Consider the following 229,429-nt stretch of genomic DNA (forward strand, 5'->3'; position numbering starts at 1 on the left):
GCGCGGGTGCGATGGGCGCCGACCACCCGTTCGCCTGGTGCCAGGACTACGACGGCGGCCGGGCCTGGTACACGGCGGGTGGGCACACCCAGCAGTCGTACGCCGAGCCGGAGTTCCTGGCCCACCTCCTCGGTGGCATCCAGACCGCGGCCGGTGCCGTGGAGGCCGACTGCTCCGCCTCGCTGACCAGCAGCTTCGAGAAGATCAGCCTGGACAGCAACACCAACAACCCGATGGAGCTGGACGTCGCGCCGGACGGGCGGGTCTTCTACATCGAGCGGGACGGCCGGGTCCAGATCATCAAGCCGGACACCGGCACCACGGTCACCGCCGCCGACCTCGACGTCTTCACCGGCAACGAGGACGGGCTGATCGGCATCCGGCTGGACCCCGGCTTCGCCACCAACAACTGGGTGTACCTCTACTACGCCCCGAACGGCGGCGGGCCGCGCAACCACCTGTCCCGGTTCACCGTCACCGGTGACACCGTCGACCTGGCCAGCGAGAAGGTGGTGCTCCAGGTCGACACCCAGCGCAACACCTGCTGCCACGCGGGCGGCAGCATGGCGTTCGACGGCGAGGGCAACCTCTACCTGGCCACCGGCGACAACACCAACCCGTTCGAGTCGAACTCGTTCGCCCCGATCGACGAGCGGCCGGGCCGGCAGGACTTCGACGCCCAGCGCAGCTCCGGCAACACCAACGACCTGCGCGGCAAGGTGATCCGGATCCATCCCGAGGTGGACGGTTCCTACACGGTTCCGGCGGGCAACCTCTTCGCACCGGGGACCGAGAAGACCCGGCCGGAGATCTACGCGATGGGCTTCCGGAACCCGTTCCGGATCGGTGTCGACCCGCAGTCGGACACCCTCTACGTCGCCGACTACGGCCCGGACGCCGGAGCGGCGAACCCGGACCGTGGCCCGGAGGGCACCGTCGAGTGGAACATCGTCGGACAGCCCGGCAACTACGGCTGGCCGTACTGCCACGGGGCGAACTACGCGTACAACGACTACCAGTTCCCGTCCGGGCCGAGCGGGGCGAAGTTCGACTGCGCCGCCCCGGTGAACAACTCGCCGAACAACACCGGCCTGACCAACCTGCCGCCGGCGATCCCGGCGACCGTCGACTACGACTACAGCGGCAACCCGCTGTTCCCGGAGATCGGCGGCGGCGGTGCCCCGATGGGCGGGCCGGTCTACCGGTACGACCCGGCGAACACCTCCGAGCGCAAGTGGCCGGCGTACTACGACGGCAAGGCGATGTTCGGCGAGTGGAACCAGAACAAGATGTACGCCTTCCAGGTCACCGACGACGGCAAGTCCCTGGTGGACATCAACCAGCTCTTCGCCGGGATGACCTTCATCCGGCCGATGGACTTCGAGTTCGGGCCGGACGGCGCGCTGTACCTGATCGAGTGGGGCAGCGGCTTCGGCGGCAACAACGACAACTCCGGGATCTACCGGATCGAGTACATCGCCGGTGACCGGGCTCCGATCGCCGTCGCCACCGCCGACCCGACCTCCGGCCCGTCCCCGCTGACCGTGGCGTTCTCCAGCGAGGGCTCCCGGGATCCGGACGGCGGACCGATCACGTACGCCTGGACGTTCGGCGACGGCGGCACCTCCACCGACGCGAACCCGACCCACACCTACAGCGGGCCGGGCAACTACACCGCCCAGCTCACCGTCACCAACGACACCGGCCGGACCGCGGTCGCGAACGTACCGGTGACGGTCGGCAACACCGCGCCGACGGTCTCCATCGAGTTCCCGCCGGAGGGCGGCTTCTTCGACTGGGGCGACCAGGTCAAGTACACGGTCAAGGTGACCGACCCGGAGGACGGCACGATCGACTGCGACCGGGTGAAGTTGCAGTACTTCCTCGGCCACGACGAGCACGCGCATCCGATGGGTGAGCAGGTCGGCTGCGAGGGCGTGGTGCAGACCTCGCTGGCGGCCAGCCACGGCGCCGACGCCAACGTGTTCGCGGTCCTCGAGGCCACCTACACCGACGGCGGTGGAGCCGGCGGGTCCGCCGCGCTGACCGGCCGGGCCATCGAGCAGTTGCAGCCGAAGCGGAAGCAGGCGGAGTACTTCGCCGCCACCGGCCGGGCGCCGGACGCCGTCGGCACCGGCGACCCGGGCGTACAGACCCAGGCCACCACCGACGTCGAGGGCGGCTTCGAGAACATCGCCTGGATCGAGGACGGCGACTACTGGACCTTCGACCCGACCAACCTGACCGGGATCACCGGGTTCCGGTTCCGGGCCTCCTCGGCCGGCGGCGGCGCCCGGATCGAGGTACGGGCCGGTGCGGTCGACGGCCCGGTACTGGCCACCGCCACCGTGCCGGACACCGGCGGCTGGCAGACCTTCACCAACGCCTCGACCGAACTGGCCGCCCCGAGCACGGCGAGCGGACCGCTGTTCTTCGTGGCCCGCAACCCGGTCGGAGCCAGCGGCACCGGCGCGATCCTCAACGTCAACTGGGTCGACTTCCTCGGCCGGGGCGTCACCGAGAACGCCCCGCCGACGGTGGCGGTCAGCGCCACCCCGACCACCGGCACCGCGCCGGTCGCGGTGAGCTTCGACGGCACCGCCACGGACGCCGAGGGCGACAACCCGCTGACGTACGCCTGGGACTTCGGTGACGGCGGTACGTCGAGCAGCCCCGACGCCAACCACACGTACACCGCCCCGGGGAACTTCACCGCGACCCTGACCGTGACCGACGCACGTGGCGCCCAGTCGTCGGCGTACGTGACGGTGAAGGTGGAGGCGCCGAACACCTCGTGCTTCGGGGCCCGCTCGGACGAGTTCACCGGTACCGCGCTGGAGAAGGCGCGGTGGTCGACGGTGGTCCGGGAGAACCAGCTGTACGCGGTCCGGGACGGCGCCCTGGTGCTGCCGACCTCGGTCGGCGACCTGTACGGCACCCGCAACGACGCCACCAACCTCGTGCTGCAACCCGCCCCGAGCGGAAGCTGGCAGGCCACCACGAAGCTGAACCTGGCGGCGGCGGCGGACTACCAGCAGGCCGGTCTGATCGTCTACGGCGACGACGACAACTACGCCAAGCTGGACCTGCTCTACGGGGGCAGCAGCCGGGTCGAGTTCATCCGGGAAACCGCCGGTACGCCGCGCAACGATGCGGCCGACTCGGTGGCGGCACCGGCCGGCGGCACGATCCACCTGCGGCTGACCAGCGACGGGACGAACCTGACGGCGGCCTACTCGGCCGACGGGCAGACCTTCACCCCGATCGGGCGGCCGGCGGCACTGGCCGGCATCGAGGCACCGAAGGTGGGGCTGTTCGCGCTGAACGGCGGCACCGTCGCCCCGGTGATCGACGCCAGCTTCGACTGGTTCCAGATCACCCCCGACGAGCCCGCCGGACCGGTGACCCCGTCCGACGAGTTCACCGGGACCGCGCTGGACAAGTGCCGGTGGGACGGAATCGTCCGGGAGGACCCGGCGGCGTACCGGGTCGCCGACGGTGCGCTCCGGATCGACGTGCCGAACGGTGACATCTACACCGGCAACAACACCGGGCCGACGAACTTCATCCTCCAGTCCGCGCCCGAGGGCGACTGGACGATCCAGACGAGGGTCGACGGCAGCCTGCTGGACGAGCAGTACCAGCAGGGCGGGCTGATCGTGTACGGCGACGACGACAACTACCTGAAGTTCGACTTCATCGCCGACAACACGGTGGGCCAGCCGGTCAACCGGCGGATCGAGTTCCGTAGCGAGATCGCGGCGGTGGTGCAGGAGCCGCAGCCCCAGGCGACGAACCTCACCACGGCGGTGTGGCACCTGCGGCTGGCCAAGGTGGGCGACACCTACACGGCGGCGTACTCGGCCGACGGGACGACCTGGACTGAGCTGGCGCCGCTGACCAACGCCGCTCTGGGTGCCGACCCCCGGGTCGGTCTGTTCAGCCTCGGCGCCGCGCAGACCGCCTCGAAGACCGTCGCGTTCGACTACTTCCGGCTCAGTACGGAGACGGTCGACGAGGCGGCCCCGGTGACCACCGCCACCGTCTCCGGTACGCCGGTCGAGGGCTGGCACACCGGACCGGTGACGGTGACCCTCGCCGCCACCGACAACGCCGGGGGCAGCGGGGTGGCCCGGACCGAGTACCAGCTCGACGGTGCCACCACCTGGACCGCGTACGCCGAACCGGTGCAGGTCACCGGGGACGGGCCGCACACGCTGCGGTTCCGGTCGGCGGACGGTGCCGGCAACGTCGAGGAGACGAGGTCGGTCGAGGTGAAGATCGACGCCACCGCCCCGGTCAGCAGCGCGGCGTTCGCGCCGCCGACCGACGACGGCTGGCACAGCGGCACCATCCCGGTGACGTTGACCTCGACCGACACCGGATCGGGCGTCGCCACGCTGGAGTGGTCGCTCGACGGCGGCGCCTGGACGCCGTACACCGAGCCGGTGAACGTGACCGGGGACGGGCAGCACGAGCTGCTCTACCGGGCCACCGACACCGCCGGCAACGCCGAGACGCTCAAGTCGGCGATCGTGAAGATCGACGGCGTGAAGCCGACCGTGCTGGTCTCCGGCCTGGCCGACGGCCAGCTCTACGGTGACAGCCAGGACGTCCGGGTGAACTGGTCCGCCGTCGACCCCACCTCGGGGATCAAGGCGACGGTGGGCACGCTGGACGGCCGCCCGTACCAGCCGAACACCCTGCAGGCCATGTACGAGCTGCCGCTCGGCCTGCACGAGCTGACCGTGACCGCGACGGACAAGGCCGGCAACTCGACGACCTCGACCGTACGGTTCTTCGTCACCACCTCGTTCCGGGACATGCAGATGCTGCTGGACCGGTTCAAGGCGACCGGTCGGCTGTCGGCGAAGGGGCACAAGCAGTTGTCGAACAAGCTCGCCACGGTCCGCGACGCGGAGGCGGACGGCAACGACAACAGGGCGATCAAGCAGCTCGGTCAGTTCAAGGCACTCGCCGCGGACGCCGGGCTGGTCGCCGAGGCGGAGGTCCGGGACGTACTGGTCCGGGACGCCGACGCGATGATCGTGCGGCTCGGCGGCAGCGCCACCGCCACCGGGGTCAAGGCCAACGACGGCAGATCGGTGCAGGGCACCGGCCGGCTGACCGAGGACCCGACCCGGGTGAAGCGGGGCGGGAAGCTGTAGTCCAGGTGGTTCGGACAGTCAGGTAGAGGCGGGGGCGGTCACCGGGTGGTGGCCGCCCCCGCACCGGCTCCGGCGGTACGACCGCTGGGAAGGAGCTCCTCCGATGCGACCTCGCACCCGACGTCGGGTACCACCAGGGCCGGCCTCCCGGCGAGATCCGGTCCGTCCACCGGGGCGCAGGCGGGGCGCCCGGGCATTCGTACCGCTGCTCTGTGCGCTCTTCCTGGCCGCCGGGCTGGCACCGGCCGCACCGGCCGCCGCGCACGGCAACAAGATCAAGCTCGCGGTCGCCGGTGACGGCGCCACCGGGATCACCGTGCGGGCCAGCTACGACGACGGCCATCCGCTGGACACCGGCGTCCGGCTGGTGGTGACCGCCGTCGCCGACGGCGGCCGGCGGGTCGGCCCGCTCCAGCTCGACCCGGCCGGTGAGGGCCAGGGCTTCTACAGCAGCGGGCCCGTCCTCATCCCCGGCCGCTGGCAGGTCACGGTCACCGCGCCCAAGCCCACCCCCGCCGAGGTACGCGTCGTCGTGCAGGCCCGCGCCGCGCAGTCCGCGCCGCCCCCGGCCTCCCCGCCGAAGCCGGTCGCGGCGGAACCTGCCGGCGGCTCCACCCGCTGGCTGTGGTGGGTGGCCGGCGCCGCCCTGACCCTCGCGGCCGCGACCACCCTCGGTGCCCTGCTGGTACGCCTCCGGCGCCGCCCGACCACCTGATCCCCCGCCCTGCCACCAGAAACGCCGCACCAACGCCGATCAACCGCCCGCCAGCCCGGCCGGGTCCCGCAGCACCTCACCTGGACACCAGAGGCGTAACCAACCCCCTTTGACGCCTCTGCTGTCCAGGTCGACGGCCGACCGCCGTCGCTTCGGCCCGACGGGCCTGTCCCCCCGGGTACGGGCGGTCCGGGCCGAACTCGGCGGGTCGGTGGCGCGGGCGGTGGACGGGGCAGCGGAGGGGCGGACGAGCCGGCAGGCTGGCCGGATGGCTCGTCCGCCCCGGATCCCGCCACGACTGGCGTTCCTGCCGCTCCGCGCCCGTACCGCCGTGGCGGAAGGGCTGATCACCCGGAGCATGTTGCGGGGACGGACCTGGCGCCGGCTACTGCCCGACGTCTACGTCCACCGTGACGGCTACCGGGAGGACGACCACCGGATGTGGTGCGACGCCGTCGCCCTCACGTTGCCGACGGGGGCGGCCATCGGCGGCGCGAGTGCCGCGTACCTGTGGGGCGTACCCCTGCTGGCCCGGGGTGCGCCGGTCACGGCACTGGTACCGGGCACCGTCCGGCCCCGCACCCGGCCACGGGTCCGGTACGCGCTCGCCAGCCTGTCCGCCGACGACGTGACCCGGTTCGGCGGGCTGCCGGTCACCACGCCGCTGCGTACCGCGTTCGACCTGGGCCGGCAGCCACCGCGTACCGAGGCGGTGGTGGCGGTGGACGCCCTGCTGAACCGCCGGCTCGTGAAGTCCGCCGCGCTCGGCGACTACCTCACCGCACATCCCGGCTGGCCCGGGGCGGCCCTGTTACGTGGGGTTCTGGGGCTGGCGGAACCGCTGAGCGAGTCACCGATGGAGACCCGTCTCCGCCTGCTGCTGCTCGACGCCGGTCTGCCGCCGCCGACGGCACAGTACGAGGTGTTCGACGCGCGGGGACGCTTCGTCGGCCGGGTCGACCTGGCCTATCCACGTTGGCATATCGCGTTGGAGTACGAGGGCGATCACCACCGCGAGCGTGCGCACTTCCGCCAGGACGTCGCCCGGCTGAACGCGCTGCGGGCCGCCGGCTGGATCGTGCTCCGTTTCATCGCCGACGACGTCCTCCGACACCCCCACCAGACCATTGCCCAGGTAACCCATGCCATCCGGGAACGCCGGGCTCACCTGGACACCAGAGGCGTGAACGACCTCGCTTAGCGCCTCTGGTGTCCAGGTCGATGGGGCACGGGCGGGGTCAGAGGAGGGCGCGCAGGGCGGTGAGGTCCTCCGGGGTGGGCTGCCAGCGTGCCGCGCCGGCGTTGGCGCGTACCTGCTCGGGGGTGGTTGCCCCGGCGATCACCGAGGTCACCGCCGGCTGGGCGGCCAGTCCGCCGATCGCCACCTCCACGGTGGACAGACCGCGCTCGCCGGCGTACTTCTCGATCGCCTCGATGGTGCCCCAGGGAGCCGAGGCGAGCCGGGCCGCGTAGCGCGGCGATGCGCCGGCCAGTCGGCTGTCCGCCGGTGGGGTGGTCCCGCGCCGGTACTTACCGGTGAGCAGCCCGTCGGCGAGCGGGAAGAACGGCAGCAGTCCGAGCCCGAACCGTTGCGCGGCCGGCACCACCTCGGCCTCGACGTCGCGCCGCAGCAGGCTGTACTCGTTCTGCGCGCTGACGAACGGCGTGAGACCCCGGGTACGCGCGGTCCAGTCCGCGTCGGCGATCTGCCAGCCGGCAAAGTTGGAGTTGCCCAGGTAGCGGACCTTGCCGGCCCGGACGAGGTCGTCGAGCGCGCTCAGCGTCTCCTCGATCGGGGTACCCGGATCGGGCTCGTGGAACTGGTACAGGTCGATGTGGTCGGTGCCGAGCCGACGCAGCGACGCCTCCACCGCCCGTACGACGTACCGCCGGGCGCCCCGGGCACCGTGGTCCGGTCCGTTCATCCCGGACATGTCCATGCCGAACTTCGACGCCAGCACCACGTCGTCCCGTCGGCCGCGCAGGGCGGCGCCGAGCTGCTCCTCCGAGCCGCCGTGCGGCTCCCCGTAGATGTCCGCGGTGTCGAAGAAGTTGATTCCGGCGTCGAGCGCGGCGTCGACGACCGCGCGGGTGCCGGTGGCGTCGAGCTTGCGGCCGAAGTTGTTGCAGCCGATCCCGACGACGGACACCACGAGCCCGGAGTCGCCCAGCCGGCGATAGGTCATCTCAGTCACGAGATCAACCCTATGCCGCCCGGCGCCGGGTCGGTGTTCCGCCGCCGTCCATCCCGGCAGGGACGGCGGAAAGCAATTCACAAAACTGTTTCATGACCGCCGAAATCGCCGACGACGGCGCGTCGCGTGCGAACTCGGGAAACTGCTATATCGTGGGCACGAATCCGGCGACCACTGCGATAAACATACCGTTCCTGGTCGTCGCGCGACTGTCGGAGGCGTGGGTTCACATGACGGTGAACGGCCGATTCGACCGCCCCGGCGCGGAGACGTCGATCGTCCCCGCCCAGGTCAGCAGGGACCACAACACGCCGGTCGAGGTGACCGTGGTGCTGCCCTGTTTCAACGAGCAGGCACACGTACTCACCGAGATCGAGCGCATCACCACGGCGATGGACCGCAGTGGACTGCGTTACGAACTACTGGCGATCGACGACGCCTCCACCGACGACACCCTGACCGTCCTGCGCGAGGCCGCCAGCCGTTTCTCACATTTGCGGGTAATGGCGTTCCGCCGTAACGGCGGTTCGGGTACGGCCCGTCGGATCGGTACGGAACAGGCGCGCGGCGACATCGTCGTCTGGACCGACGCGGACATGACCTACCCGAACGAGCGCATTCCGGAATTCGTCCGGCTGCTGCTCCGGGACCCGCAGATCGACCAGGTCGTCGGGGCGCGGACCAGCGAACAGGGGTCACACAAGGTGCTCCGGATACCGGCGAAGTGGCTCATCCGCAAGATCGCCGAGCGGCTGGTCGGCACCCGCATTCCGGACCTCAATTCCGGGCTCCGGGCATTTCGCCGTCACGTCTCCCTGCCCTACCTCCGGCTGCTGCCGCCCGGCTTCTCCTGCGTCACCACCATCACGATGGCGTTCCTGCACAACCAGCACGAGGTGCACTACCTGCCGATCGCCTACGCCCGGCGGTCGGGATCGTCGAAGTTCCACTTCGTACGCGACGCGTACCGCTACATCCTCCAGGTACTGCGAATGGTGATGTACTTCAATCCACTCAAGGTCCTCATGCCACCGTCGCTCCTTCTGCTGACCGTCGGATCGGGAAAGGTGGCCTACGACCTGATCGCACATCCGGTCCGGATAGCCACCAATACCGTGCTGCTGCTCTGCGCCGGCCTGATCATCGGGGCGGTCGCCATGCTCGCCGATCTGATCGTGCGCTCCAGAATCGAGTGGTCACCCGGAAATCGCCCGTGAGCGGAGCGATGTCCACGGTCGCCGAGCTTTTCCGGATGTGGGGCATGGTCGACCGGGTACGGGACACCGCCGGCCGGCAACGGGGGATCGACGGGGCCACCACCGCCGACGCCGGGCCGACCGGGGCCACCGGCCCCACCGCGCCCACCAGCACGGCCACCGTGCCGTACCCGGGACGACGGGTCGAGCGCCGGGGCTGGTGGATGGTCGGCGCGCTCACCGCCACGGTCGCGATGACCTGGATACCGTGGCTCAACGCACCGTTCGGCGACAACCACCTGGGCCGGATCATCGGCCGGTACGCCCTGCATCTGCGGAACCTCCAGCAGCAGGGTCTGCTCGGTTCGCAGTTCGGGGCCGACTGGCAGCCGTACGCCTCGGCGCCGTACGCCCACCATCCGCCGCTGCTCAACCTCCTCACCGCGCTCACCGGTCTGCTGCCCGGCGACGGCGAGTACCAGGTGTGGCTGCCGGCGTACCTGCTGGCGCTGCTGATCATCCCGGCCGGGGCCGCGTTGCTGCGCGGGTTCGGCATCCGCTGGTCCGCGACCCTGCTCGCCCTCGGGCTGATGGTGGCCACACCCTTCTACTGGGTCTACAGCCCACTGATGTTCGACCTCGGCCTCATCCTGGCGCTCTCCGCCATCGTCGTCCGGCTGCGTGCCCGACCCGACCCGTCGCCGGGACTCGTCGCCGCCGCCTGCGCCACCGCCCTGCTGAGCACACTGGTCTCCTGGCCCGGCATGGTGTCCGCCGCCGTCCTGGGGCTCTGGCTCTTCGCGGCCCGGCGGATCGACCGGGTGACGGTGCTGGTCGGGGCGAGCATGCTGGCCGGGCTGGTGCTCAGCCTCGCCTTCGTGGTGGGGGTGACCGGGTTGACCCTGCTCGGCGGTCAGGCCGAGCTGCGCAGCACGGGTGGCAGCCACACCGTATGGCGGTTCCTGCGCCGGCAGGCGTACTTCGCGTCCAGCCTGCTGCCGGTCTGGTATCTCGGGGCACTCCCGCTGGCCATGGTCGCCGGACTACTGGACCGGCGGAGCCGTGGCTACCTGGCGATGGCGACCGGGTTCACCGTGCTCTGGGTGGTGGGACTGAACAACGGCGCCTACATGCATTCGTACTGGTCCTATCCGGGCCTGGTGGTCGGGCTGGTCGGGATGGGGGTACTCCTCGACCGGGTCGCCGGCCGTCTGTCCGGCCGGCCCGGCGAGGCACCCGCCGCGCCGATCCCGCCGGTGACCGGGAATGGGCCCCGGGCGGCACTTCGGCGGGCGCCCCGGACCGTGGCCCGGACGACGAGCCGGCTCGCGGCCCGACGCCCGGCCCGGGTGGCGGTGACCGTGCTGATCGGAGCCGCGCTCGGGACGTACCTCGGCACCCTGGTCCTCGGTCCGGTCGGGCAGCGACTGCTGGCCGAGCCGGCCCGGGCCGGCCGGTTGGTCGCCGCACATCCGCCGTCGGTCGGCCAGCGGTACGCCTGGGTGGCCGGGCCGGCCATCACCAGTCCACGCTGGCTCGCCTACTACTGGCAGCTGACGCCCCAGATGCTCACCCCCGAGATCCTCCGCAGCGACCCGGTTCCCGGGGCCGGCGACCTGGTGCTGGTGAACCTGGAACGGCCGCCCGACTGGCTGTCCGGGTCGATCGAGGCCGGCGTGGTGGCCCGGGACGGCCCGTACGCACTGGTCCCGGTCGCCACCGTCCGGAACGCTCTCACCCCGTCCTGACCCCGCGTCGTCGTCCTGAATCAGCCCCACCGGAGCGGTCCGGCCCGCTCCGGCAGTTCCACCGCACCGACTACGACATCAAGCGGGCCGAGACCGGCATCCGGCCTGGCCGGTTTCCGACACCGGACCTACGGCCTGCGGCGGCACCGTGGCCGAGACCCGGTGCCGGATCGGCTCGACGACGATGGCGGGCCAGAATCGCTCGACGGCCCGGCGCCGGGCGGCCCGCCGCAGCCGGGCGAGCCGATCCGGGTCGGCCGCCAGTTCCCGGAGCGCGTCGGCGAGCGCGGCGGCGTCTCCGGGCGGCACGAACAGCGCGGCGTCGCCGAGCGCGTTGCGCTGCGGGGCGGTGTCGGAGGTGACGATGGCGCAGCCGGCCGCCGCCCCCTGGTACACCTTGGTCGGCACCACCTGACGGGCCTTCTCGGTCTCGCCGAAGATGCCGAGCGAGACGTCGTGCCGGGCGACGAGCGCGGGAAGTCCGTTGGCCGGCACCCAGTCGTACCAGGTCACCGCCGGATTGCCGGCGGCGAGCCGGCGGCAGTCCGAATAGTCCTGGCCGGTGCCGACCACGGTCACCTCGATCGTCCGCTCCGTCGCGAGTTCGGCCAGGGCAGCGCCCAGGGTCCGGGTGCCGTGCAGCGGGGTGAAGAGTCCGACGAAGACGACCCGCAGGCGCGGGCGGGCGGTGCTGCCGCCCGGGGTCCCGGGGCCGGTGGACGGGGCGGGGGAATCGGCGCCACCGGCGGCGCCGGGCCAACGACACCGGGCGGTACGGGCACCGGCGGCGAACCATTCGACGCCGGCACCGACGGGTACCACCACCGCCCGGTCCCGGTCCGGCGCCGGAAGTCCGGCCAGGTGCTCGGCCGTGTCCACCAGGACGGTGTCGGCCTGCCGGAGCGCCCCGGTGTCGATCGCCCGGAGCAACCGGCCCCGGAGGCCGCCGTCGGCGGCGAGCCGCCGGTCCCGAGCCGTGCCGGCGGCGGAGACGAGATGGTCGAGCACGATCGGGGTGTCCCGGAACAGTCGCCGGGCCAGGTGGACGTCGAAGTGCCCGAGGTAGCCGACCAGTACCGCGTCGACCGGACCCCGGATCCCGCCGTCGCCGGGGACCGGCTCGACCGCACCGCGCCGGTAGGGCCGGGTCCGCCGGACCAGCAGGGCCCAGCACCGGGCCAGTTGACCGACGAGTACGGGCAGCCGCCACGGTTGCCGGAGCATCGCGATCCGGCCGGCGGTGTCCAGCGGCAGCGGGACGTTCACCTCGTCCACCTCGTCGCCGGCCGCCCGGAGCCCCTCGACGAGTACGCCGACCCGGGGATGCCGCCGTACGTCGTAGCTCCCGAAGACCAGCCAACGCACGGCGAGCAGCGTAGCGCGGAGTACCCAGGGCAGCACGTTCCGTCGTCACTGCTGGCGCGTCGCCGACTCCGAGTTCTCCGCCCGGTCCACCGTCGACGCGACCGGCCCGCACGCCGGACCCACTCCGGCCGGATCTGACGCCGGACCCATCCCGGCCGGATCTGACGGCGGACCCATCCCGGCGACGGCCGGCGCCGGACCTCCTCCGGCCGAAGCCAGTGCCGGACCCGGCACGGTCGGTGGCTCAGCCGGGCGCGGAGTCGGCGGCGGCTTCGGAGTCGCCCCGGTGCCCGGCCGACGGCCGCTGCGGCGTCGGGCCCACTCGGCCGATACCGCCATTGCAGGCAGGACCAGGTCCACGGCGGTTAGCAGGAGTCGGGACACCACGGCGACGACCAGTGCCGCCGACGGGACCACGGTGGCACCGAGGAGCAGCGGCAGCGCCACCTCCCGGGGCCCCACCCCGGCCGGCGCCACCGCCAGCAGGAACCCGATGGACCAGGAGCCGGCGAAGGCGCCCACCGCGGGGACCAGCAGTTCCGGCCCGCCGGCACCGATATCCACCAGCAGCAGCCAGAGATGCATCCCGTACGCGAGCCAGGCCGCCAGCGACCAGCCGACGGCACCGGCGACGCCGCGCGGCGACAGTGCCCGGGGCATCGGCTCCCGCCGGGCCAGCCGCAGCAGCCGGCCCAGCATCCGGTTGAGCAGGGGCGGCCAGAGCAGCACCAGCACCACCGGCAGGACGGGCAGGGTCCACCGGAGACCGGCGAACGCACGCTCACCGAGCAGCGGCAGTGCGGCGGCGGTGAGCAGCAGCCCGGTTCCCAGGGAGATCAGCATGGTCAACAGCGCCGCCGCCGCCGAGGCGCGCCCCGGCACCTGGTACGCCCGGCCCAGCCGGGCCTGGACGAGAATCGGCCAGACCTTGCCGGGCAGGTACTTGGTCAACTGCCCGACGTAGAAGATCCGCGTCGCGGCGACGAGCGGCAGCGCGGCCCCGAAGTCCGTCAGGATCGCCCGCCAGGCCAGGAAGCCGAAGATCCCGCCCAGCCCGGCGGCCAGCCCGGCGAGCGCGAGCCCGGGCAGCGACAGTTCGTCGAGTACGCCCGGGACCTCGGACCAGCGTCGGGAGATCGACCAGCCGAGGAAGCCGAGCAACCCGACGGTCACCACGACCTGCGCGGCCCTGCGCCACCAACGCGACCTGCCGGCTGTGGGCGGGATCACAGCAGGGACGATACCGGGCCCGTCGCCTTACGCCCGGTGACCACGCGGTGCCGTCCCGTCAGCCGGCCGCTCCCCCGGCCGGAAACCGGGAACGACTCAGCCGACGTCCCAGACGGGTTCCGGCGTCTCGACCACGTCGCCGTCGCCCCGGAAAAGCAGGAAGCGGTCGAACGAACGCGTGAACCACCGGTCGTGGGTGACCGCCAGCACCGTCCCCTCGAAGGCCCGCAGGCCGGTCTCCAGGGCCTCGGCCGAGGCCAGGTCCAGGTTGTCGGTAGGTTCGTCGAGCAGCAGCAGGGTCGCCCCGGAAAGCTCCAGCAGGAGTACCAGGAACCGGGCCTGCTGACCGCCGGACAGCGTCCCGAACCGCTGGTCGCCCTGGCCGGCCAGCTCGTACCGGCTCAGCGAGGCCATCGCGGCGTGCCGGTCCATTCCGGTCCGGTGCTCGTCGCCCCGCCACAGCACCTCGACCAGCGTCCGGTCCATCAGTTCCGGCCGGTCATGGGTCTGCGAGAAGTGGCCGGGCCGGACCCGGGCCCCCAACCGGGCCACGCCACCATGCCGGACCGGAGCGAGCGTCGGACCACCGTCCACCGGCGAGTTGCCCGGATCGGGATCGGTGCCGCCCCGGGCGAGCAGCCGGAGGAAGTGCGACTTTCCCGTCCCGTTCGCGCCGAGTACGGCCACCCGGTCGCCGTACCAGACCTCCAGGTCGAACGGGAAGGTGAGGTCCTCCATCTCGACCTGCTCGCAGACGATGGCCCGCTTGCCGGTACGCCCACCGGTCAGCCGCATCCGGATGTCCTGGTCCTTCGGCGGTACGGGCGGCGGCCCGGCCTCCTCGAACTTGCGCAACCGGGTCTGCGCCGCCTGGTAACGGGAGGCCATGCCGCTGTTGTAGGCCGCCTTCTGCTTGTACATGAGCATCAGTTCGCGCAGCTTCTGGTGCTCCTCGTCCCACCGTCGGCGCTGCTCCTCCAGCCGATCGTGCCGACTGGACCGGGCCGCGTGCCAACTGTCGAAGCCGCCGGGATGCACCCAGGCCCCGCCACCCTCCACCGCGACCACCCGGTCCGCGGTCCGGGCCAGCAGCTCACGGTCGTGCGAGACGTACAGCACCGACTTCGACGACTCGCGCAGCCGCCCCTCCAGCCACCTCTTGCCCGGTACGTCGAGGAAGTTGTCCGGCTCGTCGAGCAGCAGCACCTCGTCGGCGCCCTGGAGCAGCAACTCCAGGGCGAACCGCTTCTGCTGCCCGCCGGAGAGGGTGCGTACCGGACGGGTCCGGCTGCGTTCCCAGGGCAGACTCAGCACGATCGTGGAGACGGTGTCGAAGAGCACCTCGGCGTCGTACCCGCCGGTCTCGCCCCACTCCGCCAGCGCCTCCGCGTACGCCAGTTGGGCCTTGCCGGCCGCGCTGCTGAACTTGCCGCGTACCTCGGCGGAGTGCAGTGCGACCTCGGCCGCCGCGAGCCGCTTCCCCGCCGCCCGCAGTGCCGGCGGCGACAGCGACAGTACGAGGTCGTGCAGCGTCGACTCGTCGCCGATCATGCCGATGAACTGCCGCATCACGCCCAGACCGCCGGACCGGGCGATGCCGCCGGTCTGGCTGGGCAGGTCCCCGGCCACCATCCGGAGCAGGGTGGTCTTGCCGGCGCCGTTCGGCCCGACGAGGGCGATCTTGGCGCCCTCGCCCACCCGGAAGGACACCTCGGAAAACAGCTGCCGGCCGTCCGGCAGGGTGTACCCGACTCCGGCGACGTCCACGTATCCCACGCAGGCATCCTGCCCGAACCGCCCCGCTCACCGACAGCGAGTTACTGACAGTGACTGGCGGACTCCGGCCGGTCGGACGTCGAGCGGGCCGCCCGGGTCGGCCCGCCGGGCGCCGTCACCGGCTGACCCGGAACACCCGGTAACCCTTCTGGCTGGCGTGCCGCTCGACCCGCCAGCCGTTCTCGACCAGCCAGCGCTGTAGCGAGTCGCCGCCGAGATGCCGGGCCACCACCAGCCACGCCACCCCGTCCGGGGCCAGCCTGGGGAGCCAGCGCCGCAGCATGCCGTGCAGTTCCTCCTTGCCGACCCGGATCGGCGGGTTCGACCAGAGTTGGGCGAAGGTGACGTCGTCCGGTACCGCGTCCGGCGCGTCGACCCGGACCCGGTCGGCGAGACCGAGCCGTTCGGCGTTCTCCACCGTGAGTTCGCGGGCCCGGGCGTTGACGTCGACCGCCCAGACCTGCGCCGCGGGCGCCCGGGTGGCGAGTACGCAGGCGATCGGCCCGTACCCGCAGCCCAGGTCGAGCAGTGCGCCCGAGGTCTCCGGCCCGGGCAGTTCGGCCTTGCGCAGAAGTACGGCGGTGCCCGCGTCGAGCCGGTCGGCGGAGAAGACCCCGGTCGACGAGGTCAGCGCGTAGTCGTGCCCCTCGACGGAGAACGTCACGTCGCGCCGCTGGGCGCCGACTGCGGGATCGATGCTGAAATAGTGGTCGCCGGTCACGCCACGCATTCTCGCCTACCGCGCCCACCGCCTCGACCGGTGGTCAGGCCACCGGCTTCGCCTGCTTGCGCGCCATATGCCCGCTCGTTCACCAACCGTGATTCATCCGCGGAAGCCGGCTCTCATTTATTTCCGTTACCCTGTGCGACATGGTTTACGGGCGCGGATCTGGGCCGGGCGGCGAACCGCCACGGTCGCGACGAGATCGCGCCGATCAGCCTTCGGTCGACCCGGACGAGGCGGCCGGTCCGCCGGCCGGGCGGGCCGGCCGGCGCCGTTCCGATCCCGAGCGGCCGGACGGGCCGCCGGCGGTCCCGCCATTCGATCCGTCCATCTCGGACCGACGTCCGCCCGGCGCCGGGTACGGTCGCCCGGCCGCCGGCCCCGTCGGCCCGGCCGACGGCCCGGGCCGGTCGCGGCGGTCGCGGCACGGCGCACCGGAACCCGAGGTCCCCGGCCCGGTCGACGGCTACCCGCCGCTCGGCAGGCCGGGCCGGCCACCACGTCCGGCCGACAGTGGACGCCACCTGGCCACTCCGGCGGACCGCCCCGAGGCTCCGGGACGGCCCGCTCCGGGCGGCAGGTCGATGCCCCCCGGTCGACCCGTACCCGGCGGCAGGCCCGCCCCCGACGACCGGCCCGCCCACGGGGGTAGGCCCGGTGCCACCGGCCGGCCCGTTCCGGGCGGCAGGCCGGCTCCCGGCGGTGGGCCGCCCCCCGGCGCCAGGCCGGCGGGCCCGGGCGGCAGACCGATCCCCGGTGACCGGGCGATCCCGGGCGCCAGACCGGCTCCCGCCGACCGGGCGGCACCGGCCGGTACGCGTCCGTACTCCGATGGCCGGTCGGCGCCGATCGGCGAGCCGCCCCCCACCGGTGGGCCGAGGCCGCCGACGCGTACCCCTACGGCGGGTTCGCTTCCGCCCCGGACCGTCGAGCCTCGGGATCGTGCCCCGGGCGGCGGCCGGCGTCGCGCCCAGCCCGATCCGGCGGAACCGGACGGGCCGTTCCGCCCCGGCCCCGAAGAACCGTGGGCGCCCGGCCGTCGGTCGACGCCGGCACCACGGCAGCGCCGGGCCCCCTCGGCCGACCAGGATCCGCCCCGCCCGGTCCTGCCCGAGTCGGTCCCGCCGCCGGCCGGACGCCGGCCGGTCGGCCGGACCGGCCCGACATCAGGCGCCGGACCCGCGGAACGCCGCGACGACCGGGGACTACCGCCGCGGGCACCGATGGGAAGGACCGCACCACCTCCGCCGGGTTCCGACCCGTCCTCCGGGCGGCGACCGGGTGGACCGGTCCTACCCGACTCCCCGGCCAGCCGAGCCGGCACCCGGGGTTCCGCCGGAGCGCTCCGGCCGGGTCCGGACTCCGGGCCGGCCCGGGGCCCGGTGCCGTCCCCGCGAACCCGACCGGTCGGTCCCGGGCCCGAGGGCGGTCCCCGACCCGTCGACGAGCGGGGCAGATCCGGGCGTACCGGTGCCGCACCGCCCGAGCGCCCACCCGGATCACCGGTCGGACCGCGCTCCGGACCACCCGGCGCCGCACCACTGGACCGGGCACCCGGATCACCGGTCGGACCGCGCTCCGGACCACCCGGCGCCGCACCACTGGACCGGGCACCCGGATCACCCGTCGGACCGCGCTCCGGACCACCCAACGCCGCCCGCTCCGGACCACCCGGCGGTACCCGGTCCGGGCCGCCGCCCAGCCCCCGCTCGGGACCGCCCGGCGCTCCGCCGCTGGACCGGGCAGCGGGATCACCGGTCGGACCGCGCTCCGGACCACCCAACGCCGCCCGCTCCGGACCACCCGGTGGCGCCCGGCCCGGGTCGGCGCCGGGCGGACGCTCCGCGCCACCGGCCGCACCACGGTCGCAGCCCCCGGCCCGCCCTGGAGGCCCGGATCGCGCGCCCGCGCCGGCAGCGACGCCCGCGCCGGCCGCCAAGACGGCCACCACGCCGACCAAACCGGCCGAGGCACCCTCGACCGCACTCGTGCCGGTCGGCGGCGCCAGAGGGGCGCTACGGACCTCCAAACGGACCTGGCAGTGGGTCGTCGGCTCGCTCGGCGTACTGGTGCTGCTCGGAATCTGCGGACTGAGTTCCTACTTCTTCGTCAACGACGAGCCGTACGGCCGGGACGCCCGTACCGCCGACAGCACGCCCCCGCCGGGCGCCCTGAACCGGGACATCAGCTCTCGGGCCGCCGATCCGACACCGCTCACCGTCAAAGAGGTGTTCCCCGGCAAGGAAATCGTGATCGCCGCCGAGGAGTCGAAGTACGAGCTGCTCAAGACGCAGGCGTCGGAGGACTGCGAACTGGTCGCCGACGGCGAGCTCGGCGCCCTCCTGGTCGATCTCGGTTGCAGCCAGTTCGTCCGAGGCACCGTGCGCTCACCCACCGGCGCCTACGTGGCGACGGCCGGCATCGTCAACCTGACGGACGCGGCCGGGGCGACGTCGGCACGCGAGAAGATCCAGCCGATCGTGACCGGTGAGAAGGGACGTTTCCTGGGCCTGGCCGCCGGTCGGGGCACCGAGGCCGTCGCCCGGGAGTCGGCCCAGGCCGGCTGGCACGAGCGCGGACACTTCCTGATCTACTGTGTCGTGGCGAAGACCAACGGCACGACCATCGGCGAGGAGGACGTCTTCGCCCGGCAGGTCCTCACCGACATGATCGAGGCCTACCTGCGGGGCAAGGTCCTGGAGCAGCGCGCCACCGCCGCGGTCGACCCGTCCGGGTCGGCCGGCCCCGACCAGCCCCCGAACTAGGAACGGCTCCGGCAGCGGCGGCGGACCCGCGTCGGGTCAGGACGACGCCGGCAGGCGCAGTCGACGGGTCTGCACCGCCCGGCTCGCGTACTCGACCGGGTTCTCGGGGTAGCCGACCGCGACCAGGGCGAGCCCGTGCGGCGGCGCCACGGTCACCTCGCTGGCCCGCTCCCGACGCCCGAGCAGGCCACCCGGCCAGTCGACCGGACGCCGCCCGTCACCGGCCACCAGCATCGCCCCGACCAAGCTCCGCACCATCGACTGGCAGAACGCGTCGGCCTGCACGGTGGCGACCAGTACGCCGTCCGGGTCCCGCCGCCAGTCCAGCCGGGTCAGTGCGCGCACCGTCGTCGCGTGCTCCTTGCGCCGGCAGTACGCCGCGAAGTCGTGCTCGCCGACCAGTCCCGCCGCCGCGTGGTTCAACGCCCCCAGATCCAGCGGGCGGGGCCAGGCGAGCACCTCGTGCCGGCGCAGCGGCTCGGCGCCGTACGGCGCGTCGGTGACCCGGTACTCGTACCGTCGGAAGGTCGCGGAGAACCGTGCGTCGAACTCGGCCGGCACCTCGGTGACGGCGCGTACCCGGACATCGGGCGGCAGCACTCCGGCGAGCCTGCGCAGCAGCGTTCCCGACCACCGCCGCCAGAGGGCGGACGGCAGGTCGACGTGACAGACCTGCCCGGTGGCGTGCACCCCGGCGTCCGTACGCCCCGCCACGGTCAACCCCGTCGCCCGACCCGCTCCGACGATCATCCCGAGCGCCTCGGTCAGCACTCCCGCGACGGTACGTCGACCGGGCTGGGCGGCCCAGCCGGAGAAGTCCGCGCCGGCGTAGGCGACGTCCAGCCGTACTCGGGTGTTCCCGTCCGCCTCGTCCTCGACCACCACCTGCTGCTCCACGACCACCTACTGCTCGACGAACGGGGCTGGGAAATGCCGTGGCCCGACACCCCACGAGGGATGCCGGGCCACGGGCGGCTCCGTACTCAGGACTTGCTGTTGTCAGCCTCGTCCGTGTCCTCGCGGGCCGCCGCGGTGTCCCCGGAGACCGACTCCGGTGCCTCGGCGTCCTGGTCGGCGCTGGACGAGGCACGCGGGGTCTCCTCGTCCGGGGCGAGCGCCTCGACCTTGTTCTGCTGTGCCGCCTTGCGCGCGGCGGTCTTCTTCGCCGGGGCCTCCGGCGCGACGACCAGTTCCTCGACCAGCTCGATGATCGCCATCGGCGCGTTGTCGCCCTTGCGCGGGACGGTCTTCACGATCCGGGTGTAGCCGCCGTTGCGGTTGGCGAACCGGGGCGCGATCTGGTCGAACAGGTTGAAGACAACGTCCTTGTCCTGTACGACGGTCAGCACCCGACGGCGGGCCGCCAGGTCGCCACGCTTGGCCTTGGTGATCAGCTGCTCCGCGAGCGGACGCAGCCGCTTGGCCTTCGTGTGGGTCGTGGTGATTCGGCCGTGCTGGAACAGCGCGGTGGCCAGGTTGGCCAGGATCAGCCGCTCGTGCGCGGGGCTACCGCCGAGGCGGGAGCCCTTGGTGGGCGTGGGCATTCTTGGTGCTCCTCAATAGTGGGTGGCCGGATCTCCAGTGGGTGGCCGGATCTCCGGCTAGCCCCGGACTAAAGCTGCTCGGTCTCGCGGTAGTCGTCGGTGTCGTAGTCCGCCTCGCTGAAGGAGTCCACGACGTGCGCCGGGTCGAAGTTGGGCGCCGAGTCCTTCAGGCCCAGCCCCATGCCCGCGAGCTTCATCTTGACCTCGTCGATCGACTTCTGACCGAAGTTCCGAATGTCGAGCAGATCGGCCTCGGTACGCCCGATGAGCTCGCCAACCGTGTTGATGCCCTCGCGCTTGAGGCAGTTGTACGACCGGACCGTCAGGTCGAGTTCCTCGATCGGCAGCGCCAGGTCGGCCGCGAGCTGCGCGTCCTGCGGCGACGGGCCGATGTCGATGCCCTCGGCGCTCTCGTCCAGCTCCCGGGCCAGCCCGAAGAGCTCGACCAGGGTGGAACCGGCGGAGGCGAGCGCGGTACGCGGCCCGATCGACGCCTTGGTCTCGACGTCGATGATCAGGCGGTCGAAGTCGGTACGCTGCTCGACCCGGGTCGCCTCGACCCGGTACGTCACCTTGAGCACCGGCGAGTAGATCGAGTCGACCGGGATGCGACCGATCTCGGCACCGGCCTGCTTGTTCTGCGCCGCGGTGACGTAGCCGCGACCCCGCTCGACGGTCAGCTCCATGTCGAGCCGGCCCTTGCCGTTCAGGGTGGCGAGCTTCAGGTCGGCGTTGTGCACCGAGACACCGGCCGGCGGCTGGATGTCACCGGCGGTGACGTCGCCGGGGCCCTGCTTGCGCAGGTACATGCTGACCGGCTCGTCATGGTCGGAGCTGACGCAGAGCTCCTTGACGTTCATGACGAGCTCGACCACGTCCTCCTTGACGCCCGGAATGGTGGTGAACTCGTGCAGGACGCCGTCGACCTTGATCGACGTGACGGCCGCACCCGGGATCGAGGAGAGCAGGGTACGCCGCAGAGAGTTGCCCAGGGTGTAACCGAAACCCGGCTCGAGCGGCTCGATGGTGAACCGGGACCGGGTCTCGCTGATCGACTCCTCGGTGAGGGTCGGCCGCTGGGTGATGAGCATGTTGTTTCCTTTTCGTTCGGGGCACCCGCTATTTGATGCCCAAACTGTTCGGCACCGGAGTGGTCGGCTCCGGCTGGGCGTACCCGGCCGGAACCGACCACCGGCGATGCCGGGACAACTACTTCGAGTAGAGCTCGACGATCAACTGCTCCTGGACCTGGGTGTCGATGACACCCCGGGCCGGCAGCGAGTGGACCAGCACCTTCATCTGGCTCGGGATCGCTTCCAGCCAGGCCGGAACACTCTTCGAGCCGGCCTCGGCCTGCGCCACGATGAACGGCGTCATCTCCTTGGACTTGGCCCGGACCTCGACGATGTCGTGCTCCTTGACCCGGTACGACGGGATGTCGACCTTGCGGCCGTTCACCGTCAGGTGACCGTGCTTGACGAGCTGCCGCGCGTGGTCACGCGACTTCGCCAGGCCGGACCGGTAGACGACGTTGTCGAGCCGCGACTCGAGGATCTGCAGGAGGATCTCGCCGGTCTTGCCCTTCTTGGCGACGGCCTCCTCGTAGTACCCGCGGAACTGCTTCTCCAGCACGCCGTACACCCGGCGGGCCTTCTGCTTCTCACGAAGCTGGAGCAGGTACTCGGTCTCCTTGGTACGCCCACGCCCGTGCTGTCCAGGCGGGAACGGCCGGGACTCGAACGGGCACTTCGGGCCATCGCACTTGCTGCCCTTGAGGAACAGCTTCATCTTCTCCCGACGGCAACGGCGGCAGTCGGGACCGGTGTAACGAGCCATCTCTGTCTACTACCTCTCAGACCCGACGACGCTTCGGCGGACGGCACCCGTTGTGCGGCTGCGGCGTGACGTCGGCGATCTGGCCGACCTCCAGACCGACGGCCTGCAGCGAACGGATGGCTGTCTCCCGGCCGGAGCCGGGACCCTTGACGAACACGTCGACCTTGCGCATGCCGTGCTCCATGGCCCGACGCGCGGCGGCCTCGGCGGCCAGCTGCGCGGCGAACGGAGTCGACTTGCGGGAACCCTTGAAGCCAACCTGGCCTGCGGAGGCCCAGGAGATGACCGCACCCGTCGGGTCCGTGATGGAGACGATGGTGTTGTTGAAGGTGCTCTTGATGTGCGCCTGCCCATGGGCGACGTTCTTGCGTTCCTTGCGCCGGACCTTCTTGACGGCGGCCCCGGCACGAGCCTTCGGTGGCATAAGTCTGTGCGCTCCTAGTTATTACTTCTTGCCGGGCTTCTTCTTGCCGGCGACGGTCCGCTTCGGGCCCTTCCGGGTCCGCGCGTTGGTACGGGTCCGCTGGCCACGGACAGGCAGTCCCCGGCGGTGCCGGATGCCTGCGTAGCAGCCGATCTCGACCTTGCGGCGGATGTCAGCGGCGACCTCGCGGCGCAGGTCGCCTTCTACCTTGTAGTTGGCCTCGATGTGGTTCCGGAGCTGGACCAGCTCCTCGTCCGTGAGGTCCTTGGCGCGCTTGTCCGGAGAGATACCGGTGGCGGCGAGCGTCTCGACCGCCCGGGTCCGTCCGACCCCGAAAATGTAGGTGAGCGCGATCTCCAGCCGCTTGTCGCGGGGAAGATCGACGCCAGCTAGCCGTGCCATGTGCGGGCGTACTCCTCATGTTTTCTCACGGAGGTGTGGACCCGCCCCACCCCGCCTGCCCTGAACCGACGGGCCCCGGCCTCCGACCGGGGGTCAGCCACGACTGCGGGTCACGCTAGGCGATCTTCGCTGCTCGCGGCTGGGACGAGCTTGTGTTGTTGTACGGATCTGCGACCCGGTTGTCCGACCACTCCGCCGGCCCACGTTCCCGGCCCGCGGTGACGGATCAGCCCTGGCGCTGCTTGTGGCGCGGGTCGGTGCAGATCACCATGACCCGGCCGTGCCGGCGGATTACCCGGCACTTGTTGCAGATCCGCTTGACGCTCGGCTTGACCTTCACGGTTGCCTTACTTTCCGATCTTTGCCCGGCAGCGCACTGACGCCGTCGAGTCTTGAGGACGGACACGGACACCCGGCCGCCATCAGGCGATTCGCGAAATCCCCGGACCGACGGGCCGGCCCGGCGATGTTCACTTGTAGCGGTAGACGATGCGCCCTCGGGTCAGGTCGTACGGTGACAGTTCAACGACGACCCGGTCCTCGGGCAGGATGCGGATGTAGTGCTGCCGCATCTTGCCACTGATGTGAGCCAGCACCTTGTGACCATTGGCGAGCTCCACCCGGAACATGGCGTTCGGGAGTGGCTCGATCACCCGGCCCTCGATCTCGATGGCTCCGTCTTTTTTCGGCATGTCCTCCGCTGTCCTGACGTCGGTTACTCCGGACGGCCCACAACGCCTTTCCCGGGTGGAGTGCACCCGAGCCAGCCGCGGCTCCGGTCCCACCGAAGCGCGGGTGGGCATGCCGGAGTGGACGCTGTGCGCCGATCAGCCAGTGTACGCGCGCCCGCACGTCAACGCCAACCCGGGGACGTACGGGTCGGTTGATCGGACGAACGCGACTATATCAGGCGGGTTCGCCCTCTTCGTCCTGCTCAAGGCGCCGACGGTTCCGCTTCTCCACCTTGGCTCGCCGTTTCGCCGCCCGCCTCGCGGCCCAGCGCTGCGGCTCCCCGGTCGCCAGCCCGCGCACCGTGTTCAGCAGCAGCACGGCCCCCCACGGTCCGCCCACCCAGACCGGCCAGAAGTAGAGCCACTCGGTGGAGACCAGCGAGGTGACCGCCCAGATCGTCACCACGATCGTCACGACCCCGAAGTAGCCGTTCCAGGTCTCGGCCAGCCAGCTCCGCGTCGCGCCCGGGTAGCGGCCGTCCGGACCCGGCGTCAGGCCCCGTCCGCCGTCCTCGCCGACCGGCACCATCTGAGCCTCGCCGACCGGTACCGTCCCCGGCAGGTCATCGAGCAGCCCGCCGCCGTTGAGATCCCCGTACGTCTTCGCGGCGTACACCCGCTGCAGGCGCTCCTCGTACTCGGCCAGGTCGAGCCGGCCCTCGTTCAACGCCCGGAGCAACTGCTCGGCCACGGCCGTCCGGTCCGAGTCCGCAGCGCGCATCTGGTCCCGCCCGTCCATGACTACGAGCATGCCACCACCGGTCGAGCGGCGGCGAAGCCGTCGGCCCACCCACCGGTGAGCCACGCCTGGCGGAGCGGCCCGCTGGCCGACCGGATCGGCCGCGACGCCCTAGCCGGCCGAGGAGGACTTCGCGGGCTCTCTGGCGGTCACCAGGTCACCGAGCCGGGCCCGACCACCGTCCGGGGCGGTCAGCACCCAGACGCCGTCGTCCAGCAGCGCCATCGAGTGCTCGACGTGGGCCGCGATCGACCCGTCCCGGGTGATCACCGTCCAGCCGTCGTCGAGTTCCACCGTCCGGGGCGAGCCCATGGTCACCATCGGCTCGATCGCCAGCGCCAGCCCCGGCACCAGGCGCGGACCACGGCCCGGTCGCCCGTGGTTGAGCACGTGCGGATCCTGATGCATCTCGGTGCCGATGCCGTGCCCGCCGTACCCCTCCACGATGCCGTACCGGCCGGCGGCCCGGACCGCGCGCTCCACCGCGTACGAGATGTCGGTCAGCCTGCCCCGTCCGCTGAGCATGCCGCGCGCCGCGGCGCCGATCCCGGCCCACATCGCGTCCTCGGCCACCGTCGCCATCCGGAGCAGTTCCGGCCGCACCTCGCCGACGGCGACCGTGATCGCGGCGTCGCCGTGCCAGCCGTCCAGCACCGCTCCGCAGTCGATCGAGATCAGGTCGCCGTCGCGGAGCACCTGGTCCCGGGCCGGGATCGCGTGCACGACCTGCTCGTTGATTGACGAGCAGATCGACGCGGGGAAGCCGTGGTAGCCCTTGAAGGAGGGCACGGCTCCGGCCCCACGGATCACCGACTCGGCGATCTCGTCGAGGTCCCCGGTGGAGACGCCCGGCGCCACGGCCGCGCGCATCCGGTCCAGGGCCGCCGCGACGACGAGCCCGGCGGCCCGCATCAGGTCGATCTGCTCCGGGGTCTTCAGCTGGATGTCCAGCTGGGAACGGCGCATGAAACCCAGCCTATCCGCCGTACGAGCGCAGGGCGTCGATAGCCCGGACGGTGACATCCTCCACCGGTCCGGTCGCGTCGATCCCGACGAGCTTGCCCTGCGCACCGTAGTAGTCGATCAGCGGCGCGGTCTTGTTCGCGTACTCCCGCAGCCGCTCGGCGATCGTCTCCGCCTTGTCGTCGTCCCGCTGGAACAGCTCCCCGCCACACCGGTCGCATACCCCCGGCTCGGAGGGTGCGTCGAACTCGATGTGCCAGACCTTCTCACAGCCCCGGCAGGTACGCCGACCGGAGAGCCGCCGGATGACCTCGTCGTCGTCGACCACCAGCTCCATGACCAGATCCAGGGCGGTGCCCAGATCGGCCAGCAGCTTGTCCAGGGCGGCCGCCTGCGGGGTCGTCCGAGGGAACCCGTCCAGCAGGAATCCCTCGGCCGCGTCCGCCCGGGCCAGTCGCTCCCGGACCATGTTGATGGTCACCTCGTCGGGCACCAGCTTGCCGGCGTCCATGTACCGCTTGGCCTCGACACCCAGGGGCGTGCCCTGGGTGACGTTCGCCCGGAAGATGTCCCCGGTCGAGATCTTGGGCACGGCGAGGTGGGCGGCGATGAACTCGGCCTGGGTCCCCTTGCCCGCCCCGGGGGGACCAACCAGAACGAGTCGCATCTAGCGCAGGAACCCTTCGTAGTTCCGCTGCATGAGCTGGCTCTCGATCTGCTTCACGGTCTCCAGACCGACGCCGACCATGATCAGCACAGCGGTACCACCGAACGGGAAGTTCTGGAACTGCTGGTTGTCCAGCCAGATGAAGAAGAAGTTCGGCAGGATCGAGATCAGACCCAGGTAGAGCGCGCCGGGAAGGGTGATCCGGCTCAGGATGAAGTCGAGGTAGTCGGCGGTGGGCTTGCCCGGCCGGATGCCTGGCACGAACCCGCCGTACTTCTTCATGTTGTCCGCGACCTCGGTCGGGTTGAACGTGATCGAGACGTAGAAGTACGTGAAGAAGATGATCAGCAGGAAGTAGACGCTGATGTACGTCGGGCTGTCCGGCTTCACCAGGTTGTCCTGGACCCAGATCTGCCAACCGTTCAGGTTGTTCTGGTCGAAGAACTGGAGCAGCAGCGTCGGCAGGTACAGCAGCGACGAGCCGAAGATGACCGGGATCACACCCGCCTGGTTGACCTTCAGCGGGATGTAGGTGGACGTCCCGCCGTACATCCGGCGGCCGATCATGCGCTTCGCGTACTGCACCGGGATCCGGCGCTGCGCCTGCTCGATGAAGACCACCGCGGTGATGACCACCAGAACCAGCACCAGTACCAGGGCGAACATGCCCCAGCCCTTGTTGTTCTTGATGGTCCAGCCCTCGCTGGGCAGTCGGGCCGCGATCGAGGTGAAGATCAGCACCGACATGCCGTTGCCGACGCCCCGGTCGGTGATCAGCTCACCGAGCCACATGACCATGCCGGTACCGGCGGTCATGGTGATCACCAGGACGCTCACGGTCAACCAACCCGGCAGGCCGTGGCCCTCGGGGATGATCGGGAACTCCTGGCACATGCCGTTGAAGAGCTGCCCGGACCGGGCCAGCGCCACGAACGCCGAGGCCTGCAGGACACCCAGGCCGAGCGTCAGGTACCGGGTGTACTGGGTGATCTTCGCCTGACCGGACTGACCCTCCTTGCGGAGCTGCTCCAGCCGCGGGATGACCACGGTGAGCAGCTGCAGGATGATCGACGCGGTGATGTAGGGCATGATGCCCAGCGCGAAGACCGACAGCGAGAGCAACGCCCCGCCGGAGAACAGGTTGAGCAGGTTGAAGACACCGTTGCCCTCGCCCGACTCCATGGTCTTGATGCACTGCTGGACGTTCCCGTACGAGACGCCGGGGCTGGGCAGTGTCGCGCCGAGCCGGTAGACCGCGATGATGGCTACTGTAAACAGCAGCTTCTTGCGCAGGTCAGGCGTGCGGAACGCACTGAGAAAGGCGGAGAGCAACTTCTTCCTCCTGCGCGAGGCGGGCCGCCGGTGGTTCGTGGCGGGACGGGGTGGCTGTCGGGCGATCGACCCGATACCCATGCTGGGATCGGACTCTAACAGTCCGGCGCGCTCTCGGGCAGATCCACCCGGAGAACATTCACCGCTTCCGATATTAACGGGGCGAATGGCCCCCTAGTAGACCGTGGCGCCCGCCAGTTGCCGAGAACTGAACGAGCGCCGCGACCGCGTAATCCTTACAGCTCTGTTGCCGAGCCGCCAGCAGCGGCGATCTTCTCCTTGGCCGACGCGCTGAACGCGTGCGCCGACACCTGGAGAGTGACCCCGCCCAGGTCCCCGGTACCGAGAACCTTGACCGGCTGACCCTTACGGACGGCGCCGGCCTCGACCAGCTCCAGCGGGCCGACCTGTCCGCCCTGCGGGAACAGCTCGGCGAGCCGGTCCAGGTTGACGACCTGGAAGACGACCTTGAACTTGTTCTTGAAGCCCTTCAGCTTCGGCAGGCGCATGTGGATGGGCATCTGCCCGCCCTCGAACGCCGCCGAGATGTTCTTCCGGGCCTTGGAACCCTTGGTGCCTCGACCGGCGGTCTTCCCCTTCGAGCCCTCACCGCGACCCACCCGGGTCTTCGCGGTCTTGGACCCGGGAGCCGGGCGCAGGTGGTGGACCTTGATCGTCATTACTCGACCTCCTCGACCTTCACGAGGTGGCTCACGGTGAAGATCATGCCCCGAATCTCGGGGCGGTCCTCCTTGACCACCACGTCGTTGATCCGCTTGAGACCGAGCGAACGCAGCGACTCGCGCTGGTTGTGCTTGGTCCCGATCCCGGACCGGACCTGGGTCACCTTCAGACGTGCCATCAGGACGTCACCCCCGCCTGAGCCGCGAGCATCGCGGCCGGCGCGACGTCCTCGACCGGCAGACCCCGACGCTTCGCGACCGCCTCCGGCGACTCCAGCCCCTTCAGGGCCGCAACCGTGGCGTGCACGATGTTGATCGGGTTCGACGAGCCGAGGCTCTTCGAGAGCACGTCGTGGATGCCCGCGCACTCCAGCACGGCACGCACCGGGCCACCGGCGATGACACCGGTACCAGCGCTGGCCGGCTTGAGCAGAACGACGCCAGCGGCGTCCTCGCCCGTCACCGGGTGCGGAATCGAGGCACCGATCCTGGGCACCTTGAAAAAGTGCTTCTTGGCCTCCTCGACGCCCTTGGCGATGGCCGCGGGCACCTCCTTGGCCTTTCCGTAGCCCACACCGACGGTGCCGTCGCCGTCGCCCACGATCACGAGGGCGGTGAAGCTGAAGCGACGACCACCCTTGACGACCTTGGCGACACGGTTGATAGCGACGACCCGCTCGAGATGCGGGGTCTTCTCGGCGGGCGCGTTTCCGCGGCCGCCCTCACGGCGGTTGTCGCGGCGACCACCCTCGTTGCCACCGGACCCGCCGCCACGGCGCTGTTGACCTGGCATCAGCAGCCTTCCTCTCTCATCGTGACGGGGTTCTAGAACTCAAGCCCGGCTTCGCGGGCAGCGTCGGCCAGTGCGGCGATCCTGCCCGCGTACTGGTTGCCACCGCGGTCGAAGACGACCTTGGAGATCCCGGCCGCCTTGGCCCGCTCGGCGAGCAGCGCGCCGACCTTACCGGCCACGACTCGCTTGTCACCCTCCGAGCCCCTGATCGACGCGTCCAGGGACGAGGCGGCGGCCAGGGTGTGCCCCCGGCCGTCGTCCACCACCTGGGCGGTGATGTGGCGCAGCGAACGGGTGACGACCAGGCGCGGGCGCTCGGCCGTACCGGTGACGTTCTTGCGGACCCGGAAGTGCCGACGTGCCCGCCCGATGGCGCGCTGGGCGGCGACGCCGCGGCGGCGCTTGAGCAGCGTGGCGGTCACTTCTTACCTGCCTTTCCAGCCTTGCGACGAATGATCTCGCCCTGGTACTTGACGCCCTTGCCCTTGTACGGCTCAGGCGGGCGGATCTTCCGGATGTTGGCGGCAACCTCGCCGACCTGCTGCTTGTCGATGCCGGCCACGTGGAACAGCGTGGGCCGCTCGACCGTGAAGGTGATCCCGTTCGGGGCCTTCACCTGCACCGGGTGCGAGAACCCGAGCGCGAACTCGAGGTCGCTGCCCTTGGCGGTCACCCGGTAACCGGTACCGGCGATCTCCAGGGTCTTGCGGTAGCCCTCGGTCACACCCGTGATCATGTTCGCCACAAGGGTACGGCTGAGCCCGTGCAGTTCCTTGGCCCGCCGCTCGTCGTTCGGCCGGTTGACGTGCAACTGGCCATCGTCGCCCCGCTCCGCCGTGATCGGCTCGGCCAGGGTGTGCGCGAGCTCGCCCTTCGGGCCCTTGATCTTGACGGTCGAGCCGTCGATGGTCACCTCGACACCGGACGGCACCGGGATCGACTTACGTCCAATACGCGACATTTCTACCTGTCTCCCGTTACCAGACGAAGGCGAGGACTTCCCCGCCAACGCTCCGCTTGCGGGCCTGCCGGTCGGTGAGCAGCCCCTGGGACGTCGAAATGATCGCCACGCCCAGCCCACCGAGCACCCGCGGGAGCCCGTCCGACTTGGCGTACACCCGCAGACCGGGCTTGGACACGCGCTTGATGCCGGCCAGGCTCCGCTCGCGGTTCTGGCCGTACTTCAGCTCGACGACCAGTCGCTTGCCGACGGCGCCCTCCTCGGGCTCCTCGACCAACCAGGTGGCGATGTAACCCTCGGACTTGAGGACCTCGGCGATGTTCGCCTTGATCTTCGAGTAGGGCATCGTCACCCGGTCGTGGTACGCCTGGTTGGCGTTACGCAGACGCGTCAGCATGTCTGCGATCGGGTCGGTCATCGTCATGGATCTCGTCAGCCTTTCTCGCCGGGGTTCCCGGGGCAGTGACCCAGGCCTACGGCGTTGCGATCCTCGCCCCGAACATCAGTCGGAACGCGGCTGGGCCCAAACCAGGTCGTGTCGCGGTCCTCGCTCCACGACCCGCGGATGGGGCGCAGTGTCACCAGGAAGCCTTCGACACGCCGGGCAGTTCGCCACGGTGGGCCATCTCCCGGATGCACACCCGGCAGAGGCCGAACTTGCGGTAGACCGCCTTCGGCCGCCCGCACCGCTGGCAGCGGGTGTACGCGCGAACCGAGAACTTCGGCTTCGCGGCCGCCTTGAGGATCAGCGCCTTCTTCGCCATCTCAGTTCTCCTTGAACGGGAAGCCCAGGAGCTTGAGTAGCGCCCGGCCCTCGTCGTCGGTCGTCGCGGTGGTTACCACGGTGATGTCCATGCCCCGTACCCGATCGATCCGGTCCTGGTCGATCTCGTGGAACACCGACTGCTCGGTCAAACCGAACGTGTAGTTGCCGTGCCCGTCGAGCTTGCGCCCGTCCAGACCGCGGAAGTCGCGGATCCGGGGCAGCGCGATCGAGAGCAGCCGGTCCAGGAACTCCCACATCCGGTCGCCCCGCAGGGTGACCTTCGCGCCGATCGGCATGCCCTCGCGGAGCTTGAACTGCGCGATGGACTTCCGGGCCCGACGCACCTGCGGCTTCTGGCCGGAGATCGTGGCCAGGTCCCGCACGGCGCCGTCGATCAGCTTCGCGTCCCGCGCTGCCTCACCGACGCCCATGTTGACGACGATCTTGACCAGCCCCGGCACCTGCATCGGGTTGCCGTAGTTGAACTGCTCACGCAGCTGGGCCGCGATCTCTTTGCGGTACCGCTCCTTGAGCCGCGGCAGGGTCTTGGTCTCGGTTGCCGTCATCACAGGTCCTTACCGGTGCTGCGCGCGATGCGGACCTTCTGGCCACTGTCGTCGATCCGGTACCCGACCCGCGTCGGGTTGCCGTCGGAGTCCACGACCTGCACGTTCGAGACGTGGATCGCGGCCTCCTGGGTGACGATGCCACCGGTCTTCGCACCGCGCTGGGTGGTGCGGATACGGGTGTGCTTCTTGACCCGGTTCACGCCCTCGACCAGGACCTTGTCCTGCCTCGGGTAGGCCGCGATGACCTTGCCCTTGGCACCCTTGTCCTTGCCGGCGATGACGATCACCGTGTCGCCCTTTTTGACCTTCACGGTTTACAACACCTCCGGCGCGAGAGAGATGATCTTCATGAACCGCTTGTCCCGCAGCTCACGGCCCACCGGGCCGAAGATACGGGTACCGCGCGGGTCGCCACCATCCTTGATGATCACGGCCGCGTTCTCGTCGAATCGGATGTACGAACCGTCCGGCCGCCGCCTCTCCTTCGCGGTGCGGACGACGACCGCCTTGACGACGTCGCCCTTCTTCACACCGGCACCGGGGATGGCGTCCTTGACCGTGGCCACGATGACGTCGCCGATGCTCGCGTAGCGCCGACCGGAGCCACCGAGGACCCGGATGCACAAGATCTCCCTGGCACCCGTGTTGTCGGCGACGCGCAGTCGCGACTCCTGCTGAATCACGTCTATCTCCTATGTCTGCCAGTTCTCAGCCGGCAGTCTCTCCGACCCGTGCCTTCCGAATCGAAGACCTGTGCCGACTGAGCTTGGCGGAACCCTGAGCCTGCGGTACGGCTCTTACTTGGCCTTCTCGAGGATCTCCACGATCCGCCAGCGCTTGGTGGCGGACAGCGGACGGGTTTCCATGATCAGAACCCGGTCACCGGTACCACACGCGTTCTGCTCGTCGTGAACCTTCAGCTTTCTGGTACGGCGCAGAACCTTGCCGTACAGCGCGTGCTTCACACGGTCCTCGACCTCGACGATCACGGTCTTGTCCATCTTGTCGCTCACCACGAGGCCCTCGCGGACCTTGCGCTGGGCCCGCGGCGTCGCGGTGGTGGTCTCGTCACTCATGATGCAGTCACCTCAGTCGGCGCGGCCGAAAGCCCCAGCTCGCGCTCACGCATGATCGTGTAGATCCGGGCGATCTCCCGACGGATGACCTGCAGCCGGCGGTTGTTGTCCAGTTGGCCGGTGGCCGACTGAACGCGAAGGTTGAACAGCTCCGCCTTGGCCTCCCGCAGCCTGCTGACCAGCTCCTCCTCGGAGAGTTCACGCAGCTCGCCGGCCTTAACGCCCGCGGCCATCAGCTTTCACCCACTTCGCGCGTCACAATTCGGCACTTCATCGGGAGCTTGTGGATCGCGCGACGCATCGCCTCTCGCGCGATCTGCTCGTTGGGGAAGGACATCTCGAAGAGCACCCGCCCCGGCTTAATGTTGGCCACCCACCACTCGGGCGAACCCTTACCGGAACCCATCCGGGTTTCGGCCGGCTTCTTGGTCAGGGCCTGGTCCGGGAACACCGTGATCCAGACCTTGCCACCACGCTTGATGTGCCGGGTCATCGCGATACGGGCCGCTTCGATCTGACGGTTGGTCAGGTACGCGGACTCGAGCGCCTGGATTCCGAACTCGCCGAACACCACCCGGGTGCCACCCTTGGCCGCGCCGTGGCGGTCGGGGTGGTGCGGCTTGCGGAAGCCCTTCGGGGGCTTGCGCGGCATCAGCATGTGTCAGCCCTCCTGCGCTGAGCTGTCCGCCCCGGCCGGAGCGGCCGGAGCGGCCGGCGCGGCCGTGGCCGGCGCGGCGTTTTCGTTCGTGGCTTCGGGAGCCCCGCCGGAGATCTCGGCGGCTGCCGCCCGGCCCGCTTCGGTACCACCGGCGGTCGTGCCGGAGGAACCGGACCGGCCGCGACGCGGCCGCTCGGGACGGTCGCCACGCTCCCGGCGCGGACGCGCCGGACCCGTCTCGGCCGGAGCTTCCCGACCGGGTACGGCGTCGCCCTTGTAGATCCAGACCTTCACGCCGATCCGGCCGAAGGTGGTCCGGGCCTCGAAGAAGCCGTACTCGATGTTGGCCCGCAGCGTGTGCAGCGGAACCCGACCCTCGCGGTAGAACTCGGTACGGCTCATCTCCGCGCCGCCGAGACGGCCGGAGACCTGCACCCGGATGCCCTTGACGATCGGGTTCTTCATCGCCGACTGCATGGCCTTACGCATCGCCCGCCGGAAGCTCACCCGGCTGGACAGCTGCTCCGCCACACCCTGTGCGACAAGCTGCGCGTCCGACTCCGGGCTCTTCACCTCGAGGATGTTGAGCTGCACCTGCTTGCCGGTCAGCTTCTCCAGCTCGCCACGGATCCGGTCCGCCTCGGCGCCCTTACGACCGATGACGATGCCCGGCCGCGCGGTGTGGATGTCGACCCGGACCCGGTCCCGCGTCCGCTCGATGTCGACCTTGGAAATGCCGGCGCGCTCCAGGCCCTTGGACATCATCCGGCGGATCTTGACATCCTCGCCGATGTAGTCCTTGTAGAGCTTGTCCGCGAACCAGCGGGACTTCCAGTCGGTCGAGATGCCGAGCCGGAACCCGTGCGGGTGAACCTTCTGACCCATTACTCGGCACCTTCCGTCTTGCTCTGCGTCTCGCCGGCCCCGGTCTCGGCCGCCGGTGCGGCCTGCGCCGACTCGGTCGACTTGGCCGGTGCGGCCTTCTTCGCCGCAGCCCGCTTCGCCGGCGTGGCGGGCGCGACGGCCTCGACCACGATGGTGATGTGGCAGGTCCGCTTGCGGATCCGGTACGCCCGGCCCTGCGCCCGTGGCTGGAAGCGCTTCATCGTCGGGCCCTCGTCCACGAACGCCTCGCTGACAAGCAACGCGTCGGGGTCCAGCCGCTCGTTGTTCTCCGCGTTGGCGATCGCGCTCGCGAGCACCTTGTAGACCTGCTCACTCGCCGCCTGCGGCGCGAACTGCAGCACCGTGAGCGCCTCCTTCGCGGGCAGACCGCGGACGAGGTTGACCACCCGGCGCGCCTTGGTCGGCGAGATGCGCACGTGTCGCGCAACCGCCCGCGCGCCCGGAAGCACCGGAGCGTCGCCCTTTACTGGCATCGCTGAAACCCCTTGATCCCTAATCCGTGGTCGGCGCTCAGCGCCGGCGGCTCTTCCGGTCGTCCTTCTCGTGACCCTTGAACGTACGGGTCAGCGCAAACTCGCCGAGCTTGTGCCCGACCATCGCCTCGGTGATGAACACCGGAACGTGCTTGCGCCCGTCGTGCACAGCGATCGTGTGCCCGAGCATGTCGGGGATGATCGTCGAGCGGCGCGACCAGGTCTTGATGACGTTCTTCGAGCCCTTTTCGTTCTGCGTCTCCACCTTTTTGAGCAGGTGGTCGTCGATGAACGGGCCCTTCTTCAGGCTGCGAGGCATATCTACCTATCTCCCTTAGCCGCGCTTGCGGGTGGCGTAGCGGCGGCGGACGATGAGGCGGTCGCTCGCCTTGCCCTTCTGACGGGTACGACCCTCGGGCTTACCCTGCGGGTTCACCGGGTGACGACCACCGGAGGTCTTGCCCTCACCACCACCGTGCGGGTGGTCGACCGGGTTCATCGCCACACCACGAACGGTCGGGCGCCGGCCCTTCCACCGCATCCGGCCGGCCTTGCCCCAGTTGATGTTTGACTGGTCGGCGTTGCCGATCTCGCCGATCGTCGCCCTGCAACGCACGTCCACCCGCCGGATTTCGCCGGAGGGCATCCGCAGCGTGGCGTACGCGCCTTCCCGGCCCAGCAGCTGGATACCGACGCCGGCCGACCGCGCCAGCTTGGCGCCACCGCCGGGACGCAGCTCCACCCCGTGGATCGTGGAACCCACCGGGATGTTGCGCAGCGGCAGGTTGTTGCCCGGCTTGATGTCGGCGCCCGGGCCGGACTCCACCCGGTCGCCCTGCTTCAGGTCCTTCGGCGCGAGGATGTACCGCTTCTCGCCGTCGGCGTAGTGCAGCAGCGCGATCCGCGCGGTGCGGTTCGGGTCGTACTCGATGTGCGCGACCTTCGCCGGCACGCCGTCCTTGTCGACCCGCTTGAAGTCGATCAGACGGTACTGGCGCTTGTGCCCACCGCCGTGGTGCCGCGTGGTGATCCGGCCGTGGGCGTTACGCCCGCCCTTCTTCGGCAGCGGAACCAGCAGCGACTTCTCCGGGGTTGACCGGGTGATCTCAGCGAAGTCGGCGACGCTGGAGCCACGCCGGCCCGGCGTCGTCGGCTTGTACTTACGGATAGCCATTGTCTATACCCCTCAGCTGACCGGGCCGCCGAAGGCCTCGATGCGGTCACCGTCAGCCAGCTTCACCATCGCCCGCTTGGTGTTCTTGCGCTTGCCGTACCCGGTACGGGTCCGCTTGCGCTTACCTTCGCGGTTGAGCGTGTTCACCGTCAGGACGCGGACGTTGAAGATCTGCTGAATCGCGATCTTGATCGCCGTCTTGTTGGCGTCCGGGTGCACCAGAAAGGTGTACCAGTTCTGGTTCAGCTCGCTGTAGCTCTTCTCCGAGACGACCGGCGCGAAGATGATGTCTCGCGGGTCGGCGATCGTGGTCACTTCTCGCTCTCCTCGTCCTGCGCCCCACCGCGGACACCCAGGAACTCGTCCAGGGCCTCCTTGGTGAAGACCACATCGTCGGCCACCAGCACGTCGTACGTGTTGAGCTGGCCAGCCTCCAGCAGGTGCACCCGGGGCTCGTTGCGCAGCGACAGCCAGTTCAGCTCGTCGGTGCCGCTCAGCACCACCAGAACCCGCTTGGCCGAGGTCGCCTTGCCCAGCGCGGTGATGGCCGCCTTGGTCGACGGCTTGTCGCCGCTGACGAAGCTCTCCACCACGTGCACCTGGCCGTTGCGGGCCCGGTCCGACAGGGCACCGCGCAGCGCGGCGGCCTTCATCTTCTTCGGGGTCCGCTGGCTGTAGTCGCGCGGGACCGGCCCGTGCACGACGCCACCACCGGCGAACTGCGGCGCGCGGATCGAACCCTGGCGGGCCCGACCGGTGCCCTTCTGCTTGTACGGCTTCTTGCCGCCACCGGCGACCTCGCCGCGGGTCTTCACCTTGTGCGTACCCTGCCGCGCGGCGGCGAGCTGAGCGACCACGACCTGGTGCATCAGCGCGATGTTCGACTGTACGTCGAAGATGGCGGCGGGCAGTTCGACGGAGCCGCTCTTGGCACCCTCGACGTTCAGCACGTCAACGGTGGTCACTTGGCAGCACCACCCTTCTTCGCATCGGCCTTGGCAGCCGACCGGACCAGCACCAGCGCGCCCTTGGGGCCGGGGATGGCACCCCGGACGAGCAGCAGGTTGTTGTCCACGTCCACCGCCTGGACGGTCAGGTTCTGCACGGTGAAGCGCACGCCACCCATCCGGCCGGCCATCTTGACGCCCTTGAAGACGCGACCCGGGGTCGCGCAGGCGCCGATGGAACCGGGCGAACGGTGCTTGCGCTCGACGCCGTGGCTCGCCCGCAGACCGTGGAAGCCGTGCCGCTTCATGACACCGGCGAAGCCCTTGCCCTTGGTCCGGCCGGTCACGTCGATCGTGCTGCCGGCGGCGAACGTCTCGACGTTGACCTCCTGGCCCAGCTCGTAGTCGCCGGCGTCGGCGGTGCGCAGCTCGACGATGTGCCGGCGCGGCGCGACGTTCGCCTTGGCGTAGTGGCCGCTGATCGGCTTCTTGACCTTCCGGGGGTCGACCACGCCGTAGGCCAACTGGACCGCGGAGTAGCCGTCCTTGTCACCCGTGCGGACCTGGGTCACGACACACGGCCCGGCCTGCACCACCGTCACCGGGACAACACGGTTGTTGTCCCAGATCTGGGTCATGCCGAGCTTGGCGCCCAGGATGCCCTTAACTTCCCTGTCCATTAGTCCGGTCCCTACAGCTTGATCTCGATGTCGACGCCAGCCGGCAGGTCGAGGCGCATGAGCGAGTCGACCGTCTTGGGGGTCGGGTCGATGATGTCGATCAGACGCTTGTGCGTGCGCATCTCGAAGTGCTCACGCGAGTCCTTGTACTTGTGGGGCGAACGGATCACGCAGAAGCGATTGATCTCCGTGGGCAGCGGCACCGGGCCCGCGACCTGAGCCCCGGTACGCGTCACCGTCTCAACAATCTTGCGCGCCGAGGAGTCGACCACCTCGTGGTCGTATGCCTTGAGCCGAATGCGGATCTTCTGTCCCGCCATGGTGCCCTCTGTTCCTTCTCTCGCCTTGTCCGTCCGCACGCCTGCACGCCCGCCCCCACGGGGCCCGCTACTGGAGCGGGATCTTCCTGCCTGCCCGGACGCTGCCGATTCCCCTGCTGTCCGACCCCCGCGGTCGGGCGTGTCGCACCCCGGGGCCAGACTCCACCACGGAAATCCGAGGCGGCCCCACCCCTGCGGGAAGTTCGGCGGCGCCGGGAGTGGCGGACCACGCCCCAGACGCCCAGCAAGGGTGGCTGACTGCCGGGCAGCCAGCCACCCTGCCGGTACGCAACCTGACCAGTATGCCGTACTACCGCACGGCAACGCTAATCGGGGTTACCTTTGTTACTCGATTACTTGAGGATCTTGCTAACGAAACCCGCGCCGACCGTACGGCCACCCTCACGGATCGCGAACTTGAGGTTGTCCTCCATCGCGATCGGCTGGATGAGCTTCACGGTCATCGAGGTGTTGTCGCCCGGCATGACCATCTCGGTGCCCTCAGGCAGCGTGACAACGCCGGTGACGTCCGTGGTCCGGAAGTAGAACTGCGGACGGTAGTTCTGGAAGAACGGGGTGTGCCGGCCACCCTCCTCCTTGGAGAGGATGTAGACGGTCGCCTCGAACTCGGTGTGCGGGGTGTTCGTACCCGGCTTCACCACGACCATGCCGCGCTCGACCTCGTCGCGCTTGGTACCACGCAGCAGCAGGCCGACGTTCTCGCCTGCGCGAGCGTCGTCCAGGGTCTTGCGGAACATCTCGATCGCGGTGACCTTGGTCTTGAAGCCCTTCTCCTTGATGCCGACCAGCTCGACGTCCTCGTTCGGCAGGAGCACACCGCGCTCCACCCGACCGGTGACGACCGTGCCACGACCGGTGATCGTGAAGACATCCTCGACCGGCATCAGGAACGGCCTGTCGGTCTCGCGCTCCGGCTGCGGGATCGCGGTGTCGACAGCGCTCATCAGGTCCATGAGCTTGTCGGTCCACTCCGGGTCGCCCTCGAGCGCCTTGAGCGCCGAGACCCGTACGACCGGCAGGTCGTCGCCGGGGTACTCCTGCGCCGACAGCAGCTCGCGGACCTCGAGCTCGACCAGCTCGAGCAGCTCCTCGTCATCGACCATGTCGCTCTTGTTGAGCGCCACGACGATGTAGGGAACGCCGACCTGACGAGCCAGCAGCACGTGCTCGCGGGTCTGCGGCATCGGGCCGTCGGTCGCCGCGACCACCAGGATCGCGCCGTCCATCTGCGCGGCACCGGTGATCATGTTCTTGATGTAGTCGGCGTGACCGGGGCAGTCCACGTGTGCGTAGTGCCGCGCCTCGGTCTGGTACTCGACGTGTGCGATCGAGATCGTGATGCCGCGGGCCTTCTCCTCCGGCGCCTTGTCGATCTCGTCGAACGGCGTGTACGGGTTCAGGTCCGGCATCTTGTCGTGCAGGACCTTAGTGATGGCCGCCGTCAGCGTCGTCTTACCGTGGTCGATGTGACCAATGGTGCCGATGTTGACGTGCGGCTTAGTCCGCTCGAACTTCGCCTTCGCCACTGGTGTCCTCCTGTGGACTTCTTGGTTCGTACGCCCGGCGCGCCACCTGGCGCTTAGGACTCTGTCGACAGCCTTTCCGACCGAGGGATTCCCGATCGGGAAGTCATGTGGGTCTTGCGGCGGTGAAACCTTCAGGCCCGGTCTCGCAGCCCGGCCCGTGAGCGCCGCGGGCGAGATTACCCGCCCGCCACGCTCGCGGTATCACCGGCCCGGTGACGGCTCAGTGCGCGTTTCCGCTCACTCACCCGTCGCCTTCGCGATGATCTCCTTCGCCACGCTTGCGGGAACCTCGGCGTAGGAGTCGAACTGCATGCTGTAGCTAGCCCGGCCCTGGGTCTTCGACCGCAGGTCGCCGACATAGCCGAACATCTCCGAGAGCGGCACCAGTGCCCGGACGATGCGAGCGCCACTGCGCTCTTCCATCGCCTGGATGATGCCACGGCGGGAGTTGAGGTCGCCGATCACGTCGCCCATGTTCTCCTCAGGCGTCGTGACCTCGACGGACATCATCGGTTCGAGCAGTGCCGGATCGGCCTTGCGGGCCGCGTCCTTCAGCACCATCGAGCCGGCGATCTTGAATGCCATTTCCGACGAGTCGACCTCGTGGTACTGGCCGTCCAGCAGGGTCAGCTTCACCCCTACCAGCGGGAAGCCGGCCAGGATGCCGTACTGCATGGCGTCCTGGGCGCCGGCGTCCACCGAGGGGATGAACTCCCGCGGGATCCGGCCACCGGTGACCGCGTTGGCGAACTCGTACGTCGGCGAGTCGTTGTCCAGCGGCAGCGGCTCGACGCTCACGATGACTCGGGCGTACTGGCCCGATCCACCGGTCTGCTTCTTGTGGGTGTACTCGATCTTGTCCACCTTGCGGCGGATGGTCTCCCGGTACGCCACCTGCGGCTTGCCGATGTTGGCCTCGACGTTGAACTCGCGGCGCATCCGGTCGACCAGGATGTCCAGGTGCAGCTCGCCCATACCGGAGATGACCGTCTGGCCGGTCTCCTGGTCAAGCTTGACCCGGAACGTCGGGTCCTCCTCGGCCAGCCGCTGGATGGCGGTGCCGAGCTTCTCCTGGTCGGCCTTTGTCTTCGGCTCGATCGCGACCTCGATGACCGGCTCCGGGAAGGTCATCGACTCCAGGATGACCGGGTTCGCCGGGTCGCACAGGGTGTCGCCGGTGGTGGTCTGCTTGAGACCCTGCACCGCGATGATGTCGCCAGCCTGGGCCGAGCTGCGCTCTTCCCGCTTGTTGGCGTGCATCTGGTAGATCTTGCCGATCCGTTCCTTGCGGTCCTTGGTGGAGTTGATCACCTGGTTACCGGTCTCGACCGTGCCCGAGTAGACCCGCACGTAGGTCAGCTTGCCCAGGTGCTTGTCAGTCTGGATCTTGAAGGCCAGGCCGGAGAACGGCTCGGACTTGTCCGGCTTGCGCAGCAGCGGGGTCTCGCCGTCGGTGGCGACGCCCTCGATCGCCGGAACGTCCAGCGGCGACGGCAGGAAGTCGACCACCGCGTCGAGCATCGGCTGGACGCCCTTGTTCTTGAACGCCGATCCGCAGAGCACCGGGTTCGCCTTGCCGGCGATGGTGGCCCGGCGGATCGCGGCCTTGATCTCCTCGGGGGAGAGTTCCGCTTCCTCGAGGTACTTCTCCATCACCGAGTCGTCGACGTCGGCGAGGGTCTCGATCAGCTTCTCGCGGGCCGCGGTGGCCTCGTCGAGCAGGTCGGCCGGGATCTCCTCGACCGCGTAGTCCTCGCCCTTCTGGGTCTCGCCACGCCAGGTCAGCGCGCGCATCCCGATCAGGTCGACGACGCCGATGTGGTCACCCTCGAGCCCGATCGGCACCTGCAGCACCAGCGGCGTGGCGTTCAGCCGCTCGATCATCATCTGCACGCAGCGGTTGAAGTCCGCACCGGTCCGGTCGAGCTTGTTGACGAAGCACATCCGGGGAACGTTGTACTTGTCGGCCTGCCGCCAGACGTTCTCGGTCTGCGGCTCGACACCCGCGACACCGTCGTAGACGGCGACGGCACCGTCGAGCACCCGCAGCGACCGCTCGACCTCGACCGTGAAGTCCACGTGGCCGGGCGTGTCGATGATCTGGATCGTGTGGCCCTTCCACTCACACTTCGTGGCGGCGGAGGTGATGGTGATTCCCCGCTCCTGCTCCTGCTCCATCCAGTCCATGACGGCAGCGCCCTCGTGGACCTCACCGATCTTGTACGTGATACCGGTGTAGAACAGGATCCGCTCAGTGGTCGTGGTCTTACCGGCATCGATGTGCGCCATGATGCCGATGTTGCGTACCTTGGCGAGCGCGTCTGCGGCGGCCACTTCAATCCCTACTTATCGTCGTCTCGTCGGCGTGATCGCGACCGTTACCGGGTTCCGGCGCGGCGGACCGCACCGGAACCCGAAAGGTCTTTACCAGCGGTAGTGCGCGAAGGCCTTGTTGGACTCGGCCATCTTGTGGGTGTCCTCGCGCCGCTTGACGGCGGCACCAAGACCGTTGCTCGCGTCGAGCAGCTCGTTCATCAGCCGCTCGACCATGGTCTTCTCGCGACGGGCGCGGGAGTAGGTGACCAGCCAGCGCAGCCCGAGGGTGGTGGCCCGGACGGGCTTCACCTCGACCGGCACCTGGTAGGTCGCGCCACCGACACGGCGGCTGCGGACCTCGAGGGTCGGCTTCACGTTGTCCATCGCCCGCTTGAGGGTGACCACCGGGTCGGTGCCGGACTTCTCCCGGCAGCCTTCCAGGGCCTCGTAGACGATGCGCTCGGCGAGCTGACGCTTGCCACGGAGCAGGATCTTGTTCACCAGCTGGGTAACCAGCGGCGAGTTGTATACCGGGTCCGCGATGAGCGGACGGCGCGGAGCGGGGCCTTTACGCGGCATGTCAGCTCTTCTCCTTCTTCGCGCCGTACCGGCTGCGGGCCTGCTTGCGGTTGCGGACACCCTGGGTGTCCAGCGAACCGCGGACGATCTTGTAACGCACGCCCGGAAGGTCCTTCACCCGGCCACCACGGACCAGCACGAGGGAGTGTTCCTGGAGGTTGTGACCCACGCCCGGGATGTAGGCGGTCACCTCGATCTGGCTGCTGAGCTTCACACGAGCGACCTTGCGCAGCGCGGAGTTCGGCTTCTTGGGGGTGGTGGTGTAGACGCGCGTGCAGACGCCGCGACGCTGGGGGCTTCCCTTCAGCGCTGGCGTCTTGGTCTTACTCGTCTTCGCCTGTCGGCCCTTTCGGACCAGCTGCTGGATCGTGGGCACCGGGTTTCTCCGCTCCCTTCGGCCGTCTGTCTGCGGCCGCGCTGTGAGTCTCTAGCCGCCCTCTCGGGTGGCTCTCTTACCTTCCACCAGGGCCACCTCGGGGTGGTCCCGGCACCCGCGGTCGGGCGTGTCGCCCGCTCGCGGTTTCCGACGTCGTTTCCGGCGCCGGATTACCAGCCGGCCGGCACGCGTGAACGTGGCCGACCTTTTCGACTTTGTCGTGGCGACCCGATCGCCGCAGATGGGCTCGGGCGCACGCACGAGTTGCCCGGGCATGCCCGGGCACGAGAGGAAAGAGTACCTACCGTAAGTGGGCACGTCAAAACAGAACTTCGGAAGGTTGTCAACAACCCTCGCCCAGGCCCGGATTCTCGTGTCACCGCCGGCAAGCACTACCGGCTTTCCAGTGTACCGGCTCGCTCGGCGAACGGCTCGGCGGGCTGGTCATCCAGGTCGGCCGCACCGCGCAGGTCGCTCACGCCACCTGGAGGAGCACCGAGATCGCGAGTGCCAGCACTGTCAGCGCGAGACCCACGCCACCACAGATCAGTCCCGCCATCGCCAGACCGTGGCCGGTGTACCGGACCGGTGGGGCTCCCTCGGCAACCGGCGGCCAGGCCAGCGGTCGCCGGGCCTGGCCGGGCCGGACCGCCGCGCCGGTGGTCCGGGTCTGCCGCCGGCCCAGTTCCCCCAGGAGCACCCCGACGGTGCCGAGCAGCCCGGCGAGTACCGCGAAGGCGCCGGCCGCCCAACCGCCCCAGCCGCCGTTCAGGCCGATCAGCCCCATGCAGCCCGCCCCGAAGGCGACGAGGATCGAGCCGATCCCGGTGACCAGGGCCCCGACCGCCGGCCCCGAGGTGACCGGAGCCACGTCGAGGTACACCAGGCCGAACGGCGTACCCGGCACCGCGTCGACCCGCCGGGGTGCGCGTACGGAGTCCCGGGGCGGCGCCGGCACCAGCGGCGGCCGCTCCCCCGCACCCGGCGCTCCCGGGTACGCAGGTCTGGGTCCCGCGCCGGCCGGCGACAGGTACGCCCCCGGGACGGCGGCCTGCGCCGGAGCCTCGGTGACCGGATACGGGGTACCGCCGAACGCCGTCGGGGTCGCGCCGGAGACCGGAGCCGGCGCGGAGACCGGAGCCGCGCCGTACAGCGGGACCGCCGTCGGGACACCGTCGGATCCCGGCGTCGCCGCACCCGCCGACCCGTCCCAGCCCGGACGGGCCCACTCGCTCGGCTGACCCGGCCGGTCCACCCCAGCGGTGGAGGTCTGCTCCGCCGGGTTCCCGGACACGGAATCGGTCGGCAGGGCGTACGAGGGTTCGAGGTAGCGGGGCGCGGGTCCGGGCGGCGTCTCCGGCGCTTGTCCCGCCGCACGGTCCACCGCCGGTGGCTGCGCCTCCTCCGTCACGAACATCCCCCCTGATGACCACCGAGCCGCCGCGTACCGCGCCGGAGCCGATCGGACCACCACCGTTGCCGTACCGGCACCGGTGCCCCTGCCAAGCGCCAGGCTACCGCCGCACGCCCAATCCCCATCCGCCCCACGGCAACGCGTGGTGGCCCGGCCGCCACGACCCTGACGCCGTCTAGTCGACCCCGGGCGCGAAGTCCCGGCCGACGGAACTCTCGGCCAGGTTGACCACACCGATGACGGTCGCAGCCACCAGCGCGGTCGCGGCCAGCACGATCCCGATCCAGGCCAACTGCTCACCGCGACGCAGCCAGGCGGCCCCGGTGAGGTAACCACCCGAGGCGTACGCCTCCCGGCGGGCCTGCCGGGCCAGCAGCAGCGCGACCGTCGCGGGAACGATGCCTCCGACGAACAGCCCGGTCAGCGCGGCGACAAGGCCGAGCGCGAACACCGTCCGCGACTTGGTGGAACGCACCGGATCCGGGTCGAGCGGATGGCGCATCGTCGGGACGGCGCCGGCGACCGGCATCGTCTTCACGATGACAGCCTACAAACCCGACAACCCCGGTGGCGAACGCGAGGCGCCCCGCTCGTCATCGAACGACGAGCGGGGCGCCTCCCTGCCTCAACCCTGCCTAGCGGTACGACCCGAAGTCGAAGTCGTCCAGCGGCACTGCCTGCCCGCTGGCCGGCCCGAATCCGTAGTCGGTCTCCGGGTAGCCGGTCATCGAGTAGACCTTGGCCTTCGCCTCCTCGGTCGGCTCCACCCGGACGTTGCGGTACTTGCTGATGCCCGTACCGGCCGGGATGAGCTTTCCGATGATGACGTTCTCCTTGAGACCGATCAGCGAGTCGCTCCGGGCGTGGATCGCCGCGTCGGTGAGCACCCGGGTGGTCTCCTGGAAGGAGGCCGCCGACAGCCACGAGTCCGTGGCCAGCGACGCCTTGGTGATGCCCATCAGCACCGGCCGGCCCGCCGCGGGCTCGCCGCCCTCGGAGACGAGTCGGCGGTTCTCCGACTCGAAGAGCGCCCGGTCGACCAGCACGCCCGGCAGGAACTCGGTCGCGCCGGAGTCGATCACCGTCACCCGCTTGAGCATCTGGCGGATGATGATCTCGATGTGCTTGTCGTGGATCAGCACACCCTGCGACCGGTAGACCTCCTGGACCTCCTGGGTCAGGTGGACCTGGACCGCCCGCGGGCCGAGGATCCGCAGCAGTTCGTGCGGGTCGATCGTGCCCTCGGTGAGCTTCTCTCCGACCGCCACGTGCGCGCCGTCGTGCACGCCCGGCCGGAGCCGGACCCGCTTCGAGATCTTGTCGTGGACGATCTCGTCGGTGCCGTCGTCCGGCACGATGATGATCTTCCGCGACCGCTCGCCGTCCTCGATCCGGATCCGACCAGGGGTGTCGGCGATCGGCGCCTTGCCCTTGGGTACCCGGGCCTCGAAGATTTCCTGGACTCGGGGCAGACCCTGGGTGATGTCCTCACCCGCGACACCACCGGTGTGGAAGGTACGCATCGTCAGCTGGGTACCCGGCTCACCGATCGACTGGGCGGCGATGATGCCGACCGCCTCGCCGACGTCCACGGTCTTGCCGGTCGGCAGCGAGCGGCCGTAGCACGCACCGCAGACGCCCAGCTTCGACTCGCAGGTGAGCACGCTGCGGACCCGGACCGTGTCGACTCCGGCAGCAACGATCTTGTCCACCGAGATCGAGTTGAGGTCGACACCCCGCTCCGCCACCAGGTTGCCGTCCGGCCCCTTGATGTCGTCGGCGAGGGTACGGGCGTGCACCCCGGTCTCCACGTGCTCGTGCGCCACCAGCTTGCCGGTGTCGAGCTTCGTGGCGATCTGCATCGAGATGGCGCGGTCGGTCCCGCAGTCCTCCTCGCGGATGATCACGTCCTGCGAGACGTCCACCAGACGACGGGTCAGGTAACCCGAGTCGGCGGTCCGCAGCGCGGTGTCCGCCAGACCCTTCCGGGCACCGTGCGTGGAGATGAAGTACTCCAGTACGGAGAGACCCTCCCGGTAGCTGGCCTTGATCGGCCGCGGGATGATCTCGCCCTTCGGGTTGGCCACCAGACCACGGATCGCGGCGATCTGCCGGAGCTGGAGCAGGTTACCGCGGGCACCCGAGTTGATCATCTTCCACAGCGGGTTCTCCTGCGGAAGCGCGGTCTCCATCTCCTTGGCGACCTCGTTGGTCGCCTTGGTCCAGATCTCGATGAGCTCGCCGCGACGTTCCTCGGCGGTCATCAGACCACGCTGGTACTGCTTGTCGATCCGCTCGGCTTCCTTCTCGTACCGCTCCAGGATCTCCCGCTTGCGCGGCGGCGCGATGACGTCCTCCATGCCGATCGTCACGCCGGACCAGGTGGCCCAGTGGAAACCGGCCTCCTTGAGCCCGTCGAGGGTCGCGGCCAGCGCAACCTTCGGGAACCGCTCGGCGAGGTCGTTGACGATCGCGGAGAGCTGCCCCTTGCGGATCTCGTAGTTCACGAAACGGTAGCCCTTCGGCAGCGTCTCGTTGAACAGCACCCGACCCAGGGTGGTCTCCACGGTCAGCGGCTCGCCCTGGGTCCAACCCTCGGGCTCGGTCCACCGCTGCGCACCGGCGCCGTTGTCGACCTCGGTCACGCCGCGCAGCCGGATCCGCACCGGCGTCTGCAGGTGCAGCTCGCCGTTGTCGAAGGCCATCCGCGCCTCGGCGTCCGAGCTGAACGCCCGGCCCTCGCCGACCTCACCCGGAGTCAGGTGGGTCAGGTGGTAGAGGCCGATGACCATGTCCTGGGTGGGCATGGTGACCGGCTTGCCGTCCGCCGGCTTGAGGATGTTGTTCGACGAGAGCATCAGGATCCGCGCCTCGGCCTGCGCCTCGGCGGAGAGCGGCACGTGCACCGCCATCTGGTCGCCGTCGAAGTCCGCGTTGAACGCGGTGCAGACGAGCGGGTGGATCTGGATCGCCTTGCCCTCGACCAGCTGCGGCTCGAACGCCTGGATGCCCAGCCGGTGCAGGGTCGGCGCCCGGTTCAGCAGAACCGGGTGCTCGCCGATGACCTCTTCCAGCACGTCCCAGACGACCGGCCGCTGCCGCTCCACCATCCGCTTCGCGGACTTGATGTTCTGCGCGTGGTTCAGGTCGACCAGCCGCTTCATCACGAACGGCTTGAACAGCTCCAGCGCCATCTGCTTGGGCAGGCCGCACTGGTGCAGCTTGAGCTGCGGACCCACGACGATCACGGAACGACCGGAGTAGTCGACCCGCTTGCCCAGCAGGTTCTGCCGGAACCGCCCCTGCTTGCCCTTCAGCATGTCCGACAGCGACTTCAGCGGGCGGTTACCCGGCCCGGTGACCGGCCGTCCACGGCGGCCGTTGTCGAACAGCGCGTCCACGGCCTCCTGGAGCATCCGCTTCTCGTTGTTCACGATGATCTCGGGCGCGCCCAGGTCGATCAGTCGCTTGAGCCGGTTGTTCCGGTTGATCACACGGCGGTACAGGTCGTTCAGGTCGGAGGTCGCGAACCGACCACCGTCGAGCTGCACCATCGGGCGCAGGTCCGGCGGAATGACCGGTACGCAGTCCAGCACCATGCCGAGCGGCGAGTTGCGGGTGTTCAGGAACGCCGCGACCACCTTCAGCCGCTTGAGCGCCCGGATCTTCCGCTGGCCCTTGCCGGACCGGATGATCTCGCGGAGGTTGTCCGCCTCGGCGTCCAGGTCCATGTTCTGGACCAGCGCCTTGATCGCCTCGGCACCCATCCCACCGGTGAAGTACTCGCCGAACCGGTCCCGCAGCTCGCGGTAGAGCAGCTCGTCGGTGACCAGCTGCTTCGGGTCCAACTTGCGGAAGGTGTCCAGCACCTCGTCCAAGCGGTCGATCTCGCGCTGCGCCCGGTCGCGGATCTGGCGCATCTCGCGCTCGCCGCCCTCTTTGACCTTGCGGCGCACATCTGCCTTGGCACCCTCGGCCTCCAGCTCGGCCAGGTCGGCCTCGAGCTTGGCGGCCCGCTTCTCGATCTCCGAGTCGCGGCTGTTCTCGGACTGCCGCTTCTCGGCGAGAATCTCGTTCTCCACCGTGGAGAGGTCGCGATGCCGCGCCTCGGTGTCGACGCTGGTGACCACGTACGACGCGAAGTAGATGATCTTTTCGAGGTCCTTCGGCGCCAGGTCGAGCAGGTAGCCCAGCCGGCTCGGCACACCCTTGAAGTACCAGATGTGCGTGACCGAGGCGGCCAGCTCGATGTGACCCATCCGCTCACGACGCACCTTGGAGCGGGTCACCTCGACGCCGCAGCGCTCGCAGATGATGCCCTTGAACCGGACCCGCTTGTACTTACCGCAGTAGCACTCCCAGTCCCGCTGCGGACCGAAGATCTTCTCGCAGAAGAGCCCGTCCTTTTCCGGCTTCAGTGTGCGGTAGTTGATCGTTTCAGGCTTCTTGACCTCGCCATGCGACCACTGACGAATGTCGTCAGCGGTAGCCAGGCCAATCCGCAACTCGTCGAAGAAGTTGACGTCGAGCACGTTATATGTCCCTCGTGTCGTGTCGTTTTTACCACTAGCCCTCAGCGGGGGTTGGGGGCCGGATGGCCCGCGGAGAGATCAAGCCTGACCGCCCGGAGCGGGTCGTCCGGCCCCCAACCCCACAACCTCACACCTCTTCGACCGAGCTCGGCTCGCGCCGGGACAGGTCGATGCCGAGTTCCTCCGCAGCGCGGAAGACCTCGTCGTCGGTCTCGCGCATCTCCAGGGCCACGCCGTCGCTGGAGAGCACCTCAACATTGAGGCACAGCGACTGCAGCTCCTTGAGCAGCACCTTGAAGGACTCCGGGATGCCCGGTTCGGGAATGTTCTCGCCCTTGACGATGGCCTCGTACACCTTGACCCGGCCGAGGACGTCGTCGGACTTGATCGTCAGCAACTCCTGCAGGGCGTACGCGGCGCCGTACGCCTGCATCGCCCAGCACTCCATCTCGCCGAACCGCTGACCACCGAACTGCGCCTTACCACCCAGCGGCTGCTGCGTGATCATCGAGTACGGGCCGGTCGACCGAGCGTGGATCTTGTCGTCGACCAGGTGGTTCAGCTTCAGGATGTAGATGTAGCCGACCGCGATCGGATCGGGCAGCGGCTCGCCGGAGCGTCCGTCGAAGAGCTGCGCCTTTCCGCTCGCGCCGATCAGCTGCTTGCCGTCCCGGTTGGGCAGGGTCGACGAGAGCAGACCGGAGATCTCCTCTTCCTTGGCGCCGTCGAAGACCGGCGTCGCCACGTTGGTGTCCGGCTCGGACTCGTGGGCGTCGATCGCGCGCAGCGCGTTCTTCCAGTCGGCGTCCTCGCCGTTGACCTTCCAGCCGGTCTTGGCCACCCACCCGAGGTGGGTCTCCAGCACCTGGCCGATGTTCATCCGGCTCGGCACGCCGAGCGGGTTGAGCACGATGTCGACCGGCGTGCCGTCCTCCAGGAACGGCATGTCCTCGACCGGCAGGATCTTGGAGATGACACCCTTGTTGCCGTGCCGGCCGGCGAGCTTGTCGCCGTCCTGGATCTTCCGCTTCTGGGCGACGTAGACCCGGACCAGCTCGTTCACGCCCGGGGGCAGCTCGTCGCCGTCCTCCCGGGAGAAGGTCCGTACACCGATGACCGTGCCGGTCTCGCCGTGCGGAACCTTCAACGAGGTGTCCCGGACCTCACGCGCCTTCTCACCGAAGATCGCACGGAGCAACCGCTCCTCCGGGGTCAGCTCGGTCTCGCCCTTCGGCGTGACCTTGCCGACCAGGATGTCGCCGGTCACGACCTCCGCACCGATCCGGATGATGCCGCGCTCGTCGAGGTCGGCGAGCATTTCCTCGCTGACGTTCGGGATGTCGCGGGTGATCTCCTCCGGACCCAGCTTGGTGTCGCGGGCGTCGACCTCGTGCTCCTCGATGTGGATCGAGGTGAGGGCGTCCTGCTGCACGAGGCGCTGCGACAGGATGATCGCGTCCTCGTAGTTGTGGCCCTCCCAGGGCATGAAGGCGACGAGCAGGTTACGCCCGAGCGCCATCTCGCCCTCGTCGGTGCAGGGACCGTCGGCGATGACCTGGCCGGCCTCCACCCGGTCGCCCTCGAAGACGACCGGCTTCTGGTTGACGCAGGAGCCGGCGTTCGAGCGGCGGAACTTGTGCAGGAGGTAGGTACGCCGGTGGCCGTCGTCCTGGTGCACCGTCACGTAGTCGGCGCACAGGTCCTCGACCACACCGCCGACCTCGGCGACGACCACGTCACCGGCGTCGACCGCGGCCCGGTACTCCATGCCCGTACCCACGAGCGGCGACTCGGCCTTGACCAGCGGCACCGCCTGGCGCTGCATGTTGGCGCCCATCAGTGCCCGGTTGGCGTCGTCGTGCTCCAGGAACGGGATCATGGCGGTGGCCACCGACACCATCTGGCGCGGCGACACGTCCATGTAGTCGACGGCGCCCGGTGCGACGTAGTCGATCTCGCCGCCCTTCCGCCGGACCAGGACCCGGTCCTCGGCGAAGGCGCCGTCGGCCCGCACCGCGGTGTTGGCCTGCGCCTTGACGAACCGGTCCTCCTCGTCCGCCGTCAGGTAGTCGATCTGGTCGGTGACCCGACCCTCGACGACCTTCCGGTACGGCGTCTCGATGAACCCGAACGGGTTCACCCGGCCGAAGGTGGACAGCGCGCCGATCAGGCCGATGTTCGGGCCTTCCGGCGTCTCGATCGGGCACATCCGGCCGTAGTGGGACGGGTGCACGTCCCGGACCTCGAAGCCGGCCCGCTCCCGGGACAGACCACCCGGGCCGAGCGCGCTCAGCCGGCGCCGGTGGGTCAGGCCCGCCAGCGGGTTGGTCTGGTCCATGAACTGGGACAGCTGCGACGTACCGAAGAACTCCTTGATCGCCGCCACCACCGGGCGGATGTTGATCAGGGTCTGCGGCGTGATCGCCTCGACGTCCTGGGTGGTCATCCGCTCCCGGACGACCCGCTCCATCCGGGAGAGACCGACCCGAACCTGGTTCTGGATCAGCTCGCCCACGGTACGGAGCCGGCGGTTGCCGAAGTGGTCGATGTCGTCGGCCTCGTAGCCCTCCTCACCGGCGTGCAGCCGGCACAGGTATTCCACGGTGGCGACGATGTCGTCCTCGGTCAGCGTGCCCTTGTTCATGGGTACGCCGACTTCGAGCTTCTTGTTGAACTTGTATCGGCCGACCTTGGCTACGTCATACCGCTTCGGGTTGAAGAAGAGGTTGTCGAGCAGGGTCTGGGCGTTCTCCCGCGTCGGGGGCTCACCCGGCCGGAGCTTGCGGTAGATGTCGAGCAGCGCCTCGTCCACCCCGGCGATGTGGTCCTTCTCCAGGGTGGTCATCATCAGCTCGGACCAGCCGAACCGCTCGCGGATCTGCTCGTTGGTCCAACCGATGGCCTTGAGCAGGACGGTGACGGCCTGCCGGCGCTTACGGTCGATGCGGACACCCACGGTGTCTCGCTTGTCGATGTCGAACTCCAGCCAGGCACCCCGACTCGGGATGACCTTGACGCTGGAGAGGTCGCGGTCGGAGGTCTTGTCCGGCTCCTTGGAGAAGTACACGCCCGGGGACCGGACGAGCTGACTCACCACGACGCGCTCGGTGCCGTTGATGATGAAGGTGCCCTTGGGCGTCATCATCGGGAAGTCGCCCATGAACACCGTCTGGCTCTTGATCTCGCCAGTGGTGTTGTTGGTGAACTCCGCGGTCACGAACAGCGGGGCGCAGTAGGTCAGGTCCTTCTCCTTGCACTCCTCGATCGAGGCCTTGACCTCGTCGAAGCGGGGCGCGGAGAAGGAAAGTGACATAGTGCCGGAGAAGTCCTCAATGGGACTGATCTCGTCGAGGATCTCAGCGAGACCCGATCGAGCGTGCGGGTCGTCGGCCGACCGGCCCTGCCAACCCTCGTTGCCGACCAGCCAGTCAAACGACTCGTTCTGGATGGCGAGGAGGTTGGGGACCTCGAGGTGTTCGGTAATCCTGCCGAAGGAAATTCGGCGGGGCGCGAAAGCGCTCGACGTACGACTGGTCTTCGCAGGGCGGGAAGCTGCCAAGATGCGTCCTTCCGAGGACCGGTGCTGCAGAACGGCTGTTACGCGTGCACTCCAATGGCCCCACTCCAAATATCCACAATCGGACATTCCGAGCAGGGGTCAAGTCGGAAGGCAGCGCAAACTAGCAGTGTAGCCGAGCGGCTAACCGCTGTCCAGCCCACCACGGCAGGGCGTTGCAGAACGTGTCGCCGACACTCGGTCGGCGCGCGCTGAGCGCGCTTACACGTTCCCGCACGCATCCCGCTAGGCCCGTCTGATACCAGCGGCTCGTGGTGCTGCCGTCGGCTCTTACCCAGGTGTCGGCCGTCGCAAGCGCGGAAGGTCTTGCTGATGTCAGCGTGCCTGCCGCTTCGTGCCGCGTCAAGGGCTGATGCCCGGGTCGGACAACGTCTTTACCCGGGTCGCCATCCCGCGGCGGCCGCCCGGGCGGCCGTACGACCACGGTCGGAGGCGCCAAAGCCCTGATCATCGACGGTCGCAGGCTGTCAGCGGACGGGAACGGGCGGCGATCCGGCGCCGGATCACCGCCCGTGGCGAATTCCTGTGCGTCAGCTCACTCGACCCGACGCGGACACCCGCCACGGCCCGTTCCCCGTCGGGTCCCACTCGGCGGAGCGGGGACGAAAGGATCGGGCCGGGACGGATGACGTGGTGCGAACCTACTTGAGGGTGACCTTGGCGCCCTCGGCCTCGAGCTTGGCCTTGGCCTTGTCGGCGGTCTCCTTGTTGGCCTTCTCCAGGACGGCCTTCGGCGCGGCCTCGACCAGGTCCTTGGCCTCCTTGAGGCCCAGGCCGGTCAGCTCGCGGACGACCTTGATGACCTGAATCTTCTTGCCACCGTCGGCGTCGAGGATGACGTCGAACTCGTCCTGCTCCGGCTCGGCCTCGGCCGGCGCGGCAGCGCCACCGGCGGCGGCCATCGCGACCGGCGCCGCGGCGGTGACGTCGAAGGTCGTCTCGAACTGCTTCACGAACTCCGACAGCTCGATCAGCGTCATCTCCTTGAACGCGTCGAGCAGCTCGTCGGTGCTGAGCTTCGCCATGATGTCTGGCGTCCTTTCGTAGATCTGTTACACGAATATCGGGGTATCGGACGGGCTGGCCTCAGGCCTGCCCCTCCTTCTCACGCTTGTCCTGCAGGGCAGCCGCCAAGCGGGCGGTCTGCGCCAGCGGCGCCTGGAACAGGGCAGCGGCCTTGCTCAGGCTGCCCTTCATCGCGCCGGCCAGCTTGGCCAGCAGCACCTCACGGGACTCAAGGTCGGCAAGCTTGTTGACCTCGTCCGCGGTGATCGCCCGGCCCTCGAAGACGCCACCCTTGATGACGAGCTTCGGATTGGCCTTCGCGAACTCCCGCAGACCCTTCGCCGCTTCGACCACGTCCCCGGAGACGAAAGTCAGCGCGGTAGGACCGGTGAACAGCTCGTCGAGGCCGGCAATGCCAGCATCCGTCGCGGCACGCTTCGCCAGCGTGTTCTTCGCAACCTCGTAGGTCGTGTCCCGACCGAGCGTGCGACGCAACTGGGTCAGCTGGGAAACCGTCAGACCACGGTATTCGGTCAGCACGGTGGCACCCGAGTTACGGAAGTACTCGGTGAGCTCGGCGACGGCGGTGGCCTTGTCAGCCCGAACCGGCTTGTCCGCCATGTCCCTCCTCTCTCATTGCTCCAGGCTGGTCACCACCGACACCGATCGGCCCTGCGGCTCGATCGGGCAACGGGTGCGTCGGAGGCTCCGCCACAACGAGAGACGCCCCGGCGCACGGCGCACGGGGCGGGAAGATCATGTGATCATGACCTGGCACGCTATCCGTCTCGCCCTGCGCGGGCCGTCCCGTCCAACGGGACCTTCGACCGTGCCGAAGCACGGTGACCAGCGGTCTCTGGGTGAATACGATTTCCGCCCGCAGAAGCGCGGACAGAATCACAGCCTACGGTACGCCCCGGGTGACGGCCAAATCACCCGAGGTGGTCCCGGTCACGCCCGTCGACGGCGCAACCAGGCGTAGCCGGCCAGCGCGACGGCGCTCCAGGCCAGGGCGTGTGCCGTCAGCAGCGCCAGCGTGCCCGCCGTCGGGCCCGTCGTACTCGCCCGGGCGGTCGCCAGCACCGGCGGCGCGAGCCAGGGCACCACCGAGGTCTTCAGGCCGAACACGAACGCCCCGACCACCCCGCCGACCAGGACGGCCACCCCGTAGAGCGGGCTCGCCGTCGCCGCCCGGCTGGCCAGCGCGCCCAGGGCGATCGCCGCCGGCAGGACCAGCAGGTACGCCCACAGCCCGACCCCCAGCCCCAGGAGGATCGGCAGGTCGCCGGTCCGCTCCGGCCCGGTGACCCCGCCGACCAGCCAGGGTACGAGCAACGCGACCGGCGCGAAGGCCAACCCGGCCACCACGGCGGCGAGTACGCCCGCGGCCAGTTCCGAGCGCCGCCCGGCGACGACCCCGGCGAGTCGGCGCTGGACGTCCGGCTCGGTGTCCAGCAGCAGCCGGGTCTGCCAGGCCAGGATCGGGAACAGTACGACGGCGGAGACCCCGTACGCCTCGGCCGCCTGGGCACCCGCACCGCCGTGCAGCACGGTGAGCGCGACGAGTGCGGCGATCAACGGGGGCAGCGCCCGGGCCGACCGGACGAACCCGGCCAACCGCATCCCGACCAGCGGGGTCACGACGTCACCTCGGTACTGCCGTCCGCTCCGTCCGGACCGACCAACTGCCCCGGCCCGGCCAGACCCGTCGACGGGGCGGACCCGACCGACGCGGCCGGCGGGGCGGGCACGTCGGAGGGACGTACCCGCAGCACGTGGTGACCGGCGGCGCGCAGGTCGGCGACGGTCGTTGCCGCACGGGCGCTGGGGACGGCGATCTCCACGACGGACATCTTCCCGGCATCGGGCCGCCCCTCGGCGATTGCCGGACCGACGATCGAGACGGTGCCGTCGGCGACGGCCCACTGCGCGGCGTCGGGCAGCCGGATCGTCTCGCCCCGGTGGTCACTGACCAGTACGGCGCCACCGGCCGCCCGAACCTCCCTGATCAACTCCGGGACCAGTTCCCGGGTCGCCCCGTCCAGCCCCTCCCAGGGCTCGTCCAGGACGAGCAGGTCGGGCGAGCGGAGCAGGGCCTGGGCGAGGCCCACCTTCTGGGCCGTCCCCTTGGACAGGGCGGGCAGCCGGACGTCCCGGTACGGGGCGATGCCGAGGCGCTCGATCCAGCCGTCCACGGTCCGGGTCAGCGCCGGACCGGAGAGCGCACGGATCCGGCCCATCCCGGTGAGGTACTGCGCGACGGTGAACGGCTGGTCGGCGGGAAACCGCTCCGGCACCCAGCCGATCGTCCCGGGACGGTCCCGGACCACACCCCGGGTCGGGGTCAGCACCCCGGCGGCCACCTGGAGCAGGGTCGACTTACCGGCGCCGTTCCGGCCGAGCACCACCGCGCTCTCGCCGGGACCGATGTCGACCTCGACCGCCCGGAGCACCCACGGTGCGCGGACGCCGTACCGCAGCCAGACCTGATCCAGACGCACGGGAAGAAGAGTGCCACAGGGACGCCGGGAATGCCGATACGGGACGCCCAGCGGTCTCCGCTGTGCGCCCCGTATCGGGCTGACCGAGCTGTGGGTCGGGCGAGGATCAGTCCTCGGCCCCCTCCCGCAGGTTCTTGATCACGTTCGGGTCGATCGGAACGCCCGGGCCCATGGTGGTGGCGAGGGTGACCTTGCGCAGGTACTTGCCCTTGGAGGCGGACGGCTTGGTCCGGAGCACCTCGTCGAGCACCGCGGCGTAGTTGTCGACCAGCTGCGCCTCGGAGAACGACGCCTTGCCGATGATCAGGTGCAGGTTCGAGTGCTTGTCCACCCGGAAGGTGATCTTTCCACCCTTGATCTCCGAGACGGCCTTGGTGACGTCCATGGTCACCGTGCCGGTCTTCGGGTTCGGCATGAGACCGCGCGGGCCCAGGATCCGCGCGATTCGGCCGATCTTGGCCATCTGGTCCGGCGTGGCGATCGCCGCGTCGAACTCCAGCCAACCCTCCTGGATCCGGGCCACCAGCTCGTCGGTACCGACGATGTCCGCCCCGGCGGCGGTCGCCTCGTCGGCCTTGGCGCCGGCCGCGAAGACGATCACGCGGGCGGTCTTGCCGGTACCGTGCGGCAGGTTGACCGTGCCCCGGACCATCTGGTCGGCCTTACGGGGGTCGACACCGAGGCGCATCGCGACCTCGACCGTGGCGTCGAACTTGACGTTGCTGCTCCCCTTGGCGAGCCGTACGGCCTCGGCCGGGGTGTAGAGCTTGTCCCGGTCGATGGCTTCGGCTGCCTTGCGGTAGCTCTTACTGCGCTGCATGTCTGAACACTCCTGTGGTATCTGGCGGGTACGCGGGTGCCGCGTGCCCTCCCACGAACTGATCCGTGCTGGGAGGTGGGGGTGGACCCTATTCCTTGACCGTGATGCCCATCGACCGGGCGGTGCCGGCGATGATCTTCTCGGCCTGGTCCAGGTCGTTGGCGTTGAGGTCGGACATCTTCTTCTCGGCGATCTCGCGCAGCTGTGCGCGGGTGACCGAGCCGACCTTCTCGCTCTGCGGGACGCCGGAGCCCTTCTGCACGCCGGCGGCCTTGATCAGCAGCCGGGCGGCGGGCGGGGTCTTCAGCACGAAGGTGAAGGTCCGGTCCTCGTACACGCTGATCTCGGCCGGCACGATGTCACCGCGCTGCGACTCGGTCTGCGAGTTGTACGACTTGCAGAACTCCATGATGTTGACGCCGTGCTGACCCAACGCCGGGCCGACCGGCGGCGCCGGCGTGGCCTGGCCCGCCGGCAGCTGAAGCGTGAACGTCTTGACGAGCTTCTTCTTCGGAGGCATGTCTCTTCCTGGGCTTGAAACTGGGGAACGTGCACCTGACGTCACCCGTCGGCGCGCACGGTCAAGCGCGCCTCGCGTGCGGGCGACGTTCAAGAGTAGCGCAGGACCGCCTCGGGCGGCGCGCCGAGGTCGGCCGCTGACCACCCGGGCGGGCGCCGCGTTGCGGAAGCGCCTCCCGGGCGGCCGGTACGACGTCTGTCGGGCGGCCGACCGCCGGGAATCGGCGGCCAGGATCAGATCTTGGCGACCTGGTTGAAGTTGAGCTCGACCGGGGTCTCCCGGCCGAAGATCGACACCAGGACCTTGAGCTTCTGCTGATCGGCGTTGATCTCGCTGATCGTGGCGGGCAGCGACGCGAAGGCACCGTCCGTGACCGTGACCGAGTCGCCGACCTCGAAGTCCAGCACCTTGATCTCGGGCTTGGCCTTCTTGGCGGCCTCGGTCTCCACCGCCGGGGCGAGCCACTTCAGCACCTCGTCGAGCGAGAGCGGCGCCGGCCGGTCCGCCCGGTCGGTCGCGCCGACGAAGCCGGTGACCCCCGGGGTGTTCCGGACGCAGGAGTACGACTCCGGGGTCAGCTCCATCCGGACCAGGATGTAGCCCGGGAAGACCTTGTTCTGAACCTGGAGGCGCTTGCCGTTCTTGACCTCGACCTCTTCCCGGGTCGGCACCTCGACCTGGTAGATGAACTCCTCCATGTCGAGGCTCGTGATCCGGGTCTCCAGGTTCGTCTTGACCTTGTTCTCGTAACCGGCGTACGAGTGGACCACGTACCAGTCACCCGGCGCGTAGCGCAGCTTCTGCCGCAGCTCGGCGACAGGATCGAAGTCCTCGTCCGGCTCCGGCTCAGCCGTGGGGAACTCCGACTCGTTTGCGGCCTCGACCGACTCGGCACTGCCCGCCGTCGCCACCGCGGACTGCTCGTCCGGGGCCTCGGCGCTCTCGTCGTACTCAGGCACGCTCGCTCACTTCCGTCACTATCAGGTGGGGCAGGTGGGGCAGGTGGTCAGCTGGAGCCGCCGAAGACCCACAGCACGCCTCTGGCGAAGGCGTAGTCCAACCCGGCCACGATCGTCAGCACGACGGCGACGAACACGACCACCACGGCGGTGTAGGTCAGCAGCTCCTTACGGGTCGGCCAGATGACCTTACGCAGCTCCGCCACGACCTCGCGGAAGAACCGGGCAAGCCGGCCGAATATTCCGACCCGGCCCGTTTCCGTCATGGTCTTGGGGCGACTGTCCGCCGAGTCGGCCTTGGTACGGGCCCGGGTGGCAGTACCACCACGCGAGACCGGCTCGTCCTCATCCTCGTCGTCGTCGGCGTCATCGTCGACGACGTCATCGATCGCCTCGTCCTCGAGACGGTCGTTGTCGTCCTCGTCGCGCCGATTTTTCTCGGCCACTTCGCCCTCCGTCGCCGGGTGGTTGGTACGCGCGTCGGTGAACGCGCGCTGCGCTGGTCACGCCGGCCGGAACCGGGGCCTCCGCCACGGACACCGAACACCCGCGACCAAGCCCCCGGACGACCGTCCCCCGGAACGGCCCGCGACCGGCGGACCCGGTGGAGCGAACCCTGGCGGACATCCCGCCTCGGGTCGACCCCGCCGTTACCACCAACACGAGCCGGTCGCCAATGATGGCGACGCCGATCCCGGGACCGGTCAGGCCGTAGGCGCAGGGGTGACAGGACTTGAACCTGCAGCCTGCGGTTTTGGAGACCGCTGCTCTGCCAATTGAGCTACACCCCTGTGCGGGCAGCCGGACCCCACTCGGGCACGCACGCCTGAGTAGAGGCCACTTGCCCCACGGCGGACCAGTGTACGGGTAGAGGCACGAGTTTCCCAACCGGTACGCCGGAGCGTGCGGGGAGACATCGCTCCGACCTGCCGGCCAGCCCCCGAAGAGCCCGACGGATCGACGCCGGTCCCTGGCCCGCCCGGGTTCAGTCGTCAGGCCGGCGTACGGATCACGGCCCGAGCCTGAGCCAGCACCTTCTCGCCGTGACAGGTGGCGGTCAGGTCGAGCCGGGTCAGTCCGGGCTCGCCGGTGTCCCGGACGACGGCGGTCACCTCGATCTCGGTGCCCTCGTCGTCGTCCGGCACCACCACCGGCCGGGTGAACCGGACGCCGTACTCGACCACGGCGTCCGGGGAGCCGGCCCACTCGGTCACCGCACGGCCGACGAGCGCCATCGTGAACATGCCGTGCGCGATCACACCGGGCAGGCCCACCTTGGTGGCGAACCGGTCGCTCCAGTGGATCGGGTTGAAGTCGCCCGAGGCTCCCGCGTAGCGGACCAGGTCCGCGCGGGTGATCCGGTAGGTCCGGGGAGACAGATCCATCTCAGCCCTCTCCGCGTACGACGAGCTTGGACCAGACGGTGACCACCGGTTCCCCGGCGGTCGTACTGACCTCGGTACGGGTGGTCAGGAAGCCGTGTCCGCCCCGCGCGACGATGTCCTCGACCGTGTTGACGCAGACCAGCTCGTCGCCGGCGACGACCGGCCGGGTGTAGAGGAAACGCTGGTCGCCGTGGACCACCCGGCTGTAGTCGATGTCGAGTTCCGGATCTTCGATGATCTGGCGGCTCGCCGACATGGTGATCGTCATCGGGAAGGTCGGCGGCGCCAGCACGTCGGCGTGGCCGAGAGCCCGGGCGGCCTCCGGATCGTGGTACGCCGGCTCCTCGGCGCCGATCGCGGTGGCGAACTCTCGGATCTTCTCGCGCCCCACCTGGTAGGGCGCCGTCGGCGGGTAGGTGCGGCCGACGAAGGACGGGTCCAGGGACATGCCGCCGAACCTACACGGCCGCGGCGAGCCGGCCCGGTGAGCGCGAGGCGACCGGGACGAACGCCACCACGGCGCCCTGACCGGGAGGAGATACAGCAAATCGCCGCCCCGGGTGCCGGCGCGACGAGCCTGAGGGCACGCGCGCCGGGGTCGGAACGGCGATCCTGGGTCTGAGTTGGGCCGACTTCCGTCGGCCCGCGTCAGCGGGTCTCGCGGTGGATGGTGTGCTTGCCGTCCCGGGGGCAGAACTTCTTCAGCTCGATGCGGTCCGGGTCGTTACGGCGGTTCTTACGCGTGATGTAGTTGCGCTCCTTGCACTCCACACACGCCAGGGTGATCTTCGGACGGACATCAGTCGCCTTGGCCACGGTGGGGCGCCCCTCTCGTCAACGGATTCGACTAACGATGTACCAGCGTAGACGCCTGCCACGCGGACATGCAAAGTGGGCGCCCAAGGCGCCCTCTCGGTTCGGCCTCCGGGCTAACCGGCGACCGAGAGTAGCGGTGGCCGGACTTGAACCGGCGACACAACGATTATGAGCCGTTTGCTCTACCAACTGAGCTACACCGCTGTGGGCGGGTCCAGCTGAACCCTTTGAGCCCCCTTACGGAATCGAACCGTAGACCTTCTCCTTACCATGGAGACGCTCTGCCGACTGAGCTAAGGGGGCACCGCGCGATCTTTCCGGCTGGCGCGCAGAGGTAAGAGTACACGGCGTACGGCACGAGGTGAAATCAGATCCCCGGTCGCGTTCCGGGGCATCGGACCGGCCGGTGGACCGGCTCAGGGCACCGCCCGCAGCCGCCGTACGTCGGCACCGCTCGGGTGGGCCTCGGACTCCGACTGGGCCGCGAACCACGCCTCCAGCCGCTCGTACGGCAGTGGACGGCTGAACAGGAATCCCTGCCCGATCTGGCAGCCGATGTCCTGTAGCAGTTCCAGGGTGAGTTCGCTCTCCACGCCCTCGGCGACCACCGCCAGACCGAACTGCTGGGAGAGCGTCACCACCGCGTTGACGATGGCCAGGTCCACTGGGTCGGTCGCCATCCCCTGCACGAAGGAGCGGTCGACCTTGACCTCGTTGACCGGCAGTCGACGGAGGTAGGAGAGCGAGGAGTGGCCGGTGCCGAAGTCGTCGACGGCGAGCCGTACCCCGATGTCCCGCAGCCGGCGCAGCCCCGGTACCGCGCGTTCGGTGCCGTCCAGCACACCGGCTTCCTTGATCTCCAGGGTGAGCAGTTCCGGGGCGACGCCGTACTCGGCGAGCAGATCCCGCACCAGGGCGGGGAACTGCTGGTCGCCGAGGGTGCGCGCGGAGACGTTCACCCCGACCGCCAGCGACTCGCCACCGACGCTCCAGTCACGACTGCGCCGCAGCGCCTCCCGGAGGACCATCTCGGTCAGCCGGCCGAGTTGGCCGGTGTGCTCGGCCACCGCCACGAAGTCCTCCGGAGCGACCTCGCCGTGTGCCGGATGCTCCCAACGCGCCAGGCACTCGACGCCGACGAACCGTCGGTTCCGCAAGGTGACCTTCGGCTGGTAGTAGACCTGCACCTCGGCGTTGTCCAGAGCCCGCCGCAGGTCCCCGGCGAGACCGAGCCGGTGCGACGACCGCGACTCCAGCCCGGGGCTGAACAACTGGATTCCGTCCGGAGCCGACTTCGCCTTGGTCACGGCAAGGTCGGCCCGTTGCAACAGGGTGGCCGGGTCACTGCCGTGGTTGGGATGCACCGCGACCCCGACCACGGTGTCGACGTCGAGGACCAGCGCGTCGAAGACCATCCGGTCACGGATCTGCTCACGCAACTGCGCGGCCAGCTCCAGCGCCGCGTCGACGCTCTCCATCCGCAGGGTCACCACGAACTCGTCGCTGCCGATCCGGCCGACCAGCGCGGCTGACGGCGCCGAGGCGCGCAGCCGGTTCGCCACCTCGGTCAGCACCTGGTCACCGGCGGCGTGCCCCACCGACTCGTTGACCTGGCGGAGCGAGTCCACGTCGAACAGCATCACCGCCACCACCTCGCCGGGGGCGCGCACCCCGACCGCCTTCTCGAGCGCGTCACTCACCCGTCGCCGGTTCGGCAGGTTGGTCAACCCGTCGTGGTACGCGTCGTGGCGCAGCCGGTCAACCAGTCGCGAGTTTTCGAGCGCGACCGCCGCGTGTGCCGCGATCGTCTCGAGGATCGGCAGGTCGGCCTTTGTGAAGTGGCCGATGTCGCCGAGCCGGTTCACCACCTCCAGGGAGCCGATGATCGCCTGGCCGGACCGCAGCGGGGTGACGATGACGTCCTTGACTCCCGCCCCGCGCAGCGCCTCCCGGACATCCCGGTCCCCGCCCACCCTGGTACCGGCGGCAACCGTGCGACCTTCGTCACATGCCCGCTGCCGGGCGATGACCGGGGTACGGGAGATGTCGAGCAGCCCGCGTTCGTCGACCCGGGCGGTCAACAGCACCTCCGGGTGGCGCCCCTGGGCCGGCAGCCAGAGGGTGGCGGCCTCGGCCTGCATGATGGCCCGGACCCGGACCAGCAGCGAGTCGGCCAGCGTGCCGTCCTGGCCGCGCTCGCTCATCGCCTTGGTCATCTCGTAGACGTCGGCCAACGTGCGGTGCTGCCGGAAGAACTGCGAGTACGACCGGTACAGCACCGCCATGGCGCCGGCGAGCGCGAGCAGCAGCAGCGCGGACCACCAGGTGGTACGGATGCAGAGCATGACGACCAGGCCCACCGCGACGTTGATCGCGGCGGCGACCAGTCCGGGACCGGAGGAGCGGATCATCCCCCAGCCGGCCGGTATCCCGTGGATCACGGCGATCACCGCGGCCACGGCGCCGAGGGTGACCAGGGTGTGACTGCCGACGGCGGCGAACAGGATGGCCCAGGTGCCCGGCCCGAACCCGCGCATGTCCGGCAGGGCCAGTAGCAGCAGGCTGGCCAGCGAACTGGCCGAGGCCGCCTTGGCGACGTTGAACCACGCCTTGGGCTGGGCTATCCGACGACGAACCTGGGCGATCAGCGAACCCAGGGTGAAGACCAGCACCACGGTCAGTGGCGGCAACTCGAAGAGCGCGAAGAGCAGGGGGATCTCGGTGATGGTGAACGACATCGTCTGGCGCCGGTTGACGAAGTAGAGCATCGGCATCTCGGAGACCAGGACCAGCCCGAAGATCAGGGCGGCCAGCGCCCACTCACCGACCGGCTCGTCGCTGAGGACGCCGAGTGCCACCGACAGCACGACGGCGAAGATTCCCAGCGGACCGGTGACGAGCCAGGCATGCTCAGGGGACCGACGTGTCGCGGTAGAGCCCCTAGGCATACCACTCCCTATCTAGGGGAGATCACTCCTGGAGAGGATGGTCGTCAGTTCCACTCGAAGCCGAAGGTGTGGAAGGCAACCGCGGGGGCGGGTTGCAGACCTTCACCGGACGTCTCTGACGCCGTCACCGTGCTCCGCTCCAACAGACCGACCGTGCCCACGCTGGCGGCGAAGCCGCCGACGGCGAGCCCGGCGAGCACAAGAAGAGAGCCAATGAACCGGCCCAACCTCCATGCAGGCATTGGTTGCTCCCGTCGAGGTGATGTGTCTTGAAAGCTAGATGTTCCATGATGGTGCCACAGTCCGGGGAACCGGCAAAGCCATCGGAAGAGCGACCATCCTGGGATCGGCAAAGTCTAACCGTTCGGTAGGGACAAGTCCCCCGGCCGGCCGCAACCACCTCGCCGGCAAATGGCCGACATGATTCACTCACCGCTCAATAAGACTCACCACCCGTACATGGTCAGCTGCATCAAATACCGTCGTCGCCGGATATCGGTAAAATCGCTTTATCTATCTGACTCTGCCCATTACGGACGGGAGTCCCATCAACGGGCCTCCTCGGCTGCAGAGTAGGGGCAGGTGTCCACTGCGGAGTGCTCGGCGTTCGCCGGTTCGGCCGGTGGCCCGAACGAAACCGGCGGGTGTTCGCTCTCGGTGAAAGCTCCCGCACGGGCCGCCGCGACGGCGGCCCGGGCCGCCCGCTCGGCGAGTTGCCCGTCGGCAGGCGACCGCAGGAGCACCAGCTCGTGGTAGATCGGCGCGGTGGCCGCGACGAGCAGCCGACGCGCGACGCTTCCCGCCGGTATGTCGCCGCGATCCACGGCCCGCCGCACGATGACCGCACAGCGGGCGTACCGGTCGGCCCAGAACGCGCGGAGCGCCTCCGCCGCCTGCGTCGACCGGAACGACGCGGAGATCAGCGCGATCGTGATCGGCGAGTCGCCGGTCAGTGCGGCGTACACCTCCCGGTTGACCGCGATCAGATCGCCGTCGAGCGAGCCGGTGTCCGGCGGGCACCACCCGTCGTCGGCGGCCTCGGCGAGTACGTCGGCGAGCAGCCCGCCGACGTCACGCCAGCGCCGGTAGACAGTGGTGCGGTGCACTCCAGCACGGTCCGCCACGGCGTCGACGGCCAGGGCGTCGTATCCGTACTCCACCAGGTGGGCCCGGACGGCGTCGAGCACCCGGCGGCGTACCTGCGCGGTGCGTCCACCCGGCCGCCGGACCGGCCCCGGCCGCGCTGCCCCGGTCGGTACGGCGGAGAAGTCGGTTGGCGGTCCCGGCGATGTCATGGCAATATCTTATTGCTACATCCGTTGCCTTAAGCGAGGTCCCGCCGATGCTCCTGTGAAGCGTTCACCGCGTCCCGTGCCGTCATCCCGACGGACGCCGACCGCTCGACGCCCAGGAGTGTCCGCATGCCTACCCAGATCAGCCTGCACGCCGTCACCAGGACCTACGGCGACCGGACCGTGCTCGACGCGGTCACCTGCACTGTCGCCCCCGGCGAACGCGCCGGGATCATCGGCGAGAACGGCTCGGGCAAGTCCACCCTGCTACGCCTGCTCGCCGGCCGGGAGAAGCCCGACGAGGGGCAGGTGACCGTCGTCGCTACCGCCGGTGTCGGCTACCTCGGACAGGAAGCGCCGCTGCCGACGTACCTGCGGGTGCGACAGGTCATCGACGGCGCCCTCGCCGAACTACGCGCGATCGAGGCCCGGCTCCGGGAACTGGAGCCGCTGCTCGCCGACGGCGACCCGCGACAACTGACCGAGTACGGCGAGTTGGCGACGGTCTTCGAGCTGCGTGGTGGCTACCAGGCGGACGCCCGGGTGGCGCGCACCCTGCACGCCCTCGGCCTGGCCGGCGTCGACCACGACCGGCGGCTCGACAGCCTCTCCGGTGGCGAGCAGGCCCGGCTGCACCTGGCGGCGGTCCTGGCCGCCGGCTCCGAGGTACTGCTGCTCGACGAGCCGACCAACCACCTCTCCCCTGGTCTGGTCGAAGAGCTGGAGGCGGCGCTCGCGGACCATCCGGGCGCGTTGCTGGTGGTGAGCCACGACCGGCGGCTGCGCCAACGGTGGCGTGGCGAGTACCGCGCGATGACCGATGGACGGCTGCACGTTCCCAGATCCAGGTTTCGGGGTTCACGCCCCGAGGAAGGCAAGGCGATGCGACGAGACGTCCCACTTTCGATCCAGGAAATCCCGGTGTCCGAATCGGACGCCGGGCCGTACGGCATCACTGCCGGGCCGGACGGCGCACTCTGGAGCACCCTGGTGCACGCCGGAAAGATCGTCCGGCTCACCGTCGACGGCCAGGTCGACAGCTACCCGCTCGACGATCCGGCGTGCGGGCCGTCGGTCATCACCTCCGGCCCGGACGGTGCGCTCTGGTTCACCCGGTTCCGGGACCATCGGATCGGCCGGATCACCGCCCGGGGCGAGGTCACGTCGTACCCGGTGCCGACGCCGGACTGTGGGCCGTACGGCATCACGACCGGCCCCGACGGTGCGCTCTGGTTCACCGAGATGAACACCGACCGGATCGGCCGGATCAGCACCGACGGGACGGTCACGGAGTACCCGCTGCCCACCTCCGGAGGCCTGCCCAGTGCGATCACCGCCGGGCCGGACGGCGCGCTGTGGTTCACCCTCAACCAGGCGAACTCGATCGGCCGGCTCGGCCTCGACGGCGTACCGGCGCTGTATCCACTACCCACGCCGGGCGCCGCACCGGTCGGGATCACCGCCGGATCCGACGGCGCGCTCTGGTTCGTCGAGATCGGGGCCGGTCAGCTCGGCAGGATCACCCCCGACGGTCGGATCCAGGAGTTTCCGCTGCCGGACCGGGCCGCCCGGCCGCACGCCATCATCGCGGACCCGGCCGGCGGCTGCTGGTTCACCGAGTGGGGCGCCAACCGGGTCGGCCGGGTCACCGTCGAGGGCGAGATCCAGGGGTACGACCTGCCGACGCCCGGCTCCGAACCGCACGGGATCACCGTCGGCCCAGACGGGGCGGTCTGGGTGGCGCTGGAGATCGGCAGCATCGCGCGGTTGGCGTCGTAAACAGCAGTGCGGTGACGGTGGGGTGCCGGGGTTACGGCGTCGGCAGTCCCGCGGCGAGTTGGCGGAGAGCCTCGGTCAGCAGCGGTTTCATCTCGACCGGTGGATCGGCGCGCAGCCAGTGCTGGGTGGCCACGTTGGTGGCCGCGATGACGGTGGCGGCCACGAGTTGCGGGTAGAGGTCGCGCCGGACGTCGGAGCCGGTGCGTTCGGCGACCGCCGTGGCGATCTCGGCCTCGGCGAGCGCGCTGGCCCGCAGGAACTCGCCCTGCACCGCCGGCTCGGCGATCATCAGCCGGATGCCGGCGACCCACTGCTGGTGCTCCGGCATCGGCTGCCCGGCCAGCTCCGGACCCGGATCGAGCGATACGAGCACCGCGTGGGTGATCGACTCCCAGAGCGGCTCGGACGCGGGTCGGCGGCGCAGTTCCGCCACCACCCGGAGGGACCGGTCCAGGTGACGGGCGACGATCGCCTCGCCCTTGCTGGAGAAGTAGTTGTTGAAGGTACGCGGGGAGACACCGGCCGCCTCGGCGATGTCCTCCACCCGTACGTTGTCGAGTCCCCGTTCGACCGCGAGCCGGATGGCCGCCCAACTGAGCATCGCCCTGGTCTCGGCCTTCTTCCGCTGCCGCAGCCCGACCCGCCCGCCACCCTCGATGCTCACGTCACCCACCCTAGCTCATTTTGCGTAGCGCGCAAAGATGCGGAGTACGCAAAATTGTGCCCGGCCGCTGTCCGCTACCCACCGACCATTGCCCGCCCACGGACTTCGGCCGATCGGATCACTCGTCAGCGGTCGGTGAGGTAGGTGAAGGCGTCGTGGACGAGCTCGGTGAGCGGCCTGTCCGGATGGTCGATCCAGTGCTGCGTGGCGGCGCGTAGCGCGTTCAGGAACCCCGCGGCGAGCACCCGTGCCCGCAGCGGCGCCTCCGGGCTCTCCGGCAGCCGCCGGCAGATCTCGGCGGTCAGTTCCCGCTCGACCGTCCCGTACACGGTGATCTGGTACGCCGCGAGGCTCGGATGGGCGCGGATCAGGCGCCGCTGGGCCAGCCAGAGCGGGTCCAGGTAGTCGCTCGCGGCGGTCAGTTGCTCGGCGGCCCGACTCAGCGCGGTCCAGGGGTGCTCGTCCGCCGGCCGGGCGCGTACCAGCTCCAGCAGGCGGCGGATTCGGACCAGATCGGCGTGGAAGAGGGCTTCTTCCTTGTTTGCGAAGTAGTTCGAGAACGTACGCCGGGAAACGTCCGCGGCGTCCGCGATGGCCTCGACGGTGACCCGGTCGAGGCCCTGTTCGGCGGCGAGCCGGAGGGCGACCTCGTGCAGCGTCTGCCGGGTCGCGGCCTTCTTGCGCTCCCGGCGTCCGACCGTCGTGTCCATCGGGAACAAGCCTACGTGTCGGTGACTTATTTCCCAGTGAGCAAACTTGCGCAATGGGCAAGAACCCATGAAGCTCGTAAGGGAAACACCGACCGGGAGCGAGGGAGGCGGCCGGGCATCGGGGCCAGCCCCGACCGGCCCTCCGAGCCGACCCGCCCCCAGCACAGGCAGGAGACCGCGCGATGAGCGCACCGACAATCACGACCGCCGCGCCCGCCGGGGCGCCGACAGACCGGCGGCGAACACTGGAGGCGCTGAGCGGCCTGCTGCTGGTGCTGTTCGTCGCCCTGATCAGCAGCACCGTCGTCTCGACCGCGCTACCGCAGATCATCGGCGCGCTGGACGGCTCGCAGACGCAGTACACCTGGGTGGTCACCGCCACCCTCCTCACGGCGACCGCGACCACCCCGATCTGGGGCAAGCTCGCCGACCTGTTCAACAAGAAGACGCTCGTCCAGGCCGCCATCGTCATCTTCGTGCTCGGCTCGATCGTGAGCGGCCTCAGTCAGAGCGCCGGCCAGCTCATCGCCGCCCGCGCCTTTCAGGGCATCGGTGTCGGTGGTCTCCAGGCCCTCGTCCAGGTCGTCATCGCCGCGATGATCCCGCCACGCGAGCGCGGCCGGTACAACGGGTACCTCGGCGGGGTGATGGCCGTCGCCACCGTCGGCGGGCCACTGCTCGGCGGCGTCATCGTCGACACCTCCTGGCTCGGCTGGCGCTGGTGCTTCTTCGTCGGCGTACCGATCGCGATCATCGCCATGGTCGTCCTCCAGGCCACCCTGCGGCTGCCCACCATCCGGCGCGAGAACGTCAAGATCGACTACCTCGGCGCCGCCCTGATCGCCGCCGGTGTCAGCCTGCTGCTCGTCTGGATCTCGTTCGTCGACAGCTCGTTCGGCTGGATCTCCTGGCAGACCGGGGCCATGGTCGGCGGCTCACTGATCCTGCTCGCCCTGGCCGTGCTCGTCGAGTCCCGGGCCGCCGAGCCGGTCGTACCGCTCGACATCGTCCGGCAGCGCACGACCGCGCTCGCCATCCTCGCCAGCCTCGCGGTCGGGATGGCCATGTTCGGCGGAGCCGTCTTCCTCGGCCAGTACTTCCAGATCGGGCGTGGCTACAGCCCGACCGAGGCCGGCCTGCTCACCATTCCGATGATGGCCGGCGTACTCGGCTCGTCGATCATCGCGGGTCGCCTGATCACCAGGTCCGGACGGGTCAAGCCGTACATCGTCAGCGGCGCGATTATCCTCGTCGCGGGCTTCCTCATGCTCGGCACCATCGACCACCAGACGTCCCTGGTCTTCGTCGGCGCGGCGATGCTGCTCGTCGGCGTCGGAGTCGGCATGAGCATGCAGAACCTGGTGCTCGCCGTGCAGAACACCGTACCGCTGCGGGACATCGGCGCCGCCAGCGCCACGGTCGCGTTCTTCCGCTCGCTCGGCGGCACGATCGGGGTCTCCGTCCTCGGCGCGGTCCTCGCCCGCCGGGTCACCGACCAGATCACCCACGACCTGTCCGCCGCGGGCGTACCGGCCTCGGCGTCCGGCGACGCCGGCGGAAGCCTCAACCTGGACGTGCTGCCGGAGGCCGTACGGCAGATCGTCCGCAACGCGTACGGCGACGCCACCGGGCACATCTTCCTCATCTCCGCCGCGATCGCGCTCGTCGGCGTGATCGCCGCCGCCCTGTTCAAGCCGATCATCCTCCGGTCCAGCCTGGACCTGCCGGATGCCGGCCACGCCACCGCCACCGCCGCCGGTGCCGTCGACGGGGCACCCCCGACCGATCTGGCCGACCTGGCCAGCAGCGGACCGGAGGTCACCGAGACGGCGACGCGGCGGCCGTCCGGCGGCTGAGCCACGCAAGTACGCCGAAGGCCGTCCGCCCGATGCCGGCGGGCGGCCGTCCGGCAACCGCCCCCACCATCGAGCTACGCGGAGGACGAAGGCAGATGGACGTGCCCGTCGCCACCCCGGAGGACGAACACTACGGGCCCACGGAGCAGCAACTGCTCGTCGAACGGGGCTTCGACGGACCACGAGTGATCATGGTGGGGATCGACGGGAGCCCGACGTCGATGCACGCGGCGTCGTACGCCTGCGGGACGGCCAGACGGCAGCGGTGCCGTCTGGTCGTCGTCTTCGTGGTCCCAGCCGCGTCCTTCGTCGCCGCGATGTCCGGAGTCGCCGCCGAGGCTCGGGAGAAGGCGTGCCAGGAACTCGCCGCCGACCTGCGCACCGAGGTCCGCCTCATCGCCGACGAGTACCGCGTGCCGACCACCTTCGTGACCCGACGCGGCGACCCCTATCTGGAGCTGCGGCAGGCCGCCGACCGGGTCCGGGCCGACCTGGTGGTCGTCGGGGTGTCCGCCCAGGCCGGACACCGGTTCGTCGGCTCCATCGCGACCCGTCTGGTCCGGCTCGGCCGCTGGCCGGTCGTGGTCGTTCCCTGACTCTGACCGGTCTGCGTCGACCGGGGACTTGTATATACCTGCTACAAGTATATGCTGCCGCCATGAGTGAGCCGCCCATGAGGGAACCCACCTATCTGATCCTCGCCGCCCTGGTCGAGGCGCCACAGCACGGATACGCGCTCCTGGAAGAGGTCCGGCGGATCTCCGACGGGCGGGTCAACCTGCGGGCCGGCACGCTCTACGCCGTACTCGACCGGCTGCGGGCCGACGGGCTGGCCGAGGTGGACCGCGAGGAACTGGTGCAGTCGCGGCTGCGCCGCTACTACCGGCTCACCGCGCTGGGCGCGCGCCGGCTGGCCGAGGAGACCGCCCGGCTGCGCAGCAACGTCGACGCCGCCACGGTACGACTGCGCCGCGCCGGCCTGCTCACCGACGGCGGTGCGGCATGACGCTGGAGCGCTGGTACCGCCGCCTGCTGGCCTGCTACCCGTGGGAACACCGCCGGGAGTACGAGGAAGAGATGCTCGGCGTACTGCTCGACGACGCCGGTTCCCAGCGGCACCGGCCACCGGTCGGAGACGTCCTCGCCCTGCTGGGAGGGGCGCTGCGGGCCCATGTCCGGTACCCCGCCATCAGGCTGTCCGAGCGGTCGTGGCGGCAGGCCGCGGCGATAATGGGATTCCTCGGCCCGGTCGTCCTGTTCGCGTACACGGTCCGTCTTCCGCTGTTGAATCTCAGCCAGGGATGGATCGACTCTCCGCTACCGTTCTCCTGGGCCGCGGTGTGGCTGACCGTGGCGGTGCTGGCCGCGATCGGACGGCACCGGACGGCGGCGGTACTGGCGTGGCCCGCCGCCGCGCTCGAAGTGGCCCGGGCGGACGGCCGGTACGACTACGTGTCCGTGTTCAACCTGTGGCCCACGGCGCTCGCCGTGCTCGCCGCGACGGCGCTGACCGTGGCAGGACCCCGCTCGGGTGCGGCCCTGCTCGGGCGGTGGCGGCTCGCCCTGCTGTCCGGGGCCACGCTGATGCTCGGTGCCGCGCCCGCGATCACGGTGGTCGTCCTGTCGTTCGTCCCCGTCGCGGACCCCGGCAATTTCCGGACCTTCTGGATCTTCACCAGCAACGTCACCTACCTGGAAGCACTGCTGCTCTCCGCCGGATACGCGATCGGCCTCCTCGCGGTGCTGAGCCTCAACGCGACGCTGCGCCGGCGGATCATCGCGCTACTCGTCCCGGTCGGCGCGTTGTTGCTGCTCAGCCGGGTCGGACTCAGATACTCGTCGCTCATGGACAGGCCGTTCGACGCGGGGGTTCCGGCCAACCTGAACCTGACCCAATGGCTGCTGCTGGCGCTGGTCCCGCTGTCGGCGCTGGCGGTCGCGGTGGCGGGGGTACACCGCTGGGAACGGTCGCAGCGGGTGATGGCCCTCGGCGGCCCCGCCAGCCGGCTGGCGGGCACGTCACCACAGGCTGTCGAGCGCGGCCACCCGCGCACGGAGGCGGCGGGCATCCCGGGCGGGCAGGGCGGCGACCGCGACGTCCAGAATCCACCGCACCTGCGAGGGGTCGGGGCAGCAGCGCATGATCCCGCAGCCGGCGGTCAGGTCCCAGAAGCGCCGTTGGGGGTGCCGGACAAACCATGACCAGGTCATGAACGCGTCGAAGACGGCCTCGTCCCACAGGCGGGTGCGTTCGAGGTAGGCGATGGCTCTCAGGCCCCGGGGCGAGAGTGCGGGTAGGACGGAGGTTGTTCCGTCGAGTGGCCGTCGGTAGATGGACTCGGCACGGAGCCGGGCGGGAGGCCTACGCGGCATGACCCTTTCGTGGCATCGACATGCCGACATCGTCGCACGGCCGTCCCCGGCCGCCGTGCTCCTGGTACCCGCGCTACCCGAGCGGCTGACCGGTCCATCCGGATTGCGAGGACCGGATACCCGGCGGGTGATGTGGCGGCACGAGAACGGCCACCGACCGGCGTCTACGCTGGTCAGTGGCCGTTTCCCACCCGCTTGGCACTGGGTGGGGAATTCGAGCCGTTCGGCAGGGCGTCACGAGGCTCCGGCTACCGGGGCAACCGGAGCCTCGCCGGTGGCCGGCGTCAGCCGGCCGCGACTGCCGTGATGGAGAAGGTGGTGGCGTTGTCGGACGGGTCGGCGTCCGGCACCGGCGCCGAGGACCACGGGTCGGTCTGCACCTCGATGCCGGCCTCGCCCAGGTCGCCGAGCGGCGTGCTGGCCGACCCGGTGAAGACGAGGTCGAAGTTGCGCGCCTCGCCCTCCATGAACTGGCCACCGGGGACGCAGAAGTGCGCGCAGCCGTCGGTCGGGACCGTGGAGATCTCGTAGACACCGGCCGGCAGATCCCGGGTGAACAGGTAGAGCCCGTTGTGCGGGGCGTCGCTGTCGTACCGCACCGTCAGCGGCAGGCGTCCCTCGAAGGTGCCGTCCGGCTGCCGTACCAGCGTCAGGTCACCGGCGGTGATGCCGGACTCCGGCTGCTGGTCCCGGACGTACGTCTGCGGGTCGCTCAGCGAACCGGTGGACGAGCGGAACCGGGACCGGAAAGTCTCATCGGTGACGACCGCGCCGTCGACCTTGACGGCCAGGCGTCCGTTCTTGGCCTTCATGGCGTACGGCTGGATCTTGGTGAGGACCTGGAAGTCGATGGCGAAGGCCCGCTGCTCTCCCGGCTGCAACTCGCCACCTGGAACGTCACACTCGACCCGGACCCGCCCGTCCGGCAGACGGTCCCCGCCGCTGTAGCAGGTCACGCCCCACTCCAGGTTCTCGTACGAACCCGGGACCGGCTCGGTGATCACGTAGGTGGCCCGGCCCGGCTCGGCGCCCTGGTAGGTCAGCTCGACCTGAAGCGAGCCGCGGTAGCCGCGGTCGGTCGGCTCGAGGACCAACCGGTCGGCGACGGTCGCGGTCGAATCGGCGGCCTTGGTCGGCGCGGCCTGGGCGGCGGGCACCGCCATCGACAGCGTGGCGGCCAGCCCGACCAGGCCAGCGAGCACAGTGGACACACTTCTACGCATGCGTTTCTCCCCGTAGTTCCGTCAGCGGCGGACTGCCCACCGTGAGCGGTCCCCCATGATGCCAGTCCTCTGCAACCCCATCAGAGCAGGAGAAATGAGAATCCTCTTAGGACGTAGCCTTGGTTGTGGCGCTGTGGCACAGGGCCGTCCTTCGGGCGGTCCGGATGTCTGGTGGCCCGGTTTCGTCGACCGGTCTCCCGTCCGTGGTCGGAGCGGGGAAGGATTCGCTCAGCTCGGAGGTCGCCGCGCCCAGAAGAGGGCGTGTCCACCGGTGCCCTCCGGGACGAAACCCTCGAAGGTGATCGTCAGTCCCGCCTGGGACAGCCAGGACCGGTAGGTGGAGACGTCGGCGTGGGTCCACCACATGGCGGCGGGGCCGTCGAGCCAGTTCTCCTCGGTGCCGGTCCAGGCGTCGTGGCCGACGGTCGTCAGTAGCCAGCCTCCGGGGCGTAGCCAGCTGGCGATTCGATTGATCAGGCGCGGCTGGTCGGCCAGGGGCATGTGGATGAGGGCGTAGAGGCAGACAACGGCGTCGAAAGACGTCGGCGGCAGGTCGAGTCGGGTGGCGTCGGCTCGGAGGAAGGTGCCGTCGGGGACCAGGCGGCGCGCCCGCTCGATCTGCACGTCGCTGATGTCGACGCCGGTGACGTGATGTCCGACGCCGGTGAGGAACCGGGCGACCGGCACGCCACAACCGCAGCCAAGGTCGAGGACCGCCGCCGGGATCGGTAGGCGTCGGCGCAGTTCTGCGAGCCAGGGCGCGTAGTGGCCGTCGTCCGCGTCGTCCGCGCGGTAGTGGTAGGAAAGCGCGTCGTACCCGCGTCGTACCAGGTCACGCTCGTCGTCGCTGTCCATCGTGGCGAGGTCAGGAGGCGTGTGGCCGAGTGCCGAATTGTTTGTCCTCGCCCGCGTCCTCGTCGTCGGCCGCGTTTTCGTCCGCGTTCTCGTCGTCGTTTTCGTCGTCGTTTTCGTCGTCGTCCGCGTCTCGCAGGAGCAGGTCGAGATCTTCGGGACTCATGCGCTTGATTTCGGCCTCCAGCTTGCGGCTGTAGTGGCGATCGTTTGGATCACTGCCGTTCCCGGCGGCCACCCGGCCGTACGCCTTCATGAACGGTCCGATCGACCGTTGGAGACGCTCCCTCCTGTGCCCCATCGATCGAAGGTAGGCCGCGCATGGTGAGCCACGCCACTGGTTTACCCGCCGAACCAGGCGGCGGCCACGGTCAGGTCGGTGGTGGGAATCGCCGCCCCGCAAATGGGCGGACAGCACGGCGGGGCATCGACGCGAGAGGTCTCGGTTCCGCGTTGGTGCCCCGCTCGTGCGTTTGTGCAGGAGCGCCATTCATGTCCGGCGCGTCGTCGAACTACGGTACGGAAGCAGGGGTCGGTGCCACTGTCCGGATGGGCGGCTCCTCGGTGAAGTCCGGGTTCGGTGCCACCGTCGGGTAGGACGGCTCCTCCGTCGAGTCCGGGTTCGGTGGCACCGTCGGCTCCTCGGTCGAATCCGGGTTAGGTGCCACCGTCGGGTAGGACGGCTCCTCGGTCGACTGCGGGGTCGGTGCGACCGTCGGGTAGGACGGCTGGTCGGTCGACTGCGGGGTCGGTGACACTGTCGGTGCGGCCGGACGCTGATCCACGGGCTGCCTGGTCGCGGCGATCGCGATGGGTGCGGCGATGAGCATGACAGCCGCCGTGCCGACCCCCGCCAGCGTCAGCGTCGTACGGCGTCGCAGTCGGGCCCGTCGCTCTGCCCCGGTGAACGGGTCTGTCATCGTCGGTGTCTCCTCGGCTAGTTCGGAAAGGGTGGAGCGGATGAGGTCTTCGAACGGGGTGGTCACCGCAGCACCTCCAGGCCAGTGACATCCGGCAGCATTCGACGCAGTCGGGCGATCGCCCGGTGCGTCCGGCTCCGTACGGTGCCGACGGAGCAACCCAGCATTTCGGCGACCTGGGTCTCGGTGAGGTCCTCGTAGTAGCGCAGGACCACCACCGCGCGCTGTGCCGGTGGTAACCGCCGCAGTGCCGCGCGCATGGCGAGCCGTACGTCGGTGCCACCGCTCCGATCCGGGTCGATCCCCTCGTCAGCCTCGGTGAGCCGAATCTCCCGGTAGCGACGCAGTCGCCGCCACCAGCTCACCTGCTCCCGGTACATGACCGTGCGGACGTACCCCTCCGGATCGGCGTTGCGCAGGGTCGGCCACTTGGTGATGGTCCTGGCCAACGCCGACTGGAGAAGGTCCTCCGCGGCGTGCCGGTCCCCGGTGAGCAGGTACGCGACCCGCATCAGCGCCGGGGTACGGCTGGTCACGAACTCGGTCAGCCGCGTTCTCTCTTCCTCGTCCACCTACCCCCCTTGTTCCTCCGTCAAGAGATACAGACGCCCCGGGTGGGTGGATCTATCCACTGGCCCACATCTTTCGGATGCTCTGCCGCCCGCCTCCGGTACGGCGCCCACGATCGCAAGGCACAGGGGTGCGGCGACGGCGAGTTCGTGAATAAGCCGGAAGACAACGCCGCGCTGAAGGCAGACCATGTACGGATGCTCAGGAAGGATGCTGTCGCCCGCCTCCAGGACGCGGCCGTACTGTGGAGCGTCGGATCTGGTACGGCGGCCGACGTGATCGACGCTGCCTGTGACTGCCTCGTCGCAGGCGTCGACAGTCCGACTCTTCGGATACTGGCCGGCATCTCGCCGGCGCGTGGCAGCGAAAGTGATGAGCTACGCCGTTGGCTCGAAGGCGCTCTTGTAGAGCTCTCCTTGACCTACTACCGGGAGGGGAGCCGAGAGGGTGAAGAGAAGGCCCTCCGGATCATGGCCCGACGGCTGCTCGCCGGGACCATCACGCCTCGTGACCTAACATCCTGGGCATACGGGGTCATCACCTGGGAGGGCACTCCCCTGGCAGGTGAGCTGATCAACCTTGAGAACACCTACGAGTGCCTCACTGCCGTCTACGAGGAGCACGAGCCCACCAGTACGGCGATCGAGAAGGTCGACGCGGATGTCATCGCCGAAGCTCGGCGCCTGGTCGGCGACAGTGCCGCTGAGAACGACCGGGGGTGAACCACCGGCTCTGGTCGGAGCGCACCGCCGATCGTGCCATTCATGGTGTGTCGTCTCGCCGGGGATGCGATTGGCGCAGATATTGCCGAGTGGGCAGGCCGAAATTCGTACGGAGCCGCAGTTCCGCTTGCGGCGTTCTACGACTCGCCGCTGATCGGACTCAGCTCTGCGACGAGGCGCGCGACACGTGTACGGATCTGGTCGCGAACACTGCGGACAATAGACAGTGGTTGGCCGGCAGGGTCGGTGAGGGACCAGTCTTCGTAGCGCTTTCCGGGAAAGACAGGGCAGGTGTCACCGCATCCCATCGTGATGATGACGTCGCTGGCCTCGGCGGTGTCCCAGTCGAGAACCTTAGGTTGTTCGGTCGATATGTCGATGCCGACTTCCCGCATCGCTTCAACGGCCACCGGGTTGATCTGGTCGGCTGGCTCCGAGCCGGCGGACCGGACCTCGATGCTGTCGCCGGCCAGGTGGCGCAGCCAGCCTGCTGCCATCTGGGAACGACCGGCGTTGTGAACACAGACGAAGAGGACGGAGGGGCTGTCAGTCACGGTTGCTCCTTACCTGGTCAAATGATGCTTGGACTGCGCCGCTCGATCAGGATGACGTCGCGCCACAGACCGTGATGGCGGCCGATGCGCTCGCGGGTCCCCACGACACGGAACCCGCAGGCAGTGTGCAGGGCGAGGCTGGCGGTGTTCTCGCGAAAGATGCCCGACTGGATCGTCCAGATTCCGGCCTGCTCGGTCGAAGCGATCAGGGCCGCAAGGAGATTGCGCCCGACCCCGCAACCACGCGCGTCCGGGTGCACGTAGACGGAGTGCTCCACCACTCCGGCATAGACGCAGCGGTCCGAGACGGGACTACAGGCCACCCAACCGGTGACCCGGCCGCCGGGACCGAGTGCGACGAAGCGGTGCTCCAGAAGCCTGCTGGTCGTGTACCTCTCCCAGGTCGGCGGTTCGGTCTCGAACGTGGCGTTTCCGGTCGCGATCCCCAGCGCGTAGACGTCAAGCACCTCGGCGGCGTGCTCATCTCTCATCTCCGTGATGGTGACGTGGCCGGCGTCGGTAGGTGTGGGAGTCATGGATGCGCTCCCTCCGGTGCCGGCTGCGGGATGACCATGTCGTCGGGACGCCGTCTCGGCACGGGGTACCACCAGGCAACGGCAGCCAAGGCGACCAGGCCGCCAACGATCTGGGCACCGATGAAGCCGGGTCCCGAGGCCGGGGCTATCCCGGCGAAGGTGTCGGAGAACATCCGACCGACGGTCACGGCAGGATTCGCGAAGCTGGTACTGCTGGTGAACCAGTACGCGGCACCTATGTAGGCGCCCACCGCAGCGGGCGCCACGTTGGCGCGGCCCGAGCGGACCAGGGCGACGATGAGCAGCAGCAGGCCGGCGGTGGCGACGACTTCGGCCAGCCACAGGTGCCCACCGGTACGGGGTGTGTCAGACCAGGTCACGGCAGGAAGGTCGAACATCAGGTTCGCCAGGACCGCGCCGGTCACCGCACCCGTGACCTGCGCGGCCACGTACGCGAGGAGTTCGGCCAGCGACAGGCCCAGGCGGGTGGATCGGCCGAGCCACCAGTCCACCGCGGAGACCACCGGGTTGAAGTGCGCGCCGGACACCGGGCCGAAGACCAGGATCAGCGCGCCGAGCGCCAGAGCGGTGGCAAAAGCATTCTCCAGCAACTGCAACCCGACGTCCGCGGGCGACAGCCGGGCCGCCGCGATGCCCGAGCCGACCACCGCGGCGACGAGGAGGGCGGTGCCCGCGAACTCCGCCGAGGTACGCCGGGCCAGGCTCACCCAGGCACTCCGGACGTCATCGCCGAGGTGTCGAGAAGCCGGGACAGCGAGCCGAGCCGGCCGGGTACCACCCAGTAGTAGACCCAGGTGCCCCGACGCTGAGAGTCGACCAACCCCGCTTCCCGCAGCACCTTGAGATGGTGCGAGATCGTCGGCCCGGTCAGCTCGAACGCATCGGTCAACTCACACACGCACACCTCGCCACCAGCTCGGGCGGCGATCAGTGACAGCAGTCGCAGTCGTACCGGATCACCTAGGGCCTTGAAGCCCCGGGCCAGGTCGGCCGCCGCTGCCTCGGTCAGCGCCTCGGCGACCAGCGGCGTGCAGCACGTCTCGGGGTTGAGGACGGGCAGTTCTTGTCTCGACACCCGTCTAGTTTGACAGTCATCTAGTCAGCATGGCAATCTGCTGTTTAGACATCCATCTAGGCAATGGGGGTGCGGAATGTCCCGCGTACAACTCGCGCTGCGCGTTTCCGATCTTGAGGGATCGGTGGCGTTCTACTCGAAGCTGTTCGGCGTCGAGCCGGCGAAGCGCCGTCCCGGGTACGCCAACTTCGCGATCGAGGAGCCGCCGCTCAAGCTCGTCCTGCTTGAAGGCACTCCCGACCAGCCCACCGTCATGGATCACCTCGGCGTCGAGGTCTTCGACGGCGCGGAGGTCACCGCCGCGACCGACCGGCTCACGGAGGCCGGATTGATCACCCTCAGCGAGAACGACACCTCCTGCTGCTACGCGGTCCAGGACAAGGTCTGGGTACGCGGTCCCGGCCAGGAGCCGTGGGAGGTGTACGTGGTCAAGGGCGACTCCGACCAGTACGGCAAGAGCGCCGACGCACAGCCTGGCGCCGATGACGGTTGCAGGTGTGGCGAGGCCAGCGACAGCGGCGCCAAGGAACCCGCCACCGTCGGAGCCGCGACCTCCGGCGGTTGCTGCTCATAGCTCCCGTCGCCCGGGGCGAGCAAGTAGCGGTGTCAGCACTGACGGGGGTACCCGCTGGCGGTGTAGGGCTTCACAGCAGCGCCAGCGGGTACGGCTTGTTTGTCTAACCCCACCACATACAGGACAGCGGGCCTTGGCCGCTCCGTCACTTTAGTTGCGGGCAGTGACACTGACTGGCTGCAGCGCACTCACATACCGAGTTGAGTGGGCGTGCCACTTGCTGCGCGAAGGGTTCCAGCAGCGGGGTATGCCGGTGTCGTGGAGATAGAGACTTTGCAGACCCGTCACTCGGCCTGGAAGCCGCCGCGCTCGCGGGCGAGGGCAAGCCACTCCAGCCAACTGACCCACTTCGAATCGTCTTCCAGGGAAGCTCGTTCTTCCGCCGGGACCTGCGCGTAAGCCGCCAATGCCTCGTCGATCTCGCGTGTGGTCACTAGCCAGCCATCGCTTGACCGGAGCTTGAAGGCAGGGATGCCAGCCATGCCTGGCGCAGTCTGGGATCTCCAGCGGAGGTCTGCCGCCGATCGGTCCTGTCGCGCCTGTTCGTCGCCGGGATCGTCGGCCTGGAGTGTCCAGGGTTCAGGCTTGGCCTCGTAGCCCATCCCGGTGAGCTGCATAGTCTCGTTGATGTCCCCAACCCGGCGGTACGGGAACGCCGAGGGCCCGCGGCTAAGGAAACGGTGGAGGTTTTCCTCGCAGTCGGGATCATGGACACAGAGTCGACCCGAATCTTGGCATGAATCGAACTGGTAGCGAGCTTGCGCAACGTCGGCCAGTTCCAGATCGACTCCCACGCGCCGATGCTCTCGCCTCGTCCGCCCCGGCGCCAGCCAGTTCCGGAACTCAGGTGGGTCGGAAGCTCCCGCGAACGGTCCGTACCGCCGCCCTAACCGAGCTACCCGCGCCCGTACGCCGTCCGTAGGCGTCTAGAGCCGGTCCGACTCGGAAGCCCGCGCCGAGCCGCCCGCCGTCGACCGCCACGAGCAAGATCCGCGCCCGTCCAGCTGTCTTCGCCGAGCGTCGTTACGGTCTCTCTCGTGGACGTCTTCATGCTTTGGCACATCCGGCATGCCCAGGGCAGCCTGGACGGGAGCCCAACCCTTCACCGCCAGGACGGCGATCTGATCTGGGACGAGGCGGACGGCGACGATCTGAAGGTCCTCGGGGTCTACTCCAGCGAACAGCGCGCAGAGGAACGCATCCAGCGTGCCCGACTCCTCCCCGGCTTCCGCGACGAACCTGACTGCTTCATGGTCAACCGCCACCAGCTCGACGAGGACCATTCGACGGACGGCTTCGTCGCAACACACCACGGCGAAGACTAGGAAGCTGAAGTCGACGCATGTGGGAACTGCGAGGCGGTACGGACGCCAGCGTGGTGGCCGTCGTCGAACTCTTGACTTCCGCCTTCCGCGCCAGTCCAATCCCGGCACTGGCTTGCCGCCGGTCTACGCCCGCATCGTCAGCCGGTCCCGCCGTACCCACCGGGCACCGTGCCCTCACGGGCGGCGTACGCGTTGCTACGCCCCGATGGGCAGCTCCACCAGCATGCGGACGTCGGCAACCAAGGCACCCCAGGCAGGCACGCCGAGCCGCTCGATCGAGCATCAGGAAACCAAGATCGACTTACCAATATCTGCCCACACCTCGCTGTAAGGAGCCGGACTCGGCTGGACGGGCCGGGACCGAACGAAGTCAGCCCTTCACCCGGTTATCCCAGGTCATGGGCTGATGTCGCACCTTGTGGCGGGTAGAGGATTCGAACCTCCGAAGCTTTCGCGACGGATTTACAGTGCGGGTACCCAACCGGCTCCAACCAGGGCGTTTACTCCCGTCTTCGGGCAACTTCTCCGCGTATCCTCCGAGGCACATCCGAGGAACGCGCGGGCTTCTTTCGGTATGAACAAGCGATCAGGGGTGTCGGCGGTCAGTGGGAATTCCCCAGCGGCGGCCACTTGGCGGGGAGCTATCTGGCCGCCGGTGGTCACTCTGCGTTCCCGGATGGTTCGTCGTTCTCGATCGGTCCCGGCGGCAGCTAGGGCCTGGCTCCGGTGGCACCTGGATGGGGTTGTTGCACATGCCGTAGCGGCATGTGGTGGGGTCGGGGCACCACAGCACGAAAGGCTCTGTCTGCGATGTACCCCTCCCTCACGCCTCCCCGGCAGGTCAAGATCGGTGATGCCGCTGCGTTCGCCGGGATCACCCCACGCGCCATCCGCCACTACCACGAGATCGGTCTGCTGCCGGAGCCCGAGCGCGGCGGGGACGGCCGCCGCCGCTACGGCTATGACGACATGACCCGCCTGCTGTGGATCCGCAAGATGGCTGATGCCGGTATCAGCCTGGACGACATGCGGGCCGCCTTCGGCGAAGCCCGGGACGAAGCTGGAGACGAAGCCCTGGACCAAGCCCCGGATATCGAGTCGGTCCTGAGCAGGCTGGAGAAAACCTTGACGGCGCAGGAGGCCGCCACCAAACGTCGGCGCGCGGCTGTCCAGCGCCTGCAGGTGGTGGGCAGCCCGCTGGGGCTGCTCTCCGAACTGGTCACGGACCGGCTCAGCCACCTGCCCCCGGGCGCGTTGCGCCCCTCCGATCTGGACGCCCTGCTAGTCACAGAACGGATCTTCGGGCCGCTGGGCGCCGCCATTCAGGCCGGCACGTTCATCGTGCTGGCCACCCACCCCGACCTGCGGGCCGAGGAGGACCGTCTTGAGGCGGCCGAGGCCGCCCTCGACGACGGCGTCGAACCCGACGACCCGCGCGTCGAAGAGCTCGCCGTACAGCGATGCGCTCACCAAATGGCCCTGAATCAGGCCATCGAGGCAGCTGGTCTCGACGCGGCCGAGGAGAAGATCTTCGAGATCTACGACGCCGACCTGAAAGGGGAGGAGGGCACAGAGATGAGTGCCGCCACAGCGATCACCAAGATGCCTTACGACTTCTCTCCTGCCCGGATGCGCTGCGTGGAACTCGCCGGACGGCTCTTCGGCGAGGCCCTTGCCGACGCCCACTCCGCGGACAGCTGATCGCCTGTGTCTGGCACTGACGTGGCCCGACAACCGGTCGCGTTCATCCGCATGTGACCGATCGGGTCAGACGTCGAGCCCGGGCCGTAACCAGTGACGGCCGGACAGCGCCGTTGACGGCTGGACAGACGAGAACAGCCCTTGACCGGCGTTTTGCCTGGTCAAGGGCTGTTTTCGCACCTGGTGGCGGGTAGAGGATTCGAACCTCTGAAGCTTTCGCGACGGATTTACAGAGCGCCAACCGCAACGCGCTGACCTGGGCTTCTACCCCGGCCCAGGGAGGTCACGACACATGGACGACACGTGTCACGTCTCCGGCAAGCCCCGACCGTCCGAAGGGCTTCCATCCGGCCAATGACCAGAGTCGGACGCGACACCGAGCGACGCCTCCTCCAAGGACACCGTTCTGCCGCTGCGCGTTGCGGAGGTGAAGGACAGCCTCCCGCCCCCTAACGTGACGGCGACTGAACGTCGCCCCGTTGATCAACAGCGCCCTCGAGCGCCCGTGGCCGGAATTCCCGCCATGGGCGGTTTTGCGCGATTGCTCGCATAAAGCAAGCCTAAAGCCAGCGGTTCGAGAATCTCCGGGAGGGAACGCGCCACTGATGCGCTAGCATGCCGGATGAGCTATAGGCGCTATCGGAAGAAGTCGTATGTTCGAAAGTGATTTTTTCGGAGTCGCCGGATTCTTTCTGTCGGTTATTGCTATACCGATTACCTTCATCGTTGCGCGCAGAACGAGGCTGAGACCCGAGATTCGGTACGCGATAGACCACGACGTTCTAGTGGAGCCAAAGGCCGAGTTAATCGATAGAGGATTGTCAATCAGGTTCGCGGACCAAACACTTCGCCAAGTGAGTCGTACTTATGTCGCACTCTGGAACCACCGGGGCGACACAATCAAGGGTTCGGACATTCTATTCGAGGACCCCCTTCGAGTGCAGCTTCAAGACCTCGATGCTGTCGTTGACGTAAGCGTAGTTTGGTACAGTCGCGACCAAAATCGCCTTACGGTTCGCTGCGATCCAGCCGACCGCTCCGCTGCAACGATCGACTTCGACTTCTTAGACGCAGGCGACGGAGCCGTTATTCAGATCGTGCACGAGCAGGGATCGCCGGCCCTTGCAGGCACCATTCGCGGCTGCGGCATTCGAGATAAGGGGTCCGGCGATTTAACTGAGTCGACCCTAAGCCAAGTAAAAAGCAAGTCTCTCTTGAAGAGGATAGCCCGCCGGGACGGGGGCCCATCACTCTTGCCCGCTCTACTCATGGTGCTTCTTGCTGCCACAACCGCGTTCATCGAGCCCATTCTGAGCTTTTTCCGCGATCCTCGGAAACTCGTAGACTCCTCAAAGTATGATTTGACTAGCTTGAAAGGGCAAGACGACTTCGCCGAGAAGGTCATGGCGGGAAGGATCTCCAGTGAAGGTCCATACCTTGACTGGCTAATGCTAGGGTTCGGCGCGATGTTCTTGGCCATATTCATTCTGGTCGGTTATAGCCGGGCGAGAAGGTTCGTTCCCGTCTCGATCTTGAGACATCGCGCCGAAGATCACCGGCCCGCTGCCGCCGATCTTCCAGGACGGGCAAGAGCGGGCGGCTCCTCCTGAGAACCAGGTCGACCGGTATTGCTAGAGACGGGTTGCCCCCTTAACTCCCGAATCCGCTGATCAAGGGGCGTTTCATCTGCCGGGGCGGACGGTGTGGGATTCGAACTCACGAGAGAAATCGCTGCCCTTACCAGCTTCCCTCGACCCATCGACCGCCGCGCAGGAGACTTGTCACACCCGTCCCCTAGGATGCTCGGCCGTGGGAGCAATCGACTTGCAGCCGGGAACGGTCATTACTCGCCAGGACCGCAGCGACCGATGGGGCGGCTCGATTCAGGGCGGGATACTGCCGTCGAGTTCAACGCCGAACGTCTTCGTCTACTCCGACCCCGCCGAGGGTCGTAAGTGGGGATACGACTTCGACGGTTGGTCCACTGACGGGTCTGTTTTCTTCTACACAGGCGAAGGCGCAGAGGGTGATCAGACGTTCGCCTACTGGAAGAACCAGGCCGTCTTGGCTCACAATGAGCAGGGTCGAACGCTGCACCTCTTCATCGCGGCCAGCGGTCGCCAGCGGGGTGGCAAGCTACATCGATATGTCGGTGAGTTCGAGGTCGATCCCGCCCTGCCGCACGTACGCGCGGATGACCCAGTCAGGGAACGATCTGTCATAGTGTTTCGTCTTCGTCCCCTGGGCGCGGTTGACCGTGCCGAGCCGGACGTTGCCGGGTTCCCGGATGTAGAGCAGACCGCGGAGAGCTCCGTAGTTCCGACCGAGAGTGCTGATGCCGGTAGCTTTGTTCGGGCACCGTCCAAAGGCGGTTTGGCCCTTCGGCGAGAGACAAATCTCAGCAAACGCTACGAAAAACACCTCGTCGATCAAGGGCATATCGTGGGACGGTGCCGAGTCCGACCCCCCGGAGAGATCGGATATCTTTTCACCGACTTGTACGACTCAACGGCGGATGAGCTCTACGAAGCCAAGGCCGTATCAACCCGCGACGCCATTAGGTGCGCGATCGGCCAACTCTTCGACTATCGACGCCACATCGAATCAAAGGATGCTCGGCTCACGGTGCTGCTTCCCGTGCGGCCGGCCAGCGATCTCGTGGATCTCATCCATAGTTGCGGAATGAACTGCGTATACGAGACTGAGAAAGGTTTCTTTAAGCGCATCGATCCACCTTCCTGAATCGATCAAGCCGGACGATTCTGGCATTGAGCTGCTGCTGCTGCACCTGTAATGGATGGTCAACGATGGTGCCGTCGGCTCCCCTTCGACGCCCTGGAACCGGCATGATCTTGGAAGGATCCGCGCGAGAGTAGGATCGACCGATATCGAGCAATTCGGAGGTCGCCCGTGACTGAGCCTGTGCCCCCCACCTCAGGGATCGATCCCGATCGGCCGCAGGAGTTCATGCAGAGTGGACGCGAGGTTGCCTTCTTTCTCCCGGTCGTCTGCACGGATCGGGGTCAGCACAAGCGACGGCTCCTCACCGTCGCCCGCCGCGAACTTGACGGCAGCGGGGGCATGAGTTCGGCGTTGGAGTGGTTCGCGCCGCCGATGGGAGCGGAGGCCGAGCCGAGAAGCCTGATCGGTAGGGACTCATACATCTTCGCGTGCCCCTCCTGTAGCCGAAAACCGCAGATCAACCGCGCGAAGTGGTGGAACCTGGTCGATGAAGCGGGACGGGCCAGGCTGCGCGAACTCGACCTGTCCCTGCTACCCTTCTAGTACTGCGCACGAGCACGGCAGTCCCCGGCGCGAGGACGGGGTTACGTTCAGCCAGCAGGTTCACCCCTCGGGGTGCTCGCCGAAAGCCCACTCATCCGGTGGGGCGGTCTATTACGCCCTCCGGAGGTACGTGTGGCCTCGCAAGATGTGGACGTCGCGGACGGCACTCCGACGCCGAAGCGCCGACGCCCGAGCGTCCGGCCGCGTCAGTCGTCTCGCAACGCTCACGATGTCCTCTTGACCGCCGCGAAGTCTGGGTGGGGGCCTACCCTGCGGTACGGCCTGCTGCTTCTCATCCATCGTGGTCCCTTGCCGGTGGCGGGCCTCATCGCTTACCAAGTCGCCCGTTCAAAGGGCTGGCTGTAGCCCCAACTTTCGCGTCGCCTCCATCCCGTCGGCCTTCGGCCCCACCCACTCGGCTCCGCCCGCACGGAGGTTGCCGGGATGGCGCCAACCATCCCGGAGTGCCTGAGCGCCCCGCCGGCGGCACGCCCTGGTCGTTACCCTCAACGAACAAGCCCCGGATCTGCCATTGCCCATGGCTGCCCGGGGCTTCTTCGTATGTCGCGCCGCCGGCGGGGCTGCAACCGTTCGGGGTGCGCCTGTGCGCTTGCGCTAAGGGCGCGGGGTCCCCGAGCGGCGACCCGTTCGGGTCGGCCCCTGGTCGGCGGCGCGAGCGGCCTGCGAAGCGGGCCGCCTTGATCCTGTGCCGAAAGTTCTCACACAGTCCGATACTCCGTCCGGAATCCCCTCAGTCGTTGGGGAGCGTGAAGTTGGCCGGCCACTGGAAGCGAGAGACCGTTAGTCGATTTGGCTCGGCGGATCAGGCCACCACCGGTCAGACAATCGGCCGAGTAGGAAAGATACGCAGCTTCGTCCGTTTTAGTTGTTTGAATCGATGCTGAAAGTCGCGGCCTCACCATACCAGGTTGTTTGGCTGACATGAAGGGCTCTATTCGTTAATCTGTTCCCGCATGCCGTCACAGCTCAGAGGAGATCAATGTTTGACCTCGACTGGAAGTCGGTCACGATAACTCTAGTAGCCCTACCGATCCTATATTGGGTAATCGTAGGAACCTATAAGGGTATAAGAAGTCGCAGTGATGTAATCATGAACGCTGTCGCGTGGACAATAAGCCGATTTGTCAATCAGACTATTGCTACGCGAATGAACTTGCGGAAGTACTGTTCAGTGGAACTTGGAAAGGAGGCGACCAAGTTCCTGCCCGTACCCGGAAATCGGGGGGTAATGCTATCAACCGACAGCGTTTTCGTCCCATTACGATTGGAGAGCGCCGAGCGTACGACAACATCGAGTATCGAAGAGATTTGGGGCACGGAAATCCGTCGAGTGCGCATTGTCGGGGATCCTGGATCGGGGAAGTCTTCATTAACGAAGCGCGTATTCCGTCATGCATGTAGAGCCGCCCTCGCGAACCCGGGTAGGCCATTGCCAATACTTGTTGACCTAAAAGACTTCACTCCACCCGCCGAATCAGATGATTCTCAGCACCTGGCAGATTGGGGCCTTGCTCATCTTAGGACGCGAGTAGCGTCTGTACACGGATACAACATGGACCAACTTTTCGACACGTCCCTCACGGGACGTGGCATCATGGTCCTTTTCGACGGCCTAGACGAGGTAGCAAGTTCCGCGTACAAACGCGTCTCACTTGCGCTCAATGCGCTTAGCGATGTTCTGTCCAACTTCTCCCCTGCCAACCGCATGGTTCTTACAATGAGGACCCAGTTCCACGTGCAAATCAGAGGCGACTTCGACACTACCTTCCCGAAGGTTTTTCACATTCAACCCTTCTCTCCTGGGGACATTTACGCGTTCCTGACGCGATGGCCTTTTCCTAGGGGGCGCGACGTCAGTGCGATCGTCAACCGCTTGTATTCGGAACTGACTGATAAGCCGACGCTTCGTGATATGTGCAGTAATCCTCTAGTCCTCGCGATGTACGTCGCAAGTGATCAAAGCAGTGAGGAGTCAAGTACTCCGGATACTCGAACCGCCTTCTATTCGCAGGTAGTCGAGGAACTGCTCGTCGCCCGACGCAAACGACAATTGGGTCTTACCGCAAAGAGCGCGATCCGGGAGCAAAGAGAAAGACTCTTGGGTCGGCTAGCGCTCGATAATCTTCTGTCTCAGGAGCAGCCGGCGAATGAGATTCAATGGCAGGCGGCCATTAGAGCTGTTACAGACATCTACAGTTGCCCCAGCCATGATGAAGCAGCCCGGACGATTCGGGAGGTTTGCAAGGAAACAGGGATTCTCTCGGAGGAACGTCCGAGCGAGACCCTTCGCTTTATTCATCTGACGTTCTGCGAGTTTCTCGCAGCGAAAGAGGCCATACAAGAACGGCACGATGGATTGAATGAGCTAATCGAGTCCCACCGCGCCTTTACCAAAGGTACCGCACCTCAGGCCAGGACCCGCTTGATCGAAGTTATTCCATTCGCTCTGGGGCTCTCACAACGAGTATCCCGTACCGCTGCTCTCGACAGTATTTGGTCAATCCAGGACCGAGCGGTGGTCGGCAGATGCTTCCTCGAGACTCAGGCATATGACCACAAGATCTGGCCACGCTACGTCGGCCGTGAAATGAAGAGTCTTCTCCGACTAGGAAGAGAGTTTTGGGATGAGGAGTGGCTACGGCGCTTGCACTTGTTAACGGTCATCATTGCCGATGAAAACGCCTGGGCGAAGCTATACCATCGATCACCGACTCTTACATTGCATTCATTTTTCCTACAAATGATTGAAGGTGATCGCGAAAAGCTTCGGACTGTAATAGGTTCCTACGCCGCGTTCGATCCGCAAGCGGCATTCAGAATCGCAGAAGCCTGCGAAGTTGACCTCGTCCGAGACCAACCCGCTACCGTTGTAGAACATTTGTCAAACCCGCCATTCTATTCTATGTTGATAGAACGCCTAAAGGCGGACGAAGAGCCTCATGAGAATTGGTTTATGGTGCTGGCAGAAGCCGCACTCGGGAGCCAGTACGTAGCACATCAACTTTCAATGGAGCCCTGGCATATCTTGGCCGGGTTTCAACATCCTAAGAAAATTTTGCGACGAACTCGCTGGTTTATGCCAGTGAGAGGTAGATACAGCTGGGCCACACATTTCTTGGGACTGTCACTGTTCACCTACTGCCTGACACTCGCACTCATACGACTTGACGCCCACTCATATCAGCGGTTCCCACGACTAAGCATCGTTCGACCATTGCCGCCTCCAGGTGGATCGACTTGGTCGTATCTGATGCCAATAGGACGAGTCATTCACTTCGCGCTGCAGATGCTCGTGATCTTCGGGGCAGGGATGCTCGCTGCCGCGAACCCCGAAAGCCCTATTGCGACTGCAGCACTCGTAATGTTAGTGCTTTTGCTGTCGACACTATTCGTTCTCGAAAGCTGGCCCCGAAGGAGTGCCCAGTTCTATCTGGCTATCCTACTCCGTGACGTAACCTTACTGCCGTCTCCGAAGGCCTTTCAGATCTATTGGCACACGCCAGGCGCCTTGCTCGCGCGGCTCACGGGACGTGGGCTCCTTGCTAATGAGCGAATAACGAGCCTGCATTACTTGCGCTCGGTCCACGGTAAAGTTGGACCTAACCAGCCTGACATTTTCGAAAGAGAGCTATCGCCGATCGACTACGGTGTTGCCAGCGATCAACCCGTAAACTCCGCGCTACGAACCCCCACCTTATAGCTCTGCTTTAATCTCGCTAACCAGGATCTGAACAGCTCCTATGGTGGCAGCAAGCACCACAGTTAGAGTCAGGATTCGCGTCCCAGCCTTCGACGCAGTCGGCGAGTTCCTTAAAAAGATCACCCTCAACGCCGCATCAACAACTGAGCTAAGAAACGCAAGTTGGATGGCGATAGAGATAACGTTATGAACTGGTGAAGACCGAAAGGGACCTGCACTTATGGGCTGTCCAGGCGGCGTTCCAAGGGAGACAGCTTGTTCTAGCACCACGACCTCAACTGCACAAAGCGCTACCTGAACCAGGCAAAGGAGAGCTATGAGCGCACGCAAGGAGAATTGATCATGAGGGGATACCCTTTCGAGGTTTTGGCCCCCCGGCGTCGAAGGCGGCGGCACGGAACGAATATAACGATCGACGATCGAACGAATTTCAATGGCGAGCGCGAGGGCAATCACGGGCACAACCTGCGCAAGGAGGGCCGCATATTCGCGAGTCATGCCGTATTTTCGACTAGACAGAGCCATCCGTCAACGCCTAGACGTTTGCAGCCACTTGTCCTGTCGATTATTAGCTACCTAGGATCGCTCTGAACACAGACCACTCAGACCTAGATCATTTGAAATCAAGGGAAAATGGAATTCCAACCTTGAGACAGTAGCTTTCACCCGCGATGATGCGCGCTCCTGCACGGTCAAACCGGGCGGGTCAGCTCCGTCTTGTCGGCTGGGTGAATCTCGGTGGTGCCATCGGGGTGGTGGACCTCGATCACGGGTACGCCTTCGTCCATGTCGCGTTCGACGCGTTCTGGGTCGGCGGGCATGCGCGCGACCGCCCTCCCGCCCGGTGGTAGCTCGACCGACACCCGCTCAGGTGGCACCCGCACCCGGGAGCGTTCTCCACGTTCGGTACTGACGAGTCCTTCGCTGCGGAGCAGGGCAAGCGCCTGGCGGACAGCGTCCCGGCCGACGCCGTACTCCTGCGAGAGGGTGACCTCGCTCGGCAGCGGCGCTCCTGCCACGTACTGCCCGGCGTAGATGCCCTCGCGGATGAGGTTCGCGAGTTGGCGATACACGGGCGTGTGCGAGCGCCGATCGATCGACATGGACGGCAGCCTTGCTGACAGGTACAGCCCTGTGTCCTTGTGGCCATATGGCTATATGGCTATGGTCGACGTTACGGAATGTACCCGCGCTGCGACGCAACTTCGCGCCGCAGCACCCTTCCGTGTGCCTGAGGACCCGAATACCGACGGAGGACAGGAATGGATCTAGACAGGTACGCACCAGACCGGCCGACCAGAAGCGAGCGGCGCACGGCCAATCAGGCGCCCAGGTCCATCTACCGCCGCGATGAGCACAGCCCTGTGTCCGGACCACCCAACGCGCGTGGCACCCGCGACGCGTCCGGCGGTGCCTCCCCAGGAACCCTCATTGAGGTCACCGACGTGTTCGAGCCGCTCCCTCGCAAGGCGCTCGACGCGTTCGCCGGTCGCGTTCGACCGGCGCCGCGATTCGTTCTCCTGATTCCGATTGAGGCCGGCAACCTCGAAGAGGCTGTGAACCTCGCTGTGCTGCTCGGCCGATCCCTGCGCTACATGCCCGAGATGAGGGCCAGAGACGAGCTGGTGATGGACGTTCAGGCCGAGACGTTTCACGACGCCTTCTGTGACCTCGTGCTCCCCGGCAACCTCGACTGCACGCGACAGGCCAGGCACCCCGGCGGGTGCGAGGCTCTGTAGGGGTCGGCAACGGCGATCGCCGTGGGCCGCCTTCGGCGTGGGCGCCCCTGGTAGCGGAGGCGGGCGGCGCAGGTTGACCGGCGCGGGGTAGTTGAACACGGGTCCGGACGACGGGGAGACTAGGGCCGTCGTCCGGACCGAGCTAGGGAGGCACGTGGGCGGGCAAGGTGGCAGCGGAGTCGGCTTTCGTGAGATCGCGGCGGAGCTACGCGAGGCGATCAGGTCCAAGAGTCTGCCTCCGGGCTCCCCACTTCCCTCTGAGACGGACGTCGTCAAGCGGTGGGGCGTTGCCCGCGTCACCGCGCGTCGCGCCCTGGCCGCGCTCGAAGCGGAGAACCTGATCGAGACCGTTCCTGGACGGGGACGGTTCGTGCGCGACGCGGGAGGCACCTCGGGTGAGCGGACCGGGGCGAAATTTGAGGCGGTTGCGGCTGCCGTCCGGCGATCAGTCGAGAGCGGCGCATTCCCACCCGGCAGCCGTGTGCCGAGCGAATCCGAGTTGAGTGAACAATTCCGAGCATCTGTGGGCACCGTACGGCAGGCATTACGCGTTCTGGAGAGTCGTGGACTTCTCGTCTCGCTTCCGGGCAAGGGCAGGTACGTTCCGCATGATCCGGATTCAGGTCCGGCCGTCATGACAGATGCCGAGCGGATAGCCGCGGATATTCGCCGCGACATCGAGCGCGGGGAGCTTGCGGCTGGGGCGAGTCTGCCTGGTGAGAACGACCTCGCAACAAGATATGGAGTGGCGAGGGGGACTGCGCGCCGCGCCTTGACTGAACTAGAGCGTGCCGGACTGGTAAATACCGCCAGAGGGAAGGGGCGCGTCGTGGTCGACCAACCCGCGTCACCTGCTGACACTGAATCGGAAGATGCCTGAAATGGGCATGTCCCGCTCGCCTTTCACGTCGGATGAAGCGGTAACGGTCCTAGGCGAAGCCTGCCGAACGGTCGGGGTGCCGACCAGCGGCGCCACGATGATCAGGCTCGGCGAGAACGCGATCTTCCGCCTTCCTGCGGCGGGCTTGATCGTTCGCATTTCCCGTAGCGTCGAAGTGCTTGACGATGCCCGCAAAGAGGTTCTTGTATCGGCGTGGCTACGTGACGCGGGGCTGCCTGCGGCTCGGACCGCCGACATTCCTCAACCCATTGTGACATTGAGTCATCCTGTCACATTCTGGCATCCGATCGTGGACACAGGGCGTAAGGCACGGGCCGACGAGTTAGCAGCGGCCCTGCATCAATTACACGGTCTTCCTCCCCCGACGGAATTCAAGCTCCCAGAACTGAATATGTTCGGCCGGGTAAAAGAACGGATTGATCAGGCGGCAGATCTCGACCCGAAGGACCTGGAGTTCCTTCGGGGGCGGTTGGCCAAGCTTAGGACCGAATACGACGATCTCGCGTACTCGTCGCCTGCCTGCGCCGTACATGGTGACGCGCACGTGCAGAATCTTATCGTTGATCCGGCGGGGACTGCCGTGCTGATCGACTTTGAGCGCTTCGCGTTCGGTCACCGAGAAACGGACCTGTCCGTTACCGCCACCGAGTACGAGATCGGATGGCACACCGATCAGGAGTATGCAGACTTCTGCCGGGTCTACGGCTACGACGTACGGACCTGGGACGGGTTTCCGGTGCTACGTGCGCTCAACCAGTTCAAGATGACGACATGGTTGATGCAGAACGTCCATGAAGGCCCGGCGGTGGCCGAGGAGTTCCGAAACCGGTTGGAGACGCTACGCGACCCCAGCTCTCGCCGCCGCTGGGCTCCCTTCTGAGGGTGAGAGCACTTCGTCGGCCAGGCCGAGGAACCGAACCACTGCCGCGCTTGACCGGTGCGGCGCGAGATCGTTGCACAGGTCGCGGATGTAGCGGAGGTACCGCTCGGACTTGAGGCTTCCGGCAAGGGTGATTGCCTCGATTCCCGCACCCGCCGCGCGCTCCAGGTCAAGTTCGTGGATACAACTGGCGCACAAAACAAGGCGCATAAAGGCCAGCGTTCGCACATAGCTCGGATCGGAAAGAGCTACAGCCTTGCCGACAAACTCCTGCGCCAGCTTCGGTTTGCGGAGATCTCGGAAGCAGTGGGCCATCTCTCCCGCTAGCTCAGCCTCATCGAAGTAGTCGATCCATGGTGGGTCATCCGACGGCTTGCGACGGCCAAATATAGTTTCCGCCCCGACCAGTACGGCCGCGCAAGCCTTCTCGTCGCCTGATCCCGCTAACGCACGTGCCTCCATCGACAGCAGCATCGTCATAACGGTTGCGCTGGCAGTCTCCTTGCCGCCCTCCTGCGCGGCTCGCGCTAACTGGGCTGCTTCAGTGAACCGGCCGAGGTAGTTCGCCTGGTGACTCAGATTCGAGAGGATGCGACTTCCCATCACCCGGTCTTGGCCGGCCTGGGCCAGGCGTAGCGCCTGGATCAAATACCGCTGCGCCAGACCGTGCCGCCCGGCATCGTAGGCGGTCCAGCCAAGCAGTTGAGCGACTTCCGACGCTGCGGAGAACAGCCGTTTCCCGACGCTCTCGGTGAACTTCCCGTCAAGCAACGGCAGCACCTCGGCAGTGAAGTACTGCGCTAAGGCGCTGCGCGCGTGTCCGCCGCCGTACTGGAAATCGAGTTGCATGAACATCTTGTTCGTGCCGCAAATGGCCTCTACTTCAGCCATCCCTACTCGCCGCGCTGTGCTGCCTGTTTCCGGGACCGGATCGGGGCGAGACAGGAGCCATGGAAGGAGGGGCGCGGACCATGCGGCCGGAACGGCTGGTGCCGCGATAACATTCGGCAGGTTTGCCGAATCGTGGCGCGCGAGTTCCAGCAAGTTCACACGTGCCCCCGCGATCTCCTCGGGGTATTGGAGCGCGCTTTCAAAGGTCGCCATGGGAGATGCCTGCCCCATGCCAATGTCTTCGACGCTGATCCGGAGTCCGGCCTTCTCGGATAGGGCTTCCGCGATGAATCCGGCTGTCTGCGTCCGAGGCTGTGACCCGTCGAGCCACCGTTTTACGGTGACGTGGTCGCACTTGAGTTCTGTTCCGTGCCGCGCGGCGACCGTTCGAACCCGTGCGGCAAGTCCCTTGTTGGAGCAGTTGACTCGGGTCATCACCTCAGCCAAGGACAGGTTCGGCTGAAGCTCGGGCACGTCCCCTCCTTGATCCAATTTTCCTGAGTAGTCAAGTCCTCACGCAACCCGTAGTCAAGGTGGTTCGCACCCCTCCCCCACGCGCGCACCCCGGAAAGCACCCCCCGACGCACCCACGCACCCCCCAAAGCACCCTGCCGGCTGCTGCTCAAGAGCGGTTTGCTTGGTGTCACAGCCAAGCCGAAGTCAATCCGAGCAACCCGGGCCTGCCGGGGAAGCACTTGACAGACCCGAAGTAGACATGTTCTATCTGAGCTAGGTCATGGCTACCCGAGAGGTGGACGATGGACAGGCACACGGACGAGCCCACTGCCGCAGATCTGGCCGCGATCGAGGCCGAATGGCCGCTGATCGAGGCTGAACTGTCCCTGCTGGATGCAGAGATCAGGGCGCTGTACACCGACGGAGGTCCGTCGCCGTTGGACCGGCGCCGGATTCGCCGAGCAGAGCAAGGGGTGATGCGGACCGCCGCCACGGTCGGCAGCCCGGTCACGTCGACCCGGCTCGCGGCGTAGGTGGTTCCCCCGATGACGCGTCGCTACCCGGTCCCGGCTCCGGTCGAAGACTCCAGATTCAGGTCGGCCTGGTGACGGACCTTGCCGAAGTGCTGGCCGCGCACGGCTACCCCGCGATCACCGGGGAGCAGTACGACGGCCAGGGCCCCGACCTGCTCGGCCTGCAAATGGCCCTGTACCGGCTGATCTACACCACCCCCGCAACCGGCAACACCGGTCTGACCCGAGAGGACGCCTGATGACCACCCCGACCCTGAACAGCGCCTACCCCCGCTCCATGGAAGACCTGCTGCCGGCCGCTCGGGACCTGGCCGAACGGACCGGCGAACTTCCCTCCCGGAACCGGCTGATGAAGGAGTTCAAGGTAGGCGGACCCAAGGCCCGCGCCATCCTGTCCGCCCTCCGGCAACCGCTACCCGACGCCTCTCCGGTGACGAGCGAGCCCAGCGGAGAGACCTCGCAGACCCGGCCGGAGACCGAAGCGGACCCGGGTTCGGACTCGTCACCGGAAGTCGCCTCGCCGGTCGAGAAGACCGTGATCGACGGCACGGCGTCGGAGTCGTCGCCGCTGCCTACCCCGTCCGTAGATCCGGGCGCCAGCGTCATCCCCGAACGAGTACGCAAGCCGCGCCCGCCGGTGCGGTCATGGGTGCTGCTGCTGTTGGCCGCGCCCGCGTTCGTGGCTATCTGGTCCGGGTGGGTCGGGCTCGGTGGACTCACCGGGTTCGGCGTGGTTCACCCCCTGCCGGGCATCTGGGACTCGCTGAGCATCAACAGCGCGATCACCCTGCCCATCGGCGTCGAGGCGTACGCGGCGTACGCCCTGCGGGCATGGCTCTCCGGCGACGCCGTACCGGTCCGTGCCCGCAAGTTCGCCCGGGTTTCCGGCATCGGCTCACTGATGCTCGGCGCGCTCGGGCAGATCGCCTACCACCAGATGACCGCCGCTGGGATGACTTCCGCTCCGGCGTGGATCACGACGGTCGTCGCCTGCCTCCCCGTCGCCGTGCTCGGCATGGGCGCCGCACTGGCTCACCTGCTCCACACGAACGACCAGCCCTGATTTCGCCCGGCGGCGCGGCCCATCGGCCTCGCAAACCGCGCCGCGCCGCCGGCCCCTCCGATCCGAGATCCACAGAACCCCTGATGGAGGAACCCTCATCATGGCAAGCAATCCTGAGGAACGCTTCGACTGGGAGGCTGCCGAAGCCGACCTGAACCGGCCGACCGACGCCGCCGGCACGCACTTCGACGTAGCGCTCGACGAGGCGCCACAGCCGGGCGGCGCCCTGGTCGACGTACCGCCGTCCGGGTCGGACGGGCGCAGGCCGATCGTGCCGACCAGCCTGCGGGGGTGGGGGAACCTGCGCGCGTCGGTGCGCTACGCCGCCGGGCTCACCGCCTACCGCGCCGGCTACCACGCGTTGCGCTCGCCCTGGTACGCCGTGCAGGCCGGATTCTGGTCCAGCATTGGCCTGTTCCGGTTGCTCGGGCGTCAGCTCCGTTGGTGGTGGTTGTCCGAGCAGTACGGGCTACGCCAGGCGGCTGCCGACGCGAAGGACGCGCACCTGTGGTTGAAGCTGCACCGGGAGGTCAAGGCAACCCGGGCATGGCGCGGCACCGTGCTCGCCGCCGAGCTGGCCACGCTCGGAATCGGTGGGCCGGTGCTGTGGCCCCTCGCCCCGTGGTGGGCGAAGACGGCCGCCGCCGTAGTCGGCGTGTCCTACCTCGCCCACATCGGGCGACCGGCCGACCGCCGGATCATCAGCCCTGCCACCGTCGCCGGTCGGTTCCGGCGGGTGAACCCGGACATCATCCTTCGTGCCTACTACGCCGCCGGCCTGGGGCATCCGGACCGGCCGAACCAGCAGATCACCTTCGGTTCGACGATGGCCCGCGACGCGTCGGGCACCGGCTCACAGGTGTTGATCGATCTGCCGTTCAACGGCAAGACGTGGGAAGACGTTCTCAAAGCCAAGCCCGCGATCGCGGCCGGCATGGACGTGTCGGTCAATCAGGTGTTCGTGACCCGTGACCCGTCCTCCCATCGGCGACACCTGCTGTTCGTCGCCGACCGCGACCCGCTCGCCGTTGCGGCGGGCAAGACGCCGCTGCTGGACGGCAAGGTGCGGGACATCTGGACCGAAGCGCCGTTCGGACTGGACGAGCGAGGCCGCAAGGTCAACCTCGCCCTGATGTGGATCTCGGTCCTGATCGGTGCGCAGCCACGCAAGGGCAAGACGTTCGCCACTCGCCTGCTGGCGCTGTTCGCCGCTCTCGACCCGTACGTGACGCTACTGGTCGCGGACGGCAAGATGTCGGCCGACTGGGACAAGTTCCGCCTGGTCGCGCACCGGTACGTCTGCGGCGCGGTGCCCAACAGCCGCGACAACGACCCGATCCCGCACCTGCTCGACATGCTCCGCGAGATCAAGCAGCACATCGAGCAGGTCAACGACTTCCTTGCCAAGCTGCCGACCTCGGAGTGCCCCGAAGGGAAGATCACCCGCGAGCTGTCCCGGAAGTACCCGCAGCTGCGGGTGTGGCTACTGGTCATGGAGGAGTTTCAGACCTACTTCGAGACCGACGACCAGGACGTGAACAAGGAGATTGCCGGCCTGCTGTCGTTCATCATGGCCGTCGGCCCGTCGGCCGGCGTGATCATCTTGTCGTCCAGCCAGAAGCCGTCCGGTGTCGGTGCCGGGGACGTGGCGCGGCTGTTCAACCGTTACCGCGACAACCACGGCGTCCGGTTCGCACTCAAGTGCGGCAACCGGGTCGTCTCGGAGGCGATCCTCGGCGGGGACGCCTACGCCGAAGGGTTCGACGCCTCCACCCTGCCCAACGGTGTCCCCTACCGAGGCGTAGGCATCCTCTACGGCGCCTCGGACGACACCGCCACCGTCCGGACCTATCTCGCCGACCACACCGACGCGGAGAAGATCCTCACCGCTGCCCGCAAGCACCGGGAACGGGCCGGAACCCTGACCGGCGACGCCGCCGGGGAAACCGTCGCCCGAGAGGTCCGCGACGTTCTCGCCGACGTACGTGCGGTGTTCCACCCGGGGGAACCCGGCCTGCACTGGACGACAATCGCCGCGCGGATGGCCGAGCAGATGCCCGAGCACTACGCCGACCTGACCGCCGATGCCGCTTCGGCGCTGCTCCGCGAGCACGTACCGAGCGTGAGCGTCAAGGTTCGCGGAACTGTCAACCGGGGCGCCCGGGTCAAGGACCTGAACGACGCGATCACCCGACGCAAGAGCGCCTGATCGGTAACGGCGGCGCTGCTACCAGGTAGCGCCGCCGCTACCCACCCCGCTACCACCCTGGCCAGCCGCTACCCACACCGGTAGCGGGTAGCGCCAGCAGCCTCGTGCACCCAAAAACCGGCCTCAGGAGGCTTTCCGTGGCACCCCTCGCCGCTACCGCTACCCCCGCACTCCCCCACGACGCAGCCGCCGCCGCTCTCCTCCTACTCGCCCTGCTCGCAATCACTCTCGGCTACCTGGCCACGTGCTGGATCTTCCCTTTCGTCGCCTGCCGAGGCTGTCACGGCACCGGCAAGCGCCGCGCACCGTTCGGCCGTGCCTTCCGGCTCTGCTCCCGCTGCGACGGGGACGGTTACCGGCTACGCCCCGGTCGCCTGGTCCTCAACTACCTGCGCAACCTGCACGACAAGGGAACCCGATGACTCACCACACCGGACACACCGGCTGGTGCGCTCAAGACCACCGGTGCAACCTCACCAAGCACCGTTCCGAAGAGATCATCGTGAACCTGCCGGGCTACGGCCGAGCCGTGCTGGTCCGCGTCCATACCGACAGCGGCACCGAACACGCCGAGCTGCGGCTACGGGTGGCGCTGGCCCCGACGGAGCCAGCCGCCCGCCGGCAACTGGCCGCGATCCTGACCAGCGCCCGGAACCTGGTCACCCGCGCCGCCGCGATCGGCTACCCCCGACCCGAACGGCGGACCGCCCGATGACCATCCCCGACCGATCTGCGAACCCGGCCGCCGCTGTCCGCGCGGCCCGTGGCTGGCCGATGTGCGGCGCCGGTTGCGGCTGGCCGGTCGACCCGGCCAGCGGTACCGACCGACACCCGACCTGCCAACCCGATCCGCCGAAGGGAGAGACCGTGTCCGATCTGCTTGACCCGGCGCTGCGGTACGCCGCGCAGGGCTGGCCGGTGTTCATGCTCGCCCGGTCCAAGCGCCCGGTAGCGAACTGCCGGCCGTGCGCGGACACGGACGACAGCCACGACCCAGCCGCCTGTGACTGCCTGACCTGTCACGGCTTCTACGCCGCGACCACCGACCCGCTACGCGTCGCCGGCATCGTCGCCGCTGTCCCCGGCGGACAACTCGCGCTGCGGACCGGCGCCAGGTCCGGCCTGGTGGTGGTCGACGTCGACCCGTGCCACGGTGGCGACGACACCATGACCGCCCTGATCCGCTCCGGCCTGCTACCGCCCACCGCGCATGTCGTCACCGGCTCGGCGGGACGGCACCTGTACTACCGCCACCCCGGAAGGCCGGTGCGATGCAGTCAGGGCAAGCCCGGTGTCGGGCTCGGTCCCGGTATCGACGTCAAGGCCGACGGCGGATACGTCGTTCTTCCACCGTCGGTCCACCCGCGCACCGGCCGCCCGTACCTGTGGGTACCGGGTCGGCAGATGGAGGAGATGCCTCCCGCGCTGGTCGAGGCATGCGAACCGGCGCCGCCGGCCCCCGCACCGCCCCGGCCTACCGGACCGATCAGCACCCGCACGGCGGAAGGCATCTCCCATCCCGAGCGACTTCTCGCCGCACACCTCGACGCCGTGGCCAGCGCCCCGGAAGGCGCTCGCCGGACCACGTTGTACGGCGCGGCCCGTGGCGTGGCCCGGATGGTCGCCGCCCACGCCATCGACCAGGCCGACGCCGTCACCGCGCTCACCAACGCCGGACGGCAGGCCGAGCAGAGCGACCGGGACATCCGCGCCGCCATCCGTGGCGGATTCCACGCCGAAGGAGTCACAGCATGAACCAGAACACCTCGTCGACCGGCCGCCGGATCGACGGCGCGGCGATCCTGGACGACCTCCATGCCTGCCTCACCCGGTACGTCATCCTCCCCTCCGCCGAAGCCGTTGACGCAGTCGTGTTGTGGATCGCGGCCAGCCACGCACAGACCGCATGGGCGCACGCACCCCGCCTCGTCATCCGGGCACCCGAGAAGCGGTGCGGCAAATCCCGACTCCTCGACGTGGTGGAAGGCACCTGCCACAACCCGCTGATCACAGTCAACGCCAGTCCGGCCGCCGTCTACCGCGCCATCGGCACCGACCACCCGCCAACCCTCCTCGTCGACGAGGCGGACACCATCTTCGGCGGGAAGAACGCCGAAGCCAACGAAGACCTACGCGGCCTGCTCAACGCCGGACACCAGCGCAACCGGCCCGCCATCCGGTGGGACAACAACACCCACAGCCTGGAGAAAATCCCGACGTTCGCCATGGCAGCGCTCGCCGGTATCGGCGCCATGCCCGACACCATCGAAGACCGCGCCGTAGTCGTCCGCATGCGCCGCCGCGCACCGGGCGAGACGGTCGCGCCATACCGGCACCGTCGCGACAGTCCCGCGCTGCGTCGCCTCGCCGAGCGGCTGACCGAATGGCTCGGCGCTCACCTGGCCGATCTGGAAGCGGCAGAGCCGAGCATGCCGGTCGAAGACCGCGCCGCCGACACCTGGGAACCCCTCGTAGCTGTCGGCGATCTGGCCGGGAGCAGCTGGCCGCAACGCGCCCGCCTGGCGGTCACCACCCTCACCGCGGAATCCGACGACGCAGGGAACGTGTCCAACCGCGTCCGGCTGCTGACCGACATCCGGACCGCGTTCACGGTGCTGGGCGAACCGCCGGCCGCCGCTACCAACGAGCTGCTGACCGTGCTCAACGGCGACCAGGAGGCGCCCTGGTCGGACAGCGGACCCTCCGGGCTGACCGGAAAGCGACTCGGCGACCTGCTCCGCGACTTCGGCATCACGTCGACCACGCTCCGGTTCCCGGTCGGGCAGGCCAAGGGATACACCCGCGATGCCTTCACCGACGCCTGGAACCGGTACTGCTCGGCATCGCCGGCCGACCAACGCGAGACAGCCTCCACCGGGGTATCCGTCCCATCCGTACCAACCTCGTTTCCCCAGGTCATCCCTGGTACGGATTCGCTACCTGGTACGCATCAATCCGTACCAGCGAACCAATCCGTACCAGCCCTGAGCAGCCAAAACGAGCTTGGTACGCATGGGACGGATACCCCCCGGCCACGCGTCACCGGAAGCCGGGCATGACCACCCGACCAGCCGCCGAACCGGCCTCCTCAGAAGCCTTGCGAGCACTCGGCCACCCCGAGGGAGGACACCCGCCGATGACCGCCCTACCGCAGCGCACCATCCCCACCGGCAACCTGCTCACCCTCACTGAAGTCCTGGACGAACTGCGCGTACCTCGGTCGACCTTCTTCCGCTGGAAGGCCACCGGCCGCGCACCCCGAACCATCAAATACCCCAACGGCAGCCTCTACGTCCGTCGCCGCGACCTAGACACCTGGCTCAACGACCACGAGGAGGCAGCATGAGCACCTACGACGTGCGGGTGCACGGCATCCTGAAAAACCAACTCGCCAAGGGCTATTCGTACGTGGTCCGGTGGAAGGTTGCCGGCCGGGCGTTCCGCAAGACGTTCGCGACCCGCGCTCTCGCCGAGAGCTTCCGGTCGAAATTGGTTGTGGCGCAACGCGAAGGCGTGGCGTTCGATGCGGCCACCGGTCTGTCTGAGCCCATGGCGCGCGCCGCCAACACCCGTTCCTGGTACGACCACGCAGTGGCGTACGTCGACATGAAGTGGCCCCGGGCATCGGCCAAGCACCGTAAGGGCATCGCCGAGACGCTGGCCACCGTCACGCCGGCCCTGTTGGCGACAGACCGGGGCGTGCCCAACGACAAGGCACTACGTGCCGCGCTGTACGGGTGGGTGTTCAACAAGACCCGCCGGGACGCCGGGGAGCCGCCCGCCGACCTGGCCGCCGCCGTGCGCTGGCTCAAGGGCAACACGGTCGACCTGGCCGCGCTCACCGATGCCGCACTGGTCCGTAAGGCACTCGACACGCTCTCGCTGCGGATGGACGGCGCGCCCGCGTCACCCAGCACGATCGCCCGAAAGCGGGCCGTCTTCTCCGGCGCGCTCAAGTACGCCGTAGAGCTGCGGCTACTCGATACGCACCCGATGTCCCTGGTTAGTTGGACTGCCCCGAAGACAGCCGATGAGATCGACCGACGGGCCGTGGTCAACCCCGACCAGGCACGGGCACTACTCGCCGAGGTGGGGCGCAGCGTGCCCGAACTGGAAGCGTTCTTCGGGTGCATGTACTACTCGGCGCTGCGCCCGGAAGAAGTGCTTCACCTTCGCGATGACGAGTACGAACGGCCCAAGCGGCGTGGCGGGTGGGGGGTGCTGCACCTGACCGGCTCGACGGTCGCCGTGGGTCGCGATTGGGGTGACGGAGACAGCACCACGGAGCGGCGTGGACTCAAGCACCGGGCGAAGACAGCCACCCGGGACGTGCCCGTGCCACCTCCACTGGTGTGCCTCCTTGACCGCCATATCAGGGAGTACCCGCCAGGTGCGAACGGCCGACTGTTCGTGACCCGTCGCGGTCCCGGTGGCCGCTACGTCCCGACGGCCGGCCAGCCGATTCCGAACAACACCTACGGGAAAGCTTGGCGCGACGCGCGGGCAGTGGTCCTCACATCGGCTCAGCAGCGCTCGCCGCTCGCTCGGCGTCCGTATGACCTACGTCACGCCGCTGTCTCGCTCTGGCTCAACGCCGGGGTACCGGCGACGCAGGTTGCCGAGTGGGCCGGGCACAGCGTGCACGTCCTGATGCGGGTGTACGCGAAGTGCGTCTACGGCCAGGAGGAAGCCGCCCGCCGCCGTATCGAGGCAGCATTGCGAGAGGGAGGCATCACCCTTTAATACGCTAGCCGTGCCTTAGGTCCTCATGCATGACCATGCTGAGGCCGGCGAGCGCGGCGGTCACTTCCTTCACATCGCCCTTCTGCCCCTGCCTGGTGAACTCGCCTACCACGCTGACCACCCTCTGGTACTCGGCCGACATAGCTAAACCAGCCAGAACCGCGATCTCAGAACGAAGCCGACCAATCGCCATAAACTGAGAGAGTTGCTTGTCAGTTAGCTCACGGATCTCGGCTACCTGTTCAGGCGACTGTTCGACTGCCCGCTCAAGCGAGCTTCGTCGGATGGACGTCTCGACGGCACTTGTGAACACGTCGAGGGTCTTGATGTACAGAGCTTGCTTGTCCACCCGAAGCTGGCGGCGGGCCTCGCTGTCAAACTGGTCATTCAGAACCCGCTCCTGGCTCCTTCGAGCGGAAGCCGCCGTCCACACGCTTCCAACGATGCCCGCGAGACCTACAACCCCGGTCGCCACCGGAGACAACCATTCCCATGCCACCGGCCTATGGTGTCGCGTGGTGGCAAGGCGTCGCCGCGGCGACACGTATGCGACACGGCCAGCGAGATCGAGTGGGTTAGACCGAGACTGAGCGGGACTCACGAAAGAGGCCCCTGGCCAGCGTTCGCGCTGGTCAGGGGCCCTCTTTGTGCACCTTCTGGCGGATAGGGGATTCGAACCTCTGAAGCTTCGCGACGGATTTACAGGGAGCACTCGACCTTGACTGGGCGGATGCCGTCTACCAGGCTCTCTGTCGATCTTCTAGCCCGGTGGGCCAGTGTTCCCTCATGCTCCCACGGGTGGCTCCTACCGAGCTGCTACACCGCGAACCTTGAACCGCAGACGAGACAGTGGTACGGGCCACTGCCATCGGGCACCTTGATCGGCTCGTAGGCGTGACAGGGCGAGGTGATGATGTGCATGTCATCGAGCTCGACCAGTGCCACAGGGACGTTTGGTGTGTCACCTTCGGCCTTGAAGGAGATGTACTTGGATCTCCTGAAGGTCTGTTCCAGCTCGTCCTGTAGGGACCGCATGATCGCTGGGCTCGCCGAGCCGTGGATGAAGTCGAGTTGTTCGTGAGTCCACCAGGAGTCGTGGTCCGCGGGTACACCGCAGTGGGGGCAGAAATACGACGGCGGTGGCCCGTGGCCCTCAGCCTCCTCGTTGGCCGGTCCGTTGTGCCACTTAAACTGCTGCTCGCAGTGAGGACACTCACGGCGAAGGAAACCATCGACATCGAGTGGAAGTTGTATCGAAATATCCATTTTCTACTCGCTTAGAAATAGCTCTTCATCGATGGCAATGCCATCGACAGTCTTGCCGATGACATTGATAGTGAAGTACGACGTGGACCTACTGCCCATGGTGCGGGGCATGCGCCTCACGCGTACGGACTTGCCTCCAGGAAGCTTCGGTACGGGAAACTCGCTACTCTCCTTATGAAGGAGAATGTCAGCGTCGGCACTCACGTCAAGATCGTAAACATCGCCGGGGCCATGATTTGTGATTTCGATGGCACCGAATTTTCTACTACCGTTATCGATGACCCTGGCGTCGAGACGGGGTGCAGTCGGAGCGCTGGACGACGGCAACTTCCTTCCTAAGGGAAGCCCTTTTCCGGGCGCTGCGGGCGGCTCCAATTCTCCGGCCTCGTGCCAGTCTCGTCCGGAGATGTCCACTGTGCATCCAGCAGTCCGCAGCCGTTCTGCAAGATCTTGGCGTCTTGACACGGTGTTGTTGAGCCGAACAACATGCCGTCCATGAATGTCACTGAATACGCGAACTTGGCCGAGTTCCACGATAATTGTGCGTTCCGGGGCGCGCCCCATCGCCATGCCAGCCTCGAAGAGAACGTTTGGGCGCGGCTGACCTTTCGGCTCAGTGTCCGGGTCGCCGTCGTAGGTCAAGCTCGGATGCAGATAGGCAATATCGTCAGGCGTTTCAAGCACAACTACCGCCTGAGCCGCACCAAAGGCCGCATCCAGGACCTCTCCGATATAAGGCGAACCCTTGCCCGTCAGTTCAAGTGCCTGAGACCACTCGATTGGAGTGAGTCCGATTGACCGCAAGAAGGCAAACAGGGCTTTTCGGGCAGATTCGTTCCTGCCATGGATGACGAAAACCTTCCGAGCATCAGGAACGCTGACATCGGTCATGAAAACTTTCCTTCTGTGGGTCGATAGTCATCAACAAGCTACAGCAGGGCTACGTCAATACTGGACACTTCGCAATGCCACAGAAGGCTATGAATTCTTCTGGCTTGTTTCAGTACGCTTCGGGAGCACTTGTCATCGTTTACCCTGTTTATGAGTTGTCGAGAGCACCGCCGACGCGTCATTGATTCCGGCGTCGCGCCATCGATGCAGTTCGTGTAGACGCAGAGCAGGACCGCGACGCTGCTGCCCGAGTCGCCGGGCGACCTCGGTTGCCGGGACGCCGGCGTTGAGCCAGAGCGAGTCGGCGGTGAGCCGCATGTCGTCCAGCCGCTCTGCCGCACAGAGCGCTTCCTCTACGCCTTCGTAAGTTCCCTGGTCGCCGGAGGAGCCGAGCCAGCGCGGCACCTCCAGGGGCCACGCTGCTGGCAAGCTGCGCCGACATCTCGGCGTCAAGTCTCCGGAGTATGTCGACCAGCTCAGCCGCGATCTGCGGCGCGGCATAGCCCGCGAAGACGCTGCACGCTGGTCTGTGACCCGTCGCGGTCCCGGTGGCCGCTACGTCCCCGACCGCCGGCCAGCCGATCCCGAACAACACCTACGGGAAAGCGTGGCGCGACGCGCGGGCAATGGTCCTCACCCCGGTCCAGCAGCGCTCCCCGCTGGCACGCCGGCCGTACGACCTACGGCACGCCGCTGTGTCGCTCTGGCTCAACGCCGGGATACCGGCGACCCAGGTAGCCGAATGGGCCGAACACAGCGTGCACGTTCTCATGCGGGTCTACGCCCGGTGCGTCTACGGCCAAGAGGAAGCGGCGCGACGCCAGATCGAGACGGCATTAGCTCAGTCGAAGCCCGAAGAGACGCCGCCGCCCGAGCAGGCCAAACCGCGCTGATCTCGGCGACACGTATGCGACACGACGAGCGAGATCGAGCGGTTCGGGGCGAGACTGAGCGGGACTCGCAGAAGAGGCCCCTGACCGGCGTTCGCGCTGGTCAGGGGCCTCTTCTTGCACCTGGTGGCGGGTAGAGGATTCGAACCTCTGAAGCTTTCGCGACGGATTTACAGTCCGCTCCCATTGGCCGCTCGGGCAACCCGCCAGGGCGTGCCGCCACGTACAACGCGGCAGCGGAAGCAAGGATAGCGGTTGCATCGGGCAGTCGCGCAAGCGGGTACGGTCGGCATGTCGGACCGCCGCCCGGCGGCACCGGCCTACCTTCATGTCGTATACAGCAGGAGCGGATCATGGCAGCGAACCCGTCGTTCGACATCGTCAGCAAGGTCGACCGGCAGGAGATCGACAACGCCCTCCGGCAGACGGAGAAGGAGCTCTCCACCCGCTTCGACTTCCGTGGCACCGGCGCCGACATCTCCTGGTCGGGCGAGGAGGGGATCAGCCTCCAGGCCGAGACCGAGGAGCGGGTCAAGGCGGCCCTGGAGGTCTTCAAAGAGAAGCTGGTGAAGCGGAACATCTCGCTGAAGTCCCTGGACGCCGGCGAGGCGCGCCCGTCCGGCAAGGTGCACAAGATCGACTGCAAGGTCATCCAGGGCATCGACTCCGACAAGGCCAAGGCGATCAGCAAGAAGATCCGCGACGAGGGCCCCAAGGGCGTACAGGCGCAGATCCAGGGCGACCAGCTTCGGGTGACCGGCAAGAAGAAGGACGACCTCCAGGCCATCATCTCCCTGCTGAAGACCGAGGACTTCGGCCTCGCGCTCCAGTTCACCAACTACCGCTGATATCCGCCCGATCCGTGCCCGTGGCCTGCGCCGGAGCCGGCCGCCAAGATCACGGGCACCGATCGGGCGCAACGCATGATGGCGCCGCCGCCAGGGCCGGGCCCTCCCCCGCCGCTCGCCGAGGGGCGGGGCTACTCCATGCCGGTAATCCGGCGCAGGTCCTCGGCTGTCGGAGTCGCAGACGGCATCAGGATCGCGACCGACGGCGGAACGTAGCCGTCCTGGACGACCTCCAGCCAGGTCCCGGCGAGCTGGATCCGGCCGCAGTCCGGCAGGCCACACGGCCGGCAGCCGTCAACCCCGCGCGGCCAGTGCGCCGTCATTGTCTGCCGCGCCACGACGGTGACGAGCTGCCGGCGGTCCGCCGGAACGACCCGGTCCGTGATGACGACCCACAGCGCCCACTCGGCTGTCGGGCACCAGGCGTCCCGGCAGCCGCCGCAGTGCCGTCCCTCGGCGTGCGCGGTGATCGTGGCCCACGCCCAGTCGATGGCCAGCCCCGGCGCGCTCTCCTGTGGGCTCACTCGTACGGCCCCCAGCCGGGCCGCCACGGGCCCCGGGGATGCTCCCGCCACCACACTTCAACGCGCGGTCGGGCCGGCGGCGCTGCTGCCCGCCGGGCGTCGACCGCCGCTCGCCATCGGGCCCTCAGCCTCGTCAGTATCCGCACGCCACGCTCCTTCCCGGTCGTGGCGCCCCGGATCCCCGATCACGGAGCGCCACTCTCCACCTGATTCGGCGCCGGCCCTGGGCTCCGGGGGATGGAACCCCCGGGCCGGCCGGGACGCGTACCGATCAACGCGTCCCACCGCGCGGGTTGCGACTGATGCGACGAAACACCGCCCGCGCGCCTTCGAACAGCCTGTACGGCGTCAGACCCGAGTGGGGTCGTCGGCGTGTCCTCTGACTGTCCGCCCCCGCTATCGCCGGCTGTCCGCGGACAGCCGGACGGCTAGGCTGCCCGGGTGACCGACTATCTCCAGGTGGCCACCGCGACCGCGACCCGCGAAGCGGCGTTGGCGCTCGCCGAGTACGCCATTGGGGCACGGCTGGCCGGCAACGCGCAGGTGATCGGCCCGGTGACGTCTGTGTTCTGGCACCTCGGCGAGCAGGGCACCGGGGAAGAGTGGCGGCTGCTCCTCTACACCACGACCGCTCGCTACGCGGAGCTGGAAGCGGCGCTGCTGGACCGTCATCCCTGGGACAACCCGCAGGTGACCGCTACCCCGATCGTGGCGGGATCTCCGGCCTGTCTGAGTTGGCTGTCCGAGTCCGTCGCCGACGGGTCTGGTCACTGACCAAGCCGCGCAGCCTGGTGACGCAGGGCATCGCCGTATAGGGGCCGAGGCGGCCGACGAACGCTTCGATTCGCTGGCCGGGGCGGATCGAGCCCACGTCGGCGGAGAGTCGAACCGCCCGCTCGGCGACCGTGCACCCCTGCTCGACCTCGTTCGCGTCCAGGTAGGCGTCGGCCAGCCAGGACAGGTACAGCGCCTTGTCGCGGGCGTGGGTGTCCTCGTAGCGCCCGAGCACAGCTTCGAGAACGGCGATGGCCCGTACTGGTCGACGCAGCACAGCCCAGCATCGGCCGGTCATGATCTCCGCCTCCCGGCGGTCCACCCAGTACACCCAGTCGGGTTCGGGCCGGTCGTCCTGCTCGGTCAGGCACGTCTCGGCGAGGGCGAGAAGCCGTTCCGTGTCGTCCGCCTGTCCGTTGACAGCGTGGATCCAGGCCCGACGCAGGTGCAGCAGCGCCCGCACGGCAGGGGTCGCCGCCGCCTCGGCGATGTCGCACGCTGCGGCGATCGTGTCCGTCCCGGAGCGACCGAGCGCCAATTCCTGGTAGGCGAGAAACACCATGGCGTTGCCGGCGAGCGACGGGTTTCCGGCGTCGTGGGCTACGGCGAGGCTGGTCCGGTACATCTGCTCCGCGTCCCCGTAGCGTCCCGCGTCGAACGCCGCCCAGCCGGCCATCTGCGCCTGCTCGGCGAAGACGGAGAGCAGCGCGCGGCCGGTGGTGTCCGGGTAGCTACCGTCCCTGAGAAGTCGCAGGGTCGAGTCCAGCTCGGCCGCGTACATCGCGAACGTGTCCGCTCCGCCGAGGTAGTCGTCGAGCCGCCGGAGCCGGGCGGTCCGAGCGGCGATCTGGTGGGGCACCTCGGCACCGACTCGGCGGCCATGGCTCAGGATCGTCTGTGGCAGGGCAACGGCCAGCCCGGCTCGGGCGATGACCTCCCGCCGCCGCATGCCCGTCGCGGCCATCGCCACGAGCTCGCCGCCCGCGCCGAGGGCGTCATCGAGCCGCCGGGCCGCCTGCGGCGTGGGTTGTTTCACGCCGGTCTCCAGCTCGTGCAGGTAGCTCTTGCCGTAGTACGCCACCCGGGCCAGTTCGCGTAGCGACATGTCCCGTTCGGTGCGCAACCGGCGTAACACGGCAGCGAATCCCGAGTCAGTGGCTTCAGGCATCGACGCTCCCAGGTTGCGGTCTGGGTGGCGTCCCGTCGGCCGCCGCGCCGACGAGCCGCCACTCCGGACGGTACACGCAGGAACACTGTTGCGATTGGCCCGCAGCACGTGTTCGGGGTGCCGGACTGCGGGGAGGACTAACTACGTCGGGTCGGCGGCGAGGGCCTGCTCCATGCGTACCTCGGCAAGTGCCTCGGCTCGGGCGATCGAGCCGGCGGGCATCGCCGCGACCACCGCGGCGGCCGCCACCGCCGCACCGGCGAAGAGGAACGCCCACGGTACGCCGACCTGGTCGGCCAGGACCCCGGCTCCGGCGCCACCCGCGGCGCTGGCCGCCACCGCCACGGTGACGACCCAGGTGTACGCCTCGTTGAGCATGCTGGCCGGCGAGATCCGCCCGACCATGGTGTTCTCCAGGGTGAGCGCGGGTGCGATGGTCGCACCGCCGACCACCAGCGCGATGCCGAGCGCGACCGGGCCGGGCATCACCGCGAAGACCGCGAAGGTGGCCGCGAGCAGGCCGAGCAGTTGGGCGAACTGCCGTGCGGCGTTGCGGGACGGTTTGCGGGTGCCGAACCAGATCCCGCCGATCGCGCTGCCGGTGCCCCACATCGCGAGCAGGATCCCGGCCACGCTCTCCGCGTTGTCCACGTCGTGCCCGGAGGCGTACGCCGGAACGGCCACCCCGGCCGCGCCGAACGCGATGCCGAGGCCGGCGACGCAGAACAGCAGGGCGGGGAATCCACCGACCCGCAGCGGGCCGAGTCCCTTGGCGTGGCTGTCGGTCGGATGCGGGCGCCAGCCGCGCATCACCGGGCCGAGGGCGACGATCGCCGTACCGGCCAGTGTGACCACCGCCGCTCCGATCAGCGCCGCCGCGGCGTCGGCCACCAGTATGAAGACCGCGACCAGTGTCGGGCCGATCACGAAGACCAGCTCGAACAGGGACGTCTCGGCGGCGAGTGCGGTGTTGCGCAGGGCGTACCGGCCGGAGGCGGGGTCGGTCAGGTCGTTCCAGGCGCCCCGGATGGCGGCGGTCAACGGTGGGTACGTCGCCCCGGCCACCGCCGAGGCGACGAAGATCAGCGTCAGTCCGTCCGAGCCGGCGCGGCTGGCGAGCAGCAGTCCGATCAGCGCCACCGGATGGGCCACGGCGGTGATCAGTAGTACCCGGCTCGGCCCGATCCGGTCCGCGATCCGGCCGGCGATCGGGCTGAGCGCGGCACCCGCGAGCGCGTACACCCCACCGGCGACGGCGGCCAGTGCGTACCGGCCGGTGACCTGTTCGACGACCAGCAGCAGCGCCAGTGGGGTCATGCCGATGCCGAGTCTGCCGATGATGCCGGCGATCAGCAGCATCGGCGCACCTGGAATTCGCCAGACTCCCAGGTACTGACGCAGCGCGGTCACGGGTGGAACCCCCTCGGGTCGGTCGTACGGGTAACGAGCGGAAGACCTACCGACCCTAACGTGAGCCCTGCACGGGTTGAACCGGATTAGGCGCTACGTCACCACGCGTACCACCGCCACCAGGACCACGCCAAAGGACCTCGCGGGGGCGGGCGCACACAAAAGCCGGCCCCCGGCTACTTCCGTAGGAGCCGGGGGCCGACTGGCTGTGGGGAGAGGGAACGGGGGCAGGTCAGCGCTGGAACTGGACCGGACCGCTGTTGGCGGCCATCTGCTCCAGGCGGCGTACCCGCTCCTCCATCTTCGGGTGGGTGGAGAAGAGGCTGGCCATCCCGCCACCCTTGAACGGGTTGTCGATCATCAGGTGGGCGGTGCTGGTCAGCCGGTTGTCGGCCGGCAACGGCATCCGCTGGGTCCCGTTGTGGATCTTCCGGAGGGCGCTGGCGAGGGCCAGCGGGTCCTTGGTCAGCGTCGCGCCGGAGGCGTCCGCCTGGAACTCCCGGTTACGGCTGATCGCCAGCTGGATCACCGAGGCCGCGATCGGGCCGAGGATCAGCATCAACAGCAGGGCCGCCGGGTTCGGCGAGTCCTCGTCGTCCCCACCGCCCAGCGGAATGAACCAGGCCAGGTAGGCGAGCGTGGTGATGATGCCGGCCAGGCCGGCGGCGACGCTGGAGATCAGGATGTCCCGGTTGTAGACGTGGGACAGCTCGTGACCGATGACGCCCCGCAGCTCCCGGTAGTCCAGGATCTGCGTGATGCCCGTCGTCACCGCGACCGCCGCGTGCTGGGGGTTACGCCCCGTGGCGAACGCGTTGGGCTGCATGGTCGGGCTGACGTACAGCCGGGGCATCGGCTGGCCGGCCTCGGTGGCCAGCTCCCGGACCATCTGGTAGAGCGCGGGGAACTCGGCCTCGGTGACCGGTTTCGCCCGCATCGACCGCAGCGCGAGCTTGTCCGACCAGAAGTAGCTGCCGGCGTTCATCGCCAGCGAGAGCAGTACGGCGATCACCAGACCGCCACCTCCGCCGAACCCGTAACCGACGCCGAGGATCAGAGCGGTGAGCAGGCCAAGTAGCGCGGCCGTCTTGAGCCGGTTGTGATGGCTATGCACGGTAACTCCTTCGGTGCGCGGGTAGGTGGACCCGCTGACCGGTTCAACAACGGGGTACCCCGTCAACAATCCAGATATGACTGTGAGTTACCTGGGAACGCGAACGATTGTCACAGTCCGGCGACGTCCAGGAGAAGTTGTGGGGCGAACCCGACGACGATCGCGACCAGGGTGGCGACGGCCAGCGCGGCGACGACCGCCCAGCTCGGCCGGACCGGGCCGGTGGCCGGCACCGGTGCGTCGACCGGCAGGGCCGGGGCACCGGGATCGGCCGGGACGACCGGGGCGGCGGCGGCATCCCCGGCCCGGGGCGCCACCGGCTCCGGCGCGTAGAGCGTCGCGGCGACCCGTAGGTAGTAGGCGAGCCCGACCACCGCGTTCAGCGCCACCACCAGGCCGAGCCAGCCGGCTCCGCCGTCCAGCAGCGATCGCACGATGGTGACCTTCGCGAAGAGTCCGGCCAGCCCCGGCGGCAGCCCGGCCAGCCCGACCAGCGCGAGCACGAACGCCGCACCGACCCAGGGCCGGCGCCGGGCCGCGCCCCGGTAGTCCTCGATCTCGCCACCGTCCGCCACCGCCGGGCGCAGCGCGACGACGGCGGCGAACGCGGCCAGTTCCAACACCACGTAGAAGATCGTGTACGCCACCGCGGCGGCCACCGCCGTGTCGAGTGCCTCCGGGGTCCGGCCGGCGGACAACGCCAGGGCGCCCAGCGGGGCGACGATGTAGCCGGCCTGGGCCACCGAGGACCAGGCCAGCAGCCGGACCATCCGGCGCTGCCGCAGCGCGACCAGGTTCCCGACGGTCATGGTGAGTACGGCCACCGCCGCCAGCACCGGACCGGACACGCTCGCCGGCAGCGCGATCGCGGTGACCGCGAGCAGTGCGACCACGCCACCGAGCTTCGAGGCGGTGGAGAGGTACGCGGCCACCGGAACCGGCGCCCCGTCATAGGTGGCCGGGGCCCACGCGTGGAACGGCACCGCCGCCACCTTGAAAGCCAGCCCGAGCACCACCAGCGCGACCGCGGCCACGGTGAGCGGCAGGTCCAGCAGCCCCGGATCGGCCGCCACCGCCCCACCGGACGGGTTGAGCACCGCCCCGCCGGACGGGTTGACCGCCGACCCGTCGACTCCGAAGACGGTGCCGAGCCGGCTCAGGTGCACCACGCCGGTGACCGCGTAGAGCAGCGCGGCGCCGAGCAGGGTCACCGCGGTCGCCACCACACTCACCACGAAGAAGGTCAGTGCCGCCTCGGCGCCGGCCACACTGCGGTGCCGGAGCCCGACCAGCACGTACAGCGGCAGCGTCAGCGTCTCCAGCGCCACGACCAGGGTGATCAGGTCACCGGCCGCGCCGAGGACCACGCCGCCGGTCATCGAGCAGGCGAGCAGGAAGCAGTACTCCCCCGACGGCACCTCGCCGGCCCGCAGCAGCGGCGCGGAGAGCGCCAGCACACCGAGGGTGAGCAGCGCGAACAGGCAGCCGACCACGGCCGCCCGGCCACCGGCCAGGTAGGAGCAGGCGTCGCCGACACAGAACGTCCGGCGGGTACCGGCGGCGCCGACCAGGACCGCGCCGAGCGCGGTGGCGACGGCCCCGGCGGCGAAGACCGCCACCGTCGCGCCGCGCCGGGCGATCAGCAGGTCGGCCAGCAGCACGAGTACGGCGGTGCCGGCCGCCAGGTACGCCGGCAGCAGCGCCACGTTGTCGACGGTCTGGATCACGGGATCCACCGGAGAACGGTGCTCATCGGATCGCCTCCAGCAGTGCCCCGACCGGCACCTCGGCGTAGCCGAGCACCAGGGTCGGGGCCAACCCGATCGCGAGGGCGAGCAGCACCAGCGGTCCCCAGGCGGCCAGCTCGGCTCCGGCCAGTCCCGGCGTCAGGGTCAGAACCGCCGGTGTCGTCGGACCGTGGGTGACCCGGCGCAGCAGCCGGAGCAGGTACGCCGCCGTCAGCGCCCCGCCCAGCGCCGCGAGTACGGCCAGCGTGGTCCAGAACGGCCCGCCGACCCGCCACGCGGCGACCACCGCGAACGCCTCCCCCCAGAACCCGGCGAGACCGGGCAGCCCGAGTGAGGCGATCGCGGCGAAGCCGAGCAGCCCGGCCAACCGGGGTGTGCTCTCCCGCAGCCCGCCCAGCTCGGCCAGCGACCCGGTGTGCGTCCGGTCCTTGATCGCCCCGGCGAGGAAGAAGAGCAGGCCGGTGATGACGCCGTGCGCGATGTTGCCGATCAGGGCGGCCTGGATGCCGGTGGCGGTCAGCGTGGCGACCCCGAGCAGCACGAAACCCATGTGCCCGACGCTGGAGTACGCGATCAGCCGCTTCAACTCGCTCTGCGCCAGGCAGACCAGCGAGCCGACGATGATCGCCGCCACCGCGAGCGTACCGAGCACCGGCGCGGCCCACCTGGCCCCCTCCGGCGCGACTCCGACCGCGACCCGGATCAGCCCGTACGTGCCCATCTTCAGCAGTACCCCGGCCAGGATGACGCTGCCCACGGTCGGCGCCTGGGTGTGCGCGTCCGGCAGCCAGGAGTGCAGCGGCCAGAGCGGACTCTTCACCGCGAACGCGATCGCGAGCAGGGTGAACGCGGCCAACTGGGTACCCCGGGACAGCTCGCCGCCGCCGGTCAGGTCGACCAGGTCGGCGGTGCCGGCGGCGGTGACCACGGTGAAGACGCCGACCAGCAGCAGCACCGAGCCGAAGAGGGTGTAGAGGGCGAACTTCCGGGCCGCGTGCCGCCGGTCCTCGCCACCCCAGATCGCGATGATCGCGTACATCGGCAGCAGTACGACCTCGAAGAAGAGGAAGAAGAGCACGAGGTCGAGAGCGAGGAAGGTGCCCAGGATGCCGACCTCGACGACCAGCAGCAGTGCGACCAGGGTCCGGCCCCGCCCCGGCGCCGGCACCCGCCACGCCGTGTACGCGCAGCAGAGCAGCGTCAGCAGCGCGGTCAGCACCACGAGCGGATAGGACACTCCGTCGACCCCGAGGTGGAACCGCAGGTCGAGACCGGGTACCCAGGTCAGGTCGAGGTCGTGCCAGGGCCGTACGCCGGGTCCGCCGGCGCCACGCGGACGGTAGCCGAACCAGTTGCCGTCCGCGCCGAGCGCCAACAGCACACTGAGTACGAAGGCGACCGCCGCGAAGGCCGTACCGGTGATCCGGGCTGCCCGGTCGACCCGGGCCGGCAGTACGGCGAGCACCGCCGCGCCCAGTGCGGGCAGCGCCAGTACGGCGACCAGTCCGATCGCGCCGAGGCTCATCCCGGTACCCCGCTCCGTCGGCTCATGCGGAGCCCCCCAGCGCCACGGCGGCGATGCCGAGCAGCAGGGCCCCGGCCAGCACCGCGACCACCGCCCGGGGTACCCCGGCCCGGTGCAGCAGGTCCAGCCCGCCGCCCAGACCCGCCGTACCCCGACCGGTCCCCTCGACGGCGCCGTCCACCACCGTCTCGTCGATCCGGCGGGCGAGCCGGCCGAGCGCCCGCACCGGACGTACGACGAGCGCGTGCTGGACCTCGTCGAGCCAGAAGGCCTGGGCGAAGGCCGGGCGCAGCGGCCCCAGGCCGGTCGCCGGGTCGGCGGCCGGATCGGCCCGCCAACGCCACCAGGCGAGCCCCGCGCCGAGCAGCAGCAGCGCCACCGGGATGATCAGGAAGGCGTCCAGGTGTGCCTCGTCCAGGGCGAGCGCGGACCGGAACGGGGGCACGAAGACCGCGAAGCCGAGCGCCACGCTCGGCACCGTGAGCAGCAGTACCGGCCAGCGCATCAGTCCGGGCGGATCGTGCGGCGCCCCGATCGGGGTGTGCGCGGGTGCGGTGGCCGGCGCGTCGATGCCGGCGGAGTCGTCCATCGGATGGGTCTGGGCGCGGGACGCGCCGAGGAAGGTACGCAGCAACAGGCGGGCGGCGTACCAGGCGGTCAGCCCGACCCCGACCAGCCCGGTGATCCAGACCAGCCAGCCGACCCAGGCGGGCGCCGGGCCGGTGTGGTGCCGGGCCGCCTGCTCGGCGACGACCAGGATGCCGTCCTTGCTCCAGAACCCGGCCAGCGGCGGCACCCCGGCCAGCGCGCCGAGCCCGATCGCGGTACACCAGAAGGTCACCGGCATCGGCCGGCGCAGCCCGCCCATCGCGGACATCAGGTTGCTGCCGACGGCGTGGATCACCGCTCCGGCGGCGAGGAACAGCAGCGCCTTGAACGCGGCGTGGCTGAGCAGGTGGAACAGCGCGGCGGGCGGCGAACCGACGGCGAGCGCCCCGGCCATGTAGCCGAGTTGGGAGACCGTCGACCAGGCCAGTACCCGCTTGATGTCGTCCTGCGCGGTGGCGGCCAGCGCACCGAGCAGCAGGGTGATCGCGGCCATCACCCCGAGTACGGCCAGCGCGGCCGGTGCCCGTTCGAAGAGTGGGAAGAGCCGGGTCACCGCGTAGATCCCGGCCGCCACCATCGTGGCGGCGTGGATCAGCGCCGAGATCGGGGTTGGGCCGGCCATCGCGTCCGGCAACCAGGTGTGCAGCGGGAACTGGGCGCTCTTTCCGGCCACCCCGGCGAGCAGCAGCAGGCAGGCGGCGGTCAGCGTACCGGGGCTGAAGTCGTGGGCCAGCACGTCGGAGATCCGGAAACTGCCGGCCGAGACGCCGAGCACCACGATGCCGAGCAGGAAGCCGACGTCCCCGACCCGGGTCACCAGGAACGCCTTCACGGCGGCGGCCGGTGCCTCCGGCAGCCGGCGGTCGTGACCGATGAGGAGATAGGAGCAGATGCCCATCACCTCCCAGCCGACCAGCAGCATGATCAGGTCACCGGCTACCACCACCAGCAGCATCGCGGCGGTGAAGAGGCTGATCTGCGCCGCGTACGGGGCGTAGCGGTCGTCGTCGTGCAGGTAGCCGACCGAGTAGACCTGGACGGCCAGCGCCACCACCGCCACCGCGACCGCCACCAGCGCGGCGGCCGGGTCGAGCCGGACGCCGAGCGTGACCGACAGCCCGCCGAAATCGATCCACTCGGCGGTCGACTCGGTGCCGCCATGGTCGATCGTGATGGCGAGCGCCACCGCACAGACCAGCGCCGCCGCCGCGCCGCCGATGCCGAGGCCGGCCGCGACCGCCCGGGACCGCTGCGGCAGCAGCAGTCCGACCAGGGCCAGCCCGAAGGGTACGGCCGGCAGCAGCGCGCCGAGCGTCTGCGCGCCAGTCATCGGACCGGCCCCGTCGACGGCCCTGTCTTCGGTCCGGTCGACCGTCCACCCGCTGGCCCCGTCGCCACCGCCGTTGCCGCTCCCGTCCTCGCTGGCGCGTCCATGATCCCGCGTGGGCCGGCGTCGGGGGTGTGCTCGTCGAGGCGTACGTCGTCGATCGCCACCGTGCCACGCAGCCGGTAGAGCTGGAGCACGATCGCCAGCCCCACCCCGACCTCGGCAGCGGCGATCACGATGACGAAGAGCGTGAACGCCTGTCCGGTGAACGGCAGCGCACCGGTCTCGGGGGTGCCGGCCGGTGCCGCCGTACCGAGGGCCGCGTGCAGCGGTGCCGCGTTCGCGGTGACCAGGAGCAGATTGACCGCGTTGAGCATCAGCTCGACCGCCATCAGCACCAGTACGGCGTTGCGGCGGCGCAGTACGCCGTACACGCCCAGCCCGAAGAGGGCGGCGGCGATGACGTACGGGATGACGGGTCTCATTGCCGCCGCCCCGGAATCCGTACGCTGATCGCGATCGCCCCGACCAGGGCGGAGAGCAGCAGTACGGAGAGCACCTCGAACGGCAGTACCCAGGACTGGAAGAGCTCGGCGCCCAACTGCTCGGCCGTCCCCGGCTCCGGCAGGTCGACTGTGGACCAGCGGAACGCGTCGACCAGCAGGGCGGCCAGGCCCAGCCCGGTCCCGCCGCCGATCAGCGCGGCCGGCCAGCCGGGACGGTCGAGGTCGTCGGCGGCGCCGATCGGTGCCCGGGTCAGCATCACCGCGAAGAGCAGCAGCACCACGACCGCGCCGACGTAGATCAGCAACTGCACCCAGGCCACCAGCTCGGCGGTGAGTACCAGGTAGAGCCCGGCGACCGCGCCGAGGCAGACCACCAGGTAGAGGCCGGCCCGGACCAGGTGCCGGGTGGCGACCACCAGCACGCCGGCACCGACCGCGACCGCTCCCAGGGCGATCATCAGTACGTCCGCGGCCGTCACGGCGGCTCCTCACCCGCTGGCGGAGCCGACGTCGGACCATCGACCGCTGGTGGAACCGACGTCGGGCCATCGACCGCTGGCGGAGCAGATGTCGGACCGGCGACCGCTGGCGGAGCAGATGTCGGACCGTCGGCCGTCGGACGGGTGGGTGCGGGGCGGGCGGAGCGCTGGGGGCGTACCGCCGGGCCGGCCGACCGGTCCCCGGCCGCGCCGGAGGTGGCGGCCTTGCGCGCGGCGGCCTCCTCCTTCGCCGGCTCACCGTTCGGGTCGTGCGCGGGCGGCGGCGGCACGGTGGCCATCCACTCCCCGAGGTGCTCCTTGTCGTGCAGCAGGTTCCGGATGTCGTACTCGGCGTACTCGAACTCCGGGGACCAGAAGAGCGCGTCGAAGGGGCAGACCTCGATGCAGATGCCGCAGTACATGCAGAGCGAGAAGTCGATGTCGAACTTGTCCAGCACGTTGCGCTGACGCGGCCGGGCCGCCCCGGGCACCGCGACCTCCTCCTTGTGGGAGTCGATGTAGATGCACCAGTCCGGGCACTCCCGGGCGCAGAGCATGCAGACCGTGCAGTTCTCCTCCGACAGCGCGATGACGCCCCGGGAGCGCGGCGGCAGCTCGGGGGCGACGTCCGGGTACTGCTGGGTGTGCGAGCGACGGGTCATCGTCTTCAGGGTGACGGCCAGCCCCTTCGCCAGCCCCTCGCCCGGGATGCTCATGCCCGCGCCCCGCCGGTACCTGGCGCCGCCGCGCTGCGCTCGCTCATGCGCCCCATCCTGCCGTGTCGGCCGCCCCGGCGCGACCACCCCCGACCAGTTGAGGCGGTACCGTGGCTCTGGGTGACCCGCCAGCCACCCGCGACAAGGAGCGGCCCACCGGCGATCCGGACGGTTCGGCCTTGGCGGCTCAGCTCTTCGAGCGGCGTAGTCGCTGTTCGAAGCCGTCGAGCATGGCTTGCAGGGTGAGTTCGTAGTGGGCGTCTGGGTCGTAGCCGCCAGCAACGGCCTTGGCCAGGTTGGGGTAGTGCGAGATGAGCGCGGCGGCCTCGTCCGGAGCGGTGGTCGGGCCGCCGACGGGCTGGCCGACCTCGACGAGGAGTTGCCCGATGGTGTAGGAGCGCAGTGAGCTGATCATTATCAGCAGGTCGTGCTCGGTGAATCCGACGTCGCGCAGCAGCCCGATCGTGCGGTCGCCGAAAGCCATCAGCGACGGCGCGTAGCTGGGCCGGGTCGCCAACACCAGCAGCACGTTCGGGTGCTGGCGCAGCACGGTACGGAACTGGCACATGAGGGCGACAAGCTGCTCGCGCCAGCTATCTTCCCGGTTCAGGGTGTCGAGGCCGACGGTGACCTCGCCGAAGACCGCCTCGACGACGCCGTCGAAGAGCGCGGACTTGTTGGGGAGGTGGTGGTAGAACGCCATCGGGTTGACGCCCAATTCGGCGCCGAGTTTGCGCATCGAGAGCCCCTCGACGCCGTCGCGGTCGAGCATCGCCAGCGCTATCCGGATGATGTACTCGCGGGTGAGCGCCCGGCGGACCGGCCGACCCTCGGCGTCGGCGCCAAGTGGATTCCCGCTGTTGGGGCGCCGTGTCATGCCGTCGAGATTAACGTCCCGGCACGCTCGTGGTGCGATGGAGCGTGCCGCGGAGCGCTTCGGTCCACGACCGTGGCAGGTCGAAGTACGACATGTGATGACCGGGAAAGACCACCAGCGGTACGTCGAGGCGCTCGGCGAGAATCCCGGCGGGCCGGCCGTAGTACCTGTTGGTGGCCTGGGTGGTCACGCCGACCGCAGGGACGATGGGCACCTTGCCGGCCTTGAGCGCCACGAGGTCGGGCCGGTAGCTGACGAAGTCCTGCATCTCCTGTTCGACGAAGTAGGCCTGGCTCTCCGCCGTGCGGGTGCTGAAGTCTGCCGGGATGCTGCCGTAGGCGGCGAAGGGGAGGCCGACCGGCATGGAGAACATGAACATGCCTGCCTCGGCACCGAAGAGACGCGATGTGCGACCGACGGCGGCGAAGAACGCGAGCGACTTGCGGTCCGGCTCAAGGGCGATCATCGGCGGTTCGTGGGCGATGACGGCGGTGACGGCCTCGGGGTAGCGGGCGGCCAGTTCGAGCGCGATTATCGCGCCCGCGCTGTTGCCGAAGACGATGGCGGTGTCGTGTCCGGCCGCCCGGAGCACGGCCAGCGCGTCGCGGGCCTGCTGGGCGATGTCGAAGCTGGTCGTGTTGCGGGTACTGCGGGAGTGGCCCCGCCGGTCGTAGGTGATGACCTGGTACTCGTCGGCCAGCAATGCCGCCGGATAGGTGTAGAAGCCCGCATCGCCCTGGGCTCCGCCGATCATCAGCAGGGGTGGGCCTGATCCCCGTACCTCGAAGTAGAGGTTGTCACCTTCGGTGGCGACCCTGCCGGTGCGGACCGGAACCCGTACGGCCCGAGTGCGGGCCTCGGCCAGGTCGTTCGCGGCGTATCCGGTCACGGTGCTGGTGGTCATGGCAGCGGCTCCGAGGGCCACTACCAGGGCGAGCGCCAGGCCGATTCCCAGGCTGGCCCTCGCAAGGCGTCCGCGCGGGTGGTCGCGCAGTGACAGCAGCACGATCGCCAGGAACACCGCGGCGGCGGGAACGAGCGGAGCGGCCAGCACGGCGGGGGTGATCCGCTCGTGCGGTACCACGGCGAAGTAGAGGTTCAGCACGGCGCAGAGCGCGGCGCCTTTCGCCGGTACGGCCAGCCACGGCTGGTGTGGCCAGTGGGACTCCCGCGTGCGGATCAGCCGAGGCAGCGTCCAGCCGCAGACCGCAGCGGCGGGCAGCATCGTCAGTGCGACGTGCAGCCACCGCTTGTCGTGGTCGAGGAACCAGGCGAGATCGCCGAGCACCTCCACCAGGAACACGGCGTTGACGGCGAGTGCCGCCGCGCACCGCCATCGGGTCGGTCTGCTGCCGACGATCAACCACAGTGCCGGCATGAGTAGCAGTGCTGGGCCGTCAAGTCCGTACATGGGCGGAGTCTCCAAGTCCTCACGGGATGGGACCGCAGGGCTACACCGTATAGTAAGGCTACGCCGTATAGCAGGCCCGGCTCTGCTCCGTCAGCAGTCGCTTCCTGTCCACTCGGCCGGAGTCGGGACATCCACGACGGACAACGAGGGTGTGGGGTCCCCACCCGGGAGCCGCACACTGCTCGATGGAAGCCACGGCGACGGACGGAAAGGACCCCCGACGATGCGGTTGACTGCTGACTCCGGCGCTCTGTTCGGCACGCGCGAGGCCGTACCCGCCGGGGCCGAGTTGGAGGCGATGGCCGACGTCGCCGACCGGCACGTACCCCTGAACGGCCACTGCCCGAGCTGCGACTGCGCGGTGGGCGAGTCGGGATGGTGCTGGATCCGTGAAGTCGCCGAGCGACGACTGAGTGGCGCCGTACCAGCCCGGAACGAGCTGTCCACGCGGACGGGCCCGCATCCGCCCGCAGAGTCATCCGGAAGGAACCTGCGTGACATCTGGCGACGTGGTTGAGGGCGCCGAGCCACCGCGCGCTCCGGACCCGGAGTGCGGCGCGGCCGACCCGACGAACGGCCACACCTGTGTACTGCCGCCCGGTCACCACCGGGCGCACCGCGACGAGGAGATGCGGGGCTGGTGGAGCGACTCGACTCCCGAGAGGCATTGATTCTCACTGGCCACCTGGACGTCGCGGCCGGTGGTGAACCGATTCCACCCGAGGTCGTCTGGACACACCTGGTCGAGGTGCTACGGCGGCATCGGATGATCGGCGGGTTATGTCAGGCGTGCGGCGAGCGGGCCGGTCCGGAGGGCCGGTGCTTCAAGGGCGCGGTGGCGATGGAATGGTGCCGGCAAAACCCATTGCCGCTCCCCGATCCCCCGGCATCGGACCACCCCTGAGTTCCGAGGCCGAAAGTCGAGATCCGGGGTCGTGGAGTCGGACCGTCGCGGCAACGACGGCCCGACTCCACGATCCCGGACCGATCGGGTAGCGGTCGCCGCAGGGGGCGCTGGCCGGATGTGCCAGTCAGTCGAGGGCCAGTCGGACTCCGACGGTCAGGACGAGCTGCGCGAGCGCCACCGGCACCAGTACCAGCCAGCAGAGCCGCTGCAACTGGTCCTCCCGCAGACGCGGGTACGTCACCCGGAACCAGATGATCACGAACGAGACCAGGAACACCTTGATCAGGGTCCAGAGCCAGCCGAGGTACTCGTCGCCGAACGGCCCCTGCCAGCCGCCGAGGAAGAGCACGGTGGTCAGCGCGGCGATCACCACGATCCCGACGTACTCGGCTAGCAGGAAGAACGCGAACCGCAGGCCGGTGTACTCGGTCATGTACCCGAAGACCAGCTCGGAGTCGGCGATCGGCATGTCGAACGGCGGGCGGCGGATCTCGGCGACCCCGGCGATGAAGAAGACGATCATCGCTGGCGCCTGCCAGAGCAGCCACCACGGCTCCCAGGCGGTGACGATGCCGGGCAGGCTCAACGTACCGGCGGCCATCGCCACGCTGGCCGCCGCGAGCACCAGCGGCAGTTCGTAGCCGAGCAGCTGTGCCGCGCCCCGGATCCCACCGAGCAGGCTGTACTTGTTGGCCGAGGCCCAGGCCGACATCAGTACGGCCACCACCCCGATCCCCACCACCGCGAGCACGAAGAACAGCCCGATGTCCAGCGGCTGCCCGACCAGGTCGTTCGGGCCGAGCGGGATGACCAGCAGGGCCAGCAGGTACGGCACCAGCGCCACCACGGGCGCGAGCCGGAACACCGCCCGGTCCGCCTCCCGGGGCGTGATGTCCTCCTTCTGCACGAACTTGACCCCGTCGGCGATGAGCTGGGCCCAGCCGTGGAACCCGCCCGCGTACATCGGGCCGAGCCGGCCCTGCATGTGCGCCATCACCTTGTGTTCGGCCTGCCCCACGACCAGCGGCAGGATCAGGAACGCGGCGACCACCCCGCCGACCCGGATCAGCAACTCCAGCCAGAGCGGCATCACGAACCTCCGCTGCCGTCGGTACCGCCGGGCTGAACCGGCCGCTCCGGCTCCCGCTCAGTTTCAGCTCCGGACGCGGACGGAGTCGAGGGCGAGGACTCGGGTGGGGACGGGCGTCTGGGCGGGCCGGCCGGAGGACGGCGCCGGGCCGGCCGCTCCGGCGGGCTCTCGGTTCCGGGTACGGCCGCCGCCGGTCCCCATTCACCCGGAGCCGGTACGCCCGGCGGGCGCATCGCCTGCCGACGCGTCGTACCGGCCTCGGACTCGCCGGGCTCCTTCGCGCCTGGCCAGGCCTTCGCGACCCGGGAGGCGAGGACGAACTCCTTGCGCAGCGGATGCCCCTCGAACTCCGGCGGCAGCAGCAGCGGGGCGAGATCGGGATGTCCCTCGAAGTCGATGCCGAACATCTCGTGGGTCTCCCGCTCGTGCCAGGCCGCCCCGGGGAACAGGTCCACCACCGACGGGACGGTGGCGGCGTCCCGGGGTACCCGGGTCCGGAGCAGTACGCCGTGCCGGTGCGCGGTCGACCAGAGGTGTACGACAATGTCGAACCCGTCGGCCAGCTCGTCGACGGCGGAGAGCCAGTCGAAGAAGTCGCAGGCCAGCTCGGCATCGTCCCGGGCGGCCTGGACGGCGTCCCGCCAACCGGCCGGCGGAACGTCCACGGTCGCCCGCGCGTACGCCTGGCCGCCGGACTGGCCGACGGTGACCGGCGCCTGCGCGCCCGCGTCCCCCTCGGCCTCGGCGTGCGCCTCCACGGCTGGCCCAGCGGGCGTCGCGGCCGGGGCCGTGGGCGTGGCCTCCCTCGCGCCCGGCTGGGCGAGCAGGGCGGCCAACCGGTTACCGACCTGTTCCGGCGTCATGCCCGCGATCCTATGGCCATCCGGCCCGGACGTCGCCGGCCATCGACCGGCAGAGCCGGCCGGATCGCGTCGACCTCGCCTCGGCGCGGTGCCAGATTGCCGTGCCACAAAGCCCGGTTCGGGCGTACCGGGCAGGTCGGCAGGGAAGAATGAGCCGGGTGCGCGCGATAACCGTTACTCCGGGTACGCCCCACTCGGTACGGCTGGTCGAGGACTTTCCCGAGCCGGACACCGCCGAGGGTGCGGTGCTGGTCGAGGCGATCGCGGTCGGCGTCTGCGGCACCGACCACGAGATCATCCGTGGTGAGTACGGCGAGCCGGCGCCCGGCTCGACCGACCTGGTACTCGGGCACGAGTCGCTCGGCCGGGTCGTCGAGGACTCCAGCGGGGCGCTGTCCCCGGGTGACGTGGTCGCCGGGATCGTGCGCTACCCCGATCCCGTGCCCTGCACCAACTGTGCGGTCGGCGAATGGGACATGTGCCGTAACGGCCAGTACACCGAGCACGGCATCAAGGGGTTGCAGGGCTTCGCCCGGGACCGGTGGCGGATCCCGCCGAAGTTCGCCGTACGGCTCGACCCGAAGCTGGCCGAGTTGGGCATGCTGCTCGAACCGACCAGCGTGGTGGCGAAGGCGTGGGAGCACATCGAACGGATCGGCAGCCGGGCCACCTGGGAGCCGAGGACCGTACTGGTCGCCGGCGCGGGGCCGATCGGCCTGCTCGCCGCCCTGCTCGCCGCGCAGCGCGGCCTGGAGGTGCACGTGCTGAACCGGTCGGCCAACGGCGAGAAGCCGGCGCTGGTGGAAGCCCTCGGCGGCCAGTTCCACACCGGCACCGTCCACGAGCTGGGGCGCGAGTTCGACATCGTGCTGGAGTGCACCGGCGCGCCGCCGGTGGTCCTGGACTCGATGTGCCAGGCCGCCCCGAACGGCATCGTCTGCCTCACCGGCGTCTCGTCGGGCGGCCGGACGATCGACTTCGACGCGGGCGCGCTCAACCGGGCGCTGGTGCTGGAGAACAACGTCGTCTTCGGCACCGTGAACGCCAACCGCCGACACTGGGAGTCGGCCGCCGAGGCGCTGGCCGCCGCCGACCCCGCCTGGCTCAGCCGGATGATCACCCGACGGGTTCCGGTCAGCGCGTGGTCCGAGGCGTACAGCCCGCAGGCCGACGACATCAAGGTCGTCCTCGACTTCGAGCAGTGACCAGCGGGGGTGGCGTTATTCGCCGGCCGGTTGGAGCGCGTCGACCGTACCGGCCATCACCCGCAGCAGTTCCTCGTCCTCGGTGACCTGGCTGCTGCCCGAGCCGCTGTCCCGGGCGGTGTGCCGACGGGGCCGGGCCTGCTCGGCCCGGAGCAACGGCAACGCGGCCGCGGCCGGCGGGCCGATCTCCGCCCAGATCGTCGCCACCGTCGTCCGGGTGTACTGGTTGCGGTCCCAGAGTGCCGCCAGCACCGGCAGGACGGCGTCGGCGTCCCCGGCGACCCGCCAGAGTGCCTGCGCGACGCGCAGGTGCAGCCAACCGTGCGGGTCCGGCCCCGCCAGCAGGACACGGAGCCGGGGAAGGTGACCGGCGGCGGCCGGCCCGATCTCGGCGATCTCGACGGCCGCCGCCGTCACGTCGTACTGGTCGCCGTCGAGGAACCGGCCGAGCACCGGAAGCACCGGCACCGGATCTCCGGTGATCCGGTACAGCGCCGAGACGGTGGCGAGCGCCAGGCCCCGTTCCGGCGCGTCGAGCAGCGGTCGCAGCACCGGCACGGCGTCGTGCGCGGCCGGGCCGAGCCGCCCGAGAGGCCGGATCACGTACTCGTGCGTGGCCAGCGGCAGCAGTTCCGGCAGGGCCGCCGCGCCGGCCGGGCCGAAGCTGCATACCGCGCACGTCAGGTCCTGGCGGCGGACGGCGAGATCGGCGGCCGACTCGGGCAGGGTGCGCAGCTGATGCCGGATCAGCGGCAGCAGTGCGACGGCGGTCGGACCGAGGGAACTCACCGCGGCGCCGACGTCCTTCGGCGGATCGTCGCGCTCCAACGCCCAGCGCAGCGGCGGCACCGCCCGTGGATCGCCGAGCTCGGCGAGGGCGAGCAGTGTGTCGCCGACGGTGGGCGCGTGGCTCGGCCACACCGTGATCCAGGCAGGTGGGCAGGCGTCCCGGCGGTGCGACTCCTCGGGTGCCGCGCCGGCCACGCTCTCGGCGAGCACGTCGACCACCGGCCGGTTCAGCTCACCGAGGTGGACGAGTGCCCGGCCCGCCGCCCGGGAGAGCCGTGGATTCGGGTCCGACAACTGCCGGCCGATCGCGGCGACGAGGTCCCGGTAGTCGCCCCGCCAGCCGTCGATGAGATTGCCGGCGGCCCGGACCGCGTCCAGCCGACGTTCCCAGTCGGACGACCGGAGCAGGGCGCCGAGGAGCTGGATCCGGTCCGGCACCCGGTCACCGAGGGACCGGCTCAGGTCGCTGACGGCCGGCCCGAGCCGTGGGCTGTGCCGGCCGGCGACATCGGCTTCACGAAGCTCGCGGACGGCGCCGAGCAGAGTGTCGGTGTGGAATCCGGCCGGCTCGGGAACCGGCCCGTCCGGCCGGTACGCCGCGTCGAGCAGGGCGAGGGCGCGCGGCACCAGGTCGGCGGGCAACATGGCCGGCGTTCCGCCGCTGACCGCGGTAAGGGCGGCCAGCCGCAACGCCGGCTCGACGCGACCACCGACCGCCGGATCGACGGACGCTTCGGCCGGGCCGGCGAGCGCCGGCTCTGTCGCGCCGCCGACGAGGTCGACGAGCCACTCCGTCGCCGCCCGCAACTCGGGCTCGTCCACGCTGGTCAGTTGGCCGGCGGCGGCCCGGCGGACGAGCGTACCGACCGTTTCGACCAGGGCGGTCCGGGCTTCGGGATCCCGTTCGACCGGCAGCCGTCGCCGCAGCGTGTCGAGCACCCGGGGCGCCTCGGCCCGGCACACCAGCAGCGCCTCGGGCACGGCTCGGCGGACTTCCGGATCCGGGTCGACGAGCAGGTCCAGGAACACCGGGTGGCCGGCCGCGACCGCCTGCTGGGCCCGCCGGTAGTTGTCCGCCCAGTCCTCCGCGTCCTCCCCGTAGTGGTCCGTGTCGGCCGCGATCGACCTGGCCAGTTCCTCCGGGTCGTCGACCTCGGCGCAGCCGATGCTGGCGAGCAGCGCCACGATCGGGCCCCGGCCGGGCCCACCCGGCCGGGTGACCGCCTCGAAGAGGTACGGGACGCAGGCGAGCGTGCACTCGTAGACATCACCCTGGTGGTGCACTGCGCCGTGCATCCCGTCGAGGGCCGTCTCGCGGACCGCGGGATCGTCGGAAACCAGTCCCCGCAGCAGCTCGGGCACCTCGACGGCCGGCCCGTACGCGTGATGCATCGACGCCCAGTCGATCTCGTCCAGTCCCGCGAACACGTCGCCCCCGCCCGGTCGCCACCAATCCGATCGGCGGATCCTAACGAGCGCGACCGACAGGAACGCCCCCTCGCGACCCCGGCGGCGTCGGGACTCAGATCCCCGGCAGCTGGCCGTTGCGGAACAGGTCCACGAAGATCTGGTGGTCCTGCCGGGCCCGTGCCCCGTACGCGTGCGCGAACTCGACCAGGTGCGCCACGAAGCCGTCCTCGTCGGTCTCGACCGAGGCGACGATCGCCTCCTCGGTGGAGAAGTCGACCAGATCGTGACTCGACTCGTCGTCGGCCACCGAGTGCATCCGGGCCACCGCCCGACCCAGGTCGCCGAGGACGCCGGCCAGTTCCTCCGGCTCGTTGACGTCGGACCAGTCCAGGTCGGCGGCGTACGGGGAGACCTCGGCGACGAGCTGCCCGTGCCCGTCCAGCTCGGTGAAGCCCAGCCACGGGTCCGCGTGCGCCTGCAAGGCCCGCTGCGACTCGGCCGTACGGTGACCCTGGTGCCGGAAGTAGCCGCGTACGCCCTCGTCGTCGACGTACCGGGCGACCGCCGGCACCTGGGCGCGCTTCATGTAGATGACCACGTCGTTCTCCAGCGCCTGGGTGTGCCCCTCCAGCAGCAGGTTGTACGACGGCAGCCCGGCCGAGCCGATTCCGACGCCCTTACGCAGCACCACGTCCTTGATGTGCACGGCCACCGGCCGGATGTCCGCAGTCGCCGGTGGCAGGGTGTTCAGATAGTGCTCGAACGCCTCGATCACGCCGGCCCGGACCTCGCGGTCGACCTCGTACACCCCGTCGCCGAGGGAGAACCGGCGCTCGTACTGGTCGATGGTGGTCTGCGCGGCGAGCAGGTCGACCCGGGTGCTGAGCCGGGCCTGCTGGAGCACCCGCCGCAGCACGCCGTCGGCGTTGTCCAGCATGATCGACCCGATCGCGTCGTCCCCGCCGCTGGCGATGGCCCGCAGCTCGGTGAGGTACGCGGTGGCGAACCGGGTGACCAGGTCGCCGATCGCGGTGTCGGAGAGCGCCTTGCCGTACCCGAGCAGGGCGACGCTGGCCGCGAACCGCTTCAGATCCCAGGAGAACGGCCCGACGTACGCCTCGTCGAAGTCGTTCACGTTGAAGACCAGTTGGCCGGAGCCGTTCATGTACGTGCCGAAGTTCTCGGCGTGCAGGTCCCCGTGGATCCACACCCGGCTGGTCCGGGCGTCGAGGAACCGGTCGTCGGCGAACTCGCCGGACAGGTCGGCGTAGAAGACCGACGCGCTGCCCCGGTAGAAGGCGAACGGTGAGGCGGCCATCTTCCGGAACTTGCGCCGGAACGCAGCGGGATCGACGGCAATGGAGTCGCCGAATTCGGCGATCAAGACGTCGACCAGCCACTCCGCTCGCCGTTCGGTGTCGTCGGTCATGATCCGCAGGTTAGACCTGCCGCTCCACCGGCGGCTGTGGCCTGGCTAACCGACCCGCTGTGTCCTGCCTAACCGGCCCGGCTGGGCTAGCCGGTTGGTCGGGGCGCGCACGTGTCGGCCAGGTCCATCGCCACCGTCGTGGTGGCTCCGGCGGTCACCCCGACCGCCGTCGCGACCGGGGGCACCGTGCCGTACCAGCAGGTGGTGGTCGGGTCCCGGTACTCGACGTACACCTGTTGGGTGCGGTGGCCGGGCAGGGCGAATCCGCCGCCCGGCCGGAGGTACGCCGGCCCCGCCCCGGCGACGTCTCCGGTGCGGCGGTGGTACGTCCAGACGTACCCGGAACCGGCCGGACCACCGTCCCGGGTGACCGTGCCGGCCAGCGTGCCTCCGGCGACGAGCCGGGCGGGCACGGTGGCAGCCCCGCCGACGGGCACCGACGTCAGGCTGGCGCTGAACCGATCGGCCACGTCACCGGACCACTGCCAGGCGTACCGGCTGCCCAGCGGCGGCACGAACTGCACCGGCCAGCGGTACGGGCCGAGGTCGTCGATGGTGTACCGGCCGTCGGCCGCCGAGCAGTGCCGACCGTGCCCCGGTCCCCGGTCCGGCCGGAAGGCGTACGGGTGGGCGCAGACGCCCGGCACCGGCGCGCCGGTCGTCGCGTCCGAGACGGTCCCGCTGACCGCCCCGGGCGGGTCCATCCGGATCGGTGCGATGGCGACGGTCGTACCCGGCCGGATCGTCACCCGGAGCGCGGCGCGCTGGTCTCCCGAGCCGCCGTTCGCGGTGACCCACTGGGCGCCGTACCGCCGGGCCGGCGGGTCGTACGGGTCGACGGCCTGGTACGCGTAGAGCTGCGCGGTGGTCGAGGTGGTCAACGGCCCGATCGCCAGCCGCCCGGTCTCGTCCGAGCAGTAGCCGCCCTGGCCGACCGACTGGCCACCCCACTTCGGCGCGACGAGGCGTACACAGATCCGGTCCGCCGGCCCACCGGTCAGCGCGTCCCGCACGGTGGTGGTCACCCCGGCACCGGCCACCAACTCCACCGCCAGCGGGGTGACCGCACCCCGGACGACGTCGACCGGTACCGGCTGCTCGGGCGCGAAGTGCGAGGGTACGGCGTCGACGGCGACCGTCCAGTGCCCCGGCGGGACCTGTCCGAGCCGGACCAGGCCGGCGGCACCACAGGTGTCCAGGGTCCGCAGCGGTGTGTCGATCCGGGCACAGGGCCGGGGTACGGGCAGCCCGGTCGCCGCATCGGTCACCCGTACCTCGACGGTGCCGAGCGGCAGCCAGCGCTCGTCCAGCACCAGGGTCTGCCCGTCGACGAGCGGGTACGCCGACGCGGCGGTCCGGTCCTGGCGGCCGGGCAGCCACTGGGTGCCGTACACGTCGTTGAAGAGGGCCGCCTGATACTGCCCCGGCGGCAGGTTGCGGATCTCGTACCGGCCGTCCCCGCCCGGCGTGGTGTACGCCAGCACCCGCCAGTCCCGGTCGGCGGCCCAGATGCTGACCGTGGCCTCGGCCGGGGCGCCGGAGTCGTCCACGATCCGGCCCCGGACGGTGCCGGCACCCCGCCCGACGGTGACGTTCCGCTGCACCAGGGTCGTACCGGGGACCCAGACGGCCTCGGCGTTGAGGTGGTCGGGTGTGTCCGGCCACCAGTGTGTCCGGTACCCGGGCGCCGTCACCCGGACCCGGTAGCCGAGGTCGGTGGGAACGCCGCTGATGGCGTAGCGCCCCCGCGCGTCGGCACAGAACTCGCCCTGCGACTCGGTCTCGGTACGCAGCAGCGTGAGGCAGGCCCCGGCGACCGGCTGGCCGGACTCGTCACTGACCACCCCGGTGTAGCCGGTCAAGGGCACCGAACCGACCGGTACGGCCACCGCCGGGCCGGCCGCCGCGACGGCGAGGACCGCCACGATCGCCCCCGTCACCCCAGCCGCCCCGGCAACCCCGGTAACCCTCAGCAATCTCATGAGTCGCGAGAGTAACCGCGAGGACGGCAGTGCGCGGGCCCAATCGGTCAACCTGCCAATTCCGGCGTGCCCGCGGCTACCGGCCCACCGGTCAGCGATCTCCGGCAGGTGGTGCGACCGGAGCGGCGGTCAGCGACTCGACGCTGCGCCCGGCGGGCGGGCCGGTGCGGTCGGCCGGCGATTCCAGCGCGTCGGGCCGGGCGACGCCGCCGATCCCGGACTGTTCCGCCGCGATCTTCTCCTGAAGGCGCAGGATCCCGTGCAGCAGCGCCTCCGGACGCGGCGGGCAGCCCGGCACGTAGACGTCGACCGGGATGATCTGGTCCACGCCCTTGGTCACCGAGTACGAGTCCCAGTACGGCCCACCGCAGTTCGAGCAGGCGCCGAACGAGATGACGTACTTCGGCTCGGGCATCTGGTCGTAGAGCCGCTTGATCGCCGGGGCCATCTTGTCGGTGACCGTGCCGGAGACCACCATCAGATCGGCCTGGCGCGGGCCGTGCGCGAACGGGATCACGCCCAGCCGGATGAAGTCGTGCCGACCCATGCTGGTGGCGATGAACTCGATGGCGCAGCAGGCCAGCCCGAAGTTGAAGACCCAGAGCGAGTAGCGCCGTCCCCAGTTGAGCACGAACCGGATCGGCTCACCGAGCACTGCCGGTAGCTGCACGGCCGCCTCCTCTTTCCCGGTCCCCCATCCGCTTTCCCGGTTCCCATCCGACAGTGAACCACAGTGCCGGGATCTCAGCCCGGCCCCTCGATCCGGAACAGGACGTCGTCGATCCGGTCCAGGGCCAGCCGTACGGCGCCGAGCCCGACCGACTCGTCGCCGAGCGTGGACGCCTCGATCCGGGTCGGGCTGAGGCAGAACGGTTGGACGTGCCGGCGCAGCTCGGTCACGAGCAGGTCTCCGGCCAGCGTCAGTGCGCCGCCGACGACGACGGTTTCCGGGTCGATCGCCAGCACCATCGCCGCGACGCCCACGGCCATCCGCGCGGCGAGCCGCTCGACCCGGGCCCGGGCGGCCGGATCGCCCGCCTGCGCGGCCACCAGCACCTTCTCGGCCATCCGCTCCGCCACGCCCGGCTGCGGTTCGCCGGCCAGCTCCTCGGTGGTGTCCCGCAGGCCGAGCCCGGGGATCACGCCCACCTCGCCGGCCGCGCCCCAGCGGCCCCGGTGCAGCCGGCCGCCGATCACGGTTCCGGTGCCGGTGTGCAGCCCGGCGAGGATGTACACCAGGTCGTCGACGCCCTGGGCGGCGCCGCGCCAGCGTTCGGCCACCGCCGCCAGGTTGGCGTCGTTCTCGACCAGCACCGGGCAGGGGAACGATCGGCCGAGTTCCCGGGCGAGGTGGACGCCGTCCCAGTCGGGCACCACGGTGCAGAACGCGACCCGGCCGGACGGGTCGATCACCCCTGGGGTGCCGGCCGCGACGGCCCACAGCCGGGAACGGGACACGTCCGCCTCGGCCAGGCAGGTCGCCACCGCGGCCCGGACCGCCGTCAGCCGCTCCCGGGCCGGGCAGTCGACCTCCAGGTCCGCCCGGTGGACGCCGACCACCCGGCCGTCGAGGTCGGCCAGGAGCAGCAGCACCCGGCGCGCGTCGATCTCCATGCCCAGCGCGTACCCGGCCTCGGCCCGGAACCGGTAGCGCCGGGCGGGGCGACCCAGCCGGCGACCCGCGTCCGGGGCCACCTCCTCGGCCAGACCACGGCCGACCAGCTCGACGAGCACGCCCTCGGTCGTGGGGCGGGACAGGCCGACCTGACCGGCCAGTTCGGTGACGGTCGGCTCACCGCCACCGCGCAGGCCGCGCAGCGTGGCGGCGAGATTGAGCCGGCGCAGCACCGAGGGATCGCCTCCGTGCAGAGGAACTTCGGCCACAGGCACCCCTTGACATCGACCGACGAAGCGACCAGGTTAAGAAATCATCTTTCGAAAAGACTTTTCGTAAAGGAACCTTACCGGCCGGCAGGACCGCGGCCCTGCCAGGGGCGCGCCGGGTCGGTCCGGGCAGACGGCGGACCACGGAGCAGAACAGGCAGGTGAGGCGGATGCCGGAGGTGACACTGGCGGTGGCCGGGGCAGGGCTGCGCGGCACGATCTACGCCAGACGGGCCCACGCGACCGGCACGGCCGTCGTCGCGGTCGCGGAACCCGATCCGGTACGCCGGGCCCGGTTCGCCGCCGAATTCGGGATCGCGCCCGCGCGGACCTTCGCGGACTGGCGGGACCTCGCCGGGATCGGCCGGATCGCGGACGGCATCGTCATCGCGACCCAGGACAGCGAGCACGCCGAGCCGGCTGTCCGGTTCGCCGGGCTGGGCTACCACATCCTGCTGGAGAAGCCGATGGCGCCCGACGAGGCCGACTCCGTCCGGATCGTCGAGGCCGTCGAGCACGCCGGGACCATGCTCGCCGTCTGTCACGTGCTCCGTTATATGCCCTACACCCGCAAACTCCGAGAGCTGGTCGGTCAGGGCCGGATCGGCGAGCCGATCAGCATCCAGCACCTCGAGCCGATCGGCTGGTGGCACTACGCCCACTCGTACGTCCGGGGCAACTGGCGCCGTACGGACACCTCCGGCCCGATGTTGCTGACCAAGTCCTGCCACGACATCGACTGGATCAGCTACGTGATGGGCGAGACCCCGGTCCGGGTCTCCTCGTTCGGCCGGCGCTCACACTTCCGGGCCGAGCAGCGGCCGGCCGGTGCCACCGACCGTTGCGTCAGCTGCCCGGTAGAGCCGGACTGCCCCTACTCCGCGCCCCGGCTCTACCTCTCCTGCCTCGGCGATCCCCGCCGGGAGGCCTGGCCGCTGGGCGCGGTGACCCACGACGTCACCCGGGCCGGCGTACTCGCCGCGCTCGCCGACGGGCCGTACGGGCGCTGTGTGTACGCCAGCGACAACGACGTCGTCGACCACCAGGTGGTGAACCTGGAGTTCGGATCCGGCCGGACCGGCTCGTTCACCGTCACCGCCTTCACCCCGCTCGCCCAGCGGCAGACCCGACTCTTCGGCACCCACGGCGCCATCGAGGGCGACGGGCGCCGGCTGACCGTGCACGACTTCGTCTCCGGGCAGGTGGAGACGATCGAGACCGCCGGCGCCGACGAGGAACTGCACGGGCACGGTGGCGGTGACGAGGCACTGACCGACGCGTTCGTGTCGGCGATCGCCACCGGCGATCCGTCCCTGCTGGGTTCCGACGCGCGGCATGCCCTGGCGGGCCATCGCGTGGTCTGGGCCGCCGAGCAGGCCCGCCGTACCGGGACGGTGGTGGACATCGCCCCGACCACCCCGAGGAAAGGCGACTGATCCGATGACGCACAGGACGCCGATGACGCACAGGACGCCGACGAGGCGCGGGACTTCGAGGACGGCCGGCACCAGGGTGCTGCTGGCCCGTACCGGTACGGCGCTGTGCCTGGCGCTGACGCTGGGCGGGTGCGGCTCGGACAGCGAGCCGACGGCCACGACCGACGGCCGTGGCGAGATCACCTTCGCCACCGGGAAGGACAACACCGGGCAGTTGCAGACCCTTGTGGACAGCTGGAACAGCGCCCATCCGGACGAGCGGGTACGCATGGTCGAGCTGCCGGAGGCCGCCGACCAGGTACGCCAGATGCTGGTGCAGAACGCCCAGATCAAGTCGAAGTCGTACGACGTCGTCACGCTCGACGCGGTCTGGACAGCGGAGTTCGCCGCCCGAAGCTGGGTCGTCGAACTGCCGAAGGACAAGTTCGACCCGGCGAGCTTCCTTGCCCCGGCGCTGGAGACCGGGCTGTACCGGGACCGGCTGTACGCCGCGCCGTGGCTGACTGGTACCGGGGTGCTCTACTACCGGACCGACCTGCTGGCCGCAGCCGGCATCAAGGAGCCTCCGAAGACCTGGGCGGCGCTGGCCGACGCCTGTGCGGCGGTGGCCAAGCTGCCCGCCGGCAAGGGCGTCGCCTGCTACGCCGGCCAGTACGACAAGTACGAGGGCCTCACCGTCAACTTCTCCGAGGCGGTGCAGTCCGCCGGCGGAACCGTCTTCGACCCGGCGGGCAAGCCGCAGCTCACCACTCCGGCGGTGCGGGAGGGGCTGTCGTTCCTGGTGGACGGCTTCAAGCAGGGCCGGATCCCGAGCAAGGGCATCACCTTCAAGGAGGAGGAGGGGCGCCGCGAGTTCCAGGAGGGCCGGCTGCTGTTCCACCGCAACTGGGCGTACGTCTACGCGCTCGCCTCGGCCGCCGACGGCTCGTCCAAGGTGAACGGCAGGTTCGACGTGGCGCCGCTGCCCGGCAAGGACGGGCTCGGCTCGGGCACCCTCGGTGGCAACAACCTGGCGGTTTCCGCGTTCTCCGAGCGCCAGGCCAGCGCGCGGGACTTCATCGCGTACGTCACGAGCCTGGAGACCGAGCGGGAGTACGCGAAGAAGCAGTCCTTCCCGCTGTCCCGCGCGGCGCTCTACGACGACCCGGAGATGCTCCAGCGCTACCCCTACCTGGCGGTGATGAAGGAGGCCATCGGGCGGGCGAAGCCGCGACCGGCGGCGGTCCGGTACGGCGACGTGACAGCGGCGATCCAGGACCACGTCTCCGCCGCGCTGACCGGGCAGAAGAGCGTGGACCAGGCGACGACCGACCTGCAGGCGGCGCTGGCCGCGCTGACGGGGTGACGGCGTACGGCGGGGCCGGTCCGCTCGCCGGGCCGGCCCGGCGCGTCGGTCAGGGCCGGCTGGCCGTCGCGCTGCTCTCTCCCACGTTCGCGGTGCTCGCCGTCGTCATCGCCTTCCCGATCGTCGCCGCGGTCTGGGACTCGCTGCGGGTCACCACGGAGGGATTGAACGCCGACGGGCTCGTCGTGCAGGGCGAGCGGTTCGGCGGGCTGACCAACTACACCAACCTGTTCTCCGGCGCTGCCGGCGACCGGTTCCGGACCGCGCTCGGCAACACCACCTTCTTCACGGTCACCACCGTGGCGATCGAGACGGTGCTCGGGCTGGCGATGGCGCTGCTGATGCACCGGGCCTTCCGGGGCCGGGCGCTGTTCCGGGCCGCGGTGCTGGTTCCGTGGGCGATCCCCACCGCCATCTCCGCGCTGCTCTGGCGATGGATCTTCGCCACCGACGGGGTGGCGAACACGATCCTGGGCCGTCAGGTGCTCTGGACCGCCGACGGGATCCAGGCGAAGTTCGCCGTGATCATCGCGGACACCTGGAAGACGGCGCCGTTCGTGGCGCTGCTCGTGCTCGCCGGGCTGCAGGTCATCCCCCGGGAGGTGTACGAGGCGGCGTCGGTGGACGGTGCGACCGGGGTCCGGCGTTTCTTCCGGATCACCCTGCCGCTGGTCAAGCCGGCGCTGCTGGTGGCGGTGATGTTCCGGATGATGGACGCGCTGCGGATGTTCGACCTTCCGCAGGTGCTCGTCGGCGCCCGCGAGCCGGCAGTGGAGACGCTGTCGCAGCTCGCCTGGGACGAGGCGACGAATCTGCGGTACGGCCCCGCCGCCGCCTGCGCCACGCTGCTGTTCGGCTACATCGCGCTGGCCGCGTACGTCTTCGTCAGGCTGCTCGGCGCGGATCTGGTCGGGGACAGGGAGGCACGGCGGTGAGCGACAGCACCGGCACCCGTCGGCGACGGCTCTCCGTACGCCGGCTGGGTGACCATGCCTCCCTGGTGGCGGTGGCGGTCTTCTGCCTCGGGCCGTTCTACTGGATGGTGGTCTCCAGCCTGCGCCGGACCCAGGACATCTTCGACTCCGCTCCGCTGCCGAGCCCGGTCTCGCTGGACAACTACCGGGCGGTCTTCCAGCCGGGCAACGGATTCGTCCGGGCCCTTGGCAACAGCCTGGTGGTGGCCGGCGTGACCACGATCCTGACCCTGATCGTCGGGGTCTTCGCGGCGTACGCGCTCGCCCGGCTGAACTTCCGGTTCAAGCGACCGGTGCTGGCCCTGATCGTCGCCACGTCGATGTTCCCGGGCAGTTTGCTGATCGTTCCGCTGTTGAAGCTCTTCACGGACATCGGCTGGATCAACAGTTACCAGGCGATGATCGTGCCGAACCTCTCCTTCGCGCTGCCGCTCGCGGTCTGGAACCTCACCGCCTTCTTCCGGCAGTTGCCGTTCGAGCTGGAGCAGGCGGCCATGGTGGACGGTTGCGGTGCCGGTCAGGCGTTTCGCAAGATCATCCTGCCACTCGCCGCACCCGGCGTCTTCACCACCGCGATCATCACCTTCGTCGTCGCCTGGAACGAATTCATGATCGCCCTCGCCATGGTGAACGACCAGGACATGAAGACCGCCAACGTCATCGTCGCCCAGTTCACCGGCCAGCACGGCTTCGACCAGCCGTTCGGTACGCAGATGGCGGCCGGCGTGGTCGTCACCGTGCCGCTGGTGATCGCCGTACTCGTCTTCCAGCGCCGCATCGTCGCCGGGCTCACCTCCGGCGGCCTCAAGTAGGCCGTGAAGTCCCCGCCGTCCCCACCCAGGAGCCGCGAATGAGATCACCTGACCCGTCCGCCGGCCTCGGATCGCCGAACCGACGCTCGTTCCTCGCCCTCACCGGGGTGAGCAGCGCGGCATTCGTGCTCGGCACCGGCCATCCCGCCGCCGCCGATCATGATCCACCGGCTCCGGCCGACCCGTTCACCCTCGGCGTCGCCTCGGGCGACCCACTGCCCGACGGCGTGGTGCTGTGGACCCGGCTCGCGCCGGAACCGCTGGCCGCCGACGGGCACGGCGGGATGCCCCGGCGGTCGTACACCGTGCACTACGAGGTCGCCGAGGACGAGCGGTTCCGCCGGGTGGTGACCCGGGGGCCGGCGTTGGCGACGCCCGAACTCGCGCACTCCGTACACGCCGAGGTGCGGGGGCTGCGGCCGGGCCGGGAGTACTTCTACCGGTTCCGGGTCGGCGGCGAGATCAGCCCGGTCGGCCGGACCAGGACCGCCCCGGCGTACGACGCCATGCCCGGCGAACTGCGCTTCGCCACCGCCTCCTGCCAGGCCTGGTACCACGGCCACTTCACCGCGTACGAACACCTGGCCCAGCAGGACCTCGACATGGTCATCTTTCTCGGCGACTACATCTACGAGTACGCGATCAACGCGACGAACCTGTGGCGGCAGGGCGTACCGCTGCCCGCGGCCGAGCACAACGCCGAGATACACACCCTGGAGCAGTACCGGCTGCGCTATGCGCTGTTCAAGCTCGACCCGAACCTCCAGGCGGCACACGCCGCCGCACCGTGGATGATCACCACCGACGACCACGAGGTGCAGAACAACCACGCCGACGAGTGGTCGGAGACCGGCATCCCGCCGGAGGACTTCCTGCGCCGCCGCGCGGTGGCCTACCGCGCGTGGTACGAAAACCTGCCGCTACGTGCCACATCCCTGCCCAAGGGCCCGGACCTGGCGTTGTACCGCCGGCTGCGCTGGGGCCGGCTGGCCGAACTGAACGTGCTGGACAACCGCCAGCACCGCGACCCGTACCCGGCCGGGCTGGTCATCGACAACTCCCCGGAACGCCTCGACGAACGCCGCTCGATCCTCGGGCACCGCCAGGAGGAGTGGCTGTACGACGGATTCCGGCGTACCGAGGCGACCTGGAACATGATGGCGACCGGGGTGGTGATGACCCAGATCGACCGGGACACCGGTGCCGGCGAGCTGTACAGCAACGACCAGTGGGACGGCTTCCCGGCCAACCAGGACCGGCTCTTCGCGGCGCTGCAACGGCACCGCGTACCGAATCCGCTGGTGCTCAGCGGGGACATCCACCGGCAGGTCGCCGCCGAGTTGAAGGCCGACTGGCGCGACCCGGGCTCGGCGACGATCGGCACCGAACTGGTCACCGGCTCGATCACCTCGGACGGGGACGGCGCCGAGACCGACAGCTACGGGCCGCTCTGGTTGAGCAACCCGCACGTCAAGCTCTACAACGCCCGCCGGGGATACGTGAGCTGCCGACTGACCCCGACCGAACTGACGTCGGAGTTCAAGAACCTGCCGTACGTCACCCGGCCGGGTGCCCCGGTCGGCACCCTGGCCCGTTTCGTCACCGAGGCCGGGCGACCCGGCCTGAACCGAGAGGTGTGAGCAGCGCGATGACGCAGCAGCAGAGCCCCGCCTCCCGGGGCGGACGGAGCCGGCGGACCGCACTCGGACTGGCCGCCACCGTGTCGGCGCTGGCCGCGACCGGGGCGGCGACCGCCGCTCCGGCGCAGGCCACCGGCTCCGGCTCCGGCTCGGGCGCCGACGGCGGCCGACCCCGACCCGTGGGCCGTCCCCGCACCTCCGGCGAGCTCGGCCGGATCCGGCTCTCCTGGACGGGTGAGGCGTACCGGCCACTGGTCGACCACTACGCCGTGTACGGCTCGCGCACGGCCGGCTTCCCCGTCGGCCCGGAGACCCTGATCGGCAAGACCGTCTATCCGAACTTCCCGCACGGCCGGCTGGGCGGCTCGGCACAGACCTGGCACTACCGGGTGGTGGTGGTCGACGCGGCGGGCGGACGGAGTCACCCGTCGGTGGAGTTCTCCGGCACCAGCATCGAGTCCGTCACGGTCTCCGGTCGGCCGGTCGCGACCGTCGGCGAGTTCGACCACCGCAGCCTCGAACTCGCGCTGGCGCCGAACGGCACCGCCCAGTACACCGCCCGTTTCGGCACCGGCGTCGACTTCACCGCCGGTACCGACGCGGCCGGCACCGACTGGTCGTTCATCCACCCGGGACCGTCGGACGCCTGGGCCGGCCGGACGTCACACCGGTTCAGCTTCCGGTTCCACCTGGACGCCGTACCCGACGACGAACTGTGGTTGGCGATGTGGCTGATCGACACCCATGCCTCGATCCCCGGCGCGGTGGTCTTCGGCCTGAACGGCGTACCGGTGGCCGAGGTGCCGCTGGAGAAGGGCGCGACCCGGGGCTCGCTGGAGGGCGACGCCACCGTGCCGGGCAGTCCGCTGAAGCCCTCGTACGTCGAACTGGCCCTGCCGGCCGCCCCGGTTCGGGCCGGGGAGAACGTGCTGACCATCGACAAGAACACCGGCTCCTGGCACGTCTACGACGCCCTCGGCATCTACCTGCGGTAACGGCGATCGGGCCGCTGTCGCCCGTCGACGGCGGCCCGTTGCTGGCTGGAGGCGGTGGGCGGCCCTACCGGGCCGACGGCAGCATCGCCAGCATCTGGTTGATCTGTGCGGTCCGGGACAGGTCGATCCGCCGGGCCAGGTCAAGGGATTCCGGGTGCACGCCGGCCCCGGTCTCGACCCGGGCCATCTCGACGGCGTTGTGCTGGTGCGCGATCAACAGGTTGAGGAAGGCGGTCTCGAACTCGGTCCCGCTGGTCCGGGCCAGCGCGGCGATCTGCTCCGGTCCGGTCGCCGGCAACCCGCCGTGGTCGGCGTGCGCGTGCGCGTTCGGGTCCGCCGAGGTGGCCCGACCCCAGCCGCGCAGCCAGTCGCGCATGGTCTCCTGCTCGGCGTCCTGGGTGACCTCGATCGCGGCGGCCAGGGTCTTCACCTCGGTCCGCCGGGCCCGGCTCTCCACCAGCCGTACCAGCTCCAGGCCCTGACCGTGGTGGGTCACCATCATCTGGAGGAACATCACGTCCGCCTCGTTGAACGCCCCGGCCGCGTCGGCCGGGGCCGGGGTGGCGGAGCCGGCCGGGCCCGGCGCGGGAACGGCGGGCGCGGCACCGGTCCCACTCGGAGCGGACGCGCAGCCGCCGAGCATCAGCAGCGTCGCGACGATCACGGTACGGCGGTAGCGGGTCATGGCCTCGTCTCCGGTACGCGGTCGCACCCGGGTCCCGGGTGCGGATGCGGATGGCGGACCTGTGGCGGATACGGACCCGCAGGGGGTACGGGTCCGTATCCGCGACGGGTACGCCGCCGAGGGGTGGGTCAGCCGCCCGCAGTGCTGGGGCAGCCGCCCCTGGGCTGGGTCAGACGCGCTGCCAGAGGGCGGCGACGTTCGGCGGTTCCCAGCCGGCGATGGCGGTGTGCGCCTGCCGGCAGCGGTAGGTCGCCCCACCGTAGGTCACCTGGCTGCCGACCTGGTACGACGTACCGGCCTGCCAGGTGCCGCCGGCCGGCGGCGGTGCGGTGGTGGGCGGTGGCGTGGTCGGGTTCACCGTCCGGGTGGGCGTGGGGTTGGGGTTGGGAGGGTTGCTTCCGCCGCCACCGATCTGGAGGTCGACGCAGGCGTAGAAGGCGTTCGCGGTGTCGGCGATGTTCCAGACCGCGAGCAGCTTCTGCCGGCCGGTCCGGCCGCCCATGCTGACGTTGTGCGAGACCGTGGCACCGGGCTGCCGCCCGCCGTCGTCGAACACGGCGATCCGGGAGTTGCCGATGTAGTACTCCCAGGTGCTGGTGGAGTGCCGGGCGGTCAGCACCCAGTTGAACGTCACCGAGTTGCCGACCGAGGTGGCCGGCCAGTTCCGGCTCTCGTCGCTCAGCACCGCGAAGTGGCCGATGTTGGCGTGGCAGTTGCGCAGCCCCTTCGGGCCCTCCACGCTCTGCGGCTCGTACTGGATCTGGCCGCAGTTGGCGACCCGTCCCTGCGCGCAGAGCGCCTGCCGGCTGGGTGGTGACGAGATGTAACCGTGCGCCTGTGCTGCCGGCACGGCGACGACGAGAGCGGAGAGGACGGCGGCGACGGTGGTCAACGCCAGGACCACGGTTCTTCGCATCGTGGGCTCCTTACTTCATCGGGAAGGTACCCTCAAGATAAAGTAAGGATTATTAACAGTAAATATCTACGGACAGAAAAACATCGATCAAACGAAATCAGTACGCCGGGCGTTGCAGAACGCCGAGGAACTCGGCCAGCAGGCGTTCCCGTACCGCCACCGGGGCGGCGTCGAGCAGGGTGTTCACCGGCGCCATCCGCTCCGGCGGCCGACCGGCGGCGGCCGGGTCCAGCCCCAGCCCGGCGGCGATGCCGGCCACCAGGTCCGGGGTGAGCTGCTCGGGAGGCAGCGCACCGAGCGTCCCCAGCAGCTCGGCGGGCAGCCGCACCGGGCCGGCACGCCGGGCGGCTTCCACTGCGGTCCGCAGGTCGACGCCGAACTCCGCCACCCGGGGCGCCACCGAGGCGGTCACCGACAGGTGGATGTTCGCCGGCAGCCCGCCGTACGACAACTGGGGCTGGGTGTGCCAGCCGCGCGCGGTCAGCTCGTCGGCCAGGACGAACAGGTCCAGCCCGGGATCGGTGCTGACGAAGCAGACCACCGTCGACTCCGGTTCGGCGAACAGCCGCAGACCCTCCACACCGGACACCTCGGCGGCCAGTCCGCGTACGGCCACGAGAGTCCGCTCGGCCAACGCCAGGTAGCCGGCCTCACCGAGATGCCGCAGCGTGGCGTACGCGGCGGCCAGCGGCCCACCCGACCGGGTGGACGAGATCACCGGGTTGACCATGGTGTACCCGGGCCAGCCGGCGAACGCGAAGTACTGCGGACGGCGCAGTTCGGCATCCCGGTGCAGCAGTACCGACACCCCCTTCGGGGCGTACGCGTACTTGTGCAGGTCCACCGAGATCGAGGTGACGCCCGGCAGGTCGAAGTCGAACGGCGGCACCGGTTCACCGAGCTGCCGCAGGAAGGGCAGGATCCAACCGCCGAAGCAGGCGTCCACGTGGCACCGCACCCCGGCCCCGGCGGCGACCTCCGCGATCTCGGCGACCGGATCCACCACCCCGTACGGATACGACGGCGCCGAGCACGCCACCAGTACGGTCTCCGGGCCGATCGCCGCCGCCACCTCCCCGACCTCGGGGCGGAGCGTCCGCGCCGACACCGGCACCTGGTCGAGCGCGACCCCGAGATAGTGCGCCGCCTTGGCGAACGCCGCGTGCCCGGTCGTCGGCACCACCAGCCGGGGGCGGGCCACCTCCGGCCGGGCGTCCCGGGCCGCCTTGACGGCCAGGATCAGCGACTCGGTGCCGCCACCGGTGACGCTGCCGACCACATCCGGCGCCGCCGTACCCGGCCCGCCGCCGAGCAGCCGGGACGCCGCGCCGACCAGTGCGTTCTCCAGCCCCAGTACGGACGGGAAGGCGGTCGGGTCGAGCCCGTTGACGTGTGCCGACAGGGCGTACGCCGACATCGCCAGCTCGTCCAGGCCGGGCAGCGCCGAGTCGTAGACGTAGGCGAAGAGCCGCCCGCCGTGCGTCGGCAGATCCACCGCCCGCAGGTCGCGCAGCTCGGCCAGGACCTTGTCCGCGGGTACGCCCTCCGGCGGCAACGCCTCGATCATGGCGGCCACCGTAACAGCCGACAACGCGCCGATGGCGGTGCCGCGAACTCGGTGTACGGCCGGAATCCGTGCCGTGGTGCCGGGCCTTTGGCGGGGTTACGGGCCGCAGCCGGTCAGCGCTCTCGGACGTAAACCCCGACTCCGGGCAGCGTCTCCGTGATGCCCTTGGCCCGGAGGTTCTGCATGGCGCGGTCGATGACGGGCTCCGTGACGCCGTAGTGCTCGATCAACTCCCGTCGGCTGGGCAGCCTGGAGCCCGGCGGAAACTCGCCCGCCTCAATCCGTTTCTCCAGGTCATCGGCTATTTCCTCATAGCGGTAGCGCGGTGGCACGGTGATCCCTCCGGTCGGCACCGTGGAAAACGCCGACCACGGCACGGTTTCCTGCCGTCGTCGCGGGCCACCGGCCAGACTCTGCGCGCCTCTGGTGCCGCTCAGACCTTCTTCACGTACACGCCGCGCCCGGGAACGGTCTCCGTGAGTCCGCGCAGCTTGAGCGTCAGGAAGACGCGATCCGCCACGAAGTCCGAGACCTCGTACTCCGCGCACAGCTCAGCACGGGTCGGGAGCTTGGCTCCGGGCGCGAATTCCCCGGAGGCGATCCGCGCTGCCATTTCATCGGCAATTCGCTCATAGATAGACGAATAGGGAGACACTGCTGAAATCCCCTCCGGTCGGCGATTCCAGTAGACCACTCCCCGTGGACCCTTGCCTACCCATGGCACCCATGGCACCCTCTCTTACATAGCCCCTCCGGTCGGCAACCAGGCGGGGCGGATGGCGGTCCGGCTACGCGACGCAGGGCTCCGTGGCCGGACCTGCCGTACCCGACGAAGGGTGGACGCGCGTGTTCAGCGACGACCTACCGCACCAGCCCGTACCGCTGACCGACCGGGACCGGTACCCGTACCGGAGTCCGTCGAACGGGCCGAGATGCGCAGCGTGCTCCTGCGCCACGTCAGCAACGGCGGTAACTGCCGGTCGTGCGGAAGGCCGCCGGACCACACCGGAAGATGCTGGGCGGCCAGGGTTGCGTACGAACGACTCGCCAGCGACTGGGGAAAGTGACCCCCGCTACCGCGCCGCGCCGGGAGCTGAGGCGGCTGCCAGCCGTTCCGGGGTCAGGTCGTAGCCGCGCATCGCGAGCAGCCCCAGCCCGACCAGCAGAGCGGGCAGCACGGTGAAGCCGACCAGCACCCCGGCTCGGGCGGTGCCGGACTGGGCCGCCGCCGAGCCGGTCGACGAGGAGACGTAGCCGGTCAGTTGCAGCACCAGGCCGTAGATGCCGGGCCCGAGGGCCAGCCCGAACGTCTCGCCGGCCGTCCAGAGCCCGGTGAAGACCCCGGCCTGGCGGCGGCCGGTGCGCGCGGTGTCGTACCCGATACAGTCCGGCAGCATCGCCAGCGCGAAGACCTGCTGGCCGGCGTAACCGCAGCCGATCGCCGCGACCACCAGGTAGACCAGCGGGGCCGGCAGGACCGGCGCGGCGGCCAGGGCCAGTGCGCCGGCCGCGAAGAGCAGCGACGCGTACCCGAAGGCCCGGGGCTTGCCGAGTCGGGCGCCGGCCCGGCTCCACAGCGGCATCACCAGCAGCGCCGGGCCGACGAAACAGGCGAACAGCAGGGTCGACCCGGTGTCCGGGCTGCGCAGCACGTGCGTGGCGAAGTAGCTGACCCCGGCCAGCACGGTCGCGACGCCGGCCGACTGGACGACGAAGCAGATCAGCAGCAGCCGGAACGGCCGGTTGGCGGCGGCGACCGCGAGTTGGGCCCGCAGGCTCGGCTCGCTCGCCACCACCACCCCGGTCGGGGCGGAACGGGTGCCGAGGAACGCGCCGACCGCACCGAGCACGATCAGCACCGCCACGAAGAGTCCCAGCCAGCGGTGCCCGGCGACGCCGTCGCCGCCGGCACTCACCACCACCGGGGCCAGCGCGCCGGAGACCAGGATGGCCAGCGCCAGCACCGCGACCCGCCAGGTCATCAGGCGGGTCCGCTCGGCGTAGTCGTCGGTCAGCTCGGCCGGCATCGCCACGTACGGGACCTGGAAGAAGGCGAACGCGGTCGCGGTGAGCAGGAACGCCACCGCGACGTACCCGGCGGCGGCCGGACCCGCCCCGAACGGCGCGGCGAAGATCGAGGCGAAGAGCAGGGCCAGGGCGAGACCGCCGGCCAGCAGGTACGGCCTACGCGCGCCCCAGCGGGACCGGGTCCGATCCGAGATCCGGCCGGCGACCGGGTTCACCAGCACGTCCCAGGCCTTCGGCAGCAGTACCAGCAGTGCGGCGAGCCCGGCCGCCACGCCCAGGGTGTCGGTCAGGTACGGCAGCAGCACCAGGCCGGGGACCGTACCGAAGGCGCCGGTGGCCAGCGATCCGAGGGCGTACCCGGCATGCACCCGCCGGGGCAGGACGACCCGGGACGACGGCGGTCCGGCGGCGGCCCGGGGTGGCGGGACATCCATGCGCCGGAATGTTAGCCGTACCGATCTTGTCCGGGCTCCCGCGTTCGTGCGGTAGTGGTGGCCGATCGGCGTAACGCCGACCGGCCACCACGGCTGAGTCTCAGGTCAGCCCTGACCACCCAGGTACATCGCGTTGAACAGCAGCCGGTAGGTGCCGTGCGACTGGGCCCGGTGCTGCGGCTTGAAGCCGATCATCACCACCTGTCCGTCACCCACCTTCGCGGTCACCACGGCGCTCTTGCCGCCGATGACGTCCTCACCGAGCAGGAACCCGCTCTTGAGCAGGTTGTCCGTCGGCCAGGTGGCCGCCACCGAAACACCCTTCGCACCCGGGTTCACCTCGAACGCCGGGCCGTCGGCGACGAACGCCGAGGCAGTCGAACCGAAGCCGGCCGCCACCGGGTCGCTGGCGTCGACGTTCAGGTTCAGCACCGAACCCGGGATGTTGAACTCGGTCTCCTCCACCCCGGCGGTGACGTCCTTCACCGGTACGCCGAACGCCTGGATCGGCAGCTGCGCCGCCCGGTTCAGGGTGACCACGGTGCCGCCCGCCTCGACGAACGCCTTGAGGTTGGCCACACCCGCGTCGGTCATACCACCGGTGTACGCGTCCGGCAGCGAGCCGGCCGCCCGACCGTTGCGCATCGAGTTGTACGTGGCGTCCGGCAGCACGATGGTGTCGTACGCCGCCCGCAGGTTCCCGGTCCGCACCGCCGCATTGGTCAGCTTCTGGTACGGGAACCGGAACTGGTCCAGGATCAGCCGGGTCCAGCCCTCGTCGTAGTTGTTGAACCCGTCGTACAGGCCGATCCGGGGTGCGGCCAACGCCTTCGCCTGGGCCGGCTTGGCGTCCACCGCCGCGATGCTGAGCCCCAGCTCGGTGGCGAGGGCGGTGACCCGGTCACCGGTCTCCGGGCCGGTCTTGACCAGGAAGGTGCCGGCCGGCAGCTTGCCGGTACGGGTGGTCACCTCGCCGGTGCTGCGGGAGACCTTCTCGCCCGCCGCCAGCAACGCGTTCACCGCGGTCGAGCTGTCGTTGACCCGGGGGTCGAGCGCGTACGCGTGCTTCGGCGCTCCGGCCACGGTTCCGGTCGGCACCTTCGGCCAACCGACCTCGGTGGCGCTGACCCGGACGGTCTTGTCGAGCTTGTCGACGGCGACACCCATCTGGAACGACAGGGTGTAGCCGGTGATGTCGTACGGCGGCTCCAGCGGGCCACCGGGGTAGAGCCGCCGGTCCGGGTAGACCTGCGGGTTGAGCAGGTCCAGCACCGCAGCCCGGTACGGCTGGGCCTCCCGGACCAGGTAGCTGCCGGCCGGGTAGGTCCGCTTGCCCACCTTGAACGAGCTGAGCGCCTGCTCGACCCGGATGTTGTTCCAGCGCAGCTTGTCGACCAGCTTGGTGGCGGTCGGGAAGTCCGCCTGGTCCGCCGGGATCACGTAGGTGGTGCCAGCACCGTTCTTGGCACCGTCCTTGGCCATCTGGTACGCGCCGTAGAGCCAGCCCTCGCGGTCGTCGCTGGCCAGCCGGAGCATCGCCCAGGAGGCGGTCTTGATGTAGTCGCAGCTCTGCGACAGGTGCCACTCGCCGCCCTCCCACGGGCTCGGGTAGAACACCGACGGCTGGCTGGTCGAGGTGCCGTCGGCGAAGGTGGCCGGGAAGTCCTTCGGGTCGTACGTCCTCGGGGTCGCCGAGGCGTGCGCGGTCTCGGTCAGGATGCCGATCTGGTTGTGGTAGTACGGCGCGGTCCGGGCGCCGCCGTTCCACCAGATGTCGTACGACTGCCGGGCCAGCGCGCCGACCTTGTCCTCGCGCTCCAGTCGCTGCCCCATCGCGTCACCGACGATGTTGACGCCCCGCACCACCTGCGGGTGGATGTTCGGGTTCAGCGGGTCCTCGAACGGCGGGATGCTGATCCGGGCCGGGAAGACCGCCGTCTGGTGCACGTTGTGCATCACCTGCGGCAGCCACTCGTGGAAGAGCTGCCGGCCGACGTTCTGGGTCTCCTGGAGGTTGAACATGTACCAGTCACGGTTGTTGTCGTGGCCGGCGTACTTCTGGTACAGCTCCGGGTAGCCGGCGTCCTGGTACGGCCCGCCCAGGTTCTGCCGGTACCACTCGGCGACCTTGGTGCCGCCGTCCGGGTTGGTGTTCGGCACCAGCAGCGTGATGACGTTGTCCCGGATCGCCCGCGCCTCCGGCGTCTCACTGGTCAGCAGGTCGTACGCGAACTGCGGGGCGGTCTGGTGCCCGGCCACCTCGGTGGAGTGGATACCGAAGTCGACCCAGGCGACCGCCTTGCCGCTTTCGGCCAGGCCCCGGGCCACCGACTCGGAGAGCCCGTCGCCCTGGGACAGCCGGACCGAGGTCTCCCGGTACCGGTTAAGGTTGCTGTCCTTGAGGTTCTCCTCGGAGGAGACGATGGCCATCAGCTGCGGCCGTCCCTCGCTGGTCTTCCCGATCTCGACCAGCTTCATCCGGTCGCTGGCCTGGTCCAGTTTCCGGTAGTAGTCGGCGATCTGTTCGTAGGTGGCCAGCTTGTAGTCGGCGCACGGCACCCAGCCGAGCACGGACTGCGGCTTGGGTACCCGGCCGGCGGCGTTCGCGGCGTCCGCGGTCGCGGACGTCAGGACCGGAGTGCCCAGCAGCGCCACGGCGATCGCGGTCGGCAGAGCGATTCCGGAGAGTCTTCGGTTCACCTGATAAGCCCTTCATACGACGATGTACGACGGAAAAGGGTCCGACAGGGGCGGCCGCGCCAACTCGGATGACCTTGATCTAACCCGTCTACCCGCAGGTCAGGAACATCGATGCGCGAAGTTGAGGCAATCTTGAGAATCCCGGCATTCGGTGTCGCGGGCTAATGCGGGATGATCGCAGTGCTGGTACTCCAGACGAGGAGCGGGCGGGTATGCGCATCCTGTTGGTCGAGGACGACGCCCGGGTGGCCGGCGCGATGGCCTCCGCCCTGTCCCGGCGCGGGTACGACGTGGAGCGGGCCGCGACCGCCGCCGCCGCGCTCGCCGCCGCCCCGTGTGACCTGGTACTGCTCGACCTCACCCTGCCCGACGGCGACGGCGTGGAGGTGTGCCGGGCGCTGCGCCAGCGCAGTGCGCAGCTCGGCATCATCGCGGTCACCGCGCGCGGCGAGGAACGCGACCGGGTCCTGGGCCTGCGGATGGGCGCCGACGACTACGTGGTGAAGCCGTTCTCGATGGCCGAGTTGGAGGCCCGGATCGTCGCCGTGCTCCGTCGGGTCAGGGCCGGGGCGCCCCGGCCGGAAATCGTCGAGGTCGGCCCGATCTGGATCGACGTCGCGGCCCGACTCGTCACCGTGCACGGCCAGCCGGTGACGCTGACCCGCAAGGAGTTCGACATCCTGGTCTCGGTGGCCCGGCAACCGGGTTCGGTGGTGCCGCACGAGCGCATCGTCCTCGACGTCTGGCCGACCACCGGTGCGGCCCGGCACACCGTCGAGGTGCACGTCGGCTCGCTGCGCGGCAAACTCGGCGATCCCGACCTGGTGCAGACCGTGCGCGGCATCGGCTACCGGCTCCGGGCCGAGTAGACCGGAGCCGACGTGCGCCGCCGTTTGGTCTTCAGCTACTCGCTGCTCATGATCCTGGTCCTGCTGGCCCTGGAGACGCCACTGGCCATCACCCTCGCCAACCGGGAGACCGAGCGGATCAGGGCGGACCGGCTGGCCGACGCCAACCGGTTCGCGTCGCTGTCCGGCCCCGCGCTGCGCAGCGGTGCGGTCAGTGCGATCGACGACGAACTGCGGCGCTACCGGGAGCTGTACGGGATCACCGCAGCGGTGATCGACCGGGAACGGCGGTCGGTGGTCGCCACCGGCGGCCTGCACGTCGGCTCGGAGTTGACCGATCCGGCGGTCTTCGGTGCCCTGGCCGGCCGGCAGATGACGATTCCGGAGGTGATCTGGCCCTGGCAGGCCGACCCGCTGGTGGTGGCGGTGCCGGTGAACGACGGCGGCGAGGTGATCGGGGCGGTCGTCACGGTCTCGTCCACCAACCGGGTGCGCCGGAGCGTCACCGTTTGGTGGGCGGCCCTGGCCACGATCGGGCTGCTGGCCGTCTCCGCCGGGGTGATGACCGCGTTCCGGCTGGCCGGCTGGGTGCTGCGCCCGGTCACCGTACTCGACGTGGTGACCCACGACATCGCCGCCGGAGACGGCCTGGCCCGGGTACCGACCCAGCAGGGGCCGCCCGAGCTGCGCCGGCTCGCCACCAGCTTCAACGAGATGGCGGACGCGGTCGCCGACGCGCTGGAACGACAACGGGCGTTCGTCGCGCACGCCAGTCACCAGTTGCGTAACCCGTTGACCGCGCTGCGGCTGCGGGTCGAGGAGCTCGGCCCGAGCCTGACCGACGAGTACGGCCGCGACGAGCACAAACTGGCCCTGGAGGAGACCGACCGACTGGCCCAGGTACTCGACGGGTTGCTCACCCTGGCCCGCGCCGAACGGGCCCAGCACGCGATGGTGGTGGTGAACGCCGCCACGCTGGCCGCGTCCCGGGTCGCCGCCTGGCAACCGTTGGCCAACCGGCACGGCATCGCGCTGCGGCTGCGGCCGGGCGACGGCGGCCCGGCGTACGCCCGCGCGGTCCGGACCGCCGTCGACCAGGTACTGGACGCGCTGATCGACAACTCGGTCAAGTTCGGCCACTCCGGCGGACGGGTCGAGGTCTCGGTCCACCACCGGGACGACGGGGTGGTCGTCGAGGTCACCGACGACGGTCCCGGGATGACCGACGCACAGCTCGAACTGTCGACCGAACGGTTCTGGCGGGCGCCGGACACGCAGAACATCGACGGCGCCGGCCTCGGCCTGACCATCGTGGCGGTGCTCGTCGACGCCTCCGGCGGCCGGCTCACGATGCGGCAGGCCGAGCCGACCGGGCTCACCGCGCAGGTGTGGTTCCGGGCGGCCGAACCACCCGCCCCGGCCCGACCGGTGGAGGCACCCGGGCCCGCCTGAGCCGGCTCAGGGCTTGTGGGTCTGGTAGTACCGGGCCGCGCCGGGATGCAGGGCGAGCGGAGTCGTGGTGATCGCCGACTGCGCGTTCAGCCGGGCGGCGGCCGGGTGGGCGCCGCTGAGTTCGTCGCGGCGCTGCATCAGCAGTCGGGTCACGTCGTAGACCAGCTGCTCCGGCAACGCCGTGGCCACCACCAGGTAGTTCGGCACCGCCACCGTCGTCACCGGCTCCGTGCCGTACGCCGAGGTGGGAATGTCCCGGCCGACGTACACCTCCCGGTACGACTTGCGCAGCGGCTCGACCCACTGGCCGAGGTCGACGAACTGGGCCGGGGTCTCGGCGGCGAAGTCCGCCACGGCCTTGACCGGCAGGCCGCCGGAGAAGAAGAAGGCGTCGATCTTGCCAGCCCGCAGTGCCGCCACCGAGTCGTCGATGCCGAGCCAGAGCGTCTCGGCCAGCCCGTCGTCCACCTCGGCCACCTCGAGCAGCCGGTTGGCGGTAACCGCCGTACCCGAGCCCGGCGCCCCGATCGCCACCCGGCGACCTCGCAGGTCCTGGAGCTGGCGGACCGGCCCCTGCTTCCGGGTGACCAGGTGCAGGAGGTCGTCGTAGACCCGGGCGATGGCGCTCATTCCGCCGGCCGGGGCGCCGACGGGCAGGATGTCGGCCTGGGTGAAGCCCAGCTCGGCCCGGCCACTGGAGACCAGCGACACGTTCTCCGCCGACGCGGCGGTGACCACCACGCTCGCGGTGACGTCGGGCAGTTCCCGGTTGAGGATGCTGGCCAGGGACTGACCGACCGCGTAGTAGACCGCCGTCGCGCTGCCGGTGGCGATCCGCAGCCTGGTCGGATTCGCCACCGGAGACGTGCAGGCGGTGATGATGGGCAGCGCGGTGGAAACCACGGCAACCGCGACGGCCAACGTGTGCAGCCGCCGCCCGGCCACTCCTCGGCCAGCGCGTCGGTGCGATCGTGCCCCGCCCACCCGACCACCACCCCGGCGAAGATCGACACTCAACGCAAATTTTGCTCAAGCCTTCAACCGATGTCTACCGCCTGACGGCTGATACAGCCACCGTTGAAGTAGTTGGTTGTCGCGACTACGGGGGGCGACAGAAAAATGATCTGGAGCACCGGGGCGTACGCATCGACGCGGCCGCCCGGCCGGCCGTCCGGCGGAACCAGCCTGCTGGACCGGGCCTCGCTGGCCGACGCCTTCGAGGCGGCGTGCCTGATCAGGTGCACCCGAGTGGAGAGCGTGCGGCAGCCGACCACCGTCCTGGCCGAGTTCAGCTCGGCGGCCGCCGCCGCTCGACTCGCCGAACTCCTGGCCCGACTCGGTACACCGGTCTTTCCGGAGCGGGTCACCGCCGGGGTCCGGCGCCGGTACGAACTGCACCGCCTGCACATCGCCCAGCCGGGCCAGCCCGCCGTGCTGACCGGCGGCTGGCGGCAGGGGCGTACCGCCCTGCTCGATCCGGCCGCCGTCGGTGCGTCCGCGCCCCGGCACGCCCGCCGGCAGGCCCTGGCCGCCGCCGCGTGGCGGGCCGCACTGCTGGCCGCCGGCCGGCACGTCCGGACCAACATCCTCGGCGTACGGCTCTGCGACACCGAACTGGCCGCCGTGCTGGTCCGGAGCGCCCAACTGCTCGGCTCGGCGGCCTCGGTCGCACCGCGCTCGGGTTGCCTGCTGGTGACCGTGCCCGGTGGCCCGGACAAGGAACGCATCCTGCGGCACAGCAGCCGGCCGGTACCGGTGCCCGCGAGCTGACGGCGCTCAGTCGGTCGGGTGCCGGTCAGTCGGGGTGCCGGTCGGTCGGGCGCCAGTCGGCCGCCGCCATGTCGACCCCGGTGCCGCGCAGCGGAGTTCCCTCGGCTGTCAACCGGGTGCGTGCCTCGTTCTCGTGCCCCGGCGGCAGCCGGCCCGCCGAGTTGACCACCCGGTACCAGGGCACCGCGGCACCGTGCCGGGCCATGATCGAACCGACCAGTCGGGCCGACGCCCGGCCGGACCGGTCGGCCAGGTGGTCGGCGATCCCGCCGTACGACATGACCCGCCCCGGTGGGATGCGCTCGACCAGCGCGAGCACCTCTTCGACGTACTCCTCGGGTGTCATGAGCTGCCACGATATGGGAGCCGCCGGCCGGCACCCAGGTCGAGGGGGGCGGCCGAGCAGAATGGGCGGGTGCGGGAAGCAGTCAACGCAGCACGCCGGATCGTGGTGAAGGTCGGTTCGTCGTCCCTCACCACGGCCGCCGGTGGGCTGGACACGGAACGGGTCGACGCGCTGGCCGACGTACTCGCCGGCTGGCTGGCCGGTGGGACGACCGGTGCCGGGCCGACGGAGGCCGCCCCGCCACCGGCCGGGTCCGGTCGTCGCCGGGCGGCCCCGGCGGACCGCCGCGAGCTGGTGCTGGTGTCGTCCGGAGCGATCGCCGCCGGCCTGGCCCCGCTCGGGCTCCCCCGCCGACCCCGTGACCTGGCCACCCAGCAGGCGGCGGCCAGCGTCGGGCAGGGCCTGCTGATCGGGCGCTACTCGGCCGGCCTCGCCCGGCACGGCCGTACGGTCGGCCAGGTGCTGCTGACCGTCGACGACGTCACCCGGCGGGCGCACTACCGCAACGCCTACCGCACGCTGCGGAAACTGCTCGACCTCGGTGCGGTGCCGATCGTCAACGAGAACGACACGGTGGCCACCGACGAGATCCGGTTCGGCGACAACGACCGGCTGGCCGCGCTGGTGGCCGCGCTGGTCCACGCCGACCTGCTGGTGCTGCTCTCCGACGTCGACGCGCTCTACACCGGTGATCCGGCCCGGCCCGGCACGGTACGGATCGAGGACGTCCACGACGAGCGGGACCTCGCCCACGTCGCCATCGGTCGGACCGGCCGGGCCGGGGTCGGCACCGGAGGCATGGTCACCAAGGTCGAGGCGGCCCGGATCGCGACCGGCTTCGGCATCCCGGTGGTGCTGACCTCCGCGTCGCTGGCTCCGGAGGCGCTCGCCGGTATGGAGGTCGGCACCTTCTTCCATCGGGTCCGGCAACGGCCGACCGCCCGGCTGTTCTGGCTCGCCCACGCCACCTCGCCCCGGGGTCGGCTGCACCTCGACCCGGGCGCGGTGGCGGCCGTGGTGGGCCGGCGGAAGTCCCTGCTACCCGCCGGGATCACCGCCGTGGACGGCACGTTCACCGCCGGGGACCCGGTCGACCTGGTGGACGCCGCCGGCGCCGCGGTGGCCCGGGGGCTGGTCAACTACGACGCCGTGGAGCTGCCCGGCCTGCTCGGCCGGTCCACCTCGGAACTCGCCGCCGCGCTCGGCCCGGCGTACGAGCGCGAGGTCGTGCACCGCGACGACCTGGTGCTCCTTGTCTGAGGAAGGGCCGGAGGAAGAGATGACGCACATCTCCAGCAGTCCGGAGTTCGAGGCGGAGATCATCCTCAGCCACCGGGCCTCGCCCCGCAACCTGCAACTGGCCGGCGAGATGGTTGCCGCGTACGCCGCGTTGAACATCTGGTACGTCGAGGAGTTGTTGTTGCGCAAGGTACCCGGGAAGGAAAGAGACGCGATAACCGACCCGATCGTGGCCCTGGGGGACGACTGTAGGCGGGCCTGGGTCCGGTACCGGGACGGGGACGACAACTGGTGGAGCGAGGCATGCCGGGAGTTCACGGCGGCTCAACAGCGATACATTGCCGCGATATGGAGCGTCCTGCCTCCGGAATACCGTCCCCATCCTCCCGCCCGGCCGGAAGAGTCCTGAACGGACGGGCGGGAGGGCGACACGACGGCGGTCAGGCCGTGGCCCGCTCCGCCGCGCCGATCCGGGGGAAGGGTTGGGTGGAGAAGACCACCTCCACCGTCACCTCGAAGTACTCCGCGATCCGCAGCGCCAGGTGCAGGCTGGGGTTGTACTCGCCCCGCTCCAGGTAGCCGATCGTCTGGTAGTGCACCCCGAGCGCGTCGGCGAGATCCCGGCGGGAGATTCCGCGCTCCGCGCGCAGCACCGCGATGCGGTTGTAGATCGCCTCGCTCATCAGGTGACCCTCTGCATCGCCTTCTCCTTGCGGGCGGCCACACTCGACCCGGACTCCCGGCGGGCCATCCGGCGCAACACGATCGGCGCCACCACCAGACCCACCACGGCCCAGGCGCCAAGTACGCCGAACGTCTCCAGCTGCCGCCACGAGCCGCCGAGTTCCACCGCCGCCATCTCGTCCGGCAGCAGCGCCGAGCGCATCCCCAGGCCGAGCCAGTAGACCGGGAACGCCTGGCCGATCCACTGCAACCAGACCGGGAAGGTGGTCAGTGGATAGAAGATCCCGGAGGTGGCGACCAGGCCCATGATAGGCAGCGTGATCACTCCGACGTTGCGCGGGTTGGCGAAGAGCGAGCCGAAGATCGCCCCGAGCGGCAGGCAGGCGACCAGCCCGAGTGCCAGTACCCAGAGCAGGGTCAGCCAGGCAGCGGGGCTGTCCAGCGCCAGCCCGTCGACCAGGAACACCCCCGAGAACAGCAGCACGGCGCTGCCGATCAGGCTCATGCCGGAGACCTGGACCACCTTGCCGACCAGGTAGCCGAGCATGCCGTTCGGGATCGCCTTGGCGCGTAGCAGGGTTCCGTCCTCGCGCTCGACGGTGAGCGTCATCATCATCGTCACCAGCGACCCGAACGCCAGCCCACCGCCGAGCACGCTGGGCAGCGTGCGTGCGCCGAGCGAGAATTCGGTGCCGGGCACCGTGGCGTCCCCCATGAAGAACATGACGGCCAGGAAGGCCAGGTTCGGGAAGAGGTAGTTCCACAGGTCCTGGACGCTGGTCAGGGACTGCCGCACCTCGATCCCGCCGCGCTGGACGCCCGACCGTACGGCCACCAGGGTCGGATTCACCGGTTCGCCTCCTCGAACTCGCGGAGCGCGGCGGCGCCCTGGCCGGACTCGAACTCGCGTACCAGCGCCATGTAGGTGTCCTCCAGAGTGGCCCGCCGGACCTCCAGGTCGGCGATGCGGTCGCCGTGCTGCTGGAACAACTCCCGGACGTAGCGGGTGGCGTCGGTGGTCGCGTGCACGAAACGCTGGCCGTCCTGGCTCCACTTCACCTCGGCCTCCGACGACATCCGCCGGGCCAGTTGGTCGGCCGACCCGTCGGCGATGATCGACCCGCCGGCCAGGATCAGGATCCGGTCGGCCAGTTTCTCGGCCTCGTCCAGGTCGTGGGTGGTCAGCAGGATCGTGGTCTGCTCCAGGTCGGCCAGGCGGTGCACCAGGTCGTGGAACTCGCGGCGGGCCTCCGGGTCGAACCCCGCCGTGGGCTCGTCGAGGAAGAGCAGTTCGGGTCGCCCGACGATGCCGATCGCGACGTCCAGGCGCCGTCGCTGCCCACCGGAGAGCTGGCCGACCCGCTTGTGCGCGTGCGGGGTCAGCCCCACCGCGTCCACCAGCTCGTCGACGTCCCAGGGCCGCCGGACCTGGTCGGTCGAGTACGGCGGGTAGTACGAGCCGAGGTGGGCGAGCAGTTCGCGTACCCGCCACTTGGCATGGTCCCGCCAGGACTGGAGCACGACGCCCAGCCGCGCCCGCCAGCGCTCGTCACCGTGGGCCGGGTCCACGCCCAGCACGGTCACCTCGCCGGCCGAGCGCATCCGGAAGCCCTCCAGGATCTCGATCGTCGTGGTCTTGCCCGCGCCGTTCGGACCCAGCAGCACCAGTACCTCGCCGGGACTGGCGGTGAAGGTCACCCCGGTCAGCACGTCCGTGCTGCCATATCGCATCCGCAGATCACGGACGTCCAACACGGGTCTTTCCACCAGCACCTCGGCCGGCTCAGGTGTTCGTCCAGGCTGCCCGACGATGGTCATAGAGCTACACCTCCCCGTCTAACTCCTACGCGAGAAGATAGTACATCTACTACATCCTGATCCAGCAAGAGATTACTTCGAGTCACTTCACGACGAAGATCCGGCCGGAAACGCGTCGCGGGGCAGCTCCAGTCCGGAGCTGCCCCGCGATCGAGCGGTGTGGTGCGTCGGCCAGATGAAACTCAGTAGGCGGGCAGGGACGGATCGATCTGCTTGATCCAGGAGAGCACCCCGCCCTGGACGTGCACCGCGTCCCGGAACCCGGCCGCCTTCACCGCGGCCAGCGCCTCGGCGGAGCGTACGCCCGACTTGCAGTGCAGCACGATCTGCTTGTCCTGCGGCAGCGTGGCCAGGGCCGCGCCGGAGAGGATGTCGCCCTTCGGGATCAGCGTGGCGCCGGGAATGCGGACGATCTCGTACTCGGCCGGCTCCCGGACGTCGACCAGGAAGATGTCCTTGCCGGCGTCCTGCCAGTCCTTCAGCTCCCGGGCGGTGATGGTCGCGTCCGCCACCGCCTCCTCCGCCTCCGGCGAGACCGCGCCGCAGAAGTCCTCGTAGTCCTCCAGCAGGTCGGTCACGGTCGGGTTCTCCCCGCACAGCGCACAGGCCGGATCCTTGCGGACCTTGATCTTCCGGTACGACATCTCCAGGGCGTCGTAGACCATCAGCCGGCCGACCAGCGGGTCACCGATCCCGGTGAGCAGCTTGATCGCCTCGGTGACCTGGATCGCGCCGATCGACGCGCAGAGCACCCCGAGCACTCCGCCCTCGGCGCAGGACGGCACCATCCCGGGCGGCGGCGGCTCCGGGTAGAGGCAGCGGTAGCAGGGACCGTGCTCGGCCCAGAACACCGACGCCTGCCCGTCGAAGCGGTAGATCGACCCCCAGACGTACGGCTTGCCGAGCAGCACCGCCGCGTCGTTGACCATGTACCGGGTGGCGAAGTTGTCCGTCCCGTCGACGATCAGGTCGTACTGGCTGAAGATCTCCTTGACGTTGTCCCGGTCCAGGGCGGTGTTGTGGATCTCCACGCTGACCAGCGGATTGATCTCCCGGATGGTCGCCGCCGCGGACTCGGCCTTCGGCCGGCCGACGTCCGACTGGCCGTGGATGATCTGCCGTTGCAGGTTGGACTCGTCGACGGTGTCGAAGTCGATGATGCCGAGCGTGCCGACTCCGGCCGCGGCCAGGTACATCAGCGCGGGCGAGCCGAGACCACCGGCCCCGACACAGAGCACCCGGGCATTCTTCAACCGCTTCTGCCCCTCGACCCCGACGTCCGGGATGATCAGGTGGCGCGAGTAGCGGCGGATCTCGTCAACGGTCAGCTCGGCGGCGGGTTCGACGAGCGGGGGCAGTGACACGGTGGACTCCCCGGTTCCGATCGTCGCTCAGCGGACGGCTGAGCGCATCGACAGTGGCATGTCGGGCCATTGTCGCTCCTCCGACCCGAAATCGACCATGAGGTGGAACACCTGCCCGAAATCCGGGAGCGGGAATAAGCCGACCGTCGGGAACGGGTCAGCGCGGATGGGCGGCGGGACCGAGCCGGTCGGCGGGAGCGGGCGGGCCGGCTACGGCACGACCGGGCCGGCGTACCGGCGCCCGTCGACGTACGGCCAGCCGTTCGGCGCGCAGCCCCGCAGGCCGTACGTCTGCTGCGCCATCACCGGCGCGGGTGCCCCGGTACGCGGGCAGGCCTGGTGATCCTCGCCGAGTTCGTGCCCGACCTCGTGGTTCAGCGCGAACGCCTGGTAGACCTCCAACGGCGCGCCGTACTCCGGCACCGCCGTCAGCCACCGGGCGACGTTCAGGACCACCTCGCCCGGCAGGCGGCACGAGCCGTACCGCTCGGTGTGCAGCCCGGCGGTCGCGCACATCCGTTCCGAACTGCCCGGGGTGGCGAGGAAGACGGTGAACTCCGCCTTGGCGGCCTTGCCGACCCGCTGGAACCGGAGCCGCTTCGAGGCCGTCCAGCCACGCGGATCACCGAGGACCGCGTCGACCGCACCGGCGAATCCGGCGACGTCCTGGCCGATGTCCTGCTCCACCGCGACGCGGTACCGGCGCAGGGCACCCGCACTGCCGAGCACCGGGCCCGCACCGGCGTACCCGAAGGTGCCCGGACCGGTGGTCGGATAACCGGCGTCCGGGTCGGTCTTCGGACCACCCCGGCCGGCCGTCGTGCCCGCCGCCCCGGCGACGACCCGGTCCCGGCCCGCCGCCGCCACCGTCGAATCCGGCCCGCCCGGACGGCCGTGCACCAACCCGACCGCGAGCAGGCCGGCGGTGACCGCGAACAGGGCGAGTGCGACGGTACGCCGCCGCCGCGCGCGGGCGACGGCGACGCGGTGCCGTTCACGCCGGCCGTGCGAGCGGGCCGACCCGGGCCGAGAACGGTCGCGGTCGTGATGGTTTGCCGGAATCGTCATGGCGGGACATAGACTGCCATATCGGCCGGTCGGGCAACAGCGCCACCGCACCGGTTCCGGCCGGCGCCCGGCTCACAGCGACGGGCCGGCGTACCGCTTCCCCCGCAGGTACGGCCACGGATTCGCCGAGCAGCCCCGGAGAAAGAGCGTCTGCTGCATCATCACCGGGGCGGCCCGGCCGGTACGCGGACACTGCTCGTGCCCGTGGCCCAACTCGTGTCCCACCTCGTGGTTGACCACGTAGGTCCGGTACGTCTCCAGCGGCACCTTCGCCGAGACGAAGTGCGGCACGGAGAGCCGCCAGCGGTCGAGATTGAGGATCACCCGTCCGGTGCCCCGGCAGGAGGTGTACGGCTTACCGCCGACCTGGATGTTCACCCCGGACTCGGCGCACATCCTGCGGGCCGTACCGGCGGTGGCGAGATAGATCGTGAAGTCGTGGCCGCCCCCGTTCGGCACCCGCTGCAACCGCAGCCGCCCGCTGCCGATCCAACTGCGCGGGTCGGCCAATGAGGCGTCCACCTTCGCGGCGAACTCCCCGATGTCCTCGTTGGCGCCCCGCTCCATCGCCACCCGGTAACGACGCAGGGTCCCGGCCCGGCCGAGCACCTCGCCCCGACCGGTCGCGTACGTGAACTTGCCCGACCCGCTCGCCGGCACCGGACCGCCGAGCCGCAGGACGGGCGGCGGCGGTACGACCGGCGTAGGGGTGGGCGTCGGCGTCGGGGCGGCGACGCTGGCCGGAGCCGTCAGGGACGCCGTCGGCACCGCCTCGGCGGCCGAGCGGTCGGCCGGCGGCACCAGCAACGCGACGACGGCGATCGCGGCGGCCACGCAGAGCAGGGCGACCGCGAGCAGGTGACCGGGCCGGGGACGCCGCCGGGAGCCCGGTCGACCCGAGGATGCCTCGCCGGGCGGTGGGACGGAATTGGGTGCCGATGGTTTGAGCCGAGGGTTGATCCGCACGTCTACTTAGTACGCCACGCCCATCGGTTTCGTTGCACGTTCGGCCGCACCGGACCGGCCCGGAACCGCCGCCGCGCTCGCCGAGCGGAGACATCTCCCAACTGGTGGCCGGCCCTATCCAGCAGCCGGGACACGGCCTTATCCAGCAGCCGGGACACGGCCCGTCTCGCGCAGCAGCGCGACCGCCGCCCGGGCGACCGTCCGGGGCACCTCCATCTGCGGAACGTGCCCCACGCCGTCCAGCACCAGCAGCCGGCTGTCCGGGATCAGTCGAGCCACCTGGGCCGGCACCCGGACGTCAACCAGCCGGTCCTGCGTACCGCCGATGACCAGGGTCGGCGCGGTGATCAGGCCGGCGATCCGCCACAGCGACCCGGCGCCGGGCAGGTACGCCCGGACGAAACTGCCGACCAGCCCACGCAGCGTACGCAGGTACGCCGCCGCATAGTGCTCGGCGGTGTACCGGATCCGGATCTCGTCGATCGCCTCCTGGCGCCGCTGGTCACAGATCCGCCCCGTGTCGGCCACGCAGGCCTCCATCACCTGACGGGCCATCTCCTCCGGCGGCAACTGGGTCAGCCAGCGCGAGGCGAACCGTTCCGCCCCGGGCACCGCCAGCAGCGGCACCATCCGACCCTGCAACGAACGCCGGGGATCGAGGAACGGCATCGCCGGCGAGATCAGGGTGAGCGTGCGTACGAGATCGGGCCGCAGGCCGGCGACCCGTACCGAGATGGCGCCGCCGAGCGAGTTCCCGAACAGGTGCACCGGACCTCGACCGGAGTGCTCGATGTACCGGACGACCCGGTCGGCGAAGGCGGGAATGGTGTACCGGCGACCCGGCTCACTCCGGCCGAACCCGGGCAGGTCGATGGCCTGGCCGTCCAGGCGGTCGGCGAGCAGGCCGGCCAGGTCTGTCCAGTTCTGCGCCGAGCCGCCCAGCCCGTGCACGTAGAGCGCCGGCTCGGCGTCGGCCCGGGTCGCCGGGGTGTCCCGGACGTACGTGACGGAGCCGTCGATCCGTACGGCCCGGCCGGGCCACGGCGGCGGCACCTCGTCCCGGGCGATCGACTCGTCCGCCTCCAACAGCGCACGCTTCATGGACCAAGTGTGCCGGGATCACGGTGATCCTGTGGCCCGCCCGGGCCAAGCTCCGGCCGGAACGACACCGGGCGGAGACACCGCGTGCGCGTCTCCTCCCGGGTTGTCACGATTGCGCCGCCGGTTTCCCGGTTCCCGCCGCCCCGCTCAGGTGAGCAACGCCTCAAGCCGACGGTTCACCGCGGCCAGGGTGGCGCGGACCACCGCCTGACGCGGATCACCGGCGACCAGCGCCGATCCGGCGAGCTGCTCGACCCAGCCGTCGCAGACCAGCAGGACCACCACGGTGGCCACCTCGCAACTGCCGAACGGTACGACCGCGGCGTGCTCCACGAAGCAGCGACCCCGTTCGGTCACCCGGGTCGAGGCGCTGAGCAGTTCGTCGATCGCCGCCGCCGCCGCGACCGCGCAGAGGCGCAGGACGTACCCGTCGACCGCCGGACCGGTGGCCAGCCCGGTCGCCGGATGTTTCCCGGCGGCGAGCCGCACCTCGACGGTGGCGTCCAGCCCGAACGTGCTCACCTGCACGTGGTCGATGATCACGCGGGGCCCCGGCGGTGCTCCGGGGTTGAGCGGCCGGGAGGGCGCCGTTTCGGTCGACGTCACCTGACTGCCGGAGTACGAGGTGCCGGCCGTGCTCGGGCTGACTCCGGTCGTACCGGCCGACGCCCTCTGCAGGGTCTCCGTCTGCCCCGCGGGCTGGTCCTCGACGGCGGCCCGGCCCCGATGGCTCGGTGCCTGTCGGCGTCGACGGGGCTCCTCGGTCGACGGCTCGGCCTGGGTGGCCGGCGCCGCCGCGCGGGGCTCGGCCGGGGACTGCCGGGCCGGTCCTGGCGGGTAGGGGGCGGTGGTGGCACCGGGCGGCGCACCGAAGCCGGACGGGCTCGCGGCGGCCGGGCCGGGCAGATTCTGTGGTGCGGCAGCCAGCCCCATCCGCTCCTGGAGCAGCCGCGCCACCTGGCGGCTCACCTCGGCCGGGTCGGCACCGTCGGAGAGGTCCAGCCGGAGGCTGTGTGCCCCGGCCGGCGTGGTACGCAGCGAGGCGTCCCGCACCCCGGCAACGCCCCGGACCGCGGCGAGGATCGCGTTGACGTCGAAACCGTCCGGTCGCTCGTGCAGTTGTGCCGCTCCATCCTCCCGACGCAGGTGGGTTGCGATTCGGGCGAGTTCCGGCGTCTCGGCGGGCGGCTCCGCGGCGGGCGGCTCCGGCACGGTGGGTACGTCCGGCTCGGCGGGTACCCGTTGCGGCAGCACGTCCAGGCTGGAATCCGCCGGCCGGGACGCGGGTTCGGCCGGTGTCGGCTCCGGATACCGGTACGCCTGTCCCGGATGGCTCGGTGCCGTCGGCAACGCCAGGGCTTCCCGGCGAGGTGGATATCCGGCCGGCTGGCCGGGGTGCGGGTAGCCCGACGACTCCGGTGTGGGCGAGGGCCGGACGGGGCCCGGCCCGGCCGGGTACCCCGACGAGTCCGCACCCGGCGGAAGCCCGGCACCGCCGAGCCCGGACGGATAGTTGGCCGGATCCGCACCCGGCCCAGCGGGTCCCATCCCGGCCGGCCTCGACGAATAGCCCGGCAGTTCGGCCGCCGGCCCGTGCCCGGCACCGCCATGCGCCGACGGATACCCCGACGACTCCGCACCCGACGACATCCCAGCACCACCGTGCGCCGACGGATACCCCGACGACTCCGCGGCCGGTGGCGAGGGCGCCAGCCCGGTCGGCCCCGATGGATAGCCCGACGGCTCCCGGGCAGGCGGAAGCCCGGCTCCGGGCGACCCGGGCGGATAACTCGCCGGTTCGACATTCGGCCCGGCGGCGACGAGTCCGCCCGGCCCGGGCAGATAACCCGGCGACGACGGGCCCGGCGCGGCGGAGAGCCCGCCGGGGCCGGGCAGGTAGCCGGCCGACTCCGCACCCGACTGGCCGGACAGCGTGCCCGGCCCCGGTAGGTAGCGCGGCGAATCCGGAGCTGGCGCGGGTGTCAGGGTGGCCGGCCCGGCCGGGCCGCCGAAGTCGTTCGTCCCGGCCCGGTAGGCGGGCGCCTCGGGGGGTACGGGCACGCCTCGGGCGACCGCCGGATCCTGCGGATAGCCGGGTCCGGTCAGCGGCTGGGGGTAGCCGTCCTGGTACCCGGACGCCGTGGCGGCCTGCGGTGGCTGCTCGGAGGCCCGCTGCGCCGCCTGGTCGAACGCCCGCTGCGACGCCTGGTCGGACCAACTCGTCGACGACCAGTGCTCGCGCTCCCGGGGCACCTCCGCGTCCCGACCCTGCTCGGCCGTGGGGGCGGACTCGGCGGGGTGGAAACTCTCCCCGTCCCGAGGGCCCTGCTGCTCGGCGGCGGGAGCGCCCGAGGCCCACGGCGGGGCCCAGCCGGGCGACCAGGCGCCGGCATTCGCACTGTGGGCATCGGCGGGGGCGGTCGGCGGTGCCGCCCGCTCGTCCTGCTCGGCCGCGCGCCAGCCTCGTCCGGGCGACCCGCCCTGGTCAGCGCCGGGAACGTGGTTCGGTACCTGTTCGGGCTGGCGGGGAACCGCCGGCATCAGCGCGGTCCGCTCGGTCGCCGGCCGGTCGTAGTGGGGCCGCTCGAAATCCGCCGGGACCAGATACTCCGACGCCGGGCCGGCCGGGGCGGCGGCCGGCGGACCCGATACCGCTGCCGGCGGACCGGACACCGCTGCCGGGGGTGGACCGGACATCGCCGCCGGGGGTGCCGAGAAGCTGGCCGGTGGCCCGGAGGTGGGGGCCGGCGGCGGCGAGAAGCTGGCCGGCGGTGCGGACACCGCTGCCGGCGGTGCCGAGAAGCTCGCCGGTGGCCCGGAGGTGGGTGCCGGTTGGCCCGGCTGACCCGACTCTCGCCACGGCGGCGGTTGAGCGACCTGCCCGGCGCCATGCTCCTGGTGTCTGAAGTCCCCGAAGTCCCCGAAGGCGTGTCGCGCCGGTCCGGCCGGATCCACCTCGTCGAAGTGGGGCTGCGACAGCGGATGCCCGGAATAGTCCGTTCCCACACCGCTGGCCGGGTCCGGCCCGACGGCACGCCGCTCGGACGGCTCGGCGACCTCTGCCTCGTACGGGTAGACCGCCTCGCCCTGCACCGTCCGCCCGGCCCACCCGCGTTCGGCCTCCTGCGCCTCGCCCAGATGTACGCCGTTGACCGGCTGCCGGAGTTCGCGGATCGGAATGCCGGGCGATGCCGGTAACGGCCGGGGCACGTAGTGCGGGGAACGGTCACCCCAACCGTGTGTCACCACCGGCTCGGCCGGCTGATGCCACTGCCGCCCGTTCGGATCGACGCCGCTCTCCGCACCGGACCAGCCCGCGTCGGCCGCCCAGCCATTGGCCGAGCGGGCCGGGTCACCCTGCGGACCTGCCCCGTTACCGTGCTCTCCCGGTGTGGGGGCTCCGGGTTGCCCTGTTTCGTCCACCGTGCGCTCCTTGGTCGCCCCCGCTGAGGCTACCGTGTGGTGGCAGTGCCGATAAGTTACAGCGGCGGGCTAATTCGGCAGTCAAGGGATGTACCCCGCCCGGTTCGTCAAGAAGGTCGACGGCGTGCGACGTGAAGCGGAGGTGACCATGACCCAGGTGGGAAACGGCGCACAGACAGCCGGCCGGCCAACTCGTCTGCCGCGCTCGGCACGGCGTAAACAGCTGCTCGCGGCGGCCCAGGAGGTGTTCGTCGCCCAGGGGTACCACTCGGCCGCGATGGATGACATCGCCGAGCGGGCCGGGGTCTCCAAGCCCGTCCTCTACCAGCACTTTCCTGGCAAGTTGGAGCTCTACCTGGCGTTGCTGGACACCCACTGCGACGCGATCGTGGCGAAGGTCCGGGAAGCCATGGCGGCGACCAGCGACAACAAGGAACGGGTCAGCGGGGCGGTTCGGGCCTACTTCGACTTCGTCGACCACGAGAGCGGGGCGTTCCGGCTGGTCTTCGAGTCGGACCTGCGCAACGAGCCGGCCGTACGCGAGCGGGTCGAACGGGTGGAGCAGGGCTGCATCGCGGCGATCACCGACACCATCATCTCGGACACCGGGGTGAGCCGGTCGCGTGCCGAACTCCTCGCCTCCGGACTGGTCGGGGCGGCCGAGACGGCGGCCCAGTTCTGGTTGGCCGGCGGGCGGAAGGTGCCGAAGGCCGAGGCGGAGGCCCTGCTCACCGGCCTGTCCTGGCGCGGAATCGCGAGCTTTCCGTTGCAGGGCGAGTCGGCCTGACAGTTGCCCCCACCAATCGGATAGCCTTGCCGACGGCGGATCTTTCGCCCCGAATGAGGAGGCCCCGTGGAGGTCAAGATCGGCGTGCAGTACGCGCCGCGCGAGCTGGTCCTGGAGAGCGCGCAGACGCCGGCCGAGATCGAGCAGATCGTGACGGACGCCCTCACCAACAACGGCACGCTGTCGCTGACGGACGAGAAGGGCCGACGGGTCATCGTGCCCGTCGACAAGGTGGCGTACGTCGAGATCGCCGAGGCGTCGCCCCGGGCGGTCGGGTTCGTCTCCCGCTGATTCCGTCCCGCCCCGGCGGGTTTGGTGCCGAAGGTCAGTTGTTCAGCCCCACCGCGGACATCCGGATGGTGTGCGCGGCGGTGATCCGCTTGAACAGACCCTGCGCTCCGGCCTGATCGTCGAAACCGCTGGCGATCAGGGCGGTCAGCGTTCTCCGCTCACCGGCCATCCGACCGGCCTGGGACAATCCCTCCCCGACGAGTCGGCGGGCCCACATCGAGAGTCGGTTCGCGACCTTCGGGTCGGCCGCGATCGCCAGCCGGATCTCCTGGCCGGCGAACTCGTCGTACCGGGAGTCGTGCAGCACGTCGAGCACGAGCTGCCGGTCGGGTTCGGCGAGGAAGGCCGCCATCTCCCGGACGAAGTCGTCCGCGATGCCCTCGCCGACGTACGCCTTGGTCAGCGCCTCCAGCCAGTCCTTGGGCTCGGTCGAGTCGTGGTACGACTGCAACGCCGGCACGAACGGGGACATCGCCTCGCCGGGCGCCACCCCGAGTTCGGTGAGCCGATCGGCGAGCCGCCGGTAGTTGGTGATCTCCACGGCCGCCATCTCGCTCAGTACGGCACGTCGAGCCAGGTCAGGCGCCAATCGGGCGTCTGCGGCCATCCGGTCGAAGGCGACCAGTTCGCCGTACGCGACCAGGCCGAGCAGGTCGACGACGGCGGCCGAAGCCGTCGGATCGACGACATCGACACCGGGGACATCTGCGACAACGGCGACATCTTCGGCGACAACCGGTACAGCCGGAACAGCCGGCTCGGATGCGGCGGATGTGCTGGGGGTGGGGTCTGCGGGGGCGGACACGCCCGCAGGTTACCGCCCGGCGCCCCCGGCCGGGCCCCTACCGCCAGGAGCCGGACGGATTCCGTACGCGGCGCCGCCGAGGCGGCGTACCGGACATCCGGGACGAGGCAGCAGCCGTCGACGGGGTGTAACGGACGTCACATCGAAATACCCCGGGCGGAGCCGTAGCTGACCGACCGGAGGCGACATTTACCCGGCTCAGGTAGCATGGATCAGTTGCCGCAGGCGGCAGAGATCCACGGGTCCTGTCGGTTCCCGCAAATTCTGCTCCGCGGCGCGCGTGCGGCCCGGTCTTTTCTCGGCGGTTTGAGCCGTCAACCGTGTGGCCCGCGCCATACCGACATCGCGCCCTTCGGACGAACGGGGCGCACCACGAGAGGGCACCCCCACAACCACATGAGCGATCACATCGAAGAAATCATGGCTGGTGAGGCGCTGGCCGCCGACGCACCGGTCCGCCCCGAGGCTCCCACGTTCGCGGAGCTCGGAGCGCGCGAGGAAACCGTCGCCGCACTCGCTGCGGTCGGCATCACCCGGGCCTTCGCCATCCAGGAGTACGCGCTGCCGATCGGGCTGCGCGGCACCGACCTGATCGGCCAGGCACCCACCGGTACCGGAAAGACCCTGGGCTTCGGCGTACCGCTGCTGGACCGGGTCTTCGCGCCCGGCGAGGGCAGCGACGGCCTGCCCCAGGCACTTGTCGTCGTACCAACCCGTGAGCTGGGGTTGCAGGTCGCGAAGGATCTCGCCGCGGCCGGCAAGACCCGGAACGTACGGGTACTGCCGATCTACGGCGGTGTGGCGTACGAGCCGCAGGTCGACGCGCTCCGCAAGGGCGTCGAGATCCTGGTCGGTACGCCCGGCCGGTTGCTGGACCTGGCCAAGCAGAAGCACCTCCGACTGGACCGGGTGCACGCACTCGTCCTCGACGAGGCGGACCGGATGCTCGACCTGGGCTTCCTCGACGACGTCGAGAAGATCCTGGCGATGTTGCCGGAGGACCGGCAGACGATGCTCTTCTCGGCCACCATGCCGGATCCCATCGTCGCGCTCTCCCGCCGATTCCTCCGCCAGCCGGTGACGATCCACGCGGGGCACACCGCCGAGACCGGACCGTCCCCGCAGACCGAGCAGCTGGTCTACCGCACCCACTCGATGAACAAGATCGAGATCGTCGCCCGGATCATGCAGGCGCGGGGACGTGGCCTGACCATGATCTTCACCCGTACCAAGCGGGCCGCCGACCGGGTCGCCGAGGACCTCGACTTCCGTGGGTTCGCGGTCGCGGCCGTACACGGTGACCTGGGCCAGGGTGCCCGGGAGCGGGCGCTGCGCGCGTTCCGGGCCGGGAAGATCGACGTACTGGTCGCCACCGACGTGGCGGCACGCGGGCTCGACGTCACCGGTGTCACCCACGTCATCAACTACGACTGTCCCGAGGACCAGGACACCTACACGCACCGGATCGGCCGTACCGGTCGGGCCGGCGCGACCGGTGTCGCGGTGACCTTCGTCGACTGGGACGACATGCCCCGTTGGCGGATCATCGACAAGACCCTCGGGCTGGAGATGCCGGAACCGCAGGAGACGTACCACACCTCGGCGCATCTCTACACCGACCTCGACATCCCGACCGACGTGGCCGGCACGCTGCCGTCCGCCGAGCGGACCCGGGCCGGGCTCTCCGCCGAGGTCGAGGAGGACCTCGGTGGCGGCCGGTCCAGGGGTACGACCGCTCGTCGCGGCCCGGGTCGCGGCGACGGTGCGGGACGTTCCCGTGACCGGCGTGGCAGCACCAGCCGCAGCACCAGCCCGGCCGAGCCGGTCGTCGGACCGGCGGCCGAGGTCACCGGCTCGGACGAGCCGCGACGGCGGCAGCGCCGACGGCGGCGGGCCGGCGAGGTCGTCGCCGAGACGGCTGGCACGCCGGAGACCGTGGAGGCCGGAGTCGGCCGCGCGGCCGAGACCGCCGAGGGCACGGCCGTCGGCACGCCGACGGTGGTCGACGGCGACGCCGCCGGCAAGCCGCGTCGGCGCCGACGGCGGCGGCGGGGCTCCGGTTCCGCCGGCGAGCAGTCGACCGACAGCTGAGTTCAACCCCGCCGAGTGCGGTGGTCGGGTTCCGACCCGGCCACCGGTACCCGCCGGGGCCGCCCCGGCAGCGGACACCTCGGCTGCCCGGGACGGCCGGGCGACCAGGCCGGGAACACCGGCGGAGAATGGAAAGATGCCGCAACTTCTCGACGTGGCGCTCGCCGAAGTACGGGCGCTGCTGCTCGACCCCGGACTGACCCGCGCCGTCGCCGCCGGGCGACGACGCGGAGAACTTCCCACCGTGGTACGCGCCGAACTCCGCCCGGTGGCCCTCAAATCCGGCTCCCGGTTGCAGATCGTCACCGATGACGGCGCACGGCCGTACACCCGGAACGTCGAGCCCGGTCCCGAGGCGCACGCCGCGGTGGACGCGCTGCTGGCCGAGCCGTTCGGCAACTGGCACGTCGAGACGGCGACGGCGACCCTGCAACTCCGGGTGACCAAGCGGGGCGAGGCACAGGTGCACCGCGCCGCCGCACAGCGCGGAACGGGTCCGGTCGGTTCGCACGACCGCGCCAAGGAGCACCTCCTCGATCCCGGTGACCCGCTGTTCGGCGCGATCGGCGGCAGCGCCGCCAAACGACGCCAGGTCGACGCGTTCCTACGCGCCCTGGCGGCGACCCTGCCCGACGACCTGACCGGGCCGTTGCGGGTGGTCGACCTCGGCTGCGGCAACGCGTACCTGACCTTCGCGGCGTACCGCTACCTGGCCGGTCGGGGCATCGACGTCGAACTGGTCGGCGTGGACGTACGCGAGGACCAGCGCCAGCGCAACACCGCGCTCGCCCGCGAACTCGGCTGCGACGACCAGGTCCGGTTCGTGGCCGGCACGATTCTGGACGCGGTGGTGGAACCGGCGCCCGATCTCGTACTGGCCCTGCACGCCTGCGACACCGCGACCGACGAGGCGCTGGCCCGGGCGGTGGGCTGGCGGGCCCGATGGGTGCTGGCCGCCCCGTGCTGCCACCACGACCTCGCCGCGCAACTGCGGACCAGTCCGGCCCCGGGGCCGTACGATCCGCTGGTCCGGCAGGGCATCCTGCGGGAACGCTTCGCCGACGTACTCACCGATGCGCTCCGGGCGGCGCTGCTGCGACTGCACGGCTACCGGGTCGAGGTGGTCGAATTCGTCGACTCCCAGCACACCCCACGCAACCTGCTGCTCCGGGCCCGGCACACCGGAGCCGAACCGACCGACCAGCAACGGGACGAGTACCGCGCGCTGATCGGTGACTGGCAGCTCACTCCCCGGCTCCAGACCCTGCTCGACCGGCCGCCGCTGGCCGGATAGGCCCCGATCGGGAACTGGCTCCGGCGGCGTCGCCGGCTGCGGGACCGTTGCCGATATCGGCGTGATCAGCCGGTGACCGGATGCGATATCTGGCCGAGGGTACCGGTGGGTCGGTCGGTCAGTCGGATTTCCCCACCACCCTCGCGGACTAGTCTCAAAACGACCACCCGAGGTCTGGCGAAAGGGATCTCCGCTGAGCATCGGTGCTGCACAGGACTCGCCGCAGGCAGCCTTCGCCCGCTTCGTACGGCGAGCCATCGACGACGCGAAGAGCGAGCACGGCTGGACGGTCAGCGACGTGGCCGCCCAGACCGGGGTCGGCCGCTCGACCGTCTTCCGCTGGCTCGCCGGCGACTGGCAGGACTATCCGGAGCTGGCCAAGGTACGCGGATTCTGTTCCGCCCTCGACGTGCCGGTCGGTGCGGCGTTCCGGGCGCTCGGGCTGCCCGACGGTGAACCGGCCAGCCTCGCCCGGAAGGACCGGGTCGATCCGCCGGTGGACGCCGACCTACGGGTGATCATGGCCCGGCTCACCGACCCCGCCGTGGCGCCCGAGGAGAAGAAGCTGATCCGCGACATGCTCCGCTACCTGGCCCATCGCCAGGTCCGGCGAGCCGGATAAGCCTGCTCCGTCGGCGAGCCGGATAAGCCCGCTCAGCCGGCGAGCCGGATAGCACGGGTCACCCGGGTCAGGGGACGGTCAGGGTGAACTCGGCGGTGTGCACCGTTCCGGCCACCTGGAAGTCGAAGTACAGCCGATAGCGGCCGGGGCTCGGCGCGGCCAGCCAGAACTTCACCGCCCCGCCCGCCAGTTCGGTCTCCGGATGGACGTGGACGTAGCCCAGGTCACCCTCGCGCAGCGCCACCAGGTGCCCGTACGCGCCGAGGTAGGGCTCCAGGGCGGAAACAGGGTTGCCGCCGGAGAAGACCCGGAACAGCAGCGGCTGGGTGGCACCGACCTGCGGAGTGCCCTCGTAGGTGACGGTGAACCCGTCGACCGTGGCCTCCCGGGCCGCCGGAGGAAGCGGCTGCGGGGCGTACGCGCCGGTGGCCACCAGGTCGACGCCGAGGGTCACCGGCACCTGTCCCGCCGCGTCGTCGAGAACGGTGAAGTCGGCGTACGCCCGCCAGACGCCCGGAGTCGGCAGGGTGAGCGGCACGCTCCAGGTCCCGTCCGGTGCCATCGTCGGATGCAGATGCTGGTAGCCGGTGAGGTCCCGACGGACCACGATCATGTGCAGCGGCTTCTCGTGCACCACGGCGAACCCGGTGGCCACCCGCCGGTCCGCCCCGCGCACCTGGAACCGGAAGTCCTGTCCCCGACCGGCGGTCAGGGACGTACCCGTCGGCACCAGTGTGTACCCGGCGGCGCTCACCGCCAGGCCGCCCACGTCACCCGCGCTGGCACCACCGGGTCCGGGGCTGGCGGCGCCGGCCGGATGCTCGTGCGGCCCCATTCCCGGTGGGTGGCTGTGCCCGTCGTCGGTGCCGCTCGGCAGCGGGCCGGTGCCGGGTGTCGCCGCCGTTCCGGTGTCCAGCCGGCCGAGGCCGAAGCCGGCGAGCAGGGCCAGGACCAGGCCGCCCAGGGTGAGGGCGAGTCGGACGGTACCCCGGTCCGGTACGGCGGACACGGCCTCCGCTGGCTCCTCCTGGGTCACGCCGGGCAGGTTACCCCCTGGTCAGGTACGGCCGCATTTCCGGTCACCGACCGTGCCCAACCGACGGTTCCGATTACGGTACGCAACCGGACAGATTCCCTCGGCAGGGCGTGGCCTGGATCGGGCCCCGATCGTTGAAAGGGTCGTGCCGACCACCGCATGGCCACGTCGCGCCACCGCCCTCGCCGCCGGGATGACCGTGGCGTTGGCCCTCACCCCGACCCCGGGCCGGGGAGCACCGGTCGCCGATCCGATCGAGCAGCAGCTCAGCGTGATGGCGGAGCAGTTGGAAATCGTGATCGAGCAGTACAACGACCTGCGCGAAGAGCTTCGGGAGACCAGGGCGAGCAGCGCGGCGATCCACGCCGAGATGGGGCCGCTGGAGCGCTCGATCGAGGCGCATCGGACCGAGGTCAGCCTGTTGGCGGCGCACGCCTACCGGACCGGCGACGCCCGTTCGCTGGGCGTCGTGGGTACGCTGCTCAGCGCCGCGACACCGGACAACCTGGTGGACCCGCTGATCCTGCTGGACCGGCTCAGTCGGACGCAGCACCGCGTCATCACCCGGTTGACCGAGTCCCACGCACGGCTGGCCGCGGCCCGGCGTACCGCCGAGGCGCTGGCCGCCCGGCAGCGTGGCCAGGAGCGGCAGCTCGCCGCCCGCAAGCTCGCGATCGAGACCGACCTGGCCCGGCTCTCCCACCTGCCCGACCCCTCGGCGGGTATGCCGGTCGAGGCCGCACCCCGGCTGCCCGACCCGGTTCCCGGAGCCGCCGGAAAGGCGGTGCGGTTCGCGTACGCCCAGCTCGGCAAGGGGTACCGGTGGGGCGGGTCCGGCCCCGACGGGTACGACTGCTCCGGCCTGACCTCGGCCGCCTGGGCCGCTGCCGGCGTACGGCTGCCGCACAACGCCGCCCGGCAGTGGAGAGTCGTCACCCAGGTCAGCCGGGCCGCGCGGCAGGCTGGCGATCTGGTCTTCTACTACCGCGACCTGCACCACGTGGCGATCTACATCGGCGGGGGCAAGATCATCCACGCTCCCCGTACCGGCACCCGGATCCGGATCGACCGGGTCGACTACCAGCCGATCCGCGGCTACGGCCGACCCGGCTGACCCGGGCAACCACGGCCAGTCAGCCCGCCACCGCGAGCGCCAACGGCAGTACGCCCGGTGCGCCCGCCTGACGCAGCAGCCGGGCGACCATCGTCATCGTCCAGCCCGAGTCGACCAGATCGTCGACCAGCAGCACCGGACCGGTCAGCCCGGCGAGGGTCTCCGCCAGCGACTCCGGCACCTCGAAGGCGCCGTGCAGTGCGCGTACCCGCTGGGCGCTGTTGCCGCGCGGACCCGGGCCGGCCGACTCCCCGGTCCGGGCCGGCACCTCGCCGAGCAACGGCAGCCGGCCGACCTCGGCGATCCGTTCGGCGAGCCCACCCACCAGCCGGGCCCGGCGGCGCGAGCCGACGGCGACCACCCCGACCGGTCGGGCCGGCCAGGGATCGTCGCCGTGCGCCCAGGCCTTCAGCACCTCGATCACGGCCCCCGCCACGTCGTCCGGCAGGGCCGCGTCCGAGGCGTCCGGGCCGGTCAGGGCGCGCAGCCGGCCACCCCAACCGAGATCGGACAGCCGTCCGACGGCCCGCCCCGGGTACGCCTGCTCGCCGGGGCCGATCTTGCCGCGCAGCGGTACGCCGACCGCCTCCAGCCCGGTCGGCCAAAGCTTCTTCGGGGTGACCTCCACGCCGGGGCGGCCGAGGAACGCCTGCGCCGCCGCGAGTGCCGGCGCCGACACCTCGGACCCGAACCGGGGCTCGGCGCAACGGTCACAGCGCCCGCAGGCGGTGGCCGCCGGATCGTCCAGGCAGCGGCGGAGGAACTCCATCCGGCAGCCGTCCGTCGCGGCGTACTCCCGCATGGCCTGCTGCTCGGTGGTACGCGCCTGCGCCACCCGGTGCAACCGGGCCGCGTCGTACTGCCACGGCTCGCCCGTGGCCAGCCACCCGCCCCGGACCCGGCGTACCGCGCCGTCGACGTCGAGCACCTTGAGCATCAGCTCCAGCCGGGCCCGGCGCAGGTCGACGATGGGTTCGAGGGCCTGGGTGGAGAGCGGACGGTCCGGCCGCAGGGCGCCGAGCACCGCCCGCACCTGCTCCTCCGGTGGAAAGGCCAGCGAGGCGAAGTACCGCCAGATCGCCTGGTCCTCCTGGCCGGGCAGCAGCAGCACCTCGGCCTCGCCGACGGCCCGGCCGGCCCGCCCGACCTGCTGGTAGTAGGCGATCGGCGACGGCGGGGCGCCCAGGTGCACCACGAACCCGAGGTCAGGCTTGTCGAACCCCATGCCCAGCGCCGAGGTCGCCACCAGGGCCTTCAGCTTGTTGTCCAGCAGATCCTGCTCGGCCGCGCGGCGGTCCGCGTCGTCGACCTGACCGGTGTACGACGCGACCGGGTACCCCCGCCCGCGCAGGAACTCGGCGGTCTCGGCGGCTGCCGCGACGGTCAGGGTGTAGATGATCCCGGATCCGGGGAGCCGGTCGAGGTGGTCGGCGAGCCAGCCGAGCCGGTACGCCGGACTCGGCAGTTCGAGTACGGCCAGCCGCAGCGACTCCCGGTCCAGTGGCCCACGCAGCACCAGCGCGTCGCCGAGTTGCTCCGCCACGTCGTCGGTGACCCGGCTGTTGGCGGTGGCGGTCGTGGCCAGCACCGGCGTGCCGGCCGGCAACCCGGCCAGGAAGGTGCGCAGCCGGCGGTAGTCCGGCCGGAAGTCGTGCCCCCAGTCGGAGACGCAGTGCGCCTCGTCCACCACCAGCAGCCCGGTGGTGGCCGCCAGCCGGGGCAGCACCCCGTCCCGGAAGTCGGGGTTGTTGAGCCGCTCGGGACTGATCAGCAGTACGTCGACGGCCCCGGTCCCGATCTCCGTGGCGATCTCGTCCCACTCGTCCGAGTTCGCGGAGTTGATGGTGCGGGCCCGAATGCCGGCCCGGGCGGCCGCCTCGACCTGGTTGCGCATCAGCGCGAGCAGCGGCGAGACGATCACCGTCGGACCGGCGACCGTGGCCCGCTCTGTGACGCCGCTCCCCGCCTCCCGCAGCAGCGCGGTCGCGACGAAGTAGACCGCCGACTTTCCCCAGCCCGTGCGCTGTACGCAGAGCACCCGGCGCTGGTCGACCACCAGCGCCTCGATCGCCCGCCACTGGTCCTCCCGGAGCCGGGCGTGCTCGCCGGCCAGCCGGCGCAGCACCGCCTCGGCCCGCTCCCGCACCAGCGCCCGATCCCCGTCCGCCATCCGGTCCCCGCCTCCGCCCAGGCCTACGCCTTGATCGTCATCCGTCGCCCGGCCGGCGCTGATCGTCGGGTCGTCGTCCACCCGGCATTTCTACCAGCGACCACCGACCTGGCGGAGCGTACGGCGCGGCGGCGACGCCGGCCCGGCGTGGCGGCGGTCACCGGCGCCGGTCGGGTCGCCGGCCGGGTCGCCGGTCAGGTCGCCGGTCGGGGCCAGACCCGATCTTTCCGGCCGACCCTTGTCCGCCGCCGCGACACTATGGTCATCTGTGTGCCACGCACAGCGACCGGCGGAGGTGCGTATGCGGGGACTGGCCGCGCAGAACCAGCCGACCTCGGGTCGGGAGCGCCTGCCGTCCGGCGGGTCGGAATTCCTCGGCCTGCTGGCCCGGCTGCTGCGTCGGCCCCGGCGCGGAGACCGCCGGCTACCGCTGATCTGGCTGGTCCGGGCGGACGGTGCCCCGGACCTGATCGCACTGCTGCGCCGGGTGCTGGGGCGGGGCCAGCGGCGTCGGATCCCGCACGCCGCGCTCGACCTGGCGGCCCCATCCGGCGGGGACATCGACACGCTGCTGCGGGACCTGCACCGGCAACTCTCGGTGGAGGCGTTCGGCGGCGAACGCCTGCGGTTCCGGCACTACCCGCTCGCCGACTGGCTGCTGCACCAGAGCGTCGTGGACGCGGCCGAGGCGGGCGACGACCGACGACCGGCCCTGGCCCGACAGCTCCGGGACCGGCGCGGGCCACGGCCGGCCGCCGACCCCGCCGGGGGCGCGAGCGGCGACCCCGACCTGGTCTCCACCGCGTACCAGTTCGTGTTCTGGCTGGTCCGACGGGCGATTCCCAGCGTCGTCTTCCGGGTCGCGATCTCCGGTCGGGTACCGCTGCTCGGGCCGCACTACCGGTGGTTCATGCGCCAGCAGTACCTCGCCCCCCGGCAGTCGGTGACCTTCCTCGGCTTCGCCGAGCGGCTCACCGCCGGCTGGCGGGACGGGGAGCAACCGGACCAGGTGAACAAGCTGCTGGTCCACGCGTTCCTGGAGGACCTCCGGCAGGCGTACCGGCGCCGGGTCTGGCGACCCGCGAGCTGGCGCCGGACGGCGTACCCGGTGCTGTTGCTGGACAACGTCACGCCGGCCGGGCCGGGACACACCCTGGTCCGCCTGATCAACGACGTCCGCAACGAGACGGGTCGCAACGATCCGCTGCTGGTGGTCGCGTCGGGCACCGGACCCCCGCCGGAACTGCCCGAGCCGTACTCGTTGGTAGACGCCGAGGAGGCGTACGACGAATGGGTCGACGTGCTGCCGGAGACGCGGCGGCTGCGCCGACCCGCCGCCTGGCTGATCGCGTTGCTGCTGGCCGACCCGAGCGCCGGATCGGAGCCGAGGGGCGGACTGCTCCACTTCGTCCCGCCGAACCCGCCCTGGTGGACCCGCCGCTTCCTGCCCACCGCGCTGTGCCTGCTGCTGCTCGTGGCGGCCGGCGTCTGGGTCAACGCCCGGTGGGACCGCAGCTGTCATCCCCGGCCGTTCGACGGCGCGGTCTCGGTGGAGCTGATCGGCGGCGAGTGTGTCGGGTACAGCGACAGCGCCGGGCACGTCTTCAACCGCGATCCGGGTCAGGACCGGCTCCGGGACGTCCAGCGGCGGATCTTCCAACAGAACGCCGCCGCCGAGCAGGTCTGGCAGCGCAGTGCCCAGCGCCGGCCCCTGGTGACCCTCGTCTACCTCGGCACCCTGACCGGCAACCGGACCCGGGCCGACGAGGAGTCGTACGTCTCCGAGCGGGAGGAGCTGGAGGGCATGGCGACCGCGCAGTACGCGCTGCTCCGGGAGTCTGCCGGAGCCGACGGCGCGGCGCTGCTCCGGGTCGTCGTCGCCAACGGGGGCCATCAGATGCGGCACGCCGGCCGGGCGGTGGCGTTGCTCGAAGAACTGGTCCGGGACGACCCGACCGTGCTCGGCCTGGTCGGCCTGGTGGACAGCCGTACCAGCACCGCCGGAGCGCTGCGCGAACTCAACCGGATCGGGCTGCCCACGCTCGCACCGACGCTCTCGGCGGACGGCATGCACCAGAACTCCAAGCTGTACCTGCAGATCTCCGCCCCGAACCAGGACCAGGTGGCGTTGATCGACGAGTACGCCCGCCAGGTCCTGCGGGTCAACGAGGCGCACGTGTACTACACCACCGGGGAGGACAGCTCCCTGGACGAGGACCTGTACGTCGGCACCCTGGTCAGCGGACTGCGGCAGCGCTTCGGCAGCCGGCTCACCCTGGTGCAGGAGTGGCGGGTCGGTCAGCGGCTGACCCAGGAGTGCGGCTACTCCGGCCTGCTGGTCTTCGCCGGTCGGTGGTCCGAGTTCGACGGGTTCCTCCGGGGACTCAAGGAGTGCGGCCCCAATCCCCCCGCACATCTGGTCGGCGACGACTCGGTCAACCGGTACATGGCCAATCCGGGGCTCCGGGCGAGCGCACCCGGGAACCTTCCGGTGACGTACGTGTCAAAGGCCGCCCTGGCCACCTGCGCCGCCCTGCGTACCGCGCGCGACCAGCGCGACGACGTACGCGGCAGTTTCCTCTCCTGGGTGCAGGCCGACGATCTGCTCAGTCCGCCCCGGTGCCGGGCCGAGGGCAGCGTGCCGGTCGGCGAGCGGGTGAGTCTCGCCTACGACGCCGCCACGATGGTGGTACGCGCGGTGGAGAGCCTCGCCGCCCGGCTGCGACACGCCAATCCACGGGAGGCGTGGAATCCGCGGGCGGTCAACCCGGTCGGCGTACACACCGAGGTGCTGCGGCAGAACGCGGAGAACGGCTATCCCGGGGTCAGCGGCCTGATCCGGTTCGCACCCGATTCGGGTGAGCCGGTGGCCAAGCGGATCTCGCTGGTCCGGGTGGCCCAGGTGACCGACGTCGACACCGAACCGGTCGAGGTCTTCCACTGCGGTACGGCCGCCGACGAGGCCGATCGGCGCTGCCGGCCGGCGTGACCCGTGGACGCGTTCGTCAGCCGGGGCCGGTCGGTCCGGCCGAGGGCACGTCGGCGCCGTCCACCGGCCGGGCCGGGAAGGCCGCTGAGGCCGGAAAGGCCGGCGGAGCCGGGAACACCGGCGGCAGGAAGATCAGGATCTCCCGGAGAAGATCCGCCACGTCCATCGGCAGCAGGCACCGGGCGACCAGTTCCTCCAACGAGGCGTACGGGCCGCGCAGCCAGCGGTCCAGCAGGATCTGCCGGCTCTGCTCGGCGGAGAGACCGGGCAACCCGGCGACCACGTGCTCCGCGACCGAGTTGATGTCGACGAGTCCACCGTCGTCGAAGGCGCTCGGCAGATCCGGTCGGCCGATCCGGAGTTCCGTCCGGGCGGTCGGATAGTGGTAGAGCAGGTACCGGGCCTGTTCCCGCCGCATTCGTTGGTCGGCACCGACCCGCTCGTTGGGCGCGACCAGTCGCCCGCCGAACATGGCCTTCACGGCCCGGTTGATCAGGATCACGTGCACGGCGCCACCCAACCAACCCAGCAGTAGCCCGGCGAAGATCCCGAGCGTCTCGGTGTCGGTCGGCAGCACCTCGGGATCCGGGTCCATACTGGCCAACGCGACGCAGAAGACGACCGCCACCGCCAGATAGCCGGCGCCGGCCACCGCGAGCGGCCAGCTGCGGCGCCGTACCGCGTAGCTGAACATGATCAACCAGGTGAAGGTGCCGACGCTGAGGACGACGGTCAACACCGCGAGCACGGTGCCGAGGTGGCTGACCCAGAGGGGCCAGGCGCGGCTCTGCCGGTAGGCCGTGGTCAGGGGCGGAAGCGGGAACGGCGGCCCGCCGCCGAAGGGCGGAACGCCTCCTGCCCTGCCATCCACCGGCGCCCCCGGCCAGCCGGACGTCGGCACCTGCGGCGCCTCGGCCACCACCGCCACCGGTACGGACGATGTCGTCGGCGCCGATTCCGCAGCCGAACCTGTCGGCCCGTCGGGTGCCGACCGCGTTCCGGCCAGAGGTACCGCAGCCTCCACGCCCGTTCCGGCCGGCGGTACCGCAGCGTCCACGCCCGGTCCGGCCGGGTGCGGTACGACCGGCTCCGGCACTACGACGGTCCTCGACTCCGCCGCGATGGTCTGCGGCGCTGGCACGACGACCTCCGGTTCCGGCGCGAACTGCTCCGGAAGCATCAGCATCGGATCGGACCGCAGAATGCGGCGGTGCAGTTCCTGAAGTTGCTCACCGGGTTCCAGGCCATGCTCGTCGCGCAGCAGCGACCGGATCTCCCGGAACGAGGTGAGCGCCTCCGCCTGCCGTCCAGCCCGATAGAGCGCGAGTATGAGCAGATAGCGCAGCCGCTCCCGGACCGGGAACTGCGCCACCAGCCGACCCAGTTCCCCGACCACCTCCTGATGGTGACCGAGTTGCAGCTCCAACTCGGCCCAGCTTTCGAGGGCGGCGGTCCGCATGTCGACGAGCCGGTGCCGGGCCGAGTCGAAGAACGAACCGATCAGCTCCTCGAACGGATCGCCGCGCCAGAGATCGAGCGCGGTCCGTAGTTCACCGACCGCCTCGGACGACCGTCCCTCGGCCCGGGCCACCTGGGCGCGCCGGGTCCGCTGTTCGAAGCGCAGGAGATCCAGGTCGTCGGTACCGACCCGCAGCAGGTAGCCGGCGTCGGTAAGGCTCAGCACCTGGCCGGGAGTCCGGGGGGACCGGTCCGGTTCCAGGACCCGGCGGAGTCCGGCCACGTACTTCTGCACCACGTTGGGCCCGTTCGCGGGTGGGTCCTCGGCCCAGACGGCGTCGACGATCCGCGTCGTCGGCACCGGACGTCCCGCGTGCAGCAACAGGACCGCCAGTACCGCCCGCTGCTTGCCGGGACCGAGATCCAACTCCTGGCTGTCCTGCCAGGCCCGCTGCGGTCCGAGGATCTCGAAACGCACCGTTCCCACCATGCGCCCTCACCCCCGGAAATCCATTCGGACCAGCGCACGGCAGTCCGACGGCAGCATAACGGCAGCGCGCTATTGCCCGGGCCGCAGAGGACTGTCAGCGAGGCGGCAGTGGCGCTGTGCAGCATTGCTCCCGGCAACAGCGAACACCCCTGGAAGGGACAGCAATGAGAAGAGATACCCGCACGGCGCGGTGGGCCCGACGGATGACCGGCCCGATGGCCGCGCTGCTCGGCGCAACCGTCTTGCTGGGCGGCTGCGGCGCGGTCAAGGAGGAACTGGCCGAGGTCACGGCCAAGCAAACGCTCCTGGAATCGGTACCGGACGGTTCGGAGGGGCCGTTCCGGTTCAGCGGCAAGGACGTGACGGGCGACGTCTCCGGTTCGGTCGATCCGGCCGCGAAGGCGCTGGACCTGAAGACGTCGATCAAGGATCCGGAGCACGGCTTCAGCACGCACATCGCGTTCCGGGTCGTCGCCGACGAAGCCTGGACGAAGATCTCCTTCACCGAGACCAAGGGGCTCACCGGGCTGCCCAAGCTGCCGAACAAGTGGTTGAAGCTCGACCCCTCGAAGTTCACCGACGCCGACAGCATGCCGACGTACGAGGGCGCCGACCAGGGCAACGCCGGTCCACTGGTGGAGGCGGCCACCACGGTCAACGACGACGGGGCGGGCAAGTACTCCGGCACCATCGACCTCACCTCGGGCGAGGCGGCGAAGGTGCTTGAGGCGGAGCAGATGACCGCGCTCGGGGACGCGGCGAAGCAGGTGCCGTTCACCGCCGTCGTCGGCGACGACAAGAACCTGGCGTCGCTGACCCTCGCCGTACCGGCGGCCGGTTCGGCCAAGGCGTTCAGCTACGTCGTGAACTACAAGGACTACGGCAGCGCACCGAAGGTCACCGCGCCGACGGCTGCGCAGGCACAGAAGGCGCCGGCACTGGCGTACGAACTGCTCAACGGCTGATCGGTGCCGACCGGCCGGGCCGGGTGGGGGCTACACGGGGCGCCCCCACCCGGCCCGGCCCATCATGGTCGCGTCGACCCGGCCCTGGTGTCCCACCGGCGTCATTTCGCCGCAGGCGCTCACGACCAGGAACAAGTCTGAAACGTCCAAGCGCCCCCGCCCCGGACAGTCCCGGGAGTGGGGGCACTCTCGTATTGCTCGCACCCACTAATAGCGTCTAGAAATTCGCACAATCCCGCAGGTGTCTTGAGATCCGAAGTTAGAGAGCATGCGCGACAGTACGGACGGGGCCATGAGTACCCTGACCGACATCACGCATCCCGGTCGGCCACAAAGCGGATCGCCATGAGGATCAACGCGAGGGTGCCGGCGAACGCCGCGCCGCCAACCAGGATGGCCTCTCCGGGATTTCTGCTGCCCGCCCAGGAGATCAACCCGGCGGCGACGCCAATGATCGCGCCGGCCAGGGCGGTGACGGCCAGCCAAAGCGCGCGGGTTGCGGTGTCGTGCATGCGAAGCCTCCTGTAGACGCGGTCCTCCATTTAGGAAGAAGCGTCAGGACTTCGCCTTGCTTCGCAAGATGCCGGACAGGGTCACCGGTGTCAAGTCGCGCGCGTATCTGCCGGTCCCAGGTACAGCAGATTGCTGTATCCAGATCAGCAATCTGCCGCTACCAAGACGATGGCCCACAAACCATACATGCGACATGCGATACAACGTTCTGGCAGGTCACGGCGGTCGTCGGGTATCGAAGTCGGTACTCGCACTTGTCACATTTCCGTCAGTCACGCGCGGTACCCAGTAGATGATCCGTCCTGCGAGCAAGGCGGGGTGCACGTCCGGCAGGTCTTGAATCGCCTTCGCGAGGTAGGCCGCCAGATAGACCATCAATCCCGGCCGGTTGTTTCGGTACAGGTGAAGTAGTACCCGCCGAGCGAGCGAGCACGGCCAGTCGGCGCCGCACGACCGACACCGGAACGACGGGCGCATAGGGGTGTGTGGGCGGTGCGCCGCATGCGGACGGTCCGGCACGGGTGGGCACGGAGTCATGCGGTGCTATCCGTTCCCTGCGGCACCGGCTCGACCTGGTCGGTCCGGACCCATCGGCGTATTCGCCCCAACTCCGTACCGTCCGTGTCGACCTGCACGCCCACCAGCTCCAGGTAGCCCCGGTGGATCTCGCGGGCCCCCATGGTCAGCCGCAGACGTTGCCGGGGCGCCGGACCGCCCCGGGTAAATGCCTGCACGGTCACGGTGTCGCCTGCGTCGTATCCGGTCACATCGTCTCCCCTCACTGCATTGGAAGCGAAGGCGGCGCCGGTCGTACGCCTCGGCGCCGCCTTCGCGCGCCCCCGCCCGTCCTTTCAGTGGTGCTCACATGGATCCGAGCGGGTGCGCTTGCCTTCCACCTTGGACGCGAAGGGCCTACGCTGGGAATACGCATTGAGCAGCCGGGCGACGCTGACAAATCGTCGGGTGCGTGTGAGTTGATTGGAATAGTTGATCTGTCCTTTGGAGAGTGCATGATGACGGACGTGCCGGAACCTCTCGCGGCGTTCATCGTTGCCGAGATTCGCCGGGGGCGTGACGCGGCCGGAATGACGCAAGACACCTTCGGACGCGCGGCCAACTTTTCGGCATCGCACGTCAGCGCAGTGGAAAACCGCACCCGCGCGTTGAGTATGGATTTCATCGTGGGAGCGGATCGCGCGCTGAACACTGGCGGGGTCTACGAACGGCTGGTGATCACCCTCGGGGCGCCGTCGTGGCTGCGCGAGTGGATCGAAATCGAGCGCGAGGCGGTCGCGCTGCGCAGCTATCAGGGCGCCGTACTGCCGGGCCTGCTTCAGACCGAGGCGTACGCGCGGGCATTGCTGAGCAGCGGTCTACTCACGCCCGAGCAGGTACAGGTTCAGGTTGCGTCACGGCTTGAGCGGCACACGATACTCGCCCGGGAAGATCCCCCGCAGATCGTCGCGGTGATCGACGCCCAAGTGGTGCGTCGGGCGGTCGGCGGGCGCGAGGTAATGCGTGAGCAATTAGGACACCTCCTCAAGCTGACGGCCGCTACCCCGCTCGTACAAGTCCAGGTAGTTCCCGAGTCTGTCGGGGCGTACCTTGGGCTTGGCGGGCCGTTCGTGCTGGCGACCCCGCCGACGGGCACCGACGTGGCCTACCTGGACGACCAGTTGCGCGGTCGCGTCGTCGACCAAACGGCCGACGTGCTGTCGCTGCGTCGGGCGTGGGAGGCTATCAGCGGCGTTGCCCTGTCCGCCCCGCAGTCCCACGAGTGGATCACGGAAGTGATGGAACAGCTATGAACCTGACCGGCGCCATCTGGCAGAAGAGCAGCCGTAGCAGTACGAACGGCGGCGACTGTGTGGAGGTCGCACGGAACCTACCCAGCGTCGTTGCCGTCCGCGATACCAAGGACCGTGACGGTGGCACGCTGGCGTTCGGCCCGGACGCGTGGCGCGCTTTCGTCGCTCTGGCGACCCGCCGACCGTAGCGCCGCCAACGACACGAGCAGCGCCCCGCCACCCGGTCGACCCGGGCGGCGGTGCGCTGTGTGTCACTGCCATCTGGGCCAGCCGTAGCGCGCAGGGCCATCCAGCCGGCCGGGCTCAGCGGCCGAACACGGATCCGCCGTTGACCCCGAGCACCTGCCCGGTCACGTAACCGGCCGCCGGGCTGGCCAGATATCTGATCGCCGCCGCGATCTCGGTTGGCTCACCGGCCCGGCCCACCAGGGTCGCGTCGACCCGGCGCTGATGTCCCTCCGGCGTCATCCGGGGACCGAAGAACTCGGTGTCGACGACGTAGCCGGGGCTGACCACGTTGACCGTGATCTGGTCCGGCCCGAGTTCCTGCGCCAGGTGGTACGCCCAGCCGTGGAGTGCCGCCTTCGCCGCCGAGTACGGGCCACCGCCGCCCCGCTGCGCGGCGATCGAACTGAGCAGGATCACCCGTCCACCGGGGCGCCGCAGCGCCGGCCGCAACGCCTCGGTCAGGAGTACGGCGCTGAGCACGTTGCTGTCGAGGTTCGCCCGCCACTGCGCGGCAACGCCGTCCAGAGTGGACGAATCACCGCCGAGGTAGCCGCCGGCGTTGTTCACGACCACGTCGACGACACGGTCCCCGACCGCCTCGGCGACCCGGGACACCTGTGCCGGATCGGTCAGGTCCGCCGGCACCGCCGCGATCGCCTCCGGTCGGCCGCAGCCGGCCCCGATCCGATCGGCCGCCTCGCGGAGCAGTTCGACCCGCCGGCCGACGACGAGGATGTCGTACCCGTCCTCGGCCAGCCCCTCGGCGACCGCCGCACCGATCCCGGTGGCGCCACCGCTGACCACCGCCAGTCGTCGCGTCATGCCCATCTCCCCCGTCGAACTGGTCTCGCGCTTCCAGGCCGGTAGGGATTGTTGCCTGTCGACCCGTCGGGCCGCCACCCAGTACTACCCGCCGGGTCGCTCCTCCTCGGCGGCGTCGCCGGCCTCGGGCTCAGGCCCGGGCTCAGGCTTGTAGATCGTCTCGGCGAGCTCCGACATCCACGGTTCCGGGGCCACCGCGTCCGGCCCGATCACATGGATCGACGCCAGCACGGTGAGCAGCATTCCGGTGGCCAGGAACTCGCGGGTCTCCTGGGCGGTCGCGCCGGTCAGGTCCCGGACCAACTGGTAGATCCGGCCGTAGCAGACCCGTACGGCGAAGCCGATCGCCGGTTCGGAGCTGGCCGCGAACCCGTGCAGCAGTACGGCGAGCAGGTCCCGTTCGACCAGCAACTCGTCGTAGGCGATGCGCAGGCTCGCCAGGTCCGGCTGTCGTTCGGCCGCCCGCTGGAACGCCTGCTCGATCCGGCCGGCGGCGTGCTCGACCGTGGCGATGAAGAGCCGTTGCTTGGAGCCGAACAACCGGATCACGTACGGCTGCGAGACGCCGGCCAGCCGGGCCACGTCGTCGGTGCTGGTTCCGGCGTAGCCGGCGGTGGAGAACGCCGTGACCGCCGCGGCCACCAGTTGTTCGCTGCGCTCGCTGGCGGTCAGCCGGGTCCTGGTCAACGGTGCTCCTTCGCTCGGACGTTGACATGTTATCAGTCGATAACTACTTTCGGAGAGAGCTAGTTATCATCGGATAACAACAAGGAGTTCCGATGTCCAGTGCACCTGTCGCGGAGCGTGCCGCCACATCTCCGCCCGGCCCACCCGACCGCCCCGGCGGCCGGCCCCTGGCCGTCGTACTCGCCGCCATCAGCGTGCCGATGTTCATGGTCACCCTGGACAACCTCGTGGTGACGACGGCACTCCCGGTGATCAGGACAGAACTCGGCGCCTCCCTGACCGATCTGCAATGGTTCGTCAACGCGTACACGCTGCCCTTTGCCGCGTTGCTGCTCACCGCCGCCGCGCTCGGCGACCGGATCGGCCGTCGGCGGCTCTTCATCGCCGGTATCGGGCTGTTCACGCTGGCCTCCGCCGCCTGCGCACTCGCCACCGAACCGTGGATGCTCACCACCGCCCGGGCGGTCCAGGGAGCCGCCGGGGCGGCGGTGATGCCGCTGTCGCTCACCCTGCTCGCCGCCGCCGTCCCCGACCGGCTCCGCAACGCCGCCATCGGAATCTGGGGCGGGATCAGCGGCCTCGGCGTCGCGGTCGGCCCACTGGTCGGCGGAGCGGTGGCCGAAGGGCTGGACTGGACCTGGATCTTCTGGCTGAACGTACCGATCGGACTGCTCGCCATCGGACTGGCCGCGATCACCCTGCGCGAGTCACGCGGCCCGTCGTCCCGGCTGGACCCGCTCGGTCTGACCCTCTCCACGGCCGGCGTGCTGGCCCTGGTCTGGGGCGTCGTGCACGGCGAGGAGCACGGCTGGACCTCGACCGGAGTGCTGGCGGCGCTGACCGGCGGCACCGTGCTGATCTACGGCTTCCTCTGGTGGGAGCGGCGTGCCCCGGCCCCGATGCTGCCGCTGCGGCTCTTCCGCTCCCGCACCTTCAGCCTGGTCAACGCGGTGGCGTTCACCTTCTCCCTCGGCGTCTTCGGCTCGGTGTTCCTGCTCGCCCAGTTCTTCCAGGTGGCACAGGGACTGGGTCCGCTGGAGGCCGGGGTACGCACGATGCCGTGGACGATGGCGCCGATGGTGGTCGCCCCGCTGGCCGGACTCCTGGTGGGCAGGCTCGGCGTCCGCAACCTGATCGTCGCCGGCCAGGGCACACTCGCTATCGCGCTCGGCTGGATCGCCCTGGTCAGTACGGCCGACGTCGCGTACGCCATGCTGGCCGCACCACTGGCGCTGGCCGGCATCGGGATGGGGCTGACCTTGGCCCCGATCAGCACCGCGACCCTGGCCAGCGTGCCGGCACCCGCCCGTGGCGTCGCCTCCGGCACCACCAACTCGATCCGGGAACTCGGCGTGGCCGTCGGAGTCGCCGTACTCGCCTCGGTTTTCGCCACCAACGGCGGCTACGGCAGCGGAACGTCCTTCGTGGACGGCCTGAAGCCGGCGGTCGCGGTGGGCGCGGTCGTGGTCGCCGTCGGTGCCGTACTCGCCTTCTGGCTGCCCCGAACCACCACCCCGATCGACTGACCCGGGCCCCTGTCCACGATCCCGTAACGTCCGGCCGCTCGGGGCAGGCCGGACGTTACGGGATCGTGGCGATATCAGGGTGCGGAGTTGGGGCGACGGAGCGGAAGGACCGCGCGGAGCGGGCCGAGTCGGGTGGCGAGCCCGGCCAGGCCGCCGGGGAAGAAGTAGACCGCCAGGATGAAGACCGTGCCGAGTACGAAGAGCGGCTGGGACAGCGGAGCACTCAGCACGCCCGGCAGCGAGTCCACCGCCGACGAGGCGCCGAACGCGGTGAGCCGATGGTCCAGGTACATGTAGAGCATCCCGCCCAGCACCGGGCCCCAGCGGGTACCCGGGCCGCCCAACACCACCATGACCAGGAGCGAGAGGGTCAGTTCGGAGGAGGTGACGTGCGGCGACGCGCCCCCGACCAGCAGGCAGTAGATCACCCCACCGCCCGTGGCCAACGTACCGGCGAGGGTGAACGCGACCAGCTTGAACCGGTACGGGTCGAGCCCGAGTACGCCGATCCGCCGCTCGTCGTCGCGCAGCCCGGCGAACACCCGCCCGGTCGGTGAACCGGTCACCCGGTGCACCACGAAGACGACCACGGCCAGGTAGGCCAGGGCCAGCCAGTACAGGTTGACGGTGTTCGTGACCCCGACCAGCATCGCCGGCAGCCCCGAGACGTCCAGCGGCAGGCCCTCCTCGCCACCGGTCAGCCCACCGAAGTCCCGGGCCACCAGGATCGCGCCGACCTGGGCGAACGCCAGGGTCACCATGGCGAAGGCGATCCCGGCGGTACGCAGCGCGATCGCTCCGAGCAGGGCGGCCAGGGTGGCGCCACCGGTGAGCGTCAGCAACGCCGCCTGCCACAGCGGCAGACCTGCCCTGGTCACCAGGATGTCGGTCCCGTAGACCCCGGCGGCGAAGTAGAGCGCGTGCCCGAACGAGAGCATCCCGGTCCGGCCGAACAGCAGGTCGTAGCCGGCCGCCAGGCCACCGAAGACGAGGCAGATGGCGAGCAGTTGGAGCGTTCCCGGCGCGTTGACCGGCCCGTCGAAGATCCCCGGTACGGAGATCGTCGAGTAGGGCAGCACCGCGAACACCAGCAGTACCAGCAGCGGTGACCAGGTCCGCAGGGCCGACCGCCAACCCCGGCGGGGTACCGGCCCGGGGTCGGCGGTCGGCGGCGCGGCGGGCGGGGTGACCGCCGCCGTCCTCACCTCGGTCATGTCGTTGCCGCCCTTCCGGCGATGCCCTGCGGGCGGAGCAGCAGCACAATCGCGAGGAGCGCGACCACGCAGATGTCCCCCGCGCCGGAGGTGCCGTAGTAGTTGACGAACTGCTGGAGCAGGCCGACCGCGACGGCGGCGTACGCGGAGCCGACCACCGAGCCCATGCCGCCGATCACCACCACGATGAAGGCGAAGATCAGCAGCGACCCGCCCTGGCTGGGTGAGACCGAACCGAAGTAGACCCCACCGAGCGCTCCGGCCAGCGCGGCGGCGGCCCCGCCGATCGCGAAGACCAGGGTGAACGCCTTCCGTACGTCGATGCCGAGCGCGGTGACCATCTCCCGGTTCTCCACCCCGGCCCGGATCACCAGTCCGTACCGGGTGTAGCGGAGGAAGCCGAGCAGTGCGGCGAGGACCACCGCGGCGGCGAGGATGAGCAGGAGTCCCGAGTTCGGCACCTTGGCACCGAGCACCGGGGTCACCTGCTGGGTCCAGTCCGGCCGGGGGAACGGACGCGCGTCCGCGCCCCAGGTGGCCTGGAGCAGCGCCACCCCGGCCAGGGACAGCCCGACCGTCACCAGCACCTGCTCGATGGTCCGGGAGTAGAGCGGGCGGATCATGACCAGCTCGACGGCCATCCCGACCACCGCCCCGGCGAGCACGCCGAACGCGACCGCGAGGACGAAGCCGAAGCCGGACGGGCCGGCACCGGGCAGGTTCCCGGCCGCCCACCAGGTGGCGTACGCGCCCACGGACAGGAACAGCCCGTGCGCGAAGTTGAGGACGTCGGCCAGCCCGAACACCAGGGACAGTCCGGAGGCGACCAGGAAGTAGAGCGCGGCCAGCCCCAGCCCGGTCAGCGTCAACAGCACGATCGTGCTCACTGCGCGGCCACCTCCGGATCGGTTCCGACATGCGCCTCGGCGGCCACTCCGGCATGTGCTCCGGCGGCCACTCCGACGCCGAGCAGGGCTCTGGTCAACTCCGGCTCCCGCAGCAGCTGGTTCGCGTCACCGGTCCAGGCGACCCGCCCGGCGGCGAGTACCACCGCGTCCCGGGCCAGCCGGCGTACCACCGCCAGGTTCTGCTCGACCAGCAGCACCGGTACGGCCACCGCAACCCGTTCCAGTACCTCGGCCACCTCGGTGACGACCTTCGGCGCGAGCCCCTTGGTCGGCTCGTCGACGAGCAGCAGCCGGTTGTCGTTGAGCAGTACCCGGCCGATCGCCAGCATCTGTTGCTGCCCCCCGGAGAGCGAACCGGCCCGCTGCCGGCCGCGGCGCTTCAGCTCCGGAAAGAGTTCGAAGACCCGGTCGTACGCCGGGGTGCCGGAACGCCGCTCGGCCAGCCGCAGGTTCTCGCTCACGGTCAGGCCGGCGAAGACGCAGCGGTCCTCCGGCACGTAGCCCAGTCCGCCCCGGACCAGGCGGTGGGTCGGCTCGCCGCCCAGTGTCCGGGTGCCCATCCGTACCGTGCCGCGTACCTCGCCGCCGCGCGGGGTGAGGCCGAGGATCGCCCGCAGCGTGGTGGTCTTGCCGACCCCGTTGCGCCCGAGCAGCACGGTCACGCCGCTGGGCGCCACCGTGAAGGAGACTCCCTGGAGGATGTGCAGGCCGGCGATCCGTACCGACAGGTCCGACACCGCGAGGACGGGCCCGCCGTCGGGCGGAGGACTACTCATAGCGATTCACCTAGGTACGCCTCCTGCACCACCGGGTTGGCCATCACCGTCGCCGGAACATCGCAGGCCAGCAGGGCACCGTGGTGCATCACCGCGATCCGGTCGGCGAGCCCGAGGATCACGTCCATGTGGTGCTCCACCATAAGTACCGACCGACCACTGTCGCCGGTCAACGATCGGATGACCGCGACCAGTTCCGGTACGTCCTCGGCACTCACCCCGGCCATCGGCTCGTCGAGCAGCATCACGGTCGGCTCGCCCGCGAGCAGCAGCGCGATCTCCAGTTTCCGCTTCTCGCCGTGCGCGAGCGTGCCGGCCAGCGCCGCCGACCGGTCGGTCAGGCCGACCCGGTCCAGCGCCGCGTCGGCGGCGGCGACCACCTCCCGGTCGGCCGCCGCCCGCCGCCACAGCCTCATCGAGCCACCGCGATGCGCCTGTACGGCCAGCCGGACGTTCTCCCGCACGCTCAGCGAGCCGAAGACCGAGGAGGCCTGGAACGTCCGCCCCAACCCCAGCCGGGCCCGCTTGTACGGGGGCAGGGCGCTGATGTCCGTACCGTTGAGCAGCACCTGGCCGGCGGTGGGCCGGCGCAGGCCGGACACCAGGTTGAACAGCGAGGTCTTGCCGGCGCCGTTCGGCCCGATCACCCCGAGGAACTCCCCGGGTGCCAGGTCCAGTCCGACACCATCCACAATGGCGACCTCGCCGATCCGCCAGGTCAGATCGCGGGTGGCGAGCACAGCTCAGCCCTTCATCGGTACGGCCGGCGGCGCCGTCTCGTCCGAGGTCAGCACCTTCTGCGGCTCCGCCTTCATCGCCTCGCCGGTGCCGGTGAGCTTCGCCTGGAACATCGGCTGGAGCAGGGCGTGGTCCTCGGCGCGGACCGTCATCTTGCCCTTCACCCCGTCGAAGCTCCAGCCCTCCAGGCCGCTGACCATCTTGTCGACGTCGTCGCCGCCCTCCTGCACCGCCCGGACGATCATCTGCGCGGCGGCGAACCCGTCCGGGTGGAACAGGTCCAGCACGCCACCCGGAACCGCCGTCTTGGCCGCCTGCGCGGCCGGGTTGTCGGCGGCGCCGTCGAAGAAGTGCGAGAGGAAGGAGATCTTGGTCCCGGCCGCCCCGAAGGTCGGCCAGGAGGCCCGGATGTCCAGCCCGGTGACCACGGTGGTGGCGCTGAGCACGCCCTGCTGGTCGAGGGTCTGCCACATCGCCGGGGCGGTGGTGCCGGCCCAGGCCACGAAGAGCAGGTCCGGCTTGGCCGCCGTCAGCTGGCTGGCGAACGGGGTGAAGTCGGTGGCGCTGGCCGGGGCGAGCACGCTGCTCACCGTGGCGCCGGCACCGCCGATGACGGCCTTGACGGCGGCCTCGTTGCTCTTGCCGAAGGCGCTGTCCTGGGCGAACACCACGACCTTCTTGCCGGTGGCGTCCCCGATGAACGACTTCGCCGTCAGCACGTCCTGGAACGACTGCCGGCCGGACCGGAAGGTGTACTTGTTGACCCCGGTCGCGCCGTCGGTCGCGGCCGGTCCGGAGATGAAGAGGACCTTGTTCTGCGCGGCGATCGGCGCGACCTGGAGGGCGACGCCCGACGCGGTCGAGCCGGCCAGGATCTTGTAGCCCTTGCCGATCAGGTCCTTCGCCGCCGAGACCGCCTTCGCCGGGTCGCCCGCGTCGTCGACCTCGGTCACCTCGACCGTACGGTCGCCGATCTTGTTGCTGCCGTTGGTCGCGTACGCCAGGCCGGCCTTGAAGCCTTCGATGTACTGCTTGCCGTAGCTGGCCAGCGCCCCCGACTGGGAGTAGACCAGACCGACCTTGACCGGGGCGGCACTGTCGCCGCCCCCGCTCGCGGTTTCCTGTGGGCTGCCGCAGGCCGTCGCGGCGAGCGCCGCGGCCAGCAGCGTAGTGGCGGTGACAAACAGCCGCCGCGTCGTCCGGACCGTCATCGTCGCTCCACGTGTGGGGTGGGGAGAAGCATCGTCGGCCCACGGTAGGGGTGACGTCACGCACGGGCTATGTGGCTGAAACCCACAAGTAACCCCAGAGGGATGGCCGGGGCAGACAGCAGTCGGTACGCCGGTCCGGCCGGTCAGCCGTGCTTCGGGCCCTTGCCCTTCGGCTCCTTCGGCTCCTTCGGCTCCTTCGGACCCGGCCCGCCCGGACCTTGCCCATCCGGACCCGGACCCCCGCCCGGACCCTCCTTCTTCGGTCCGGCGTTCCCCTCCGGGTGGTCGGCCGTCGGCGACGAGACCGGCGGTTGCACCCCGACCGCCCCTGCGGCCACGCCACCGCTCTCCCCCGCCACCCCGGAGACCTGGACGGAACAGGTGGTGTCGCCGAGCCGGAACGCGACCGGCAGCGGGTTGCTGCCGGCGTACGTGCCGACCAGGTCGAACCGGGCGACACCGCCGACCGGCAGGACCGCGTCCGGGCCGTTCGCGACCGGCTGGAGCAGCACGTTCCGGCCGTCCTGCCGGGAACCGGGCGACGGCGCGGCCCGCAACACCTGATCACCGGGAAAGGCGAAACTCAGGGTCCAGTCGCGGATCGGCCGGAAGCCGAGGTTGGTCACCGTGACCTCGGCCTCGAAGGTCCAGCCGGCGTCGGTCCGCAGTGCGTAGTCCACGCCGCAGGCCGCCGCGCCGCCCGCCGCCAGGTTCGTCGCCCCGGCGTCACCGCCGGCCGGCGCGGCGGCGTCGCGGGTACCCATCCAGACCGCTCCGGTCGCCGCGAGCAGGCCGACCCCGACGGCGGCGGTCCGCAGCGGAGTGCCGGCCCAGGCCGGAAACCGGCGACGGCGCGGCCCCGGCAGCGCAAGCGCGCCGGTCGCCGTCGTCCGGGACAGGATCGCGGTACCCGCGTCGACCATCGGCACCGCCGGTCCCGGCTGCCCAGGCTGCCCAGGCTGCCCGGACTCGGGGCGTCCCGGACCGGCCAGCGGCACCGCCACCCCGGCGACCCGGGACAGGGTACGGGCCAGCTCGGCGCTGCCCGGTCGGTCTGCCGGTACCTTCGCCAGGCTTCGGGCGGCCAGCGTGACCACCTCGGACGGCAGTCCGGGCACCGGCGGCATCGGTGCCGGATCGAGGTGCAGATGGGCCCGCAGCATCTGGGTACGGGTCGCCGCCCGCCAGGGCAGTCGCCCGGTCAGCATCCGGTACAGCAGCAGGCCGAGCGCGTACACGTCGGTGGCGGGGCAGACCTCTCCCTGGGTCAGTCGTTCCGGAGCCAGGTACGCGGGCGTGCCGTACAACTCGCCGTCGGCGTCGCCGTCCCGCTCGCCGACCAGCGCCGAGATCCCGAAGTCGACGACCTTGGCACCCATTTCGGTGAGCATGACGTTGCCCGGGGTGATGTCCCGGTGCACCACTCCCCGGGCGTGCGCGGTGGCCAGGGCGGCGGCGACCTGCGCGGTGACCACCACGGCGTCCCGCCAGGGCAGGGTCCCCTCCCGGTCGAGCCGGTTCGCCAGCGACTCCCCGTCGACCAGTTCCATCACCACGTACGGGACGGTCCGGCCGAACCGCACCGACTCGCCGTAGTCGTACACCCCGGTGATGTGCGGGTGGGAGAGCCGGGCGGCGGCCCGGGCCTCGACCCGGAGCCCGTGCCGGAAGGTCTGGTCGTTCGCCAGTCGCGGGGTGAGCATCTTGACCGCCACCGGCCGGCCGAGCACCTCGTCGTGGCCACGCCAGACCACCGACATGCCACCCTCACCGAGTTCCTCGACCAGCCGGTACCGTTCACCGACCAATTCGGTTCCGTGGATGTTCGCCGATCCACCCCAGCTGCCCCACCCGGTCATGCGGAGCTTTCTTGCCCAGCGCCGGGCCGGCTACACCTCCCGGAGCGGAATCGACCGGCCGGGCCGGTCTGCCACCGGCATCCCAGCCCGGGATGTCGGTCCGGCTCAGGAGGTGGCGTCCGGCTCAGGAGGTGGCGAGCAGCTGGTCGACCGGGGCGTACTCGTCGGTGAGCACCATCGCGTCGTCGACGAACTCGTCGAGTCCGGGACCGGCGAGCAGGGTGACGGGGCCGTCGGCCGAGGTCACGAGCCGCTGCCGCAGCGCCTCCAGCGGCAGCGCCGCGTCGGAGGCGACGATGACGAAGTTCGCCCCCTGGGAGCCGGCCAGCGCACTCGGCGGCGCGATCAGGGCGACGTGCGGGAACTCGGCCGCCACGGTCGCGACCTCGGCCCGGATGAAACGCAGCGGCGGATAGTCGATCACGTTCTGCGCGTACATCCCGCCGGGGCGGATCACCCGGCGGACCTCGGCGGCCATTTCCCGGGTGGACAGGTGCCAGGGCACCACCAGGTGGCCGAAGGCGTCCCCCACCACCAGGTCCGCGCTGTGGTCGGGCCGCTCGCCGATCAGCATCCGGGCGTCGCCGACCCTGGCCCGAAGTTCTGGACCCGGGCGTACGTCCAACTCGCGCTGGCCCAGCTCGACCAGCCCGCCGTCGATCTCGTAGACCTCGTTGCGGGTACCGGGCCGGGTCGCGGTCAGGTAGCGGGGCATGGTGAAACCACCACCCCCGACGTGTACGGCGGCCAGCGGCACGCCGGCCGGACTCATCACGTCCGCGACCGCGCCGATCCACTTCGTGTACTCGAATTCGAGGTGGGTCGGGTCGGCCAGGTCGACGTAGGAGTGCCAGGCCGAGTTGAGCACCAGAAGCCGCCCGGTGGAGTTGTCCGGGTCCGGCTCGACCGAGGCGCAGTGGTAGGCGGTCTCGATGTCGCACGGGTTGGGCGCGACGGCCGAGAAAGAGGCGCCGGCCAGGCCCAGCACCGCCAGCGCGGCGGTGGCCCGGGACGGCCGGGGCAGCGTGCTGCCGGCCTGCCTGCGCAGATAGACAGCGAGCGCCAGACCGGTCACCCCGAGCAGGACCGCGAGCCCGATGATGATCGCGGTGCTCGGCATGGCGGCGACGAGCACGAAGCCGGTGCCCAGGGTCGCGGTGATCGCGCCGAGGGTGCCGATGCTGGACAGCCGGCCCACCACCTGTCCGGTCCGGCGCAGGTCGCTCAGTTGCAACTTGACCACCAGCGGGGTGACCGCGGCGAGCAGTGCCGCCGGAAGGAAGATCGCCATCGCGGTCAGCAGCAGGATCCCGACCGCGGCGCCGCCGCGCAGCACCTCACCGGCGTACCGGACGATCGGCAGGGTCAGCGCGGTGCAGATGCTGGCGAGTACCAGCGCGGGGGCGAGCAGCGGACGCGGGTCGCGGCGGTCGGCGAGCCACCCGCCGATCCAGGCGCCGTACGCGATCGCGGCGAGCGCCACTCCGATCACCGAGCTGGTGACCTGGAGGGTCACTCCGACGTACGGGCCGACGAGCCGCAGTGACGCCGTCTCCAGGACGAGTACGGCCCCGCTGGCCAGGAAGACCAGCGCGGCGGCCAGACCCGGCGGCAGGGCGTGTCGCTGGGCCTCGGCCGGCTCGTCCGGCAGTGTGCCCACGCCGACTACCTCAGGTGGTGAAGTGTCCATCGCAGCGATGGTACGCATCCAACCCGTGGGCCCGGGCTACAACATCGAGAGATGAACATGGTTCGTGTGGTCGGACGCGGGATCGCCACCGCCGTTGTACGCCCGCCAACCGGTGCCCGGCATCCAGATCTTCCGGTACCAGATCACGTAGAGCACGCCCAGCCGACTCGCGTTCTTGACGTAGAACGCGGTGACGGCGTCGCCGTAGGAGCGGTCGCCGCCGGTCGCGTCGCGGTTCGCGAAGCCTCCGGCCGCGGCCGAGAAGTCGCAGGCACGCCCCTTGGGGTGTTCGCCGCCGCCACCGTCGCGGTGGCACGAGGTGTGCCGGGTGTACTTGGCCGCCTTGGCCTGGTTCAGCGCGTGCAGGGTGCGCGGAGTGATGCAGCCGTTGGTGGTCGGGTCGTTGATGGTGCAGGACTCCTTGGGCCAAGACCCGTCGGAGTTGCGCGGCGCCGCCTTGGCCAGCGGCGAGTTGGCGCTGATCAGGGAGCCGGTCGGGTTGCCGCCGACGGCCGCGAGGGCCCGCTCGGCGTCCTTCTTCTTCCGGGCGATCACCTCGACCTGGCGCTGCTGTTCCTTGACCTCGGCGTCGATCGCGTCCTTGGCCCGGGTCGCCTGGTCGAGCGAGTCGGCGAGTTCCCGGAGCTGCGAGTCGTCGCGTTGCGCCATCATCTCGAGTCCGGCGGCCCGCTCCACGAAGGACTGCGGCGAGGCGCTGTTCAGCAACGCCGAGATCGGGGTGAGCCGCCCCCGGCGGTACGTCTCGGCGGCGATCACGCCGACCTCGGTGCTGAGCGTCGCGATCCGGGTCTCGACCTGCTTGAGCTGCGTGCCGAGCTGGCTCTGCCGCTTCTTGGAACTGGTGAGCTTGGCGGTGGCCTCGATGTGCCCCTTCGAGGCTGCTTCGAGGGCGTCCCGGAGCTTCTTGGTCCCGCCCTCGTCGCCCGGCGAGCTGGGCGCGGCTGACGCCGGACCGGCGGTGGTCCCGACCAGGACCGGTGGTGTCACGGCGAGGACCGCGGCAGCGACGAGCAGTGCCGCGAACCGGCGCGGACCACGCAGCCGAACGATGGCCGTCATGCGCACGAAAGTTGTTCCTTTCGTCGGCCGCCGACCCCGGAGGATCCACACTGACCATTCGGCGGCGGCCACCGCCGGCACCCGATGGGACGCCACCTGGCGGAGACCGCCGGTCAGCCTACCGGAAGCCGGCCGCGCTGTCGGCCCGCTTCGGAGGGGATCTATTACCACAAAATGGACAATATTTCCGACAACTCGGCGCTCAGCCGTGCTCGCCTCGCCGGGCGAGCGGCACGACAGAGCGAGAAGCACGACCGGGCGAGAAGCACGACTGAGCGAGAGGCACGACCAGGGCGAGAGGCACGACCGGGCCAGCGGCACGACCGGGCGTCGGCGGGGCGGTACCGGCGCGCCGACCCGGATCAGCGAGGCGACAGGAGGGCGGTGTGCACCGCGTCCCAGATCTGTTCGTTGGCCGCGACCAGCAGGCCGGCCCGGTCGTCGGCCGGGTCGTAGGCACTGCCGTCGAGCCGCCGGACCACCCCGCCGGCCTCCTCGACCAGCAGCGCCCCCGGGGCGTGGTCCCAGGGCAGCGTCCGCCAGAAGATCGCGAAGTGTTGCCGACCAGCCACAATGTCCGGATATTCCCGACCCGCACAGTGTTGGCCCGGCAATATTTTGCCGATTCGCGGAGCACCGGCCAGGATCGTCTCGCGCAGGTCGGGCGGCAGAAACCGGGTCGGCACCACACCCCGCAGCCGCTCCACCGCGATCGACTCGGCCGCCGACCGCACCGCCACACCGTCCCGGTACGCCCCGGCACCGACCCCGGCCAGCATCAGGGTGTCCGCGATCGGGTCGAGGATCCAGCTCAACTCGGTGACCCCGGCCCGGCGCAGGGCCACCATCACCGCGAACGGCTGCCGTCCGGCCGCGAAGTTCGCCGTACCGTCCAGCGGGTCGACCAGCCACACCTGCGCCGATCCGCCGAGCCGTTCGAGCACCGTGGGGTCGGCGGCCACCCCCTCCTCGCCGACCACCTCGGAGTCGGGAAGAAGTCGGCGCAGCCCGGCGTCGAGCAGTTCCTCGGCGCGCCGGTCCGCCACCGTCACCACCTCGCCGGGGGCCTTCTCCGTCACGTCGGAGTCGTTCAGCCGCTGGAACATCGGCAGGATGGCGTCCGCAGCAGTACGCCGCATCAACGCCCCGACCCCGTCGACGAGCGACGGGTCAACCACGCGGCGGAAGTTTCACGACGCTGACGAAGAACTCGTCGATCTGGCGTACCACCGAGATGAAGCGCTCGAAGTCGACCGGCTTCGTCACGTACGCGTTCGCGTGCAACTGGTAGCTCCGCAGGATGTCCTCGTCGGCCTGCGAGGTGGTCAGCACGACCACCGGGATGCGGCAGAGGTGTTCGTCCCGCTTGATCTCGGCCAGCACCTCCCGACCGTCCCGCCGGGGCAGGTTGAGGTCCAGCAGGATCAGGTCCGGCGACACCGCGTCGGCGTACTCGCCCTCCTGGCGCAGGTAGGCCAGCGCCTCGGCGCCGTCCGAGACCACGGTCAGCCGGTTACGCAGCTTGTGCTCCTCGAACGCCTCCTGCGTCATGAGCACGTCGCCCGGGTCGTCCTCGACCAGCAGCACCTCGATCGGGCTCCTACCGTCCGCCGGCGCCGTCATCGGCCCTCCTCGTTGATCCGCTCGCTCGTCACACAGTCTCCTTCATGTCGCCGGCCGGCCGGGCCGACTCACCCGAGGTTCCACCGGTCCGCTCCACGACCGTATCGTCGGCCGGCGCGGGCTCCGCCGAGGCGTCGTCCCGCTCCTCCGGCGCCGTCGCCCCGGACGGCTGCTCCGGCCCACGCGCCTCCGGCGGCACGGGCAGGGTGAACCGGATCAGCGTTCCCTCGGGGGCGTCGGGATCGACCCAGACCCGGCCACCGTGGTACTCGACGATCTTCTTCACGATGGCCAGCCCGATGCCGGTACCCGGATAGGCGTCCTTGGCGTGCAGACGCTGGAAGATCACGAAGATCTTGTCGGCGAACTCGGCCTCGATCCCGATGCCGTTGTCCTGGCAGCTGATCTCCCACTCGTCACCGACCCGCCGCGCGGAGACGTGCACCTTCGGCGGCACGTCCGGCCGGCGGAACTTGAGCGAGTTGCCCACCAGGTTCGCGATCAGGTTGGTCAGCAGGGTCTCCTCGCCCCGGATCACCGGCAGGTCCGACCAGGTCAGCTCGCCGTCGACGTACCGGCGGGTGGGTTCGGTCTGTCCCGCGACGTCCGCCATCACCCGGTTCAGGTCCACCTCGGTGAAACCGGTGGTGAGCCGTCCGATCCGGGAGAAGGCGAGCAGGTCGTTGATCAGTCGCTGCATCCGCTGGGCGCCGTCCACGGCGAACGCGATGTACTGGTCCGCGCGCTCGTCGAGCTTTCCCGCGTACCGGCGTTGCAGCAGTTGGCAGAAGCTGGCCACCTTGCGCAGCGGCTCCTGGAGGTCGTGCGAGGCGACGTAGGCGAACTGCTCCAGGTCCCGGTTCGACCGGACCAGCTCCTCGGCCTGCTTCTCCAGCTGGCTGTTGACCCACTCGATCCGCTCCCGGGCCTGGCGCACCTCGGCCAGGTCGTCGGCGATCCGGCGGCGCATCGTGTCGACGTCATCGGCGAGCCGGGCGAGTTCCGGCGGCCCGGTCCCCTCGATGTCGCGCTGGTAGTCGCCGCGCGCGACCTCCCGCACCTGGGCGGCCAGCGTGGTCACCGGACCGATGACCAGCCGGTTCAGCGAGGTCATCAGCGCGATGCCGGCGAGCACCACGACGATCGCGGCCAGGATGAGGAGCAGTACCAGCGTGTTTCCGGTCCGCCTCGCCTTGTCGGCGACCGTGTTGCGCAGGTCGAGGATCAGCTGCTGCAACGTCCCCACCTCGTTGCGCAGCGCGTTGAACCGGTCGCTGCCCTGCGCCGTGAGGTGGGCCTGCGCGGCCGCCGTCCCGGTCGTCGCGGTCGCCTGGATGGCCGGCTGGGCCACCACCTCCCGCCACTGCCGGGCCTGGTCCCGCACGGTGTTCAACTCCCGGCGGATCTCCGGATGGTCATCCAGCAGAGCGTCCATCGAGGCGATCAGCGCCGCCTCCCGCTCCGTCCCGGACCGGTACGGCGCCAGGTCCGCCTCGTTGCCGGTCACCGCGTAGCCGCGGACCCCGGTCTGCTGGTCGATCAACGAACTGAGCAGCGCCTGCCCGTCGGTGCGCAGCGGGCCGGTCTTGGTGAGCAGGGTGTCCAGATGCTGCCGGTTGTTGGTGGCGACCACCGCCGCGCTGACCGCCAGCAGCCCCAGCACCACACCGACCACGACACAGAGCGTCGCCACCCGACGCCGCAGCGTCCATTTCAGTTGCCTCATCGTCCCGCCCCCCGGCTGACCAGCAGCATCGCCACGTCGTCGGCGAGCGGCCCACCGTTGTGTTCCTCGGCCCGCTCGACCAGCCGGCCCGGCAGATCCGGCAGCGGCACCCGCCGGCTACCCGGGTCGGCCACCAGTTCGCACAACCCGGGTACGTCCAGCCGCTCGTCGCCGGTGCCGACCCGTCCCTCGATCAGTCCGTCCGTGTACATCAGCAGCGACCAGTCCTCGGTGTCGAATCGCAGGTCGTACGCGACCGGCGGGCGGGGCCGTACTCCGAGCAGCAGCCCGTGCGGAGCGGGTACCGGCACCACCCGTCCGGCGGCGAGCAGCAGCGGCGGCGGATGCCCGGCGAGCCGTACCGTGGCCCGGTTGCCGGCCAGGTCGAGCCGGACCGCGGCGACCGTGGCGAAGATCTCTCGCGCCGACCGCTCGCTCATCAGCACCTGCTCCAGCGCCGGCAGCACCTGCTCGTCGGGAACTCCGGCGAGCACCAGCGCCCGCCAGGCGACCCGCAGTTCGACACCGAGCGCGGCCTCCTCGACCCCGTGCCCGCAGACGTCGCCGACGATCAGGTCGATCCGGTCCGGCGTCGTCTGCACCACGTCGTAGAAGTCGCCGCCGATCAACGCCTCGTGCCGCCCGGGGCGGTAGAAGGTGTGCACCGCGACCAGGTCGGTGTCCATCAGCGGCTGCGGCAGCAGACCCCGCTCCAGCCGGGCGGACTCGGCCTGGCGCAGTTCCACCTCGCGCAGCCGCCGGGTGTTCTCGTCGGCCCGCTTCCGCTCCACCGCGTAGCGCAGCGACCGGGCCAGCAGCACTCCGTCGACCTGACCCTTGACCAGGTAGTCCTGGGCCCCCTCGGCCACCGCGCCGATCCCGAGGTGCTCGTCGGAGCGGCCGGTGAGCACGCAGACGGCGGCGCCGGTCGACATGTTCAGCACCTGGCGCAGGCCGTCCAGCCCCTGGGCGTCCGGCAGGCCCAGGTCGAGCAGTACGCAGTCGACGTCGGGAATCTGCGGCCGGGCGGCGTTGAGGCTGTTCGCGATCAGCAGGTCGATCCCCGCGTCGGTCTCGGCGAGGAGTTCACCGACCAGGAAGGCGTCGGCGTCGTCGTCCTCGATCAACAGCACCCGCAGCCGTTCCCGGGGCGGCAGTTTGGCGTGCCGCCCCAGCCCACCGTGCGGATATGTCCGCGTCGGTACGACGGACGAGCCGGTCACCGCAGTGCTCCGCTCCGGTCGGGCCACCGGCCGACGTCGCCGCTCCGCTCGGTCACCACGCCTCCCGCTCCAATCGGTCGTATCCGGCCCCTGCCGGCGGCGCGAGCGCCGGGCCGCCCCGTCGACGCGCCGATCCTGTACCACCCAACGCTGCCACACAACACAGGTGGCGCCGGAACTCGTACCCGGGGGATCCGACGCTCACGGCGCCGCTTCCGCCGATCCGGCCGGCCCCCGTTGCCGTACCCGCTCGGCCTGGCGGGCGATCACCTCGCCGAGCACCCCGTGCAGCCGGCCGCAGTCGGCGCAGTGCAGGTTCTCGTCCAGGCGCCGGCCGCCGCACGTCGCACAGGTCCCCCGGTCGGCCCGGTCACGATAGCCGGCCAGCGCCTCGGCCAGTGCCCGGGCCAGGTGCGGGGTGACCCGGATCGTCTCGGTCCCGTCGGCGGAGTGGACATCGACGGATCCCACCGGTTCGGCACCCGGCGCGGGGTCGTACGGGGAGACCCGCGCGACGAAGTCGCGCAGCACGGCAGCAGGGTCCGGCGCCCGGAGAACAGACATGCGCATCACGCTATGCGACCGGCGGCGGGCGGGGTGACCCGGCCGGCCGGTGTACCGGCGAACCGCCATGATGGCACTCGCTGCCCACCACTGGAGGCGCCCGTGTCCACCCCTGACGACCCGCTCTCGCCGGGTACGCCCGACTCGTCCCCCGACACCCCGGCACACCGGCCGACGGGCGGACCACCCGTGCTGCCGGCGGTGGACCGGGCCCTGACCCGTCCCCGCCGCCGCCGGCTGGCCGCCGTCGCCGCCCTGGCCGTACTGCTGGCGGTCGGCGCCGCCGCCCTGCTCGGCCTCCGTACGCCGGCCCCGGGCACCACCGGCGCACCGGCCGACGAGTTCAGCGCGGACCGGGCGTACGAGCACGTCCGGACGGTCGCCGCGGAGACGCACGTGGCCGGCAGCCCGGCCGCCGAGCGGGCCCGGATCCACATCGAGGCGACCCTGCGCGGCCTCGGCCTGGGTCCGGAGGTGCAGGACACCGTCGCCACGGAGGCGGGCCAGCTCAGCGGCGGCGCGGGCGGCGCGACCCTGGCCCGGGTACGCAACGTGGTGGCCCGGGTACCCGGCACCGATCCCACCGGCCGGGTCTTCCTGGTCGCGCACTACGACTCGGTCCAGGTCGGGCCGGGCGGCAACGACGACGCGGCCGGCACCTCGGCGTTGCTGGAGGTGGCCCGCGCGCTCCGCACCGGTCCCCGGCCCCGCAACGACGTCGTCTTCGTCTTCACCGACGCCGAGGAGGCCTGCCTCTGCGGCGCGTCGGCGTTCGCGTCCAGCCACCCGCTCGCCGAGGGCGGCGGCGTGGTGCTCAACCTGGAGGCGCGGGGCAGCACCGGACCGGTGATCATGTTCGAGACCTCACTGCGCAACGCCGGCCTGGTGGAGGTCTTCGGCCGGGCCGCCCCGCACCCGGTGGGCACCTCGTTCGCGGTCGAGGTCTACCGGCTGCTGCCCAACGACACCGACTTCACCGCCTTCCTCGACAACGGCTTCACCGGGCTGAACGCCGCCTACATCGACGGGGCGGCGATCTACCACACGCCGCTGGACACCCCGGCCCGGGTGGACCGGGGCAGCCTGCAACACCACGGTGAGAACGCGCTCGCGCTGGCCCGGGAGTTCGGCGCGGTCGACCTGACGGAGCTGACGGCCGGCGGGGACGCCACCTACTTCCCGCTGCCCGGCGGGCTGGCCCGGTATCCCGGCTGGCTCACCATGCCACTCGCGCTGCTCGCCCTGGCCGGCGTCGGGGTGCTGGCCTGGGCGGCCCGGCGGCGTGGACGCGCCACCTGGCGCAGGCTCGCCGCCGGGTTCGGGTTGGCCCTGGTACCCGTCGTGGTCGCGCCGGTCGGGGCCCAACTGCTCTGGGCCGCGGTCACCGCGATCCGGCCGGGGTACGCGACACTGCTCGACCCGTACCGGCCACTGTGGTACCGGCTCGCCGTGGTGGCACTCGCCGTCGCCGTCCTGTTCACCTGGTACGCGCTCACCCGTCGACGTACCGGCCCGGCGGCACTGGCGGTGGGCGGCTTCGGTGTGCTGGCCGTACTCGGAGTGGTGCTCGCCTTCGTGGCGCCCGGCGGGGCGTACCTGGCGACACTGCCGGCGCTGGCGGGGGTGCTGGGCGGGCTGGTCGCGCTCGCCGTACCCCGGGACGGCCCCTGGGCGGTGGTCGCGGTGACCGCCGCCGCGGCGGTCGGCGTACTCCTGTTGCTGCCCACCGTCGTCCTGCTCTTCCCGGCCCTCGGCATGGCGATGGGCGGCGTCGCGGCGCTCTTCACGGTGCTGCTCGGGCTGGCCGCGCTGCCGGTCGTCGACCTGCTGCATCCGGCGGCCGGCGGTCAACGCGGGATGGCCGCGCTCCGGGCCCGCCGGGCCGGCGCCGTGCCGGCACTCGCAGCGACACTCGGCACCGTGCTCTTCGCCGGGGTGGGGCTCGCGGTCGACCGGTTCGACGCCGCGCATCCGGTGCCGACCCAACTGATGTACGCACTGGACACCGACACCGGTACGGCCCGTTGGCTCAGCGACGAGACCGATCCACAACCCTGGACCGACCAGTACGTCGACGGCCCGGCGAGGATCGGCGACCAGTTCCCGGCGCTCGGCGACGAGGAACGCCGGGCCGGCCCCGCCCAGCCCGCTCCGCTGCCCCCACCCCGACTCGACCCACTCGCCGACAACACCGAGGCCGGGGTGCGTACGCTGCGCGTCCGGCTCGTCCCCCAGCGCCAGGTACGGCTCGCCTCCCTGCACGTGGACCCCGCGACGGCCACCGTCGTCGAGGCCCGGGTGGCCGGCCGGCCGATCCGGGTCGGCGGTCCGACCCCGTTCGGCGTGGTCTTCCACGCCCCACCTCCGGAGGGAATCGAGATCGAGCTTCGCCTGCGCGCCACCACCCCGGGCGCCCCGGTCCGGCTACGCGCGATGGACGCCAGCGACGGCCTCGCCGCCCTGCCCGGATTCCGGCCCCGCCCACCCGGCGTCGGCATCGTCGGTTCACACGACTCGGAACTCGTCGCGGTCGCCCACACCTACCAGATGTAAGGAAGGGCCCCTTCTTATCGTTTTCTGTAGAAGAAGGGGCCCTTCCTAACCGTTTCGGTGCGTCGGGACCGTTTCGGTGCGTCGGTTCAGCGGGCGTCGCCGTTGTCCTGGTCGGCGATGAAGGCCGCGATCCAGGACAGTGGCGCGTTCCAGTTGATGGTCAGTTCGTTCGTCGCCCAGGACTCGATGTCGTCGATGTAGCAGAACTGCGGCGCACAGCCGCGCAGCTTCTGCTGGGCGACCGGGTCCTGGATGGCCGAGTTCGGGCCGCCGGACAGGGTGCCCCGGGGCGGGTTCGGCAGGTCGGGGTTGAGCTGGCGGGCGTACCAGCGGCTGTGCTGGTTGCGCGAGGCCACCTCGCCGTAGCCCGTCACGTACGACTGGTTCAGGGCGTTGCGGCCGAGGATGTAGTCCATCGTCTCCAGCACCCCGGCGCGGTACCGGTCCTGCCCGGTCAGGTCGAACGCGGTGGCCAGCACGATGGCGTTGTTGACGATCAGGTTGTTGGAGCCCCAGTCGAAGAGGTTGTCCGACGGGCTGTACGGGATGCCGTACGGGTGGGCCTTCAGGGTCGCCAGGTAGCGGTCGGCGCCCTGGGCCACCGAGGCCCGGACCCGGGACCGGTCCGGCAGCCCGCTGGGCACCGTCGCCAGTTGCATGCGGCCGAGCGCGGCGGTGTTGCCCCAGTCCAGTCCGCGCTCCCTCCAGACGTCGGCGGTGTGGTGCGGCGAGGCCAGCACGAAGTCCCGGTACTCCTTCGCCCCGGTGCTCAGGTACAGCTCGGCGGCGGCCCAGTAGAACTCGTCGCTGACGTCGGCGTCGTTGTAGGCGCCGCCACCGTTGGCGTCGGCCGGGTCGGCGTACCGCTGCGGGTTGGCCTTCGCGGCGGCCCAGGCCGTCCTGGCGGCGGCCAGGTTACGGTCGGCGAAATTCCGGTCGTACGGCTTGAAGACCCGCGCCGCCTGCGCGGCCGTCGCGACCAGGTTGAGGGTGGCGGCGGTCGACGGCGGGTGCAGTTCGCGGCGCTTGTCGTCGAGATGCGGCAGCAGCGGTAGGCCGGTCCACGAGTCGTCGTGGATCTTGTGGTGGGCCATCCCGGCGAGCGGCTCTCCGGCCGGCACCTGCATGCTGAGCAGGAACTCCTGCTCCCAGCGGGCCTCGTCGAGGATGTCCGGCACCCGGTTGCCACTCTCCGGCAGGTTCAAGGTCCGGTCGCCGAGCAGCCACGGCTGGCCGGTGTCGGCCCGTACCGAGCGCTCGTACTCGCTCATCAGCTGGTGCACCGAGATGCCGCCGTTGACCACGTACTTGCCGTGGTCGCCCGCGTCGTACCAGCCGCCGGAGACGTCCAGCGTGTAGTCACAGACGCCGGGTTGGCAGGGTACCGCCGTGTCGCCGGTGTTCGGTGCCACGCCGACGTGCCCGGCCGGGCGGCCGTACCCGGGACGCAGCGCGTCGGAGATCGCGGTGCCGCTGCGCTGGGTGTAGTAGAACTTCAGCGCGTCGGTCCGGAGCTGCTCGTAGAACCCGGAGCCGATGTCGAACGGCCGGCTGGTCTCGCCGTCGGCGGTGAGGGTGTAGCCGGTGCCGACCCGGGTGTAGTGCCCGAAGTCGATGGTGTGGACGTTCTGCCCGGAGGACTGGTCCACCCCGCGCGGCGTCGTCCGGCCCTGCTTGACGAGCCGGCCGGCACCGTCGTGGAGTTGGAAGGGCAGCGCGGCGGTCGCCTCGGTGACGACGGTGGCGTTCTTCGGCCCCTTCGGCAGGTAGCCGACCTGGTTGACCCGGACCCGTGGTCCGGTGTCCGGGACGTACACGTCCGGCTCGGCGCCGCCGGTGAGCGAGACGTCGTCCAGACAGATCCGCCACGGCTCGGCGCTGCCGCCAATCTGGAAGGCGACCTGGGCGTTCGGCAGGTCGACCGGGGAGGTGAAGGTGTACCGGTAGTTGTTGCCGGAGACGCTCAGCTCCGGAGTCGCCGACAGGTACTGGGTGTACGGATCGACCGGCAGTTGGATCAGCGCCTTGCCGACCCGGCCCGGGGTGGCCTGGCCGAAGAACCCGAACTCGTACGTCTCACCGGCGACCAGGGCGATGTTGTCCTGGCCGATGATGGCGTCCCACGGGTTGACGGTGCCGCCCGGTACGTCGGCGCAGAGCTGCCCGGTGCTGGAGTCGAGGGCGAGGTTCCCGGTGCCCCACCAGGGGGCGTGGCCGGCGTCGAAGGTGCCGTTGACGATCTGCTCCGGCGCGTCGGCGGACGCCACCGGGGTGTACGCGGAGGCTGTCGGTGCGGTGAGCACGGTGGCGGCCAGCGCCACGGCGGTCACGGCGGCGAGCGGAACGGGTCGTCGCCAGTGGGGTCTGGGCACGGAGGTCCTTCCGGTGGACGCGCGGTGACCGAGGAACGGCACCGCCGGGTGGGGTGTCGTACGGCGTGGACCGGGATCCATGGAAGCGCTCCCAACCCACTGGATACGGGGAGATTGACATCGAGTTTCCGGCCTGTCAACAGGTCCGGACGAGGCCGGGCAGCAGTGATTGCCATAAATCCCGCTAAAGGCGCCAGCCGGCCGTACTGCTCCACACTGGAGTGAGTCCGGCATTTGGCAGCGGGTCATGGACCCGGAGCAGCATAATGGAGGACATAACAACTGCCCACTCAGCCAAATGGGGAATCCATCCTGATGACGGGCAACAACCGCGCCATCTTCCCGTTCCGGTCCAGTCCCAACCGATCGCCACCATCGCCGCTCCGCTCGCCCCACCCACGCCGCTCGTGACAACTCGACGGCGGCCCCCTGGGCAGCGCGGCCCAGCCGGGAGATTCCCCCAGATCGACCCGACCCGCCGAGCGGAGGAACTATGGCGCAGCCACACCCGCGCGATGGACGACCGGAGCCCAACGGCCAGCGACGACTGCTGACGAAAATTCTCATCGGTGTCGCCAGCTTCTGGGTGGCATTCGGAATATCGACGCTGCTGCCGAAGGACGAAAAGCCCGAGCTGGCCTGGAGCATCGGCGCCTCGCTCTTCGTCGCGGGCGTCGTATTCATCGCCCACTACCTCTTCGAGGTGGAACGCAAACTCGACGCGCTGTTGCAGAGTTTCGACGACACCCGCAAACAGCTCGGCGACCAGATCCGACGGCGCGCCGAGGCCACCGAACACCAGATGCGGGAGGGCTTCTCGAAGATCCACCTGGCCGAGGAGATCTTCGGGCTCCGCGAGGCGTCCCAGCTCGACGCCGAGGAGATGATGCAGATCGCGAAGCTGGTCCGGAACCGTACGAAGATCACTTCGGAGGCGCCGCAGCTCATCCAGGACTTCGCGCTGGCGGAGATGACCCGGCTGGTGGAGTACCTGAAGCAGATGGGCGACAGCAACGATCTGACGTACGAGGGTGAGGACCAGGACTGGCTGCTCGGACTGACGAAGGTCGCCCGCAGCGAGATCCAGGCGACCAGCCTGAGCACGGTGGACGCGGGCGGACGCGGCTTCATCGACGGTGGGCTCTGGTCGACCGACTTCGGGCAGCGCTACCTGGACTTCCAGCGGCACGCCATCCGGACCCGAGGAGTACGGGTGCAACGCCTCTTCATCCTCGACCGCAAGGGGCTGAACATCGAGGACCTGCACCAGATCCTGCGGATGCACCTGAGCATCGGGGTCGAGGTACGCACGCTCGACGCCACGGTCGCGCCCACCCTGCACACCCGGCTGCACGACTTCATCCTCTTCGATCGCAAGCTGAGCTACCAGACGACGACCGCATCCAGTCTCGACAGCCAGCTCAACCCGATCATCGTCAACATCACCCTGGTCACCGATCCCGAGCGGGTCAACCGACGAATCAGCGAGTTCGCCGACCTCTGGTCCGCCGAGGGCGTCCAGGCGGTCACCGTCGACGAACGCGGCGAACTCGTCTTCCGGCCGGCGAGATCGGTCGACCAGCGCCGGCCGGCGAAGTCGGTCGACCAGCGCCACCGGGAGCCGAATCCGGGCCCTGCCGGCGAGGCCGCGTAAGAGGCGCTGTCGGCGAGGCCGCGTAATGGCCCTGCCGGCGAGGCCGTGTAACGGGATCGGCGGGACGGTCAGCCCGGCGGGGCGGACCTGCCGGTTACCACCAGCATGCCGCTGTACCCGTCCCGGAGCGGATCGCCGAGCGCGATCCGGGTGATCTGCGGGTCGACCGCGACCGGGGCCATCGCCCGCAGGACCTCGTCGACGTCGACGGCGACCGCCGGAAACCACTGCTCGCCCACCTGGTAGCCCTGGGACTGCGCCATGAAGGCGGCGGCGAACGGCGCCCCCGGCTTCAGCGCGGTGACGAACGCCTGCACACCCTGCTGGAACTCGGCGATGTCGGCGGACATCGAACAGGCGACGAAGAACATCGTGCCCAGGTCCCACTTCCGGCTGGGCAGCTCGAAGATGCTGGCCCGGTGCACCTCGGCCCGTACGGCGAGCGCGGCCCGGGGATCGGGAAGCAGCCCGTACGCCTCCGTTGGCCGATAGACGTCCCAGAAATCGAGCCAGTTGTCATCGAACCGGGCAATCTGTCGGCGTATCCAGGCAACGTTGGAGGTGCTCCGCTCCCACAGATCCAGGTGCGCGCAGAACGGCAACATGGCGAAGGCCGGATAGAGGTTGGTGCCCGTTCCGACGTCGACCGCCCGGGCCTGCGGATCCAACTGCTGTTGGGCGAAGAAATCGCGAATAATCTCCATTATCTGGCGATCGTCGTCCCGGACGGCGCAGTAGTTGTGCGCGAAGTAGGCTTCCGAATCGAAGTGGTCCCAGTCGACCTGCTCGTTGGAGATCGAGGACCGGCCTGAGGACGCGCCACGCGCCTCGTCGGCCCGCTCGCGGCGCGCGCTTACCGCACTCATCTGGCCCGTCCCTCGCAGTTGTGACCTCGTCACCGAACACACCGAGCGTGATCGGCGCCCGGTAACGCGGAGTTGTCCAACCTCGTCCGGGCCGGGGGCCTGCACCGATGTGGACTGGCCGAGGCGCGGATCGCCTATGTCACTACAATTCACCAGAGGGATGGCGACTGCATCCCCCGAAAGTCCGAGCCCCGGAGGGGCATTCGGGCGACTCCGAGACCGCACGACGGACGGGGACGGGGCAACCCACCGAGGCTCGCCGATCACACAGGGCTACCGCAGAACCTTACTGCAGGCCACTCAGTGTCAACACTTCGTCCGCACATCCCCAGGACAGGGTCAGCCCCGACCCGCCGTGCCCGTAGTTGTGGATGACCGGGACACCGTCGATCGAATCACTCTCGACGCGGACCTGGGGCCGAGTCGGCCGCAATCCCACCAGAATCCGTCGCACCCTGGCATTGCGGAGCAGTGGCTCCACCGCCGCGCACCGCTCGACAATGGCGGTGGCGGCGACGGGATCGGGCGTCAGATCTTCAGAACCAGGCGTCGCGTCGCCACCGAGCACCACCCGACTTCCATGCGGTAGGAAATAGGTCAGATCCGCGTGCTCGGCGTGGTCCTGGAAGAATGTGTCAATTCCAGGATTGTCGACGACCACGAGTTGTCCACGGGTCGGGAACACCTCGTCGTCCGGCACCAGAAATCGTGATCCCAGACCGGTGCAGTTGACGAGAATGCGAGCCGATCCGCCCACCTCCTTGAAAGAGGAGATGGCGCCGATCTCGATAGCGACATTGAGCGTACGCAGCCTGAGAACCAGGTATTCGAGGTACTGCGGCATGTTGACCAGCGGGATGGTGTACCGCCAACCGCTGGCGTACCCATGGGGCAGTTCCTCGGGCCGGCAAGGCTCGTAATCGGCCACTCCCACGACCCATGACGGCGGTTCCATCGGCTGCGGCGCGGCCTCCATCCCGCGTACCAGGCGGACCCCGGACGCGGTGTCGCCGGCGAGCTTCTCCAGTGCGAGGCGGGTCTGCTCACTCCACGGGAGAACCCGTGGATCGCTGACCATATAAGGGCCCCAACTCGCACCGGCCGCAGCCGAAGTTGTCTCCAATGGAGGCCGCGCGGCCCGAACCCGGACCCGCAAACCGGCCTCGGCGAGACGGACCGCGGTGGTCAGACCGGACACTCCGGCCCCGACAACCAGCGCGTCCCACTCCCCAACGCTTCCCATTCGGCAATATTAACGGAGATCGACCTCGATCATAGGTTCTGTATAATTTTGAAGTATCCCGCTATTTCGCGTGACAGCACAGAAATTCATCACGAACCCCAGCATCCACGAATCTGATAGCGGTCTGACCAGCACTATCAGGGCACTGTTCTGCGTTCCATCCGCCCCGGAGCCCGTCGATGCCGCGCGGCCCGGTGCCTCTTCCCGGCACCCGGCGAGCCGGCGACCGACGGCAGTGTCGGATTCCCGACGCTGCGCGCTCGGCCGTTCCGGGCTTCGGGGCGCTGTCGGGTACCGAACGCTGCGGTGGAAGATTCACGACTGACCGGGCGAGCGGGATCGACCACCATTCCCGTGCCGACATCGGACGCCCGACGTCCGTACCATCCTGGCAGTCCCGAGGAGGTCTGATGATCCGGAAGTACGGCAAGGCCCTCGCGGCCGTCGCCGGTGCGGTGCTCACCGTCGCCTACGGCGCGCTCTCCGGCGACCAGCACATCGAGTCGGACGAGGCCGTCCAGATCGCGATCGCGGCCGCCACCGCCATCGGTGTCTACCTGGTACCCCTGACCCCGCAGTACCGGTGGGCCAAGACCGCCGTCGCCGTCGCGCTGAGCGTCCTACAGGTCCTCGCCACGGTCATCCTCGGCGGACTCGACTCGAACGAGTGGATCGCACTCCTCCTGGCCGCGCTGACCGTGCTGGGCGTCGGCGCCGCCCCGGCGGTCTCCAAGAACGGCACCAGCAACAGCCAGGCTCCGCAGGCCCAGACCCGCACCAGCCAGCCGGTCTAGCCCCGGGAACGCCGTCCGCCGGTACCGGCCTCTGTGGTCGGTGTCACTAGCCTTGGCCTGGTGGACGGCCGGCCGATCGAGGTGCGCGTCGGTGCCGGCGTGGTCGAGCTGCTCGGTAACGACTTCGCCAGCCTGCTCTACCTGCGCGGCGAACCGGCCCGGCTGCACGCGTACGACTGCCGTGGCAGCGTGGCGCAGTTGGCCGCCCGGTCGACCTGGGAGACCGTCCGACCGGATGAACTCGACGCGCTGCGCGACTGGCTCGCCGACCCCGGACTCCGGGTCGATCGACGCAGCGGCGCCGTCCGTGGACTGCTGGTCGAACCGCTGGAGCCGTTCACCCGGCTACTGGCCCCCGGCCGGTACGTCGTCAGCGCCACCGCGGCACCCTGGGCCGAAACCGTCGTCGTCGACCCCGGCGAGCACGGCGTCAGGTCCTGGTACTGGCCGGTGGAGGGCGCCGCCATCGTTCCCACGAGCCCGTGGCCGCCGCCGGACCGGGCCACCGTGGCGGCGTACCGGGACCGGATCGCCAAGGGAGTCCGGCCGGCCGCCGTGGCGATCGGCCCAGCCGGCCGGGACGTGCGTTATCTGCTCGACGGTCACCACAAGCTCGCCGCCTACCAGGCGGAACGGGTCCGGCCGCTGATCATCGAACTGGCCCCGGAGGCGGTGTCCCCGCTGCCCCGCGAGCTGTTCGCCGGGCTGCTGCCGGAACACGTCCGCGAGCGGTTCTCCCACACTTTCGACGACTGGCGACACGGTGGCCCACCGCCGGACGGCCTGAACCAGCCGTGAGTTCTCGGCTGCCGGGAATCTCCGTCCGACAGCGATGAACTCGACTGCCGCCGAGCCTTCCGGTGCACGTCGATGCCCGGCCACACGACGGTCGCGGCCCGGTAACGCCCGTCCGCGACGTTGATGGCTCCCGTACCCCCCAACGCCTCGGGAGGCACTCGTGCTCGGCACTCGACGTCACTCCATCCGACTGGCCCTGACCGCCGCCGCCACCATCGCGGCGGTGGCCGCCTCGCTCCTCGGCACGGCTCCGGCCGGCGCCGCCCCGTCCGGCACCCCGTCCAAGGCGACCGCGCAGTCGAACCTGAACGCGCTGACCGTCGCCGCCGAGTCCGGCAGTGGCTACAACCGGGACCTGTTCCCGCACTGGATCACGATCAGCGGTGCCTGCAACACCCGGGAGACGGTGCTCCGGCGCGACGGCAGCGGGGTGAGTGTGGACAGCGCCTGCTACCCGACCTCGGGTAGTTGGTACAGCCCGTACGACGGGGCGACCTGGACCAACCCGGCCGACGTCGACATCGACCACATCGTTCCGCTGGCCGAGGCCTGGCGGTCCGGCGCCAACTCGTGGACGACCAGCCGGCGGCAGTCCTTTGCCAACGATCTCAGCGGCCCGCAGTTGATTGCGGTGACCGACAACGTGAACCAGGCCAAGGGTGACCAGGACCCGTCCACCTGGCAGCCAAGCCGGACCGCCTACCGGTGCACGTACGCCAAGATGTGGATCCGCACCAAGTACAACTGGAGCCTGCGGCTTCAGTCCTCGGAGAAGACCTCGTTGCAGGCCATGCTGAACACCTGCACCTCCTGACGTCCGCCAAACCTCCCACGTGCGCCCCGGCCCTCCACTGGGAGGCCGGGGCCTCGTTACGTTCGGCGTTGCCGATTCAGCTCAGCCTTACGTAGAACTCAGGCGGCGCGGCCCAGGAGGACGCGTGCGGCGGTTCGGACGTCGGTAAGGGGGAGACCGAACTCTTCCGCAACCGTTTCAGCGCGTTCACCCGCCTTCAGCATGCCGGCCACATCGACGACACGGGTTCCTGTCCCTGCGAAGATTGGCTGGCCGAAGGATCGGTGCATGTTGACAACCACCTTCGAGGGAAGCCAGTTCGGTAGCTGGAGTTCACGGGGGTACCCGTCACCGCCCCAGCCGATGTACTCCATGTGGTCGGCGACAATCTCCCGGATCACCTGTTGGCCGGTGTCGCCGACGATCAGCCCATGGCCGGCTCTGCTCTCGTTGAAGTCCCAGAGGACGTCGATGCCGTCGGTAGCAAGCTCGGGAGCGACCAGGACGTAGTCGCGTCCAAACTCTTTTTGAAGCGCCCTGAGGGCCGGTCGTATACGCCGGGGACGCACGCCGGCTGAGCGGAGCGCCTCGAGTACATGTCCCTCGGCCAGCGCGATGAACGTCACCGGCAGAAGGTCCGACTCACGGTCGACCACATGAAGCAGCGGCTTGCCCCGCTCGTACCCGCGACCCAGCGATGGAATGTGTCTGCCGGGGAACCCGCAGATGGCGGGCAGCCTGGGCGAGATTCAGGATTCCTTCCGTAAACCGGATATCGCTCATTCCGCCCCCCTTCCTGCTCCCCAACTTTGTTGCCTCAGGATTCCACAACCGGGACGGTCAGGTCACCATCCCACAGGTCGTTGACGCCCCGAGTCGACACCGGAAGCCTGCCCCTCAACACGGCGATGGACAACAGAATGTCCACCGGCCTGTGGACAACCGGGGTGCCTGTGGACAACCACCTGATCAAGGCCGGGATGTGGTATCGGGCCAACCCTCGCCCCCCAGCCTTCCCGCCCAGGGCCGCACGTTCGGCGGCAGATCCGGGTACACAGGTGCCTCTTCCACCCTGCTGCACACTGGCGCGGCCCGACCTTCTGTCTTATTGTCCTACTGTCGCAGTACAACAGGAAGGTGCCGCCGGTGATCGAGTTCGTGCTGGACGGCCGGTCCAAGGTCAACACCTACGTGCAGCTCGTTCAGCAGGTCAAACAGGCCCTGCGGGTCGGGTTGCTGGCCCCGGGAGACCGGTTGCCGAAGGTGCGTGATGTCGCCCAGTCGTTGGCGATCAACCCCAACACGGTGTTGAAGGCCTATCGCGAGTTGGAGATCGAAGGGCTCGCCGAGGGACGGCCGGGGGTCGGCACGTTCGTCACCCGCACCCTCGCCGGGGAGTCGCTGGCCAACCAGGCTGATCTGCGCGTCGAGCTTCTCGGGTGGTTGCGGAAGGCGCAGGCCGCCGGGCTGACGGACGAGGACGTCACCGCGCTGGTCGACACGACGATCCGCGCCGCGCGGCAGGACGACGCGCTCCAGGGCAGATCCAAGTGAAAGGACACGAGATGGAGCACGTGCTCGAGGCTGAAGAGCTCGGCAAACGGTACGCGGGACGGTGGGCGCTTCGCGACTGCACGGTACGGCTGCCGGCCGGGCGGGTCGCCGCGCTTGTCGGGCCGAACGGGGCCGGCAAGAGCACCCTGCTGCACCTGGCGGTCGGGCTGCTGCGCCCCGACGCCGGCGAGGTGCGGGTCTTCGGCGCCGCGCCGTACGAGAACACGACCGTCCTCGCGGACATCGGCTTCGTCGCGCAGGACACGCCGGTCTACCGCGACTTCACCGCCGACGAGCTGGTACGCATGGGCGGCAAGGTGAACCGGCGCTGGGACGCTGCCCTGGCCAAGGCTCGGCTGGCCCAGCTCGGCATTCCGCCCCGCAAGCCGGTCGGCCGGCTCTCCGGCGGACAACGTGCCCAGGTCGCTCTCGCCCTGGCGCTGGCGAAGCGGCCCCGGCTACTGCTGCTCGACGAGCCGGTCGCGAGTCTCGACCCTCTCGCCCGGCGGGAGTTTCTACAGTCGCTGATGGGCAGCGTCGCCGAGACGGGCACCACAGTGTTGCTCTCCTCGCACATTCTCGCCGACCTGGAACGCTCCTGCGACTTCCTCGTCGTCCTGCAGGCCGGCACGGTGCACCTGTCCGGCATGGTCGACGACATCGTGGCCGGGCACCGGCAGCTGGTCGGTCCGCGTCATCACGGCGAGCCGATCGATGGTGTCGGGGCGGTGGTCCGGGCCCGGCACACCGACCGGCAGTCGACGCTGCTCGTCCGTACCGACGGCTCGGTACGGGATCCGTCGTGGACAGTGCACGAGTTGACGCTGGAAGACCTCATCCTGGCGTACCTCGCCGACCACGACGCGCAGGCCAACCACGAAGCGTGGGGAGTACCGGCATGATCTGGCTAACCTGGCGGCAGCACCGCAGGCAGGCACTGTTCACCCTGCTGGGGCTGGCGGCGCTGGCGGCGTTCGTCGTCCCGACCGGCCTGTCGATGCGGCACACGTTCACCCGGCTGGGCCTGGCCGACTGTGTCACCACCGCTGGCCCCGGCTGCTCCACGAACATCGAGAAGTTCTCCAGCACGTACGGGTCGCTGGTACTCGTCAGCGTCCTGCTGCTCGTGGTCCCGCTGATGATCGGGCTGTTCTGGGGCGCGCCCGTCGTCGCACGTGAGGTCGAGCAGGGAACCCATCGGATGATCTGGACCCAGGGCATCAGCCGCCGGTACTGGGCGTTTGTCAAGTGCGGCCTGCTCGGTGGCGCGGTAGCGGCGTTCGCGCTCGTCTACGGCTTGGGCGTGTCCTGGTGGTACGAGCCGCTCGGCCAGATCGACGTTCGCCAGACCCGGTTCACCGAGGTCTTCTTCGACATGCAGGGCATGGCCCCGGTCGGCTACACCCTCTTCGGGGTGGCGCTCGGCGTCTTCGCCGGCACCCTGCTGCCCAAGGTGCTACCCGCGATGGCCCTGACCCTGGCCGGCTTCGTCGGCGTCCGAGCCGCCGTGGCTCTCCTCGCCCGGCCGCACTACATGACGCCCGTCGCCGACGACCAGATCATCCAGGATGGCACCGGTGGGCAGGGCAACCTCGCTGGAGGCTGGGTACTGTCCAAGGAGGTCCGACAGGCCGACGGCACGTTCGTCACATCCGGCACCGTCCGGTGTCCACCGGCCGCAGACGGCATCCCATGCGCGTCCGACCCAGCACTCGGGCTACGCCCCGGCGCCTACAACCACCAGGTGTTCCAACCAGGCGACCGCTTCTGGACGTTCCAGTGGATCGAAACAGGCGTCTTCGTCGCCCTCGCCGCGCTGCTGATCTGGTTCGCGATCCGCCGCATCCGCCGGATCGCCTGACACCGCGACGCGGGCAGCGGCCGACACCGGCCGGCCGCTGCCCGCAAGGCGCTCCCAGCAGGCCGATGACCTGCCGGGGCTATTTCCACCGGAAATGCACGAAAAGTCGACCGAAGTTCTTGGAGTCCTTCTCCACCCGGTGGTAGAGCTGCTTGACGTCCTTCTGGTCCAGGAAGCGCAGCACCCGCTTCTTGAGCTGGCCCGAGCCCTTGCCGGGGATGATCTCGATCATGGACGCCTTCTTCGCGATGGCCTCGTCCATGATCCCCCGCAGGGCGCGGTCGATGTCCTGTCCCCGGTTGAAGATGTCGTGCAGGTCGAGCTTGAGCTTCATCGGGCCGCCACCGGCTGCGCAGGGTCCATGGCCACCCATCGTAGGCGGGCCGGTCCGGCGAGGATCACCGTCGTCCGCCTACCCGGGTCTGCACCCGCTGCACCGCCGTCCGGTAGTCGTCGTTCGCCGCGTACATGGCGGCGGCGATCCGCAGGTGCCGGAGCGCCTCGGTGGGCCGGCCGACCCGTTCCAGGGTCCGGCCCAGTACGTGGTGCGCGTAGTGGTCGCTCGGATCCCGCTCCACCAGGGCGCGCAACTGCTCCTCCGCCCGCGCGAGTTGCGCCGACTGGAAGTACGCGCGGGCCAGCAGTTGTCGTACCGAGGCGTTGTCGGGCTCGGCCGCGACGATGGGCTCCAGCAACCGGGCCGCCCCGCTGGGGTCCCCGGTCTCGAAGTACATGGTCGCCCGGCGGTACTCGGCCAGAAGATCCACTCGACCCACCTCCTCGTATCGCGACTACTTTCCTCGACGCTGGCACAACACCGTCGGTCCCGCGACTGTTCCACCGGCTGCGTTACCCCCGGCCGAATGGACCATTCGGCCGCATTACGGGTTGCTGTCCGGATAACGGCCGGCCGGCGCTGCCGGAGTCATCGGCGGTCGGGGCGGAGCGCCCAGGCGCGTACGCCGCCGAGGATGCCGGCGCTGTTCGGTACGACCACCACATCGTCACCCATCCGGACCAGTTGCTCCGGCCGGACCAGTCGCGAGTTGCCGCCACCGAGGTAGAGCCGGTCCCAGAGGAAGACCGGCCGCAGCCCGTCGACGACACCCCGGACCCGACGGGACCAGAAGGCGTCACCGAGTCGGCGGCGCTCGTGTTCGCCGATGTAGGTGTCGTAGCTCATCCCCCACCGCACCGGCGCCTGGGACAGCTCCAGGTGCGGTGCGAGCACCCCGCCGTCGAAGAGCGCGCACCCCAGCCCGGTCCCGAGGGTCAGCACCAGTTCCAGGCCGGTGCCGGCGACCACCCCGGCGCCGTGCACCTCGGCGTCGTTGAGGACCAGGGTCGGCAGCGCGAACGCGTCGGCGAGCGCGCTCTGCGCGTCGAATCCGGACCACTCGGCGACCAGTGCCGGGTCCGGTTTCGTCCGTGGCCCGGACCGGGTGACGTAGTGCGGCGTCGCCACCACCACGCCGTGCCGGAGCATGCCGGGCATTCCGACGGTCACCCGATCGGCGGCCGGCAACTGACCGGCGAGACCGAGCAGCGTCTTGATGAACAGGCCCGGCGGCAGCGGGTACGGGGTCGGCACCCGCAGCGGCCGGGTCCGCATGGTGCCGGCGTCGTCGAGTACGGACGCCTTGATGCCCCCACCACCGCAGTCGATCGCCAACGTGGTCATCACAGCCACATTTTGCCTTCCCACCGGCGGGTTGCGCCCGCCCAGCCGGATAGCATCTGAACCCTCATGAGCGCCACACTTCTCGCCAAGGACCTCGCCGCCGGTCACGGTGACCGGGTCCTCTTCGCCGACCTCGAACTCGTCGTCGCCCCCGGTGACGTCGTCGGCGTGGTCGGGGTCAACGGGGCCGGCAAGTCGACGCTGCTGCGTACCCTCGCCGGACTCCAGCCGGTCGAACACGGCAGCATCGCGCTCAACCCGCCGTCGGCGACCGTCGGCCACCTGCCGCAGGAGCCCGAACGCCGGCCCGGCGAGACCGTCGCCGGGTTTCTCGGCCGGCGGACCGGGGTGACCGCCGCGCAGGCCGAACTCGACGCGGCGACCGAGGCGCTGGCCAGCGGTACGGCGGGCGCCGACGACCGGTACGCGGACGCGCTGGAGCGCTGGCTCGGCCTGGGCGGGGCCGACCTGACCGAGCGGGCCGACCAGGTCGCCGCCGAACTGGGGTTGAGCATCGACCTGAGCCAGCCGATGACGGCGCTCTCCGGCGGGCAGGCGGCCCGGGCCGGCCTGGCGTCCCTGCTGCTCAGCCGGTACGACATCTTCCTGCTGGACGAGCCGACCAACGATCTCGACCTGGCCGGGCTGGACCGGCTGGAGGAGTTCGTCACCGGACTGCGCGCCGGCACCGTGCTGGTCAGCCACGACCGGGAGTTCCTCACCCGGACGGTGACCCGGGTGATCGAACTGGACCTGGCCCAGCAGCAGATCCGGCACTACGGCGGCGGCTACGCCGCCTACCTGGAGGAGCGCGAGGTGGCGCGCCGACACGCCCGTGCCGACTACGAGGAGTACGCCGACACCCGCGCCGGGCTGGAGGCCCGGGCGCGGACCCAGCGCTCCTGGATGGAGAAGGGCGTCAAGAACGCCCGCCGGAAGGCGACCGACAACGACAAGATCGGCCGGAAGTTCCGGGCCGAGGCGACCGAGAAGCAGGCGTCGAAGGCCCGACAGACCGAACGGCTGATCGAACGGCTCGACGTGGTCGAGGAACCGCGCAAGGAGTGGCAGCTCCAGATGGAGATCGCCGCCGCTCCCCGGGCCGGTGCCGTGGTGGCGGCACTGCGCGGCGCGGTACTGCACCGCGGCGGGTTCACCCTCGGGCCGGTCGACCTCCAGGTCGACTGGGCCGACCGGATGGTGATCACCGGCGCCAACGGCTCGGGCAAGTCGACCCTGCTGGGAGCGCTGCTGGGCCGGCTTCCGCTGGACGCCGGACACGCGTCGCTCGGACCCGGGGTGGTGGTCGGCGAGGTCGACCAGGCCCGGGAACTCTTCGTCGGGGACCAGCCCCTGCTCGACACCTTCGGTGCCGCCGTACCGGAGCTGCCGCCGGCCGACGTACGGACCCTGTTGGCGAAGTTCGGGCTGCGGGCGGGACACGTGCTCCGCCCCGTCGACACCCTCTCGCCGGGCGAGCGGACCCGGGCGGCGCTGGCCCTGCTCCAGGCCAGGGGCGTGAACCTCCTCGTGCTGGACGAGCCGACCAACCACCTCGACCTGCCCGCGATCGAGCAGCTGGAGGCGGCGCTGTCGTCGTACCCCGGAACGCTTTTGCTGGTCACGCACGATCGGCGGATGCTCGCCACGGTCCAGACCAACCGGCACATCCGGGTCGACGGCGGCCGGGTCACCGAGGCCTGAGTACCGGTCCGACCAATCGACGGCCGTTTCTCCGACGCTCCGGCTGGGCAAGAACTACTCCATGCTCAAGTGGGAGTACGCCCTGTTGGTGCGACGGCGCCAGCCCCGGCTGGACGACACCGGCTGGGAACTCGTCTACACCTGGTACGGCCCGGACGGTGCCGTGCTCGACGTGTCCCCGTACGGGGACACCGCCCTCGCCCACCTGAACCGGGCCGGCGTCCTGGGCTGGGAACTGGTCTCGGTCAGCGAGGACGGCAACATGCAGGGCAGCGCGGAGCTGCATCGCTACCACATGAAACGGGCACTCCCGTCGAACACGCCCCGCCCCCGGATCCGCAACCGGATCGGCCGCCGGGCGGCAGCCGGCTGACCGCCCGAGGAGTACGTCGGGCGAAAGCGGGTAGGCCCGGCCGGGAGGTGGGTCATGGTCGCGCAGCTGCACAGGGCGCCTTCCGGAGAACGGTTGCGGGCGATCGACGAGTTCCTCGGCATGGCATACGCCGACCTGGCCAAGCACGACGACCGGGTACGCGGAACCGCGGTGGACGTCCGGTTCGACCGGGGCGTCGCCCATCTGACCGGGGAGGTCGGCGACCGGGACGAGTTGGTCATGGTCCGGCGGCTGATCGGGCGGCTCGACGGCGTACTGGCCGTGTGGTCCCGGGTACGCGTCGGTGGCCGGGAACCGGTGGTGCTGGACCTCGGCTGTGGTGCCGCCAAGCAGTACCCCGGCAACCTGGGTCTGGACCTCCGGGTGGCACCCGGAGTCGACGCCCAGGCCGATCTGTCCGGACCGCTGCCGCTGGCCGACGACTCGATCGACGTGATCTTCACGGTGCACATCCTCGAGCACCTGATCGACTTCCTGACCCTGGTCGACGAGTGTCACCGGGTACTCCGCCCCGGCGGGGTACTGCACGTGATGAGCCCCTGGTGGGGGCATGTCAACGCGGTCGCCGACCCGACCCACGTACGGCTGTTGGACGTACAGACGTTCAAGCACATCTGCCAACGCCATCCCGGCGCCCCCCGGTGGTACCCGTTGCACGCCGGTTGCGACGGCGCCTCGATCTTCGCCGACCTCACCCCGCTGGGCGCGGACGAACCGGGCCCGGACCCGGGTCACCTGGCCCGGTTCTTCGACTAGGCAGGCATGCCGGCGACCTCGGCGGGAATGGATCCGTGTCGGATCGAACGAGCGCTCGGGGAGGCCGATGATGCGTGCGGTGATGTCTGAGTCATTTGGGGCGATGCCGGAAGTCCGGGAGATGCCGGAACCCTCGCCGGGTGGCGGGGAAGTGAAGATCGAGGTGCAGGCGTCGTCGATGAACGGCTTCGACGCGAAACTCGCCGCCGGTTACATGAAGGGCGCCATGGAGCACCAGTTTCCGGTGATCCTCGGTCGGGACTTCGCCGGAATCGTCACCGATGTCGGCCCCGGCGTCTCCGGATTCATGCCCGGTGAGAAGGTTTTCGGCGTGGTGTCCAAGCCTGGACTCGGCGACGGCTCGTTCGGCGAGTACGTCGTCGTACCGGAGGAGATCGGCCTGGCGCCGTTGCCGGCCGGGCTGGACTACCGGGCCGCCGGCGTGCTGGGGCTGGCCGGGGTGGCGGCGTTGGCCAGCGTGGACGCGGTGGCGCCGATGCACGGCGAGACGGTACTGATCTCCGGGGCGACCGGCGGGGTCGGGCACTACGCCGTCCAGCTCGCCGCCGGGCGGGGCGCGACGGTGATCGCCACCGCCGAGGCGGGGCCGCAGGCCGACCTGATGCACGAGCTGGGTGCCGCACACACCGTGGACCATCGGGCCGATCTCGCCGCCCAGATCCGTGAGCTGGCTCCGAACGGGGTGGACAGCGTCGTGCACCTGGCCGGCGACCCGACGATGCTGGCCGACCTGATCGTCGCGGGCGGCCGGATGTCGTCCACCCTCGACGCGGACTCCGGACAGCTCGGCAACCGGGACCTGAGCACCACCGCGATCCAGGCGATGCCGGACCGGATCGTGCTCGACCACCTCGCCACCGAGGCCGCCGCCGACCGGCTGCGTCCCTCCATCGCGCGTACCTATTTGCTGGACGAGGTCCCGCAGGCGTTCGCCGACTTCAACAACAGCGGCACCGTCGGCAAGCTCGCCGTGGAGATCAGCTGAGGCCGTCGGCGGCACGCGCGGCGAGCAGTTCGGGCGCCAGCACCACCACGACGCCCGGCTCGACCTGGACCAGGCCTTCGTCGGCGAGGGTGCGCAACGCCCGGTTGACCGAGACCCGGGTCATCCCGATCGACTCCGCCAACCCCTGTTGGGCGCCGGGCAGCGGCACCCGCCGGCCGGTCCGGGCGACCGCCGCCACCAACCAGGCCGCCACCCGGGTACCGGCGTCGGAGAAGGCGGTACGCACCAGGTCCCGCTGCCGCTCGCGTAGCCGACCGGCCAGGTGATTCAGAACGTGCCGGCGGACCGCCGGTACGTCGTCGATCAGGCGCAGCAGTTCCCCGGCCGGAACCAGCCGGTACCGCGCCCCGGTGGCGGCGATCCAGGTCGCGGTGTGACCGCCCCCGTCGAGCACGGCGCTCTTGTCGACGGCGCAGGGCGCGCCGAACTCGCCGAGCCGCAGCCGCCGCCCGTCAGCCGTCTCGTGCACCCCGGTCAGGGTCCCCGCCTCCAGCACGATCAGGTGCGCCGCCGGCTGGCCCCGTACGGCCAGGACCGCTCCGGCCGGGACGGTGCGTACCACCGAACGGTCGAGCAGCCGCCGGAGCCGTGCCGGACCGAGCCCGGCGAAGACCGGCACCGCCGCCAGTCGCGCCAGATCCGTCGCCGCCGTCATCCTCCGATTGTCGCTGTATCAGCCGATACAGCGGCGGCCGGGCTGCCGGCCGTACGGTCGGAAGATGATCGTTCTGGAACTGAGCTTCACCGACGACCCGGCCCGGCTGGCGGCGCGGCCGGCACACCGCGAGCGGCTGGCCCGGCTGCACACCGAGGGTCTACTCCGGGCGGCCGGGCCGTGGCGGGACGACTCGGGTGCGCTGCTGCTCTTCGACACGGAGGAGCCGATGGTGCGCGAGATCCTTGCCGCCGACCCGTACTACCGCACCGCGGGAGTGACCGTGGTCGGGTTGCGACACTGGCAACCGATCGTCGGCGACGTCCACCAGCCGGCCGGGTGACGCGGCAGCGGCCGCCCCGGTCAGCCGGCCGGGTGACGCGGCAGCGGCCGCCCCGGTCAGCCGGCAGGCACCCCCGCCGGGGCCGGCTGGCGGAGGCGGGGCAGCTGGCGGGCAGCGGCGGCGGGTGGGCGTGGAGTCCTTACCGGCTGGGCTGTGGGACGCGGGCCTTGGCCGCCTCGACCGCCCAGTTGAGCGCGTAGTCGGCCACCTCTTCCCAACCGGCCTGCCCCACCGTGTAGTGCGGACGACCGGGGAACTCCTTGTAGCCGGTGACGGCGGTCGACCTGCGGTAGCGGCCGGCGGTCGCCCGGCTGATCGACGGCGGCACCACCCGGTCTGCCCCACCCGCGACCAGCAACAGCGGTGGCCGCCGCTCGTTGCCGAAGTCCACCCGCAACGCCGCCCGGGGATTCAGGTTCGCCAGCGCTCCCTCGAAGAGCACGCCACCCGCCGCCGGTACGGCGTACCGCTGGTAGACCTGCTCGGATTCCTCCCGGGACATGGTGTTGGTGAAGGCGTAGTGGAACTCGTCCATGCTCAGCGGTACGGCCCGGTGCCGGTTCGCCGGGTTCCGCAGCACCGGCAGGCTGGCCTTCAGGGTCGACAGCGGCAGCCTTAGCACGCCCTTGACCGCGACCGACTCGATTCCGACGCCGGCCGCGCCCAACCCCCGGTCCAGCAGCATCTGGGTGAACGCGCCGCCGAACGAGTGCCCCATGATGATCGGCGGACGGTCGAGATCCCGGATGATCCGCTCGTAGTGGTCGACGATCTGGGCCGCCGTCAGTTCGGCGATGGGGCTGGAGTCCCGCCGCAACTCTTCGACCTCGTCGTCCATTCCGGGCCAGGCCGGGGTCAGCACCCGGTAACCGGCACTCCGGTACCGCTCGGCCCAGTGCTCCCAACTGCGCGGTGTCAGCCACAACCCGTGGATCAGCACGATGGTGTCGGGCGGGGTCGGTTCGGGAGGGATGAGGGTCACCGTGTCCTCCTGCGGTCTGGATGTCCGGTCCGGTTCACGAGCGGTACCGGGCCGGCGTCTCCCCTGCTGGCGGCCCGGTACCGGCGCCGTGCGTCGGTTACCCCGGGCCGCCAGCCCCAATCTGTTACCGGTCGAGTCGGCGGTACCGCCGTACGGAGAGCGGGAGGAAGATCCCGATCAGCAGGACCGGCCAGCCCACGGCCATTGCCACGGCGTGCTGGCGCAGCCACGAGTCCCCGCCCCAGCCCGGATTGCCGAACAGCTCGCGGGTCGCGGACACCGTCGCGGAGAGCGGGTTCGCCTCGGCGAGGAAACCCAGCCAGCCCGGCATGGTCTCCGGCGAGACCAGGGCGTTGGAGAGGAAGAGCACCGGCCAGACCAGGATCTGCATCGCGACCACCGCCTCCGGGTTGCGCAGCACCAGCGCCAGGTGGATGCCGACCCAGAGCACCGCGAACCTGAGCAGCAGAAGCAGCCCGAATCCGGCCAGCGCCGCGCCGACCGTGCCATGCCAGCGCCAGCCGACCAGCAGTCCACAGACGACCATGACGGCCAACCCGAGTACGGCGTTGAGCATGTCGGCGGTGCTCCGGCCCACCACCACCGCCGAGCCGGCCATCGGCATCGACCGGAACCGGTCGGTGACGCCCCGCGAGACGTCGGTGGCGACCGCCGTGTAGGTGCCCTCGATGCCGAAGAGCATGGTCATGGCGAACATGCCCGGCATCAGGAACTCCCGGTAGTCGCCGCCGCCCGGCACCGACATCCCACCGCCGAACAGGTAGCCGAACATCAGCACCACCATGATCGGGAACAGCAGTCCGACCACCACCTGCACCGGTTGACGGGCCCAGTGGACCAGGTCCCGCCGGGTGATCGTCCAGCCGTCCGCGATCGTCCAGCGCAAGCGCTGCGACGCCGTACGGGACGGGCTCGGGATCATGACTGTCACAGGGCCACCTTCCGTTCAGCCGAATTAGGAGTGATCACGTTCGAATCAGTGCCGGTGCTCGGGTCGGTGCCGGTGCTCGGGTCGGTGCCGGTGAGGTGCAGGAAGACCTCGTCCAGCGTGGGTCGGCGCAGCGCGATGTCCTCCGCCGCGATGCCCCGGTCGTCCAGTCCGCGTACCACCTCGGTCAGCGCACCCATCCGGTCCCGTACCGGTGCGCTGACCCGCCGGTTGTCCTCGTCGACTTCGGCGGTACCGCCGGTCACCCGGCCGAGCAGCGCGGCGGCGGCCGGAAGGTCGTCGGCCCGGTGCAGGACGAGGTCGATCCGGTCACCGCCGAGCAGGGTCTTCAGCCCGTCCGGCGTGCCCTCGGCAATGGTCCGGCCGTCGTCGATCACGGAAATCTGGTCGGCGAGTTGATCGGCCTCCTCCAGGTACTGGGTGGTGAGCAGCACCGTCGTACCGGCGTCGACCAGCGCCCGGACGGCGGTCCACACCTCGTTGCGGCTGCGCGGGTCGAGTCCGGTCGTCGGTTCGTCCAGGAAGAGCACCGGCGGGGCCAGGATCAGCCCGGCCGCCAGGTCGAGCCGGCGGCGCATGCCACCCGAGTACTGCTTGACCGGCTTGCCTCCCGTGTCGGCCAGCCCGAACTGGGCCAGCAGTTCGTCCGCCCGGCGGTCCGCCACCGCCCCCGGCAGGTGGTAGAGCCGGCCGAACATCGCGAGGTTCTGCCGGCCGGACAGGATCTCGTCCACCGCCGCGTGCTGGCCGACCAGCCCGATCCGGTACCGCACCTGTTCGGCCTGGCGGGCCACGTCGAATCCGGCCACCTCGGCCCGTCCGGCGTCGCACCTGAGCAGGGTGCCGAGGATCCGTACCGCCGTGGTCTTGCCGGCTCCGTTCGGTCCGAGCAGGCCGTGCACCGTACCGGCCGGAACGGTGAGGTCGAGCCCGGCCAGGGCGAGCTTGTCGCCGTACCGCTTGCGCAGCCCCTCCGCCCGGATCGCCACGTTCGGGTCGTTCATGACCACCCCCAAAATCATGTACGCCGTATAGAGTAACGAGCGACATTATAGCGTACGCTGTAAAGAGTTCAAGTCGGGGAGAATGACGAGGTGACGACGGAGTACAGCGGCAGCGGTGACCCGAAGCGGAGCATGGAACTCCTCTGGGGTGTCCAGGACCCGCCTCGACGGGGGCCGAAGCCGAAGCTCTCGGTGGAACGGATCGTCCGGGCGGCGATCGAGGTCGCCGACGCCGAGGGACTGGCCGGGCTGTCGATGCGACGGGTCGCCGACGAACTCGGGGTGACCGCGATGTCCCTCTACACCTACGTGCCCAGCAAGGCCGAGTTGATCGACGTCATGGTGGACACCGTGCACGCCGAGGAACCCCGGCCGGCCGGAAGCGAGGAAAAAGACGGCAGCGAGGACAACGACGGCAGCCGGAGCAATGGCGGCGGGCGTGCCGGGCTGGAGCGGCTGGCCCGGGAGAACTGGGCGCGCTACCTCCGGCATCCCTGGCTACTCCAGGTCGCGACGAGCCTTCCGGTGCTCGGCCCGCACCTGATGGCCAAGTGGGACCGGGACCTCACCGCCGTCGACGGGCTCGGCCTCACCGAGATCGAGATGGACCTCGTGGTCAGCCTGCTCCAGGACTACGTGTACGGGGCGGTACGCAGCGTCATCGAGGCCGCCCGGGTGGAGCAGCGTACGGGGATGACCAGCGAGCAGTGGTGGGAGACGTACGCCCCGCTGCTGGAGCAGGTGTTCGATCCCGACCGCTATCCCACGGCGGCCCGGGTCGGCGAGGTGTCCGGCGAGGAGTACGGCGCTCCCTCCGATCCGGCCCGCTCGTTCGAGTTCGGCCTGCAACGGGTGCTCGACGGAATCGAGTCGTTGATACGCACCCGGGCGGCCGAGCCCGACCGTCGATCCCGCTGAGGGCGCCGGACGGGTGCCGGTGGTCAGGCCGGCTCGACGAAGCGGACGTCGAGCGTGGACTTCCCGCCGGTGAGGAAGCGGAGCAGACGCTCGCCCTCGACCGCCAGCGCCTCGATGTTCACGCTGGACAGTCGGGCGAACGGGTCGATGGTCAGGGTCGCCGTACCCCGCGCGACGGTGGTCGTCCAGGTCCCGGCGGTGTAGCCGTCGAGGAGGATCGCGCGGGGCAGCATGCCGTTGCGGGAGGTGTTGCGCTGGCGGTAGCCGTCGGTCACGACCCGGCCGCGATCGTCGTACGAGAGCAGCAGGTTGTCGTAGTCGTACAGGAAACGGGGTGGCGCCGGAACGTCTGGATCCGGCCGTACGGCGTCCGGCAGGTCGAACAGCTCGGCACCGTTCTCGTCGCGGAAGCCGACCAGCCGGGAGCCCATCCGCTCCACCACCTCGGCGAGCCGGGTCAGGCCCGACCAGACCTGCATGTCGCGGACCGTGGCCGGGCCGAACGCGGCCAGGTAACGCGACAGCAGTTCCTCGACCGGGTAGTCGTGGCGCGGCGCGGCACCGAGCCAGGTGTCCAGGCTGGCGTGCGCGGCGATCCCGGTACGTCCCCAGACTCCGCGCGGCGGCACCTGCACCAGCGGCACCCAGGCCCGGATGCCCTGGGCGAGCGCCGCCGGATCCCGGTCCGGCCACCGCTGCCCCAGTGAGCGGCCGAGTTCGTCGAAGCTGAGCGGCCGTTCGTCGAGGAGATCACGGCCGGCCGCGACGATGTCCTCCCGGGCCAGTCCGGTGAGCAACTTGCCGTGGTTGCTGCCCATACCCCGTTCGATCACCGGTTGCAGCAGGGGACGCAAGGCCAGCGCGTCGGCGGCGGTCACCAGGTGGATGGTCGAGCGCAGCAGCGCGATGCGTACGGCCTGGCGGCTGGTCAGCAACTCCCCGACGGCCTCCGGGCGACAGTCGCGCAGCCGGGTCCAGAGGCCGACGTACCAGGTCTGGGGTGTCTGGGCCTGGAGGCCCACCAGATGCCCGATCGCCTCGATCGCGGTGAGGTCCGAACGGTCCAACAGGAGCTGCCGGTGCAGGGTGGCCCGGTTGAGCGCCCGACGGTGCAGCACGGCCCTGGTCATCGTGATGGTCATCTCCCGTCGGAACGGTTTGTCGAGGTCAGACGTTAGCCCCGACCCCTGACACCGAACGGACCCGGTCGGTCGACCCACGTCCGTTGCCCATTCCGGCCGGTACTGGATATATTTACCTCCGTCGCGGCATGGGAGCGTTCCCACGCATCCGACCAACGGCTCGGCCAGCGGATTCGGTCAGCAGGCTCGGCGGCCGGCTCGGCCAGCAGGCTCGGCGGGTCGGCCCGGTGCCGCCGGGGAGAGCGCAGCAAGGAGACGGCATTGACCATGACCCGGCTGCTCGTGGTGAACGGGTGCAGCTTCGCCCGGGGCGCGGAGCTGGCCAGGCCGGAGCGCGAGTCCTGGCCCGCCGTACTGGCCGCGGAACTCGGTATCGACGTGGTCAACCTGGCCTGTGACGGCGGGTCCAACCGGCGGGCCGTCCGGACGACCGTGCAGCACCTGGCGGCGATCCGGGCCGCACACCGGCTGGAGTACGACCAGATCCTCTTCCTCGGGATGTGGACCGCGCTGAGCCGCAACGAGTACTACGACAGCGGAATCGAGGACGGGCCGGTACGCCCGGACCTCGGCGTACGGCCGGCGCTGCCGGAGGAACTCCACTGGCAACGGGTGGCCGACTGGAAGGCCGCCGAGGGCGACAAGCCGTCGAAGGCGTACCTCCGGCACCTGTTCAGCACCACGGGCGAGACGGTGAACTTCTTCGTGGACTGGTTGCTCCTGGAACACCATCTCGCCGGGCGGGGCGTACCGAGCCGGTTCGCCTTCGCCTGGGAGATCCTGCCGGACCCGATTCCGGCCGAAGCGGTGCCACTGATGCGGGCGCTCCGCGCCGACCTGGTCTTCGGGCAGTTGCCACCCCGCCCCCAGGACACCTTCCGGGAGATGGTGTTCGGCAGGGTTCCGTTCGGCGACTGGGACCATCCGCTCCGGGAGGGGCACCGGCACTTCGCCGACGCGATGCGCACCTGGCTGACCACGGACGAGCGGCTCTGCTTCCCACTCGCCGACCGGCTCCACCGGTGACGGCAGGCACGCCGGTCACGGCCCGTCCCGTGACGGCAGGCACGCCGGTCACGGCCCGTCCGGTGGCGGCGCCCCGAGCTCCGGGGACGACCGGGCCCGGCCTGGTGTCGGTGATCATTCCTACCCGCAACGGCGCGGCGACGATCGCCGCCCAGCTCCAGGCGTTGGGCCGGCAGACGTACCAGGGTCGGTGGGAGCTGATCGTGGTGGACAACGGCTCCACCGACGGGACGGCGGCACTGGTCGACGCCTTCCTCGGCCGGCTGCCGGAACTCCGGCTGCATCCGGCTACGGGGCAGGCCGGCACCAGCTACGCCCGCAACGAGGGCTGCCGGGTGAGCCGGGGCGAGCTGCTGCTCTTCTGCGACCAGGACGACATCGTCGGGCCCGAGTGGGTGGCGGAGATGGTACGCGGACTCGCCGAGTTCCCGGCGGTGGGCGGACACGTCGAACGTCACCTGCTCAACGACGACGTCTCGCTGGCCACCCGGCCGGAGAAGCCGCCCGGATCGTTGCAGGGCGGCTTCGACTTCCTGCCGTACGCCCTCGGCGCCAACTGCGGCGTACGACGGGCCGTCTACGAGGAACTCGGCGGCTTCGACCCGCACTACCGGTACGGCTCCGACGAGGTCAGCTTCTTCTGGCGGGCCCAACTCGCCGGGCACCGGCTCGGGGCGCTGCCCGACGCCGTGGTCCACTACCGGCTCCGGCGTGACCTGCGCGGGATGGCCCGGCAGTACTACTCGTACGGCACGAGCCATCCCCGGCTGTACCGCGACTTCGCCACCGCCGGACTACCCCGCTCGGTACGGTCCGCCGCGCGGGAGTGGCGCTGGCTACTGCACCACCTGCCCGACCTGTTCCGGTCCAGGAAGGCCCGAGCCGTCTGGGTGACCCGGTGCGCGATGCGCTGTGGACGCCTCGTCGGAAGCCTCCGCAACCGGGTGCTCTTTCCATAGCTCGTCGGCCGGGTACCGGACCCCCGTGCGGGCCCGTACGGCGTCCAGGGTCCGCAGTACGGCGATCGTGTCCGCCGCCGTGGCCAACGGGCTCTCGGTCAGCCCGGCCCGCAGGCACCGCATCACCTCCACCGCCTCGTGGACGAAGCCCTCACCCTCGAAGGGCACCTCGACGAGTTGCGGCTCGGCGCCGGCCGGATGCAGGGTCAGCACCGCCGGCCGGAAGAACCCCCGGCCCAGTTCGATCCGGCCGGTGCTGCCGCAGACCGCGGCGGTCCACGGGGTGTCGGCGACGATCGAGCAGGACAGGGTGGCCAGCGCGCCGTCCGGGTAGCCCAGCGTCATCGCGGTGGTCTCGTCGACGCCGTACGGGGTCAGCGTGGCGACCGCCGTGATCGACTCGGGCGGCCCGAGCAACAGGTGGGCCAGGGTCACCGGATAGACGCCGAGGTCGAGCAGGGCGCCCCCGCCGAGCGCCGGGTCACGCAGCCGGTGCCCGGGATCGACCGGCGCCACCAGGCCAAAGTCCGCCTGGACGAGCCGGGGTAACCCGACCGCGCCCTCCCGGACGAGTTCCACGAGTCGTCGGATCGCCGGCACACAGCGCATCCACATCGCTTCCATGAGGAACAGGCCGGTGCTCCGGGCCCGGGCCACCAGGTCGGCGGCCTCACCGGCGTTGAGGGTGAACGGCTTCTCGCACAGCACGGGCCGCCCCGCGTCCAGGCACGCCGCCACCGCGGCATGGTGGGTCGAGTGCGGTGTGGCGACGTACACGACGTCGACCCGGTCGTCGGCGAGGAGCCCGGCCCAACTGCCGTGGGCCCGGGGAATCGCGTACCGGTCGGCGAACCGGGCGGCGGCCGCCCCGGTGCGCGATCCGACCGCGACCACCTCGGCGTCCGGCAGGCGTACCAGGTCGTCGACGAACTTTCCGGCCATCCAACCGGTGCCCAGGATGCCCCACCGGATCGGTCGGCCGGTCGGCGCTCCGCTCACCGCCCGGATCCCGGTGCACCCGCGAGCGCCGGCCCCGCGTCCTTCGCCACCAGCGTCGCCACCGACGATCCGGCCGGCCGGGACAGGTCGACCGCCGCCGCCCGGTTCGGCTCCGCCGCCTCCGCCGCCCCGATCGCCCCGATCGCCTCCGCCGCCTCGTTCGCCCCGATCGCCTCGGCCGCCTCGTGCCGTCGGTCGAGGTCGTCGCGCAGCGCCAGGCAGTCGCGTACGTAGTTGCCGGCGCGGGCGATCGGCGGATGCGGGTCACCGGTACCGCAGTACTCGACGCAGATCGCCGGCACACCGAGCGCGTACGCCTTGGTTATCCAGGCGTAGTTGTCCAGCACCCCGTCGGCGGTGTCCACATTGAAGTCGGCCCGCCCGCCGTCCGGATGGAGGTTCTTCAGGTGGAAGTAGCCGAGCCGGCCGGCGAGTTGGTCGAGTACTTCGGGATCCCGGTCGGCCGGGCTGACCACGTAGGCGTTGCCCGGATCCGCCGTGGCGAACACGTTCGGGTGATCGACCATGGCCAGCAGCCGGGCGGTGGTCGCCACGGTGTCGTGTACGGACCCCGGATACACCTCCACCCCGACCCGTACGCCGTGCCGCCGGGCGTACTCGCCGAGCTGCCGGTACCCCTCGGCGGCCCGTTCGTAGTGCCGGTCCTCGGCGATGGCGCTGCCGTTGCGCCGCCAGTCGTCCGGATCCCGCTCCAGGGTTCCGGACCAGCCGTTGACCAGTTCGATGCCGTGCCGGGCACAGGTCTCGATGGTCCGCCGGGCCAGCGCCAGCGAGGCGGCCCGGTCCGACGGGTCGTCGCCGACGAAGTCG

General features: G+C 70.0%; 219 protein-coding genes, 4 tRNA genes and 4 pseudogenes (2 of these 227 cut by a window edge). 75 read left to right on the forward strand and 152 right to left on the reverse strand.

The genetic code is table 11. The features are described from left to right. The 3 genes from H4W31_RS03750 to H4W31_RS03760 all read left to right on the forward strand — a co-directional run. A protein-coding gene (locus H4W31_RS03750; protein ID WP_192765372.1) for a ThuA domain-containing protein crosses the window boundary here: on the forward strand, positions 1–5,168 show its 3' portion. The gene continues 628 nt to the left of window position 1, outside the view; only the last 5,168 of its 5,796 coding nucleotides appear in the window; the start codon falls outside the window, past its left edge; it ends in the stop codon at positions 5,166–5,168. 103 nt (positions 5,169–5,271) lie between these two features. Next, positions 5,272–5,883, forward strand: a complete 612-nt coding sequence (locus H4W31_RS03755) for a hypothetical protein (RefSeq protein ID WP_192765373.1) — start codon at positions 5,272–5,274, stop codon at positions 5,881–5,883. Positions 5,884–5,992: 109 nt separating this feature from the next. After that, positions 5,993–7,084, forward strand: coding sequence for an endonuclease domain-containing protein (locus tag H4W31_RS03760; RefSeq protein ID WP_225945377.1), 1,092 nt, complete (start codon positions 5,993–5,995; stop codon positions 7,082–7,084). A gap of 37 nt (positions 7,085–7,121) precedes the next feature. On the opposite strand, the gene H4W31_RS03765 is transcribed toward H4W31_RS03760, so the two are convergent. Continuing rightward, complete coding sequence (locus H4W31_RS03765; RefSeq protein ID WP_192771822.1) at positions 7,122–8,069, reverse strand: aldo/keto reductase; 948 nt, start codon at positions 8,067–8,069, stop codon at positions 7,122–7,124. Between the two features lie 101 nt (positions 8,070–8,170). Here H4W31_RS03765 and H4W31_RS03770 point away from each other — a divergent pair, with 101 nt between their 5' ends. Both H4W31_RS03770 and H4W31_RS03775 read left to right on the forward strand, forming a co-directional pair. Beyond that, the gene (locus tag H4W31_RS03770; protein WP_225945378.1) at positions 8,171–9,295 is read left to right on the forward strand and encodes a glycosyltransferase family 2 protein; all 1,125 of its coding nucleotides are present in this window, start codon (positions 8,171–8,173) and stop codon (positions 9,293–9,295) included. Next, positions 9,292–11,022, forward strand: a complete 1,731-nt coding sequence (locus tag H4W31_RS03775) for an ArnT family glycosyltransferase (protein ID WP_192765374.1) — start codon at positions 9,292–9,294, stop codon at positions 11,020–11,022. The genes H4W31_RS03770 and H4W31_RS03775 overlap by 4 nt, the downstream gene beginning before the upstream one ends. A gap of 78 nt (positions 11,023–11,100) precedes the next feature. On the opposite strand, the gene H4W31_RS03780 is transcribed toward H4W31_RS03775, so the two are convergent. The 4 genes from H4W31_RS03780 to H4W31_RS03795 all read right to left on the reverse strand — a co-directional run bounded on the left by H4W31_RS03780 (position 11,101) and on the right by H4W31_RS03795 (position 16,114). After that, entirely contained in the window at positions 11,101–12,387 is a 1,287-nt protein-coding gene (locus tag H4W31_RS03780) for a glycosyltransferase (protein WP_318783007.1), read from the reverse strand. A gap of 45 nt (positions 12,388–12,432) precedes the next feature. Continuing rightward, a complete protein-coding gene (locus H4W31_RS03785; protein ID WP_192765375.1) occupies positions 12,433–13,617 on the reverse strand; it encodes a lysylphosphatidylglycerol synthase domain-containing protein in 1,185 nt (394 codons plus the stop codon). Between the two features lie 96 nt (positions 13,618–13,713). Next, a complete protein-coding gene (locus tag H4W31_RS03790; RefSeq protein ID WP_192765376.1) occupies positions 13,714–15,393 on the reverse strand; it encodes an ABC-F family ATP-binding cassette domain-containing protein in 1,680 nt (559 codons plus the stop codon). A 115-nt stretch (positions 15,394–15,508) separates the two neighbouring features. Beyond that, complete coding sequence (locus tag H4W31_RS03795) at positions 15,509–16,114, reverse strand: class I SAM-dependent methyltransferase (protein WP_192765377.1); 606 nt, start codon at positions 16,112–16,114, stop codon at positions 15,509–15,511. Positions 16,115–18,105: 1,991 nt separating this feature from the next. Between H4W31_RS03795 and H4W31_RS03800 the strand changes: the two genes are divergently transcribed. Further along, complete coding sequence (locus H4W31_RS03800; protein WP_192765378.1) at positions 18,106–18,882, forward strand: hypothetical protein; 777 nt, start codon at positions 18,106–18,108, stop codon at positions 18,880–18,882. 36 nt (positions 18,883–18,918) lie between these two features. Here H4W31_RS03800 and truA read toward each other — a convergent pair whose 3' ends face one another. From truA to H4W31_RS04090, 58 genes are all read right to left on the reverse strand, one after another. Further along, entirely contained in the window at positions 18,919–19,779 is an 861-nt protein-coding gene (gene truA / locus H4W31_RS03805) for a tRNA pseudouridine(38-40) synthase TruA (RefSeq protein ID WP_318783008.1), read from the reverse strand. A gap of 86 nt (positions 19,780–19,865) precedes the next feature. Beyond that, complete coding sequence (gene rplQ, locus H4W31_RS03810) at positions 19,866–20,426, reverse strand: 50S ribosomal protein L17 (protein WP_192765379.1); 561 nt, start codon at positions 20,424–20,426, stop codon at positions 19,866–19,868. A gap of 68 nt (positions 20,427–20,494) precedes the next feature. Further along, positions 20,495–21,517 (reverse strand): DNA-directed RNA polymerase subunit alpha, encoded by a 1,023-nt coding sequence (locus tag H4W31_RS03815; protein WP_192765380.1) that lies wholly within the window; start codon positions 21,515–21,517, stop codon positions 20,495–20,497. Between the two features lie 118 nt (positions 21,518–21,635). Then, positions 21,636–22,262: a 30S ribosomal protein S4 gene (gene rpsD, locus H4W31_RS03820; RefSeq protein WP_192765381.1), complete on the reverse strand. Its 627-nt coding sequence runs from the start codon at positions 22,260–22,262 to the stop codon at positions 21,636–21,638. 16 nt (positions 22,263–22,278) lie between these two features. Then, positions 22,279–22,686 (reverse strand): 30S ribosomal protein S11, encoded by a 408-nt coding sequence (gene rpsK / locus H4W31_RS03825; protein ID WP_030329919.1) that lies wholly within the window; start codon positions 22,684–22,686, stop codon positions 22,279–22,281. Between the two features lie 21 nt (positions 22,687–22,707). Next, the gene (gene rpsM, locus H4W31_RS03830; RefSeq protein ID WP_192765382.1) at positions 22,708–23,088 is read right to left on the reverse strand and encodes a 30S ribosomal protein S13; all 381 of its coding nucleotides are present in this window, start codon (positions 23,086–23,088) and stop codon (positions 22,708–22,710) included. A gap of 226 nt (positions 23,089–23,314) precedes the next feature. Beyond that, positions 23,315–23,428 (reverse strand): 50S ribosomal protein L36, encoded by a 114-nt coding sequence (gene rpmJ, locus H4W31_RS03835; RefSeq protein ID WP_012184307.1) that lies wholly within the window; start codon positions 23,426–23,428, stop codon positions 23,315–23,317. A 130-nt stretch (positions 23,429–23,558) separates the two neighbouring features. Beyond that, positions 23,559–23,780 carry a translation initiation factor IF-1 gene (infA, locus tag H4W31_RS03840; protein ID WP_007073013.1) on the reverse strand — a complete coding sequence of 74 codons (222 nt, stop codon included), beginning with the start codon at positions 23,778–23,780 and terminating at the stop codon, positions 23,559–23,561. A 214-nt stretch (positions 23,781–23,994) separates the two neighbouring features. Next, complete coding sequence (locus H4W31_RS03845; RefSeq protein ID WP_225945380.1) at positions 23,995–24,558, reverse strand: DUF1707 SHOCT-like domain-containing protein; 564 nt, start codon at positions 24,556–24,558, stop codon at positions 23,995–23,997. Between the two features lie 111 nt (positions 24,559–24,669). Next, complete coding sequence (gene map, locus H4W31_RS03850) at positions 24,670–25,524, reverse strand: type I methionyl aminopeptidase (RefSeq protein WP_192765383.1); 855 nt, start codon at positions 25,522–25,524, stop codon at positions 24,670–24,672. A 10-nt stretch (positions 25,525–25,534) separates the two neighbouring features. Continuing rightward, positions 25,535–26,188 carry an adenylate kinase gene (locus H4W31_RS03855; RefSeq protein WP_192765384.1) on the reverse strand — a complete coding sequence of 218 codons (654 nt, stop codon included), beginning with the start codon at positions 26,186–26,188 and terminating at the stop codon, positions 25,535–25,537. After that, a complete protein-coding gene (gene secY / locus H4W31_RS03860; protein WP_192765385.1) occupies positions 26,189–27,520 on the reverse strand; it encodes a preprotein translocase subunit SecY in 1,332 nt (443 codons plus the stop codon). 236 nt (positions 27,521–27,756) lie between these two features. After that, positions 27,757–28,200 (reverse strand): 50S ribosomal protein L15, encoded by a 444-nt coding sequence (rplO, locus tag H4W31_RS03865; protein ID WP_192765386.1) that lies wholly within the window; start codon positions 28,198–28,200, stop codon positions 27,757–27,759. After that, the gene (gene rpmD / locus H4W31_RS03870) at positions 28,200–28,382 is read right to left on the reverse strand and encodes a 50S ribosomal protein L30 (RefSeq protein WP_013735939.1); all 183 of its coding nucleotides are present in this window, start codon (positions 28,380–28,382) and stop codon (positions 28,200–28,202) included. The genes rplO and rpmD overlap by 1 nt, the downstream gene beginning before the upstream one ends. Further along, a complete protein-coding gene (rpsE, locus tag H4W31_RS03875) occupies positions 28,382–28,996 on the reverse strand; it encodes a 30S ribosomal protein S5 (RefSeq protein WP_192765387.1) in 615 nt (204 codons plus the stop codon). The genes rpmD and rpsE overlap by 1 nt, the downstream gene beginning before the upstream one ends. A 32-nt stretch (positions 28,997–29,028) precedes the next feature. Then, the gene (gene rplR / locus H4W31_RS03880) at positions 29,029–29,418 is read right to left on the reverse strand and encodes a 50S ribosomal protein L18 (RefSeq protein WP_192765388.1); all 390 of its coding nucleotides are present in this window, start codon (positions 29,416–29,418) and stop codon (positions 29,029–29,031) included. After that, the gene (rplF, locus tag H4W31_RS03885; RefSeq protein ID WP_192765389.1) at positions 29,415–29,957 is read right to left on the reverse strand and encodes a 50S ribosomal protein L6; all 543 of its coding nucleotides are present in this window, start codon (positions 29,955–29,957) and stop codon (positions 29,415–29,417) included. Before rplF ends, rplR begins: the two co-directional genes overlap by 4 nt. Positions 29,958–29,973: 16 nt before the next feature. Beyond that, positions 29,974–30,381, reverse strand: coding sequence for a 30S ribosomal protein S8 (gene rpsH / locus H4W31_RS03890; protein WP_132180521.1), 408 nt, complete (start codon positions 30,379–30,381; stop codon positions 29,974–29,976). A 154-nt stretch (positions 30,382–30,535) separates the two neighbouring features. Then, on the reverse strand, positions 30,536–30,721 hold the full coding sequence (locus H4W31_RS03895) for a type Z 30S ribosomal protein S14 (protein WP_007073023.1): 186 nt from the start codon (positions 30,719–30,721) through the stop codon (positions 30,536–30,538). A gap of 1 nt (position 30,722) precedes the next feature. Further along, positions 30,723–31,292, reverse strand: coding sequence for a 50S ribosomal protein L5 (gene rplE / locus H4W31_RS03900; protein WP_192765390.1), 570 nt, complete (start codon positions 31,290–31,292; stop codon positions 30,723–30,725). Continuing rightward, positions 31,289–31,603 carry a 50S ribosomal protein L24 gene (rplX, locus tag H4W31_RS03905; protein WP_192765391.1) on the reverse strand — a complete coding sequence of 105 codons (315 nt, stop codon included), beginning with the start codon at positions 31,601–31,603 and terminating at the stop codon, positions 31,289–31,291. Before rplX ends, rplE begins: the two co-directional genes overlap by 4 nt. A gap of 3 nt (positions 31,604–31,606) precedes the next feature. Next, a complete protein-coding gene (gene rplN, locus H4W31_RS03910; protein WP_007465279.1) occupies positions 31,607–31,975 on the reverse strand; it encodes a 50S ribosomal protein L14 in 369 nt (122 codons plus the stop codon). A gap of 114 nt (positions 31,976–32,089) precedes the next feature. Beyond that, positions 32,090–32,368 (reverse strand): 30S ribosomal protein S17, encoded by a 279-nt coding sequence (gene rpsQ / locus H4W31_RS03915; protein WP_192765392.1) that lies wholly within the window; start codon positions 32,366–32,368, stop codon positions 32,090–32,092. Further along, on the reverse strand, positions 32,365–32,601 hold the full coding sequence (rpmC, locus tag H4W31_RS03920) for a 50S ribosomal protein L29 (RefSeq protein WP_101368138.1): 237 nt from the start codon (positions 32,599–32,601) through the stop codon (positions 32,365–32,367). Before rpmC ends, rpsQ begins: the two co-directional genes overlap by 4 nt. Continuing rightward, on the reverse strand, positions 32,601–33,026 hold the full coding sequence (rplP, locus tag H4W31_RS03925) for a 50S ribosomal protein L16 (RefSeq protein WP_192765393.1): 426 nt from the start codon (positions 33,024–33,026) through the stop codon (positions 32,601–32,603). The genes rpmC and rplP overlap by 1 nt, the downstream gene beginning before the upstream one ends. Before the next feature lie 3 nt (positions 33,027–33,029). After that, positions 33,030–33,911 (reverse strand): 30S ribosomal protein S3, encoded by an 882-nt coding sequence (gene rpsC, locus H4W31_RS03930; protein WP_192765394.1) that lies wholly within the window; start codon positions 33,909–33,911, stop codon positions 33,030–33,032. Next, complete coding sequence (gene rplV, locus H4W31_RS03935; RefSeq protein ID WP_192765395.1) at positions 33,911–34,405, reverse strand: 50S ribosomal protein L22; 495 nt, start codon at positions 34,403–34,405, stop codon at positions 33,911–33,913. Before rplV ends, rpsC begins: the two co-directional genes overlap by 1 nt. Positions 34,406–34,442: 37 nt before the next feature. Then, a complete protein-coding gene (gene rpsS, locus H4W31_RS03940) occupies positions 34,443–34,724 on the reverse strand; it encodes a 30S ribosomal protein S19 (RefSeq protein ID WP_101368142.1) in 282 nt (93 codons plus the stop codon). 15 nt (positions 34,725–34,739) lie between these two features. Next, complete coding sequence (rplB, locus tag H4W31_RS03945) at positions 34,740–35,579, reverse strand: 50S ribosomal protein L2 (protein WP_192765396.1); 840 nt, start codon at positions 35,577–35,579, stop codon at positions 34,740–34,742. A gap of 12 nt (positions 35,580–35,591) precedes the next feature. After that, the gene (gene rplW, locus H4W31_RS03950; RefSeq protein WP_192765397.1) at positions 35,592–35,894 is read right to left on the reverse strand and encodes a 50S ribosomal protein L23; all 303 of its coding nucleotides are present in this window, start codon (positions 35,892–35,894) and stop codon (positions 35,592–35,594) included. After that, on the reverse strand, positions 35,891–36,544 hold the full coding sequence (gene rplD / locus H4W31_RS03955) for a 50S ribosomal protein L4 (RefSeq protein WP_192765398.1): 654 nt from the start codon (positions 36,542–36,544) through the stop codon (positions 35,891–35,893). The genes rplW and rplD overlap by 4 nt, the downstream gene beginning before the upstream one ends. Further along, entirely contained in the window at positions 36,541–37,206 is a 666-nt protein-coding gene (gene rplC / locus H4W31_RS03960) for a 50S ribosomal protein L3 (protein ID WP_192765399.1), read from the reverse strand. Before rplC ends, rplD begins: the two co-directional genes overlap by 4 nt. Before the next feature lie 11 nt (positions 37,207–37,217). Next, the gene (gene rpsJ, locus H4W31_RS03965; protein WP_007073037.1) at positions 37,218–37,526 is read right to left on the reverse strand and encodes a 30S ribosomal protein S10; all 309 of its coding nucleotides are present in this window, start codon (positions 37,524–37,526) and stop codon (positions 37,218–37,220) included. A gap of 353 nt (positions 37,527–37,879) precedes the next feature. Continuing rightward, complete coding sequence (tuf, locus tag H4W31_RS03970) at positions 37,880–39,073, reverse strand: elongation factor Tu (protein ID WP_192765400.1); 1,194 nt, start codon at positions 39,071–39,073, stop codon at positions 37,880–37,882. Positions 39,074–39,310: 237 nt separating this feature from the next. Further along, a complete protein-coding gene (gene fusA, locus H4W31_RS03975) occupies positions 39,311–41,407 on the reverse strand; it encodes an elongation factor G (RefSeq protein ID WP_192765401.1) in 2,097 nt (698 codons plus the stop codon). Between the two features lie 90 nt (positions 41,408–41,497). Next, complete coding sequence (gene rpsG, locus H4W31_RS03980; protein ID WP_192765402.1) at positions 41,498–41,968, reverse strand: 30S ribosomal protein S7; 471 nt, start codon at positions 41,966–41,968, stop codon at positions 41,498–41,500. A 1-nt stretch (position 41,969) separates the two neighbouring features. Continuing rightward, a complete protein-coding gene (rpsL, locus tag H4W31_RS03985) occupies positions 41,970–42,344 on the reverse strand; it encodes a 30S ribosomal protein S12 (protein WP_101368150.1) in 375 nt (124 codons plus the stop codon). A 475-nt stretch (positions 42,345–42,819) separates the two neighbouring features. Next, a complete protein-coding gene (locus tag H4W31_RS42475; RefSeq protein WP_225945382.1) occupies positions 42,820–43,755 on the reverse strand; it encodes a hypothetical protein in 936 nt (311 codons plus the stop codon). 178 nt (positions 43,756–43,933) lie between these two features. Further along, positions 43,934–44,287 (reverse strand): hypothetical protein, encoded by a 354-nt coding sequence (locus H4W31_RS03995; RefSeq protein ID WP_192771828.1) that lies wholly within the window; start codon positions 44,285–44,287, stop codon positions 43,934–43,936. A 106-nt stretch (positions 44,288–44,393) separates the two neighbouring features. Then, positions 44,394–48,290: a DNA-directed RNA polymerase subunit beta' gene (locus H4W31_RS04000; protein ID WP_192765403.1), complete on the reverse strand. Its 3,897-nt coding sequence runs from the start codon at positions 48,288–48,290 to the stop codon at positions 44,394–44,396. Positions 48,291–48,417: 127 nt separating this feature from the next. Then, positions 48,418–51,849: a DNA-directed RNA polymerase subunit beta gene (rpoB, locus tag H4W31_RS04005; protein ID WP_192765404.1), complete on the reverse strand. Its 3,432-nt coding sequence runs from the start codon at positions 51,847–51,849 to the stop codon at positions 48,418–48,420. A gap of 659 nt (positions 51,850–52,508) precedes the next feature. Continuing rightward, positions 52,509–52,892 carry a 50S ribosomal protein L7/L12 gene (gene rplL, locus H4W31_RS04010; protein WP_192765405.1) on the reverse strand — a complete coding sequence of 128 codons (384 nt, stop codon included), beginning with the start codon at positions 52,890–52,892 and terminating at the stop codon, positions 52,509–52,511. 61 nt (positions 52,893–52,953) lie between these two features. Next, on the reverse strand, positions 52,954–53,493 hold the full coding sequence (rplJ, locus tag H4W31_RS04015; protein ID WP_192765406.1) for a 50S ribosomal protein L10: 540 nt from the start codon (positions 53,491–53,493) through the stop codon (positions 52,954–52,956). A gap of 330 nt (positions 53,494–53,823) precedes the next feature. Continuing rightward, a complete protein-coding gene (locus H4W31_RS04020; RefSeq protein WP_192765407.1) occupies positions 53,824–54,513 on the reverse strand; it encodes a hypothetical protein in 690 nt (229 codons plus the stop codon). After that, positions 54,510–55,373 (reverse strand): ATP-binding cassette domain-containing protein, encoded by an 864-nt coding sequence (locus H4W31_RS04025; RefSeq protein ID WP_192765408.1) that lies wholly within the window; start codon positions 55,371–55,373, stop codon positions 54,510–54,512. Before H4W31_RS04025 ends, H4W31_RS04020 begins: the two co-directional genes overlap by 4 nt. A 106-nt stretch (positions 55,374–55,479) precedes the next feature. Further along, the gene (rplA, locus tag H4W31_RS04030) at positions 55,480–56,193 is read right to left on the reverse strand and encodes a 50S ribosomal protein L1 (protein WP_192765409.1); all 714 of its coding nucleotides are present in this window, start codon (positions 56,191–56,193) and stop codon (positions 55,480–55,482) included. Positions 56,194–56,281: 88 nt separating this feature from the next. Next, on the reverse strand, positions 56,282–56,713 hold the full coding sequence (gene rplK / locus H4W31_RS04035) for a 50S ribosomal protein L11 (protein WP_192765410.1): 432 nt from the start codon (positions 56,711–56,713) through the stop codon (positions 56,282–56,284). Positions 56,714–56,946: 233 nt separating this feature from the next. Beyond that, complete coding sequence (gene nusG / locus H4W31_RS04040) at positions 56,947–57,672, reverse strand: transcription termination/antitermination protein NusG (protein WP_192765411.1); 726 nt, start codon at positions 57,670–57,672, stop codon at positions 56,947–56,949. A gap of 47 nt (positions 57,673–57,719) precedes the next feature. Further along, on the reverse strand, positions 57,720–58,118 hold the full coding sequence (secE, locus tag H4W31_RS04045; RefSeq protein ID WP_192765412.1) for a preprotein translocase subunit SecE: 399 nt from the start codon (positions 58,116–58,118) through the stop codon (positions 57,720–57,722). A gap of 272 nt (positions 58,119–58,390) precedes the next feature. After that, a tRNA-Trp gene (locus H4W31_RS04050) sits at positions 58,391–58,463 on the reverse strand. 201 nt (positions 58,464–58,664) lie between these two features. After that, on the reverse strand, positions 58,665–59,057 hold the full coding sequence (locus H4W31_RS04055) for a MaoC family dehydratase (RefSeq protein ID WP_192765413.1): 393 nt from the start codon (positions 59,055–59,057) through the stop codon (positions 58,665–58,667). Between the two features lies 1 nt (position 59,058). After that, positions 59,059–59,505, reverse strand: a complete 447-nt coding sequence (locus tag H4W31_RS04060) for a MaoC family dehydratase N-terminal domain-containing protein (protein ID WP_192765414.1) — start codon at positions 59,503–59,505, stop codon at positions 59,059–59,061. A gap of 200 nt (positions 59,506–59,705) precedes the next feature. Next, positions 59,706–59,873: a 50S ribosomal protein L33 gene (rpmG, locus tag H4W31_RS04065; RefSeq protein ID WP_067301359.1), complete on the reverse strand. Its 168-nt coding sequence runs from the start codon at positions 59,871–59,873 to the stop codon at positions 59,706–59,708. 131 nt (positions 59,874–60,004) lie between these two features. Then, positions 60,005–60,077 (reverse strand) — tRNA-Met (locus H4W31_RS04070). Between the two features lie 26 nt (positions 60,078–60,103). Beyond that, positions 60,104–60,176 (reverse strand) — tRNA-Thr (locus H4W31_RS04075). 113 nt (positions 60,177–60,289) lie between these two features. Then, complete coding sequence (locus H4W31_RS04080; RefSeq protein ID WP_192765415.1) at positions 60,290–62,821, reverse strand: putative bifunctional diguanylate cyclase/phosphodiesterase; 2,532 nt, start codon at positions 62,819–62,821, stop codon at positions 60,290–60,292. Between the two features lie 44 nt (positions 62,822–62,865). Then, positions 62,866–63,063, reverse strand: a complete 198-nt coding sequence (locus H4W31_RS04085) for a hypothetical protein (protein WP_192765416.1) — start codon at positions 63,061–63,063, stop codon at positions 62,866–62,868. 306 nt (positions 63,064–63,369) lie between these two features. After that, positions 63,370–64,008 carry a TetR/AcrR family transcriptional regulator gene (locus tag H4W31_RS04090; protein WP_318783704.1) on the reverse strand — a complete coding sequence of 213 codons (639 nt, stop codon included), beginning with the start codon at positions 64,006–64,008 and terminating at the stop codon, positions 63,370–63,372. 234 nt (positions 64,009–64,242) lie between these two features. Between H4W31_RS04090 and H4W31_RS04095 the strand changes: the two genes are divergently transcribed. After that, positions 64,243–65,892 carry a virginiamycin B lyase family protein gene (locus H4W31_RS04095; RefSeq protein ID WP_192765418.1) on the forward strand — a complete coding sequence of 550 codons (1,650 nt, stop codon included), beginning with the start codon at positions 64,243–64,245 and terminating at the stop codon, positions 65,890–65,892. A 31-nt stretch (positions 65,893–65,923) separates the two neighbouring features. Here H4W31_RS04095 and H4W31_RS04100 read toward each other — a convergent pair whose 3' ends face one another. Beyond that, positions 65,924–66,556: an acyl-CoA-like ligand-binding transcription factor gene (locus H4W31_RS04100; protein ID WP_318783013.1), complete on the reverse strand. Its 633-nt coding sequence runs from the start codon at positions 66,554–66,556 to the stop codon at positions 65,924–65,926. Positions 66,557–66,681: 125 nt separating this feature from the next. Continuing rightward, a complete protein-coding gene (locus tag H4W31_RS04105) occupies positions 66,682–67,266 on the reverse strand; it encodes a TetR/AcrR family transcriptional regulator (RefSeq protein WP_192765419.1) in 585 nt (194 codons plus the stop codon). A 182-nt stretch (positions 67,267–67,448) separates the two neighbouring features. On the opposite strand from H4W31_RS04105, the gene H4W31_RS04110 reads away from it, so the two are divergent. From H4W31_RS04110 to H4W31_RS04125, 4 genes are all read left to right on the forward strand, one after another. Further along, the gene (locus tag H4W31_RS04110) at positions 67,449–69,122 is read left to right on the forward strand and encodes an MDR family MFS transporter (protein ID WP_192765420.1); all 1,674 of its coding nucleotides are present in this window, start codon (positions 67,449–67,451) and stop codon (positions 69,120–69,122) included. 95 nt (positions 69,123–69,217) lie between these two features. After that, positions 69,218–69,718 carry a universal stress protein gene (locus H4W31_RS04115; RefSeq protein WP_192765421.1) on the forward strand — a complete coding sequence of 167 codons (501 nt, stop codon included), beginning with the start codon at positions 69,218–69,220 and terminating at the stop codon, positions 69,716–69,718. 62 nt (positions 69,719–69,780) lie between these two features. Beyond that, positions 69,781–70,128 (forward strand): PadR family transcriptional regulator, encoded by a 348-nt coding sequence (locus H4W31_RS04120; protein ID WP_192765422.1) that lies wholly within the window; start codon positions 69,781–69,783, stop codon positions 70,126–70,128. Further along, entirely contained in the window at positions 70,125–71,324 is a 1,200-nt protein-coding gene (locus H4W31_RS04125) for a hypothetical protein (protein ID WP_192765423.1), read from the forward strand. The genes H4W31_RS04120 and H4W31_RS04125 overlap by 4 nt, the downstream gene beginning before the upstream one ends. 455 nt (positions 71,325–71,779) lie before the next feature. Here H4W31_RS04125 and H4W31_RS04130 read toward each other — a convergent pair whose 3' ends face one another. The 5 genes from H4W31_RS04130 to H4W31_RS04150 form a co-directional block, all read right to left on the reverse strand. After that, positions 71,780–72,718, reverse strand: coding sequence for a hypothetical protein (locus tag H4W31_RS04130; RefSeq protein ID WP_192765424.1), 939 nt, complete (start codon positions 72,716–72,718; stop codon positions 71,780–71,782). Positions 72,719–72,946: 228 nt separating this feature from the next. Next, positions 72,947–73,573, reverse strand: a complete 627-nt coding sequence (locus H4W31_RS04135) for a class I SAM-dependent methyltransferase (protein ID WP_192765425.1) — start codon at positions 73,571–73,573, stop codon at positions 72,947–72,949. Positions 73,574–73,583: 10 nt separating this feature from the next. Continuing rightward, entirely contained in the window at positions 73,584–73,826 is a 243-nt protein-coding gene (locus H4W31_RS04140) for a hypothetical protein (RefSeq protein WP_192765426.1), read from the reverse strand. Between the two features lie 256 nt (positions 73,827–74,082). Then, complete coding sequence (locus tag H4W31_RS04145) at positions 74,083–74,556, reverse strand: hypothetical protein (RefSeq protein ID WP_192765427.1); 474 nt, start codon at positions 74,554–74,556, stop codon at positions 74,083–74,085. Continuing rightward, complete coding sequence (locus H4W31_RS04150; RefSeq protein ID WP_192765428.1) at positions 74,553–75,062, reverse strand: SigE family RNA polymerase sigma factor; 510 nt, start codon at positions 75,060–75,062, stop codon at positions 74,553–74,555. The genes H4W31_RS04145 and H4W31_RS04150 overlap by 4 nt, the downstream gene beginning before the upstream one ends. 195 nt (positions 75,063–75,257) lie before the next feature. Between H4W31_RS04150 and H4W31_RS04155 the strand changes: the two genes are divergently transcribed. Further along, entirely contained in the window at positions 75,258–75,782 is a 525-nt protein-coding gene (locus tag H4W31_RS04155; protein ID WP_192765429.1) for a hypothetical protein, read from the forward strand. Between the two features lie 137 nt (positions 75,783–75,919). Here the strand turns inward: H4W31_RS04155 and H4W31_RS04160 are convergent, their stop codons facing one another. From H4W31_RS04160 to H4W31_RS04175, 4 genes are read right to left on the reverse strand one after another with little or no spacing between them, the layout of a single operon-like run. Then, positions 75,920–76,336 carry an arsenate reductase ArsC gene (locus tag H4W31_RS04160; protein ID WP_192765430.1) on the reverse strand — a complete coding sequence of 139 codons (417 nt, stop codon included), beginning with the start codon at positions 76,334–76,336 and terminating at the stop codon, positions 75,920–75,922. Positions 76,337–76,353: 17 nt separating this feature from the next. After that, entirely contained in the window at positions 76,354–76,872 is a 519-nt protein-coding gene (locus H4W31_RS04165; RefSeq protein WP_404825560.1) for a GNAT family N-acetyltransferase, read from the reverse strand. Continuing rightward, on the reverse strand, positions 76,869–77,600 hold the full coding sequence (locus tag H4W31_RS04170) for an aquaporin (protein ID WP_192765431.1): 732 nt from the start codon (positions 77,598–77,600) through the stop codon (positions 76,869–76,871). Before H4W31_RS04170 ends, H4W31_RS04165 begins: the two co-directional genes overlap by 4 nt. After that, positions 77,597–77,968 carry an ArsR/SmtB family transcription factor gene (locus H4W31_RS04175; protein WP_192765432.1) on the reverse strand — a complete coding sequence of 124 codons (372 nt, stop codon included), beginning with the start codon at positions 77,966–77,968 and terminating at the stop codon, positions 77,597–77,599. The genes H4W31_RS04170 and H4W31_RS04175 overlap by 4 nt, the downstream gene beginning before the upstream one ends. Before the next feature lie 76 nt (positions 77,969–78,044). On the opposite strand from H4W31_RS04175, the gene H4W31_RS04180 reads away from it, so the two are divergent. Beyond that, entirely contained in the window at positions 78,045–78,542 is a 498-nt protein-coding gene (locus tag H4W31_RS04180) for an ArsI/CadI family heavy metal resistance metalloenzyme (RefSeq protein WP_192765433.1), read from the forward strand. A 284-nt stretch (positions 78,543–78,826) separates the two neighbouring features. On the opposite strand, the gene H4W31_RS04185 is transcribed toward H4W31_RS04180, so the two are convergent. Further along, positions 78,827–79,336 carry a hypothetical protein gene (locus tag H4W31_RS04185; RefSeq protein ID WP_192765434.1) on the reverse strand — a complete coding sequence of 170 codons (510 nt, stop codon included), beginning with the start codon at positions 79,334–79,336 and terminating at the stop codon, positions 78,827–78,829. 243 nt (positions 79,337–79,579) lie between these two features. On the opposite strand from H4W31_RS04185, the gene H4W31_RS04190 reads away from it, so the two are divergent. From H4W31_RS04190 to H4W31_RS04215, 6 genes are all read left to right on the forward strand, one after another. After that, positions 79,580–79,867 carry a DUF7336 domain-containing protein gene (locus tag H4W31_RS04190; RefSeq protein WP_192765435.1) on the forward strand — a complete coding sequence of 96 codons (288 nt, stop codon included), beginning with the start codon at positions 79,580–79,582 and terminating at the stop codon, positions 79,865–79,867. An 810-nt stretch (positions 79,868–80,677) separates the two neighbouring features. Further along, positions 80,678–81,568, forward strand: a complete 891-nt coding sequence (locus tag H4W31_RS04195) for a MerR family transcriptional regulator (RefSeq protein WP_192765436.1) — start codon at positions 80,678–80,680, stop codon at positions 81,566–81,568. Between the two features lie 653 nt (positions 81,569–82,221). Then, positions 82,222–83,178: a hypothetical protein gene (locus tag H4W31_RS04200; protein ID WP_192765437.1), complete on the forward strand. Its 957-nt coding sequence runs from the start codon at positions 82,222–82,224 to the stop codon at positions 83,176–83,178. 199 nt (positions 83,179–83,377) lie between these two features. After that, on the forward strand, positions 83,378–84,310 hold the full coding sequence (locus H4W31_RS04205) for a restriction endonuclease (RefSeq protein ID WP_192765438.1): 933 nt from the start codon (positions 83,378–83,380) through the stop codon (positions 84,308–84,310). Positions 84,311–84,535: 225 nt separating this feature from the next. Further along, complete coding sequence (locus tag H4W31_RS04210) at positions 84,536–84,853, forward strand: hypothetical protein (protein ID WP_192765439.1); 318 nt, start codon at positions 84,536–84,538, stop codon at positions 84,851–84,853. 1,249 nt (positions 84,854–86,102) lie between these two features. Next, positions 86,103–88,574 carry an NACHT domain-containing protein gene (locus H4W31_RS04215; RefSeq protein WP_225946118.1) on the forward strand — a complete coding sequence of 824 codons (2,472 nt, stop codon included), beginning with the start codon at positions 86,103–86,105 and terminating at the stop codon, positions 88,572–88,574. A 692-nt stretch (positions 88,575–89,266) separates the two neighbouring features. Here H4W31_RS04215 and H4W31_RS04220 read toward each other — a convergent pair. Then, the gene (locus H4W31_RS04220) at positions 89,267–89,677 is read right to left on the reverse strand and encodes a GntR family transcriptional regulator (protein ID WP_192765441.1); all 411 of its coding nucleotides are present in this window, start codon (positions 89,675–89,677) and stop codon (positions 89,267–89,269) included. Between the two features lie 159 nt (positions 89,678–89,836). Here H4W31_RS04220 and H4W31_RS04225 point away from each other — a divergent pair, with 159 nt between their 5' ends. The 3 genes from H4W31_RS04225 to H4W31_RS04235 all read left to right on the forward strand — a co-directional run bounded on the left by H4W31_RS04225 (position 89,837) and on the right by H4W31_RS04235 (position 92,094). Then, a complete protein-coding gene (locus H4W31_RS04225) occupies positions 89,837–90,313 on the forward strand; it encodes a hypothetical protein (RefSeq protein ID WP_192765442.1) in 477 nt (158 codons plus the stop codon). Positions 90,314–90,467: 154 nt separating this feature from the next. Then, positions 90,468–91,193 (forward strand): GntR family transcriptional regulator, encoded by a 726-nt coding sequence (locus H4W31_RS44115; RefSeq protein ID WP_192765443.1) that lies wholly within the window; start codon positions 90,468–90,470, stop codon positions 91,191–91,193. Further along, complete coding sequence (locus H4W31_RS04235; RefSeq protein ID WP_192765444.1) at positions 91,186–92,094, forward strand: phosphotransferase family protein; 909 nt, start codon at positions 91,186–91,188, stop codon at positions 92,092–92,094. Before H4W31_RS44115 ends, H4W31_RS04235 begins: the two co-directional genes overlap by 8 nt. On the opposite strand, the gene H4W31_RS04240 is transcribed toward H4W31_RS04235, so the two are convergent. Beyond that, the gene (locus H4W31_RS04240) at positions 92,053–93,459 is read right to left on the reverse strand and encodes a sporulation protein (protein ID WP_192765445.1); all 1,407 of its coding nucleotides are present in this window, start codon (positions 93,457–93,459) and stop codon (positions 92,053–92,055) included. The two genes, H4W31_RS04235 and H4W31_RS04240, sit on opposite strands and share 42 nt — an antisense overlap. 284 nt (positions 93,460–93,743) lie before the next feature. Here H4W31_RS04240 and H4W31_RS04245 point away from each other — a divergent pair, with 284 nt between their 5' ends. The 10 genes from H4W31_RS04245 to H4W31_RS04290 all read left to right on the forward strand — a co-directional run bounded on the left by H4W31_RS04245 (position 93,744) and on the right by H4W31_RS04290 (position 101,989). Then, positions 93,744–93,974: a DUF6284 family protein gene (locus tag H4W31_RS04245; RefSeq protein WP_192765446.1), complete on the forward strand. Its 231-nt coding sequence runs from the start codon at positions 93,744–93,746 to the stop codon at positions 93,972–93,974. A 71-nt stretch (positions 93,975–94,045) separates the two neighbouring features. Continuing rightward, a complete protein-coding gene (locus H4W31_RS04250) occupies positions 94,046–94,213 on the forward strand; it encodes a hypothetical protein (protein ID WP_225945384.1) in 168 nt (55 codons plus the stop codon). Beyond that, complete coding sequence (locus H4W31_RS04255; RefSeq protein WP_192765447.1) at positions 94,213–95,037, forward strand: ABC transporter permease; 825 nt, start codon at positions 94,213–94,215, stop codon at positions 95,035–95,037. The genes H4W31_RS04250 and H4W31_RS04255 overlap by 1 nt, the downstream gene beginning before the upstream one ends. A 100-nt stretch (positions 95,038–95,137) precedes the next feature. Continuing rightward, positions 95,138–97,246, forward strand: a complete 2,109-nt coding sequence (locus H4W31_RS04260; RefSeq protein ID WP_192765448.1) for a cell division protein FtsK — start codon at positions 95,138–95,140, stop codon at positions 97,244–97,246. Positions 97,247–97,383: 137 nt separating this feature from the next. Beyond that, complete coding sequence (locus H4W31_RS04265; RefSeq protein ID WP_192765449.1) at positions 97,384–97,668, forward strand: hypothetical protein; 285 nt, start codon at positions 97,384–97,386, stop codon at positions 97,666–97,668. Then, positions 97,665–97,961 carry a hypothetical protein gene (locus tag H4W31_RS04270; protein WP_192765450.1) on the forward strand — a complete coding sequence of 99 codons (297 nt, stop codon included), beginning with the start codon at positions 97,665–97,667 and terminating at the stop codon, positions 97,959–97,961. Before H4W31_RS04265 ends, H4W31_RS04270 begins: the two co-directional genes overlap by 4 nt. 152 nt (positions 97,962–98,113) lie before the next feature. After that, complete coding sequence (locus tag H4W31_RS04275) at positions 98,114–99,001, forward strand: bifunctional DNA primase/polymerase (protein ID WP_192765451.1); 888 nt, start codon at positions 98,114–98,116, stop codon at positions 98,999–99,001. After that, positions 98,998–100,305, forward strand: a complete 1,308-nt coding sequence (locus tag H4W31_RS04280) for a DUF3631 domain-containing protein (protein ID WP_192765452.1) — start codon at positions 98,998–99,000, stop codon at positions 100,303–100,305. The genes H4W31_RS04275 and H4W31_RS04280 overlap by 4 nt, the downstream gene beginning before the upstream one ends. 77 nt (positions 100,306–100,382) lie before the next feature. After that, positions 100,383–100,592, forward strand: a complete 210-nt coding sequence (locus tag H4W31_RS04285; protein ID WP_192765453.1) for a helix-turn-helix transcriptional regulator — start codon at positions 100,383–100,385, stop codon at positions 100,590–100,592. After that, positions 100,589–101,989, forward strand: coding sequence for a tyrosine-type recombinase/integrase (locus tag H4W31_RS04290; RefSeq protein ID WP_192765454.1), 1,401 nt, complete (start codon positions 100,589–100,591; stop codon positions 101,987–101,989). The genes H4W31_RS04285 and H4W31_RS04290 overlap by 4 nt, the downstream gene beginning before the upstream one ends. Positions 101,990–101,993: 4 nt before the next feature. On the opposite strand, the gene H4W31_RS04295 is transcribed toward H4W31_RS04290, so the two are convergent. The 3 genes from H4W31_RS04295 to H4W31_RS04305 all read right to left on the reverse strand — a co-directional run bounded on the left by H4W31_RS04295 (position 101,994) and on the right by H4W31_RS04305 (position 104,146). Next, complete coding sequence (locus tag H4W31_RS04295) at positions 101,994–102,488, reverse strand: hypothetical protein (protein WP_192765455.1); 495 nt, start codon at positions 102,486–102,488, stop codon at positions 101,994–101,996. A gap of 317 nt (positions 102,489–102,805) precedes the next feature. After that, positions 102,806–103,255 (reverse strand): hypothetical protein, encoded by a 450-nt coding sequence (locus H4W31_RS04300; protein WP_192765456.1) that lies wholly within the window; start codon positions 103,253–103,255, stop codon positions 102,806–102,808. A 3-nt stretch (positions 103,256–103,258) separates the two neighbouring features. Then, positions 103,259–104,146, reverse strand: a complete 888-nt coding sequence (locus H4W31_RS04305) for a TIR domain-containing protein (RefSeq protein ID WP_192765457.1) — start codon at positions 104,144–104,146, stop codon at positions 103,259–103,261. Between the two features lie 548 nt (positions 104,147–104,694). Here H4W31_RS04305 and H4W31_RS04310 point away from each other — a divergent pair. Next, on the forward strand, positions 104,695–105,039 hold the full coding sequence (locus H4W31_RS04310) for a site-specific integrase (RefSeq protein ID WP_318783014.1): 345 nt from the start codon (positions 104,695–104,697) through the stop codon (positions 105,037–105,039). A gap of 121 nt (positions 105,040–105,160) precedes the next feature. On the opposite strand, the gene H4W31_RS04315 is transcribed toward H4W31_RS04310, so the two are convergent. Beyond that, positions 105,161–105,244, reverse strand: a tRNA-Tyr gene (locus H4W31_RS04315). Positions 105,245–105,389: 145 nt separating this feature from the next. Between H4W31_RS04315 and H4W31_RS04320 the strand changes: the two genes are divergently transcribed. Continuing rightward, on the forward strand, positions 105,390–105,884 hold the full coding sequence (locus H4W31_RS04320) for a YajQ family cyclic di-GMP-binding protein (RefSeq protein ID WP_192765458.1): 495 nt from the start codon (positions 105,390–105,392) through the stop codon (positions 105,882–105,884). 131 nt (positions 105,885–106,015) lie between these two features. Here the strand turns inward: H4W31_RS04320 and H4W31_RS04325 are convergent, their stop codons facing one another. Next, positions 106,016–106,408 carry a hypothetical protein gene (locus H4W31_RS04325; protein ID WP_192765459.1) on the reverse strand — a complete coding sequence of 131 codons (393 nt, stop codon included), beginning with the start codon at positions 106,406–106,408 and terminating at the stop codon, positions 106,016–106,018. Between the two features lie 441 nt (positions 106,409–106,849). Here H4W31_RS04325 and cutA point away from each other — a divergent pair, with 441 nt between their 5' ends. After that, the gene (gene cutA, locus H4W31_RS04330) at positions 106,850–107,182 is read left to right on the forward strand and encodes a divalent-cation tolerance protein CutA (protein ID WP_192765460.1); all 333 of its coding nucleotides are present in this window, start codon (positions 106,850–106,852) and stop codon (positions 107,180–107,182) included. Here cutA and H4W31_RS04335 read toward each other — a convergent pair. The 11 genes from H4W31_RS04335 to H4W31_RS04385 all read right to left on the reverse strand — a co-directional run bounded on the left by H4W31_RS04335 (position 107,106) and on the right by H4W31_RS04385 (position 120,072). Further along, positions 107,106–108,350 carry a helix-turn-helix domain-containing protein gene (locus H4W31_RS04335; RefSeq protein ID WP_192765461.1) on the reverse strand — a complete coding sequence of 415 codons (1,245 nt, stop codon included), beginning with the start codon at positions 108,348–108,350 and terminating at the stop codon, positions 107,106–107,108. The genes cutA and H4W31_RS04335 overlap by 77 nt on opposite strands. 141 nt (positions 108,351–108,491) lie before the next feature. Further along, complete coding sequence (locus tag H4W31_RS04340; protein WP_192765462.1) at positions 108,492–109,760, reverse strand: MFS transporter; 1,269 nt, start codon at positions 109,758–109,760, stop codon at positions 108,492–108,494. Positions 109,761–109,992: 232 nt separating this feature from the next. Next, a complete protein-coding gene (htpX, locus tag H4W31_RS04345; protein WP_192765463.1) occupies positions 109,993–110,874 on the reverse strand; it encodes a zinc metalloprotease HtpX in 882 nt (293 codons plus the stop codon). A 110-nt stretch (positions 110,875–110,984) separates the two neighbouring features. Then, complete coding sequence (locus tag H4W31_RS04350; RefSeq protein ID WP_318783015.1) at positions 110,985–112,610, reverse strand: NADH-quinone oxidoreductase subunit N; 1,626 nt, start codon at positions 112,608–112,610, stop codon at positions 110,985–110,987. A gap of 13 nt (positions 112,611–112,623) precedes the next feature. Then, on the reverse strand, positions 112,624–114,147 hold the full coding sequence (locus H4W31_RS04355; RefSeq protein ID WP_192765464.1) for a complex I subunit 4 family protein: 1,524 nt from the start codon (positions 114,145–114,147) through the stop codon (positions 112,624–112,626). Positions 114,148–114,169: 22 nt separating this feature from the next. Then, positions 114,170–116,086: an NADH-quinone oxidoreductase subunit 5 family protein gene (locus tag H4W31_RS04360; protein ID WP_192765465.1), complete on the reverse strand. Its 1,917-nt coding sequence runs from the start codon at positions 116,084–116,086 to the stop codon at positions 114,170–114,172. Further along, positions 116,083–116,568: an NADH-quinone oxidoreductase subunit NuoK gene (gene nuoK, locus H4W31_RS04365; protein ID WP_192765466.1), complete on the reverse strand. Its 486-nt coding sequence runs from the start codon at positions 116,566–116,568 to the stop codon at positions 116,083–116,085. The genes H4W31_RS04360 and nuoK overlap by 4 nt, the downstream gene beginning before the upstream one ends. Then, positions 116,565–117,068, reverse strand: a complete 504-nt coding sequence (locus H4W31_RS04370) for an NADH-quinone oxidoreductase subunit J family protein (protein ID WP_192765467.1) — start codon at positions 117,066–117,068, stop codon at positions 116,565–116,567. Before H4W31_RS04370 ends, nuoK begins: the two co-directional genes overlap by 4 nt. After that, complete coding sequence (locus H4W31_RS04375) at positions 117,065–117,784, reverse strand: NuoI/complex I 23 kDa subunit family protein (RefSeq protein ID WP_192765468.1); 720 nt, start codon at positions 117,782–117,784, stop codon at positions 117,065–117,067. The genes H4W31_RS04370 and H4W31_RS04375 overlap by 4 nt, the downstream gene beginning before the upstream one ends. A gap of 187 nt (positions 117,785–117,971) precedes the next feature. After that, complete coding sequence (locus tag H4W31_RS04380; RefSeq protein ID WP_192765469.1) at positions 117,972–118,661, reverse strand: TetR/AcrR family transcriptional regulator; 690 nt, start codon at positions 118,659–118,661, stop codon at positions 117,972–117,974. Positions 118,662–118,671: 10 nt separating this feature from the next. Beyond that, positions 118,672–120,072, reverse strand: coding sequence for an alpha/beta fold hydrolase (locus tag H4W31_RS04385; protein WP_192765470.1), 1,401 nt, complete (start codon positions 120,070–120,072; stop codon positions 118,672–118,674). 494 nt (positions 120,073–120,566) lie between these two features. Between H4W31_RS04385 and H4W31_RS04390 the strand changes: the two genes are divergently transcribed. Then, a complete protein-coding gene (locus H4W31_RS04390) occupies positions 120,567–120,743 on the forward strand; it encodes a hypothetical protein (protein WP_192765471.1) in 177 nt (58 codons plus the stop codon). Positions 120,744–121,103: 360 nt separating this feature from the next. On the opposite strand, the gene nuoH is transcribed toward H4W31_RS04390, so the two are convergent. Both nuoH and H4W31_RS04400 read right to left on the reverse strand, forming a co-directional pair. Beyond that, positions 121,104–122,069 carry an NADH-quinone oxidoreductase subunit NuoH gene (gene nuoH, locus H4W31_RS04395; RefSeq protein WP_192765472.1) on the reverse strand — a complete coding sequence of 322 codons (966 nt, stop codon included), beginning with the start codon at positions 122,067–122,069 and terminating at the stop codon, positions 121,104–121,106. Positions 122,070–122,245: 176 nt separating this feature from the next. After that, a pseudogene (locus H4W31_RS04400) lies at positions 122,246–122,932 on the reverse strand (NADH-quinone oxidoreductase subunit C); the annotation flags it as partial. A 158-nt stretch (positions 122,933–123,090) separates the two neighbouring features. Here H4W31_RS04400 and H4W31_RS04405 point away from each other — a divergent pair. Then, complete coding sequence (locus H4W31_RS04405; RefSeq protein ID WP_192765474.1) at positions 123,091–124,137, forward strand: glucose 1-dehydrogenase; 1,047 nt, start codon at positions 123,091–123,093, stop codon at positions 124,135–124,137. 15 nt (positions 124,138–124,152) lie between these two features. On the opposite strand, the gene H4W31_RS04410 is transcribed toward H4W31_RS04405, so the two are convergent. The 5 genes from H4W31_RS04410 to H4W31_RS04430 form a co-directional block, all read right to left on the reverse strand. Beyond that, entirely contained in the window at positions 124,153–126,354 is a 2,202-nt protein-coding gene (locus H4W31_RS04410) for a PBS lyase (protein WP_192765475.1), read from the reverse strand. Positions 126,355–126,448: 94 nt separating this feature from the next. Then, the gene (locus tag H4W31_RS04415) at positions 126,449–127,765 is read right to left on the reverse strand and encodes a DUF2252 domain-containing protein (protein WP_192765476.1); all 1,317 of its coding nucleotides are present in this window, start codon (positions 127,763–127,765) and stop codon (positions 126,449–126,451) included. An 86-nt stretch (positions 127,766–127,851) separates the two neighbouring features. Continuing rightward, positions 127,852–129,747 carry a carboxypeptidase-like regulatory domain-containing protein gene (locus H4W31_RS04420; RefSeq protein ID WP_192765477.1) on the reverse strand — a complete coding sequence of 632 codons (1,896 nt, stop codon included), beginning with the start codon at positions 129,745–129,747 and terminating at the stop codon, positions 127,852–127,854. A gap of 91 nt (positions 129,748–129,838) precedes the next feature. Next, the gene (locus tag H4W31_RS04425; RefSeq protein ID WP_192765478.1) at positions 129,839–130,417 is read right to left on the reverse strand and encodes an NADH-quinone oxidoreductase subunit B; all 579 of its coding nucleotides are present in this window, start codon (positions 130,415–130,417) and stop codon (positions 129,839–129,841) included. Positions 130,418–130,491: 74 nt separating this feature from the next. Then, a complete protein-coding gene (locus tag H4W31_RS04430; RefSeq protein ID WP_318783016.1) occupies positions 130,492–131,631 on the reverse strand; it encodes an ROK family protein in 1,140 nt (379 codons plus the stop codon). Positions 131,632–131,801: 170 nt separating this feature from the next. On the opposite strand from H4W31_RS04430, the gene H4W31_RS04435 reads away from it, so the two are divergent. The 6 genes from H4W31_RS04435 to H4W31_RS04460 are packed head-to-tail and all read left to right on the forward strand — an operon-like array spanning position 131,802 to position 138,833. Continuing rightward, positions 131,802–133,067 carry a Gfo/Idh/MocA family protein gene (locus tag H4W31_RS04435; RefSeq protein WP_192765479.1) on the forward strand — a complete coding sequence of 422 codons (1,266 nt, stop codon included), beginning with the start codon at positions 131,802–131,804 and terminating at the stop codon, positions 133,065–133,067. 22 nt (positions 133,068–133,089) lie between these two features. Beyond that, entirely contained in the window at positions 133,090–134,412 is a 1,323-nt protein-coding gene (locus tag H4W31_RS04440) for an ABC transporter substrate-binding protein (RefSeq protein WP_192765480.1), read from the forward strand. Next, positions 134,409–135,347 carry a carbohydrate ABC transporter permease gene (locus H4W31_RS04445; RefSeq protein ID WP_318783017.1) on the forward strand — a complete coding sequence of 313 codons (939 nt, stop codon included), beginning with the start codon at positions 134,409–134,411 and terminating at the stop codon, positions 135,345–135,347. Before H4W31_RS04440 ends, H4W31_RS04445 begins: the two co-directional genes overlap by 4 nt. Then, entirely contained in the window at positions 135,344–136,198 is an 855-nt protein-coding gene (locus H4W31_RS04450; protein WP_318783018.1) for a carbohydrate ABC transporter permease, read from the forward strand. Before H4W31_RS04445 ends, H4W31_RS04450 begins: the two co-directional genes overlap by 4 nt. Positions 136,199–136,236: 38 nt before the next feature. Further along, entirely contained in the window at positions 136,237–137,838 is a 1,602-nt protein-coding gene (locus H4W31_RS04455) for an alkaline phosphatase D family protein (protein ID WP_192765481.1), read from the forward strand. 8 nt (positions 137,839–137,846) lie between these two features. Continuing rightward, complete coding sequence (locus H4W31_RS04460) at positions 137,847–138,833, forward strand: hypothetical protein (protein ID WP_225945387.1); 987 nt, start codon at positions 137,847–137,849, stop codon at positions 138,831–138,833. 64 nt (positions 138,834–138,897) lie between these two features. Here H4W31_RS04460 and H4W31_RS04465 read toward each other — a convergent pair whose 3' ends face one another. The 7 genes from H4W31_RS04465 to H4W31_RS04495 all read right to left on the reverse strand — a co-directional run bounded on the left by H4W31_RS04465 (position 138,898) and on the right by H4W31_RS04495 (position 147,163). Then, positions 138,898–139,518 (reverse strand): DUF305 domain-containing protein, encoded by a 621-nt coding sequence (locus tag H4W31_RS04465; RefSeq protein ID WP_192765482.1) that lies wholly within the window; start codon positions 139,516–139,518, stop codon positions 138,898–138,900. Between the two features lie 169 nt (positions 139,519–139,687). Continuing rightward, complete coding sequence (locus H4W31_RS04470; protein WP_192765483.1) at positions 139,688–140,434, reverse strand: lytic polysaccharide monooxygenase; 747 nt, start codon at positions 140,432–140,434, stop codon at positions 139,688–139,690. A gap of 97 nt (positions 140,435–140,531) precedes the next feature. Then, entirely contained in the window at positions 140,532–142,001 is a 1,470-nt protein-coding gene (locus tag H4W31_RS04475) for a pyridoxal phosphate-dependent decarboxylase family protein (RefSeq protein WP_192765484.1), read from the reverse strand. A 113-nt stretch (positions 142,002–142,114) separates the two neighbouring features. Beyond that, entirely contained in the window at positions 142,115–142,333 is a 219-nt protein-coding gene (locus H4W31_RS04480) for a winged helix-turn-helix domain-containing protein (RefSeq protein WP_101371566.1), read from the reverse strand. A 101-nt stretch (positions 142,334–142,434) separates the two neighbouring features. Then, entirely contained in the window at positions 142,435–142,656 is a 222-nt protein-coding gene (locus H4W31_RS04485) for a winged helix-turn-helix domain-containing protein (protein ID WP_318783019.1), read from the reverse strand. 418 nt (positions 142,657–143,074) lie between these two features. Beyond that, positions 143,075–144,463 (reverse strand): MFS transporter, encoded by a 1,389-nt coding sequence (locus H4W31_RS04490; RefSeq protein WP_192765485.1) that lies wholly within the window; start codon positions 144,461–144,463, stop codon positions 143,075–143,077. 105 nt (positions 144,464–144,568) lie between these two features. After that, on the reverse strand, positions 144,569–147,163 hold the full coding sequence (locus tag H4W31_RS04495) for a M14 family metallopeptidase (RefSeq protein ID WP_192765486.1): 2,595 nt from the start codon (positions 147,161–147,163) through the stop codon (positions 144,569–144,571). Between the two features lie 212 nt (positions 147,164–147,375). Here H4W31_RS04495 and H4W31_RS04500 point away from each other — a divergent pair, with 212 nt between their 5' ends. Together H4W31_RS04500 and H4W31_RS04505 are read left to right on the forward strand one after the other, a co-directional pair. Then, positions 147,376–148,032: a response regulator transcription factor gene (locus tag H4W31_RS04500; RefSeq protein WP_192765487.1), complete on the forward strand. Its 657-nt coding sequence runs from the start codon at positions 147,376–147,378 to the stop codon at positions 148,030–148,032. A gap of 12 nt (positions 148,033–148,044) precedes the next feature. Next, on the forward strand, positions 148,045–149,463 hold the full coding sequence (locus H4W31_RS04505) for a sensor histidine kinase (RefSeq protein ID WP_192765488.1): 1,419 nt from the start codon (positions 148,045–148,047) through the stop codon (positions 149,461–149,463). Between the two features lie 6 nt (positions 149,464–149,469). Here H4W31_RS04505 and H4W31_RS04510 read toward each other — a convergent pair whose 3' ends face one another. After that, positions 149,470–150,384, reverse strand: a complete 915-nt coding sequence (locus tag H4W31_RS04510) for a TAXI family TRAP transporter solute-binding subunit (protein ID WP_192771837.1) — start codon at positions 150,382–150,384, stop codon at positions 149,470–149,472. Positions 150,385–150,582: 198 nt separating this feature from the next. On the opposite strand from H4W31_RS04510, the gene H4W31_RS04515 reads away from it, so the two are divergent. Beyond that, positions 150,583–151,233 carry a hypothetical protein gene (locus H4W31_RS04515; protein ID WP_225945388.1) on the forward strand — a complete coding sequence of 217 codons (651 nt, stop codon included), beginning with the start codon at positions 150,583–150,585 and terminating at the stop codon, positions 151,231–151,233. Positions 151,234–151,258: 25 nt separating this feature from the next. Here the strand turns inward: H4W31_RS04515 and H4W31_RS04520 are convergent, their stop codons facing one another. Then, complete coding sequence (locus tag H4W31_RS04520) at positions 151,259–151,579, reverse strand: MGMT family protein (protein WP_192765489.1); 321 nt, start codon at positions 151,577–151,579, stop codon at positions 151,259–151,261. Positions 151,580–151,648: 69 nt separating this feature from the next. Between H4W31_RS04520 and proB the strand changes: the two genes are divergently transcribed. Then, positions 151,649–152,839, forward strand: a complete 1,191-nt coding sequence (gene proB / locus H4W31_RS04525; protein ID WP_192765490.1) for a glutamate 5-kinase — start codon at positions 151,649–151,651, stop codon at positions 152,837–152,839. A gap of 19 nt (positions 152,840–152,858) precedes the next feature. Continuing rightward, complete coding sequence (locus H4W31_RS04530) at positions 152,859–153,227, forward strand: hypothetical protein (protein WP_192765491.1); 369 nt, start codon at positions 152,859–152,861, stop codon at positions 153,225–153,227. A 31-nt stretch (positions 153,228–153,258) separates the two neighbouring features. On the opposite strand, the gene H4W31_RS04535 is transcribed toward H4W31_RS04530, so the two are convergent. The 8 genes and pseudogenes from H4W31_RS04535 to H4W31_RS45000 form a co-directional block, all read right to left on the reverse strand. Beyond that, positions 153,259–153,501 carry a helix-turn-helix transcriptional regulator gene (locus H4W31_RS04535; protein ID WP_192765492.1) on the reverse strand — a complete coding sequence of 81 codons (243 nt, stop codon included), beginning with the start codon at positions 153,499–153,501 and terminating at the stop codon, positions 153,259–153,261. Continuing rightward, positions 153,501–154,352: an ABC transporter permease gene (locus H4W31_RS04540; protein WP_192765493.1), complete on the reverse strand. Its 852-nt coding sequence runs from the start codon at positions 154,350–154,352 to the stop codon at positions 153,501–153,503. Before H4W31_RS04540 ends, H4W31_RS04535 begins: the two co-directional genes overlap by 1 nt. Continuing rightward, positions 154,349–155,320, reverse strand: a complete 972-nt coding sequence (locus H4W31_RS04545) for an ABC transporter ATP-binding protein (protein ID WP_192765494.1) — start codon at positions 155,318–155,320, stop codon at positions 154,349–154,351. Before H4W31_RS04545 ends, H4W31_RS04540 begins: the two co-directional genes overlap by 4 nt. A gap of 182 nt (positions 155,321–155,502) precedes the next feature. Then, entirely contained in the window at positions 155,503–156,705 is a 1,203-nt protein-coding gene (moeZ, locus tag H4W31_RS04550) for an adenylyltransferase/sulfurtransferase MoeZ (protein ID WP_318783707.1), read from the reverse strand. Between the two features lie 189 nt (positions 156,706–156,894). Then, the gene (locus H4W31_RS04555) at positions 156,895–157,752 is read right to left on the reverse strand and encodes a DUF3152 domain-containing protein (RefSeq protein WP_225945389.1); all 858 of its coding nucleotides are present in this window, start codon (positions 157,750–157,752) and stop codon (positions 156,895–156,897) included. A gap of 72 nt (positions 157,753–157,824) precedes the next feature. After that, positions 157,825–158,718: a DUF3152 domain-containing protein gene (locus tag H4W31_RS04560; RefSeq protein WP_318783020.1), complete on the reverse strand. Its 894-nt coding sequence runs from the start codon at positions 158,716–158,718 to the stop codon at positions 157,825–157,827. A gap of 138 nt (positions 158,719–158,856) precedes the next feature. Next, the gene (locus H4W31_RS04565) at positions 158,857–159,819 is read right to left on the reverse strand and encodes an alpha/beta fold hydrolase (RefSeq protein WP_192765496.1); all 963 of its coding nucleotides are present in this window, start codon (positions 159,817–159,819) and stop codon (positions 158,857–158,859) included. A gap of 147 nt (positions 159,820–159,966) precedes the next feature. Beyond that, positions 159,967–161,424: pseudogene (locus H4W31_RS45000) on the reverse strand (hypothetical protein); the annotation flags it as partial. A 1,966-nt stretch (positions 161,425–163,390) separates the two neighbouring features. On the opposite strand from H4W31_RS45000, the gene H4W31_RS04575 reads away from it, so the two are divergent. Then, a complete protein-coding gene (locus H4W31_RS04575; RefSeq protein ID WP_192765497.1) occupies positions 163,391–164,029 on the forward strand; it encodes a TetR/AcrR family transcriptional regulator in 639 nt (212 codons plus the stop codon). 66 nt (positions 164,030–164,095) lie between these two features. Further along, positions 164,096–164,320 (forward strand): DUF3107 domain-containing protein, encoded by a 225-nt coding sequence (locus H4W31_RS04580; RefSeq protein ID WP_192765498.1) that lies wholly within the window; start codon positions 164,096–164,098, stop codon positions 164,318–164,320. A gap of 34 nt (positions 164,321–164,354) precedes the next feature. On the opposite strand, the gene H4W31_RS04585 is transcribed toward H4W31_RS04580, so the two are convergent. Then, a complete protein-coding gene (locus tag H4W31_RS04585; protein ID WP_192765499.1) occupies positions 164,355–165,125 on the reverse strand; it encodes a ferritin-like fold-containing protein in 771 nt (256 codons plus the stop codon). 396 nt (positions 165,126–165,521) lie between these two features. Between H4W31_RS04585 and H4W31_RS04590 the strand changes: the two genes are divergently transcribed. The 3 genes from H4W31_RS04590 to H4W31_RS04600 all read left to right on the forward strand — a co-directional run bounded on the left by H4W31_RS04590 (position 165,522) and on the right by H4W31_RS04600 (position 169,132). Beyond that, the gene (locus H4W31_RS04590; protein WP_192765500.1) at positions 165,522–167,216 is read left to right on the forward strand and encodes a DEAD/DEAH box helicase; all 1,695 of its coding nucleotides are present in this window, start codon (positions 165,522–165,524) and stop codon (positions 167,214–167,216) included. Positions 167,217–167,352: 136 nt separating this feature from the next. Continuing rightward, positions 167,353–168,510, forward strand: a complete 1,158-nt coding sequence (locus H4W31_RS04595; RefSeq protein ID WP_192765501.1) for a class I SAM-dependent methyltransferase — start codon at positions 167,353–167,355, stop codon at positions 168,508–168,510. A 199-nt stretch (positions 168,511–168,709) separates the two neighbouring features. Beyond that, entirely contained in the window at positions 168,710–169,132 is a 423-nt protein-coding gene (locus tag H4W31_RS04600; protein ID WP_192771841.1) for a helix-turn-helix domain-containing protein, read from the forward strand. A gap of 67 nt (positions 169,133–169,199) precedes the next feature. Here H4W31_RS04600 and H4W31_RS04605 read toward each other — a convergent pair whose 3' ends face one another. Beyond that, positions 169,200–170,168 (reverse strand): hypothetical protein, encoded by a 969-nt coding sequence (locus H4W31_RS04605; protein ID WP_318783022.1) that lies wholly within the window; start codon positions 170,166–170,168, stop codon positions 169,200–169,202. 145 nt (positions 170,169–170,313) lie between these two features. Here H4W31_RS04605 and H4W31_RS44120 point away from each other — a divergent pair, with 145 nt between their 5' ends. Then, a complete protein-coding gene (locus H4W31_RS44120) occupies positions 170,314–171,282 on the forward strand; it encodes a C40 family peptidase (RefSeq protein ID WP_192765502.1) in 969 nt (322 codons plus the stop codon). Between the two features lie 19 nt (positions 171,283–171,301). On the opposite strand, the gene H4W31_RS04615 is transcribed toward H4W31_RS44120, so the two are convergent. Further along, positions 171,302–173,452 carry a RecQ family ATP-dependent DNA helicase gene (locus H4W31_RS04615; protein WP_192765503.1) on the reverse strand — a complete coding sequence of 717 codons (2,151 nt, stop codon included), beginning with the start codon at positions 173,450–173,452 and terminating at the stop codon, positions 171,302–171,304. A 301-nt stretch (positions 173,453–173,753) separates the two neighbouring features. Between H4W31_RS04615 and H4W31_RS04620 the strand changes: the two genes are divergently transcribed. Further along, on the forward strand, positions 173,754–176,441 hold the full coding sequence (locus H4W31_RS04620; RefSeq protein WP_192765504.1) for a type 1 periplasmic-binding domain-containing protein: 2,688 nt from the start codon (positions 173,754–173,756) through the stop codon (positions 176,439–176,441). A 16-nt stretch (positions 176,442–176,457) separates the two neighbouring features. Here H4W31_RS04620 and H4W31_RS04625 read toward each other — a convergent pair whose 3' ends face one another. Beyond that, a complete protein-coding gene (locus H4W31_RS04625) occupies positions 176,458–178,377 on the reverse strand; it encodes a BTAD domain-containing putative transcriptional regulator (protein ID WP_192765505.1) in 1,920 nt (639 codons plus the stop codon). 176 nt (positions 178,378–178,553) lie between these two features. Between H4W31_RS04625 and H4W31_RS04630 the strand changes: the two genes are divergently transcribed. Beyond that, positions 178,554–179,354: a hypothetical protein gene (locus H4W31_RS04630; protein ID WP_192765506.1), complete on the forward strand. Its 801-nt coding sequence runs from the start codon at positions 178,554–178,556 to the stop codon at positions 179,352–179,354. Positions 179,355–179,665: 311 nt separating this feature from the next. On the opposite strand, the gene H4W31_RS04635 is transcribed toward H4W31_RS04630, so the two are convergent. Both H4W31_RS04635 and H4W31_RS04640 read right to left on the reverse strand, forming a co-directional pair. Further along, on the reverse strand, positions 179,666–179,866 hold the full coding sequence (locus H4W31_RS04635) for a hypothetical protein (RefSeq protein ID WP_192765507.1): 201 nt from the start codon (positions 179,864–179,866) through the stop codon (positions 179,666–179,668). Between the two features lie 534 nt (positions 179,867–180,400). Next, positions 180,401–180,634, reverse strand: coding sequence for a hypothetical protein (locus H4W31_RS04640; RefSeq protein ID WP_192765508.1), 234 nt, complete (start codon positions 180,632–180,634; stop codon positions 180,401–180,403). A gap of 243 nt (positions 180,635–180,877) precedes the next feature. Between H4W31_RS04640 and H4W31_RS04645 the strand changes: the two genes are divergently transcribed. Both H4W31_RS04645 and H4W31_RS04650 read left to right on the forward strand, forming a co-directional pair. Then, the gene (locus H4W31_RS04645; RefSeq protein ID WP_225945391.1) at positions 180,878–181,675 is read left to right on the forward strand and encodes a helix-turn-helix domain-containing protein; all 798 of its coding nucleotides are present in this window, start codon (positions 180,878–180,880) and stop codon (positions 181,673–181,675) included. A gap of 2 nt (positions 181,676–181,677) precedes the next feature. Beyond that, positions 181,678–181,863, forward strand: coding sequence for a DUF397 domain-containing protein (locus tag H4W31_RS04650; protein ID WP_192771844.1), 186 nt, complete (start codon positions 181,678–181,680; stop codon positions 181,861–181,863). Between the two features lie 115 nt (positions 181,864–181,978). On the opposite strand, the gene H4W31_RS04655 is transcribed toward H4W31_RS04650, so the two are convergent. Both H4W31_RS04655 and H4W31_RS04660 read right to left on the reverse strand, forming a co-directional pair. Then, positions 181,979–182,725, reverse strand: a complete 747-nt coding sequence (locus H4W31_RS04655; protein ID WP_192765509.1) for an SDR family NAD(P)-dependent oxidoreductase — start codon at positions 182,723–182,725, stop codon at positions 181,979–181,981. 84 nt (positions 182,726–182,809) lie between these two features. Continuing rightward, a complete protein-coding gene (locus H4W31_RS04660; RefSeq protein WP_192765510.1) occupies positions 182,810–183,412 on the reverse strand; it encodes a TetR/AcrR family transcriptional regulator in 603 nt (200 codons plus the stop codon). A 92-nt stretch (positions 183,413–183,504) separates the two neighbouring features. Between H4W31_RS04660 and H4W31_RS04665 the strand changes: the two genes are divergently transcribed. Next, the gene (locus H4W31_RS04665; RefSeq protein ID WP_192765511.1) at positions 183,505–184,938 is read left to right on the forward strand and encodes a DHA2 family efflux MFS transporter permease subunit; all 1,434 of its coding nucleotides are present in this window, start codon (positions 183,505–183,507) and stop codon (positions 184,936–184,938) included. Between the two features lie 74 nt (positions 184,939–185,012). Here the strand turns inward: H4W31_RS04665 and H4W31_RS04670 are convergent, their stop codons facing one another. The 13 genes from H4W31_RS04670 to H4W31_RS04730 form a co-directional block, all read right to left on the reverse strand. After that, positions 185,013–186,152 carry a branched-chain amino acid ABC transporter permease gene (locus H4W31_RS04670; protein ID WP_192765512.1) on the reverse strand — a complete coding sequence of 380 codons (1,140 nt, stop codon included), beginning with the start codon at positions 186,150–186,152 and terminating at the stop codon, positions 185,013–185,015. Beyond that, positions 186,149–187,039: a branched-chain amino acid ABC transporter permease gene (locus tag H4W31_RS04675; RefSeq protein ID WP_192765513.1), complete on the reverse strand. Its 891-nt coding sequence runs from the start codon at positions 187,037–187,039 to the stop codon at positions 186,149–186,151. The genes H4W31_RS04670 and H4W31_RS04675 overlap by 4 nt, the downstream gene beginning before the upstream one ends. Continuing rightward, on the reverse strand, positions 187,036–187,836 hold the full coding sequence (locus tag H4W31_RS04680; protein ID WP_192765514.1) for an ABC transporter ATP-binding protein: 801 nt from the start codon (positions 187,834–187,836) through the stop codon (positions 187,036–187,038). Before H4W31_RS04680 ends, H4W31_RS04675 begins: the two co-directional genes overlap by 4 nt. After that, entirely contained in the window at positions 187,833–188,576 is a 744-nt protein-coding gene (locus H4W31_RS04685; protein WP_192765515.1) for an ABC transporter ATP-binding protein, read from the reverse strand. Before H4W31_RS04685 ends, H4W31_RS04680 begins: the two co-directional genes overlap by 4 nt. Before the next feature lie 3 nt (positions 188,577–188,579). Continuing rightward, positions 188,580–189,785 (reverse strand): substrate-binding domain-containing protein, encoded by a 1,206-nt coding sequence (locus H4W31_RS04690; RefSeq protein WP_192765516.1) that lies wholly within the window; start codon positions 189,783–189,785, stop codon positions 188,580–188,582. 143 nt (positions 189,786–189,928) lie between these two features. Continuing rightward, positions 189,929–191,644: a serine/threonine-protein kinase gene (locus tag H4W31_RS04695; RefSeq protein ID WP_192765517.1), complete on the reverse strand. Its 1,716-nt coding sequence runs from the start codon at positions 191,642–191,644 to the stop codon at positions 189,929–189,931. Positions 191,645–191,768: 124 nt separating this feature from the next. Next, entirely contained in the window at positions 191,769–193,334 is a 1,566-nt protein-coding gene (locus tag H4W31_RS04700) for a fused MFS/spermidine synthase (protein WP_192765518.1), read from the reverse strand. Positions 193,335–193,370: 36 nt separating this feature from the next. After that, positions 193,371–194,414, reverse strand: a complete 1,044-nt coding sequence (locus H4W31_RS04705) for a coiled-coil domain-containing protein (RefSeq protein ID WP_192765519.1) — start codon at positions 194,412–194,414, stop codon at positions 193,371–193,373. Between the two features lie 362 nt (positions 194,415–194,776). Then, the gene (locus tag H4W31_RS04710; protein ID WP_192771845.1) at positions 194,777–195,553 is read right to left on the reverse strand and encodes an inositol monophosphatase family protein; all 777 of its coding nucleotides are present in this window, start codon (positions 195,551–195,553) and stop codon (positions 194,777–194,779) included. Positions 195,554–195,584: 31 nt separating this feature from the next. Continuing rightward, complete coding sequence (locus tag H4W31_RS04715) at positions 195,585–196,037, reverse strand: response regulator (RefSeq protein WP_192765520.1); 453 nt, start codon at positions 196,035–196,037, stop codon at positions 195,585–195,587. Between the two features lie 28 nt (positions 196,038–196,065). After that, entirely contained in the window at positions 196,066–197,763 is a 1,698-nt protein-coding gene (locus tag H4W31_RS04720; RefSeq protein WP_192765521.1) for a sensor histidine kinase, read from the reverse strand. After that, the gene (locus H4W31_RS04725) at positions 197,760–198,986 is read right to left on the reverse strand and encodes a PP2C family protein-serine/threonine phosphatase (RefSeq protein WP_404825561.1); all 1,227 of its coding nucleotides are present in this window, start codon (positions 198,984–198,986) and stop codon (positions 197,760–197,762) included. The genes H4W31_RS04720 and H4W31_RS04725 overlap by 4 nt, the downstream gene beginning before the upstream one ends. Before the next feature lie 201 nt (positions 198,987–199,187). Next, a complete protein-coding gene (locus tag H4W31_RS04730) occupies positions 199,188–199,550 on the reverse strand; it encodes a hypothetical protein (protein WP_192765523.1) in 363 nt (120 codons plus the stop codon). Between the two features lie 189 nt (positions 199,551–199,739). On the opposite strand from H4W31_RS04730, the gene H4W31_RS04735 reads away from it, so the two are divergent. Next, on the forward strand, positions 199,740–202,103 hold the full coding sequence (locus H4W31_RS04735) for a M28 family peptidase (protein WP_318783708.1): 2,364 nt from the start codon (positions 199,740–199,742) through the stop codon (positions 202,101–202,103). An 86-nt stretch (positions 202,104–202,189) separates the two neighbouring features. Here H4W31_RS04735 and H4W31_RS04740 read toward each other — a convergent pair whose 3' ends face one another. Continuing rightward, the gene (locus H4W31_RS04740) at positions 202,190–204,475 is read right to left on the reverse strand and encodes a glycoside hydrolase family 9 protein (protein WP_318783025.1); all 2,286 of its coding nucleotides are present in this window, start codon (positions 204,473–204,475) and stop codon (positions 202,190–202,192) included. A gap of 493 nt (positions 204,476–204,968) precedes the next feature. Between H4W31_RS04740 and H4W31_RS04745 the strand changes: the two genes are divergently transcribed. After that, positions 204,969–206,129: a DUF6879 family protein gene (locus H4W31_RS04745; protein ID WP_192765526.1), complete on the forward strand. Its 1,161-nt coding sequence runs from the start codon at positions 204,969–204,971 to the stop codon at positions 206,127–206,129. A gap of 68 nt (positions 206,130–206,197) precedes the next feature. Here H4W31_RS04745 and H4W31_RS04750 read toward each other — a convergent pair whose 3' ends face one another. Both H4W31_RS04750 and H4W31_RS04755 read right to left on the reverse strand, forming a co-directional pair. Next, the gene (locus H4W31_RS04750) at positions 206,198–206,995 is read right to left on the reverse strand and encodes an SCO2525 family SAM-dependent methyltransferase (RefSeq protein WP_192765527.1); all 798 of its coding nucleotides are present in this window, start codon (positions 206,993–206,995) and stop codon (positions 206,198–206,200) included. 286 nt (positions 206,996–207,281) lie between these two features. Beyond that, positions 207,282–208,238, reverse strand: a complete 957-nt coding sequence (locus H4W31_RS04755) for an FAD-dependent oxidoreductase (protein WP_192765528.1) — start codon at positions 208,236–208,238, stop codon at positions 207,282–207,284. 410 nt (positions 208,239–208,648) lie between these two features. Here H4W31_RS04755 and H4W31_RS04760 point away from each other — a divergent pair, with 410 nt between their 5' ends. From H4W31_RS04760 to H4W31_RS04770, 3 genes are all read left to right on the forward strand, one after another. Beyond that, positions 208,649–209,032 carry a hypothetical protein gene (locus H4W31_RS04760; RefSeq protein ID WP_192765529.1) on the forward strand — a complete coding sequence of 128 codons (384 nt, stop codon included), beginning with the start codon at positions 208,649–208,651 and terminating at the stop codon, positions 209,030–209,032. A gap of 60 nt (positions 209,033–209,092) precedes the next feature. Beyond that, a complete protein-coding gene (locus tag H4W31_RS04765) occupies positions 209,093–209,830 on the forward strand; it encodes a hypothetical protein (protein WP_192765530.1) in 738 nt (245 codons plus the stop codon). A gap of 214 nt (positions 209,831–210,044) precedes the next feature. Further along, the gene (locus tag H4W31_RS04770; RefSeq protein ID WP_404825690.1) at positions 210,045–210,644 is read left to right on the forward strand and encodes an HNH endonuclease family protein; all 600 of its coding nucleotides are present in this window, start codon (positions 210,045–210,047) and stop codon (positions 210,642–210,644) included. 98 nt (positions 210,645–210,742) lie between these two features. Here H4W31_RS04770 and H4W31_RS44125 read toward each other — a convergent pair whose 3' ends face one another. Further along, a complete protein-coding gene (locus tag H4W31_RS44125) occupies positions 210,743–211,372 on the reverse strand; it encodes a DUF433 domain-containing protein (RefSeq protein WP_404825691.1) in 630 nt (209 codons plus the stop codon). A 397-nt stretch (positions 211,373–211,769) separates the two neighbouring features. Here H4W31_RS44125 and H4W31_RS04780 point away from each other — a divergent pair, with 397 nt between their 5' ends. The 3 genes from H4W31_RS04780 to H4W31_RS04790 are packed head-to-tail and all read left to right on the forward strand — an operon-like array spanning position 211,770 to position 214,038. After that, the gene (locus H4W31_RS04780) at positions 211,770–212,177 is read left to right on the forward strand and encodes a GntR family transcriptional regulator (RefSeq protein ID WP_192765531.1); all 408 of its coding nucleotides are present in this window, start codon (positions 211,770–211,772) and stop codon (positions 212,175–212,177) included. A gap of 11 nt (positions 212,178–212,188) precedes the next feature. Continuing rightward, positions 212,189–213,079, forward strand: coding sequence for an ABC transporter ATP-binding protein (locus H4W31_RS04785; RefSeq protein ID WP_192765532.1), 891 nt, complete (start codon positions 212,189–212,191; stop codon positions 213,077–213,079). After that, positions 213,076–214,038 carry a transporter gene (locus H4W31_RS04790; RefSeq protein WP_192765533.1) on the forward strand — a complete coding sequence of 321 codons (963 nt, stop codon included), beginning with the start codon at positions 213,076–213,078 and terminating at the stop codon, positions 214,036–214,038. The genes H4W31_RS04785 and H4W31_RS04790 overlap by 4 nt, the downstream gene beginning before the upstream one ends. Positions 214,039–214,117: 79 nt before the next feature. Here the strand turns inward: H4W31_RS04790 and H4W31_RS04795 are convergent, their stop codons facing one another. The 3 genes from H4W31_RS04795 to H4W31_RS04805 form a co-directional block, all read right to left on the reverse strand. Then, a complete protein-coding gene (locus tag H4W31_RS04795; RefSeq protein ID WP_192765534.1) occupies positions 214,118–214,372 on the reverse strand; it encodes a Smr/MutS family protein in 255 nt (84 codons plus the stop codon). A 64-nt stretch (positions 214,373–214,436) separates the two neighbouring features. Next, a complete protein-coding gene (locus H4W31_RS04800; protein WP_192765535.1) occupies positions 214,437–214,805 on the reverse strand; it encodes a tetratricopeptide repeat protein in 369 nt (122 codons plus the stop codon). Between the two features lie 158 nt (positions 214,806–214,963). Then, positions 214,964–215,722, reverse strand: coding sequence for an ROK family protein (locus tag H4W31_RS04805; protein ID WP_192765536.1), 759 nt, complete (start codon positions 215,720–215,722; stop codon positions 214,964–214,966). 63 nt (positions 215,723–215,785) lie between these two features. Between H4W31_RS04805 and H4W31_RS04810 the strand changes: the two genes are divergently transcribed. From H4W31_RS04810 to H4W31_RS04825, 4 genes and pseudogenes are all read left to right on the forward strand, one after another. Further along, positions 215,786–217,423 (forward strand): ABC-F family ATP-binding cassette domain-containing protein, encoded by a 1,638-nt coding sequence (locus H4W31_RS04810; protein WP_192765537.1) that lies wholly within the window; start codon positions 215,786–215,788, stop codon positions 217,421–217,423. 61 nt (positions 217,424–217,484) lie between these two features. Next, positions 217,485–217,733, forward strand: a pseudogene (locus tag H4W31_RS04815) (hypothetical protein); the annotation flags it as partial. 117 nt (positions 217,734–217,850) lie between these two features. Beyond that, entirely contained in the window at positions 217,851–218,573 is a 723-nt protein-coding gene (locus H4W31_RS04820; RefSeq protein WP_192765539.1) for a methyltransferase domain-containing protein, read from the forward strand. 82 nt (positions 218,574–218,655) lie between these two features. Beyond that, positions 218,656–219,579, forward strand: a complete 924-nt coding sequence (locus tag H4W31_RS04825) for an NADP-dependent oxidoreductase (protein WP_225945392.1) — start codon at positions 218,656–218,658, stop codon at positions 219,577–219,579. Here H4W31_RS04825 and H4W31_RS04830 read toward each other — a convergent pair. Then, complete coding sequence (locus tag H4W31_RS04830) at positions 219,572–220,255, reverse strand: Crp/Fnr family transcriptional regulator (protein WP_192765540.1); 684 nt, start codon at positions 220,253–220,255, stop codon at positions 219,572–219,574. The genes H4W31_RS04825 and H4W31_RS04830 overlap by 8 nt on opposite strands. A gap of 64 nt (positions 220,256–220,319) precedes the next feature. Here H4W31_RS04830 and H4W31_RS04835 point away from each other — a divergent pair, with 64 nt between their 5' ends. After that, on the forward strand, positions 220,320–220,598 hold the full coding sequence (locus H4W31_RS04835) for a YciI family protein (RefSeq protein ID WP_192765541.1): 279 nt from the start codon (positions 220,320–220,322) through the stop codon (positions 220,596–220,598). A gap of 139 nt (positions 220,599–220,737) precedes the next feature. Here H4W31_RS04835 and H4W31_RS04840 read toward each other — a convergent pair whose 3' ends face one another. The 3 genes from H4W31_RS04840 to H4W31_RS04850 form a co-directional block, all read right to left on the reverse strand. After that, complete coding sequence (locus H4W31_RS04840) at positions 220,738–221,580, reverse strand: alpha/beta hydrolase (protein ID WP_318783027.1); 843 nt, start codon at positions 221,578–221,580, stop codon at positions 220,738–220,740. A gap of 124 nt (positions 221,581–221,704) precedes the next feature. Next, a complete protein-coding gene (locus H4W31_RS04845; protein ID WP_192771849.1) occupies positions 221,705–222,523 on the reverse strand; it encodes an ABC transporter permease in 819 nt (272 codons plus the stop codon). Positions 222,524–222,528: 5 nt separating this feature from the next. Next, positions 222,529–223,554: an ATP-binding cassette domain-containing protein gene (locus tag H4W31_RS04850; RefSeq protein ID WP_192765542.1), complete on the reverse strand. Its 1,026-nt coding sequence runs from the start codon at positions 223,552–223,554 to the stop codon at positions 222,529–222,531. Between the two features lie 90 nt (positions 223,555–223,644). Here H4W31_RS04850 and H4W31_RS04855 point away from each other — a divergent pair, with 90 nt between their 5' ends. After that, the gene (locus tag H4W31_RS04855) at positions 223,645–224,472 is read left to right on the forward strand and encodes a TetR/AcrR family transcriptional regulator (RefSeq protein ID WP_318783028.1); all 828 of its coding nucleotides are present in this window, start codon (positions 223,645–223,647) and stop codon (positions 224,470–224,472) included. 23 nt (positions 224,473–224,495) lie between these two features. On the opposite strand, the gene H4W31_RS04860 is transcribed toward H4W31_RS04855, so the two are convergent. Beyond that, positions 224,496–225,614 (reverse strand): winged helix DNA-binding domain-containing protein, encoded by a 1,119-nt coding sequence (locus H4W31_RS04860; protein WP_225945393.1) that lies wholly within the window; start codon positions 225,612–225,614, stop codon positions 224,496–224,498. Between the two features lie 267 nt (positions 225,615–225,881). Here H4W31_RS04860 and H4W31_RS04865 point away from each other — a divergent pair, with 267 nt between their 5' ends. Then, positions 225,882–226,640, forward strand: coding sequence for a DUF6071 family protein (locus H4W31_RS04865; RefSeq protein ID WP_225946153.1), 759 nt, complete (start codon positions 225,882–225,884; stop codon positions 226,638–226,640). A gap of 104 nt (positions 226,641–226,744) precedes the next feature. Continuing rightward, positions 226,745–227,365, forward strand: a pseudogene (locus tag H4W31_RS42495) (glycosyltransferase family 2 protein); the annotation flags it as partial. A 111-nt stretch (positions 227,366–227,476) separates the two neighbouring features. On the opposite strand, the gene H4W31_RS04870 reads toward H4W31_RS42495, so the two are convergent. Both H4W31_RS04870 and H4W31_RS04875 read right to left on the reverse strand, forming a co-directional pair. Continuing rightward, positions 227,477–228,598: a Gfo/Idh/MocA family protein gene (locus H4W31_RS04870; RefSeq protein WP_318783029.1), complete on the reverse strand. Its 1,122-nt coding sequence runs from the start codon at positions 228,596–228,598 to the stop codon at positions 227,477–227,479. Continuing rightward, on the reverse strand, positions 228,595–229,429 hold the 3' portion of the coding sequence (locus H4W31_RS04875) for a sugar phosphate isomerase/epimerase family protein (RefSeq protein ID WP_192765544.1). The gene runs 200 nt beyond the window's last position; only the last 835 of its 1,035 coding nucleotides appear in the window; the start codon falls outside the window, past its right edge; the stop codon is at positions 228,595–228,597. The genes H4W31_RS04870 and H4W31_RS04875 overlap by 4 nt, the downstream gene beginning before the upstream one ends.

This window comes from Plantactinospora soyae (assembly GCF_014874095.1).
Taxonomy (GTDB): Bacteria; Actinomycetota; Actinomycetes; order Mycobacteriales; family Micromonosporaceae; genus Plantactinospora; species Plantactinospora soyae.

Coding starts and splice junctions, on each gene's coding strand:
- H4W31_RS04760 (WP_192765529.1), top strand. CDS start 208,649: ATGATCCGGAAGTACGGCAAGGCCCTCGCGGCCGTCGCCGGTGCGGTG.
- H4W31_RS04165 (WP_404825560.1), bottom strand. CDS start 76,872: ATGACTCCCACACCTACCGACGCCGGCCACGTCACCATCACGGAGATG.
- H4W31_RS04535 (WP_192765492.1), bottom strand. CDS start 153,501: ATGAGCGAGGCGATCTACAACCGCATCGCGGTGCTGCGCGCGGAGCGC.
- rplP (WP_192765393.1), bottom strand. CDS start 33,026: ATGCTGATGCCGCGCAAGCCCCCGAAGGGCTTCCGCAAGCCGCACCAC.
- H4W31_RS04460 (WP_225945387.1), top strand. CDS start 137,847: ATGACGCAGCAGCAGAGCCCCGCCTCCCGGGGCGGACGGAGCCGGCGG.
- H4W31_RS04620 (WP_192765504.1), top strand. CDS start 173,754: ATGCGGGGACTGGCCGCGCAGAACCAGCCGACCTCGGGTCGGGAGCGC.
- H4W31_RS04130 (WP_192765424.1), bottom strand. CDS start 72,718: ATGCGTAGAAGTGTGTCCACTGTGCTCGCTGGCCTGGTCGGGCTGGCC.
- H4W31_RS04700 (WP_192765518.1), bottom strand. CDS start 193,334: ATGGACACTTCACCACCTGAGGTAGTCGGCGTGGGCACACTGCCGGAC.
- rpsG (WP_192765402.1), bottom strand. CDS start 41,968: ATGCCGCGTAAAGGCCCCGCTCCGCGCCGTCCGCTCATCGCGGACCCG.
- H4W31_RS04200 (WP_192765437.1), top strand. CDS start 82,222: ATGTTCGAAAGTGATTTTTTCGGAGTCGCCGGATTCTTTCTGTCGGTT.
- H4W31_RS04695 (WP_192765517.1), bottom strand. CDS start 191,644: ATGACCGGGTGGGGCAGCTGGGGTGGATCGGCGAACATCCACGGAACC.
- rplV (WP_192765395.1), bottom strand. CDS start 34,405: ATGCCAGTAAAGGGCGACGCTCCGGTGCTTCCGGGCGCGCGGGCGGTT.
- H4W31_RS04810 (WP_192765537.1), top strand. CDS start 215,786: ATGAGCGCCACACTTCTCGCCAAGGACCTCGCCGCCGGTCACGGTGAC.
- H4W31_RS04060 (WP_192765414.1), bottom strand. CDS start 59,505: ATGTCCCTGGACCCGTCCTTCGTCGGCCGCACCTACCCGCCGACGGCG.
- H4W31_RS04195 (WP_192765436.1), top strand. CDS start 80,678: ATGTACCCCTCCCTCACGCCTCCCCGGCAGGTCAAGATCGGTGATGCC.
- rplJ (WP_192765406.1), bottom strand. CDS start 53,493: ATGGCGGACAAGCCGGTTCGGGCTGACAAGGCCACCGCCGTCGCCGAG.
- H4W31_RS03765 (WP_192771822.1), bottom strand. CDS start 8,069: ATGACCTATCGCCGGCTGGGCGACTCCGGGCTCGTGGTGTCCGTCGTC.
- H4W31_RS04285 (WP_192765453.1), top strand. CDS start 100,383: ATGACCGCCCTACCGCAGCGCACCATCCCCACCGGCAACCTGCTCACC.
- H4W31_RS04180 (WP_192765433.1), top strand. CDS start 78,045: ATGTCCCGCGTACAACTCGCGCTGCGCGTTTCCGATCTTGAGGGATCG.
- H4W31_RS04470 (WP_192765483.1), bottom strand. CDS start 140,434: ATGCGAAGAACCGTGGTCCTGGCGTTGACCACCGTCGCCGCCGTCCTC.
- H4W31_RS04830 (WP_192765540.1), bottom strand. CDS start 220,255: ATGACGGCGGCGACGGATCTGGCGCGACTGGCGGCGGTGCCGGTCTTC.
- rpsK (WP_030329919.1), bottom strand. CDS start 22,686: ATGCCACCGAAGGCTCGTGCCGGGGCCGCCGTCAAGAAGGTCCGGCGC.
- H4W31_RS04305 (WP_192765457.1), bottom strand. CDS start 104,146: ATGACCGATGTCAGCGTTCCTGATGCTCGGAAGGTTTTCGTCATCCAT.
- H4W31_RS04710 (WP_192771845.1), bottom strand. CDS start 195,553: ATGCGGCGTACTGCTGCGGACGCCATCCTGCCGATGTTCCAGCGGCTG.
- H4W31_RS04220 (WP_192765441.1), bottom strand. CDS start 89,677: ATGTCGATCGATCGGCGCTCGCACACGCCCGTGTATCGCCAACTCGCG.
- H4W31_RS04850 (WP_192765542.1), bottom strand. CDS start 223,554: ATGAACGACCCGAACGTGGCGATCCGGGCGGAGGGGCTGCGCAAGCGG.
- H4W31_RS04380 (WP_192765469.1), bottom strand. CDS start 118,661: ATGACACGGCGCCCCAACAGCGGGAATCCACTTGGCGCCGACGCCGAG.
- H4W31_RS04630 (WP_192765506.1), top strand. CDS start 178,554: ATGAGAAGAGATACCCGCACGGCGCGGTGGGCCCGACGGATGACCGGC.
- H4W31_RS03855 (WP_192765384.1), bottom strand. CDS start 26,188: ATGCGACTCGTTCTGGTTGGTCCCCCCGGGGCGGGCAAGGGGACCCAG.
- H4W31_RS04795 (WP_192765534.1), bottom strand. CDS start 214,372: ATGAAGCTCAAGCTCGACCTGCACGACATCTTCAACCGGGGACAGGAC.
- H4W31_RS04235 (WP_192765444.1), top strand. CDS start 91,186: ATGCCTGAAATGGGCATGTCCCGCTCGCCTTTCACGTCGGATGAAGCG.
- H4W31_RS04300 (WP_192765456.1), bottom strand. CDS start 103,255: ATGGATATTTCGATACAACTTCCACTCGATGTCGATGGTTTCCTTCGC.
- H4W31_RS04595 (WP_192765501.1), top strand. CDS start 167,353: ATGCCGCAACTTCTCGACGTGGCGCTCGCCGAAGTACGGGCGCTGCTG.
- H4W31_RS04730 (WP_192765523.1), bottom strand. CDS start 199,550: ATGTCTGTTCTCCGGGCGCCGGACCCTGCTGCCGTGCTGCGCGACTTC.
- H4W31_RS04465 (WP_192765482.1), bottom strand. CDS start 139,518: ATGACCCGCTACCGCCGTACCGTGATCGTCGCGACGCTGCTGATGCTC.
- H4W31_RS04860 (WP_225945393.1), bottom strand. CDS start 225,614: ATGACCATCACGATGACCAGGGCCGTGCTGCACCGTCGGGCGCTCAAC.
- H4W31_RS04555 (WP_225945389.1), bottom strand. CDS start 157,752: ATGACGATTCCGGCAAACCATCACGACCGCGACCGTTCTCGGCCCGGG.
- H4W31_RS03895 (WP_007073023.1), bottom strand. CDS start 30,721: ATGGCGAAGAAGGCGCTGATCCTCAAGGCGGCCGCGAAGCCGAAGTTC.
- map (WP_192765383.1), bottom strand. CDS start 25,524: ATGCGCCGTTCCCAGCTGGACATCCAGCTGAAGACCCCGGAGCAGATC.
- rplQ (WP_192765379.1), bottom strand. CDS start 20,426: ATGCCCACGCCCACCAAGGGCTCCCGCCTCGGCGGTAGCCCCGCGCAC.
- H4W31_RS04055 (WP_192765413.1), bottom strand. CDS start 59,057: ATGGATCTGTCTCCCCGGACCTACCGGATCACCCGCGCGGACCTGGTC.
- H4W31_RS04455 (WP_192765481.1), top strand. CDS start 136,237: ATGAGATCACCTGACCCGTCCGCCGGCCTCGGATCGCCGAACCGACGC.
- H4W31_RS04420 (WP_192765477.1), bottom strand. CDS start 129,747: ATGAGATTGCTGAGGGTTACCGGGGTTGCCGGGGCGGCTGGGGTGACG.
- rplA (WP_192765409.1), bottom strand. CDS start 56,193: ATGCAGCGCAGTAAGAGCTACCGCAAGGCAGCCGAAGCCATCGACCGG.
- H4W31_RS04835 (WP_192765541.1), top strand. CDS start 220,320: ATGATCGTTCTGGAACTGAGCTTCACCGACGACCCGGCCCGGCTGGCG.
- rpsQ (WP_192765392.1), bottom strand. CDS start 32,368: ATGAGTGACGAGACCACCACCGCGACGCCGCGGGCCCAGCGCAAGGTC.
- H4W31_RS04635 (WP_192765507.1), bottom strand. CDS start 179,866: ATGCACGACACCGCAACCCGCGCGCTTTGGCTGGCCGTCACCGCCCTG.
- H4W31_RS04140 (WP_192765426.1), bottom strand. CDS start 73,826: ATGAAGGCGTACGGCCGGGTGGCCGCCGGGAACGGCAGTGATCCAAAC.
- H4W31_RS04520 (WP_192765489.1), bottom strand. CDS start 151,579: ATGACACCCGAGGAGTACGTCGAAGAGGTGCTCGCGCTGGTCGAGCGC.
- H4W31_RS04375 (WP_192765468.1), bottom strand. CDS start 117,784: ATGAGCATCCCGGGCGAGGGGCTGGCGAAGGGGCTGGCCGTCACCCTG.
- H4W31_RS04120 (WP_192765422.1), top strand. CDS start 69,781: ATGAGTGAGCCGCCCATGAGGGAACCCACCTATCTGATCCTCGCCGCC.
- rpmC (WP_101368138.1), bottom strand. CDS start 32,601: ATGGCCGCGGGCGTTAAGGCCGGCGAGCTGCGTGAACTCTCCGAGGAG.
- H4W31_RS04080 (WP_192765415.1), bottom strand. CDS start 62,821: ATGCCTAGGGGCTCTACCGCGACACGTCGGTCCCCTGAGCATGCCTGG.
- H4W31_RS04335 (WP_192765461.1), bottom strand. CDS start 108,350: ATGCCTGAAGCCACTGACTCGGGATTCGCTGCCGTGTTACGCCGGTTG.
- H4W31_RS04615 (WP_192765503.1), bottom strand. CDS start 173,452: ATGGCGGACGGGGATCGGGCGCTGGTGCGGGAGCGGGCCGAGGCGGTG.
- H4W31_RS04475 (WP_192765484.1), bottom strand. CDS start 142,001: ATGATCGAGGCGTTGCCGCCGGAGGGCGTACCCGCGGACAAGGTCCTG.
- H4W31_RS04655 (WP_192765509.1), bottom strand. CDS start 182,725: ATGACGCGACGACTGGCGGTGGTCAGCGGTGGCGCCACCGGGATCGGT.
- rpsJ (WP_007073037.1), bottom strand. CDS start 37,526: ATGGCGGGACAGAAGATCCGCATTCGGCTCAAGGCATACGACCACGAG.
- rpsC (WP_192765394.1), bottom strand. CDS start 33,911: ATGGGTCAGAAGGTTCACCCGCACGGGTTCCGGCTCGGCATCTCGACC.
- H4W31_RS04490 (WP_192765485.1), bottom strand. CDS start 144,463: ATGGATGTCCCGCCACCCCGGGCCGCCGCCGGACCGCCGTCGTCCCGG.
- H4W31_RS04785 (WP_192765532.1), top strand. CDS start 212,189: ATGGAGCACGTGCTCGAGGCTGAAGAGCTCGGCAAACGGTACGCGGGA.
- H4W31_RS04745 (WP_192765526.1), top strand. CDS start 204,969: ATGGCGCAGCCACACCCGCGCGATGGACGACCGGAGCCCAACGGCCAG.
- infA (WP_007073013.1), bottom strand. CDS start 23,780: ATGCCGAAAAAAGACGGAGCCATCGAGATCGAGGGCCGGGTGATCGAG.
- H4W31_RS04255 (WP_192765447.1), top strand. CDS start 94,213: ATGACCACCCCGACCCTGAACAGCGCCTACCCCCGCTCCATGGAAGAC.
- H4W31_RS04435 (WP_192765479.1), top strand. CDS start 131,802: ATGCCGGAGGTGACACTGGCGGTGGCCGGGGCAGGGCTGCGCGGCACG.
- rplO (WP_192765386.1), bottom strand. CDS start 28,200: ATGACGATCAAGGTCCACCACCTGCGCCCGGCTCCCGGGTCCAAGACC.
- H4W31_RS04790 (WP_192765533.1), top strand. CDS start 213,076: ATGATCTGGCTAACCTGGCGGCAGCACCGCAGGCAGGCACTGTTCACC.
- H4W31_RS04270 (WP_192765450.1), top strand. CDS start 97,665: ATGACTCACCACACCGGACACACCGGCTGGTGCGCTCAAGACCACCGG.
- rplK (WP_192765410.1), bottom strand. CDS start 56,713: ATGCCTCCGAAGAAGAAGCTCGTCAAGACGTTCACGCTTCAGCTGCCG.
- H4W31_RS04155 (WP_192765429.1), top strand. CDS start 75,258: ATGCTCAGGAAGGATGCTGTCGCCCGCCTCCAGGACGCGGCCGTACTG.
- nuoH (WP_192765472.1), bottom strand. CDS start 122,069: ATGCCGCTCTGGCTGGAGTTGCTGATCCGGGTCGGCGGGGTGGTCGCC.
- H4W31_RS04110 (WP_192765420.1), top strand. CDS start 67,449: ATGAGCGCACCGACAATCACGACCGCCGCGCCCGCCGGGGCGCCGACA.
- H4W31_RS04720 (WP_192765521.1), bottom strand. CDS start 197,763: ATGAGGCAACTGAAATGGACGCTGCGGCGTCGGGTGGCGACGCTCTGT.
- rplF (WP_192765389.1), bottom strand. CDS start 29,957: ATGTCGCGTATTGGACGTAAGTCGATCCCGGTGCCGTCCGGTGTCGAG.
- H4W31_RS04500 (WP_192765487.1), top strand. CDS start 147,376: ATGCGCATCCTGTTGGTCGAGGACGACGCCCGGGTGGCCGGCGCGATG.
- rplB (WP_192765396.1), bottom strand. CDS start 35,579: ATGGCTATCCGTAAGTACAAGCCGACGACGCCGGGCCGGCGTGGCTCC.
- H4W31_RS04115 (WP_192765421.1), top strand. CDS start 69,218: ATGGACGTGCCCGTCGCCACCCCGGAGGACGAACACTACGGGCCCACG.
- H4W31_RS04845 (WP_192771849.1), bottom strand. CDS start 222,523: ATGATCCCGAGCCCGTCCCGTACGGCGTCGCAGCGCTTGCGCTGGACG.
- H4W31_RS04750 (WP_192765527.1), bottom strand. CDS start 206,995: ATGAGTGCGGTAAGCGCGCGCCGCGAGCGGGCCGACGAGGCGCGTGGC.
- H4W31_RS04705 (WP_192765519.1), bottom strand. CDS start 194,414: ATGACGGCCATCGTTCGGCTGCGTGGTCCGCGCCGGTTCGCGGCACTG.
- H4W31_RS03845 (WP_225945380.1), bottom strand. CDS start 24,558: ATGGACGGGCGGGACCAGATGCGCGCTGCGGACTCGGACCGGACGGCC.
- H4W31_RS04360 (WP_192765465.1), bottom strand. CDS start 116,086: ATGACTGGCGCGCAGACGCTCGGCGCGCTGCTGCCGGCCGTACCCTTC.
- H4W31_RS04690 (WP_192765516.1), bottom strand. CDS start 189,785: ATGACGGTCCGGACGACGCGGCGGCTGTTTGTCACCGCCACTACGCTG.
- nuoK (WP_192765466.1), bottom strand. CDS start 116,568: ATGAGACCCGTCATCCCGTACGTCATCGCCGCCGCCCTCTTCGGGCTG.
- H4W31_RS04440 (WP_192765480.1), top strand. CDS start 133,090: ATGACGCACAGGACGCCGACGAGGCGCGGGACTTCGAGGACGGCCGGC.
- H4W31_RS04210 (WP_192765439.1), top strand. CDS start 84,536: ATGCAGAGTGGACGCGAGGTTGCCTTCTTTCTCCCGGTCGTCTGCACG.
- H4W31_RS04085 (WP_192765416.1), bottom strand. CDS start 63,063: ATGCCTGCATGGAGGTTGGGCCGGTTCATTGGCTCTCTTCTTGTGCTC.
- H4W31_RS04715 (WP_192765520.1), bottom strand. CDS start 196,037: ATGACGGCGCCGGCGGACGGTAGGAGCCCGATCGAGGTGCTGCTGGTC.
- H4W31_RS03755 (WP_192765373.1), top strand. CDS start 5,272: ATGCGACCTCGCACCCGACGTCGGGTACCACCAGGGCCGGCCTCCCGG.
- H4W31_RS04565 (WP_192765496.1), bottom strand. CDS start 159,819: ATGAAGCGTGCGCTGTTGGAGGCGGACGAGTCGATCGCCCGGGACGAG.
- rpsS (WP_101368142.1), bottom strand. CDS start 34,724: ATGCCTCGCAGCCTGAAGAAGGGCCCGTTCATCGACGACCACCTGCTC.
- H4W31_RS04515 (WP_225945388.1), top strand. CDS start 150,583: ATGATCTGGAGCACCGGGGCGTACGCATCGACGCGGCCGCCCGGCCGG.
- rpsD (WP_192765381.1), bottom strand. CDS start 22,262: ATGGCTCGTTACACCGGTCCCGACTGCCGCCGTTGCCGTCGGGAGAAG.
- rplC (WP_192765399.1), bottom strand. CDS start 37,206: ATGGACAGGGAAGTTAAGGGCATCCTGGGCGCCAAGCTCGGCATGACC.
- H4W31_RS04385 (WP_192765470.1), bottom strand. CDS start 120,072: ATGTACGGACTTGACGGCCCAGCACTGCTACTCATGCCGGCACTGTGG.
- H4W31_RS04545 (WP_192765494.1), bottom strand. CDS start 155,320: ATGACCATCGTCGGGCAGCCTGGACGAACACCTGAGCCGGCCGAGGTG.
- H4W31_RS04670 (WP_192765512.1), bottom strand. CDS start 186,152: ATGACCGAGGTGAGGACGGCGGCGGTCACCCCGCCCGCCGCGCCGCCG.
- H4W31_RS04260 (WP_192765448.1), top strand. CDS start 95,138: ATGGCAAGCAATCCTGAGGAACGCTTCGACTGGGAGGCTGCCGAAGCC.
- H4W31_RS04245 (WP_192765446.1), top strand. CDS start 93,744: ATGGACAGGCACACGGACGAGCCCACTGCCGCAGATCTGGCCGCGATC.
- H4W31_RS03815 (WP_192765380.1), bottom strand. CDS start 21,517: ATGCTCATCACCCAGCGGCCGACCCTCACCGAGGAGTCGATCAGCGAG.
- H4W31_RS04135 (WP_192765425.1), bottom strand. CDS start 73,573: ATGGACAGCGACGACGAGCGTGACCTGGTACGACGCGGGTACGACGCG.
- H4W31_RS03995 (WP_192771828.1), bottom strand. CDS start 44,287: ATGCCGGTCGCCGGCGCCGTCCCGACGATGCGCCATCCGCTCGACCCG.
- rpsM (WP_192765382.1), bottom strand. CDS start 23,088: ATGGCACGGCTAGCTGGCGTCGATCTTCCCCGCGACAAGCGGCTGGAG.
- rpmD (WP_013735939.1), bottom strand. CDS start 28,382: ATGGCACGTCTGAAGGTGACCCAGGTCCGGTCCGGGATCGGGACCAAG.
- H4W31_RS04320 (WP_192765458.1), top strand. CDS start 105,390: ATGGCAGCGAACCCGTCGTTCGACATCGTCAGCAAGGTCGACCGGCAG.
- H4W31_RS04665 (WP_192765511.1), top strand. CDS start 183,505: ATGTCCAGTGCACCTGTCGCGGAGCGTGCCGCCACATCTCCGCCCGGC.
- rpsH (WP_132180521.1), bottom strand. CDS start 30,381: ATGACGATGACCGACCCGATCGCAGACATGCTGACGCGTCTGCGTAAC.
- H4W31_RS04225 (WP_192765442.1), top strand. CDS start 89,837: ATGGATCTAGACAGGTACGCACCAGACCGGCCGACCAGAAGCGAGCGG.
- rpsE (WP_192765387.1), bottom strand. CDS start 28,996: ATGCCAGGTCAACAGCGCCGTGGCGGCGGGTCCGGTGGCAACGAGGGT.
- H4W31_RS04825 (WP_225945392.1), top strand. CDS start 218,656: ATGTCTGAGTCATTTGGGGCGATGCCGGAAGTCCGGGAGATGCCGGAA.
- rplL (WP_192765405.1), bottom strand. CDS start 52,892: ATGGCGAAGCTCAGCACCGACGAGCTGCTCGACGCGTTCAAGGAGATG.
- H4W31_RS04290 (WP_192765454.1), top strand. CDS start 100,589: ATGAGCACCTACGACGTGCGGGTGCACGGCATCCTGAAAAACCAACTC.
- H4W31_RS04125 (WP_192765423.1), top strand. CDS start 70,125: ATGACGCTGGAGCGCTGGTACCGCCGCCTGCTGGCCTGCTACCCGTGG.
- H4W31_RS04095 (WP_192765418.1), top strand. CDS start 64,243: ATGCCTACCCAGATCAGCCTGCACGCCGTCACCAGGACCTACGGCGAC.
- H4W31_RS04820 (WP_192765539.1), top strand. CDS start 217,851: ATGGTCGCGCAGCTGCACAGGGCGCCTTCCGGAGAACGGTTGCGGGCG.
- H4W31_RS04755 (WP_192765528.1), bottom strand. CDS start 208,238: ATGGGAAGCGTTGGGGAGTGGGACGCGCTGGTTGTCGGGGCCGGAGTG.
- H4W31_RS04280 (WP_192765452.1), top strand. CDS start 98,998: ATGAACCAGAACACCTCGTCGACCGGCCGCCGGATCGACGGCGCGGCG.
- H4W31_RS04215 (WP_225946118.1), top strand. CDS start 86,103: ATGCTATCAACCGACAGCGTTTTCGTCCCATTACGATTGGAGAGCGCC.
- H4W31_RS04530 (WP_192765491.1), top strand. CDS start 152,859: ATGACGCACATCTCCAGCAGTCCGGAGTTCGAGGCGGAGATCATCCTC.
- H4W31_RS04680 (WP_192765514.1), bottom strand. CDS start 187,836: ATGAGTAGTCCTCCGCCCGACGGCGGGCCCGTCCTCGCGGTGTCGGAC.
- H4W31_RS04355 (WP_192765464.1), bottom strand. CDS start 114,147: ATGAGCCTCGGCGCGATCGGACTGGTCGCCGTACTGGCGCTGCCCGCA.
- H4W31_RS04590 (WP_192765500.1), top strand. CDS start 165,522: ATGAGCGATCACATCGAAGAAATCATGGCTGGTGAGGCGCTGGCCGCC.
- H4W31_RS03770 (WP_225945378.1), top strand. CDS start 8,171: ATGACCGCCGAAATCGCCGACGACGGCGCGTCGCGTGCGAACTCGGGA.
- H4W31_RS04865 (WP_225946153.1), top strand. CDS start 225,882: ATGACCCGGCTGCTCGTGGTGAACGGGTGCAGCTTCGCCCGGGGCGCG.
- H4W31_RS04645 (WP_225945391.1), top strand. CDS start 180,878: ATGATGACGGACGTGCCGGAACCTCTCGCGGCGTTCATCGTTGCCGAG.
- H4W31_RS04415 (WP_192765476.1), bottom strand. CDS start 127,765: ATGACCGACGACACCGAACGGCGAGCGGAGTGGCTGGTCGACGTCTTG.
- H4W31_RS04575 (WP_192765497.1), top strand. CDS start 163,391: ATGACCCAGGTGGGAAACGGCGCACAGACAGCCGGCCGGCCAACTCGT.
- H4W31_RS04105 (WP_192765419.1), bottom strand. CDS start 67,266: ATGGACACGACGGTCGGACGCCGGGAGCGCAAGAAGGCCGCGACCCGG.